Origin of the sequence: uncultured Tateyamaria sp., from assembly GCF_947497045.1 — a bacterium.
Lineage (GTDB): Bacteria > Pseudomonadota > Alphaproteobacteria > Rhodobacterales > Rhodobacteraceae > Tateyamaria.
In genome coordinates this window covers 1-223,373 of record NZ_CANMEU010000003.1, presented here as the reverse complement: position 1 = coordinate 223,373, position 223,373 = coordinate 1, and the positions used below count along the sequence as shown (strand labels likewise).

Genomic DNA, 223,373 nt, shown 5'->3' with positions numbered 1-223,373 from the left:
CCTTGAAATCCCTTACAGAACCGTGATCCTGTGTACGGGTGACATGGGTTTTGGTGCGCGCCGGACCTATGATATCGAGGCGTGGTTGCCTGGGCAGGATACCTACCGCGAGATCAGTTCGGTCTCGACCACGGGCGACTTTCAGGCGCGGCGCATGAATGCGCGATTCAAACCTGCGGATGGGGGCAAACCGCAATTCGTGCACACGCTGAACGGATCGGGTCTGGCCGTGGGGCGCTGCCTGATTGCGGTGCTGGAAAACGGTCAGCAGGCGGACGGGTCGGTGACGTTGCCCGCAGTGCTTGCGCCTTATCTGGGCGGAAAATCGACGTTGACCGCAGACGGCGCTCTGACCTAAATCCCAAGTGAGCCGGGGCGGTAATCGGGCCGCCCCTGCGACCTTGTGCGCACAGACGGGTGGACCTCCCAGCTTTGCTTGGGGCCTTGCCGCCATTTTTTCAGGAACGACCGGCGGTCGGCCAATTCCGGCGCATCGCACAACGGATCAGGGGCCACGGGCGGGAAGGTTTCACCCGGCGTCAAGGCGAGCCGCCCCGCCCCCTGCACGACCCAGTCAAGCGCTATCGAGGACAAGGGCTGCGCCGCGCCCGACCCGCCCACAATCGAATGATTGCCGACAAACCACAGCTGTTGATAGGGGCGCAACGGGCCTGTCACACCCTTGTTAAGCCCTTTGTTTCCATCAAGATTATCCCATTTCGCAGGCTTGTAGAACACCCGCCGCTCATCCAGCGCGAGCGCATGGCGCGCCGATTGTACAAGGCTCGACAGTTTCATGTCGTGGAATTTGTATTGCCGGTTCCACATCGATGCGATCGGCCCCAACAACGAGGGCGGGATGCCCCGCGCGCCCACTGTGTCCCACACGCCCAGATACGCAATTTCGACAAGCCGCGAGGTGTCATTGCGCCATGCCATGTCCGCATCCGATGTGGCAAAGCGGGGCGACATCCTGCGCCGCACTGTGCGGATGTGATCGGCGTCGGGGTGGTTGGCATCACCACGCTTGCGATAAAGCTCAAAGGCCGCGTTCACCGCCCCGGCGCTGGTGTCCGAAATGATCCCGCATTTGCGCACCATCCCCGCCACGGACCGGGCCGTGAAAGCACCGCGCGAAAAGCCGAAGAGGTAAATCTCGTCCCCCGGTGCATAAACCTGCGCGAGGAACTGATAGGCCTGCTTGACCTTCGCATCGAGGCCCCAGCCGAACGCCCCCCCGCCCCATTTGTTAAAGAACCGCCTGACCCGCCCGTCAAAGCGTTGATCGGTGCCGATGCCCGGAAAATATGCGGTCACCTGCCCCTTGGCCGGGTCCGAGACAAGCGCGCGTTGCAGTTTGTGCACGCTTGTCGGCTCTTGGATCGTGGGCGAATTCCACGTGCCATCACAAAAGATCGCAATACGGGTCATTTATTGGCAAGTCCTTGAAATATCGTCAAAAGCTCTACTCTAATATCTTCAGACTACGCGCAGAATCACTTTTCGTAAACGGTGGAAAACCATGCCTTACCTCATCCTGCTGCTGACACTTGCCTTTGCAGGCTCAACCCTGTGGGTGCCCGATTTTGGCGGGTTCAATCCGGATCAGTTCCCGGTGCCGCAGAATGATCCGGCGGTGCAGCCGGCAGGCTATGCGTTTGCGATCTGGGGTGTGATTTATCTGTGGTTGCTGGTGTCAGCCGTGTTTGGCGTGCTGCGCCGGCGCGATGCGCCCGATTGGCGGGACATGCGCGGCCCCTTGGCAATTTCGCTGGCGGTGGGGGCGATCTGGTTGCCTGCGGCGGTCCTTAGTCCGGTTTTGGCCACCCTGCTGATCTGGGCGATGCTGATCCCTGCCCTGATCGCGCTGATCCGCAGCCCCGTGCATGATGCGGGCTGGGCCAGCCTGCCCGTGGGGCTTTATGCCGGGTGGCTGAGTGCGGCAAGTTGCGTGGCCATCGGCCTGTTGCTTGCGGGGTATGGCCTTCTGGCCGAAATTCCGACGGCGGTAATCATGATTGTCGCGGCCACCGCCCTTGCGACAGTCATCCAAAACCGGTTGCGCCGCGCACCGACCTATGGGGTGGCCGTGATCTGGGCCCTTGTCGGCATTTGCGTGGCCGCCCCCACACTGGTTGCAGTGCTTGCGGCCATTGCCATTATGGTCGTTGCGGTGCCGACAGTGCGCGCGGCACGCGGGATGACGCAGCGGCTTTAGCTGCGCCGCCCGTCGGTATGTTTGCGCAGCTTGGACGGCGGTGCCTTTTTGCGCCCCTTGTAGGGATTGGCATCGTTCTGGCCGCGCATATAGAGCCGGATAGGCGTGCCCGGCATGTCAAAGTCGAGCCGTAGGCCATTGATAAGATATCGATTATAGCTTTCGGGCACCTTGTCAGGATGGCTGCACATCACCACGAACCCGGGGGGCCGTGTCTTGGCCTGAGTCATGTAGCGCAACTTGATCCGCTTACCCTGCGGCGCGGGCGGCGGGTGCGCCTCGAGCATGCCGGTCAGCCAGCGGTTAAGCTGTGCCGTGGTCACGCGACGGTTCCACACGTCATAGGCACGCAGAATCGCGTCGTGCAACCGTTCGATCCCCCGCCCCGTCTTGGCCGACACCGTCACCAGAGGCGCGCCGCGCAACTGAGGTAAAAGCCGCTCGAAACTCTCCTTGAGATCACGCAGCTTGGCCTGCTTGTCGTCCTCGATGTCCCATTTGTTGATCGCGACCACGACCGCACGGCCCTCGCGTTCGGCAAGATCGGCAATGCGCAGGTCCTGCTGTTCAAACGGGATCGCAGCATCAAGCAGAACCACTACGACCTCGGCAAACTTCACCGCGCGCAACCCGTCACTGACGCTGAGTTTCTCCAGCTTTTCCTGTACCTTGGCCCGCTTGCGCATCCCTGCCGTGTCAAAAATGCGCATGGGCGTCCCGCCCCAGTCGGTGCGCAGGGAAATGGCGTCACGGGTGATCCCGGCCTCGGGGCCGGTCAGCAGGCGATCTTCGCCCACGATCTGGTTGATCAGCGTGGATTTTCCCGCGTTCGGGCGGCCCACGACGGCGACCTGCAAGGGCTTGGCATTGGTGGGTTGGGGGACGTAATCGGGGTCGTCCTCGTCCACCTCCACATCGACCTCAGGGGTGTCATCCTGTGCCTTTTCGGCATAGGCATCGGCCAGCGGTTGCAGTTGGGCATAAAGATCCGTCAGCCCCTCGCCATGCTCGGCGGACAGGCGGATCGGCTCACCCAGACCAAGCGAGAACGCCTCGATCACGCCCGCATCGGCGGCTGATCCCTCACCCTTGTTGGCAGCGAGCAGAACATGCGCAGATCGTTTGCGCAGGATTTCGGCAAAGACTTCATCCGTGGGGGTCACGCCCGCCCGCGCGTCAATCATAAACAGGCACACATCAGCCATGTCCACGGCGCGCTCGGTCAGGCGACGCATCCGGCCCTGAAGGCTATCATCCGTTGCCTCCTCCAGGCCCGCCGTATCAATGACGGTAAAGCGCAGATCGGCCAGCCGCCCCGCCCCTTCGCGCAGGTCGCGGGTCACCCCCGGCTGGTCATCCACCAACGCAAGGCGCTTGCCCACAAGGCGGTTGAACAGTGTCGACTTGCCCACATTGGGGCGGCCAACAATAGCAAGGGTCAGGGTCATGGCGGGGTCCGCATCCAGGGATCAGAGGGCGCACATAGACCATCTGCGCCCGCTCGAAAAGGACCAAACGCGCCTTAGCGGTAGGCGATCAGTTGGCCTTTGCGCGACACCACATAAAGGGTCTGGCCCGCCACGACCGGTGCCGTGGTGGCCCCGCCTGGGATTTCGGTCGTGCCCACCAGCGCGCCCGAGGCCGGATCAAAGCTGCGCAGCACCCCGTCAGAGGAGGCCACATGCAGGCGTCCGCCCGCAAGGATGGGCCCGTGATGGGCAAAGACTTCGGATTGGCGCGTGGGCCTATCACGCACAAAATTCGGCAGCGGCGTGCCCCAGATGCGGGTGCCATCCGCGCCATCAAGGCGCAGCAGCTCGTTACGGTCGCTGACCAGAAACACGCTGTCCGCCACGGGCAGAACGGTGTCGATCGCCCCCTCGTCCGAGGTCCAGATGCGGTTGCCACTGCCTGAGGCGACCGCAACCGTGCGCCCCGACTGGTTGCCCGCGTAAATCACCCCGTCCCGAGCGATGGGACGGCCCGTCACATCGCCAAATTTGGCAAGTGCGCGCCCCTGGCGTTCGCCCAAAACGGAGGCGTCCCACCGGCGCAAGCCCCCCTGACGGAACACCGCGCGCATCTCGCCCGAGCCAAAGGAAAAGACGGCCAGCCCGTCGGTCACAATCGGGGCGGGTGCGCCCAGCACGTTGGTCAGGCTTTCAGAGCCTGTGACCTGCCATTCGATCCGTCCGTTGGATTTGTCCAGCGCCCATCCGGTGTCGTCCCCGGCCATCACATAAACAAGGTCATCAAACACGGTCGGGCGGCCCGATCCGGTCCCTTCAAGCTTTTGCGTCCAGATTTCGGCACCCGTGGCCACATCAAGCGCTGTCAGTGCGCCAAACCCGGTCGCGACATACAAGACCTCACCCTCCACAGCGAGCCCGCCCCCGGTTGCATCGCCGGACTTTGCCCCGTCAGGCAGCACATCAGCCTGCCAGAGCACAGCGCCCGAGGTCGACACCGCCGTCACCTGAGTTTCGGAATCCAGTGTGAACACACGCCCGCCCGATACGACAGGGTCGGCCACGATGCGGTGCTTGCGGCTGTCGCCTGCGCCGATGTTGACGGCGAACACAGGGGTCAAGGTCGCATTGAGCTGGGGGTGATCGGTGCGGAAATCGGGCGTGCCAAAGCTTTGGGCAGCGTCCGCGTTTGCAACCTGCGCAGGCAGGCTGATGTCGCGCGCGCCCTCTGTGACTGCGGCGGCTGCCGCCCCCTCTTCGTCGATGGGCCCGGTCGAGGACAGCACTGAGGTGATCGGTTCGCGCTTGCCCGGCAAGATAATCTCTCGTTGGGCGCAGGCCGCCAGCAGCGTCGCTGATATCAGGCAAAGCCCAAGCGTTGTTCTGGCAGGGCTGCGCCCCAGCCGAATGGCCCCAATGGTCCCCATGCGCGAATACCTCATCGTGCAGCCTTTATTGCTCGTTCTCAGTTGTTGGGGCCTGCGGATCGCCGCCCAAAGCCACCATTGCCTGTAGGGCGCGTCGTTGCAAGCCCGGGGTCGCCTCGGCATCCTCAAGGATGCTTTGGAACCGGGCGATGGCAGCGTCCGTGTCCCCGTCGGATATGTCGATCAGGGCCAGTTGCTCTGTTGCCAGCATCCGCAGGGGGACACCGGGTACCGCGAGGGTCTCGAACCCGGCGCGCAGGGTCGCGGGGTCTTCCGAGTTCGCCTGCAACACCAATGACTTGAAGGTTGCGATCTGGCGGTAGATCAGGGGCACATCCGCATTGGTCGTGACGGCTTGCAAGGTCTGCGTCGCCGCCTCTGAATCGCCCGCATCGGCCTGCGCACCCGCAGTCATAAAGGCCAGCACCGCCGCCCCCTGGGAAGTATCAGCGGAGACATCGGCAAGGGCTGCTGCCCGGCCCGCATCTTCATCCGCCGTCAGGGCCGCCAGCATCGCATCCCCAAGGGCCTGTGCGCGCGCCTCTTGCTGCGCGCGGCGATACTCGTTGAACCCGGCCCCGCCCACAATCAGAGCGATCGCAAGTGCAGCGATCCATCCATATCGCTTGAGATAGCCATAAAGGCGGTCGCGGCGCACCTCGTCCGTGACCTCTTCGATAAAGCTGTCGGTGTTGCTCACGCCCGCATTCCCCTTGTCTGGCGACAGATTTGCCCTGCCATACCCAATATTTGCGCCTCTCTTATCCTGCCCCAGCCCCCAAGCCAAGTGCCACCAACAGCGTGCGCTCTTGCCGCAATCCGGCAACATTGCAGTTCAGGCTGAAAAAAAGTAATCTGAACTGGTTAGTTTAGTCGTATGACAGCTTATATCCAACTTCAGGCGCGACTCGTCGCGGATTCAAAACCACTGGGAAAGTGTACGAAATGCGGTTTGTGTCGTTTGTATTGGCCATCATCGTGGCGACGGGCTTGTACTTCTGGGTGATCGAACGCGAGCGCACCCTGGCGTTCTTTGAGGCCCGTGCGGCGCAGTCTGATCCCGAAGTGACCCAGACCGAAGAGGACAGCGCCGAAGCAGAAGAGGAAGCCGAAGCGGCCGCACTCGACGCTGATCCGGGGCTGATCAAAGTGGTCGTGCGCCGCTCAAGCGCACGCGAAATCGACAGCGCCGTGATCCTGCGTGGCCAGACGCAAGCCGCACGTCAGGTCGATGTGCGCGCCGAGACATCGTCGACCGTGCTGTCGCCGCCCTTGCGCAAGGGGGCGTTCGTGGAACAGGGAGAGTTGCTCTGCCAGCTTGACCCCGGCACCCGCGAGTCCGCATTGGCCGAAGCCCGCGCTGGCCTCGCCGAAGCCATCGCCGGCAAAACCGAAGCGGAGGCCCGCGTCCCCGAAGCCGAAGCCCGCGTGATCGAGGCCGAGGCCCGCATCGACGAAGCACTGGTAAACCAGAACGCCTCTCGCCGTCTGAGCGAAGGGGGCTTTGCCGCCGAAACCCGCGTCAAAAACAGCGACGCCGCCGTGGCCGCCGCCCAAGCTTCGTTTGAGGCTGCAATGGCCGGTGTGAGTGCCGCGAAATCCGGCCTGCAATCAGCAGCGGCGCGGATCGAAAGCGCCTCTGCCGGGATTGCCACGGCTGAAAAGGAAATGCAGCGCCTTGATATCCGCGCTCCCTTCGCCGGAACGCTGGAAAGCGACACCGCCGAACTCGGCTCGCTTTTGCAGCCCGGATCGCTGTGCGCGACGGTGATCCAGCTTGATCCGATCAAACTGGTCGCTTTTGTGCCCGAAACCGAAGTGAACCGCGTTGACGTGGGATCCATGGCCAGTGCCCGCCTTGCTGCGGGGGGCACCGAAGTCTCGGGCGCGGTGACCTTCCTGAGCCGTGCTGCCGACCCCACCACCCGCACCTTCCGCGTGGAAATCGAAGTGCCAAATCCCGAACTGACCATTCGCGACGGGCAAACCACCGAAATCGCCATTTCGGCAGCCGGGGCGAAGGCCCATCTGTTGCCTTCCTCTGCGCTGACCCTGAACGAGGACGGGCGGTTGGGCCTGCGCACTGTGGATGATGCGGGTATCGTGTCCTTCCGGCCCGTCGAAGTCGTGCGCGACACCAGTCAGGGGATCTGGCTTACCGGGCTCGAGGACGAGATCAACGTCATTGTCGTAGGTCAGGAATTTGTGACCGCAGGTGTCAAGGTCGCCCCAACCTTTCAGGAGCAAACGCAATGACCGGTGTTGTTGAGTGGGCCGCCTCGCGCGCCCGGATGGTTCTGGCCTTTATCATCCTGTCCCTGACCGTCGGCACGGTCGCCTATATCAGCCTGCCCAAAGAGGGCGAGCCGGACATCGAAATCCCCACGCTCGTCCTATCCGTCCCCTTCCCCGGCATTTCAGCGACCGACGCCGAAACCCTGCTGATCCAGCCGATGGAAACCGAGTTGGGCGATCTGGACGGGCTCGACCGGATGACGTCCACGGCCGCTGAAGGCTATGCGAATGTCGTGCTGGAATTTGAATTTGGCTGGGACAAGACCCAAGTCATGGCCGACGTGCGCGACGCCATGGACAGCGCCGAGGCGGAATTTCCGTCCGGCTTTGAACAATATACACTGGATGAGTTCAACTTTTCCGAATTTCCCATCGTCATTGTAAACCTCACAGGCCCCGTGCCCGAGCGCACGATCACCCGTGTTGCCAAGGACTTGCAGGACGACCTTGAGGCGATGGATGCGGTACTGGAAGCCTCCATTGTCGGCAGCCGTGACGAGATGGTCGAGGTCATTATCGACCCGCTGCGCCTTGAGGCCTACAACGTCACCGCAGGTGAGTTGATCACCGTGGTGCAAAACAACAACCAGTTGATTGCGGCAGGTGAGATCGAAACCGATCAGGGGTCGTTCGCGGTCAAGATCCCCTCGTCCTTTGACGAGGTTCGGGACATCTATGACCTGCCCGTCAAGACAAATGGCGACCGGGTTGTGACCCTAGGCGATCTGGCCGAAATCAACCTGACATTCGAAGATCGCGTATCCACCGCCCGCTTTAACGGCGAGGGCACCGTGGCATTGCAGGTGGTCAAGCGCAAAGGCTTCAACCTGATCGACACCGCCACCGAGGTCAAAGAGCTGGTAGCCGCCAAATCCGCAGAATGGCCCGAGGGGCTGATTGCAGCCGTCAAGGTGGGCACATCCAATGACATGAGCCGCGAAGTCGCCTCAATGGTGGGCCAGCTTGAAGGGTCGGTGCTGACGGCGATTGCGCTGGTGATGATGGTCTCTCTCGCCTTTCTGGGGCCGCGGGCCTCGTTGCTGGTGGGTTTTGCGATCCCGACCTCGTTCCTGCTGTGCTTCGTGCTGCTGGCAATCATGGGCATTTCGGTGTCCAACATCGTGATGTTCGGGCTGATCCTGTCGGTGGGGATGCTGGTTGACGGGGCCATCGTGGTGGTCGAATACGCAGACAAGCGTCAACAGGCCGGGTCCGGCCCGATGCGCGCCTATGTCGAGGCGGCGACGCGCATGTTCTGGCCCGTTGTATCCTCCACCGCGACGACCCTCTGTGCCTTCCTGCCGATGCTGTTCTGGCCCGGTGTGCCGGGACAGTTCATGGGGATGCTGCCCGTCACGCTGATCTTCGTGCTGTCGGCCTCGCTGATCGTGGCGCTGATCTATCTGCCTGTGATGGGTGGGGTGCTGGGGCGTTTGACCCAATGGCTGACCGCGCAAAACACCCGCATCGCCTCGCTGCCGTTCTGGGCGCATGTGGCGCTGTTTGGCCTCGCTGCCGTGATGATGGCAGGCCTCGTCGGTATCCCGTTCCTGCAAGGCAACATCGCCACCGCCCTTGGTGCGATGGATCAGCAATCCATCGTTCAATCGGTACTGCCTGCCTTCCTCGGCGTCTTTGCAATGGCGCTTGGCATTGTGCTGATCGCCGGGTTTGCGCTGGCCGGGGCGGTCCTGCTGTGGCTGAGCGTGCTGGCCCTGTTCGTACGGATGGGATGGGTCGGCATCTGGGCCGGGCGCAAGATATTCGGGCAGCGCACGCAGAAGGTCCACTCCGGCTATCAACGCTCGAACTTCGGTTATCTGATCCAGGGCATCGTGGGCAATCCGGTCATGCCACTGGCGATGATCGGCTTCGTCTTCGTCTTTGTCGGCACCACGCTGATCTATTTCATCAACAACAACCGCGGCGTCGAATTCTTTGTGGCGACCGAACCCGAACAGGCCATCGTCTATGTGCTCGCGCGCGGCAATCTGGGACTTCAGGAAAAGGACGCGCTTCTGGGTCAGGTCGAGGATGTGATCAACGCCCATCCCGGCATCCGCAGCGCATTTGCCTTTGCGGGTGCGGGCGGGTTGAACGCCAACACAGGCGGTGCCGGGTCCCCCAAGGACGCCATCGGACAGGTGCAGCTGGAAACGATCCCCTGGGAAGAACGCCCCGACGCGATGGAGGCGTGGTTCACCCTGCCCCTGATCAACCACACGGTCATGCGCGAGGTGAAATCCGCCGATTTTGACGGTGACACCGTGCTGAACGAGTTGACCGAAGAGCTGAGCCAGATCCCCGGTATCCGCACCGAAGTGCTGCCGCTCGCCCAAGGCCCGGCTTCGGCCAAGCCTGTGCATTTGCGCATCAAGGGTGACAATTGGCAGGACCTGCTGAACGCCACCGCCACCGCCCGCCAGGCCTTTGACACCACCCCCGGCCTTGTGCGGGTCGAGGATACGCGCCCCCTGCCCGGCATCGACTGGCAGATCGATGTGGATGTGCAAAAGGCCGGTCGCTACGGCGCGGATGTGGCCACGGTCGGTGCCATGGTACAGCTTGTGACCCGTGGTCTGTTGCTCGATACAATGCGTGTGGACACCTCGGACGAGGAAATCGAAATCCGTGTCCGCCTGCCCGAAGCTGACCGGGTGTTGTCGACCCTCGACACGCTCAAGGTGCGCACGGCCGACGGGCTTGTCCCGCTCGCCAATTTCATCACCCGCACGCCTGTGGCCGAACTGGCCCAGATCAACCGGGTGGATCAAAAACGCTATTTCGACGTCAAGGCAGACGTGTTTGACGGCCTCCAAAAGCTGACGACGACGGCTGAGATCGATGGGATACAAACACCCGTAATCGCCGCCACCCTGCGCCCCGCGCCGGACGGTCCCATCACCTCCGAAGAGGGGGTGCGCTACAGTGTGCTGGCCTTTGGCACCGCGGCACCCGGCATAGACTTTCAGGCAGCCCTTGATGCGGGCGATCTGCGCCTTGAGCCGGTCAACGCCAACGAGCGGATTGCGGAGATCACCAAATGGCTCGACACGGGTCCGTTCGAGGCAGGGATCGAGTTTGAATGGACGGGCGATCAAGAGGATCAGGCCGAATCCGGTGCCTTCCTTGGTCAGGCCTTCATGGGTGCGTTGGGTCTGATGTTCATCATCCTGCTGGCCCAGTTCAACAGCGTTTACAACGCGTTGCTGGTACTTGGCGCAGTGGTCCTGTCCACAGCGGGTGTGCTGATCGGGATGCTGGTCATGGATCAGCCGTTCTCGATCATTATGACCGGCACCGGTATCGTCGCGCTTGCCGGGATCGTGGTGAACAACAACATCGTTCTGATCGACACCTATCAGGAATATGAGGGCTACATGCCCCGGATCGAGGCGATCATTCGCACCGCGCAGGACCGTATCCGCCCGGTGTTGCTGACGACCGTGACCACCATGGCGGGTCTTGCGCCGATGATGTTCGGGCTCAGCCTGAACTTCGGTGATGGCGGATATACCGTCGACAGCCCCACCGCGCTCTGGTGGAAGCAGTTGGCCACCGCCGTGGTTTTTGGCCTTGGGATCGCAACCGTTCTGACGCTGATGGTGACGCCTTCGATGCTGGCGCTGCGGGTGTGGGTTGTGACCTACGCGATGTGGCTCAGCCAGTTGATGGCCAAGCTGTCCTTCGGGCGTGCGAGCCGGGCGGCGCGGGACTGGTCGCTGGCGCGCGATTGCCGGGTGATGGACAATCAGGAACTGATTTGGGATTTCGATGATGAAACGGGTCGCGACGATGCGCAATCCGAACTGCCCTTCCCCGGCGCACCGCTCAAGGCGGCGGAGTAGCGTCCTTGCCTGTGCCTGCCGCCCGTTTGGCGGCGGGCAGATCGGCCCACCACTGGGCATAGGATGAGTTCTTGGGGTGGCACCCCCCTTCGTCGGGGGCGCCGTCGTCCCACCAGACCGGGCCACGTTCACCCAAGGCCTGTTTGGCCGCGTCCACCGCATCCCGCGCGGCACGTGTCTCATCCTCATCCTTTGCAAAACGCACCGCGCGGTGGGCCTGCATCAATGCCTTCACAGCCGCACGACGGGTGGCGTCATCAAGGCGCGGATCCGTCTTGCGCCACAGCCGGGATTTGGCCACGAAGTAGCGCCCATCAGGCGTTTCAGGATAGTCCTTGCGTGCCATCAGGCCCTGCCCTGCGGGATGGTGGGCAGGGCGGCTTTGCGCCAGCAAACAGCGCCCAGCCCCGTATCGAAGCCCGTCACGCGTCCTCGGCCTGCTGACGCTGCCAAAGCTGGGCATAGCGCCCCTCGGCAGCCAGCAATGTGTCGTGGGTGCCGGTTTCGACGATCACGCCCTTCTCAAGCACAACAATCCGATCCGCTTCGGCAATTGTGCTGAGGCGATGCGCGATGGTCAGTACCGTGCGCCCCTGCCCGGCCGCATTCAGCGCCTCCTTGATGTCCTGTTCGGTCTCGGTATCAAGCGCGCTTGTCGCCTCGTCCAAAAGCAGAATGGGCGGGTTCTTCAGCAAGGTGCGCGCAATACCGACCCGCTGCTTTTCACCGCCCGACAGCTTCAGGCCGCGTTCACCCACAGCCGTTTCGTACCCATCGGGCAAGGCCTGCACAAAGTCGTGGATCTGGGCCGCGCGCGCGGCCTCAACGATCTCGGCCTCGGTCGCGTTGTCGCGCCCATAGGCGATGTTGTAGCGGATCGTGTCATTGAACAGCACAGTGTCCTGCGGGACCACACCGATGGCGGCATGCAGGCTATCTTGGGTCACATCGCGCACGTCCTGCCCGTCAATGCGCAAGGCCCCGCCCCCCACATCATAAAAGCGGAACAACAGCCGCCCGATGGTCGATTTGCCCGACCCGGTCGAGCCGACAATCGCCACCATCTCCCCCGGTTCAGCCACCAGCGACACCCCTTTAAGGATGGGGCGGGCCGCATCATAGCCGAAATGCACATCGTCCAACTCGACGCGACCTCCGCTGACCTTCAGCGCAGGCGCACCGGGGGCATCGACCACCTCGGCGGGCTGTTCAAGCAGGTCAAACATCTCGCCCATATCCACCAGTGCCTGACGAATTTCGCGGTAGACGGTGCCAAGGAAGTTCAGCGGCATCGTGATCTGGATCATGTAGGCGTTGACCATGACGAAATCGCCCACGCTCAGATCCCCCGATTGCACGCCCACTGCCGCCAGCACCATCACCCCGACAAGGCCCGCAGTAATGATGACGGATTGCCCGAAATTAAGGAAAGCCAGCGAATAGCTGGTCTTGAGCGCCGCGACCTCATAGCCCTCCATCGCGCTGTCATAGCGGCCCGCCTCGCGCTGTTCGGCCCCGAAATACTTGACCGTTTCATAGTTCAGCAGACTGTCGATGGCCTTTTGGTTGGCGTCCGTGTCCTGATCATTCATCACCTTGCGCAGCTTCACCCGCCATTCGGTAACGGCAAAGGTGAACCACACATAGATGGCGATAGTCACCGCCACAATCAGCAGATACCACGCATCAAACAGCACCGTCAGGATGATCCCGATCAACAGCAGTTCCAGCACCAGCGGGCCAATGGAAAACAGCAGGAAGCGCAGCAGGAATTCAACGCCCTTGACCCCGCGTTCGATGATCCGGCTAAGGCCCCCGGTCTTACGCGTGATGTGATAGCGCATCGACAGGCGGTGAATATGCTGGAACGTCTCAAGCGCGAGCATCCTGAGCGCGCGCTGCGCCACGCGGGCAAAGATCGCATCGCGCAGCTGTTGAAAGCCGACATTGAACAGGCGTGCGATGCCATACGCGACCGTCAGGCCAATCGCCCCGAGGGCCAGTGCCGACACACCATCGCCCGCCAGCACGTCCACCGCATCGCGGTAAATGATAGGCGTATAGACCGACACCAGCTTGGACAGGATCAGCGCCAGCAGCGCCAGCACCACCCGCCGTTTCACCCATGGCTTGTCGTCAGGCCACAGATAGGGCGCAACCTTGCGAATGGTACGCCAGCCCGAGCGGCGCTCGGCATCGGCCACGCTGTTGTCCGGCTCGGGTTGAGGATGCGCCGACCCGCGCGGGGCAGTCGATGCGGTGGTGTCAGCGGCCATGGGAAACGTCCTTGGAGTTCAGACGCGATGACATAGCCCGGTCACACCCAAGTTGCCAGTGCCGTGACCCTATTCGGGCAAGGCAAACACCTGACCCGGAAAGATCAGGTCGGCATCGCGAATGTTCACACGATTGGCTTCGAACACGTCGACATAAAGCCGCCCATCCCCATACCGATCCCGCGCGATCCCCCAGAGCGTATTGCCGGTCTGCACGGTCACCTGGGTCACGGGCGCGTCACTGTCTTCGATGGCGGCCAGTACCTCGGGGTCTTCGCGGCGGAACGGGGTCTCAATGCGGCTTGTCACCTCGCCCGCATCGTTCAATTCATCCACGCGCAGCGTGTAGACGCCAGTGTCGATCTGCGGCAGGTCACCCCGCCAACTGCCATCGCCCTGCACGTCCAGATCAGCCACGGGGCGGTTGTCGACATAGACGCGCACCACTTCGGCTTCGGTCTGCGCACGTCCGGCCAGTTGCACGTCCCCCTCGTTGCTGTAGCTGATGGTATCGATTTCGATGTTTTCGAGGGCTTCGGGTCCGGCCGCATTCAGCACCTCGACCCCGTCTTGGGTGGAGCGCAGGACGGTCACGGGCGCGTCTTCGGACGTGGGGGCAGCAGTTTGGAGGCTCGGCTCGGGCACCTCGGGGTCGATCGCGGCCAGGACCGGATTGTCAGGCTTGGCCACATCCTCAGGCGCTTCGATCTCCGGTGTGGCGGTTTCAGGCACAGCCTCAGCCACATCAGCAGTCTCGCTCTCCTGCGCGGGCGCAGGAGTGGCGACAACATCCTGCGTTGGCGCAACAGTGGCGACGACGGGGGCCTCTTCGGGCGCTGGCTTGATGCCGGGCGCTTCCACCGGCTCGGGGGCCTTTGCCAGTGCGGTCGGCTTGTCCTGCGGGGCCAGAATGATTTCGTCAATCGAGGCGATTTCGTCCGTCCCCAACCGCTGCACAAGGGTCAGCACGCGCGCCTTGGCACTATCAGGCAGGATGGTGATGGCCGCAAACGATCCGCCCGCGTCCGCAGTCACAGAGATGTTTTCGACCCCGTCCAGCAACACGGACACGATGCTGCCCGGCGCGGCGCGGCCTGCGATGATGGTCAACCCGTCGGCTTCCAGCCGCACCTCGTCAATGGACGGTGCCGCAACCGGGGCAGGCGTGACCTCGGGGGTTTCGGGCGTTTGGGTGACGGCCTCGGGCACCGCAGCCACGGCCTCGACCGCGGGGGGGGCCTCCGGCACAGGTGCCCCATCGCGTCCACTGATGAAAAAGCCCGCGACGACGGCCACAACCGCAAGCACCGCAACCGATCCCATCAACGCGCCGTTTGACCCGGCCATGGCCGCCCATTTCGACATTTTCGACCCTCGTTTACGCATCTGTCATGCGTGGTTTGATTGCGCTTGCATAACAGGCAGCTTAACAACGGTCAAAACGCGCGCACACCTTGTCGATCACTTTCCCGCGCCATGTCTCGGAGCCTGCCATGCCCAAACCATCCATCTGCGTCTATTGCGGCTCTCGGCGGGGGCGTCACCCGGCCTATATGACCGAGGCGGCAGCACTTGGAACGGGTCTGGCACAGCGCCGCTGGCGGCTGGTTTACGGGGCCGGTGATGTAGGTCTCATGGGGGCCGTGGCACGGGCCGCACAGGACGCGGGGGGCGAAACCTTTGGGGTGATCCCGCAGCATCTGGTCGATTGGGAGGTCGGAAAGACGGACCTGACCCGCTATGTCGTCACCGAAACCATGCACGAGCGCAAGAAGGTGATGTTTATGAATTGCAACGCCGTGGTGGTGTTGCCGGGTGGGGCAGGATCGCTGGACGAGCTGTTCGAGGTGCTGACCTGGCGCCAGCTTGGCCTGCATGACAAGCCGATTTACCTTGTGAATACAAAGGGCTATTGGGATCCACTGATCGCGCTTCTGCAACATGTGGTCTATTGCGATTTTGCGGATGCCAGCCTGCTGGATTTCATCACGGTGACCCGCACGGTGGATGACACCTTTGACCTGCTGACCAAGGTCGTGCCGCAACCGGATTGAAACATCCGGGGTATGCCTCGGGGTATGGTTCGCCGCCGCATACGGTCCGCGCCGCTATTTGGCCCGCGTCATCACCGCCGACGCGGGTGCGCATTTAAGGCGTAGCCTGCACCGCCCCAGACAGAGACGCAGGGACACATCCGGCCACATTGGCAATTGGTGTCGGGCCTTGTGACTGAGCCCCTCCGCCCATCACCGGTTGTGACGGTTTTGCCACAAGACCAAGCCCGAAAACGCAGCGCGCCCGGTCACCAACAGGGCAACCGGGCGCGTGCTATTTCTTGGATGCCCTCAAACGGGGCGATCAGATCACATGCGCGATGCGACGTTTTCCCAGTTCACCAGATTGTCGAGGAAGTTCGACAGATAGTCAGGGCGCTTGTTGCGGAAGTCGATGTAATAGGAATGTTCCCACACATCACAGCCCAACAACGCGGTCTGGCCAAAGCAGACGGGGTTCACGCCGTTTTCGGTATTGGTGACCTTGAGGCTGCCGTCCGTATCCTTGACCAGCCACGCCCAGCCCGAGCCGAACTGACCCGCGCCTGCGGCCTTGAAGTCGTCCTTGAACTTGTCGACCGAACCAAAGCTTTCGGTGATCGCCTTTTCCAGCTCGCCGGGCATGCCCGCATCGCCTGGGCCCATCATTTCCCAGAACTGGTTGTGGTTCCACAACTGGCTGATGTTGTTGAAAATACCGTTCTGGGCGACAGCGTTCGCGTCATAGGTGCCCTTGATGATCTCTTCGAGGGATTTGTCGGCCCACTCGGTCCCCGCAATCGCCTTGTTGCCGTTGGTGACATAGGCGTTGTGGTGCAGGTCGTGGTGATATTCGAGCGTCTCTGCGGACATGCCCTTGGCCGCAAGCGCGTCGTGGGCATAGGGAAGGTCGGGAAGTGAAAAAGCCATGTGGGCCCCCTTTTCAAATTTGCAGGTTGTGCCTGACAGATTGTGCACTCCGCCGCAAGATCAAGGCGGCAGAGCGATATTTGTGGCTCGTATAACGTCAGCCCAGCAAGGATGCGCCGGCTGATATAGCGCATGACCCCGTCCCGAACGGGCGGTTGTCATAACCGCGCACCTGCGCACGGATGTTGAACGCATTGACCTTGGGCCGATATTGCAACGTGTAGGCCAGATCAAACGAGGCCGACCCGTTCCGGACGTTCTTCACCTCCCATTTCAGCCGATATTGCCCGTTGCCGAGCTGCGTCAGCGTGGCCGGGATCGGTTTGCCGTATCTGCGCATGACAACGTCATCGACCACGGCGGCCTCGCCTTTATCAAAGTCGATGGAGAATTTTATGGCGGGACGGATAAAGCCGCGCCCCTCCAGCGAGGACATTCTGCAATCATAGACCGTGGATTGCGCCATGGCGGCGGGTGCAGTGGCAAAGAGTGAAATCGCAGCGGCCAGAACGGCTGCGTATGCCTTAATCGTTGTCATCTTAACTCCGGTATTTTGGTTTCACCGGTATGACGGAATACAACCCAAAAGAGAACCACCCGCAGACGGAGTGTGACCGGATATGTGTCAAAACCGGCCCACCTCGCTGCCTTTTTGCGCCGCCACGCAAAGCAGATCGAACATGTATTGCCCCTGGCTGCGGAAGCAGATGATGTGAAAGGTGTCGGCATCCGCAACCCAGAAAGCCGCCGCCGCCTGCGCCAGACGGGTGCGTCGGAACATCCCCGGCTGAAAGCCCCGCTCGGACACATCAACGGGGGCGAGTTTGGCCATCACTGCACGCGCATGCACGCCCGCGACCTGAAACATGGCCCGCGCATCCGAGACGTCGACCGCCAGCGCGTGCGCCCTGATCAGGGCCTTGTCCAGCTTGGCGATGATGGCCTGCACCTCGGCGTAAGGGCACAGGATCAACACTTCGTCCGGCGACATCCATGCAACTGTATATGCGTCGTTTTGGGCGACCTGCCCCTGATCCGGCACAACCAGCGATGTGTTTGACTTCACGGCTTTTTTCAGAGCCGCCATACCGAGGTCACCGCGCAAGGTGATCATTCCTTGCATCGGCAATTCCGCGACATCCGCGATCCCGTCCGCAAAGCGAGCCCCGTTCAGGGCGGTGACCGTCTTAGACATTCTGCTTCTCCCCGTCAGGATCGTAAAATACAGGGCTCACAATCCGGGCCTTGTAGGTGGTGCCATCGGTGCCCGGAAACTCAAGCACCTCACCCATCCGGTCAGGTCCGTGCAGGACCAGCCCCATCGCGATCCCCTTGTTCAGGTTGGGGGAATGATAGCTGGACGTGACCCGCCCCTGCATGTTGCGCTGGCCATTGGCATTGGTACCCTCAGCCACCGCATAGGCTCCGTCGGGCAGGGTTGATCCGTCGGTGGTCTCCAATCCCACCAGCTTCCAGCGGGCGGGATCGGCCATGTGGCTGCGCAGATGCGCGCGCTTGCCCAGATAGTCGTCCTTTTTCTTGGACAGCGCCCAGTGCAGGCCAAGGTCTTGCGGGATCACGGTGCCATCGGTTTCGTCCCCGATCATAATGAACCCTTTTTCTGCGCGCAGGATGTGCAAGGCCTCGGTGCCATAGGGCATAACGCCAAGGTCAGCGCCGACCTTCATCAGCGCATCCCAAAACGCCTGCCCCTCGCTGGCGCGTACGGCGATCTCATAGCTAAGCTCGCCCGAAAACGAGATACGATAGGCGCGCACGTCGAACCCGCCCAAGGTCCCGTCGGCCCATTCCATGAAGCCGAGCGCGTCCCTGGACACATCCATGCCCCCAAGCGCCTCAAGGGCTTGGCGTGCCTTGGGGCCGACCACGGCGACTTGCGCATACTGTTCGGTCACGTTGGCGACGTAGACCTGCCAATCCCACCATTCGGTTTGCAGCCATTCCTCCATATGGGCGTGGATGCGCTCGGCCCCGCCAGTGGTGGTGTGGCACAGGAACGTGTTGTCATCGATGCGGGCCACGACCCCGTCGTCAATCAGGAACCCGTTTTCGCCGCACATCAACCCATAGCGGCATTTGCCCGGTTTCAGTGTGCTCATCATGTTGGTGTAGAGCATGTCGAGGAAGCGGCCTGCATCCGGCCCCTTGACGATCAGTTTGCCAAGGGTCGAGGCATCAAGCAGCCCGAGATTTTCACGCACGTTCTTCGTTTCGCGCATCACCGCGTCGTGCACGCTTTCGCCGTCACGCAGATAGGCATAGGGGCGGCGCCAGTGCCCTACAGGTTCCCAATCTGCCCCGTTCGCATCATGCCAGTCGTGCATGGGCGTGCGCCGGATGGGTTGGAACACCTCGCCGCGCGCCTCACCGCCAATGGCCCCCATCGAGATCGGGGTATAGGGCGGGCGGAAGGTCGTGGTCCCCGTCTGCGGGATCGGTTGATTGAGTGCATCAGAAAGGATCGCGAGGCCGTTGATATTGCTCAGCTTCCCCTGATCGGTCGCCATGCCCAGGGTCGTATAGCGCTTGGCATGTTCCACACTTTCAAAGCCCTCTTGGGCGGCGAGTTGCACGTCCGACACTTTGACGTCGTTCTGATAATCCAGCCACGCTTTGCCGCGCAGATCACGGCCCGCCCCCTGGGGCATCAGCCAGACCGGGGCCATCGGTGCCTCATCAAGACAGCTGCCATCGGGGGCGTTCGTTTTCTTTGGCGTAAAGCCGATGGCCCGGGCCGCTGCGCGCCCCATCGCATGTGCATCCCCAAGGATTTCGGTTAGGCCGAAATGCCCGTTGGCAGATCCCGCAGGACTCACAAAGGGGCTGCCATCCGCACCAAGGGGCGCTTTATCCACATCTGGGCGGAACATCGCCCAATCGGTGTCCCAGAGCAGCTTGCCCCCGCAATGCGACCACAGGTGCACGACCGGCGACCAACCCCCTGACATCGCAACCACATCGCATGCGATCTCTTCGACGGTGGCCCCCTCGCCCGCTTGTGAACAGACGGCCACACCCGTCACCCGTTTGCTGCCCTGCACCTTGGCAATCCCGTGACCCATCATCACACGGATGCCTGCCGCCTTGGCGTCGGCCATCAGGGGGCTGTCCACGGGCAAGACCCGCGCATCAAGGATCGCAGGCACCTCCAACCCCACATTTTTAAGGGCCAAAGCGGTTCGATAGGCGTCATCGTTGTTGGTGACAACAATCGTGCGGTCCCCTGCGCTGACCCCATAATTGATCGCGTAATCGCGCACCGAGGCGGCCAGCATCACGCCGGGGATGTCATTGCCTGCAAAGGACAAAGGCCGCTCGATCGCGCCTGTGGCAGTGATGATGTGCCCGGCCCTGATCCGCCACAGGCGGTGGCGCGGGCCATCCATGCCCGGCGCATGATCGGTGAGGCGTTCATATCCCAGAACATAGCCGTGATCGTAAACCCCTGCCCCCATGGTGCGGGGGCGAAGTGTCACGTTGGGTGTGTCAGACAGTTCTGACACTAATTCCTCCACGAACTTATCCACAGGTTTACCATCAACCGTGCCGCCATCGACAGGCGCACGCCCGCCCCAGTGGGCGGTCTGTTCCAGCACCAGCACCTGTGCACCCGATTGTGCCGCGGATTTGGCCGCTTGCAGCCCGGCAATGCCGCCCCCGACAACCAGCACATCGCAGAACGCATAGAGGTGCTCGTAGGTGTCCCAATCGCGCCCCTTGGGCGCTTGCCCCAGCCCTGCGGCCTGCCGGATGAAGGGTTCATAGACGTGTTTCCACAGCGGACGGGGATGGATGAACATCTTGTAGTAAAAGCCCGCAGGCATGAACCGCGCCAGCTTGGCATTGATCGCGCCCACATCGAACTCAAGGCTCGGCCAGTGGTTCTGGCTGGTGGCGAGCAACCCCTCGAACAGCTCGGTCGTGGTGGCGCGCTGGTTGGGTTCGAACTTGCCCTCGACCCCGAGGTTGACCAGTGCGTTGGGCTCTTCGGGGCCAGCGGCCACGATCCCGCGCGGACGGTGATACTTGAACGAACGCCCCACGAGCATCTGGTCATTGGCCAGAAGGGCGGAGGCCAGTGTGTCACCCTCGAACCCGGTCATCGGCGCGCTGTTAAAGCTGAAGCGGACCGCCTTATCGCGGTTCACCAGGCGGCCTTGAGTTGCCAATCGTGTGCTCATAATGCGCCCTCGCGGCGGGCGGAGGCGTCGGTGCCTCCGGCGGGAGTATTTTTGGAACAATGAAAGATCAAGACACCGCCCCCCATGACCAGCCCGGCCGCTTGGCCGAGATTTCGTCGCGCAGGTCTTGCGGGGGTTCGAGCGTTTGAGCCGGATAGGTGCCGAAGACTTCGAGCGTCATGGTGCAGCGCGCGGCATGGAACCACTTGCCGCAGCCATAGACATGGCGCCAGCGTTCAAAATGCACGCCCTTGGGGTTCTGGCGCATGAACATGTAGCCCTCGAAGTCGTCATCGCTTGATCCGGGGCCAAAGCGGGTCAGGTGCGCCTCTCCGCCTGCATGAAATTCGCTTTCCTCGCCTGTTTGGCCACAGCAAGGACAGGTCAGAATCAACATGGGCGCGCTCCGATGGGTTTCGCAGACACACAAAAGGCGGACGTCGTGAGACGCCCGCCTGATGCGGCCTTGGGAGGGGTGGCTGGGTTATTCTGTTGGTGTGACTGCACCTTCCGTCGCGGGTGCAACTTCCGTTGCGGGTGCAATGCCGTCTTGGCCAGCGGTCCCGCCAGTCGAGCCACCGCCGATGGATCCAACCAAAGCGAGGATCGCGACGACGCCGACAATGAGTGCAAAGGCGATAAGCAGGCCGCGCCCACTGACGCCATCACCGCGGTGCAGGTTGGGGTTTGGATAGTCTGACATGTTGTAGCCTCCATTGAATGGATGTTCAGCAAATCAGAAATGACGCGCGGCTCAACCTGCGTATCGGGCTGGTCGTATTTTCGGCCAAGCCCAGCCAGTTTGGTGCGCTGCATGTGGCTGCATTCCGCCATCGCAGACCCGACAGGCCGCACCCTCGCGGTTCTTTGCCGAGGGGGGTGCGTCAAGTTGCTTGTGTTCCGCCGCTCTTGGCCTGAGCCCCCTTGTCGGGTTAGGCTGGTGTCAACTTTGGCTGACAGGAGCGGGTGATGAGCAAGGAAATGGGTGCCATTCTGGTTTTTGGTACGATCATCGTGGGCGCGATCATCATGTTTGTGCTGGAACAGCGCGCCGCGGCACGTCGCAAGGAGGCCCGCGGAGGCCGCGAGATCGACGTCAGCAACCTGATCGCCTTTGGCTCGGCCGCGGGCGAAGGCACCAGGACCGAAGCCCCCAAGCGTTGATCTGACTGGCGCGGCGCGCATCAGTGCGCCACCCCTGCCGCGACCGACTCGTCAATAAACTTGCCCGCCCGGAACCGGTTCATCGTGAACTCTTCGGTCAGCGGCGAATGCCCCTTGGCAATCAGTTCGGCCATGGCCCAGCCCGAGCCGGGGATCGCCTTGAACCCGCCGGTCCCCCAGCCACAGTTCATAAACATCCCCTCGACCGGGGTTTTGGACAGGATGGGCGAGCGATCCCCCGTCACATCCACGATCCCGCCCCATTGGCGCAGCATCTTGAGCCGCGAAATCATGGGGAAGGTTTCGATCAGGGCGCGCACCGTTTCCTCGATATGATGGAAAGACCCGCGTTGGGTGTAGTTGTTGTATCCGTCCGTGCCGCCTCCGATCACCATCTCGCCCTTGTCGGACTGGCTCATGTAGCCGTGCACGGTGTTGGCCATCACAACCACATCCATGCAGGGTTTGATCGGTTCGGAGACGAGGGCCTGCAACGCCACGGATTCGATGGGCAGTTGAAAGCCCGCCATATCCGCCAAATGCCCCGAGTGTCCCGCGACCACCACGCCGAGCTTGTCGCAATCAATGGCACCCTTGCCGGTGTCCACGCCCACGACCTTACCGCCCTCACGGCGCACGGCTGTGACTTCGCATTTCTGGATCACGTCCATGCCCATATCCGAACAGGCCCGGGCATATCCCCAGGCCACCGCATCATGGCGCGCGGTGCCGCCGCGCGGCTGCCACAGCGCGCCCAAAACGGGATAGCGCGGCCCGTTGATATCGATGATCGGGCAGAGTTCCTTGACCTTCTCGGGGCCGATGAATTCGGTGCTCACTCCTTGCAGCGCGTTGGCGTGGGCCGTGCGCTGATAGCCGCGGATTTCGTGCTGGGTCTGGGCCAGCATCATCACACCGCGGGGGCTGAACATGACATTGTAGTTCAAATCCTGACTCATCGTCTCATAAAGCGAGCGGGACTTTTCATAGATCGCCGCCGAGGGATCCTGCAAATAATTGGAGCGGATGATGGTGGTGTTGCGCCCCGTGTTCCCGCCCCCAAGCCAGCCCTTTTCAAGGATCGCCACATTGGTGATCCCGAAGTTTTTGCCAAGGTAATAGGCTGTGGCCAGCCCGTGCCCACCTGCACCGACGATGATCACATCGTATTTCTTTTTCGGCTCGGGCGCACGCCATGCGCGTTCCCAGCCAATGTGGTGGCGCACCGCTTCACGCGCAATCGCAAAGGCAGAATAACGTTTCATAACGCGGCAGGCTCCGGCACTGGAATCGATGACAATCGGTGCGTTTGTAATGACGCCTCAGGCAAAGAAAAAGGATTGTGGCGGCGGCACTTCTTGGCAGTTTTGCGACACCAGGACACGCCCCGCTCACGAGAAGCTGACCGGACCCGACCGGCGCTGCGCCGCTTTGCCTCTTTTGCTGGTGCCATCAAGCCGTTACATGGACTGAGCAAAAAAGGCAGGGCATGACGATTTTCTGGATCATAACGGCTGTTTTGACGGTGCTGGTCGTGACCACTTTGGCCCGTGCAATCCTGCGCGGTGTCGAGGCCGAGCGCCCCCCCGCGGCCTATGATCTGGATGTGTACCGGGATCAGTTGAAAGAGGTCGAGCGCGATCTGAGCCGGGGTGTGGTGTCGGCCGAGGATGCCGAACGCGCCCGAACCGAAGTTTCGCGTCGTATTCTGGCTGCGGATGCCGCGATGCAGGCGCATGCAAACGCGCCGCGCCGCTCGGGTGGCGCTATCCTGATCGGCGTGATGGCAACGGCGGCCATTGCAAGCGCCTATGTCATTTACCTGCAACTGGGCGCGCCCGGCTATGGCGATCTCGCACTGGCCGACCGCATCGAAAACGCCGAACTGATGCGCAACGAGCGCCCCAGCCAAACCACCGCCGAGGCCAGTTTGCCCGCCGCCACACCGCCCGCCAACATCGAGCCGGATTTCGTCGCTCTGGTCGAGCAGTTGCGCACCGCTGTTGCCACACGGCCCGGTGACGTGCAGGGCATCGAATTGCTGAGCCAGTCCGAGGCCCGCCTTGGCAACTTTGCCGCCGCCCACGCAGCCAAGGCCCATGCCATCGCCGCCAAGGGCGCGGATGCCAAGCCGCAGGATTTTTCCGAATATGCCGATCTGCTGATCCTGGCCGCCGGCGGCTACGTCTCGCCCGAGGCCGAACAGATTCTGGAGCGCGCACTTGCACTGGACCCCACCGACGGGCCTGCGCGCTACTATTTCGGGTTGATGATGTCGCAGATTGGGCGGCCTGACACAGCCTTGCGCGTTTGGGATCAGTTGTTGCGCGAAGGGCCACCGGATGCCCCTTGGATCACGCCCATCAGTGCGCAGATCGAAGAGATGGCGGCGCGCGCAGGCGTGAACTATGCGCGTCCCACCATCGGCACCGGGCGTGGCCCCTCGGCCGCAGATATCGAAGCGGCGGGCGACATGAGCCCCGCGGAGCGGATGGAGATGATACAAGGGATGGTCTCGGGCCTCAGCGATCGGCTGGCCACCCAGGGCGGCCCCGTCGAGGATTGGGCCCAATTGATTTCTGCCCTCGGTGTGCTTGGGCAGCTGGATCAGGCCGGTGCCATTTTTGCCAATGCCCAGGAGGTGTTCGGCGATGATCCCACGGCGATGGACACGCTGAACCGCGCCGCCGACCGTGTCGGCCTGCAATGATCACCGATGACACCCATGCCTTTGTGGCTGCCCTGCCCCCGATGCGCGCGCTGATGGGGTTGGATCTGGGTGACAAGACAATTGGCGTCGCGGTGTCGGACACGTTTCAATCCGTCGCAACGCCCCTTGAAACTGTGCGGCGCAAGAAATTCGGACTGGACGCCGCCCGTCTTCAGGCACTTATCGCCGAGCGGTCGGTGGGCGGGGTGGTCCTGGGTCTGCCACGCAACATGGATGGCTCCGAAGGGCCGCGCTGTCAGTCCACCCGTGCCTTTGCCCGCAATTTCGAAAAGCTGTGGGATGGCCCGATCACCTTCTGGGACGAACGCCTGTCCACCGTGGCCGCCGAAAAAGCGCTGCTTGAGGCGGATACGACCCGCAGACGTCGCGCCGAGGTCATTGACCATGTGGCCGCCGGGTATATCCTGCAAGGGTTGCTGGATCGGCTGGCAGTGATCAAGAGGCAGGCATGAGCGACATCCCCCAAAACCTCGTCTGGCGGCGCGATGAGATCGAAAGCCCCTGTGTGCAGATCTGCGTGATCCACCCCGAGACGCGGTTGTGTACGGGATGTGCCCGCTCAATCGACGAGATTGGTGCCTGGAGCCGGATGAGCACAGAGGAACGCCGTGCCATCATGGATGAATTGCCGACCCGATCCCCTGCCCCTGCGGGACGGCGCGGGGGCCGCGCGGCGCGCCTCAAGCGCTAGTCGGTCAGCCAGTCCGCCGGATCGTCAAATTCTGGTCTGAAAAACGCGATCATACGCCCCGGTCCATCTGGCCCGTCCCATGGCGCGGTTCCATGCAGCGCAAAGCGGTGGATAAGAAAGGACTGCCCAAATGTCGCTTTGATGGGCACCGGCTCAATCTGCGCAAACACCTCATTGCGCGCGGCGTGATAGGCGTCCGTCAGGTCCACCTCGCTCACGTCGCGCCCCGCAATCGCATCCACGATGGCGCGCTGCATGATCAGATGGCTGCCCGGCCAGATCATCGTGGGGGCCTGTGGCGCGGGGTTCAGCGGGATCCCGAGGATATAGGCATGAAACTCGCGCGCAAAGCGGCGGCGGTCCGGCCCTTCGGGCAACAGCCCATCCACATGCGCGGCCTGACGTTTGATGCGGTAGCCATGGTTGGCGGCACTTTGATCCGGGTCCCGTTTGGGATAGCCGGGATAGATGATCGACACCTGTGCAGGATGCTGGTTCAGCGGCGGCACATGATCATCCCATGGGCCAATCAGCGGGACGCCATCAACGGCCCCGCTCATATCATTTGGCAACACATCAACGCCGATAAACCACGTATTGCCATGGCGTAGGTTGGCGCTCTGAGTCTCCGGGTCAGCTGCAATGCCGGACGTCACATGCCTCGCGGCCCGCGCCCATCGTTCGACCGATGGCTCTGCCTCAAAGACAACGAACCCATCCCGCCCCATCATGCCAACAACGCCCGCCGCAGCATGTTGAGCGCCACCAGCACCAGAAACACCGCAAACACCCGTTTGAGTGGGCCGGGGTCCATCGCGTGCGCCAGTTTGACCCCCCACGGCGTCGTGATCAGCGTCATCGCAATCACCACCCCGAAGGCCGGGAGGTTGACCGCACCGACGGTAAGCGGCGGGACAGGCCCTGCGACACTGACCAGCAAAAATCCAATGACCGAAGGTACGGCAATCAGCACCCCAAAGCCTGCGGCCGTGGCAACCGCCCGGTGGATCGGCATGTTAAAGAGGGTCATCAGCGGCACGCCAAAGCTGCCCCCGCCGATCCCCATCAGTACAGACAGAAAGCCCATCCCCGGCGACAGGGCCGTGCGGCCCACCCCGGTCGGCATCGCCTGCCCCAACCGCCAGCTCGCGCGCCCAAACCCCATGTAAAGGCCCACGATCAGCGCAAGCATTCCAAAAATCGCCTGCAATGTGGTCGAGCGCAGCTGCGCCACCACCAGCATCCCCGCAATGGCACCGATCACGATCCCCGGTGCCCATGTGCGCAGCACGTCCCAGTCCACCGCGCCCTTTTTGTGATGGCCCAGAACAGACCGCATGGAGGTGACGATGATGGTGGCAAGCGAGGTCGCCAGACACATCTGCATCAGGTCAGGACCACCATAGCCAAGGGTCTGAAACGCATAGAAAAACGCAGGGACCAAAACGATGCCCCCGCCCACCCCCAAGAGGCCCGCAAGTACGCCGGCAAAGGCCCCGATCACGGCCAGCACTCCCAACATCTGGATCAACAGAGCCGTCTCGGGCATCGCAGATTTCCTCTTATGACGCCCCGCTCGGGGGCCGTGCGACCTGCTACACCGCTTTGGCAGTCTGGGCCAGTGCGCTCACGTGGGTCATGGCCTGTTCGACCAGTTCCGGCCCCGCCCCGGGGCGTGTCGCCCCTTCGCTGAGGGTGCGCCGCCAGCCGCGCGCACCGGGGCGGCCCGCAAAAAGGCCCAGCATGTGCCGGGTGATCTGGTGCAAACGCCCGCCCGCACTCAGATGCGCCTCGATATAGGGCAGCATGGCCGCCACCGCATCCTCGCCCGTGCGATCCGGCCCGCCGCCATAGATGCGCCGGTCCGCCTGCCCCAAAATATCCGTTGGCTGGTGATAGGCCGCGCGGCCCACCATCACGCCATCAAGGCCGCGCTCCAGCAACGCCTCGGCCTGATCAATGGTTTCGACGCCGCCATTGATCGAGATGTGCAGGTTGGGAAACAGCCCCTTCATCCGCATCACCAGATCATAGTTCAGGGGCGGGATGTCGCGGTTTTCCTTTGGGGACAGACCCTTGAGCCACGCTTTGCGCGCATGGATCGTCACGCGCTCGCACCCGGCGGCAACGATCTGGGACAGGAATTCGGGCAACACGATTTCGGGGTCCTGATCATCCACGCCAATACGGCATTTGACGGTGACAGGTACCTCAACCGCATCGCGCATCGCGCGCACACAGGCCGCAACCAGAGCAGGATCACGCATCAAAACGGCCCCGAACGTGCCCGATTGCACCCGGTCTGACGGGCAGCCGCAGTTCAGATTGATCTCGTCATACCCCACCTCCGCACCAAGGCGCGCCGCCTGTGCCAGCTCGCGCGGATCAGAGCCACCAAGTTGCAACGCCACGGGATGTTCAGTCGGATGATGGTCCAACAAATGCAGCGCGCCCCCGCGCACCAATGCGGGGGCCGTCACCATCTCGGTATACAGCAAGGCCCGCCCGCTCAGCTGGCGATGCAGGTATCTGCAATGACGGTCCGTCCAATCCATCATGGGCGCGACGGATAGCTTCGCCGCATGGGTGGCTGCGTTTTGAGGCATGTAGCGGTCTCCTTGCGGCGTCCGTTACCAAAACGCAGCCGCGTTGCACAGGGTAAGAACAGGGCATGTGATGTGCCACCCCTCGGGCCTACCGTTTCTACCGGAACCTTCACGATTTCAACGAGGCCAGAGAGCGGAGGACGCGCGACGTCGAAATCAGCACCTAGGGGTGGTCGTCATCCAGTGATCCGTGGATCGCGAATTGATCAAGGTCCGCATCGCGCGGCTCGACCAGACGATAGCTTTCCTTGACCCCCGCTTCGGTCAATTCACGCGAGATCAAAAGCAACGTGTTGGGCGGTTGGGCCTCGCAAATCTCGGCCATCTGCATGACCTCTTCGCGCGCAACGGCCCCCGCCGCCTCAAGCGAGGGGGCACCGTAGACATTCACGAAATGCTGCGCCAATGCGCCCACAACAGCCTCAATTTCCACCGGCTCGATCCGGGTGATCGCAACGACCGTGACCCGCCCGAACGTCTCGACCCCAAGCCAGCCGTTGGCAAAGGCCTGGCGCGCCTTGCCCGCCAGATCCGCCTCGCCCCAATTCGAAAATTCAAAGCCCCCCGAGATGCACCATTCCCCGGTGCGGGCGGGACTGTGAAAGATGTTCATGTCGCTTTCATCAAAGTGGATTGCACGTGCGAGCATCATGTCAGGGGCCCTCCAAAAGCTGTATGAGCGGGATCAGATGCGTGGTGTCCGCGTCACGCAGCAGCATCCCGAAATGTTCATCCACCCCCAGATATGTGCCACTGCGACCGTTCAGCCGGGTTGATTCGTCGATACCATACGCCAAGGCGGTCCACTGCGTATGTACGGGCGCGCAGCCCCGTTCAAGCCACGTATTGATCCCCACAAGCGTGTGTTTCACCCAGGATTCCAGCAGGCGTGCGGCGTCCACCTCGGCACATCCTTCGGCATAGAGCGCAGTTTGATTGGGGGTATGTCCGGTATCGTCATCTTCGGGCCAGAGTGGCAGTTCCAGTCCAATTACAAGCCAATCGGGTTCCGCTTTGGGGTCGTGCGTGGACGCAGCCATCCGCAGCCGACCGCAGACCGCCCCGTTCACCCTGATGCCGCCGTCCCAGTCCAGATGCACCGCCACCTCGGGCGGGGCGAGCGCGCCCAGAGCGTTCTGAAACCCGACGCCGCAAAGCGGGAGCATCACCACCGCCTCGTGCAAGCCCACTTCGGGGGCGAAAACCAAGGCCGCCCGCAATGTGTTCGCCCCCAGATCGTAAACCACAAGCCCCGCATCACAGCCCCGCACCGCCTCGGCGCGCGCGACCTCAAACGGATCGTTCCCCGCGTCCACCGCCAGCCCGTCAAAGACCGGAGGAAAGGACGGGGACGTCATGCCTTGTCTGCCTCGATCAAGGTGCGCGCCACCGTGCGGAAGGCCTGTGCCTGCGCGCTGTCGGGTTTTGACACCACAATCGGTGCCCCCCCGTCGGCGGCGACGCGAATATCGAGGTGCAGCGGGATTTCAGCCAACAGCGGCACACCCAGCTTTTCGGCCTCAGCCCGCACACCGCCGTGGCCAAAGACATGTTCCTCGTGCCCACAATTCGAGCAGATATGCGTGCTCATGTTCTCGATCATGCCGATCACGGGAGTGCCCATCTGGTTGAACATGTCGATCCCCTTGCGCGCGTCCAACAAGGCCACATCCTGCGGGGTCGAGACAATCACCGCCCCGTCCAGATGCGCCTTCTGGGCCAGCGTCATCTGCACATCGCCCGTGCCCGGCGGCAGGTCCACGATCAGCACATCAAGCGCGCCCCATTGCACCTGCCCCAGCATCTGTTGCAGCGCGCCCATCAGCATCGGCCCGCGCCAGACCACCGCCTGATCCTCGTTCGTCATCAGGCCGATGGACATCATCGTCACCCCGTAATTGCGCAAGGGCAGGATGATCTTGCCATCCGGGCTTTGCGGGCGGCCCGACACCCCAAGCATACGGGGCTGCGAGGGGCCGTAGACATCCGCGTCCAGCACGCCAACACGTCGCCCCTCGGCGGCCAGTGCACAGGCCAGATTGGCGGTGACGGTGGATTTGCCCACCCCGCCCTTACCCGAGGCCACAGCGATGATGCGGTCAATGCCTGCGATCCTTTCAGGGCCCTTGGATTCGGATTTGCGCGCTGTTCCCAGATCGGGGGGTGCGGCGGGTTTGGCGTGGGCCGTCATCACGATTGAGACGGACGCGGCCCCGAGCGCACGTAGCTTTTCCTCGGCTTCCGCCTTGGCAGGCAGGAAGGGATCAGGCTGATCAACCTCCATTACAAAGCGCACCGCGCCGTCCTCGACATTGAGCGCACGCACAAGCCCCGCCTCGACCAGATCAACGCCCGACGGGGCCTTGACCTCTTTCAGGCAGGCCAGCACCTGTTCGCGGGTCAGAGCCATCTATGCGCCTTCGATCTTGCCGATGACGACATGTTCAAGGTCGAGCCCCTCGATACGCAGCACCACCTTGGCCTCAAACGTCTTGCCCGCAGTATCGCCCGCCTCGCGCATGGCGGTTTCGATGGCCTGCTGCGAGGTCACCCCCACCTGCTTGAGGAATTTGCGCATCGACATGTTGAAATCATCACTCATGGGGACGTCCTTTGACTGGTCGCAATTATTGACGAACCTACCCTAGCGCCCCTAGGCTGGACCGCAACCAGACACATCCGAAGGCTGCGCACGCCATGACGAGGACACTGGCATGTCTATTCATTCTGCTGGCAGGTCCGCTGGTTGCGCAGGACAAGGCGTTTACCCTGCATGCCCCCGCTATGTTGGTCGAAACCGGGTTTCTGAAACATCTGCTGCCGCGCTTTTCGCTCAAGACCGGGATACGCGTCACGTTTGTGGAGACAGACACCGACGCAAGTATCGGGTCGGAAGGCACGCCCGTCTTTGCCCAAGGGAACACGATCTGGCATCTGGCCAAGACCGACGGCCCCTATACGGACGCCTTTCAGGACTGGCTGTTGTCAGATGTGGGCGCGCGCACGATCGAAGCGTTTGCGCCTAACGGCACTGCGATGTTCAGCGCCGATGTCGGCGCAGTGGCTGTGCCCGATCAGGTCGTGATCACCGGGGATACGGCCCTTGGCGAAGCGGTCAGCCTCCAGCAATGCGGGCGCTGCCATGTGATCAACGACACGAACCGGATGAACGCCATAGGCTCTTCGCCCTCGTTCGCGCTGATGCGCACCTTTCCCGACTGGCAGGCCCGGTTCGAGACGTTCTTTCTGCTGCGTCCGCACCCCGCCTTCACGCAAGTTACGGACGTGACCGCCCCCTTCGCCGAACACCTGCCCTCGCCCATTGCGCCCATCGAAGTCACTGTCGAACAGATCGAGGCCATCACCGCCTATGTCGGCTCGATTGCGCCTGCCGACCTTGGGGACCCGATCCAGCTTCAGTGATCCTTGCGCTTGGCAAAGTAGTCGTCCGAGGTGCGCACGCGGGGGCGATCACGGCCCTGAAACGGATTGTTTTCGGAATGATACTGGGCCTGTATCCGGCAGTTTTCGCACATCTGGATCATCTTGGCCGCATCCGAGGTGGCAAACATCGCGTGCTTGCCCGCAAGCTTTTCGGTGATCCGGGCAATGGTGGATTTGGACCCGAACAGACTGCCGCATTCGATGCAGGCAAAGGGTTCCTCCTCGTTGAGCACCCGCTGGCCAAGCGCTGCATCGGTCAGGTCCATTTGCGGTTGCAAGGTGATCGCCTGTTCGGGGCAGATGGTACTGCACAGCCCGCATTGCAGGCAGGCGTCTTCCTGAAAGCGCAGTTGCGGCAGGTCCGCATTGTCGCCCAATGCGCCCGAGGGACACAGCGACACGCAGGACAGGCAGAGCGTGCAGGCGTCCTTGTCCACCAGCACAGCCCCATAGGGCGCGCCCTGGGGCAGTGCCACCACCTCGGCACCCGGCTGCAACGCCTTGGCGGACAGCCGCGCGACCTGGCGGCGTGATCCTAACGGCAGGACGGGGGCGCAGGTGATGGGCGCGGGTGCGTCCTCGGCCAGTGTTGTGCACAGCGCATCGGGGTCGGCCACATGCAGCAACCGCACCGCCTGTCCGCCCGCCATTGCCATCGCCAATTCCGCCTGCGCTTCGATCACATCCGGTTCCGTCTTGGGCGACATCAGCACGTCCACATGTTCGAACCCGCAGGCCAGTGCGGCCAGCATCTCGGCATGGCCAAACCCCGACAACGCATCAACCTCAAGCGGGATGACGTGGCCGGGCAACCCCACCCCGAAACGTGCGCCAAGCGCGATCATCTCGCGCCCATGTTCTGCGTCATGCACCAGAAGGCGGGCGTGCATGCCGCCTGCCTTGCGGTAGGTCGCGGCCAGCGTTGCCAGCCGTTTGAACACCGTCTCAACCGGGGGCGCGTCATAGCTGATCGCACCGGACGGGCACACCGCCGAACAAGACCCGCAGCCCGCGCAAATCATCGGGTCAATCGCCACATGCTCCCCTGCGGAGGTGATCGCGCCTGTGGGGCAGACATTGAGGCAGTTGGAACAGGCTGGTTGTTCGGCACGGCTATGGGCGCACAAGGTCGGTTCCAGCCGCACATAAAGAGGCTTTTCAAAAGTGCCGATCAGTTGGGACGCCTCAAGCACCGCCGCTGCAATCGAAGGGGGATGGGTGGGATCGGCGCGCACATATCCTTCACGTTTGTGGGGTGCCTGCACCAATGCGGTATTGCCACTGAGGTCCAGCACAACATCACATCCCGACACGGCACCATCCTGCGGCGCGCCAAGCCCAAAGGCCCCGCGCCCGCCCGGCATCACCTGCTGGAATGCGTCAAGCTTGACCGTGAACCCGCCAAGCGCACCCGAGATCGTGCGCACCTGCCCGACGACACAGTCAAACCGGCGGTCCACGGGGATCAGATCGGCAGACGGAACAAGGACGGTGACGGCCAGCACATCGCAAAGCGCGCCCGCCGCCGCCAGCGCAGCTGCACCACCAACGATCAGACAGGTCCCTTCAGAGACCACATCCACCGACTTGCCCATGGGCAGGACCAATGCGGCCTCTGCCGCCAGTGCGGCCATCTTGGGGGCCACATCGCCCGTACCCCATCCGGCTCTGTCCCGCAGATCGACAAAGCCGGGGGCATCCACGTTCAGCGCGGCGGCCAGTTCTTCGAAGGTTTGGCGCTCCTGCTGGCAGGCGATCATCGCGTCCCCCTGCCCCAACGCGGCTTCGGCGGCTGCAATCTGGGTGGTGCACAACGCCGTATGGACCTTTGAACAGGTCAGGCCGGACCCGTTTGCAATCGCATCCGCATCGACATTCTGACTGCCCGCGCAGTTGCACAAGATCAGATGTCTGGCCATGGTGTGATCTCCCTGTCGCACCGCCCGAAACGGCTGAACGTCCGACACGCTAGTCGCGAATCTGCACGTTGGTAAACCGTCTTTATGTGCTTTGGCCCGCGCATCGCAAATTGCTGCATCCGCATCGGGATTTTTGCAAAATCAGCGCAATTGCGCAATTTCAGCCCATTTCGCGCCTCAAAGCGCCAAAACCGAAAGGAACCGCACGCCGCGCCGCAGCATCAAGCGGGCAGCAAAATGACTGGCCGCAAAAACTTCTTTGCGAATGCCTGCGGATCATTAAAGTAAAGGCATATATGTCCACTTGCCGAGGCCACAGTGCAAAGCGACAGTCACAAATCCATTTCAATGCCATTGGGCATCGTCATCCGCAAAGCACCGGGTGTGACGCGTTGGGTTGCGCATGTCTGGAAGGCCGTGGCCGTCTTGCCGGGTGCTGCAAGGGCGGATTGGAAGGAACTGCGCCGTGATGGCGAAACGGTCGAATACCACGCCGCGACATTACCGCTTGAGCTGTTTCGCACCGATACCGAGGCGTATCTGCATGGCCTGTCTGCCAAGGTGCCGGCCATCTACGTTGTGATGCGCCCTGGCACCGAAGGCCGTCCGCTTGACATCGTGCTGGCCACCGCCTCGCCCTATGAGGCGCAGGACTATGCGGATACGGGCGAGGAACTGGTCGAAAAGGTGCCGATGCCCGAGGGGTTGATCGCGTGGATCCGAGACTTTGTTGAGGTGCATCACGAGGACGAAGTCTTCGTCAAACGCCGCCGCGACAAGGCCCGTGTGGATCGCAAGGAAGACGGAATTGGCGATGCGCGCATCCGCCAGGTCGCAGATGTGTACCGGGCACCTACAGCCAAGGAGCGTGTGCATTGAGCGGTCGCGCTGATTTCTGGGCCCGCAGACGGGCGGGTGTCGCAGCCGAAGCCCAGGCCGAGGAGGCAGCCCGCACAGCCGAGGCACAGGCCCAGGACCACGCCGCCCTGCAAGAGATGGACGAGGCCGAGATGCTGGCCGCCCTGAACCTGCCCAACCCCGACACGATGGTGCACGGTGATGACTTTTCCGCCTTCATGGCCACGGCCGTGCCCGACCAAATCCGACGCCGCGCCCTGCGCACGCTGTGGCGGTCGAACCCGGTGCTCGCGAACGTGGATATGCTGGTCGACTATGGTGAGGATTTCACCGATGCCGCGATGGCTGTCGAGAATATCCAGACTGCCTATCAGGTGGGCAAGGGCATGTTGAAACATGTCGAGGAAATGGCCCGGCAGGCCGCAGAACGCGACGCGCCGGAAGCGCCAGATCAGATGGAAGAGATGGAGGACGACGCGCCCCTGATCGTCGCGGACGTGATCGAGGACGACCACCCTCTTGAGGCGACCGATGCACAGCTTGAACACGACGGCTCAGCGCCCAGCCCTGCCCCCCGCCGCATGACATTCACAATCGAGGACGTCGCGTGACCGCTGCCGAAGATATCCGCGTCTCTGCCGAGGATCGCCTGCGCGCCGATCTTTATAATTTTTTGGGTCTGCTGTTGTCCCATCCGCCCGACCAGTTGCTGATTGACCAATGTACGGGGCTTTCGGGGGATGACAGCGCGTTGGGGCAGGCGATTGCAGGCCTGTCCCGCGTTGCTGCCGTCAGCAGACCACGCAAGGTCACCAGCGAATTCAATGCGCTGTTCGTGGGCCTCGGCCGGGGCGAGTTGCTGCCCTACGCCAGCTACTACCTCACCGGGTTCCTGAACGAGAAACCGCTGGCAAACCTGCGCACCGACATGGCCGCGCGCGGTATGACCCGCGCCCAGAACGTATTCGAACCCGAAGACAACATCGCCTCCCTGATGGAGATGATGGCGGGCATGATCGTGGGTCGCTTTCGCGGCCCCGCCAGCCTTGAAGATCAAAAATCATTCTTTAACAAACACATAGACCCCTGGGCCGGGCATTTCTTTACCGACCTTGAGGGGGCCAAGAACTCGGTCTTTTATGCCTGCGTGGGCAGCGTGGGGCGGGCATTCATGGATATTGAGCGCGAAGCGTTTCGCATGACAACCGGCTGATCCGGTCACACATTCGGTGGGGACGCCCACCACAACACCAAGGAGGGAGACATCCCATGACGAAGAAAGCCCTGACCGAAAAGGCCCGCGGCAAGAACCGCCGCGACTTTCTGAAACTGGCCGGGACGTCCGCCCCTGCTGCTGCTGTGGCACTGGCTGCGGGCGCAGACGCGGCTGAGGCCCAGCCTGTGGATCCGACATCCGAGACCATGCAGGACACCGCGCATACCCGCGCCTATCTCGACAGCGCCCGGTTCTGAGTGATCGGACGTTAACACTTTTCAGGCACCGGGCGCTCCGCGCTCAGGCACCAAGGGAGTAAGACACATGCTGAAGAAGAAAACCAACGGAACCGCGCGACGCCCTCAACGCACCGGCGTCCTGTCCGATATTGCCGAAACATCCGTAGATCGCCGGGCCTTCCTGCGCGGGTCCGGGTTGGCGATCGGGGGCCTTGCCGCAATTTCCGCAACCGGGGGCACCGTCACCCAGGCTCAGGCGGCCACTGCCTTTACCGGCGCGGTCGAGACCATCAAATCGGTCTGCACCCACTGTTCGGTCGGCTGCACCGTCATCGCTGAGGTCAGCAATGGCGTCTGGACGGGGCAGGAACCCGGATGGGACAGCCCCTTCAACCTCGGAGCCCACTGCGCCAAGGGGGCGGCGGTGCGCGAACACGCCCATGGCGAGCGTCGCCTCAAGTATCCGATGAAGAAAGAAGGCGGAGAGTGGAAGCGCATCAGCTGGGAACAGGCCATAGACGAGATCGGCGACGGCATGATGAACATCCGCGAGGAAAGCGGGCCGGATTCGGTCTACTGGCTCGGCTCGGCCAAGCATAACAACGAACAGGCCTATCTGTTCCGCAAGTTCGCGGCCTATTGGGGCACCAACAACGTGGATCATCAGGCCCGGATCTGCCACTCGACCACGGTGGCGGGTGTGGCCAACACATGGGGCTACGGCGCCATGACGAACAGCTACAATGATATCCACAATTCCAAGGCGATCTTCATCATCGGCGGCAACCCCGCCGAGGCGCACCCCGTGTCGCTGCTGCACCTGCTGCGCGCCAAGGAACAGAACAACGCGCCCGTGATCGTGTGCGATCCGCGCTTTACCCGCACAGCCGCCCATGCGGACGAGTACGTGCGCTTCCGGCCCGGCACGGATGTGGCGCTTGTGTGGGGGATCCTATGGCACATCTTTGACAACGGGTGGGAGGACAAGGAATTCATCCGCACCCGCGTCTGGGGCATGGACCAGATCAGGGACGAAGTTGCCCGCTGGACCCCGGACGAGGTCGAACGTGTCACCGGTGCGCCCGCCTCGCAACTCAAACGCGTGGCCCGCACCATGGCCAACAACCGCCCCGGCACCGTGATCTGGTGCATGGGCGGCACCCAGCACACCAACGGCAACAACAACACACGCGCCTATTGCGTGCTGCAACTGGCCCTTGGAAACATGGGCACCGCAGGGGGTGGCACCAACATCTTCCGCGGCCATGACAACGTGCAGGGTGCCACGGACCTAGGCGTCCTGTCCCACACCCTGCCCGGCTATTATGGCCTGTCCGCGGGGGCCTGGGCCCACTGGGGCCGCGTCTGGGAAGAGGACGGCGACTGGCTCAAGGCGCAGTTCGCCACCGGCAAGGATGCCGATGGCAACGACACCACCTTTCAAAACCTGACGGGTATCCCCGTCTCGCGCTGGATCGACGGGGTGCTTGAAGACCCCGACAACATGGACAACCCCAACAAGGTGCGCGCCATGGTCCTGTGGGGTCATGCGCCCAACTCGCAGACCCGGATGAAGGAAATGAAGACCGCGATGGAGCAGCTGGATATGCTTGTCGTGGTCGATCCCTACCCTACCGTGTCCGCGGTACTGCATGACCGCACCGATGGGGTGTACCTGCTGCCCGCCTGTACGCAGTTCGAAACGCGCGGGTCTGTCACCGCCTCCAACCGCAGCCTGCAATGGCGCGACAAGGTGGTTGATCCGCTGTTTGAGTCGCTGCCCGACGAGGTCATCATGGCCAAGTTCGCCAACAAGTTCGGCTGGGGTGATCGTCTGTTCCGCAACATCGAGATGGACGGTCCCGACACCCCGAACGTGGAAAGCATCACACGTGAGTTCAACCGGGGCATGTGGACTGTTGGCTATACCGGGCAAAGCCCCGAGCGGATCAAGACACATATGGCCAACCAGCACACCTTTGATCGCACCACGCTGCAAGCGGTGGGGGGACCGGCGGATGGCGACTATTACGGTCTGCCATGGCCAAGCTGGGGCACGCCCGAGATGAACCATCCGGGCACGCCGAACCTCTATGACATGTCCAAGCCCGTCTCCGAAGGGGGCCTGACCTTCCGCGCCCGGTTCGGCGTGGAACGGGACGGCGAAAACCTGCTGGCCGAGGGCGTCTATTCCGCCGGGTCCGACATTCAGGACGGATATCCTGAATTCACCATGCAAATGCTGATGGACCTTGGTTGGGACAACGAGTTGACGGCCGGGGAACGTGCCACCATCGACGCGATTGCCGGTCCCGAGACGAACTGGAAAACCGACCTGTCAGGCGGCATCCAGCGGGTGGCCATCGCACATGAATGTGCACCCTTCGGCAATGCCAAGGCCCGCGCCGTGGTCTGGACCTTCCCCGACCCCGTGCCGCTCCACCGCGAGCCGCTTTATACCAACCGTCGCGATCTGGTCGAAGACTATCCCACATATGAGGATCGCAAGTTCTACCGCCTTCCAACGCTATATGCCTCGATCCAGAAGAACGACTTTTCCAAGGATTACCCCATCGTTCTGACATCCGGGCGTCTGGTCGAATATGAGGGGGGTGGTGATGAGAGCCGCTCCAACCCCTGGCTGGCCGAGCTTCAGCAGGACATGTTCGTCGAGATCAACACGCGCGATGCCAACAACCTCGGTGTCCGGGATGGTGCGCAGGTCTGGGTCGAAGGCCCGGAAGGGGCCAAGGTCAAGGTGATGGCCATGGTGACAGAGCGGGTCGGAGAGGGCGTCGCCTTTATGCCGTTCCACTTTGGCGGCCATCTTGAGGGCGAAGACCTGAGGGGCAAGTACCCAGAGGGGGCCGATCCCTATGTGTTGGGCGAAAGCAGCAACACGGCACAGACCTATGGCTATGATTCAGTGACCCAGATGCAAGAGACCAAAGCCACTCTCTGCAAAATCTGGACAGCGTAAGGAGGATATTGAAAATGGCCGCAAGAGCAAAATTTCTCGTCGACGCCGAACGCTGCATTGAATGCAACGCCTGCGTTACAGCCTGCAAAAACGAACACGAAGTGCCGTGGGGCATCAACCGCCGCAAGGTTGTCACCATCAATGATGGCAGTCCCGGTGAACGCTCCATCTCGGTGGCGTGCATGCACTGTTCGGACGCGCCCTGCATGGCCGTCTGCCCGGTCGATTGCTTCTATCAGAACGAAGAAGGGGTCGTGCTGCATTCCAAGGACCTGTGCATCGGTTGTGGCTATTGTTTCTATGCCTGCCCTTTTGGTGCCCCACAGTTCCCTCAGGCGGGCAACTTCGGATCGCGCGGCAAGATGGACAAGTGCACCTTCTGTGCCGGTGGCCCCGAAGAGACCCACTCGACCGCCGAGTTTGCCAAATACGGGCGCAACCGGATCGCGGAAGGCAAATTGCCGATCTGCGCCGAGATGTGCGCGACCAAGGCCCTGCTGGCCGGTGATGGCGATGTGGTGTCGGGCATCTACCGCGAGCGCGTTGTCGCCCGCGGGTTCGGATCGGGCGCATGGGGCTGGGGATCAGCCTATGGTCGGCAAGGCGGCTAATCGGCCCTGACTGGACCACGAGAGACCAGAGATCAGGGCGGCCCCGAACCGGGTCGCCCTTTTTTCACCATCACGCCACCAAAGGGAGTTCGGGATGTTTCGCACGTTGATCGCACTGCTGCTGACCCTGTCGTTTGCCACAATCGCACAGGCGCAGGACGGCACCGCCCCCGCCCCGGATCGCTCCGCCACGGGGGGTGCGCAAACGCTTGAGGACATTCTGGCCCGCCAGCGCGGCGAAGTGGTCGACAACACTTTCCGATCCAGCGCGACCGGCGACCCGGACAATGCGGCGGGCATCGCCAACCAGCTTGGCACGCTTGGCGGGGCTTCTGATCCAGAGTTGTGGCGCGCGTTGCGCTTTGGCTCGGCTGATATCACGGCCTCCAACAATGGGCCCGCGGCCACGACGCTTATTCAGGATGGCGGCATGCGCTGGCTGCTGTTCCGCGAGGGGCCACTTGCGACCTATGGGGCCTATCTGCTTGGGGGCACGCTTGCGCTGCTGGCCCTGTTCTTTCTGATCCGGGGTCGCATCCGCATCGAAGGCGAGAAAACGGGGCGCACCATCGAACGTTTCAAGGCTGTTGAACGGTTCGGACACTGGCTGCTGGCGGGCTCGTTCATCCTGCTTGGGATCACCGGCCTTGTGTCGCTGTTTGGGCGCAAGGTGCTGATCCCGGCCTTTGGTCACGAGGCATTTGCGACGCTCGCTCTGGCCTCCAAATGGATCCACAACAACGTCTCATGGGCGTTTATGATCGCGCTGGTGATGATCTTCGTGATGTGGGTCTATCACAACCTGCCCCACCGCTCGGACATCAACTGGTTGCTCAAGGGCGGTGGTATCTTTGGCAAGGGGCACCCTCCGGCCAAGAAATTCAATGCGGGCCAAAAGCTGATCTTCTGGTCGGTGATCGTGCTGGGGACGTCGATTTCCGTGTCCGGCCTCGCCCTGCTCTTCCCGTTCGAGCTGAACATGTTCGCTGCGACCTTTGCCAAACTGAACAGCTTTGGCATCTCGGGCGCGTTGGGTCTGGGCGAATTGCCCACCACCCTCGCCCCGCATGAGGAAATGCAATACGCCCAACTGTGGCACGCCATGGTCAGCTTCGTGCTGATGGCGATCATCTTTGCGCACATCTACATCGGCACCGTGGGGATGGAGGGGGCCTATGACGCCATGGGTTCGGGTGAGGTCGAGGAACAATGGGCGCGTGAGCACCACTCGCTCTGGGTCGAAGAGGTGAAGGCCCAGAAGGCCGCCGCCCCCAAAAGTGCCACACCCGCCGAATAGATGTGGCGCGCACTGGCCATAGCGGTGCTGGGCGCGACCCCTCTGGCGGCGCAGGAGTTTTTCACGCTCAGGGGCCATGGCGGTCCGATCATGGATGTGACCGTGTCGGCCTCGGGCCAGATCGCGACGGCGAGTTTTGACAACTCGGTGGGGGTCTGGCAGGGCGACGTACCAGCATGGCACGAAGGGCACCGGGCGGCGGTCAATGTGGTACGCTTTGTGGACACGGGCCTGCTTGCGTCGGGCGGGGATGACAACCAGCTGTGGCTTTGGGCGGATGACACGGGGCGCAAGGCTTTGGCGCATACCGCCAAGATTGTCGATATCGCTGTGTCACCAGACGGGCAGACCATCGCAACCGCCTCGTGGGATCACCGCATCGGCCTGACCAGTGTGACCCAACGCGACGCGCCCCTGCCAGACTGGCAAATCAGCACCGCCCACATGACCGGACACAAACAGGGCGTGAATGCCGTGGCCTTCGGCGGGGATGGCAACACGCTTTATTCCGCATCCGTCGATGGGACGATCCGGTCATGGAACGTGCAAGACCCGACTGCGGCCTCAACCGTCATCGCCAAACACGGGTTCGGGGTGAACGAGCTGGTGGTGAACGATGCTGACGGGTGGTTGGCATATGGCGCAACCGACGGGGGCACGCGGATACTGGACCTTGCGACAGGTGCCCCCCTTGCCGACTTCACCCTGGATCGTCGCCCCATCCTGTCGATGGCTTATGCACCCGCAACCAAAACGCTTGCCGTGGGCGATGGCCAGGGCTTTATCATGCTGATCGACACCGGGGCGATGCAGATCACCCACGACTTTCGCGCAGCGCGCAACGGACCGGTCTGGGCGCTGGCCTTTTCGCCCGATGGGCAGAACCTGCATGCGGGCGGGATCGAGGACATCGTCTATTCCTGGCCTGTGGATACCATGACCACGCTCGATCCCATGGCCGACACACCGCGCAGCTTTCTGGAAAAGCCCGAAACGCTGGCCAATGGCGAACGGCAGTTCAAGCGCAAATGTTCAATCTGCCACACCCTCCGCCAAGGCAGCGCACGACGGGCGGGGCCCAGCCTGCATGCGCTGTTTGGGCGGCGCGCAGGCACAGTGGCGGACTATACCTATTCCGAGACTTTGCGCGGCTCGGATATCATCTGGACAGCGCAGACCATAAATGCGCTGTTCGACCAAGGCCCGGACCACTATATTCCCGGCACCAAGATGCCCATGCAGCGGATCGTTGACCCGCAGGACCGCGATGACCTGATCGACTACTTGCGCACCAACACGGATGCAGAAAGAGACCTGAAATGAAAGCGATGTTGTTGGCGTTTGTGACACTGGGCGTGGTTTCAGTGGGCGCGTACCTGATCCTGAACGAGGCCGGGTTTTCCAGTCAGGAGCGCGGCTCTGGTGCGGCTGTCCGGCTCGACGATTGATGTCGATGGCGCGCGAGGGCAGTTTTCGGAAATGAACGACATCTGGGCCGGGATGCTGGCCGCCTTTCAGTTGATCTGGTCGCTGGACGCGGATCTGGTCGAGATCACGTTGCGCTCGCTTCAGGTGAGCCTGTCAGCGCTTGTGATCGCCTCGGCCATTGCCCTGCCCCTTGGTACGTGGCTGGCCATTCGCCGCTTTCGGTTTCGCCGCGCCACGATTGCGACGCTGAACGCGCTGATGGGCTTACCGCCCGTGGTGGTTGGCCTGATCGTCTATCTGCTTTTGTCCCGCTCTGGCCCGTTCGGGGTGCTGGGCCTGCTGTTCACACCGGCGGCCATGATCATCGCCCAGGTCATCATCATCACGCCCCTCATCGCATCCATCACCCATCAGGCGATGCGCGAGCTGTGGGCCGAATATCACGACCTGCTGATTTCGCTGAACACCACCCAACGCCAGCGGATCGCTACGCTGATCTGGGACGGGCGGCGCGCGCTGCTGACGGGAGCGCTGGCAGGCTTTGGGCGCGCCATCGGCGAGGTGGGTGCGATTATGATCGTGGGCGGCAACATCGATCATGCGACCCGCGTGCTGACCACCGCCATCGCGCTTGAGACCGGCAAGGGGGATTTTGCGCTCGCCCTTGGCCTCGGCTTTATCCTGATCGCGCTGGCGCTGATGGTGAACTTTGCCATCCACACCCTGTCGCGCACAGAACGGCACGGCACATGGTGATGCCTCCGCTGTCCGTCTCTCTGCGCAATGTGTCCGTCAAACGGCGGGGCAAGACGATCCTTGGGCCGATTGATATGGATCTGGGCGAAGCCGGGTTCACCGTCGTTCTTGGCCCCAATGGGGCGGGCAAAACCACCCTGCTCAAGGTGCTGCACGGGGTCGAGCGTGTGTCAGGCGGCACGGTTCAATGGTCCCGGCCTGCGGATCAGGCGCAACAGGCGCAGGCCTACGTGTTTCAGCGCCCCATCATGTTGCGCCGGTCGGTGCGCAACAATCTGGCCTATCCGTTACAATTGCTGGGCACACCCAAGGTGCCGATTGCACAGCAGGTTGCGATCTGGGCAGGCCGTGTCGGATTGGCCGATGTACTGGACCAACCCGCCCCTCGCCTGTCAGGCGGAGAGAAACAGAAACTTGCCCTCGCCCGTGCGCTGATCCGCCAACCATCGGTCCTGTTCCTCGATGAACCCTGCGCGAACCTTGACGGGCGCTCCACCCGCGAGATCGAGGCGGTGTTGCGCGCCGCGCATCACAGCGGAACGCGCATCATAATGACGACACACGATCTGGGTCAGGCGCGCCGTCTGGGCAGCGATGTGGTGTTTCTGCTGAACGGGGGGCTGCACGAACAGGGGGCCGCAGCGCAGGTATTTGATGCTCCGGCAAAGGCCGAAACCAGGGCGTTCCTTGATGGCGACATCGTTGATTGAGACGATGGCCCGTCACCGCATCGGGCCCCCATGTTGCACGGCTCTCGCGGCGACCGTTTCTGATGGCGTTGCCACCCCGCCATCCATCGCATAAAGCACGCCGACGCAATGAACGCCCTGTCCCAGGCGTGACAGGGGGCGCTTGGGCTATCGCTCACAAATCAGCACAATATCCGGCGCAAACTCCTTGCCCATGCGATCAAGCCCAGAAATCTGAGCGGGCGCTTTGACATCGCGCCACCCGGCCAAGGTCAGCGCGCCCACGATCTCGCGCGGAGTCGGGTTCGACAACAGGGATGCGAAGGTCTTGGGCCATAGCACCGTCTTGGCGCATTTGCTGGCAAAGTTACATCTGGATCAGCGCAGGCCGGATCACACGCAAGGGGTCTGCTGCGAAAATGAGACGACTTCCCTGCCCTTGCCCGGAGATCAGGCGGTTTAGAAATATTTGGGAATGGAACCGGACCGCGCATTCAGGAGAGCACAACACGCCACCGCATTGCACGGACGCGCGCAGAATGCGACAAAGCATCAGATACCAACCGACAAAAGAGGATCGCACATGTTGCTCCGCACCAAGGCTGCGCTGATGATTGCACTGACAGGGGCCGCGTGCACCGATCTGCCGGGCACGGCCACCGGGGGTTATATCGGCCAGTTGCCCGAAGGCGTCGTGGACATTGCGGCACCGGGCCAGAACCTAAATCAGGTGCGGTTGCTGCCCGAGGATGGGTGCTATTGGTATCTACACAAGGGGCCGGTGGAATCCACACTGCTTCCGTTGCGCACCACGACAGGCGCGCCGATCTGCACCAAAGCGCAGACCACCGCCGCCAACGCCAGTTCCTAACTGCTTGCCGTCACACCGTTTTCTGCCGGGTAGAGGATCGCACGCGCACCCGGTGTGACCTCTTCATAAAGCCCGATGATGTGGGCCATTACCATGCGTACGCAGCCCGAGCTTGCCCGCCCCCCGATTGAGCGGGGATGCGGTGTGCCGTGAATGCGCAGATAGGTGTCGCGGTTGCCGACAAACAGGTAAAGGGCGCGCGAGCCAAGCGGGTTCGTCGGCCCGCCCGGCACCCCATCAGCGAACTGCTCGAACTGTTCGGGGTCGCGTTCAATCATATCCGCGGTGGGCGTCCATTTGGGCCACTTGGCCTTGCGCCGAATGTCATAGGTGCCCGGCTCATACAGATTGCCCCGCGCGATGGACACGCCATAGCGCGCCGCCGTCCCGTCGGTGCCGATGTGATAAAGATAGCGCGCCACCGCATCCACATGGATGTCGCCGGGCGTGAGGCCGGGATTATGTTCGACCCGTTGGGGCAGATAACGGGGGTGAAAGCCCCACGGGTTCGACGTTGCGGGGTCGTAATTGGCAGGTGTCACCTGCGCATCCCACCGCGCCCATGATGCGGACGGCGCCGCCTGCGCCAGCGCGACCCCTGTCAATGGCGTCGAAAACAGCGCGGTGCTGGTCATAATGAAATGGCGTCGTGTCAACATGTGTGGTGCCCCCCGGCAGGTATTTCAGTCATTAGATCAAATTAGGCGTGATCCCGTCCAGACACATCTGCGTGGGACGTATGGCTTGACCCGCCCAAGGCCGTTGCGCTTCCCTAGCCCGCCAGTGACGGCAACCACAACACGATCCCCGGAAAGGCGACCAACCCGGCGATGGTAAAGGCGTCCGCCACAAAGAATGGGGTGACGCCCTTGAACACGTCCTGCACGCTCAGATCATCACGCACGCCCGCCACCACGAAACAGTTGAGGCCAATGGGCGGAGTGATCAGGCAGAACTCGGCCATCTTGACGACGAGGATGCCGAACCAGATCGCACACATGGGCCCGGACATGCCGAATGTGCTGTCCGCCGCACTCACGAACTCGCCTCCGTTCAGCGCCATGACCGCCGGATAGACCACCGGCAAGGTCAACAGCAGCATCCCGATGGCGTCCATGAACATACCCAACACCGCATAGGCCAGCAGGATGCAGATCAGGATCAGCATCGGGGACACCGTCAGCGATGTGATCCAGTCCGAAAACGCACCCGGCAGGTCCGCGAAGCCAAGGAAGCGCACATAGATCAGCACCCCCCAGATGATGGTGAAGATCATCACCGTCAGCTTGGCCGTTTCAATCAGCGCATCCTTGAGTTCCTTCAGACGCATGCCGCGATAGAGTGCCATCAGGAACACGATGAAGGCACCCACGGCCCCGCCCTCGGTCGGGGTGCCCCAGGCGTCACCGAACGGGTTGTAGACAAAGAAGATAATGATCACGACCACCGCCACAATGGGCAGTGCCGGGGGCAGCGAGACCAGCCGCTCTTTCCACGTAAAGCCGGACACGGGCGGGCCGACATTCTTCCAGATCAGCGCGATCCCGATGATCATCGCGGCATAGATGATGGCCGAGAACGCGCCGGGGATGAACCCGGCCAGCAGCAGCTTGCCCACGTCCTGTTCCACGATGATCGCATAGATCACGAGGATGGCCGACGGCGGGATCAGCGAGGCCAGCGTGCCGCCTGCCGCCACAACTCCGGCTGCGAATTGTTTGTTGTACCCGATCTTGAGCATTTCGGGGATGGCGATGCGTGCAAAGACCGCCGCCGTCGCCACGGACGCCCCTGACACGGCGGCAAAGCCTGCGGTCGCGAACACTGTCGAGACGGCCAAGCCACCCGGCACCCACGCGATCCAGCGTTTTGCAGCCTCAAACAGGGCCGTCGTCAGCTTGGCGTAATAGGCGAGATATCCGATCAGGATGAAGGTGGGAATCAGGGACAAAGCTTGCGAAGATACTTTGGAATGAGGGACTTGGCCTGCGATCTTCACGCTGATTTCAATCGACTTGCCAAGGCGCGCAGGGTCATAGTCGAACCCGTTCCAGCGCAGCCAGACAAGGCCGAAGAACCCGGCCAGACCGGCGGCAAAGGCGACGCGCATACCCATGAACACCATGAACAGCATGCCGCCGGTGGTCCACAGACCAATCGTGATCGGATCCATCAGTCTGCCCCTTCCAAGGACTTGGCCTCGGCGATGGCCTGTTCAGCCACGCTTTGGATCAGGGGGACGGCCACGGGCCGCTCGAGGTTCAGCCAGAAGGCGCGGCCGTAACCGAAAGCTTGCAGGACAAGGCGCAGGCACAGCACCGCAAAAGCTACGGGTACGATCAATTTGCTGGGCCAGATGGGCAGCGAGATGTCGATAGAGCTGTCGCGGCTGCACAGGGGTCGCGCACAATCAAAGGAGCGGTCGAAATGGGCCCATGAGCCCCACACAAGCGCGATCATCAGCATCAGGATCAGCAGGATCGACACCAGTTCAAAGAACCACAGCCAGCGCCCCTTCATCGCACCGATGATGATGTCCATTCGGATATGCCCGCCATTGCGCTGCACATAGGAGACCCCCATGATCGCGATCAGCGGCATCAACATTTCGATCAGATCAACATAGCCGAGAAGCGGTTTTTCGAAAAATTCACGGCCCGTCACGGAATAGGCCGCAAGAAACATCAGCGAAAAGGCGGCCAGACCGCTGAGCAGCGCCATGACCCGCTCGATGGGCACAAGGCCACGATCCAGCCGGCTGAGCAGGCTTGAATCTTCGAGGACCGTTGAGGTTCCCGCCATATCTGGTCCCTTTTTAGGATATGTCTGGATGTAGGGTGGGCAATATTGCCCACCCTACGTTGGCTCAGCTGCCGGACTTGGCGTCGGCCAGTGTCTTGACCACGAGGTCATAGAGTTCCTGACCGGGCAGGCCTTGCCCTTCCATGTCGGCAATCCACTCGTCGCGGATCGGATCCGCGGCCTTGGCGCGGAATTCGTCGATCACACCAGCATCAATTTCGACCTTCTGCACGCCTTTCTCTTCCAGCACCGAATCCCAACGCTGAAGCAGTTCGGCGTAGTTGGCGAGGTAGTGGTCAATCGCTTCGGGCACCGAGCTGTCCAGCGCCTCGCGCTCCGCATCCGACAGCGCCTCGTAGGCGTCGATGTTCACCACAACAGGGCAGTTCACGGTGCCGGGGTTCAGGTTCGCCGTCCACCATTCGGCCTGATTGATCGTACCGAAGGACAAGTGGGCGTGCTGCGCAAAGGCGACCGTGTCCACGACACCCGATTCCATGGCCTGATATGCCTCGGTCGCGGTCACGGATGTGGGCACACCGCCCACGGCAGCAAAGGCGTTGCCGATACCACCTGTCGCACGCACGCGCATGCCTTCAAAATCCGCGAGGCTGGCACGCGGTTCGCCGGTGCCAACAAGGTTATATTGCGGCATGGGCGACGTCATCAGCAGCTTGGCATTCCACTGCGCCATTTCCTCGGTCGCGGCGGGGTGGGCATAGACGGCGGCGGATACGGCCACTTCCTGTTCGAGGTTCTCGACCCCGAGGAAGGGCAGTTCAAGAACGGTGATCACGCGGTTCTTGTCCCGGTGGTAGCCCGCACAGAACTGCGCCATCTCGAACGCGCCGATGCTGATCCCGTCAAGGTTCTCGCGGTTCTTGGAGAGGCCCCCATAGCTGATGTTCATGGTGAACTCGCCGTTGGTCTTTTCACTGACCAGCTCGGCCAGCTTTTCGACATGTTCGGTGAAGGCGCGGCGTTTGCCCCAGACCGATACGTTCCATTCGGTGGCCGCGGCTTCGAGTGCGAACGTGCCCGAAATCGCAGTGACAACGGCGCCGATTGCAAATTTGTTCATGTGTTTCTCCCTGAAATGCGGGACGTGGTGGCCCGCTTGAGCCAGAAGCTAGCGTGGCATTGCAGCGCTGCCAAGGGCCAAGGGGTGGATAGAGCGCATGGGGGCTCTGCCCCCCCGGCCAGAGGCCGGACTTGTTAAGAAAGGGGGCTCCGCCCTCGGCCAGAGGCCGGACTTGTTAAGAAAAGGGGCTCCGCCCCCGGCCAGAGGCCGGACTCCTTAAGTACAAGGGGCGCTGCCCTGGCCAGAGGCCTCCCCCGCGGTATTTCTGGTCAAAAGAAGATGTCGGGGCGTTCAGGGCACCACCACGATATTGCCCACATGGGTCTTGTCGATGAAGGCGGTTTGCGCGGCGTGCAACTCGCTCAGAGGATATGTAGCGGCCAGAAGCGGTTTCACCTCGCCCCGTTCGATATATTCGATGACGTCCCCAAATATGTTGAGCGGCACGACAGTCGAGCCTGTAAATGTCAGGTCGCGCAGATAGAACGTACGCAAGTCCAGTTCGACCAGTGGCCCGGCGATCGCACCCGAGCAGGTGTAACGCCCACCCCGTGCGAGCACATCGATGATGCCACCGAAGGCCGGGCCACCCACGATATCGGCTACCACCGTGACCGTGTCGCGCCCGATTGCCCTTTTGAGCGCGTGTTTGAGGTTGTCTGGCTGACGCGGCAGCAGCGCATCCGCGCCCAAAGCGGCCATATCTGCGTGCTTTGCCCCGGATGCCATGCCCACCACCACTGCCCCGCGCCGTTTGGCCAGTTGGACAAGCGCCGAGCCGACGCCGCCTGATGCCCCGGTGACCAGCACCACGTCATCGGCACCGACATCGGCGCGCGCCAGCATACCTTCGGCTGTGGTGTAGGAGCAGATGAACGTGGCCAGTTCCGCATCGCTGAGTGCGCTGTTGACCACCCCGACCCCACGGTGATCCGCGGTGGTATATTGTGCAAAGCCCCCGTCCCGTTCGCTGCCGTAATACCCCGTCTTGTCCCGGTTCATCGGATCGGACCAGTCGCGTAGCCACCCGTCCGTCATCACCCGCCTGCCGATCAGATCGGACGGCGCGTTGGCTCCGACCGCGATGACGGTGCCCACAGCATCCGCGCCCTGAATGCGCGGAAAGGTGATGGGAGCCCCACCCCAACTGGGATCCTCATCATCGATGGCGTCGTATCCATCCCCCGACGTGGCCGCCGTCACCGCCTTGGAATACCACCCCACGCGCGTGTTGACGTCCGTGTTGTTGAGCCCGCAAGCCCCGACCTTGATCAACACATCGTCCGGGCCGACAGACGGCATTGGCCAATCGGCGTGGTATTTGAGCGCATCCATGTCGCCATGCGCGTGCAGCACAAAGGCATTCATCGTATCGGGCAGGCTCATCTGTCAAAGCTCCTTATGGGTGTCGGAGGGCCATCTGATCGCAATTCAGCGCACAGGAATAGGGCCTCGTTTCAGGATGTTGCAATGGTGATGTGTAACGTGGGGCCGATGCGGGGTGTGGTTCCGGGCGGCGCGAGGTCGGGGCAAGGCGGTGCAGGGGTGGCTTTTGTCGGGATAGGATCACCTTCACATTAACCTCTAATCATCTGTAATACTTGCATTTATATGAATAGTTAGATTGTATATTTACAGACTTTACAGTTTTTCGGAAACATATTTACAACAAAGCCGCGCACCTTCAGCGTTTTATTTCATTCTTTATCGCTTTGGCTATGATCGCAGCCAAATGGAGGGGGACCCGCGCCCGACTGCGCCGCCACAGGAGGATGGCCGCACCCGGACGCCCCTTCGACATATCAAACACAAGACCCCGTGGAGGACCCCATGCCCAACACCAAAACCTATGCCCCATCCCCCGAAATGGTGGCCAGCACCCATGTGGACGCCGCCAAATATGATGCGATGTATGCCGCCTCGATCAGCGACCCGGAAGCGTTTTGGGACCAGCATGGCAAGCGCATCGACTGGATCAACCCTTATAAGACGGTCAAGGACGTCAGCTATGCGTTCGGGAACGTCAACATCAACTGGTACGCTGATGGGACGTTGAACGTCTCGGCCAACTGCATTGACCGGCATCTGGCAACCCGCGGCGATCAGACGGCCATCATCTGGGAACCAGACAGCCCCGACGAAGACGCGCTACACATCACCTACAAACAATTGCATGCCGAGACATGCAAGATGGCCAATGTGTTGAAATCATTGGGTGTTGGGCGGGGGGATCGGGTTGTTCTTTACATGCCGATGATCCCCGAGGCCGCTTATGCGATGCTGGCCTGTACGCGGATCGGGGCCATTCATTCCATCGTATTCGCAGGCTTTTCGCCCGACGCGCTGGCCGCCCGCGTTTCAGGCTGCGACGCCAAGGTGGTGATCACATCCGACGGGGCCCCGCGCGGCGGGCGGACCACCAACCTCAAGGACAACGTCAATCAGGCGCTCATCAACGTGATGCACGACACACATTGTCTTGTGGTCAAACGCACAGGCCAGCAGATCGCATGGCGCGACGGGCTGGATCACTGGCTGCACGAGGCTGCCGAAGGGGTCGATGCCGACTGCCCGCCCGAGGAAATGAACGCCGAAGACCCACTGTTCATCCTTTATACCTCGGGCTCGACCGGGCAGCCCAAGGGCGTCGTTCACACGACCGGGGGCTACATCGTCTATGCCGCCCTCACCCATGAAATCACCTTCGATTACCACGATGGCGACGTCTACTGGTGCACGGCCGATGTGGGCTGGGTCACGGGCCACAGTTATATCGTCTATGGGCCTCTGGCGAATGGGGCGACGACGCTGATGTTTGAAGGGGTGCCGACATACCCCGATGCCTCGCGGTTCTGGCAGGTCTGTGAAAAGCACAGGGTGGCGCAGTTTTACACCGCCCCAACCGCGATCCGCGCGCTGATGGCCCATGGCAACGACCCGGTCGCGAAATGTGATCTGAGCAGCCTGAAACTGCTTGGCACCGTGGGCGAGCCGATCAATCCCGAAGCGTGGAACTGGTACAATGACGTGGTCGGGGGCGGACGCTGTCCGATTGTGGACACGTGGTGGCAGACCGAAACGGGCGGGCATTTGATGACCCCCCTGCCCGGTGCGCATGCGACCAAGCCCGGCTCCGCGATGAAGCCGTTTTTTGGCATCAAACCGGTTGTGCTGGAACCTGCCACCGGCGACATCATCGAAGGCAACGGGGTCGAGGGAGTGCTGTGCATTGCCGACAGCTGGCCCGGCCAGATGCGCACCGTGTGGGAAGATCACGAGCGCTTCGAAAAAACCTATTTCAGCGACTACAAAGGCTATTACTTTACCGGTGACGGGTGCCGCCGGGACGAGGATGGTGACTACTGGATCACAGGCCGCGTCGATGACGTGATCAACGTCTCGGGCCACCGGATGGGCACCGCCGAGGTCGAAAGCGCACTGGTGGCCCATGCCAAGGTCGCTGAGGCCGCAGTGGTCGGCTATCCCCATGATATCAAAGGGCAAGGCATCTATTGCTATGTCACGCTGATGAATGGGCAGGAACCGGATGAGGCGTTGCGCAAAGAGCTGCGCACATGGGTGCGCAACGAGATTGGGCCCATCGCCTCGCCTGATCTGATCCAATGGGCACCCGGCCTGCCGAAAACCCGGTCCGGCAAGATCATGCGGCGCATCCTGCGCAAGATCGCCGAGGATGACTTTGCAGCCCTTGGCGACACCTCGACCTTGGCGGACCCAAGCGTGGTTGATGACCTGATCGAAAACCGTATGAACAAGCGGCCCTGATCTGGGTGGTGCGCCAACACTGGCGCACCAGGGCTCGTGGGATGCAGGGTCAGCTGCTGATCACATCCACTACAAAATCGCACGCACCGCCCAGCAAATGTGTGGCCTGTTGCGCATTGATCCTGCCGATCTCCTGCGGCGCATGCGCTTTCCCGCCGACATCCCCGTCACCGCCCTGCCCGACATGTTGCCAGCGGGTGAGGCCGGTGTTCAGACCGTCGCTAATCGCTTGCGCCTCGGTACCCCCGAGGTTCTCGCCCGTCAGTATCTGTGCAACACCGATCTGCAAGTCGAAGAGATCAGCTATCTGCTGGCCTGTCGCGATCCCAATTCGTTTGGCCGGGCGTTTCAGGGGTGGACGGGACAGACCCCAATGGCTGTGCGCGGTCAGGGTGCGCCCTGAAGCGCAGTGCGCGCGTCATAGCGATAGACCCAGTCCTGGCGGGCATGGATCAGCCCCGGCACCAACCGGGCCCCTATCGCCATAGGTCCATAGAAACCCATGCGTCCCAAGACAGAGCCTTTGTGAAACAGGCGCGCGTTCGCAGCCGAGCCTTTCTGGATGCGACTGGTGCGTGCGATGCGGGCCTCGAAGTGGCGCGCAAACCCTGCATCGATCGAGGCTGCATCACCCAGCGCCTCGGCCAAAACCCACGCATCCTCAAGGGCTTGCACCGCCCCTTGCGCCATTGAGGGCAACATCGGATGCGCCGCATCCCCCATCAGACCCACCCGCCCATCATGCCATCGCGGCAAAGGGGCCCGATCAAACAGCGCCCATCGGTTCAGCGTGCCGGCCTTGGAGATCAGCGTCGAAATCACCGGATGCCAGCCTGCAAACGCAGCCTGTGCGTCGGCTTTGCTGCCTTCGATCCGCCAGCCTTCGCGCGCGGGTTCGACCTGTTCAACCATCCCGACAAAATTCGCCAGCATCCCGCCACGCAACCGCGTCGTGACCGCATGCCGTCGGTCCCCCGCCCAGACACAGGCGGTGGGGGGCGGCGCAAAATCTCCCAAAGCGTCCACCGGGACCACCGCACGCCACGCCACATTGCCGGTATAGCGCGGATGATCCGGCCCCAGCATTTGCGCGCGAACAACCGAATGCAGCCCATCAGCCCCGATGATGCAGTCGCCGTCAGCAGTGCTGCCATCCCCAAAGCGCAGCGTGGCGGTACGACCCGCTTGGGCAAAGCCCGCGACAACCCGCCCCGTCTGCACCGCATCCGGCGCAAGTGTGGCCAGCCGCGCTGCCAGCGCATCCGCCAAATCCGCGCGATGAACATGCATATAGGGCGCGCGCCAACGCTCGCGGGCGTATGCTTTCATCGGCAAGTGGAACACCTGCCGGCCCGAGCGCCCCATACGCATTTCGATGGCTTCGGGTTCGAACGCGGCGTGCTCCAGATGCGGAACGACGCCCAAACCCTCCAGCACCCGCCAGCCATTGGGTGAGATTTGCAGCCCCGCCCCCACGTCGCCCAGGGCCGGGGCCTGTTCGAACACGCTCACATCCCACCCCCGCAGGCGCAGCGCAATGGCACTGGCCAGCCCGCCGATGCCGCCCCCTGCGATCATCGCTTTCATGTCAGGACACCATCAGCGCGCATTTGCGCAACCTGATCAGCGTGATAGCCAAGGTCGCGCATTACCGTGTCGGTGTCGCCGCCCCGCACACCCGGCGGGCGCGGTTTCGGCGCAGGCGTGCCGGAAAACCGTGGCGCGGGCGCACTTTGGCGCACCCCATCAAGGTCCGCATAAACACCACGTGGCCCCAGATGCGGGTGCTCTGCCGCCTCCTCCATGCTCAGAACCGGGGCGACACAGGCATCAGTCCCTTCAAAGGCCGCCGCCCATTCATCCCGCGTGCGCGTGGCAAAGATATCTGCCAGTCGCGCCGTCACCCGTGGCCATGCCGCCCGGTCCATCTGTGCGGGCAGCGCCGCGTGCTCCAGCCCCAGTCCCCGCAGCAACAGCGCGTAAAACTGCGGCTCAAGCGCGCCCACAGCCACATCACGCCCATCCGCGCAGCGATAGCAGCGATAAAACGGTGCACCACCATCCAGCCAATTGGCCCCCGGCGCGCCCCACACGCCCTGCGCCATCAGCCCGTGGATCAAGCCCATCATCGCAGGCACCCCGTCGATCATGGCCGCATCAACCACCTGACCCCGCCCTGTCACCCCGCGCGAGATCACAGCCGCAAGCAGCCCATAAAGCAGAAACATCGTGCCGCCGCCGTAATCCGCCACAAGGTTCAGCGGCGGTTTCGGCGGGGCCTCGGGCGTGCCCATCATGTGCAAGACACCCGTGGTCGCAAGATATGTGATGTCGTGGCCCGCCACATGGGCCATCGGCCCCGCCTGCCCCCACCCGGTCATGCGCCCGTAAATGACAGTGTCGGGACAGGTTTCGGGGCCAAGGCCCAACCGCTCCATCACGCCGGGCCGGAACCCTTCGATCACGATATCGGCCGCCGCCATCATCTGCCGCGCGACCCTTTGTCCGGCAGGTGATTTGAGGTTCAGCGCAACGGATGACTTGCCCCGCCGGTTGATGTCATGGGCGTGCGCAGGGCCGGAAACCCTGTCGATCACGCAGACCTGCGCGCCCAGATCCGCCAGCAATTGCCCCGCCAGCGGCGCAGGCCCAAGTCCCGAAAACTCCACCACTTTCAGACTGTCCAACGGTCCCGGCATAGGCCCCTCACCCTTTACTATCTTTCGGGAGTATATTTGGCGATATCGGGAACTACACCCCTATCCGTAGGTGATGCCCATCCTGAAGGTCGATCTGCCATGGGTGCTTTCACCCCCAAAGACCGTGTGGTTGATCCATGTAATGACCGTAGGGGCAAATCGACAAACGTGGACAGACCAAATAGCTGTTGACGTCGAAAGACTGACGCAAGAACAGGTCGGTCCGTTGCAGATGGAATTGGACAATCGGATCACATCCCAAATCAAAATGGATGTTATGAGGTAGCCATATCCAACACTGTCATCGAATTTAGGTCTCGATCAATCCGGTTGATTTACAATGGCTTAGCCGAAGCATTGGCGATCCTGATCCAAAGAATGCCAACAAATGCCCGCTCGGCGGATTGCGCAAAGTTGGTTGGAACACAGTCAAGAGGGCTTGGGCCATGTCCCGCCCGACACGCAGTTTTTGAGTCGCCAGCAAATACGGGTGAGCGTTAATCACGCCTTGACTGCTTTGAAAGCGGATTTGGAGGCCGACGAGCACATGAAAGAAGGTAAGGTGCCCCCGGGAAAAACATCGCAGCACACTGTGTGGCGCTATCTGCGGAGGGATCAGAAGAGAGACCAAAAGCCCCGCAGTACCTGAAACCCAGCTAAAAACGATAATTCTCAGTGTGAAATGGTGCCCCCACACGGACTCGAACCGCGGACCTACTGATTACAAATCAGTTGCTCTACCAGCTGAGCTATAGGGGCATTCGGCGCGGGTCTAATCAAAGTCGCGCGTGCGTGCAAGATGGTTTTGCATCACGAGCAGAGGTTTTATCCTGTCGCAAAACAGGTATACCTCGTTACCGAACTCACCAGACAAGATCGAGGTCACAAACGATGCAACTGGTTCTGCATGCAGGTGCGCATTTTACCGAAAATGAACGGCTTATGCGCTGTTTGCTGCGCAACAAGGAACAGTTCTCAAGCCGGGGTGTGGCTGTCCCCGCGCCAGGCAAGTACCGGGTGTTATTGCGTGAAACGCTCGACGCCCTTGAGGACGCGCCCCCCGCCCCCGAAGCGCGCGATATCCTGCTGGATGCCATCCTCGACGAGGAAAGTGCGGATCGCATGATTCTCAGTCACATGTATCTGTTCGGTGCCCCCAGGGCCTGCGTGCGGAACGGGATGATTTATCACGACGCGCCCCGGCGGCTGGCGCATTTGTCATCGCTGTTCCCGCATGATGATATCGAAGTGTTTCTGGCCATGCGCAATCCCGCAACCTTCCTGCCCGCCTTGTTCACCAATGCCCCTCAGGCCGATATGGACAGTTTTCTGCGCAGGGCCGACCCCGGCGCAATCCGCTGGTCCGACACCATCGACCAAATCCGCGCCGCGGTGCCCCGCATCACACTCACCACATGGTGTTTTGAGGACATGCCGATGTTGTGGGCTCAGATCATCCGTGAGATGGCCGGGCTCGAACATGGTGAAAAAATCATTGGCGGCTTTGATCTGTTGTCAGAGATCATGTCCGCCGAAGGGATGCAGCGGTTTCGCGCCTACCTGCACTCCCACCCCACCATGACTGAAATGCAGAAACGGCGCGTGATTGCGGCGTTCCTCGACAAGTTCGCCATTGATGACGAGATCGAGGAAGAACTGGACGCACCCGGGTGGGATGACAGCACGATTGAGGCACTCACCGAGATCTATGAAGAAGACATGACGCGGGTGGCGCGGATTCCCGGGGTCACGTTCATCGCGCCTTAGGGCGCCTTAAGGTGTCTTATCGCCGCATCGCCCTTGGGCGCATCAGCTCATGCCAAGCGCCTCTTTATACATCTCCAACACCGCTTCTTCTTCGGCAATGTCGTCCTTGTCACGTTTGCGCAGCGCGATGACCTTGCGCATGACCTTGGTGTCATAGCCGCGGGCCTTGGCCTCGGCCATCACCTCTTTTTGCTGATCCGCCAGATCGCGTTTTTCCATATCCAGACGCTCGATACGCTCGATGAACTGGCGCAGCTCGTCGGCGGTGACGCGATAGCTTTCGGCATTGGTGGCGGTGTCGGTCATGTCAGGCTCCTGGCGCTTGAGGGTGACTCGCGGGATAGCCGGGTGCATCCCGCCCTGCAAGAGGGTTTGGGGCCGCAGCGTTCTTGCCAACCGCCCGGGCCTGCGGTAGCCCTGCGCGCATGGAAAATACGACGGCTTTTGGTGTGTTTGATGCGTTGATCTGGAGCGGCGCTGCGGTGTCTGTGGTCGGTCTTGCGGGGTTGATCTGGTGCATCGTCAAAGTGTGGCGCGCGCGGCGGGCGCAATTGGATGACGAAGGGATGCGGACCGTCATGGCGCGGGTCTTGCCGTTGAACATGGGTGCGCTGTTCTTGTCGGTGATCGGGCTGATGCTGGTCATCGTCGGCATCTTTCTGGCGTAGGGATCGCAGGTATGCAGATAGAGTGGATATACGGGTTGATCGGCGGTCTGCTGATCGGCAGTGCAGCGGCGCTGATGTTACTGGGCAACGGACGCATCATGGGGGCAAGCGGCATTGTCGGTGGACTGATTGACGGGTCCGCAACCGATCGGGGTTCAACACTTGCATTCATTGCAGGGCTGATCGGGATGCCCGCGCTGATGAGCCTTGGTGGCTGGCAGGTCGACACGCAGGCAGCCTCGGCCCCGGTGCTGTTGATCACAGGCGGGCTGGCCGTCGGGATCGGCACACGCTTTGCCAACGGATGCACATCCGGGCACGGGGTGTGCGGGATGTCGCGCCTGTCGGTACGTGGTTTTGCGGCGACGCTGGCCTATATCGGCGCGGGCGCGATGACGGTCACGGCGATGCGGATCGGGTTGGGTCTGTGATGCGTTTGATGATTGCAGCGCTCAGCGGGGCACTCTTTGGCGCAGGCCTGCACATCTCGGGCATGACCGATACAACAAAGGTGCGGGGGTTTCTGGATTTTGCGGGCGCGTGGGATCCGACGCTGGCCTTTGTGATGGGGGGCGCGATCCTGCCGATGGCAGTGGCATGGCGGGTGACGCGGGGGCGGGCTCCGCTGTCGGGCGGCACCTTTCCGGCCCCGCCCCGGCACGAGATAACCCGTCCGTTGATCGTCGGCTCGGTGCTGTTTGGCATTGGCTGGGGCCTTGTTGGATTGTGCCCCGGCCCTGCGCTGGCATCGCTGAGCTATGGCGGATGGCAGGGGGCCCTGTTCCTTGCGGCAATGCTGACGGGCATGGGAGCTGTCCCGCGTCTGCGCCGCGCGCTGGACAGTGCCGAGAGGGCGGCATAGCCTGCGACCATGGACATCCGACAAATCACCCCAACCTATTTTGTGGCCCCGCAAGTTGACCCCACGGATATGCAAGCCGTGGCCGCCGCAGGCATCACAACCGTGATCTGCAACCGCCCCGACGCCGAGGTGCCGCCCGCCTTCCAGGCCGATGCGGTTGAACAGGCGGCACGGGCGGCGGGGCTGGAATTTGTGCGGCTGCCGCTGACGCACCAGACGATGAACCCGGAAAATGTGGGCGCACAGATGGACATAGCCGCGCACGCGCAGGGTGCGGTGCTGGCCTATTGCGCCTCCGGAACACGCTCGACCGTGGTGTGGTGTCTGGGTCAGGCCAGACAGATGGCGGCCGACGACATTCTGGCGGCGGCCCGCGCAGGCGGATATGATCTGGACAACCTGCGCCCGACGCTTGTGGCGATTGCGCGGGCCAAGGCCCCCTAACCTACATTTTGCATGGCGAGATCGGGCAAATCCGCAAGGTCCGGTAAGTCGGCGAGGTCCGGCAGATCATCCAGATCCGGCAGCGATGTGTCGTCCGCCACCGCAACAGGCGTTGCAAGATCAGGCAGGTCTGACGCCGTAAGCTCCGCGTCAAGCGCGGCCATGGTCGCCTCCAACTCCTGATCGCTGACCTCATCCGCGTCCTCTTCGCGCCGCCGGGCGGTCACAAACTCCTCGACCTGGGGCATGTCGACCAGCGGCTCATCGCTGGCCCTGCGCAAGGGTTGCGAGGCATGGAGCGGTTTGCGCTGTGGCTTGACGGCGCGCATTCCATCGACCTGCCCGACAATGCCACGCCCGATGATGCGCCCCGTTGTCGTCGTGATCTGAACAGACGGGAACTGCCCCGGTGTGAGCGGGAAGGCGTCACCGACCTCAAGCGCGCGCACCGCACTCAGCGGCAGATCCATCTGGCAGATCACCATGTTCAACTCTGCATGCAGACCCATCACCGTCGACGACAGGTCAGCCGCCGGTGCTTGGGGGGCCGTGCCGTCTTCTGCGCTGTCATGCGGCTCTTCCCGGGCCTCGGGATTGGGCAGAATCAGCGTGATCTCGCCCTGCCGTGCGCCGCGCGCCATATCCACCGTCAGTTTGATCGCGGTATAGTCTGACGCCTCAAGCGCCATGGCCAGCGTGCGCCCCGACTCCGCCTTGGCCCCAAAACAAAACCCATCAATCAGGGCGCGATCGCCCGCGTCATCCAATATCCCCGCAACCCGTGCAATCACCGCGTCCAAAAGGGGCGCACACACAGCGGCATCGGTGCGGGTCATCGGCCGACTGTCCCCCTTGTCGGGCTGTACCTTACCCATGGTTTGCTGCTGGATCAGCCCGCCCACCACAACCGGATCAATCATCGCCGCCCCGACGCAGCCCCGCGGTCCGTCCATCAACATCAACAGCACCTCGTCGTCCAGCATATCGGGCACGTTTTCACCGCTGACCCCCTGAACCACGGCCCCGATCACGGCCATGGGCAGATCCATCAGCGTATCCGCCACCTTGGCCACGCTGAGACGCATCGCCTTTTGCAGCGTCATTGCGCGCGCGTCACGCTCTTGGCGACCAGCGGCCGCGATGCGCCCCAACACGGTGTCTGGTTTGGTGTCGCCCATATCCTCCGCCGCCGCGCGGCTCGCCATTACGCGCTCAGGTCTAGGCCAGATTGGTTACCAACCGCTTTACAACACAACAGTATTTTAAGCACAGCTATTGAGCAGCCAGCGCCGCCTGTGTCGGCAGATGAACGGTAAACGCATTGCCCGACGGCCCGCCCTGAAACGAGATTTCGCCCCCAAGCCGCGTCATGATCTCGCGGCAAATCGCGAGGCCAAGACCCGCGCCCGCCTCGTCATTGTCACTGATCCGGGCGAATTTTTCAAAAATCAGCGCACGCGCCGCAGGGGGGATCGGCATGCCGTTGTCCGAGAAGACGACCGCAATCGCACCGTCGTCCTGACGCACTTCAATCACCAGCCGCGGCTCGTCCGCCTGACAATATTTCTGTGCATTTGTAATCAGATTGATGAAGACCTGCGTCAGCCGATCAAGGTCGGTGGTCAGGGTCACCGCCTCGTCCAGATGACGACGCCGGATGTCCAACGGGCCGGTCCCGCTGGCCTGCGCCGTCAGGATCGCCTTTTCCAGAACAGTGCTGAGTGTCCCGGTCTCGAAGTTCAGATTGACCTGCCCGTTTTCCAACACACTGAGGTCCAGCAGATCATCCAGCAACCGCGTCAGACGGATCGCCTCACCATGGATGATGGAGGCATATTTCGTCTTTTCGACCTGCCCCAACCCATCCGTATCCCGCAGGATTTCCGAAAACGAGCGGATCGAGGTCATGGGCGTGCGCAATTCGTGACTGATCTGGCTGAGGAATGCATCCTTCTGCACCGAAAGCGCGGTCAGTTTCGCGTTGGCGTCACGCAGCTTGCGCGCTGTGCGGCTGAGTTCGGACGATTTTGCCTCAAGCTGGTTGGAATATTCGAGGATCTGCGCGGACTCGTCCGCCACCGCCATCAAATCCTGCACCGACACCGATGCGCCCCCGACCAATTGGCTGATCATGGCATGCGCAGTTGCGGCTCCGACCGAGCCGGTCAATTCACGCTCAAGCTGTTGCAGAAAACCCGGTGTGGGTTCGGGCAGATGGCCCTGTACGCCCTGGCGCGCAGCCTCGGCACGGAACAGGTCAAGCGCCTCGGTAGCCCCCAATATCCGCTGCGTCATAATCAGCAGATCTTCGGAGGTGGCAAGGGCGGCGTCCCAGCCCCGGGCTTGGGTGGAATGATCAAAGACGTTGACGAATTGCGCGCCCTGCAACCGCTCAAGCGGGCCGGGAAAGGTGAACAGCGACACGATCACGAAGGCCGTCGTGTTCAGCGTGATCGACCACACGATGGCGTGGACGGTCGGGTCCAGCCCGCTGATCCCGAACAGGGCCTGCGGGCGCAACCATGATAGGCCAAACAACCCGGTGTCGAAGGTGGCAACACTCAGCACCGCACCGGGGCCAAAGCTGGGCAGCAGCGAACAAAAGACCCAGACGGAAAAACCGACACACAGCCCCGCCAATGCTCCCCACCGCGTCGCCCCCCGCCAGAAAATACCGCCCATCATCGCAGGCAGGAACTGCGCCACCCCCGCAAATGAGATCAAACCCATCGCCGCCAGCGCCGAGCCACCGCCCGAAAAGCGGTAATAGAGATAGCCAAGCCCGATGATCATCAGGATCGAGGCGCGCCGCGACAGGATCACCACATTGCGCACATCCCCCGACACCTGCGCACCCGGCCCTTGCAGGTTGAGCCACACAGGCATCACCACATGGTTGGACATCATCGTCGACAGCGCCAGCGTGGCCACAATCACCATCGACGTGGCCGACGAAAATCCGCCCAGGAAACTGAGAGTAGCCAGCCCCACCTGCCCCTGCGCCAAGGGCACGGTCAACACGAACAGGTCGGGATTGGACCCCGCAGGCATCAGATCAAGGCCGACGACTGCGATGGGCACCACAAACAGGCTCATCAGCAGCAAATAGACCGGAAACGCCCAGCTTGCGATTTGCAGGTGCCGCTCGTCCTCATTCTCGACCACCATGACCTGAAACATGCGGGGCAGTGCCAGAAAGGCCGCGGCAGACAGGGCCGTCAGCGCCACCCACCGGCTGCGATCCATGTCCCACGCGCCAATGGGCGAGGCGTCAATCTGCTCCATCATCGGGGCAAGCCCCCCCGCCACGCCCCAGACCACAAAGATGCCCACCGCCAACAGTGCAATCAGCTTGACAACCGCTTCGACCGCAATGGCGATCACGACGCCATCATGGCGTTCGTTGGCGTTGAGGTTCCGGGTTCCGAACAGGACGGTAAAGATCGCAAGGCCAAAGGCGACCCAAAATCCCGCGATCAACTGGTTGAGCGGGGCATCCCCGCCGGGTTCGGAAAAGATCGACAGCGACAGGGTGACTGACTGCAATTGGAGCGCAATGTAAGGGGTCACGCCGATCACGGCCATGATGGTGACCACAATGGCAAGCAGGTTGGACTTGCCATAGCGGGCGGAAATCAGGTCCGCCACCGATGTGGCCCGCTGCGCCCGCCCAATGCGCACCAATTTGCGCAAGGCCCACCACCAGCCGATCATCACAAGGCTGGGGCCCAGATAAATCGTGACGAACTCCATCCCTGACCGGGCCGCATAGCCGACGGCACCGTAAAACGTCCACGCGGTGCAATAGATCGACAGGGACAGGGTATAAACGAGCGGAGAGCGCAGCCACCCCCCCTTGCCCCGCTGCGCGGCACGCTCCGCGAGATAGGCGATGGCAAACAGAAAGATGACATAGCCAAGGCTGACGCCGATCAGCTGATTGACGGAGGTCACCTAGGGGCCTCGCCGTCTTGGTCGGTGGAGGTGTCGCGATGGGCAAACAATGTCGCCCACAGCGCAAAGGCCGCCATGATCAGACCGATCCACACTACAAAGACATAGACAATCGCCGACGACATCGCCATCGGCTCGGGCGCGTCAGGGCCATCCGCAACGGTCGGCCAGAACACCGGCAACAGCCACAAGGCGATGCCCGCAATCGGCAACAGGCGCAACGCATCCATCAAGCGGCGGCGACGATACCCGCGCTGCTCAAGGAACACAGGAGGAGAGGTGCCAGTGTCACTCATTGGGCCAGTTGAACAAGGTCACGCACGGCCGTCATGACTTCGGTATTGGAATACGGTTTGGTCATAAAGCGGCTGACCCCCGCCTTTTCAGCCTGTTCGCGGTCGCGCGACTGCCCCCGTGCCGTCAGCATCAACACCGGCATCTTGGCAAAATCGGGATCGGCGCGCACTTCGGTCAGAATATCCAGCCCACTTTTGCCCGGCAGCATATAATCGAGGATCACCAGATCGGGGCGCATGGACTGGATCGTGTCCACCGCCGTCGCCCCATCCGAATGGGTATCGACCTGCCAGCCTTCCCGGCTCAGCAGAAAACGGATCGCTTCAATGATGTTGGTCTCGTCTTCGACGAGCAGAACATGCTTGCCCATGCTCTTTTTCCTCCCTGATCGCGCCGCCCCCCCGTGGTCTTCGACCTCTCCCGCGGCGCGTCTTGACTATGTGAGGTTTTGGGCGTTCTGTCAAAAGCCTCAGAACCCGTCGCTGAGGATCGACGGTTCGCGCCGCGCCGCGCATCCGGCAACCGGACAAATCCGGCAAGCCGCCCCGATTTCAGTGGCAGGGGTGCCCTCGTTCCGGGCCGCGTTCGGCGCGCGCACGATCAGCATCGTGGCCTCGATCAGCGGGGGCACGTTCAGCACAACCCGGCCCATCGGTTGGGCCGTGGCATAGCAATCAAACACCGCGTCCGCCCGCCCTGCCATGCGGACCCGCTGGTGCACGACCTGCCCCGGCTGGCTCAAGCCCTGAAACAGCGGCCACAGCGGACAGGCCGCCCCAAAGCGGGGAATCGTGAACCCCTCGATGCCTTTGCGAAACAACAGACTGCCCGACCGGTCCGACACCACAAGGCCGCAGCCATATTCGGGCACTGACGCGAGGCGGCGCATGATCCGCGCAATCGATACACCGAACTTTTCCGACAAATCGATCGGATCGGTGATATTGGCCGCCAGCGCGGCGCGCAGATCGGACATGGCCACCCGCGTGCTGTCGGCCTTGAGGCGGGTCAGGATACCAGCGGCGATGTGACGAGAGGCATGGGACGACAATTCGGGGGCGGCGGCGATCAAGGTGGGGACATCCGTGCGCCCCTTTTCCAAGGCCTCAAAGCTGTAATCGTGAGCCAGCAGAAACGCCTCGACCTCTTCCTGGGGGGAACTGGTCGAGGCCGCCTCGCCGGTTTCGGCATCCAGAAAGCCGACAAGGGTTTTGGAACTTTCCGCAAGGCGGCGGCTGTCGGCGTCGATATTGGCGTGAAAGCGGTCGCGCCATTCCGGTGCGATGTCCTTGTCTCCGGCCAGGATCGACGCGGTGGACCGGATCGAGGCAGCGGTGGACAGAACCTCGTGCACCGACGCCGCGAGGGCCGGGTCATGGGCCAGCCGGTCACTGAGGGATTCGACCGTGCGCTCAAGTCCGGCGATCTTGCGATGGGCCGCCGCCAACGCCTCGGCCCAGCCGGGAAAACGGCCCGCGAATTCCTCGGCACGCATCGCTTCGGCCTCGGTCATGGGAGTGCCCTCGCCCGCGTCGCGCAGGGCCGCGATCAGGGCGGCTTCGGCCCCTTCGGTCAGGGCCGATGCCTCAACTGCAAGGGCCTGCGCAATGTCGAGCAGCAGCTTGCCTCCGATTCTGCGCCGGTTGTGTTCGATCAGGTTCAGATATGAGGCGGAAATGCCGATCTGACGGGCCAGATCGGACTGTTTGTAGCCTGCCATCACGCGGCGTTCGCGGATGCGGGTGCCGGTCAATGCCTCACGAGCCATGGGCTGCATCCTTTGGTTTCGTGTTCCATTTCAACGCGTTTCTGCGACGCAACATAATGAAGTTTACAAAGTGAGCCGCGAACTTGTGGATATATTTACAAAATAATCGTGAAAAACAAGGGGGTTATTGCGCAATTTTCCGAAGCGACGGCATAACTGCTTTGCATCAAAAGGTGCCGCACACCCCTGCCCGAAGAAGCGGGGAGGTGCATTTCAACATTTGGGAGGATATTTATGTCCAAGATGAACCTGACACGTCGTGGCGTGATCCAGACCGGCGCAGTGGCCGGCGCTGCTGGTCTCACGTTGCCAACGTATCTGCGCGCGGACGGCCATTCGGGCTTTACCAACGCGCCCGAAGGCAGCTCGGTCACACTGGGTTTCAACGTGCCACAGACCGGCCCCTACGCGGATGAGGGCGCGGACGAGTTGCGCGCCTACGAACTGGCGGTCGAACACCTGAACGGCGGCGGCGACGGCGGCCTGATGAACACGTTCTCGTCCAAGGCCCTGCAAGGCAACGGCATCCTGGGCAAGAAAGTCGAATACGTCACCGGCGACACGCAGACGAAATCGGATGCGGCCCGCGCCTCGGCCCGCTCCATGATCGAAAAAGACGGTGCCGTGATGATCACGGGCGGCTCGTCCTCCGGTGTGGCTGTGGCCGTGCAGGCGCTCTGCCAAGAGGCGGGCGTGATCTTCATGGCCGGCCTGACCCACTCCAACGACACCACCGGCAAGGACAAGAAGGCCAATGGCTTCCGCCATTTCTTCAATTCCTACATGTCCGGTGCGGCGCTGGCCCCAATCCTTGCCAATAACTACGGCACGGACCGCAAGGCCTATCACCTGACGGCGGACTACAACTGGGGCTATACCACAGAAGAAGCGGTGCGGACCTCGACCGAAGCCATGGGTTGGGAAACTGTTGCGGCTGTGAAAACACCGCTGACACAAACCGACTTCTCCTCCTACATCGCGCCGGTTCTGCAATCGGGCGCGGACGTGCTGGTTCTGAACCACTACGGCGGGAACATGGTGAATTCGCTGACAAACGCGGTTCAGTTCGGCCTGCGCGACAAGCTGGTGAACAACAAGAACTTCGAGATCGTCGTGCCGCTCTACTCGCGCCTCATGGCGAAGGGTGCGGGCGCAAACGTCAAAGGCATCTTCGGGTCCACCAACTGGCACTGGTCGTTGCAGGACGAAGGCTCCAAAGCGTTCGTGCAATCCTTCGGCACCAAATACGGCTTCCCACCCAGCCAGGCAGCACACACCTGCTACGTGCAGGCGCTGCTTTATGCGGATGCGGTCGAGCGGGCCGGTTCGTTCAACCCATGCGCGGTCGGCGAAGCCCTCGAGGACTTCCAGTTCGACGGCATGGGCAACGGCCCGACGCTCTATCGTGGCGAAGACCACCAGTGCTTCAAGGACGTGCTGGTCGTGAAAGGAAAAGAGAACCCGACATCCGAGTTCGACCTTCTGGAGATCGTGGAAGTCACACCCACCAGCCAGGTCACGTATGACGCGTCGATCTTTGGTGGCGAACTGGGCTCCTGCAACCCAGGCGCCTAAGCGATCCTTTGAAAGATCTGGGTGGGCCGCCTGACTGGCCCACCCTGCCCTGCCCCGGCGCACGCTGGTGTGGCACCTATTGCTCAAACCAAAGGTCAGTCCGATGGAAGCGATCATCCTTCAAGTACTCAACGGGCTCGACAAGGGCTCTGCCTATGCGCTGATTGCGCTTGGCCTTACGCTCATCTTCGGCACGTTGGGTGTGGTCAACTTTGCCCACGGGGCACTGTTTATGATCGGCGCGTTCTGTGCGGTGACGCTCAGCCGGATCATTTCGCTGAGCCACGAGGTGGTGGACGAGACCCAAACCGACTTTCTTGGCAATCCGCTGAAGGTGGATGTGCCCTATGTCTATGACTGGTTCGGACAAGCCACGGGGGATGCGATCATCGATTGGGCCGTGCCGCTGTCGATCATCTTCGCGATTCCGGTCATGGTCTCCATCGGCGTCCTGATGGAGCGAGGGCTGATCAAACACTTTTACAAGCGTCCCCATGCGGACCAGATCCTTGTGACCTTCGGCCTCGCCATTGTGCTGCAAGAGATCATCAAATATTACTACGGAGCCAACCCGATCCCGACCCCTGCCCCATCGGCGTTCAAGGGATCGTTCGACTTTGGCGCGATGATGGGTTTTGATCCCAATGTCATCATCTACCCCTACTGGCGGATCATCTATTTCGGCTTTGCGGCCGTGATCATCGGTGCGGTCTTTGCCTTCTTGCAATTCACCACCTTCGGGATGGTCGTGCGGGCCGGGATGGCGGACCGCGAGACGGTACAACTGCTTGGCATCAACATCGACCGACGCTTTACGCTCATGTTCGGGATCGCGGCAGCTGTCGCGGGGCTGGCGGGGGTAATGTATACCCCGATAAACTCGCCCAATTACCACATGGGCATGGACTTCCTTGTGCTGTCCTTTGTGGTCGTCGTCGTGGGCGGCATGGGCTCACTGCCCGGTGCGGTCGCCGCAGGCTTCCTGCTTGGCATCCTCGAAAGCTTTGCGTCGATGCGCGAAGTGCTGGACGTGCTGCCCGGCCTCAACCAGATCATCATCTATCTTGTCGCAATCATCATTCTGTTGACCCGTCCTCGGGGCCTTATGGGCCGCAAGGGCGTGATGGAGGACTAAGCCATGTTCGGACTTGAAGCCAAAGACTTTCGCCTTCTGTTGCTGGTCACGCTGCTGACCATGGCCGCGCCCTTCATCCTCAACCCCTTTCCGGTCGACTCCGGCATGGCCCAGTTCAACGCGGGCTACCCGGACCTGATGCAGCGGTTCGTGATCTTCGGGATCTTCGCCATCGGGTTCAACATCCTGTTCGGGCTGACGGGGTACCTGTCCTTTGGGCACGCGGCCTTCCTCGGGGTCGGATCCTATGCGGCGATGTGGATGATGAAGCTTCTGACGATGAACGTGATCCCCGGCATCGTGGTATCGGTGATCGTAGCCGGTATCTTCAGCCTTGCGGTTGGGTGGATCAGCCTCCGCCGCTCGGGCATCTACTTTTCGATCCTGACGCTGGCCTTTGCGCAGATGTCCTATTCGCTGGCCTATTCGGTGCTGACACCGATCACGGGTGGAGAAACCGGCTTGCAACCCAAGGTGACCGACCCGCGCATTCTGGACGCGGCGCTGACGGGCAATGCGCCCAAGGCAAACCTGTTCGGGCTGGAAATGGGCAGCAGCACGGAACTGGCCATGGGCGGATGGGTCTTTACGTTCAACGTCGGCTACTACGTCGCGGCTGTGGTGATGATCTTTGCGTTTTACATGTCGATCCGCATCTTCCGCTCGCCCTTCGGAATGATGCTGCGCGCAGTCAAATCCAATCAGCAGCGGCTGAACTATACCGGGCTCAACGCCAAGCCCTACACGCTGGCGGCCTTTGTGATCTCGGGCATGTATGCCGGGCTTGCGGGCGGTCTGATGGTGGCGATGGACACGCAAGTGGGGGCGGAACGGATGTTCTGGACGGCCTCGGGCGAAGTGGTTCTGATGTCGATCCTTGGCGGTGTCGGCACGTTGATCGGGCCGGTCCTTGGCGCAGGGGCGATCAAGTACATGGAAAACATCCTGTCCAAGATCAACAAGGACATCCTTTATGAATGGTTCGCCTTCATGCCGGATGGGTTGCAGGACTTTGTCATCACGCTGGTCTATCCGTTCATCGGCAAAGGCTGGCACCTGACACTGGGGCTGATCTTCATGGCCGTGGTCATCTTCCTGCCCGGCGGGCTGGTCGAAGGCGGACAGCGGGTCGCCGCCCTGTTCAAGCGCAAGAAACCATCCGACAACACGCCTGACGGCAAAACCACACCTGCGGAATAAGAGGAGGAACGATCATGGGAATTCTCGACGTCAAAGGTGTCGGCAAACGGTTCGGCGGGCTTCAGGCCCTCGGGGACGTGAACCTGAGCGTGGCGGAAAACTCGGTCCATGCGATCATCGGACCCAACGGCGCGGGCAAGTCCACGCTCCTGAACTGCCTTGTGGGCAAGCTGATCCCCGACACAGGCTCCGTCATGTTCGACGGGCAATCGGTGCTGGGGCGCAAACCCTACGAGATCAACCAGATGGGTATTTCGCGCGTGTTTCAAACGCCCGAAATCTTCGGCGACCTGACGGTGATGGAAAACATGCTGATCCCCTGTTTCGCCAAACGGGACGGGGCATTCACGCCCAACGCTTTCGCGGCAATGCGCAAGGACGGCGAAATGTTCGACCGGGCAAGCCACATGCTCGAAGAGATGAACATGGCGGACAAGCGGCACATGCATGCAGCGTCCCTCTCGCGCGGCGACAAACGGCGGCTTGAGATCGGGATGTGCCTGTCACAGGAACCACGCCTGTTGCTGCTGGACGAACCGACCGCCGGAATGGCGCGGGCGGATACGAACAACACCATCGATCTGCTCAAACAGATCAAGGACGACCGCGATATCACCATTGCCATCATCGAACATGACATGCATGTGGTGTTCTCGCTGGCCGAACGGATCACGGTGCTGGCACAAGGCACGCCGCTGGTCGAAGACACGCCCGACAAGATCAAGGGCCACCCCAAGGTGCGCGAAGCTTATCTGGGCGAATCCCAGGACGCCGCATGAGGTGGGCAGCGTGCCCACGCTACCCCGACACCCGCTGATGGTGGGCAATTTGCCCACCATCAGCCCGAATTTGAGGACGGCCCCATGAACGTCAAACCATCCTTCGAAAAAGGCGTGAATCACGCCGCCACCGCCCCTGCTTTTCTGTCGGTCTGGGACATGCACGCCTATTACGGCGAAAGCTATATCGTGCAAGGCATCAGCTTTAACGTGCACGAGGGCGAGATCCTCGCACTTCTGGGGCGCAACGGGGCGGGCAAGACTTCGACCTTGCGCTCTATCGCGCGCATTGGCGATCCGGAAGTCACCCATGGTGAAATCTGGCTCGATCACAAACCGCTGCACAACATGTCGAGCCACGAGGCCAGCCAGGCGGGCCTTGGGCTTGTCCCCGAAGACCGGCGCATCATTCCCGGCCTCACGGTCGAGGAAAACCTCAAGCTCGCCCAGATCGCGCCACCCATCGGCTGGTCCATCGAGCGGCTTTACGATTTATTCCCCCGCTTGGGCGAACGCCGCAGCCAGGAGGGCACGACCCTGTCGGGCGGCGAGCAACAGATGCTCGCCATCGCCCGCGCGCTGGCCCGCGACATCAAGGTGCTGCTGCTGGACGAACCCTATGAAGGGCTGGCCCCGGTGATCGTGGACGAGATCGAAAAGACGCTCGGGATCATCAAGGAACAGGGGATCACCACCATCATCGTCGAACAGAACGCCGTGCGCGCCCTGCAACTGGCAGACCGGGCCGTGATCCTCGACACCGGCGGGATCGTCTTTGACGGCACCGCCGCCGAAGTGCTGGAAAACGAGGAATTGCGCGCCGAATACCTCGCGATCTGAGCCCATTTTGAGGTGCGATGCACAAATCCGGTCCCAAGGGGCCGGGTTTTTGCGTTCCCCAACGTCCACGCAGACCAAAGAACCGGTTCAACTGCGCTTTTCACATCCTATTCCAGTCGCTATACACAAGGCCGAGCATTGGCGCGTGCCCCTAGGGCAGGCAGCTACAAGCCATCTGTTGAGGACAAGAATGACAAAAAAACCCCATGACGCGGACGTGGCCTTTATTCAGGCACTGGCCGAATTGCTGCGCGAGAACGACCTGACCGAATTGCAGGTGAAACGGGAATACGGCGAAGATGACAGCCTGAATGTGCGCGTCTCTCGTCAGATCATTCAGCAGGTGTCAGCCCAGGTGGCCGCCCCTGCACCAGTTGCAGCACCTGCGCCCGCAGCAGCCCCGGCACCGACGGCAGCAGCAGCGCCCGCCGATCCGGCCAGCGACCCCGGTGCCGTGACCTCACCCATGGTCGGCACGATCTACATGCAGGCCGAGCCCGGCGCGCCCGCCTTTATCAAGGTCGGCCAGCAAGTGGGCGAAGGCGACACCCTTCTCATCGTTGAGGCGATGAAAACCATGAACCACATCCCCGCCCCCCGCGCAGGCACTGTCAAACGCATCCTCGTGGATGATGGCGCTGCGGTCGAATTTGGCGCACCTTTGGTGATCCTCGAATAAGGGGCTGAGCATGTTCAAGAAAATCCTGATTGCCAACCGCGGAGAGATTGCGCTGCGTGTGATAAGGGCTGCGCGCGAGATGGGTGTGGCCACGGTTGCGGTCCATTCCACGGCGGATGCCGACGCCATGCATGTGCGTATGGCCGATGAATCCGTGTGCATCGGCCCACCCGCATCGCCGCAATCCTACCTTAGCTTTCCGGCGATCATTTCGGCCTGCGAAATCACCGGGGCCGAGGCGATCCACCCCGGCTATGGCTTCCTGTCCGAGAACGCGCAATTCGTGCAGATCGTCGAAGATCACGACCTGACCTTTATCGGCCCGACCGCCGAACATATCCGTGTGATGGGCGACAAGATCACCGCCAAAGAGACGATGAAGGCGCTCGGCGTGCCCTGCGTGCCCGGATCGGATGGCGGCGTCGCAACGCTCGAAGAGGCGCAGGCGATCGGGGCCGAAATGGGCTATCCGGTCATCATCAAGGCGACGGCGGGCGGCGGTGGGCGCGGCATGAAAGTGGCCGAAACGGCAACGGACATGGAACGCGCCTTTATGACCGCACGGGCCGAGGGCAAATCAAACTTCGGCAATGACGAAGTCTATATCGAAAAGTACCTGACGACGCCCCGCCACATCGAAATCCAGGTCTTTGGCGACGGCAAGGGGCGTGCGGTGCATCTGGGTGAGCGGGACTGCTCGCTGCAACGCCGCCACCAGAAAGTGTTCGAGGAGGCACCCGGCCCCAGCATTTCTGCCGAAGAACGGGCCGCCATCGGTAAGGTCTGCGCGGATGCGGTGGCACGGATCAACTATATCGGCGCAGGCACCATCGAGTTCCTCTATGAAAACGGCGAGTTCTATTTCATCGAGATGAACACCCGCCTACAGGTCGAACATCCTGTGACCGAAGCGATCTTTGACGTAGACCTTGTACGCGAACAGATCCGTGTGGCGTCCGGCATGGACATGTCGTTCACGCAAGACGATCTTTCCATTCGCGGCCACGCCATCGAGGTGCGCATCAACGCCGAAAAGCTGCCGGAGTTCCGGCCCTGCCCCGGCAAGATCACGCAATATCATGCGCCCGGCGGTCTGGGCGTGCGGATGGACTCGGCGCTTTATGACGGCTATTCGATCCCGCCCTATTACGACAGCCTGATCGGCAAGCTGATCGTGCACGGGCGCGACCGGGCCGAGGCGTTGGCCCGGCTCAACCGTGCCTTGGGCGAGTTGATCGTGGACGGGGTCGACACCACGGTGCCGCTGTTCCACGCGCTGCTGGCTGAAAAAGACGTGCACACCGGGGATTACAACATCCATTGGCTTGAAAAGTGGCTGGACGCACAGGCGGAGTGACCGGACGCACCCGGCCCAAGCCTGTCTGGCAAGGCAATGGGATGACATGACAGAGCGGGTGCTGACCCCGGAACTGCTGCTGCAAGGCTACGCCTCGGGCATCTTTCCCATGGCAGAATCGCGCGATGATCCCGAGATTTTCTGGGTCGATCCCAAGATGCGCGGTGTGCTGCCGCTGGACAGGTTCCACTTGTCGCGGTCCCTGACGCGCGATATGCGGCGCACCGATTGGCGCTTGCGGATTGATACCGCTTTTGAGGCCGTGGTCGACGGCTGCGCCGACCGGATTGATACCTGGATCAACCCCGATATTTACCGCCTTTATCTGGAATTACACCAGATCGGGCATGCGCATTCCTTTGAAATCTGGAACGGGGCGCAGCTTGTCGGCGGGGTCTACGGGGTGACGCTTGGCACCGCGTTTTTCGGCGAAAGCATGTTCTCGCGCGCCACCAATGGGTCAAAAATGGCGCTTGCCGCGGCGGTCGATCACCTGTCGCGTGCCAAATTCACATTGTTTGACACCCAGTTCATCACGCCACATCTGGCAAGCCTTGGTGCGATTGAAATCACCCGCGCCGCGTATCATCGGCAACTGGCGCAAGCCATGCGCCATGATACAGCGTTTTCAAACGTGCCTGCGGCGACGCTTCAGGAGGTTGTACAGCGGATGACCCAAACGTCATAGCGGGCGTGTTCCATCGCGTTGAGCGCCGGGGCGGAGGCGATCATCCAGCCGGAAAACACGGTGTCGTCGCGGCCCGTCTCGGTGATCTCAAGACCTGCAAAGGCGTTACCGGACAGGTTTCCAGCCGGATAGCGACATTCGGTGAGGGTGATATTCAGACGTTCAAACGTCGCCGTGGACCCGGATGCCAGTTCGATATCGACCACGTTGCCGCTGAATTTGTCGAGGCCGCGCAATACCGCGCCCGTTGCGGTCTCGGTCTCTTGCTGTGCACCAGCACTGGTGGCCAGCAACATGCCACCGACAAGTGCCGCACGCATCTTCATTCGCTGTCGCCCCCGGAGACGAATTTCAGCAACAGCGAGATCAGGCTGACGGCCCCTTGGGTGTCTGTGATCTCGTCCCCGGCCTCGTAATAGAATGGCGATCCGCCGGGCACGATTTCCACGAAATTACCGCCCAGCAACCCTTCGGAACTGATCACGATGGCGCTGTCATCGGGGATTTGGGTGGTCGCGCGCAGGGATACGGTCGTGTCGGCGCGGTAGGTTTCGGGGTTCAAATCCACATCCGTCACAGTGCCGACCTTGACGCCGGCCAGACGCACATCCGTGCCCACAGTCACGCCTTCGAGGCTGCGAAAGCTGGCACTCAGCGGGTATGTGGCGGCACCCGCATTGCCCAAGCCGGCGACCTGCGCACCATAGACCGCAAAGCCGATGGCCGCCGCCAAAACGACGCCCCCCACAAGCACTTCGGTGGTGTTTTCCGCCACGGCCGCGCGCCTATTCCGGAGTCCAGGCTTCGTAGTCGGACCGATCCGCAGGCGCAACCCGGCGCAGCGATCCCGCGGGCGCATAGGCCATCGCGGTCCCTGTCAGGTTTGGCTGATGCGGCTTTTCCCAGTCTTTGTGTTTGAACGGCTTGTCAGTGGGCGGTTCGTCCCATGTGCGGTGCAACCAGCCGTGCCATTCGGGATCAATGCGGCTTGCCTCGGCCTCGCCGTTGAAAATCACCCACCGCTTGCTGTCATCGGCGTTCTTGTAGAATGTGTTGCCCTCGCTGTCGGTGCCGACTTTGGCACCCTTGCGCCACGTGAACAGCTGCGTGTTCAGCGTCTGTCCGTTCCACCAGGTCACTGACCGCAGCAAAGTGTTGAGAATGCCCATGTTTCGCCTCCGACGCTTTGGTTAAGTCTATGCCGTATCGCGCGCGCCCCGTCCAGAGGACACGCGCGCACATCAGGCAGGGATCAGCGCAGTCACCTCGATCTCGATCCGAAACTTGGGATCCAGCAGCCCGCATTCGATCATCGTGGCCGCAGGTGGATGCGCGCCAAAGGCCGCCGACAGGATCGGCCAGCACGGTTTAAACTCGGCCCGGTCAGGCAGCATATAGATGACGCGCACCACGTCCTGCCAGTCGGCTCCCGCCTCCAGCAAGGCGGCGTGGATCGTCTTGAGCGCATCGCGGCATTGATCGGTGACCGTCTCGCCCTGCCCAACGGTGCCCGCCACATGCACCCAACCGCCTGCGACGACCGCGCGGCAATAGCCCACTTTCGGCTCATATTCACCGCCCGAGGAAATGCGCTTGATGGTCATGTGCGGCCTCTGCTGTTGGGCGTGCCACAGGCACGCCTTACGGGGGATGTGAAAAAGGCGCGCCCGTAAGCACGCCTTTTTTGTTCACCTGCGCGCGGGGATCAGCCTGCCGAGGCCGGTTCTTTTTCCGCATCCGCGTGGATCATCAGCGGCGCTGCATCCGAGTTCACCGCCTCTTCGTTCACGACCACTTCGGTCACCGACTCAAGGCCCGGCAATTCGAACATCGTGTCGAGCAGGATGTCTTCGAGGATCGAGCGCAGCCCCCGCGCGCCTGTTTTGCGTTCAATCGCGCGCTTGGCGATGGCGCTAAGGGCGTCGTCGGTAAAGGTCAGCTCGGTGTCTTCCAGCTCGAACAGGCGCTGATACTGTTTGACCAGCGCGTTCTTGGGCGCGGTCAGGATGGTAACAAGCGCATCCTCATCCAGATCCTCAAGCGTGGCCAGAACCGGCAAACGACCGACGAATTCAGGGATCAACCCGAATTTCAGCAGATCCTCGGGTTCGAGATCGGTAAAGATTTCGCCCACGCCGCGATCATCGTTGTCACGCACGTCCGCGCCAAAGCCCATGGCCGAGCCTTTGCCGCGCGCCGCGATGATCTTGTCGAGACCCGCAAAGGCCCCGCCGCAGATGAACAGGATGTTGGTTGTGTCCACTTGCAGGAATTCCTGCTGCGGATGTTTCCGCCCGCCTTGCGGGGGAACAGAGGCAACGGTGCCTTCCATCAGTTTCAGCAGCGCTTGCTGCACGCCTTCACCCGACACATCGCGGGTGATCGAGGGGTTTTCGGACTTGCGCGTGATCTTGTCGACCTCGTCGATGTAGACGATGCCGCGTTGGGCACGTTCGACGTTGTACTCCGAAGACTGGAGCAGCTTGAGAATGATGTTTTCCACATCCTCACCGACATAGCCCGCTTCGGTAAGGGTCGTGGCGTCGGCCATGGTGAACGGCACATCCAGAATGCGCGCCAGTGTCTGCGCCAGCAGCGTCTTGCCGCAGCCCGTGGGGCCGATCAGCAGGATGTTGGATTTCGCCAGTTCAATATCCCCACCCTTCTGGGCATGGTTGAGACGTTTGTAATGGTTGTGCACGGCGACCGACAACACGCGCTTGGCCATGGCCTGACCGATCACATAGTCGTCAAGAACGCCGCAAATGTCCTTGGGCGTGGGCACACCATCGGTGGATTTCAGCCCCGACGCCTTTGTTTCCTCGCGAATGATGTCCATGCACAGCTCGACACATTCATCACAGATGAACACGGTCGGGCCCGCAATCAGCTTGCGCACCTCGTGCTGGCTCTTGCCGCAAAAGCTGCAATAGAGGGTATTTTTGCTGTCGCCGCTCGAATTCGTGGCCATGTCGCGTCCTTCCCGGCTGGATACCGCAATTTCTGGTGCCGGAATCTGGCCCGGCGCGCCCCGCGTGACTGCCAGCTTAGGCCAGCCCCGCGGGGTCCACAATCGTCTTTTTATGCGGCCCTTGCGTCAACGCAGACCGCGTCACGGACCCCCCTGTCACAGGGGCGTGCACCCGTCAGGCGTCGGCGTCATCCGCCTTGCCGCGGCTTTCGACGATTTCATCGACGTGGCCCCATTCCTTCGCCTCTTCAGGGGTCATCCATGTGTCACGGTCCATCGCCTTTTGGACCGTTTCATAGTCCTGGCCGGAGTGTTTGACATACATCTGATACATCCGCTCGCGGGTCTGTTCGATGTGACGGGCCGAAATCAGAATATCAGCCGCCATACCCTGCGAACCGCCTGACGGCTGGTGGACCATGATTTCGGAATTGGGCAGCGCAAACCGCATCCCCGGCTCGCCCCCAATCGCAATGGCCGAGCCCATGGACGCAGCCATCCCGCAAATCAGCGTCGACACTTTGGGTTTGATATATTGCATCGTGTCATAGATCGAAAAGCCAGCCGTCACCTCGCCACCGGGCGAGTTCACATACATACTGATTTCCTTGGACGGATTTTCGGCCTCAAGGTGCAGCAACTGAGCGACAATCAGGTGGCTCATCCCGCTATGGACCGGGCCGTTGATGAAAATGATCCGCTCTTTGAGCAGGCGCGAAAAGATGTCATAGGCCCGTTCGCCCCGGCTGGTCTGTTCGACCACCATCGGGACCAGATTGTTGGTGACGTATTGGAATTGTTCAATGGGATCGCGCATGGAGTTCTGCCTCGTCGAATATTTGCGAGACCATACCCGCAAACAAGTTACCCGAGTCTTAGTATCGCCGTTTGGGACCTGCAAGGGCACCTGCGCGCTTGAAGCCGCTTAACTGCCCGCTAACTTCTGCGCCATGACTGACGCATTGATCCGCTTTGCCCCCGCCCGTGCCGCCGCCCCTGACCGTTTGCAACGCTTCGTCCCGCAGGCCGGGCGCGACTATGCGGCGCGGCGCAACTATGATCTGGGCCGGGATGGGCACACGGGCGTGTCGACCCTGTCGCCCTATCTGCGCGCGCGCCTGATCACCGAGACCGAGGTGTTGCACGCCACCCTTGGGCACCACAGCCCCGAAGCCGCAGAAAAGTTCATTCAAGAGGTGTTCTGGCGGACCTATTGGAAAGGTTGGCTCGAGATGCGCCCGACCGTTTGGCACCAGTACAAAAGCGCGCTGAAACGGGCGCTGAACGATGTACAGACACAGGCGGGCCTGCGCGACAGATGGGCCGCAGCCTATGCCGGTCAAACCGAGATCGAGTGCTTTAACGCTTGGGCGCAAGAGCTTGTGGATACGGGATATCTTCACAATCACGCCCGGATGTGGTTCGCCTCGATCTGGATTTTCACATTGCGTCTGCCGTGGGAGTTGGGGGCCGACTTTTTCCTGCGCCATTTGCTGGACGGCGACCCGGCGTCCAACACGCTTGGCTGGCGGTGGGTGGCGGGCATTCAGACACCGGGCAAAACATACCTCGCGCGCACTTCCAACATCTCGAAATTCACCGAAGGACGATTTGCACCGAAATGGCAGCTTGCAGGCGAGGCTGTGGCGGTTCCCGGATCACCTGTACCGCCAGCCTCTGCTTTGCCCGAGATGAGGCGGTTTGATCCCGCCAAACGGACCGCACTGGTCCTGCATGACGAGGATATGAGCCCATCATATCTGTTTGAGGCCGGTGTACGCCCTGTGGCAACAGCCATCCTGTGCGCCCGATCGCACCTCTCTCCGCTTGAGGTCGCACCACATGTCACCGCCTTTGCCGACGCCGCCCTCGGGGACATGACGGATCGGTATGCGTCACGCCTTGGGAGTGTTTCCCAAACGGCTGCAACACCCGATGAACTGATGGCATGGATCGCGACCACAGGCGCGGACCAGATCATCACCCCCTACGCGCCCGTGGGGCCTGTTGCTGATCTGTTTGGCGCAATATCCAATATGCCGGATGCGCCGGACCTTGTGCAGCTCCGCCGCCCCTATGACGGCGCAGCGTGGCCGCATGCCAGCCATGGGTTCTTTCGCTTCAAAAAGGAAATCCCCGCGCTGCTGGATCATATGCGCGCGAAGATGACCCTTTGACAGCGTGTTATTTCAGGCAGTTGGCCAGCGAAGTCGCCATGCCGCGCAGCAACTCTGAATAAAGCGTCGGCCCCACCTCAAGGGCTGCACCCATCGGGTCCATCTCTCCGAGTTTGACCGTGCCAAGCGATTCGAGCATGCCACCCGCAAACTGTGGCTCGCGCATCGCACAGACCGCCTCAAACCCGGCGACCTCATCGCGCAACGCGGCAACCCGTGCGGGGCTGGGCGCCGCGGCGTCGCTTGCGGATACCGCGCCAACAGCTTCGACCCCGAACCGATTTTCGAAGTAGTGATAGGCGTCGTGAAACACGACAAAGGGACGATCCGTAACGGGGGCGAGGATCGCTGTAACTTCGTCCTGCAACGCATTCATATCAGATGCGAAAGCTTCTGCATTTGACGTATAGACAGCACTGTTTTCGGGGTCTTTCTCCGCCAACACCTGCGCGATCGTCTGCGCCCAGATCACCGCATTTTGCGGGTCGAGCCAAGCATGCGGATCAAAGGCCCCGTGATCGTGGTCCGCATGCGCATCTGCATGGTCTTCGCCTTCATGGTCGTCGTGGTCGTCGTGGGCTTCAGCGGCATGGTCGTCGTGGGCCTCCGGCGCATGATCATCGTGATCGTCCTGGGCATGGTCATCATGGGCGTGGTCGTGATCGGCATCCGCCTTCACCTCATCTGCGTGGTCCTCATGGCCATTCTCATCATGGTCATCATCCACCTTCGCCTCGTGATCATCGTGATCATCACCATCATGTGCCGCCCCATGACCGTGGTCGTCGTGACTGCCAAAGGCCGCGTTCTCACGTATCTCAAGCAGCTGAGTGCCCGGCAGATCCAGCAGTTCGATCACCTCCGCCCCTGCCGCGAGTTCCGTGATCGGGCCGGAGAGCCATGAGGCCAGCCCCTCGCCCACCCAGACAACCACATCAGCCTGATCCAGCGCGCGCGCTTCCGAAGGGCGCATGCTGTAGCCGTGCGGCGACGCACCGGGAGAGACGATCAAGTTCGGCTGCCCCAGATCCCCCATCACTGCGGCCACAATCGAATGGACCGGTGCGATATCGACCGCAACCCGTGGGATATCGGCCGCAGCCGCCCCGCCCCATACACACGCTGTCACAAGAATTGCCCGCATCCCGGCCTCCAATCTGTACGTTATATCATAACACTTCAGCACCCTTGCTAAATGTAATACTATAACATATCAAGCCGGAAAATGCGGTTTTCATACAGGACAGCGCCATGCCAGCCTTCGGGTTCCAGCCCCACGATCACGCCGACTGTATTCGCACGACGCTGGCGCAGGCCGACGCCTATTGCGCGCAGCACAAGCTGAAGCTGACGCCCATTCGGCGCCGTGCGCTGGAGATTCTGCTGGCCGAACATCGCGCGCTTGGAGCCTATGATTTGCTGGCCGTGTTGGCCGAGGACGGACTTGGCACCGCCCCTCCTGTCGCCTACCGCGCACTTGATTTCCTGACCTCTGCGGGGTTTGCGCACAAGATCGAAGGGTTGAATGCCTATATTGCCTGCGCCCATTTCGGGGCGGATCACAGCCCCGCCTTCCTGATCTGCACCTCCTGCAAGTCGGTGGCCGAAGCGGAAACCACAGCCACCCAGGGGCGCTTGGGTGAAGCGGCGCGCGCCGCCGGGTTCACCATCAGCCGCACAGTGGTCGAGGCGTTGGGCCTGTGCCCGCAATGCCAAGAGGCTCCATGCGCCTGATCACAACAACGGGACTGACGCTGAAGCAGGCGGGCAAGACGGTCTTGCGCGATGTGGACATGCACATCGACCGCGGCGAGATCGTCACACTTGTCGGCCCCAACGGATCTGGAAAATCCACCCTGGTCAAAGGGTTGATTGGCGCACTTAAACCGGAATCCGGTACCGTGGATACCCTGCACAACCTGCGCATCGGCTATGTACCGCAAACGCTTCATATGGATGGGTTGTTGCCGCTGACCGTTGCGCGGTTCCTGTGCCTGCCCCACCGCCACAGCAAGGATGCGATGGCGCGGGCATTGACGGAGGCCGGCGTGCCCAATCTGGCGGGCACCCAGATGCGCGCCCTGTCCGGCGGGCAGTTTCAGCGCGTCCTGCTGGCGCGGGCGCTGTTGATGGCCCCCGACCTTTTGATCCTTGATGAGGCAACGCAGGGGCTGGACCAACCGGGTGCCGCAGCATTTTACCAACAGATCGCAAATGTACGGCGCGATCTGGGCTGCGCCGTGCTGATGGTCAGCCATGATCTGCATGTGGTCATGGCCGCCTCGGACCGGGTCTTGTGCCTGAATGGACATGTCTGTTGCGAAGGCACACCGGACGTGGTGCAGGACGCACCCGAATATCAGGCCCTGTTTGGCACAGGCACCCAAGGCGCGTTTGCGATTTACCGCCACGATCACGACCACGCGCACGATCATACCCACCATCACCACGATGAACATGACCATGCTTGACGATTTTCTGGTTCGCGCAGGCCTCGCGGGGATTGGTACGGCACTGACTGCGGCCCCGCTTGGCTGCTTTGTGGTGTGGCGGCGCATGGCCTATTTTGGAGACGCGACAGCCCACGCGGCCCTTCTTGGCGTAGCGATGTCGCTGGCGCTGCAAGGGCCGATCATGCTGGGGGTGTTATGCGCTGCGCTGCTGATGGCGTTGATGGTGCAGACCTTGTCAGGGCGCGGGCTGGCCGAGGATACATTGCTGGGGGTTGCGGCCCATTCGGCGCTCGCGGTCGGCCTGGTGGCCGTGTCGTTCCTGTCCGGCGTGCGGGTCGATCTGATGGCCTATCTGTTTGGTGATATCCTGGCGGTGTCCAAGACGGATCTCGCCGTGATCTGGGGCGGCGCTGCGGTTGTGATCGGGTTGATGCTGTGGCGGTGGCACCGGCTGCTTACCGCCACGTTGAACCCCGATCTGGCCCAGGCCAGCGGCATTTCGTTTCGCACCGAGCAACTGGTGATCACCATCGCCCTCGCCATCACCGTCGCTGTTGCGATCAAGGCGGTCGGGGCCTTACTGATCGGTGCGCTGTTGGTCATCCCCCCTGCTGCCGCCCGTCCCCTCGCACGCACGCCCGAGGTCATGGCGCTGCTGACTGCGCTGATCGGCAGTGTCGCCGCCATCGCGGGTTTGGGTGCCGCGTTTCAGTTCGACACGCCCACGGGGCCGACAATCGTCTGCGTGGCGGCGGGCATTTTCACGATCACCACCCTGGTGGGACGGTTTGGCCGCCAGACCGGGTAATGGGTCGGTGGGCGGGGCGACTTTGCGCCAGCAAACAGCGTCCGGCCAGCGCCCCGGATCATACCCTGCGCCTTTCACGCCATTTTCAGCCACCCACGTGCAGGCAGCTTCGTGACGGGCACGGTTTTCCCATGCGACATCGAACCAATGCGGATGGTCCCCTTGCATGCCAGCACGGACGGATCCGCATAGAGATGACGTGGAATTTACCCTGCACGGTTGCGGACGGCACCTCGGCCATAGCGAAGTTGGACCAGATGATCCCGGTCCTTACGTCACGCGCGCCTTGGTCTGGTATTTGGGATCAGCCCACAGCCGGTCGCGCATCGCCACCGTGCCCCGAGGTGCCCCGATCAGGCGACCCGCGCGGTCCCCTATCTGATCGGGTTGCGCCATCCAGCCCGCACCGTTCCATCCTTTGATCAGCTGCGTACCCCATTCGTCCGACAGCATCGAGGCAACCCGTGCCCTGGCCGATTTGGACAACGACCCAAGCGAGTTGCCATCCAGATAGATCATTCCCTCGGGCAGATCAAAAAAACGCTTTATTCAGAACCATCTACAACGCACCTCTCACGTGCCAGAGTTCGGGAAACAGCTCAACCTCGAGCATTTTGCGCAAGTAGGCAACGCCAGCCGTACCACCTGTGCCCCGCTTGAACCCGATGATCCGTTCCACCGTGGTCACATGATTGAAGCGCCAGCGGCGAAAGTAATCTTCAAGATCGACGAGTTTTTCAGCCAATTCGTACAGTTCCCAATGCGCGCGCGGGTTCTCATAGACCCGCTGCCAAAGGTCCTGAACGACGGGTTGCGCGACCCACGCGCTGTTGCCCGGTGCGCCTGCCGGATCAGGCACCTCAAGGCGATGCGCCAGCAAGGTCAGGGCAACCTGATAAAGGCTCGGTTGCACCAATTCCGCCTCAAGAACGGCATGGGCTTCTGGTCTGTGTTCATGTACTTTTTTCAGCGCGACCTGCCGATTTCCAAGCAAAAATTCGATCATCCGATATTGATGGGACTGAAAGCCGGACGAGTTCCCAAGGCTGGGCCGAAACGTCGTGTATTCACTTGGCGTCATCGTGCGCAACACATCCCATGCCCCATTCAGCTGCTCGAATATCCGGGTCACACGGGCAAGCATTTTAAACGCAGGCCGCAGATCACCGCCACTGATTGCGTTGCGTGCAATCTGAAGCTCGTGGATGGCAAGGCGCATCCATAATTCCGAGGTTTGGTGCTGAATAATGAACAGCATTTCGTCATGGGCGTCAGATCGGGGGTGTTGCGCTGTCAACAGCGCGTCCAACTCAAGGTAGTCGCCGTAAGACATGTCCTTGGCAAAATCGAGTTTGGCCCCGTGATGATCGGTCATATGCGCACCGCGTGTGATCTGGTTTCCGCGGGACGGTGGCATTTCGACCAAGGCGCGGCAAGCTGCAATATGGGGTGGAGAAACAGTGCCGCTCAGCCCACCAACATGGGATGGGCAAACCTAAGCCTGTCGCCTCGTCGTCGCCCCCGCCACCAACTCAACAGGCAGCGCCACCCGCCGCACAGCAGCCACACCATGAATGCGCGCCAGCAAATGACGCGCGCCCGTGGTCCCCATCGCCCGCAACGGGGTGCGCACCGTGGTCAATGGCACAGGCAGGACCGCCGTCAGATCCAGCGAGTTAAAGCCGATGATGCCGATATCATCCGGCACCGACAACCCGGCAGTCTGGCACGCCGTCAGCCCCCCAAAGGCAAGATGGTCGTTGAGATAAAAGATAACATCCGGACCGCTGTGCGCAGGCCCATCAAGGATGTCTCGGGTCGCATTTTGACCGGCCACAAACGGGTTGCGCTCATCTGATCGTGCAATCCGCACCGCGCCCATCCCGGCCGAGGCATAGCGTGCAGCAAAGCCGGTCAAGCGCGCCTCGGCCCGTGTGTCGCGCCCTTCGGTCGTACCGACAAACCCGGGTCGCATGTAACCCAGATCAAGGCAATATTGCGCGACCTCCTGACCGGCGGCATGGTGATCAATGCCCACACACACATCAATCGGGTCATCAGTGACGTCCCAGATCTGAAGCGTTGGCACACCAGCACGGCGCAGCGCGTCGCGCAATGCGGGGTGGTGGTGCGTGCCCGTCAGGATCATACCGGCCGGACGCCATGTCAGCAGCCGTTCGGCCCAAGCAAATTCGATATCCACATCATATTCGGACGTGTCCACAACGCTCGAAAACCCCGCGCTGTCAAAGGTGCCGCGCATGCTCGCCATGATCTCGGCAAAGACATTGTTGAACAGGTTGGGCACCGTAATCCCAATCAGGTCCGAGTTCATCGTGACCAGTGATCGCGCGCTGCTGTTGGGGGTGTAATTCAGGCGTCGCGCAATCTTCAGGATATGCGCGCGCCGGGCTTCCGACACACCATCCACACCACGCAAGGCGCGTGACACGGTCATAAGACTGACCTGCGCCACATCAGCTATGTCTTTGAGAACGGTATCTTTTTCCGTGCGCCGTCGCGGCATGTGTGATGCGTCTTTCGGTCATTGAACCTGCGCAGATACGTTAACGTTAACGCTGTAAATCAGCAAGCGGGGTTTGTGGTTTGTGCGGACCGTGCCACCTTCGGGCTCAAGGATTTGGTGAAGTGCTCGGGGGGAAACGTGCCAGAAATCGTCTTCGACAAGGTCGAGAAAAGCTATGGGTCGGTGCGGGTCTTGCCTCCGCTTGACCTCACATTGAATGACGGTGAATTCACGGTTCTGGTTGGTCCCTCGGGATGTGGCAAATCAACGACCCTGCGCATTCTGGCGGGTCTCGAGACGCTGTCGGGTGGCGAAATCTATTTCGACGGAAAGCCCATCGGCGCGTTGGAACCCAAGGAACGCGATATCGCGATGGTGTTTCAGGATTACGCGCTGTACCCACACATGAACATCGCACGCAACATGTCGTTTGCCCTGCGTCTGGCCAAGGCCCCCAAGGCCGAGATTGATGAAAAGGTCCGCAACGTGGCCGACATCCTTGGGATCGGCCACCTGCTGGAACGCAAACCGGCTGAACTGTCCGGCGGTCAGCGTCAGCGCGTCGCCATGGGCCGCGCTCTGGTGCGCGATGCGGGCACCTTCCTGTTTGATGAACCGCTGTCAAATCTTGATGCCAAGCTGCGAGGCAAGATGCGCACCGAACTGGCCGAGATGCGCGACCGTATCGACAAGAACATGGTCTATGTCACCCATGACCAAGTCGAAGCTATGACATTGGGCGACCGGATTATCGTGATGTCCGAAGGGGTTGTACAGCAACAGGGCACGCCCGAAGAGTTGTTCAAATCCCCCGTCAATCTGTTCGTGGCCGGCTTTATCGGCTCGCCTCCGATGAATTTCGTCGAGGGGCAGATCGTAGAGGATGGCGGCATGACCGGCGTCAAGGGTGCGGGCTTTCATCTGCCGCTTGGGGCGGAAACGGCGGCGCGGGTCAAGGATGCGACGGCGCGCGATGTCACGATCGGGTTGCGCCCCTCGGCCTTTGCAACGCACACGCCGGAGGCTGAGGCGACGATGGACCTGCACATCGTGGTGTCTGAATATCTGGGGGCCCAATCGGTCCTGTCCACACGCTGCGGGTCGGCCGAACTGCTGGTCGAAATCCCAAGCATCGCGCCCCTGCCCGCCGGCCAGACCCACACATTTGCAGTGAATACGGACGAAATCATGGTCTTTGATCGCGCCAGCGGTCTGCGCCTGTGAACACTTAAAAAACGACAGCATTAGGGAGGAACCAAATATGCTGAACTTCAAGACGACCCTGACGGCGACAACAGCCGCACTGGCCCTCGGGGCAGGCGCGCTGTTTGCCAATCCATATGCGGAATACGAGGGCACGACGCTGGTCGTGAACTTCCCCGCGCATCCGCATTACAATGCGGCGATCAAGGTGCTGCCCGAATTCACCAAACAGACCGGCATCGAGGTCGAGGTGGATCAGCTGCCCTACCTCAAGATGCGTGAACGCCAAACGCTCGAACTGGCGCAGGATGAGGGTGAGTATGACCTGATTGCCTACGTTGTTTTTTCCAAGGCGGATTATGTGTTTGCCGACCAGCTCGAAAACCTCGCCAAGTATTTCATGGATCCAAAGCTGGCGGACCCGGCCTATGATGCGGATGATCTGATCGACGGCTATGTCCAGAACATCGGCGTGGCGGGTGGCACAAAAGGGTATCTGCCCGGTCCGACCGGTTCGCTCTTTGGCATCCCGTTCGGCTCCGAGACATCGGTTCTGGCCTATCGCAAGGACGTCTTTGAAAAGCACGGGCTGCCCGAGCCGGAAACCTATGACCAGATGCTTGATGCCGCCTGCAAGATCCCCGAGCTTGAGGATGGCATGGGCGGCATGGCCTCGCGGGCCGCATCCGGTCACCAGGCCTCTCACGCATTCCTGTTGCACCTGGCACCCCTTGGCGGTCGCGTATTTGACGAGGCGTGGAACCCCATCATCAACAACGCCGCCGGTGTTGAGGCCGCAACAGCCCTGAAAACCATCGTCGACTGCGGCCCCGAAGGCTCGCTGGCCTTTGGTCCGTCCGAAGCGGCCAATGCGTTCTCGAATGGGGATGCGGCGATGTTCCTTGACTCCATTGCCTTCATGCCCGGTTTTGAGGATCCCGAGCGGTCCAAGGTCGTGGGCAAGGTCGGATATGCGATGCACCCCATGGGCGTGCGCCGCGGCAGCCAGACCGGTGGCTTTGGCATCGGCATTCCCAAGAACGCCGAAAACAAAGAGGCCGCATTCCTTTTGGCACAGTGGCTGACCTCCAGACAGGGTGACCTGATGGTCGCGATGAACGGCGGCAACCCATCGCGGTTCTCGACCTATCAGGATGCAGGCCTGAACGAGAAATACCCCTTCTCGGCCACCTTTGGTGAGGCGCTGAAATATGCTGATCCCGACTGGCGTCCGATCATCCCCGTCTGGGGCAAGATCAATGCCGATATCGGCACGACCATGTCCAAAGTGCTGACCGAAGGTCTTGATATTCAAGAGGCTTTGGACAGTGTTGCCGAGCGCACGCGCGCAGTGATGGACGATGCCGGCTACTACACCTGGCAGTAAACCTCTCCCTCGGGTGGGCCTGTAAAGGGCCCGCCCATCTTTGACTTCTCAGGACATATTCAGATGCGCACTGCCCGGCTCAACCGCCTGACCCCTTACATGTTCATGGCCCCCGCCGCCGTGATTATGGGCATCGCGTTGCTTTACCCACTGGCCTACATGGTCTGGGGCAGCTTCCGCGCCTGGAACCCCAGCCAGCAAATCGGCGAGACCGAGTTTGTCGGCCTCAAGAACTACATCACCCTGTGGAACGACGCGGCCTTTCGCGAAAGCCTTGGGGTCACCCTGAAATTTGCGGTGTCCGTCGTCAGCATCGAGATGCTGTTGGGCGTGGGTCTTGCCCTGCTTCTGGATCGCAATATCCGGGGCATGTCGGTGCTGCGCACCCTGTTCATTCTGCCCATGATGATCGCCCCCGTCGTGGTGGGCCTGATGTGGCGCTACATGTATCACCCGACTGTGGGCACGTTTAACCGGATGCTCGAAAAGGTGGGCATCGACGGTATCGATTGGCTGGGTCAGAACGCCCTGTTTTCGGTGATCGTGGCCGATATCTGGCAGTGGACCCCGTTTATCTTCATCCTGTCGCTGGCCGCACTTCAGTCCCTGCCCCAATCCGCACTTGAGGCCTCGCGCATCGACGGGGCCACAGGCTGGCAGCAGATCTGGCACATCAAACTGCCCCTGATGATGCCCGTTCTGATCGTGACCGCCCTGTTGCGTCTGATTGATGCGTTCAAGGTGCTTGAGGTGATCCTTGTGATGACCGAGGGCGGCCCCGGTCTGTCGACCGAAATCCTGGCGCTGCGCATTTCGCGCACCGCGACTGAATTTCGTGAACTTGGGGTGGCGGCAGCCATGTCGAACTACCTGCTGATCCTGCTGTTGATCCTGACGGGTGCGATGTTTGCCTACACTAAGCTGCAAGAAGTCCGCGCTGCCCGTCTGCGCGCCGCATCGGAGGAAGGCTGATGGCCCATCCCACATATGACCGACAACATCCTGGCTACTATGCCCTTCTGATCACACTGATCTTTATGGCTGTCGGCCCCATCGCGCTGATGTTCATCAACTCATTCAAGCTGGATGTGGACATTATTTCAGGCACATCCGGCCTTCTCTTCATGCCGACGATCCAGAACTATGAAACCGCGCTTTGTGATATTCTGCCGTATGAGCTGGACCACCTCGACTTTTGTGCGCTGAAGTTCGGCGGGGCCTTCATCAACTCGCTCATCATTGCGCTCGTGTCGACCGTGCTGACGTTGGTGATCGGGTGTATGGCGGCCTATGCCCTTGTGCGCTTTCGGTTCATGGGGCGCGATACCGCGTCGCTGACGACCCTGATGGTGCGCATGGTGCCTCCGGCGGTGCTTTTGGTGCCGGTTTTTGGGTTGTGGAACAACGAGTTCTGCCTCGACAATGATGCGTTCCTGGGTGGGCTGATCCGCGAGACTTTTGGCGGGCGCGGCGATGTCTGTCTGGCGGGCACGCACAGCGGCATCATCCTGATCTATGTGGCAATGAACCTGCCTTTCGTGATCTGGATCCTGCAAAGCTTTATCGTACAGGTTCCCTATTCACTGGAAGAGGCCGCACGGGTCGATGGGGCCACGCCTTTCCAAGTCTTTTTCCGGGTGGTTCTGCCCCTGATAAAACCAGGCCTTGCAGCCGCCGCCATCTTTACGTTCCGGATCGCGTGGAACGAATACCTGCTCGCCTCTGCCCTGTCGGATCGCGACACCAAGACGGTGCCGATCCTGATCGTGAACAACATGTCCGAATTCAACGTCGAATGGGGGGTCATCATGGCCACGGGGATGTTGCTGGCGATCCCGCCGATCATCTTCACCCTGTTCGCTTCGCGTCAGATCATCACCGGCATGACAGCCGGTGCGGTCAAAGGTTGACCCGATGTGGGAGTGGCTGCTGGCTCCGGTCGATCCATCCCGCGCCCATGATGTCGGAGTTGCGCTGGCCTATCACGCGCGGTTGATGGTGCTGGCCTGGGCGGTGTGCGTGCCCATTGGTATTATCGCGGCCCGGTTCTACAAGATCACGCCCCGGCAGAACTGGCCGCTTGAGCTGGACAATCAGTCGTGGTGGATCACTCACCGGGTCGTCCAATACGGCGCGACCGTGTTTATGGTCGCAGCCCTCACCCTTACCCTGTGGCGCCCCCAACTGGCGGCCGTCCTGCCCGGCCCGCATGCGTTTATCGGATGGACGGTGTTAGCGCTGGCAGCGACGCAGGTTGTGGGCGGCATCCTGCGCGGCAGCAAGGGTGGCCCCACGGACACCCAGATGCGGGGCGATCATTACGATATGACGCCGCGCCGGCTACTGTTTGAATACGCGCATAAATCATTGGGCTATGTGGCGTGGGTGTTGTCCTGTGTTGCGGTGTTTACCGGGCTTTGGCAATCCAACGGGCCGAACTGGATGTGGATCGCCTTGGGGCTGTGGTATCTTGTGCTGGTGGCGGTGTTTGCATGGTTGCAGGCGCAGGGCCGCGCGGCGGACACCTATCAGGCGATCTGGGGCAGTGATCCGAACCTGCCCGGCAACAAGCGCCCGGTGATTGGGATCGGGGTGCTGCGCACCCATACAAAGTCCGACGCATCCCGGTGATATCCTGCGTGCCGCTTGCCGACGCCGATTGGGCCATCGTCTGGGATGCCCCCGACCTTTGTGAATTGGCACGTTGCGGATGCCCGGGAATTTGCACAGAATTGACCTATGCCGATACGCACCGCCACTCCGTCGGACATAGAGCGTTGGGTCGCGCTGCGCGCACAACTCTGGGCCGACACGTCAATGGACGAACACCGGGACGAGGCCGCCGCAATGCTTGCCAAGTCACCGGACAACGCCATCGTGTGTCTGGACGTTGTCGATGGAACCCGTATCCGTGCCTTCGCCGAAGCCACCTTGCGCCACGATCACGTCAACGGATGCAACACCTCGCCGGTGGCGTTTCTTGAGGGCATCTTTGTTCATCCCCGGTATCAAGGGTCCGGCATTGGCCGCGCATTGTTGAGGTCAGTCCAATCCTGGGCACAAGAGCAAGGCTGCTCGGAACTGGCATCCGACGCCCATCTCGAAAACGCAGCAAGCCACGCCTTTCACCGTGCCCTCGGCTTCGACGAAATGGACCGCGTGGTGTATTTCCGCAAACCGATTTAGGTGAGATGCCTGCTTGCAAGCCCATCGGCTGAGGCGGTCGCGCAAGAAGTAATATGGCGGAGACTGTGGGATTCGAACCCACGGGACGCTCTCACGCCCAACGGTTTTCAAGACCGCCGCATTCGACCACTCTGCCAAATCTCCGTTGATGCTGCTTTAGGCAAGCCCGCCCGATTCGGCAAATGGCACCCGAAAGACTCACTTCCTGGGGAAATGTGCCGATCCTGCACGCGCCCGCTTTTCAGAACGCACGGCGCGCGCTATGATGCGCCTACAACCCCGCGTGGCGGGGCAAAAAATCGTGTCGAAAACGGCACTGGCCGGATACCGGCCCCACAGGCAACAGCAGGCAAGGACTCGGTCCATGAGCAGAGCATTTTCCCGTTCCACCCTCCGCAGCAGCGCAGCCATCGTGCTTGCCCTTGGTCTTTTGGCCGGGTGTGACGAAAACGGACAATTCGTGGCCATGCAGGCCAACAAATCCAACACGACCACCGAAGGGACACCCAAAGCAGGGGCGGCCATCGAAACAATCGAACGGGATGTGGAATCCCCCGACGTCTTTTCCGCGACCGAAGCGGGCCTGTGGGACGGACGGCCGTCCCTGGGTGGCGTATGGGTCGCCCACCCCGATGTGACCGAGCCCGAGCGGGTCATCATCCGCAACACCACCAACGACAAATTCGTGGTCGGAGCCCTGTTCCGCCGCGAACGCGACATTCCGGGCCCACGCCTGCAAATCAGCTCGGACGCCGCCGAAGCGTTGGGGATGTTGGCGGGCGCACCGGCCCAGCTTAACGTGACTGCCCTGCGCAAAGAAGAAGTGACCGTCGCCCCCGATGTGGCCCCGATTGATGCCGACACTGTCGCCACCCCCTCGGATGTGACGGCGACCACGCTGGACCCCATCGAAAGCGCGGCGGCGGCCATCGACGCCCCCACACCTGCACCTGAAACAACCGCCGCCTCGGGTATCCAGCCCGCCACCGCGCCAACCCCAACCCCTGTGGCCGCTGCAACCCGACCCGCAGCGTCCAGCCTTGATCGCCCCTTCATCCAGATCGGGATCTTTTCGGTGCAAGCCAATGCCGACCGCACCGCCAAACAGATGCGCAGCGCCGGTGTGATCCCCACGGTCAAAACCTTCGACCGCGATGGCAAGCCGTTCTGGCGTGTCGTGGTCGGCCCCGCCGCCACCAAGTCCGAGCGGGCACAACTGTTGACCAAGATCAAAGGCGAAGGGTTTACTGACGCATACGCCGTTCGCAACTGACCGTAACAGGAGACATCGCCCGTGATCCGCACCCTCGCTGCCGCCGCCTTGCTGATCTCAACCACCGCCCCGCCGCTTGCCGCCTTCGAGACGCGGGCCAAGGCGGCCTATGTCATTGACCACACCACCGGCACCGTGTTGCTGAACAAGGATGCGGACGAGCCGCTGCCACCCGCCTCCATGTCCAAACTGATGACGCTCTACATGGCGTTTGAGGCGATCGAACGGGGCCAGCTGTCGATGACGGACGAGCTGGCCGTTTCGGCCCATGCCAACAGCTTTGGCGGCTCGACCCTGTTTCTCAAGGAAGGCGAACGGGTGTCGGTCGAGGATCTGGTGCGCGGTGTGATCGTGCTGTCGGGGAACGACGCCTGCGTGGTCATCGCCGAGGCGCTCAGCCCCGACGGAACCGAGGCCGGCTTTGCCCGGCTGATGACCCGGCGGGCGCAGGAAATGGGCATGACCAACTCGACCTTTGCCAATTCCAGCGGCTGGCCCGCCGCAGGGCACCGTATGTCGATGCGCGATCTGGGCCTGCTGGCGCAACGACTGCTGACGGACTATCCCGAATACTATCCGATGTTTTCCGAAACCGAGTTCCTGTTTGACGAAAATGAATCCTCCAACCGGTTCAACCGCAACCCCCTGCTCACCCTTGGCATCGGGGCAGACGGGTTGAAAACCGGCCACACCCAGGAAGCAGGCTATGGCCTGACCGGATCGGCCAAACAGGGGGATCGACGGGTGATCTTCGTGCTGTCAGGCCTTGATACGGCCGCCGCACGCGCACAGGAATCCGAAGCGATCGTCAACTGGGCCTTCCGCCAGTTCGCACAGCGCACATTGGTGGACGCAGGCGAACGCGTCGCCACCGCGCGCGTGTGGGAAGGGGGCGAACCCGAGGTCGGGCTGGTGTCATCCGAAGATATCACCGTGTTGCTGCCTGTGCTTGCGGGCAAGACCGTCTCGGCCGAAGTGGTCTATACCGGGCCGGTGCAGGCCCCGATCACGGCGGGAACGACCTTGGCCGAACTGGTCATCCAGCCCGAAGGACTGCCTGAACAGCGCTTTCCACTGGTGGCCGAAACGGACATCGCCCATGGCGGGTTCCTTGCCAAAATCTCGACCGCAGCCTTGTCGTTGATTGACCAGTGGAACACGCGGGCCCCGTCCGAGGATGGCGCGTGAGCGCAAAGGGCCACTTTATCAGCTTTGAAGGAATCGACGGGTCAGGCAAGTCCACCCAAGCCCGGATGCTGGCCGATGATCTGCGCGCCGCCGGGCACGAGGTGATCCTGACGCGCGAACCCGGCGGCAGCGCGGGGGCCGAAGAAATCCGCGCGCTTGTGCTGCAAGGGGACCCGGACCGATGGTCTGCGGAAACCGAATTGCTGTTGTTCACAGCCGCGCGGCGCGACCATCTGGAACGGGTAATCAACCCCGCACTGGCAGAGGGCAGGATCGTGATCTGCGACCGCTTTGCGGACAGCACACGGATGTATCAGGGGCTCAGCCGGGGCGATTTGCGCGGCAAGGTCGACGCACTCCACGATCTGATGATCGGGCGCGAACCTGACCTGACGATCCTGATCGACATGGACCCCGGCCAAGGGTTGTCCCGCGCCAAGGGGCGGCAAGGCCACGAGGAACGGTTTGAGGATTTCGGCACCGATCTGCAAACAAAAATGCGTGCAGGCTTCCTTGCACTGGCAGAAGAATTCGCACCCCGCTACCGGATTATCGATGGCGCGGCCAGCATGAATAGTGTGGCCGAACAGGTACGCAACACAGTGCAGGCCTATCTGAACCCCTGAACTTCTTTTGACCCCAAATACCGCGGGGGAATCGCGCCAGCGATGGGGGCGGAGCCCCCTGAACAAAAAAGATCCCCGCCTTTGGCGGGCGGGCGCAGCCCAAAAAAATAGCGTCGCGCAAGCGCCCTTCAGATCACGGCTCGGGTTGACCGCGCCCGGCCCGGTCAATGCCCCTACCCTTTCCCCCCGGCTCTCTGATAGATGCGAGACATGGCTGACGAGACCCCCGACCCCACACGCGTCCCCGGCGCACCGCACCCCCGCGATACCACGCAGCTGATCGGGCAGGACAAGGCCGAGGCGGCGTTTCTGGATGCCTTCACCACCGGGCGGCTGCACCACGCGTGGCTGATCACCGGCCCGCGCGGAGTGGGCAAGGCGACACTGGCATGGCGCATCGCGCGCTTCCTTCTTGCCACACCGGACCCGGACCCTGACGACATGTTCGGGGCACCGTTCCCGACCGTCCTCGACGTCTCGCCGGACCACCCGATCGCGCGACGCATCACAGCCAACGCCGAACCGGGGCTGAAATCCGTGCACCGCACCGAAAACGAAAAGACCAAGCGGCTGCGCGATCAGATCACCATCGACGACATCCGCGCCCTGTCGGGGTTCTTCCAACTCTCCGCCACCGATGGCGGGCGGCGTGTGGTGATCATCGACGCCGCAGACGACATGAACGTGAACGCCGCCAACGCCCTGCTCAAAATGCTCGAAGAGCCGCCGGCGCGCACCACCCTGCTGCTGATCTGCCACCAACCCAGCCGGTTGCTGCCCACCATCCGATCACGCTGCCGCACCTTGCGGCTCGGGCCACTTGATGCGGCGCAAATGGGCACCGCCATGGCCAACGCCGGCGTTGATCCCGGCCCGGATGGGGCCGCGCTGGCCGAACTCAGCGCAGGATCCGTCGGCGAGGCCATGCGGTTGTCCCTGCTCGATGGGCTCAAGACCTATACCGAAGTCGTCGCCCTGCTGGACACCATGCCAAACCTTGACCGTGCCCGCGCACTGGCCTTGGCCGAGGCCGCAGGCGCGCGGGGTGCCGAGGTCAAACTGGATCTGCTGTACACCCTCATCGACGTGGCTCTCAGCCGATTGGCGCGCACGGGGGCCGGGCACCCGCCAACGGTCGAGGCGGCACGCAATGAAGCGGCCATCTTTGCGCGTCTGTGTGCCAGTCAGGGCCACGCGCGGGCCTGGGCGGACACCGCGCAAACCGCACTGGCGCGCGCGCGCCATGGGCGGGCGGTGAACCTTGACCCGCCTGCCCTCGTCCTTGATACCCTGTTCAAACTTTCAGCGACGGCCCCCCCACGATGACCCCAGAGATCACCGACAGCCACTGCCACCTCGACTTCCCGGACTTTGAGGGGCAGTTGGACCAGATCATCGCGAACGCAGCCACCGCAGGCGTCACCCGCATGGTCACCATCTGCACCAAACTGCGGCTCGAACCACAGGTGCGCGCCATCGCCGAAGCCCACGCGCCCGTGTTCTACGCCGCAGGCACCCACCCGATGAGTGCAGCCGATGAACCCCTTGCCACCACGGACGAGCTGATCGCGCTGGCCGAGCATCCCAAATTCGTCGGCATCGGCGAAACGGGCCTTGACTATCACTACACCTCAGAGAGCGCGGATATCCAAAAGGCATCCCTGCGCACCCACATTACCGCCGCACGCGAGACGGGTTTGCCGCTGATCATCCACGCCCGCGCGGCGGATGAGGACATGGCCCAAATCCTGACCGAAGAATACAGGAACGGTGCCTATACCTGCGTCATGCACTGCTTTTCCTCGTCCAAAGAACTGGCTCATGCCGCCCTAGACCTCGGGTTTTACCTGTCCATGTCCGGCATCACCGCCTTCCCCAAATCGCAGGAGTTGCGCGACATCTTCGCCAGCGCCCCGATCGAGCGGATATTGGTCGAAACCGACGCCCCCTACCTGGCCCCGCCCCCGCACCGGGGCAAACGCAACGAACCGGCCTACACCGCACATACCGCCCAAAAAGCAGCCGAGACGTTCGGGATGCCCTACCCGGACTTTGCAGCCCAAACGCAAAAGAACTTCAACCGCTTGTTCTCCAGGGCGCGGACCGACACAGTACAACCATGACTGTGACGACCACCTTCACAATCCTGGGATGCGGGTCCTCCGGCGGGGTGCCTCGTCTGGGCGGGCATTGGGGGGCGTGTGATCCGGACAATCCCAGGAACCGGCGACAACGCTGCTCGCTTCTGATCGAGCGCACAGGGGCAGATGGCACCACAACGGTGCTGATCGACACATCACCGGATTTGCGCAATCAGTTGCTGTCCACAGGCACCGGGCGGCTCGACGGGGTGATCTACACCCACTCCCATGCGGACCATGTGCACGGCATTGATGATCTGCGCATGATCGTGTTCAACATGCGCACCCGGCTTCAGGTCTGGGCGGATGGGTACACCCAAAACGACCTGATCGCGCGGTTTGGATATGTGTTCGTGCAGCCCGCCGGGTCGCCCTATCCCCCCATCCTCGACCTCAACACCATCGACGGGGACGTGGTAATCAACGGACCCGGCGGGCCAATCACCCTCACCCCGTTCGAAGTAGCCCATGGCGGCATCGACGCACTCGGGTTTCGGGTCGGGGATGTGGCCTATCTGCCGGATGTCTCCGAAATTCCCGACGCGGCCTGGGCGCATCTGACCAATCTCGACTGCTGGATCGTGGACGCCTTGCGGCGCGATCCGCACCCGACCCACAGCCATCTGGCCAACACTCTAGACTGGATCGAGCGGGCAAAACCCAGGCAGGCGATCCTGACCAACATGCACAACGATCTCGACTATGACACCGTCATGGCCGAAACGCCTGCCCATATCGAACCTGCCTATGATGGGATGACACTCGTAGCCCGCACCCCCTAGCCTTTCATTGTTCCCACAAAACTCCCGCCGGAGGCTCCCGCGGCTTCAGCGCACCCCAAGGCCCGATCATGCAAGCCCTCCTCGACGTCATCCTTCCTGTGTTTCTGGTGATCGGGTTCGGCTATGTCGCGGTCTGGCGCGGATTTTTCCCGACCTCCGGGGTCGATGCGCTGATGAAGTTCTCGCAGCACTTCGCCATTCCGTGCCTGCTGTTTTCCGCCATCGCCAACCTTGATCTGTCCGTCAGCCTGAACCCCGGCCTGCTGTTCAGCTTCTACGTCGGGGCGACGGCGGGGTTTTTCATTGGCCTGCTTGGCGCGCGGATCATTTTCAAGCGGGATTGGGAGGATTGCGTGGCCATCGGCTTTTGCTGCCTCTTTTCCAACTCGGTCCTGTTGGGCCTTGCGATCAACGAACGGGCCTATGGGCCGGAGGCGCTTGCGGGGGCCTATTCGATCATCGCCTTCCACTCGCCGTTTTGCTACGGGCTTGGCATCACCGCGATGGAGATCACGCGCAATCGCGGGCAATCCCCATTGGTCATGGTGCGCAGCGTGGCGCGGGCAATGTTCCGCAACGTGCTGGTGCTGGCCATTGCGGCAGGGTTCGTGGTGAACCTCTCCGGGATCACGCTGCCCGGTGTGCTGACAGACGGGCTTGATCTGGTGATCCGGGCAGCCTTGCCCACCGCCCTGTTTGCGCTTGGCGGCGTGTTGATCCAATACAGACCCGAAGGGGATGCACGGGTGATCTTGATGATCTGTGCCGTGTCCTTGCTGATCCACCCCGCGATCACTTGGACATTGGGTACGACGCTGTCCGTCCCGCGCGAGGTCTTCAATCCGGGTGTGCTGACAGCCGCCATGGCCCCGGGGGTCAACGGCTATATCTTTGCCAACATGTATGGGCGCGCGCGCCGGGTGGCCGCCTCCTCCGTACTGGTCGCGACGGGGGCGTCAGTGATCACGGCGTGGCTGTGGCTGATGGTTCTGGGATAGCCAGCTTGGCCCGACGCGCGCGGGCGAGTTCCGCGTTCAGCGCCCCCCCAAGCAGCACCAGATAGGCGCTGATAAACAGCCACATCAACATTACGATCACCGCCCCGATCGAGCCGTAGACCTCGTTATAGGTCCCGAAATTGCGCAGATAGATCGAGAACCCCACCGATGCAGCCAGCCACCCGACGGACGCAAACATCGCGCCGGGCGAAATCAGCTTGGGCCGCTGCCCCGTCAGGTTAGGCCCCAGCCGATAGATGATGGCAAAGCCGATCAGCAACACCCCGACCCCAAGCACCCACCGCACCACGTCGATGCCAAATTCGGCCCATGGCCCGAGCGGAAAGAACGCGAGGATCACTGGAATGACAACAATGCAGGCCATGGCCATCAACAACACACCAATCAAGCTACCCGTCAGCATCAGCGCCCGGATGTAATGGGCCAGACCTGTGCGATTGGGGGCCTCATAGATCGCGTTCAGCCCGCGCATGAGTGCCGCCACCCCCGCCCGCGCCGACCAAAGCGCAAAACCGAAGGACAACAACGAGGCCCACCCAAGCGTCAACCCGTCCGCTGTCGCCAGTTTGCCCAACTGCCCGGCAAGCAGGCGATAGACATCGCTCGGGATCACGGCCTGAAACTCTTCGAGCTGCACAAGGGCAAGTGCCGGATCTCCCACAATCCCCCACAGTGCAATGGTGGCGGCAAGTCCGGGAAAGATGGCGAGGATCGCATAAAACGCCACCCCGGCTGCGATCAACCCGAGGTTCTTTTCGTCCATCAACCGGAACACATGGCTGATGGCGCGCCACCACAGGGCCGCGTCTTTTGGGGGGCTGGCAGAGGTGACCGGCTCGCTCATGTCTGTTGGTGCTTTCCCAAGTCTGTCGACATCAAACCATAGCGCGATAGCGCGCCCGCGCAACTTGAAGCTATGACCAGTCGAGGCTGATGCACCACGCAAGGCGGGCTGTCGGGTCACAGGCTCAGAAGAAGACCGTTGGCAATAGGCGATAAGATATGGTGCGGCCGGCGAGACTCGAACTCGCACGAGTGTTACCTCACAGCGACCTCAACGCTGCGCGTCTACCAATTCCGCCACGGCCGCACGCCTTGACTTGGTGCGCTGTCTCTAACCGTGAACGCAGCCCTTGCCAAGAGCGAAACCGCAAAGAAAAACCGGGGCCGCACATGGGCCCCGGTTCCTGAACTTGCAGCGTGTGAACGGTGTTACTCGCTGACCACACCAAAGCTGGGCAATGCGGCGGGCTGCACCAGTGGCTGCACCGGGTTGAACACTTCCGAATTGGAGGTGCCAAGGCGCAAAGATGCCTGGCGCAGCAACTCGACCCGCTCGGGCTGGCCGGGGGCAAAGACGGCTGGCGCACCCTTGTCGACAGCATTCAGACCTTCGGCGTACCAGACGCGGGCCGCATCCACACGCTGCGGTGTGCCAAAGCCCTGAGCAAGGTGGTGCCCCATCAACTCGCCATAGACATGATCGCCCATCGCATACAACATCAGAGCCGACCCGAGGGCCACATCCATGTCATCGGTGCGATAGCCCACACCCATGCAGATGCTTGCGGTGCCTTTCAACTGGGCCGGTGACATGCCAGTGGTCAGGATGAACCCGGCCACATCCTGCACCACTTCGGCTTGAGGCTTGAGTGGAAGCGCTGCGATATGGGGCTGCATCGCGGGGCCGAACTGTTTGCACTGGACGGCGATCTGGTCAGGCGTAAAGCCTTGGACCTTGGAGACCAGCTCTTCACTCGCTGAAATCGCATAGGTCCGCGCAAGGCAGAACTGCTCGTTCAAAGCAACATTGGGGTCCGTCATGCCGCCCAATGTGGTGAAACCGCCATTGGTATTGGTCAGCAACGACACGGTATTGCAATGCGAGGCCAGCGATTTGGACGCGCCTGTGTCAAGGAATGTCGGCAGACCGGCGGCAAACGAAGGCGTCTCGGGCGCGGTGGCCTCAGGCGTGGCGGCGACGACCGTTGTGGTGGTTGTCGTGCCGACCGCAGGGGCCGCAGGTTGTGGCGCGACCACGATTGTTGTCGGGGCCACGGGGGCTGCCGTCTGCCCGGCCAATTCGGCACGGTAGGTTTTAAGAAGGCCGCGCGTGCCTTCAGGGTTCGATGCAATCTGCTGATTGACCGCATAGCCACCCGCCTGGGCGCGGTTATATGAACTGATCAGCAGGTTTTGTTCAAACGGGCTGAGCTGGCCGGTGATCGGATAGCCGAGATAGGCCTGATAGGATGAAATCGCATTGCGCGACTTGCCCCCCAATTGGCCATCAACTGTACCTGCGTTGAACCCGAAATAGTTCAGCGAGGCCTGGATTTCGCGCCCTTCCTGCGTGGACGGCAGGCGCGGTTTGTACGTTTTCTTGCTATATGTACGACGTGTGGTGGTCGCTTTCTTGCGCTGGTTCTGGCGCGTGGCCGCATGGCCGACGATCCCGCCAATAATGGCCCCGGCGACAAAGTCGCCTGCATCTGCGGACACGCGTGTGGCCGGAACAATCGCGACCGACACCGCTATAATTGAAGCTGCAATTGACTTTGCGAACATAACTTACCCTCCAGGAATACGCGAGCAGTGTATCAGCATTGCCAGATTCTAAAAGTCACTAATTCCATACCTTTAATTCCATACCTTTATAAACCGACCCGCCCTGCGCTTGATATTTGGGCCTGTGCACGTGATGTAGGTGGCAGCCCTGTCCCCATCGAAAGCGCCCCAAATGAGCGATCCGAACACCCCTCACCCCGACGGCCCTGTCATAGAGGTCGATATCGTATCAGACGTCATGTGCCCGTGGTGCATCGTCGGATACCGTCAGTTGGAACAGGCCCTGGGGGCCACCGGCATGGGCGCGCGGGTGCGGTGGCATCCGTTTGAGCTGAACCCCCAAATGCCACCCGAAGGCCAGAACCTGACCGAACATATCACCGAGAAATATGGCTCGACCCCTGCTCAATCCGCCCAAACCCGAGCACATTTGCAGGATTTGGGCAAAGACTTGGGCATTACCTTTGCATTTTCCGAAGACACCCGCATCGTCAACAGCTTTGCGGCGCATCAGATGCTGGACTTTGCGCTGGCCCAGGGGGTGCAGCATCCGCTGAAGCTGGCCCTGTTTGAGGCCTATTTCACACGAGGCCGCGATGTGTCGGATCCCGATGTGCTGCTGGATATGGGCGAGACTGTGGGGCTGGACCGCACAGCCGCCGCCGAGATGCTGGCCAGTGGCGCGCTGGTCGACAGCGTGCGCGAAAAGCAGGCGTTCTGGACGTCGCGCGGCATATCAGGCGTCCCTTCGATGGTGTTTGGCGGCAAATATCTGGTCACAGGCGCACAAGGTGCCGACACCTACGCCCAGATCCTGCAAAAAGTCGCGCAGGAAGAGGCCGCCTGAGGCGATGGTCGACTGGATCACCACCCCCGGTCTGACCGACTACCGCGAGGCCGAGGCGTGGATGGAAGCGCGTGCCACCGCCATCGCGCAAGGGCAGGCCGAGGAATGTATCTGGCTGGTCGAACACCCGCCCCTTTATACCGCAGGCACCTCTGCCAAGCCCGCCGATCTGACCGACCCTGATCGCTTTGCGGTCCACCAGACGCGCCGGGGTGGGCAACATACCTATCACGGCCCCGGACAGCGCGTCGCCTATACGCTGCTGGATGTCGGCGCGCGGGGCCGCGATGTGCGCGCTTTTGTGCAGGACCTTGAGGCGTGGGTGATTGCGACCCTTGCCACCTTCAATGTGACGGGCGAAATCCGCGAGGGCCGTGTGGGTGTCTGGGTGCAGCGCCCGGAAAAGCCGCGCGATGCGGCGGGCCAGATCGCAGAGGACAAGATCGCCGCCATCGGCATTCGCCTGCGCAAATGGATCAGCTTTCACGGGCTGTCGATCAACGTGGAACCGGACCTGTCCCACTTTGACGGCATTGTCCCCTGCGGGATCGCGGATCACGGCGTGACCAGTCTGGTTGATCTGGGCCTGCCGGTCAGCATGGACGATGTGGATGTGGCCTTGCGCAAAAGCTTTGATGGTGTGTTTGAACCTGATCTCCCGGACAGTGGCCCTGCGCCGGTGTCAAACGCCTAGCCCAGCATCCCGGCAAGGGCGCGGGCCTCGTATCCCTTCATCACGGGGCGCACGCTGCGGCTGGCACATATCAGAAGTTCAGGAAAGATCCGCGCGATCTCTCGCGCCACGGTGCCTTCATCGCTGTCGTCATACTGCGCCGCCTCCACCGCTTCGCGCGTCAAATGGAAACTTTCGGTAGCGGCCCCTTCGGCATAGATCACCTCGTGACGGTCCATCAGGATATGGAAATAGGTCACCGTCGGCATCGGCATGCGGTAGATCAGATCGCCGCGCACCAGATTGGCCGCACTGACCAGTACCTCGTCCGCACCGAACAGCATTTGCGCCCGCCAGTCAGAAATCAGCATCCGGTGCGCCGGAGAGACAAGCAAATCGCGCGTGTTATCAAGCGTATGAGCCGCGATTCGCACCGGGGCCAGATCGCCTGAACCATCCACCATCCGGCGCAAGATCGCCCGGACGGGCCGATTCCCGTTATCATAGGTCACAAGACGCATGCCCCGACGCAGGTCCTCGACCGCCACAGGCCCTTCGGTCGTTTCGATCAGAGTGCCAGTGGTAAAGCAGGCCACGTTGGTGTTGTCTTCGGTCAGGTTCGCCGCACTCACCCCGCTGAACGCGATCGACCCGCCCCCGAGCGAGGTGTTGTCCGAAAAATCGCCGGTCGACTGGTTCAGCAGCCCGTCATCGGCGAGGTCGGCGCGCAATTCGTGGATATGGGTATAATAGGCGCTGAGGTCGATGAAATCGTTATTGGTCTGGTCCCCGTCGTCAATTGCGCCCGAATTGCCCGTGTTGAAGTCGGTTATGACATCATTGCCGTCACCGGTATTGTAGACAAAGATATCGTCTCCCACCCCGCCGGTGAGCGTGTCATCCCCTGCCCCGCCCGTCAGCGTGTCATTGGCGGCATCGATCCGGGTGACCTCAAAATTGTCGAGCGCGAAGCTTTCGTTGGCGATGCTGGAGTTCAGCGTGCTGCCAAGGCCCAGGTCCAGCGTGTCGGGCGGATTGTCGATGGTGATCACGACGTTCATAATCGTATCGACCGAAGACGACAGACCACTCGTCGCCGAAGAGTTATAGCCCAACTCACCCGTGGCGGTGTTGGTGAAGTCGAAGGTATAGGTGGCCCCGTCCGCTCCGACCACACTTTGACTTGCGGGCGCGCCGGTGTCCCCCGACAGATGGCTGAAGCGCACCTCGTTGCCGTTGAGCGTGATTATGAAATCTTCGCCGTCCCAACTGTCGAGCAAAAGCGCGTCAAAGCTGATCTGGGCCTGATCGGCGTCGCTGCCCAGATCAAAGCTGCGTTGCGTTGCAACCGTGCCATCGGGCGAACCAAAGCGTCCAAGCGACGTGCCAAGGGCGGGATCGGTTTCGGTGTTGCTGTTGGACCACCCAGACGTGCCGCCTTCGAAATCATCCGAATAGATTGTGGTTGTCACAGGGCCCGCATCGCCGATCAGGACATCATCGCCCCCCTCGCCGAGCAGGTTGTCCGCGCCCTGATCCCCCGAAAGCGTGTCATTGTCGGCCCCGCCAGAAAGCTGGTCGTTCCCGCTGCCCCCTGACAGGCTGTCGGTGCCTGCATCCCCCACCAGGGTGTCTGTGCCGGTGCCCCCGATCAGCGTGTCGTTGCCGTCGTCGCCATCAACCAGATCGTCGCCGCTGCCGCCATCGACACTGTCATTGTCCGCCCCGCCGAACAGGCTGTCATCGCCCCCGTCCCCGAGGATCGTGTCATCACCCGCCCCGCCCGTGATCACGTCATTGCCTTCGACCCCGGCAGGGGTGCCTGTGACCGAATACTCCGGCCCCGGCGGCATCCCGATCATGTCCGAGGTCAGCAGGTCCTCGGGCACGTTCCCGGTGTCTGGCCCGCTGATGCGCGCCGACAGTACGTCCTGACCGGCATTTTCCCAATATCTGATCTGGATCGTGTAGGTTTCGTTCGGATCAAGCTGGACATCCCCGAACCGGGTTGTCGCTGCCTGGTGAAAGTCGTTGTTCAGATAGTCGAGGGTGCCGCCCGTCTGGTTTGCAAATTGCAGCGCATTCCCCGAGGAATCGAAAATCTGGATGGTCGAGCCGTCATCCGACCGCGTATCAAGACGATACGTGCCACCTGCGATGGTGTTGAGCGTGCTTGTATAGATAATACCGAAGTCCCCGGGGTTCCCGGTGGTGCCCCGAATTGTATTGGCCAGCCCGCCTTCGTTAAAATCGGTGACATAACCTGACCCCGTGCGCACCCCGGTCTCGATATCAAATGCCTGCCCCGCAGTTGCGCCGAAATCAAGATCGAAGATCTCAAAATGCCATGCGCCCTCAACCGGACCATCGCCGCGCAGCACGTCATTGCCGCTGCCTCCGGTCAGGGTATCACTGCCCAGGGCCCCGGTGAGCGTATCCGCCCCGGTCGTGCCCGAAATGACCTGGTCCCCTTGGGTGCCCGGATTGGTGTTGTCGTTCGTTGCCATCTGTCAGTGCCCTTGCCATGGCGCGTGCTGCGCCCTTGTGGGTGGGAATGGCCCCTGAATGGGGTTTAACAATGAATGGATCGTGCCAGAATCGTTACAAAACTGCGGCATTTTGAGGTCATCGTGGCTGATTTGGCGACAACCCGCGCAGTCGGGCGCGGATTTGAACATGTGCCCAACCCTGCATCCGCGCCCCGTCGCGCGGGGGCGTTTGTGCAGGATCATTCACACGCGACAATTCATCTCGGCCCGATGCGCGATCTTCCATTGATGCGGACTGTGCAAATCTCTAGAACAATTCAAGAATCCATGCGCGGACGGGAACCCCGCGCATCACAATAATTCCAAGCCAGGAGGCACCGCATGGCAGACGCAGCCATTCACGGGCACGATCACGAAGACGAGCGCGGTTTCTTTACCCGCTGGTTCATGTCCACAAACCACAAAGATATCGGGATCTTGTACCTGATCGTATCGGCCTTCGTCGGCTTTGTTTCGGTGGCCTTCACCGTCTACATGCGCCTCGAGCTGATGGACCCCGGCGTGCAATACATGTGTGCCGAAGGCGCGCGGTTCATTGCATCGGACGAATATTGTACCCCCAACGGGCACCTCTGGAACGTGCTGATCACCGGCCACGGCATCCTGATGATGTTCTTCGTGGTGATTCCCGCGCTGTTCGGCGGTTTTGGCAACTATTTCATGCCCTTGCAGATCGGCGCGCCGGATATGGCGTTCCCGCGGATGAACAACCTGTCCTTCTGGCTTTATGTTGCGGGTACCACACTGGCAATCTGTTCGGTGCTGGCACCGGGTGGCAATGGCCAGCTTGGGTCGGGCGTGGGCTGGGTTCTGTACCCGCCGCTGTCGACATCCGAGCAGGGCATGTCGATGGATCTGGCAATCTTCGCGGTCCACGTCTCGGGCGCGTCGTCCATTCTTGGCGCGATCAACATGATCACCACATTCCTGAACATGCGGGCCCCCGGCATGACCCTGTTCAAGGTGCCGCTGTTCTCGTGGTCGATCTTTGTGACAAGCTGGCTGATCCTGCTGTCCCTGCCGGTTCTGGCGGGCGCGATCACCATGCTGCTGATGGACCGGAATTTCGGCTTCACCTTCTTTGATCCCGCAGGCGGGGGCGACCCGGTGCTCTACCAGCACATCCTGTGGTTCTTCGGCCACCCGGAGGTTTACATCATCATCCTGCCCGGGTTCGGGATCATCAGCCATGTCATCGCGACCTTCTCGCGCAAGCCGATCTTCGGGTATCTGCCCATGGTCTGGGCATTGATTGCCATCGGTGTGCTCGGTTTTGTCGTGTGGGCGCACCACATGTACACGGTCGGGATGTCACTGAACCAGCAGGCCTATTTCATGCTGGCCACGATGGTTATCGCGGTGCCCACAGGGGTCAAGGTCTTCAGCTGGATCGCGACCATGTGGGGCGGCTCGGTCGAGTTGAAAACACCGATGCTCTGGGCGTTTGGCTTCCTGTTCCTGTTCACCTTGGGCGGGGTCACGGGCATCGTTCTGTCGCAGGCCGCCGTTGATCGGTACTATCACGACACCTACTACGTTGTGGCACACTTCCACTATGTGATGTCACTTGGGGCCGTGTTCGCGATCTTTGCGGGGGTCTACTTCTACTTCCCCAAGATGACCGGACGCATGTATCCCGAATGGGCAGGCAAGCTGCACTTCTGGGCGATGTTCATCGGGGCAAACCTGACGTTCTTCCCGCAACACTTCCTGGGCCGCCAGGGGATGCCGCGCCGCTATATCGACTACCCCGAGGCGTTCGCCTACTGGAACCAGTGGTCGTCCTGGGGTGCATTCCTCAGCTTTGCGTCGTTCCTGTTCTTCTTTGGGGTGATCGCATGGTCGCTGCTGCGCGGGGCCAAAGCTCCCGAGGCGAACCCGTGGAACGAATATGCAGACACGCTGGAATGGACACTGCCCAGCCCGCCCCCCGAACACACGTTCGAGATCCTGCCCAAGCAGGAAGACTGGGACCACAACCGCGCGCACTAGCGGTCCTCCAAATCAAACGCCACAAAGGGCTCCGATATCGATCGGGGCCCTTTTCACATGCACCGCCCTTTCGAGGTGCACCACGACCAGACACAGATCCCGGCTCTTCTTTTGACCAGAAATACCGCGGGGGAGGCCGGAGGCCGGGGGCAGAGCCCCCTCCTCGCTTCAGTCCGGCCACAGGTGCGAGGGCAGCACACCAAGCACCGTTCGCACCCGGATCACCAACAATAATCGCACGTCAGAGCGCGGTTGTTATGCAATATCAAGGCCAGCTTTCCAGCAGATCACCGCGCAGAGACCTGCACAAACAAGCAGCTGGCCGCGCACCCCTGCCGATGTGCAGCGACCACTCTTCCCCACATGCCGGCTCACCTCATATGCCTTTGACACTGCTGCCAGTGGAGCGCGCTGCCCGAACACCGTGACCCGCATCCCGCAGGACAACAGACCAAATACGGAGCATGACATGCGTCTCAACATCGTCACATCTGCCGCTCTTGCGGCATCTCTCGCCCTTGTCCCAGCCACACAAGCCAGCGCAGACCGCAAGGATTTCATCGCCGGGGCCATCCTCGGTGGCATCGGTGGGGCCATCATCCAGAACGAAGTGCGCAAGAAACGTGTACAGCAACAGCAACAACGCGTGCGCACCCGGGCGGTCACCCCGCAAACCCATGCGGCACGCAGCTACAGCGCGCAGCCGCGCACATACACGCCCAAGAAAACATACCGCCCCAGTATCCCGGCCACCCAGACCGGACGCGATATCCAGTCTTCGCTGAACTACTTCGGGTTTGACGCAGGCACAGTGGATGGACGGGTCGGCCCGACCACACGCCGCGCGGTCTCTGACTACCAGCGCTATATGGGCTATGAGGAAACGGGCAAGCTGACATCCTTTCAGCAACACCTGCTGACCACGTCCTATCTCAGGGCTGAAGCCGGCGGCAGCCGCACGCTGCAACAGATCGCGGGCATGCCCGAGGGCACGCGCGGGCTCTTGAAACTCTACCGCGAGGATCTGGCATCCGGCACCGGACAGCGCGATCAGATCAGCGGGTCAGCCTACACCGACCTTTAAATCCAGACGACCGCCGTCCGCGCCGGACGGGCGGCGGCCCCGCGACAACCTGCCCTTAGACACCCGAAACCAGCCGCGTATAAAAAGGGACATGCCGTATCGTTGGACATCCGCCCCAGACGCGCCCACGCAGGAAATGCAACTGTGGCCACACAACTCCCTGCCCCAACAGGGGCTGGTGGCGGTGGTGCTGACAACCTTCACGCTGATCCTGATCCCCGCCCTTCCGCTGCTTGGCAGTGTGGTTCTGTGGGGGCTGCTGCCGTTCCTGATGCTGGCGGTGTGGGGGATCTACTTTGCGCTGCGGCGCAATCGCAAATCCCGCCAGATCATCGAAGTGTTGACACTGGACAAGGACCAAACGCACCTGTGCCGCACCGATCCGGACGGCGGGGTGCAGGAATGGGACTGCAACCGCTATTGGACCCAAGTGACCAAATATGACGATCAGGGACCGATCCCGCATTACGTGACGCTCAAGGGCAAAGGACGCGAAGTCGAGATCGGGGCCTTCCTCAGCGAGGAGGAACGGATCGCACTCTATGATGATCTGACCAGAGCTTTGCGACACTGAAACAAGGCGCACGACACGTGCGCCTTACACAAACCCTCGACGTCATGCCCGTAAGGCGCACGCGTCGTGCGCCCAACATCAGATCAATTGCACAGCCGCTCTTTGACAACCGAACCAACCGCGCCGAAATCCATCTGTCCGGTATATTTCGCCTTGAGCAGCCCCATGACCTTGCCCATATCGCGAATGCTATCGGCCCCGACCTCCGCGATGGCAACATCCACCGCCTTGGCGGCGGCCGCTTCATCAAGTTGCTGGGGCAGGAATTCCTCGATCACCTTGATCTCGGCAAGTTCGCGTTCGGCAAGATCCAGACGACCACCCTCTTCGTAGGTGCGTGCACTCTCGACCCGCTGCTTGGACATTTTCCCAAGAATCGCAAGCACTTCGGCCTCACCCACGCCCTCATCCTGACCGGCGGCGCGCGCGTCGATATCCTTGTCCTTGATCGCGGCATTCACCAACCGCAAGGTCGACAACCGCTCAGCCGCTTTGTCTTTCATCGCCTGTTTCAAGGCCGCAGAAATTCTGGTGCGTAAATCCATATGTGTTGTCCATCCCCATGGGCACGTGTTGAGCGCGCGACCATATGGGATCATACGGCACGAGGCAAGGGCCAGCAAATCCTCTAACACATTGAAATCATTGCATATACAAATTTCCAATCCAGCTTGACCCCACGTGCCACGCACATTAGTTTCCGCCAAGTTTGCCGCTGATCACCCTGCCCTTTCCTGCCGCCAAAGGTCTGCCCATGAACGCCCCCGCCCCCTCCAAACCGACCGCCTGCCTCGTTCTTGCGGACGGCACAATCTTTTATGGACAAGGGTTTGGGGCCACGGGCCAGACCGTAGCCGAGCTGTGCTTCAACACCGCCATGACCGGCTATCAGGAGATTATGACCGACCCGTCCTATGCCGGACAGGTCGTCACCTTCACCTTCCCCCATATCGGCAACACCGGTGTGACCCCCGAAGACGATGAAACGGGCGATCCCGTCGCCTCGGGCATGATCGTGAAATGGATGCCGACCGACCCGTCCAACTGGCGCGCGGTCGAGGGGCTGTCGGCCTGGCTGGCCGCGCGCGGGCGCATTGCGATGGGCGGCGTGGACACGCGGCGTCTGACCCGCGCCATCCGGCAAGCGGGTGCGCCGCATATCGCGCTGGCCCACAATCCCGATGGCGTCTTTGACATTGATGCCATGCTGGCCGCCGCCCGCGATTTTGTGGGCCTTGAGGGCGCAGACCTTGCCCGCGATGTCACCTGCGCGCAATCCTATCGCTGGAACGAAATGCGGTGGGCCTGGCCCGAAGGCTACGCGCCTCAAAACGACCCCAAATACAAGGTCGTCGCCATTGACTACGGGGCCAAACGCAACATCCTGCGCTGCCTCGCCTCGGCAGGTTGTGATGTTACAGTGCTGCCAGCCACCGCCACAGCGGACGAGGTGATGGCCCACGCCCCCGACGGTGTCTTCCTGTCAAACGGCCCCGGCGATCCGGCGGCGACCGGGACTTATGCCGTGCCGATGATCAAGGATGTGCTGAAACAGGATATCCCCGTGTTCGGCATTTGCCTGGGCCATCAGATGCTGGCCCTCGCGCTTGGGGCCAAAACAATAAAGATGAACCACGGTCACCATGGGGCCAACCACCCCGTAAAAGACCTTGAGACCGGCAAGGTCGAAATCACATCGATGAATCATGGCTTTGCGGTCGACGCCCAGACCCTGCCTGACGGCGTGGTCGAGACGCACACATCGCTGTTTGACGGGTCCAATTGCGGTATCCGGGTGTCGGGCAAGCCGGTCTATTCGGTCCAGTACCACCCCGAGGCCAGCCCCGGCCCGCAAGACAGCTATTACCTCTTTGAGAGGTTTGCAGAGGCCATGGCCGCACGCATAAGTTGAAAGTTGTCCGTGTTCTGAATGGTTTAACCCTTCATTAACCACGCGAGGCCACTGTGATCTGACCCTTGGGATCAGAGCACAGCATGAGCGATCCACAATTACGATTGTCCGCACCGCGCCCGGTGTCACGCCGTGACCGTGCGACCACCCCGGTCGGGCGTCAACTGGTCAACGCGGGCCTGATCAGTCAGGCGCACCTGCTTGAGGCGCTGGCGATGCAGCGCAGCATCGACGCGCCGCTTGGCGAAATTCTGGTCGCCCAGGGCTATGTGGCGCGTGATGATGTGTTGCTGGCCATCGCACTGCAATATGATGCCGAACGTGTCGACCTCGACCTTGATCCCCCCTCGCCCCTCATGGCTGCTGCGCTGAGTGCTGATCTGTGCCAGCGCCACCGCATTGTTCCTTGGCGCTGGATCGGCACCACATTGCTGGTCGCCACCAGCCGCCCCGACCAACTTGACGCCTTGCGCGCCGATATGGGCAAGGCCGCCCGGAATGTGTTGCCGGTCATTGCCGATGATGATCAGATCATCCAGGCCACCAGCTCTCTTTTTTGGCCCGCTTCTGGCGCAGCGGGCTGTGACCAAAGTGGCCGATGACCTCAGTTGCCGCAATTGGTCGCTCAGCACGGTGACAGGCCGGGTCTGGCTGCTCGGGGTGGCGGCGATGACCCTGTTGGGCCTGATCTTTGCCCCGGCATGGATTGTGACCGTGTTGGTGGGCTGGGGCGTGTTGACCCTGATTATGACGACCGCCCTCAAGACCTGCGCGCTGATCGCCCAGATCACGCTGCGCACGCCCTCAAAGGTGGAACCGCTGCGCGCCGTTTCCATGGCGCGAAAACCGCGGGTGTCGGTGATGGTCCCCCTGTTCAAAGAGGAACGGATTGCCGAAGCCCTGATCAAACGGCTGGCCCGGATCACCTACCCCAAGGCGTTGCTGGACGTGATCCTGGTGCTGGAAGCCAAGGACGCCGTCACCCGCGCCACCCTTGCGCGCACCGACTTGCCCACATGGATGCATGTGATCGAGGTCCCCGATGATGGCGAAATCACAACCAAGCCACGCGCGCTGAACTATGCGCTCGATTTCTGTCGCGGCGACATCATTGGCGTTTGGGATGCAGAGGACGCGCCCGAACCTGATCAGCTGGACAAGGTCGTGGCCCATTTCGAACAGGCGGGCCCAAAGGTCGCAGTTGTGCAGGGCATCCTTGATTACTACAACGCCCGCCAGAACTGGCTCGCGCGCTGTTTCACGGTGGAATACGCAGCCTGGTGGCGGCTGATCCTGCCGGGGGTAGAACGGTTGGGACTGGTCCTGCCCCTTGGCGGCACCACCCTGTTTTTCCGCCGCCAAATCCTTGAGGACCTTGGCGGGTGGGACGCCCATAACGTCACCGAAGATGCGGATCTGGGCATCCGGTTGGCCCGCCAGGGCTATACCACCGAACTGATCTCCACCGTCACTTACGAAGAGGCCAACTGCCGCGCATGGCCCTGGGTCAAGCAACGCTCGCGCTGGCTCAAAGGGTTTTTGATCACCTATTTCGTGCACATGCGCCACCCTGTACAGCTGTGCCGCGATTTGGGGTTCAAGCGGTTCATGGGCATTCAGGCGATGCTGCTGGCCACCGTGTCACAATTTGCGGCTCTTCCGGTGCTGTGGAGCTTTTGGCTGACCACCTTCGGGTTGCCTCACCCGACAGTAACCACTTTGGGCGCGTCCATCATCTGGCCGCTGGCGGCATTGTTCCTGTTCACCGAAGTGCTTAGCGTGGTGATCGGGATGCTGGCCGTCTCGGGCCATGAACATCGCCACCTGATCCCTTGGGCGCTGGCACTGCCGATCTATTTCACGCTCGGGACACTGGCCTGCTACAAGGCGCTTTATGAAATGATGCTGGACCCGTTTTACTGGGACAAGACGCAGCATGGTTAGCGTTTGTCATCAGCCTTCTTCTTTGCGCGCGTCCGCGTCCTGTTTCAGCCGGGTCATGAACGCAACCGAGATGTGATCGCGCAGCGCGCGCCCCGCCGCCACATCATCCTTGCTTTCAATTGCGGACACGATCATGTCGTGTTCGCCTTGCGCAATCTCGGTACGTCCCGCAGCGGACAGGGATGTGGTTGCCATCAACGCCATGGTGCGGTGCACAAGGTCAAGCTGCTGCACCAGATAGCGGTTGTGCGAAGCGAGATGAATTTGCTTGTGAAACCGGCGGTTTGCGCGGGCAAGTGCAGCCGGATCATTGATCAGCGCGTTGTCCTCGTCCACCATCTGCCGCAGGATGCGCACCTCTTCCATCGTGGCGTGCTGCGCGGCAAGCGAGGCGGCCAACCCCTCCAACTCGCGACGCACCACATATAGCTCGGACATCTGGTTGTGATCGAGCGACGCTACAATCAGGCTGCGCCCGTCCCGCGACAACAGCGATTGGGTCTCAAGCCGCTGCAATGCCTCGCGCACAGGGGTGCGCGACACCCCGAACCGCTCGGCCAACTCGCTTTCGACAAGTCGGTCGCCGGGGCGATAGGTGCCGATGTCAATCGCCTCAAGGATCATCGAATAGGCATCGGTGTTATGGGAACGCAGTGCAGCCATGGGGGCCTCGCAAGTCGTTGAATTACATCACAGTAGGGCGCAGCCATCACCGCACGCAACCCTCCACGGGCTTGCGTGTCGCTGATACCCCACCTATGCAGCCCCTATGCCTGCCTCTGATTTCACACATGTCCGCGCGTGGGTCTTTGATCTGGACAACACGCTTTATCCGCCCGCCGCCCGTCTGTTTGACCAGATTGAGGTCAGGATGACCGCCTATGTGATGGAGGCATTGGGGGTGGATCGAGCGCGCGCCGATCATCTGCGCCGTCAGTATTGGCTGGATCACGGCACGACACTGGCCGGCCTGATGCGCGAACATGACGTTGATCCCGGCCCTTACCTGACGGATGTGCACGACATTTCGCTGGATCATCTCGACCCGGATCCGACACTGGCCGCCCGCATCCGCGCCCTGCCCGGACGCCGCATCGTCTATACCAATGGCTGCGCCCCCTATGCCGAGCGTGTGCTGGCCGCGCGCGGGCTGTCGAGGCTGTTTGATGCGGTCTATGGCGTGGAACATGCCGACTTTCATCCCAAGCCCGATCACGGGGCCTTTGATCGTGTGTTTGCGCGCGACGGGCTCGACCCGCGCATCGGAGCCATGTTCGAGGATGAGCCGCGCAATCTGGCCGTGCCCCACGCCATGGGCATGAAAACCGTTCACGTGGCCGACGCTCCGGTCGAGGGCGCGCATATTCACCACCACACCGACGATCTGTCCACCTTTCTGGCGGGACTTGCGGGGTAGGACAGGATGCCGCCTTGGCCCGCCCGGCGCATGGCTTACCTATAGATCAAACGGAGGCACATCATGGCAGACCTGACATCCTGTGACATTCTGATTTCCGGCGGCGGCATCGCGGGGCTGACGGCCGCAGCCGCCTTTGGCACGGCCGGGTTTGACGTCATCTGTGTCGATCCCGCCCCGCCGATCACAACGCGCGAGGCCGAGGGGGCCGATATGCGCACCACCGCCATGCTGCAACCTGCCCGCGACATGCTCGAACGCGCCGGTCTGTGGGAGGCGCTTGCGCCCCACGGCGCACCGCTTGAGGTCATGCAGATCGTGGATGCCGGAGGGGCCGATGGTGCCGCGCGCGAGATCAAGGCGTTTCGCGCTTCGGACGTGTCGGACCTGCCGTTCGGGTGGAACTTGCCCAACTGGCGCTTGCGCCGCGAGATGGTCGCGCGTCTGGATTCGCTGCCGAACGTCGATTTCCGTCCCGGCACCGGCACACGCAGCTTTCTGGGCCGCACCACCGAGGCCCGTGTGGGGCTGAGCGACGGCACCCGCGCGCGGGTCCGTCTTGTCATTGCCGCCGATGGGCGTCGATCACCGATGCGGCAGGCGGCGGGCATCGAGGTCGTGACCAAACGCTATGGCCAGAAGGCGCTGGCCTTTGCAGTGACCCACCCGATCCCGCACGAGAACGTCTCGACCGAAGTGCATAAGACCGGGGGGCCGTTCACGCTTGTGCCCCTGCCCGACCATGAGGGTATGCCGTCTTCGGCGGTGGTGTGGATGGATCACGGGCGGCACGCGCAGGCACGGTTCGACATGGATGTCGCCAATTTCGAGGCCGAGATGACGACACGCAGTTGCCATGTGCTTGGCCCGCTGACTCTGGCCTCAAAACGCACCATCTGGCCGATCATCAGCCAGCGGGCCGAGCGGCTGAGTGCGACGCGGCTGGCTCTGATCGCCGAGGCCGCACATGTGGTGCCCCCCATCGGCGCACAGGGGCTGAACATGAGCCTTGCCGACACCGCCACCCTGCTCGACCTCGCCATCGCCCGCCCCGAGGGTCTGGGCGACGTGCAGATGCTCGACGCCTATCACAAGGCCCGTTTCAGCGACATTCGGATGCGTGTGGCGGGGATCGACCTGCTCAACCGGGCCAGTCAGGCGAAATCACCGCTGGCCCGTGACGCGCGCGCATTTGGGCTGAATGCGCTCCATCAGGTCGCACCAGTGCGCAAGACGCTGATGCAATTGGGGCTTGGAACCCGCAGCGGGGCAACCGCTCAAAGCACCTGATCAACGACCCGTTTGAGGCGGGCCACGGTGCCCTCAACATCATAAAGCTTATCAAGGCCAAACAGCCCGATGCGGAAGGTGCGGAAATCGGCAGGCTCATCGCATTGCAGGGGCACACCAGCGGCGATCTGCATGCCATGGGCCGCAAAGGGTTTACCGGTCTGCATCGCTGGATCAGAGGTATAATTCACCACCACGCCCGGCGCACCGAACCCGTCAGCAGCCACGGATGTCACACCTTTCTCGGCAAAAAGCGCGCGCACCGCATTCCCGAGCGCCCATTGCGCGTCCTTGAGACGCTCAAAGCCGTATTCCTTCGTTTCCAACATGGTATCGCGGAAATCGCGCAGCGCATCCGTGGGCATGGTCGCATGATAGGCATGCCCGCCGCCCTCGTATGCGCCCATGATCTGATGCCATTTCTTGAGGTCGATGGCGAAACTGTCAGACGTGGTATCCTCCATCCGCGCCACGGCGCGCTCTGACAGCATCACAAGGCCCGCGCAGGGCGACGCGCTCCACCCCTTTTGCGGGGCAGAGATCAGCACGTCGACGCCAAGGGCGCGCATGTCGACCCAAGCACAGCCCGACGCAATGCAGTCGAGCACCATCAGCGCACCAACCTCATGCGCGGCATTGGCCATGGCTGTGATGTAGTTATCGGGCAGGATCACACCGGCGCTCGTTTCCACATGCGGGGCAAAGACCACATCGGGTTTCCGGGTGCGGATCGCCTCGACCACCTCGTCGATGGGCGCGGGCGCAAAGGGGGACGGGCTGGCATTGCCGGTCTGGCGCGCCTTCAGCACCGTGGTGTTCGCCGTCAGATCGCCAGCCTCGAAAATCTGGCTCCAGCGGTAGGAAAACCAGCCATTGCGCACCACCAGCACCTCGGCCCCGCGCCCGAACTGGCGGGCCACCGCCTCCATCCCGAAGGTGCCACCGCCGGGGATGATCACCACCGCATCCGCCTTGTAGACATCCTTGAGCATGGACGAGATATCATTCATCACGCCCTGAAACGCTGCACTCATATGGTTGAGCGAGCGGTCGGTGAAGACCACCGAGAATTCTTCGAGGCCCGACGGGTCAACGGTGTCAAGCAATGCGGCCATGGGATGTCCTTTCATCAGTTGGACATTCATACAGCCCCGCGCAGTTCTCGGCAAAGCCTACTTCGGCATACAATCCGGGTCGCGCAATGCCGCCACCCGCCGCCGCATTTCAGGCCATTGGGGCAACATCGCACGCATGTTGCGACGGCGTACAGGCATCCACAGCCACAGCAGCGGGGTGCGACCTGCCTTTTGTGCCGAGATCCTGGCGACAAGGTCCGCCACATCAAAGCCGGTCCAGTTGCCTGCCGGCGCGTAAAGGTTCCAGCCGCACACCGGATAGACCTCGTGCAACAGGATGCGGTCGAGGTCTTCCAGATCGAATGGTGACGCGGCAAGCACGCGCGCCGGGGCGTCCAGCATATTGGCGAGGTCGGAATCGAGGAACATCTGCGACATCGCCACCCAGACCTGTTCGCGCGGGCTCAGACCCGTCGTCATGCCAGCGGTCCGGGGCGACGCTCTTCGCTGAGCAAAACATTGGCCTCGACCTCACCCGCGCCAGGTAAGGTCATAATACGGCGGCGCAAGACCCGCTCAAAATCGGGCAGATCGCGCGCCACGACCCGCAGGCGATAGTCATAAAGGCCCAGCACGTGTTCGACCGTCTGCACCTCGGGAATGGCACTGACCGCGCGTTCGAAATCCTCAAGGCTGACGCGCCCCTTTTTGGCCAGTTTCACCCCCAGAAAGACGGTGACGCCAAAGCCCAGCTTGGCCGCATCCAGAACCAGCCGTTGCCCTGCAATCGCACCACTTTGCCGCAACCGCTTTATACGCCGCCATGCCGAGGGCTGCGACAACCCGCAGGCCCGCCCAATCGCCCCCGCCCCTTGGGTCGCGTCCTCCGCCAGCAGGGCAAGGATCGCAAAATCAGTGGCGTCCAGATCGCTCATAACGGCATCGCCTCATCGCTTTTGATACGTGCCACATGCATCAGCGCCTCGATGTCGGCGATATGGGGCAGAGTAAGGATGCGGCTGCGATAAAGGTGCTGATAATGTGCCATATCGCGGGCAATCACCGACAGGCGCACATCGACACGGCCCAGAAAGGTCTGGATTTCGATCACTTCCGGGACATCCCGGGCCGCGGCAATAAAGTCGTCAAAGGCGCGCGCTTGGGTCTTGTCCAGGGTCACCCGCAATGACACCTCGACTGCATAGCCCAAAGCGGCCCAGTCGATGCGTGCCTGCACGCCATGCACAACGCCTGCTTCGCGCAAGCGGACCTGGCGGCGACCCAACTGGCCCACACTGACGCGCGCGCGCTCGGCCAGTTCCGCCGGGGCCAGACTTGGATCAGCTTGCCACTGCCGCAGGATACGTCTGTCTATATCATCAAGCATGATTTTTTTGCATATTTGGAGAACAATGAATGATCAATCCCTCATTGCTCCAAAATACTCGAAAAGCAACCGTGCAGAGCGGACAACAGCTGCGTATAACGCCCCCAGACATCAACCAGAGGACATCATCATGCGCGTATATTACGACCGCGATTGCGACATTAACCTGATCAAAGACATGAACGTGGCCATTCTTGGCTATGGCTCCCAAGGCCACGCCCACGCGCTGAATCTGCGCGACAGCGGCGCAAAGAATGTGGTTGTCGCCCTGCGCGAAGGCTCGGCGTCCATCGCCAAGGCCGAAGGCGAAGGTCTCAAGACCATGGGCATCGCCGAAGCGGCAGCCTGGGCCGACCTGATCATGTTCACCATGCCCGATGAGCTACAGGCCGAAACCTACAAGAAATACGTGCACGACAACATCCGCGAAGGCGCGGCCATTGCGTTCGCCCACGGTCTGAACGTCCACTTCGGCCTGATCGAACCCAAAGAGGGCATCGACGTCGTGATGATGGCCCCCAAAGGCCCCGGCCACACGGTGCGCGGTGAATATGTCAAAGGCGGCGGCGTGCCCTGCCTTGTGGCCGTGGACAAGGACGCATCCGGTCGCGCGCTCGAAATCGGTCTGTCCTATTGCTCGGCCATCGGTGGCGGGCGCTCGGGCATCATCGAAACGAACTTCCGCGAAGAATGCGAAACCGATCTGTTCGGCGAACAGGCCGTACTGTGCGGCGGTCTGGTTGAGCTGATCCGCATGGGTTTCGAGACGTTGGTCGAGGCAGGTTATGCCCCCGAGATGGCCTATTTCGAGTGCCTGCATGAGGTGAAGCTGATTGTCGATCTGATCTATGAGGGCGGCATCGCCAACATGAACTATTCGATCTCGAACACGGCGGAATATGGCGAATACGTCTCCGGCCCGCGCGTGTTGCCCTATGATGAGACCAAGGCGCGGATGAAAGCGATCCTGACCGACATCCAGACCGGCAAGTTCGTGCGCGATTTCATGGCGGAAAATGCTGTCGGCCAACCATTCTTCAAAGGCACCCGTCGCATCAACGACGAACACCAGATCGAAGCCACAGGCGAAACCCTGCGTGGCATGATGCCTTGGATTTCGGCTGGCAAAATGGTCGACAAGGCCAAGAACTGATCAAACACAACCCGATCAACGGAGCGCTCTTGCAGCGCTCCGTTTTTTTTGCAGCCCTACCGGCCGTGTCCCTAGGGTTTACGCCACACGGATATATGCTTGGTGCTCATCCGGTCGAACGGCGCCCGGTCCCAGTCAGACCACCGATGTTCCAGCGCTAAACCGGCGATCTGCGCCATCAGGTCCAGCTCGGATGGCCATGCGTACCGAAACGGAATGGACAGGTGGGTATGCTGACCATGCGCCATCCAGACATGGTTCGATGTGTAGGTCTGGTCGGCAATATCGATCTCGTCCACGCCAAAATGTTGATCACTGCTTGCAAACGCATGCCGGAATTCACCAAACGGGATTTTTTGCACGGGCGGCACCTGAGTTTCGACAACAAACCGCCCGCCAGATACCAGATGGCGCGCCGCGTTTTCAAAACATGCAACCTGTCCGGCTTGCGTCGTCACATTGTCCAATGTGTTGAACACGAGAAAAACCAGCGAAAACGCGCCTTCGACACGCGTGGATGTCATGTCACCAATGGCGACATCCATGGGTGCGCGGGTTTCTTTTTCCCGCAGCTTTTCCAACATGGGCTTTGACAGTTCGATGCCTTTGACACTAGCCCCGCCGTCGATCAAAGACAGCGCGATCCGTCCGGTGCCAACCGCGAATTCCAAAATGTCCCCACCCTCGGCAAGCGTCAAAAGGCAGCCCACCGTTTGGGCAATCACCGCCGGGTCCGTGCCGCCGTGGATGTCATCATAACGCGCCGCTACAGCGTCATCAAAGTAGCCATCATCATTCATCGGACTGACACCCTCTTTAAGCGCTCTTTGGGCGTCCTACCTACTGAAGTGCAAGCACAGAATCCATGTGTGCGCGCGTCCGAACTGTATGGACAACTGGCCACCGATCCGCAAATACGCTCCCTCAGGCTCAGAACAAGAAGGACCCGCCCCATGATTGCCGTCATCTTCGAAGCCTGGCCCAAAGAAGGGCACCGCGCCCCCTATCTGGCCCGTGCCGCTGACCTGAAAGCGCATCTGGCGGATATCCCCGGCTTCATCTCGGTTGAACGCTACGAGAGCCTGATGGAGCCGGGCAAGCTGCTGTCCCTGTCTTTTTGGGAGGACGAAGCCGCCCTTGAACACTGGCGCAAGCTGCCCGAACACCGCGATGCCCAAGGCGCGGGCCGCGACATCCATTTTGACAATTACCGCCTGCGGGTGGCCGGTGTGATCCGCGACTACGGCATGCTTGAGCGGGACGAGGCCCCCGCCGACAGCAAGGCGCTGCATGACCGATAGCCCCAACATCACGTGGCGCAGTTGGCTGATGGTTGCGACCCTTGGATTGACCTGGGGCGCAACCTTCCTTGTCACCGAAATCGCCTTGCGCGGCATCACCCCGTTCTGGCTGGCGGCGGGGCGTATCGGCTTTGCTGCCGTTCTGATGGTCGCGATCTGGGGCGCGTTGGGTTTCCGCCTGTTCGCCGCTCCGCCGCCCCGCGATGCGCGCATTGCCCTTGCCGCAATCGGGGGGTTCAGCACCGCGATCCCCTTCATGCTGCTGGCTTGGGGTCAGCAATACACGACGGGCGGTTTTGCGGGCGTGTCCATGGCCTCGGTCGCGTTGATCGTCCTGCCGCTGGCCCATTTTCTGGTGCCGGGCGAGCGGATGACATGGCGGCGGACCTTTGGCTTTGTCATCGGCTTTGTGGGTGTGTGTATCCTGATCGGCGGGCAGGCGTTTGAGAGTTCCGGGCAGGCATTGGAGACCGCGGGCCGGTTGGCCTGTGTGTCAGCGGCGTGCTGTTACGGGATCAGTTCGATCCTGATGCGCCGCCTGCCTGCGGTGGACCCTATCGGGTTGTCCACCGTGCTGCTTTTGATCGCAGCGTGCATCACCGTACCACTGGCCCTGATTATCGAAGGCTGGCCATCCCTGCCCGACACCCAAACCCTTGTGGTCATTGCCTGTTTGGGCCTGATCCCGACAGCGGCGGCCAACATGCTGCGCGTGCTCGTCATCCGCAGTGCCGGTCCGGTGTTCATGTCGATCACCAATTATCAAGTGCCGCTGTGGTCTGTGTTGCTGGGGGCGTGGTTGTTGAACGAACCGCTCCCGCCAAGCCTGCTCAGCGCGATGGCACTGATCCTGATCGGGGTGGGCTTGAGCCAGTATGGGGCGCTACGGCGCTTGTTCGGGCGGGCGGGTTAGCTCGCGACCGCCTCTTCGACCGCGGCCACGATCTGATCGACGCTGGCATTCAGCACCGCCTCGTCCTCGCTTTCGGCCATCACCCGGATCAACGGCTCGGTGCCCGATTTGCGGATCAGCAGGCGACCATTGCCCTGCAACTGCGCCTCGGCATCCGCGATCGCGACCTTCACGCTGCCTGCCTCAAGCGGGGTCTGCCCGGCGGCAAAGCGCACGTTCTTGAGCAGTTGCGGCACCGGGTCAAAGACATGCAGCACTTCGCTAGCCTTCTTGCCGGTCTCGATCAACTCACTCAGGAATTGAAGGCCCGCCATCAGCCCGTCGCCAGTGGTGGCATAATCGGTCATCACGATGTGCCCGGACTGTTCGCCCCCAAGGTTGAAGCCACCGCTGCGCATCCGTTCGACCACATAGCGATCCCCGACCCCAGTACGTTCCAGCCCGACGCCGTGCCCTTGCAAGAACCGCTCAAGCCCGAGGTTGGACATGACGGTGGCCACAAGCGCGTTGCCTTTCAGCCGCCCCTCGGCCGCCCACCGTGCGGCCATCAGCCCCATGAACTGATCCCCGTTACCGATGCCGCCCTTTTCATCCAGCAAGATCACGCGATCCGCATCACCATCAAGGCAAATGCCCACATCCGCGCCATGTGCCACGACCGCCTCGGCAGCGGTCTGGGGGGCCGTTGATCCGCATCCATCGTTGATATTGTGCCCGTTTGGTGCCGTACCCACCGGGATCACGGTAGCCCCAAGCTCCCACAGCGCTTCCGGTGCGACGCGGTGCGCGGCCCCGTTGGCGCAGTCCACGACCACTTTAAGCCCATCAAGGCGCAACTGGCGTGGGAACGAGGATTTCACCCGCTCCACATAGCGGAACCGCCCGTCGTCAATCCGCTTGGCGCGCCCGATCTCGCCCGCAGGCACCGCATCGACCCCATCGACCACCAGCGCTTCGATCTCGGCCTCGACCGCATCGCTGAGCTTGAACCCATCGGGGCCAAAGAACTTGATCCCGTTGTCATGGGCGTGATTATGGCTGGCCGAAATCATCACGCCCAGATCGGCGCGCATCGAGCGCGTAAGCAGTCCGACCGCAGGGGTCGGCACCGGCCCCAGCAACAGCACGTTCATGCCCATGCTCGTCAGGCCCGCCGTCAGCGCGTTTTCAAACATATACCCCGAAAGGCGCGTGTCCTTGCCGATCACGACCCGGTGGACGCTGTCCCCGTCGCGGCGGAAATAGCGCCCCACGGCCGCGCCAATGCGCAGGGCCATTTCAGCGGTCATCGGAGAGATGTTGGCCGTGCCGCGCACGCCATCGGTACCAAATAACTTGCTCATGCGGAGGGATGTGCCACAGAGGCGCGCCATAGCGCAATGGCCTGTACGTGATCGGCCACATCATGCGCCCGGATGATCTGCACCCCTTGCGCGATGGCCGCCAGCGCCACCCCGACGGATCCGGGGCCGCGATCCTTCGCCTCGGGCACGTTCCCAAGCGTGCCGATGAACCGCTTGCGCGAGGCTCCAAGCAGGATCGGCACCCCAAGCCCGTGAAACAGGCTGATCCGGCTGAGCAGGGTCAGATTGTGATCCAGCGTCTTGCCAAAGCCGATGCCGGGATCTGCGGTGATATGCGCGCGCGGGATACCTTGGGCCACAAGGATTGCGATCCGCTGCGCGAGGTAGTCGTAGACGTCCAACAGGACGTTGTCGTATATCGGGTCGGTCTGCATCGTCTGCGGATCGCCCTGAGCGTGCATCACGCAGACCGGCGCATTCCGCTGCGCACATAGCGATGCAAGGTCTGCATCAAAGGTGAAGCCCGATACGTCGTTGACGATGTCCGCACCCGCCTCCAGTGCTGCCTCGGCGACCTTGGCTTTGCGCGTGTCAATCGAAATTGGCGTGCGCACCCCGGCGCTGCGCAACGCGACGATGACGGGCGCGGTGCGGGCGATCTCATCTTCCACAGGCACCTCTGCCGCGCCGGGGCGCGTGGATTCGCCGCCGATATCAAGGATGTCCGCCCCGGCGGCAATCAGCGACTGGCCATGGGCAACCGCCGCTTGCAGCGTGTCATGTACGCCCCCATCCGAAAAGCTGTCGGGGGTGGTGTTGAGGATACCCATGATCTGCGGGGCCTCCCACGGGCCTGCGAACCGCGCGGCTTCCTCATCAGACAGATCTGATACGGCAACCACATGCGACTCCGTATCGCGCGACAGGATTTCAGCGTGGGTGAACCAGCACCAACCGCAACGGATAGCCCCGTCTGGCCGGGTCGGGCCAACCTGCATCAACGGGCGCACATAGCGCATCGCTTATAACTCGGCTTGGGTCACTGGCACCGAGCGCAACGCAACGGGCGCGTCGGTGGGCCCATCTTCGCCAATTACCAGCATCTCGCGCGCATCGAAGGTGGCGGCAAACCACGAGGCAAGCGCGACGGCATCCGCCCCCTTGGCCGACGGGCCATCCACAGCATCGAGCACAATCTTGGACGGGGCCCAGACGCAAATCTGCCCGTTGCGCATCGCCCAGTCGAGTTCGGTGCGGGTGTCCACCACCTTGCAACGCGCGTCGCACCCCGCCAGCACCCATGCGTTTTGTTCAATTGCCAGCAGGTCAATGCGGCGTTGGGCCAGCGGGTGACTGGCCTGAGGTGCCGCGACATCCGCAGGCCCCACGCAGCAAATCAAGGGGCGGCCCAAGGCCTCAAGCTGGTCAATCCAGCCCTTCAGAAAGGGCGATGCGATGGCCGCATTGGACAGATACACCAGCTCGGGATGCATCACCTCTTCGATCAGCGCCTCGGCGGGTTTCACATGATCACGGCTGCGCACGATCTCGACGCCAAGCGCACCGGGGCCGCGATCCAGTTTTTCCACACGCACAAAGGCGCGCACGGCCTGAGGTTCCAGCAGAATGCGATCTGCGACCCGCTCGGCCACGGTTTCCAGCAGGTTCAACCGCTCATCCGCCAACTCATAGGCAATGGCCTCGGTCACTTTATCATAGCTGAGGATGCGGTCCACATCATCGTCGATGGGGCCGGTCAGCGGGCGGACCTCGACCACGACATTGAAGGAAATGCGCTGCGTGACCCCGCGTTCCGCCTGAAAGGCCCCAATCTCGACGTCGACCGTGTGGTCGCGCACCGAAATACGGTCCAGCGGCGCATCCGTGGCGGTCGCCTCGGACCGCTCGGAGGGGTGGGAGAAGGCAAGACGGATTTCGGACGCCATGAGATGTGGCCTTTGCAACAGGGATCAGCATCCGCGTTGTAACGCCCGCATGATCCGGGCAACAGGGGCAAAGACGCCGCCCCTTGATCCGAAAGCGTCAGATCGCCCTAGTTCGAGGCAGTCCGGTAGGTGTGGCGGTAAAACAGATGCACACCAATGGCCGCGGTCCTGGTATAGACGCGGGCCCAACGCGGGTTCACCGCCGTGGTGTGATAATGCGTGGCACCATTCGTCAGCGCAGGGGCGCGGCCATCCAGCATCGCGCGGGCAACCTTGGCGACCCGGTCCCAGGCGCGGGGTTCGTTGATCGCCTCGGAATTGCCATCGCAGGTATAGGTGAACTGGCACTGATACTTGCGCCCGGTCCCCTGATTGATCACACCGCAGACACTGCCGGGAAAACGGGTGCTTTTCACGCGGTTCATAATCACCTCAGCCACTGCGAACTGCCCTTTGACCGTCTCGCCGCGCGCCTCAAAATAAAGCGCCTCCGCCAGGCAGCGCCAATGCGCATCGCCGCTTGCTTTGGGTTGGGCATCCAGCCAGTGGCGGGCAAACTCGACACCGGATGTTTCAGCACCTTCAGGCGCGCTCAGCAGACCGCTCCAGCGTTGTGCAGGCACCGTGCTCAGTCCCCGTGCCTCGGCCTTTCGCAGGGCTTCGGTCGTGGCCGCATTGGGTGCCTCGTCCGCCGCCGATACAATTGTGGCAGACATCAAAGTTGCGGCCAAAACGACCGTGATCAAAGAACGCATGTGAAAACCCCCAAGGCTTATTCAATGCGGGGCCGTCTAGAGAGAATTCAGGTAAACGTCCAGTTTTGCTCACACTTATCGGCACATACCCGCCATGCGCGGCGTGTCAGGATATAGTAGGTTCTGCGAAATACTGCGGAAGTATTGCCCGCTCCTACCCGATCTTGTCAGCGATAGCGAGCTGGGCCGCGGCCAAACGTGCCACCGGAACGCGAAAGGGAGAGCATGAGACATAGTCAAAGCCCGCGCTGCGACAGAACGCGATTGATTCGGGATTCCCCCCATGTTCGCCGCAAAGCGACAGGGTGATGTCGGGGCGCGCATTGCGGCCCCGCGCCGATCCAAGCTGCAACAACTCCCCCACCCCGTCGATATCGAGCGTGTGGAACGGGTCCTCCACAAAGACCTCCTGACGCACATAGTCGGACATGAAACGACCCGCATCGTCGCGCGACAACCCATAGGTCATCTGGGTCAGGTCGTTGGTCCCAAAGCTGAGAAAGCTGGCATGTTCGGCAATGTCACCCGCTCGCAGCGCAGCACGCGGCGTTTCCACCATCACACCAAGCCGATAAGTGAAATCCACCCCGGTTTCCGCCGCCACCGCTGCCGCGATCGCATCGACCCGACTGCGCACCAACTCGACCTCGCGTTTGGCACTGACAAGCGGGATCATAATCTCGGGTTCGACCGGAGTGCCATCCTGGCTGGCAAAGACCGTGGCCTGAAAGATCGCGCGGGCCTGCATTTCATAGATTTCGGGCACCGTCACCCCAAGCCGGACACCGCGCAGGCCCAGCATCGGGTTATATTCCATCATCGCCTCAATCCGGCGGGTCACGTCCGACAAGGGCAGATCAAGGGCGGCGGCAAGTTCGCCCTGCCCGGCCCGGTCGACGGGCAGGAATTCGTGCAAGGGCGGGTCAAACAGGCGGATGCAGACCGGCTGGCCCTGCATGATATTGAACAGTTGCACAAAGTCGGTGCGCTGCATCGGCAAGAGCCGCTCAAGTACGGCGCGCCGATCATCGCTGGTTTCGGCAAAGATCATCTCGCGCATGACGGTCAGCCGCCCGGCCTCAAAGAACATGTGTTCGGTGCGGCACAGCCCAATCCCTTGGGCCGCGAAATTGCGCGCGGTCTGGGCATCTGCGGGCGTGTCCGCATTGGCGCGGATGCCGATATCGCGTTCTGCGTCGGCCCAGTCCATCAGGTCCTGAAACGCGTCATCAAGTGCGGCTTCCTGCATGGCGGGTGCGCCGAGCAGGATGGTGCCGTTTGTCCCATCGACCGTCACAATATCGCCCGCGCGCACGACCCGCCCATCCTGGGTCAACAATTCATTTTTGCGGGTCTGAAAGCGGATGTTGCTGATCCCCACCACGCATGGCAGTCCTATGCCGCGCCCGATCACCGCGGCGTGGCTGGTGATGCCGCCGCGTTCGGTGATGACCGCCTTGGCTGCATGCATGCCCCGTATATCCTCGGGCGAGGTTTCGCGGCGCACAAGGATGCAATCCTCTCCGCGCGAGGCGCTGGCTTGCGCGTCTTCTGCGGTAAAGACCAGACGCCCCGTAGCAGCACCGGGGCTGGCGGCGATGCCCGTGCCCAGCACATCGCGTTTGGCGTGACGATCGACCTGACGGTGCAACAATTCGTTCAAGGCATGCGGCTCCACGCGCATCAGGGCGTCCTGACGCGGGATGATCCCGTCACGGGCCAGTTGCACTGCAATCCTGACCGTGGCGCGCGACGAACGGGCCACGCGGACCCCGTCCAGAATGTGCAACTGCCCATTTTCGATGGTGAATTCGACCTGCATCTCTTCGCGCAATTTGGCGCGCATCAGGCGGGCATCGTCGACCAATTGCGCAAAACAGTCCGGCACCAGCTCTTCGAGCGAGGGGCCGCGATCATCGCGCGTGATGTAAAGGCTCGCATCGCCAAGCAGCGCATCGCGCCCCTGGCTTTGGCGCAGATATCGGCCGGTGATTTGCGGCTTGCCGGTCTTGGAGGACACGAGTTGCAGTACCCCCGACCCGCTTTCGCCCTGCCCGATGCCAAAGGCCATCTGTTGGATCACGAGGCCCAGTCCCGCATCGGCAGGCGCGCCCTTGGCCTGCCGCAACAGCCGGGCCGACGTGCCGTCCCACGCCCGTGCCATGGATTTCAGCACGCTGGCCAGTTGTTCGGCGCGGGTGGTGGGAAAGGGCGTTTCGGTCTCGCTTTCATAGGCGCTCAGCGCCTGTTTCAACGCCTGGGGGCCTTCGCCTGCAATGTCGTCGAACATGTCGGGGTCCAGCCGATCCACGTGAACCGCAAAGCTTTGCACAAAGCGCGTGAACAGGGCCGATGCCGGATCAGTGCCCAAACTCTCGCACAGCACCGCGTGGCGCGTGTCATTCATCCCGATATTCAGGATTGCCGATGGTCCACCCCAATCGGGATCTTCCGAAGATGGGCGCACGCACAGCAATGCGTCCTGCGGAAATTGGCGCAGAATGGCGTCGATGTCAGGCAGGTGGCCGCTGGCGATGCTTTGTACCGCGTCAAAGGACAGTGCGACCGTGGGCGGTACCGGCAAGTCGAGCCGCGCAAGCCGTTGCAGACATTTCGCCCGCCCCCCATGGGTCGCGGTCGCGATGGGAGCGGTCGGCGTGACCAGCGTGGTGTTCGGATTATTCTGCACTGCGGCACCATACCTTTCGGCTGTGCAGCATAGAGTTTCAGGCTCGTGTTACAAGGGGTTTGCCGCTGCGTTTCGGGGGCGCTGCCCCCCGGCCTTGCGGCCTCCCCCCGGAGTTTATTTGGCAAGATGAAGGAGGATCAACCGTCCAGTTTCGCAAGGTCCGCGACCGACAGGCAGAGCGTGCGAATGCGGCTGAGCAGGTTAAGACGGTTGCGCCGGACGGTCTGGTTGTTGGTATTGATCTGCACCGCGTCGAAAAAGGCGTCGATGGGGGTGCGCAGGGCAGCCATCGCAGACATGGCGGTGGTGAAGTCCTGTGCGGCCATCGCCGGGGTGATTTTGACCTCGGCCTGATCCAGTGCTGTGAACAGCGCGGTCTCTGCCGGGTCCTCGGCGAATTTGGGATCGGCACCGTAGGAATATTCGACCCCGTCGGCCTCTTCGGCCTGACTCAGGATGTTGTTCGCCCGTTTGAACCCCTGGATGAGGTTTTCGCCGTCGTCGGTCTTGAGGGTTTCGGAGAGGGCTTTGGCCCGTTTGACGAGGAGGGTGAGGTCGTCGTTGTTCGGCATCGCGATGCAGGCGTCGATGATGTCGTGGCGGATGCCTTGGTCGCGCAGGTAGACTTTGAGGCGGTCGTGGAAGAAGGCGAGGAGGTTAGGCCTCACATCCGCGATGACCTTCTCCGCGACTTCGACTTGATGCGCGTAATGCTTGGCGGCGTCGCCCTCTTCCCGTGCAGCGGCCCCGCGCCACTCCTCTATTTTTAACACGACAGACAAGGCGTTCGTGAAGGCTTTATCCAGTGGAAGGGGCAAGTCATTATCCAGCACCAGCCGAATGGCTCCCAACGCCGCACGTCTCAGCGCAAAGGGGTCCTTGCTGCCTGTCGGTTTCTCGTCAATCGCCCAGAACCCGGTCAGCGTGTCCAGCTTATCCGCAAGCGCCACAGCAATAGAGACGGGCGCGGTGGGCACATCGTCGGATGGGCCAAGTGGCGAGTAGTGTTCCTGCGCGGCGGCGGCGATTGCGTCGTCCTTGCCCGCCTCCGCAATGTAATACCGCCCCATAAGCCCTTGAAGTTCCGGGAATTCATAGACCATTTCCGAACTCAAATCGGCTTTGGCCAGCCGCGCGGCCTCTTTGGCCATATCGGGGTCTGCCCCAACCATGGGCGCGAGTTCGCGGGCAAGGGCCGCGATGCGCTCGATCCGATCCGCCTGGCTCCCCAGCTTGTTGTGGAACGTCACGTTCTCAAGCGCTTGCGTCCAGACGCTCATGTCGTCCTTGGCCACGCGCAGGTCATTTTCCCAGAAGAATTTCGCATCCGCCAGCCGCGCGCTCAGCACCTTTTCATTGCCCGCGAGGATCGTCGCGCCGTTGTCGGCGGTTTCGCGGTTGGCGACGGTTATGAACCGTTCGATCTGACCTGTCTTGGGGTTGCGGACCGAGAAGAACTTTTGATGTTCCTTCATCGAGGTTTGCAGAACCTCGGGCGGCAGGTCGAGGAAATCGCTGCCGATTTTGCCCATCAGCACCACGGGCCATTCGACCAGTCCGGCCACTTCTGCCAGCAGCCCTGCATCCTCGACCACCTCAAACCCGTTGGCGAAGGCCATGTTTGTGGCGTCATTCCAGATGGTTTCGGCGCGCGCGGCGGGGTCCAGCACCACACGGGCGCGGGCCAGTTTCGCCTCGTAGTCCGTAAAGGATGTGACCGACATCTGCGCAGGGGCCATGAAGCGGTGGCCGTGGGTGGTGTCGCCCGAAGTGATCCCGTCGATGTCGAGCGGGACAACCGCGTGCCCGGCTTCATCGGTCAGGATGCACAGGATCGACTGCAACGGGCGCACCCATTTCAGCGCGCCGCTGCCCCATCGCATCGACTTGGGCCAAGGGAAATTGCGCACCGTGGTTTCGAGCACGTCGGCGATGATCTCAGCCGCCGGGCGACCGGGTTTTTCGATCACCGCAAACAGCACATTGCCTTTGAGTGTCTCACGTTCCTGCACTTGATCACGGGTTAGACCCGCACCGCGCAAGAACCCTTCGATAGCCTTTTCAGGAGCATCGGCCTTGGGGCCTTTGCGCTCTTCGCGGGTGGTGGGCGAGTTGGCCAGCACCCCCTCAACCGTCAGCGTCAGGCGACGGGGCGTGGAAAAGGCCGCCGCAGAGGCATAGGTCAGCCCGGCCTCGACCAGCCCGTTGGTGACCAGCTTTTGCAGGTCTTGGCTGGCGCGTTTCTGCATCCGGGCCGGGATTTCTTCGGAGAAGAGTTCGATCAGAAGGTCAGGCATTATTCCGCGTCCCGTTTGGGGCATTCTTCGCCCACGATGGTTCCGTCATAGGCTTTTTCGCCGCAATCATTGAGTTCGTGCCAGACATAGCCGCGCCCGTCCTCGGTGATGGCCACGATCCGGTCGACACCGAAATCGACGTTCTTGGCCCCGAGGAAGGGGAGCGCCGTGCCTGCATCCAACTCCGCCGCAATCGCCTCGGCATCGAAGCAGTCAAACCAGTTGGGCGCATTGCGCGGGGTGGCATCGTCAAGACCCACATAGGTCTCGGTCAGCAAGGCCAGCGACATGTCGGTGGTGAAACACGCGCGATACCGGATCGGCGAGCTTTCGGCGTCAATCGCGTCAAAACTGCTGATCGCGATGGGTTCGGGCAAGTCCGACACCACGGACACCAATTCGACCTGCGCGTCCTCGACAGCTTCGTAAAAGCCGTAAACTTGCAGGTAATACAGCGCGATGCCGCCAAGGAGTGAGCCAAGCAAGATGGTAATCCCTATGATTTTGCCGCTCACGCCGCGTCCTCGGGTTGCCAGCCGCCCGCGCGGGTCTGTACGAACGCATCGGCGCATTGTTTGGCCAAGCTGCGCACCCGCCCGATATAGGCCTGCCGTTCAGTCACCGAAATCACGCCGCGCGCGTCCAGCAGGTTGAAGATGTGGGAGGCCTTGATGCATTGGTCATAGGCCGGGTGCGCCATGATGATCCGCTTGCCGGTCTTGGGGTCATCATGTGCGGCGGAGAGGGTCGCCTGACATTCGGCCTCCGCCTCCTCAAAGTGGCGCAGCAGGATCTCGGTGTTGGCGGTGTCAAAGTTCCACCGCGCGTATTCCTCTTCGGTCTGTTTGAAGATGTCGCCATAGGTTAGTGGGATGGCCGTTTGCGGATCGTTGAAGGGCATGTCCATGACGTGATCAACGCCAAGGATATACATGGCCAGGCGTTCCAACCCATAGGTCAGCTCACCCGAGACGGGGTGGCAATCATGCCCCCCAACCTGTTGAAAATATGTGAATTGGCTGACTTCCATGCCGTCACACCAGACCTCCCAGCCCAACCCCCACGCCCCAAGCGTCGGGCTTTCCCAGTCGTCTTCGACAAAGCGGATATCGTGCAGGGCCATGTCGACCCCGATGGCCTCGAGCGAGCCGAGATAGAGCTCTTGCAGATCGGGCGGGCTGGGTTTGATCAGCACCTGATACTGGTAGTAGTGCTGCAACCGGTTGGGGTTCTCGCCGTAGCGCCCGTCGGTGGGCCGCCGCGAGGGCTGCACATAGGCCGCCGCCCAAGGCTGCGTGCCAAGGCTGCGCAGGGTTGTGGCGGGGTGAAAGGTCCCGGCCCCCACTTCCATGTCGTAAGGTTGCAGGATCGCGCAGCCTTTGGACGCCCAATAGGTTTGCAGCCTCAGGATGATCTCCTGAAAGGAGCGGGGCGTATTTGCGGTGTCTGACATGGCGTTTGGCCCTCTGAGCGGTGCGCGTCTTACCTACGGCCCACCCCGGAGGAGGTCAATTGCGCGCGAGGTGTCTTTTTGGGGGTATTCCCCCATTTTCATTGGGCGGTTTCCAGCCTATTCTTTCGCCCGGAAATGGGCGCAAAGACCATCAAAGGGGATATCGGGTGCTTTTTAAAAAGTTAGGGCTGGTTTGGGCGTTGATCGTCTGGACCACGGGTGCGGCTTGGGCACAGGATGACACGGTCTGGATCCAGATCGAAGCACAACCCAACCTCAACGATGCCACCGCGCGGGCGCGGGCCTTTGCGGCTGATCTGCCTGATGTGAATGGGTTTTCGCTTGGGGGGGGCTGGTACGGCATCGCCCTTGGCCCCTACGAGCGCACGGATGCCGAACAGGTGCTGCGGGTTTACCGGGCCGAGGGGGTCATTCCGCGCGACGCCTATATCGCGCTTGGATCCAGCTTTCGCCAACAGTTCTGGCCCGTTGGGGCCAATGTGCTGGATCGCGGTGCCGTAAGCGCCCCTGTCACACCGAACGCGCCGGTTGTCGAAACACCGACCGAGGTCGCCCCCGTGGTCGAGGCCCCGGCCCCTGCGGATGAAACCCCCGCGCAGGCGCAGCGCAGCGAACGCTTGCTCAGCCGGGCAGAGCGGGAGGCCTTGCAGGTCGCCCTAAACTGGGCGGGAACCTATACTGGAGCGATTGACGGTGCCTTTGGGCGCGGCACCCGCAATGCGATGGCTGCGTGGCAGGAACGCAAGGGCTTTGATGTGACCGGGATTCTGACCACGGCGCAGAGGGCGGCGCTGATCGGCGATTACAATTCCATACTGGATGATCTGGGCGTGCAGGTTGTGCGCGATGAACGGGCAGGCATCGAAATCAAACTGCCAACAGATGTCGTCAGCTTTGCGACCTACGAATACCCCTTTGCGCAATATGACGCCTCGGGTGACATTACGGCCAAAGTGCTGCTGATCTCGCAAAAGGGGGATCAGAGCACGTTGTTTGGCCTTTATGACATCATGCAGACCCTCGACATCGTACCGCTGGATGGCCCGCGCGAGCGCAAGAACACCTCCTTTGTGCTGGTGGGACAGGACACGACCCGCATTTCCGAAACCCGCGTCGCGCTCGAAGACGGGGTAATCAAGGGATTTACCCTGATCTGGCCCGCGGGCGACGAGGACCGCCGCACAAGGTTGATTGACGAGATGGAGCAGAGCTTCGTCCGGCTGGCAGGCGTGCTGCCTGCGGATGCGGGGTCGCAGGATCAGGCGATTGATCTGGTGTCTGGCCTTGAGGTACGCAAACCCCGCCTGTCGCGCTCGGGGTTTTTCGTGGATCGGCGCGGTACCGTGCTGACCACCGCCGAGGCGGTCGAAGGCTGCACCCGCGTCACATTGGACGCCGATACCGAGGCCGAGGTGTCCTTGTTTGATGCCGCGCGCGGTGTGGCTGTGTTGACGCCAAACGGACCTTTGGCCCCGCTGTCGGTCGCAACCTTTGCCGACAGCGACCCGCGCCTCAACTCCGAGGTGGCGATGTCGGGCTACAGCTATGAGGGCGTGTTGGGCGCACCGTCGATCACGTTTGGCACCCTTGGGGATGTGCGTGGTCTGAACGGAGAGCAAGAGCTGTCCCGTCTGGCCATGACCACCCTGCCCGGCGATGCGGGCGGTCCGGTGCTGGACAGTGGCGGAGGCGTGTTCGGCATGCTGTTGCCCGCACCTGACACCGGACGTGCCTTGCCTGATGACGTGGCCTTCGCGCTCGACAGCGCGGCCTTGCAGGACGTGTTGGCACAGGCCGGAATGGCCGCAGCCAGCACCGACAGCACCGCCCCGATTGATCCACTGGATCTGGCGCAGGCGGCCACGGGCATGACGGTGCTGGTGGGATGCTGGGACTGACCCATTCGTTAAAATTGGGCACACTGAGACGGCGGTCGTTAGGGCGGCGTTAACGCACACGCGCCCATGGTGACGTCAAGGCGTGGGGGCGCTGACAACGTCATCAGTGAACGGAGTGTGTCATGTTCAAATCAATTCTATCTGCTGCCGCCTTGGCGGCGTTTTTCGCCATACCTGCCACCCAGACAATCGCAGCGGTCGCCAAACCGCCCGCTACGTTTCAGGGACAGTGGTGGACCCATCCCTTGGGCTGTGAGTACAGCCGTGCCGGCCGTCCCGGCGAGACGATGTGGTTCCTGATCGTCAACACCCGCAAAAAGGGCTGCCCGGCATACATCACGGGCAAGACCTGGGGCAATATCTATCGCGAGGAAGGCTCCAAGATGTAGGACCCGCGCGTCTGGGTCATGGCGAGGGGCTCCGCCATCCCGCCACAGGCGGGGACCCATCATTTTAGGGGGCTCCGCCATCCCGCCACAGGCGGGAACCTATTATTTTAGGGGGCTTCGCCCCCGGCCTGCGGCCTCCCCCGCGGTATTTCTGGTCAAAAGAAGTCAAGGCATCAGAGAATGTCTGACGTGAGGTAGATCAGAGTTGGGCCGTCTGCGTCAAATGCGGCGCGGACGGCACTTTGCATGTCCGCCACTGATTTGGGGGCTTCGGCATATGCACCGAAGGCCTGTGCCAGTTTGACGAAGTCGGGATTCCGCGCAACCACCGCGTTGGGCGCAATCTGGGCGCGCACCATCGAATCCTCAATCTCCCCCAATTTGCCGTTGTCCCACAGGATGATCGGCAACGGCAGTTTGAGTTCAACCGCCACCCCAAGTTCGGCCATGGTGTAGTGAAACCCGTAATCCCCGATGATCGCCATGGTCGGTTTGCCCTTGCGTGCCACTGCACCGCCAATGGCTGCGGGTGTGGCGTATCCCAAAGTCCCGAACCCGAACGGATGATGCCAGTGACCGGGATGGGCCATGTCCCACACCTCTTTGGCGACATAGGCGAATTGGGTCATGTCGGAATAGATCATCGTCTGCTCCGGCAGACAGTCGCGCAGCGCGTCACAGATGGGAACGATGCCGGGCCGCTCCGCGTCGACCTCGGCCCGCCACCGCGCACCCGTGGCCGCGATCTCCGAAGCGCTCCAGTTCGTCTTTCGCGGAGTGAGTTGACGGTCGAGGTCCCGCACAAACTCGGCCGCCTCGCAGCGCAGTCGCACTGTTGCATCCTGCACATCGCAGAGCGAGGTCGCATCGATATCAACCCGGATCAGCGGTGCCCCATGCCCCAGTTCAGCCCGCCAAAGATCAACCTCGGCCAGTTCCGTGCCAATCGCAAGCACCAGGTCGGCCTGTGCAATGACCCCCGCACTGTCAGGCCGCGCCAATGTGGCACCAAAGAGGTGGTCATAGGAGGACGGCACAATCCCGCGCCCGGCATAGGTGGTGAACACAGCCGCATTCCAGCGCGCAAGCAAGGCGCGAATGACCTCGGTCGCGCCGACTGCCCCACCGCCAAGAACCAATATCGGTTTTTCAGATTTCTCAATCAGGTCAACGACCTGCGCGATATCATCCTGTGAGGCCGCAGGCCGCGTTTGGGGAAGCGGTTGGGCACTGTGTGGCGGTGCCGTCGCCTCAAGCGCGGCGATAGGCACCTGAATATGTTTGGGGCGCGGGCGGGCTGTTGCCAACTCACCAAAGGCACGGTCGATCAGGGTGTAGGCGGCCTGCGCCGTGCCAGCTTCCTGCGACCAGTCACATACCGTTGCTGCGGCGACGCGTTGATCGTTCATCTGATGCAGCTGACCCTTGCGGGCTGCGACCTCGTCCAGACAGCTGGAGATGACCAGCATCGGCACCGAATCCGAATAGGCCTGCCCCATCGGTGTCATTATGTTGCACAACCCCGGCCCCGTGATCACATAGGCCACACCCGGCTTGCCCGAGGCACGCGCATATCCATCCGCCATGAACCCCGCGCCCTGCTCGTGGCGCGCGAGGATATGGGTGATCCCCGCCTCTTCGATGCCACGATACATTTCCTGATTGTGCACGCCCGGTATCCCAAAGATCGTATCGACCCCGCGATCCTTGAGCATATGGGAAATTTGCGCACCAAGCGGGCGGTGTTGAGGCATCATGCTCTCCAGAATTGCAGGGTAAAGATAACGTAGACGGCCATGAGTTCGAGGCGGCCAATCAGCATGGCCCCCGCCAACAACCATTTGGCGGTGTCGTTCAGCATCGAAAAGTTGCCTGCGGGTCCGATTTGGTCGCCCAGACCGGGGCCGATATTGGCAAGTGCCGAGGCCGCGCCGGACACCGAGGTGATGAAATCCAGCCCCGTCATCGCAAGCCCGACAGACAACAACCCCATGGTCACCGTGAAAAACATGAAGAATGACATCACCGAGTTCAGCACATCCTCATCGACGGCCCGCCCCGCATAGCGCGGGGTAAATATCCCGTGCGGGCTGCGCGTCTTCTGGATCTGCGCGCGGATCGAGGCAAAGAGCAGTTGATAGCGGAACACCTTGATTGAACAGGCCGTCGACCCCGCACAGCCCCCGATCAGCCCCGTGAAGAACAGCACCGTCACCGCGAAACTGCCCCACTGCATATAATCCGCGCTTGCATACCCCGTGCCCGTCATCAGCGACACGGTGTTGAACAGCGCAACCCGCACCGCCCCTTCGCCTGCGCCGTTTTGCTGCCACAGGTTCCAGGCGGCAATCAGGCAGACAATCACGCCAGCCGTGATCAGAAAGGCATGGATCTGGGTGTCCCGCATCAGCGGCTGCGCCGTACCTGCGCTCAGCTGCACGAACCGCACGAAAGGCAATGCAGCAAGGACCATGAACACAACAGCCACATAGGAGGCCGCAGGGGGCAATGCGCCAAAGGAGGCGTCGTAATTCGCAAACCCCCCGGTCGCGATGGTTGTCATCGCATGCACCGTGGCGTCAAAGGCGTTCATACCGGATGAGATATAAGCCAGCGCGCAAATCAACGTGAGAGACACGTAGATCACCGAAATCCGGCTGGCGATTTCGGTGGCGCGAGGCAGGATTTTCCCAAAGGTATCAAAGGCTTCTGTGCGGAAAATCTGCATCCCCCCGACCCGCAATTCGGGCAGGAACACCATCGCCACAACAATGATCCCGATACCGCCCAGCCATTGCAGGATACCACGCCACAGCAACAGCCCCTTGGGCATTTCGTCAAGTCCGGTGAACACCGTTGACCCGGTGGTGGTCAACCCCGACATCGCCTCAAAGAACGCATCGACAAAGCGCGCTTCGGTGGCCCCGGTGATGAATGGCAGCGCGCCAAAGATCGGCAGCGCAAGCCACACACCGGTGGTCAGCAGAAAGGTTTGTTGGATCGTCAGCCCTTCGCGCACCCCATTCTGACAGCTGAGCGCGATGATCGTCCCGATCAGTGTCGTCAGCAGCGCGCTTTCCGCGAATGCAGGCCAGTGGCCGCGTCCTTCGGCAAGATCGACCAGCATCGGCAACAGCATCGCAATGCCAAGCACCGCGACCAGAAGGCCAATCACATATCCAACAGGGCGCAGGTCAATCATCCTGCGTAGCGTTGAAGTGCTGCGCACGGCGTGTCAAGCACGTGCGATCTGTTGCGTTCAGATGTGCATCAGGTCCCGGAACACATAGGCCGGAATATCAGCACGGCGCAGGTTCATCGCGGCAAGTTCGGCGTCCGTCTTCGCATTCAACGCCTCGATCCGGCGAAAGCGGGTTTCAGCGGCGGCGGACAAGGTGACGGAGTGGCCAAGCGCGCCCAGTGCGCGGGTGATCCCGTCCCAGAGTGATGACAGCAGACCAGTGATGGATTTGGGGGCGGTGTGTGTGATGTAAGCCATTGGGATACCTTATAAACGTAACGGTTTTATGTGTCCTCCCGTTGGCTGAGACGTAACAGTGCGCACCCGGAATTACCAATGCCCGCTCTGCATAACCGGGTTGCACGGCGTTTGGGTCAATAGGTCAGATCGCGCGGGTCCGGGTCAATGAAATCGGGGGATGGCAGATGCGGCAGACGGTGCGATGCGATGTGTGTATGCCCCAGGTCCAGCGCCTTCAGCACCCGATGCATCCCGTCCATCACCCGCCCCGCAGGACACAGCAAGATGGGCCATTGCAGGTCGGCCTGCGCGATCAACCGGGCGTGGTGCAGGATCGACCGGCATGTGGGCGCAGCACCTTCCAAATCATACCAATATGTCTCATCGATTTCACGGATCTGATCAAGGCGGATGTCGCGCGTTGGTGGGTCATCCCCCAGTTCTGCGATCAGTTTTGCGACATTCCAGACCAGAACGCGCCCCGCGTCGCGGCGGAAATGGTATTGAGGACGGATCATGGTGGCAAAGCCCCTTGGATGCAAAGAAGGCGCACCCGAGCCTCGGGCGCGCCTTGCCGTTTATGCTGTAAGGCGGAGGTGTCCTCCGCCCTGCGCCGCTAACCGACGTGGAACAGGGTGCTGAACATCTTCGGATCAATGCTTTCGCATGCGAATGTGTCACCCTCGGTCAGCACCGACACCGCATCATGGCTGTGCAGGCTTTCCTGATGGCTTGCGATCACACGGAAGTCGCCAACACGCACGTCCGCCAGCAACTGCTCGCAAAACAGACGGGCCGCATCCTCGACAAAGATCGGGTTGGCCGCATTCAGCTCGGCAAAGGCCTGTTCGTCTTCGCGTTTCACCATCACTTGCGTTTCGGTCGGCACGGCGCGGCGGCAGGCTTCGATCACGTCTTCGAACCACAGCACACTTGCGTCGTCATCAAGCACAACCGACACCCGCGCGACCGAGCGTTGCGAATGTGGCGTGGCCAGTTGACCGCGGGTTGCGCGTGCATGCTCGCTCAGCTCCAGCGAACAGGGGCAGGTCGAGGAATAGACATAGTCGAGGTGCATGATCTTTTTGCGCACCCCGCCCCGTTCCACCAGTTCCAGCGCGATATCATAGTATTGATACCCCGACAGGCCCGAGCGCAGGCTGTCAATTTTCATGGGAAAGCTGAAACGCATCTGAATGCGCGCATCAAAGGACTCAAGGTCCGCTTTGTAATCGTCCAGCGCCGCCTCGATCACCTCAAAGCTAAAGGTTTCTTCGGCGTATTTGTAAAACGACCGCATGATCCGGGACATGTTGATGCCCTTCTTGTCGGCCTCAAGGCTGACAGTGCCGGTCACGGATGTTTCAAGCGTCAGCGCATCCCCCGAGCGGGTCTGCACCCGCAATGGCAGTCGGAAGTTCGAGATACCCACATGCTGGATTTGCTGTTTGGAACCGCGGATCAGGCTGGAGGGCCCGTTTTGCAGATCGGGCAACGTGTCCTTGTAGTCGGAATCGACGCTGAATGCGTCGGGGTAGGTCCGCTCGAAAGATGGATAGTTTGCTGCGTCACCTCCGGGCACAAGGCGTGCCACGGACGGGTCCAGCTCAAGTATGTCTGTGGTTGATGCGGTTTTGGCCCATCTGCGCAGGGTGTCCAGCGCGGCTTCGGCATCATCGCGTTTGGGTATTGCAGTCATGTCGGGCGTATGAATGTTCATAAAGTAGCCCCCCTTTTTGTTTTGCGTGTGACAGTCATTTAGGCCGACCCATCGCACATTTCCAATATCGCTAACGTATACGTGTGAAGCTGCAATATGGATGACATCACCGTGCGTGATGCAGTGGCCCCGCGCAAATGCGGGACCGGGTTCCGATTTAGCCCGCCTTTTCCAAGGCTTGCAGCACATCCGTGATCAGATCATCGGTGTCCTCAATACCCACCGACATCCGCACCAATCCCGGTGTGATCCCCAGAATATCTTTTTGATCCTGTGGCAGGCGTTGGTGCGTCGTGGTGGCCGGGTGTGTCAGGATCGATTTGGCATCGCCCAGATTGTTCGAAATCACCGGAATCGTCAGCGCATTCAAAAACCTGAACGCCGCCTTCTGGCCGCCTTTCAGATCAAGGGACAGAACGGTGCCCCCCTTGCCACCCATCTGCGTCTGTACCAGCGCATGTTGCGCATGGCTGGGGTGGCCGGGGAAAATCACCCGCGACAGGGCCGCGTGACCCGTCAGCGCCTCGGCCAGTGCCAGCGCCGATCCGGCTTGCGCGCGCACCCGAAGGTCGAGCGTTTCCAGACCTTTAAGCATCACCCAAGCCGTGAACGGCGACATGGAGCCGCCTGTATGTTTCATATAGGGTTCGACCGTCTTGCGGATAAAGTCGCGCGTGCCAAGGATGATCCCGCCAAGCGCGCGCCCCTGCCCGTCGATATGTTTGGTGGCCGAGTAGATCACAACATCCGCCCCCTGGGCGATGGCGTTTGAAAACGCTGGCGTGGCAAAGACGTTGTCGACCAGCACGGTCGCCCCGACCGTATGCGCTAGTTCCGAAACCGCTTCGATATCAACAACTTCCAGCGTCGGGTTCGAAATGGATTCGAAAAAAACCGCTGTGGTATCCGGTGTGATCGCGGCCCGCCAAGCCTCAAGATCAGTGCCATCGACAAACTCTACCTCGACCCCGTAGCGCGTGAGGATTTCCTCAAGCACATAAAGGCAGGACCCAAAGAGTGCGCGGGCCGACACCACGCGATCCCCGGCCTTGAGCATCGCACTCAGCGCGCCCGACACCGCCGCCATGCCGGAGGCGGTCGCAAACCCATCCTCGGCTCCTTCCAGCAGGGCGATACGTTCCTCAAACATCCGCACCGTGGGGTTGCCATAGCGCGCATAGATAAATTCGTCTTCACCTGCCGCCTCGAACCGCTGCGCGGCAGCTTCGGCGCTGTCATAGACGAACCCCTGGGTCAGAAATATCGCTTCGGAGACTTCGCCATATTGGCTGCGCCGTGTGCCGCCATGCACCGCATGCGTGCGCGGCTTCCAATCTTTGGACGTGCTGTCAGACATCTGTCTAACTCCTTGATCATGGGCCTGAAATCGGGTCAGGCCACAAAAAACCCCCAGACGCCAAGTCAAGCGAAAGGGGGGCTTTCATCCTGACCTTTTAGCGGAATTTTCCAGCCATTCGCACGACGCAAACGCAAGAGAGGCCCGCAATCCGGTAACAAATCGCCTCATACACCGGATTTACGCGCAGGCCTGCGCAGGGTCAACACCGTCACGGTGCCGTAACCAAAATTTCATGCCCCCGTCATATGAAGACTCCAGAGCAGCCCCACTAGATGTGGTAGGAGGTGGTGAAATGCCGATCCTGAGAGTGAATGCAGGCCCCGAGGGGCTTTGCCTTGATCGCTCGCCCGCAGCCCCTGCTTCCGCCTTGCGCAGTGCTGCCCGTGGGACTGGCCCCATCATCATTCTGATCCATGGGTTCAAATATGATCCGACCTGCCCGCGCCACTCTCCGCACAGCCGCATTTTTGCGCACCGCACCCATCCTGACAAACCCGGTGATGTGGCCTGGCTGCGGCATTTGGGCTTTGGGATTGGTGATGCGGATGAGGGGTTGGCCATCGCCTTTGGATGGCGCGCGCGGGGCCATATCTGGGCAGCACATGCCTCTGCCAAGGCGGCGGGCCGACAATTGGCGGATATGATCACGGATTTGCACCGCCACGCGCCAACCCGCCCGATTCATGTGATGACCCATTCCATGGGATCCGAGGTAATCTTTGAGGCGCTGCGCACCCTGCCCGCCCATTCGATACGGCGTATCGTCACAATCACCGGCGCAAGCTATGCCAGCAGTGCCACGGCCGCGCTGCAAAGCCGGGCGGGATGCGCTGCCGAGCTGATCAACATCACGAGCCGTGAAAACGATCTGTTTGATTTCATGTACGAGCGTCTGATCGCGCCGCCCGTGCCCTTTGACCGGGCCATGGGGTGCGGTTTTGACCTGCCCAACGCGGTCACGATTCAGCTTGATTGCGCCCACACATTGGCGCGCCTGAGCCGTTTTGGCGGCCATGTCGCCCCGGCACGGGCCCGCGTGTGCCACTGGTCGGGCTATACCCGGCCCGGCGCATTGCGCTTTTACGCCCACTGCCTGCGCACCCCCAAGGCCACGCCTTTGGCCGCACTGCAACATGCGGTGCCCGCCGACCCTGCTCCCCGTTGGTCCCGCCTCTTTGCCCGACCGGATTTGGGCACACCCTTGCCGATGGCTCAAAAACCCGCATCATAACGCCCCGAACCAGAAAAGGGTGCTTGCGATGATTGATCTGTTTTACTGGCCCACACCAAATGGGTGGAAAGTGTCCATCGCCCTTGAGGAATTCGGGCTGCCTTATCAGACCCACCTGATCGACATTGAGGCGGGCGATCAGCACAAGTCCGACTTCCTTGCCATCTCTCCCAACAATCGGATGCCCGCGATCACGGATTCCGATGGGCCGGACGGGGCCCCGATTTCGATCTTTGAAAGCGGGGCAATCCTGCAATATCTGGCGCGCAAGACGGGGCAATTCGGGGGCGCGACCGAACGGGACCGCATCGCGGTCGATCAATGGCTGATGTGGCAGATGGGCGGGGTTGGCCCGATGGCCGGACAGGCGCACCATTTCCTGAAATACGCACCCGGCATGGGCCACGACATCCCCTATGCCAAGGATCGGTATCGCGCTGAAACAGGGCGCCTTTACGGGGTGCTGGACCGCCAGCTTGCCAACACTGAATATGTGGCGGGCGATTATTCGATCGCAGATATGGCGATCTGGCCCTGGGCGTCGCTGTGGGAAGGGCAGCAACAAACGCTGGAGGACAAACCCCACCTTGCCCGCTGGCTTGACCTGGTTGGCGCACGCCCGGCTGTGCAGCGCGGACAGGCACTGCATCTGGACAAACGCAACACCAAGCCCGATCCAGCGGCACAAGAAAAATTGTTCGGCAAAAAGGGATAGGTGACGCTAGATGGGCGCGCGCTACACCTGACCAGGAAAGACCACCACAGATGCTGAGTGACTATTTGGGCCCCGAACTGGTGATTTTACTGGCGGGTGGTGCTTTTACCATCGGTTATCTGATCATCAACCAGATCGCGCTGCGCCTGATGATCATGTTGGGCACAAGCCTTTATATTTATTACTACTTTACCGCCACCGACACGCCCCTATGGGAGGCGATCTATACCTCGACGGTGATGGGTACGGCCAATCTGATCGGGCTTGGCGGGCTGCTTTGGCAGCAATCCAAACTGGCCGTGCCCCATGCGCACCGCGACATCTATCCGCTGTTTTCGAGCCTGCCCCCCGGCGATTTTCGCGATCTGGTCTTGCGGGCCGAGCGCAAAGTGCTTGATGCACCTCGCCAGGTCACCACCGAAGGGGTGAAGCCTGACACCCTCATCTATGTGATTTCCGGTCAGATTGATGTGATGAAACGCGGCGAGCGGTTTTCGATGCCTCCCAACCTGTTTGTGGGGGAGGTCGCCTATCTGACCCGACAACCCAGTGCGGCCACGACCCGGTTGCCCGCGGGGGCCGAGGTGCTGATCTGGGATGTCGCCAGCCTGCGCACACGCGCAGAGAAAAAATCCCGCTTCAAGCTGGCAATCGAGGCGATGATCTCAAGCGATCTGGCGGTCAAGGTCGCCTTTGCCGTGGCCCCCCATCACCACGAATGGGCTGAAGATGCCGAAGCACGGCGGGTGATGCACCGCTAGTCGGCCTTGGTGTTTTCGTCGATCAGATAACTTTGGAGCGCGCTGATCTGCCAGAACAGGAACACGACAAGCGCGAGGGGGAAGCCGAAGGTTTCGATCTTGACCCAAGTGTCCGTCGACATGGTGCGCCAGACGATTTCGTTGGCGACGGCAAGTGCTGCAAACATCGCACACAGCCGTTTTGTGAGGATCATCCACCCCTCATGGCGCATCGGCATCGAGTCGTTGAGCACCACCGCAAGCCAGCTTTGGCCCCGCAGCAGCCCGATCCCCAAGAGCAGCGCAAAGAGCCCGTAGACAATCGAGGTCTTCATCTTGAAAAACCGCTCGTCATTGAACCACGCCGTCAGCCCGCCAAAGAAGATCACCATGAAAGCGGTGAAAATCTGCATGCGGCTCAGTTTACCTGTCATCGCCCACAGCACTCCGATGGCGATGAGCAGAATGGGCACAAAGATCAGCGTGGCCACGATGAACCCGGAATAGTCGATGCCACCAAATGTGTAGGTGTTGTCGCGGATGCGCAGGTAGATCAGGAAAAAGACTACGGGCGGCCCCAGTTCCAGCACCTGTTTCATGATCGGGTTGATGGTTTTCTCGTTGCTCATCTTTGCCTCTTAGCCGCCCATTTCCACGATCACGGCCCCGGCCGCAATCAGCGCCATGAGCGCGATCCTGCGCGGTCCTACCGTTTCTTTGAGCACCAGCCAACCGATAATGGCCGCAAACACCGTTGAGGTTTCACGCAGCACCGCCGCTTCGCCCACTTTGTCGAGCCGTGTGGCCATCATTATCGACCCGAAGGACAGGAACGCCACAATGCCCCCGATGACCCCACGCAGCGCCAGCGGCCCCAGTATCGGCGGGTTTTTCATCCGTTTGTAACGCAGATAGGCGATGGGCGGCATGAACAGCCCGTCAATCATAAAAAACCACGCAAGAAAGGTGAACGGGTTGGCTGTTGCCCGGATCCCATAGGCATCGTAAGTCGTATAAAGCGCCACAAACAGCCCCGTGATCACCGCGAGCGTCAGTGCCAGCTGCAAGGTATCGCGGTTCGTTTCGAGATAGCGCAGGTTGTAGACTGCAAGCCCATAGATGCCCGCAAGCAGCACCCCAACCCCAAGCCATTGAATAAGGGTAAATGTCTCTCCGAACAGGAAATAGGCCCCGATCACCGTGAACAATGGCCCCGTGCCGCGCACGACCGGATAGACGACCGTGTAGTCCCCTTTGGTATAGGCCCATGCCTGCAGGACCTTGTAGCCCACATGGATCACAAAGACCGTCGCAAAGATCGGCCACATATGTGGTTCGGGCCACGGCACGACGAACAGCGCGAAAGGGGCCGCCATCAGCCCGTAGCTGGCATCAATCGCGCCGCGCGTCAGCCAGGGATCATGCCGCCCTTTTTGCAGTGCGCCGAACACCGCGTGCAGGAAGGCGGCAAGGATCGCGAGGCCGAGTGCGACCCGGTGCCCGGTGTCAGTGCCTTCGATGCTGATCAGCCAGTCCGTCACCTCATCGCCTGCGGCGTGCGTGCGCGGGGGGCCAGCCCCCCGCACCCCCCGGAGTTTATCTGGCAAGATGAAGGTAGAATCATTCGACGTCGAGACCGGTCAGCGCGGCGGCGAAGTCTTCGGGATCGAAGGCTTGCAGGTCGTCGATTTGTTCTCCCACCCCGATGGCGTGGATCGGCAGCCCGAATTTGTCGGCCAGCGCGACCAGCACCCCGCCTTTGGCGGTGCCGTCGAGTTTTGTCATCACGAGTCCCGACACGTCCGAGACCTCCTGGAAGACCTTGACCTGGTTGAGCGCGTTTTGGCCCGTTGTCGCGTCCAGCACCAGCAGCGTGTTGTGCGGGGCTGTTTCGTCTTTCTTGCGGATGACGCGCACGATCTTGGCCAGTTCCTCCATCAGGTCACCCCGATTCTGGAGCCGCCCCGCGGTGTCGATCATCAGCAGGTCGGCCCCTGTTTCCTGCGCTTTTGTCATCGCCTCGAAGGCGAGGCTGGCGGGGTCGGACCCTTCGGGCGCGGTCAGCACCGGCACCCCGGCCCGTTCGCCCCAGACTTGCAACTGTTCGACGGCGGCGGCGCGGAACGTATCGCCGGCTGCGATCACCACCGACTTGCCTGCGGCACGGAACTGGCTGGCGAGTTTGCCGATGGTTGTGGTCTTGCCTGACCCGTTCACGCCGACCACCAGCACCACTTGCGGGGTTTGCGGGTAAAGCGGCATGGGCTTGGCCACGGGTTCCATGATCCGCGCGATTTCGCGGGCCATGAGGTCCTTGATCTCGGGCACCGAGAGTTTGCGCCCCATCCGCCCTTCGGCCATGTTGGCCGTCACCCGCAGGGCCGTGTCCACGCCCATGTCAGCGGCGATCAGCAACTCTTCGAGCTGTTCGAGCATGTCGTCGTCAAGGGTGCGGCGCAGGACAGGGGTGCTGGTATCACGCTTGAGCAGGCGACCAAGGATACCGCGTTTTTGAGGTTCGGGTGCGGTCGGTGTGGGTTCGCTCAGCGATGGCAACGGCTCCGGCGCGGGGGTCGGATTAACGGCTGGCATCGGGGCAGGTTCAGGATCGACTGCCTCGGGCACATCGAATGCGGCGGCAGCGGGTTGTTCCATTTCCACATCGACCGGGGTTGGGTCGGGGGTGTCCACCTCTGGCTCGGCGGGCTTCACCGGTTCTTCGGAGCTGTTGACCTCAGGTTCGGCCACATGCGAGACGGGCGCATCGACGTCCATCACAGGTTCGGCAAGGGGTGCGGCGGCTTCGGTCACACCCCCATCTTCGACAATCGCCTCAAGCCCCTCATCCAGTTTGGACGACGATTTGAACAGTTTGTCCTTGAGTTTCTTGAAAAATGCCATGATGCTCCGATACTTGCACGTGCGAGAATTCCTTGACCTGACCTAATACGGGCGCTGCGACATGAAAAGGGACGGATTTTGGGCAGCCTGCCTTTGGGTCGTGGCCATGGCCCTGCCTGCGCCAGCCAGTGCAGCCGAACCGGGGACAATGTGTTCGACCGGCGCCATCGGTCCGCGCGCCTGCATTCGCCCCGCTCACGCGACCTTTGACATCTGCCAGCACATCCAGGGGGCCAGCCGCCGTTACATGCTGAATCCTGGGTTTTTCGCGCGGCTTTTGTGGCAGGAAAGCCGGTTTGATCCATTTGCGCTTAGCCCCGCGGGTGCGCGCGGTATTGCGCAGTTCATGCCCGGAACGGCGGACCTGCGCGGTTTGCGCGACAGCTATAACCCGGCCGAGGCGATTGAGCGGTCCGCCCATTATCTTGGTGAATTGCAACGCCGCTATGGCAATCCCGGTCTGGCAGCAGTGGCTTATAACGGAGGAGAGGCGCGCGCGGACGGGTTTGTGAACGGAGGCCCTCTCGCCCGCGAAACCATCGATTACGTGCGCATCATTACTGGCCACACAGCCGAGCAGTGGCGCGACGATCCCCCCAAGAGCCCCGATTTCCGGCTGGACGGGGCCAAGCCGTTTTTGGCCGCCTGCCTTGCCATGGCTGCAAATCGACGGGTGAGCCGTCTTGGCCCGCCGCCACCGCAGTGGAAAACATGGGGCGTGCAGCTTGGTTATGGTTCAACCGCCCGCGCGGCCCGCAGCAGCTTTGAGCGTCAGACGCGGGCGTGCAGCACGGTGGTGTCGGGGGAAACGGTGGATTACATCCCGGTCCCATCGCGCATTCGCGGGCAACGTCCCTATTTGATGGCCCGGATCAGCCGCCCGAACAGGGGCGACGCCAGCCAGTTGTGTCGCGCCCTGGCACGGGCGGGCTGTATCTGCCGGGTCTATCGCAACCCGCGCTAGACCTCGTCCGCAAAGTGTTTCATCACCAGCTTGATTGGGTTCGGGGCCGCCTGCCCCAGACCACAGATCGACGCGTCGGTCATGGCTGTGCATAGTTCTCCGAGAAGCCCTTGGTCCCAAGTGTCGGCCTGCATCAGCTTGACCGCCTTTTCGCAGCCCACCCGGCAGGGCGTGCATTGGCCACAGCTTTCATCTTCAAAGAATTTCAGCATGTTGAGGGCCGCATCGCGCGCGCGGTCCTGATCGCTCAGCACAACCACGGCTGCCGACCCGATGAACGTGCCGTGTGGTTGCAACGTGTCAAAATCCAGCGGAATGTCGTGCATTGACGCCGGCAGCAGCCCCGAAGACGGCCCGCCCGGCTGATAGGCCTTGAAGACGTGGCCCTCCGCCATGCCTCCGGCGGCGTCGATGATGTCGGTGATGGTCGAGCCCGCAGGCAGCAGGTAGACCCCCGGCTGCGCCACGCGCCCCGACACCGAATAGCTGCGCAGGCCGGTGCGCCCGTTCTTTTCGGTACTGTTCAGCACTTCGGGTCCTTCCCGACAGATGCGCGCGATCCAGTGCAGGGTTTCGACATTGTGCACCAGCGTAGGTTGGCCAAAGATCCCGACCTGCGCGACGTAGGGGGGGCGATGGCGGGGCATGCCGCGCTTGCCCTCGATGCTTTCAATCATCGCGGATTCTTCGCCGCAGATATACGCCCCCGCGCCACGGCGCAGGTCGATATAGCCGGGCGTAACGATCCCCGCCTCTTCCAGCGCCTTGATTTCACGCGCCAGAATTTCGAGCACGGCAGGGTATTCGTCACGCATGTAGATAAAGGCGGTGTCCGCCTCGACCGCCCATGCGGCAATCAGCATCCCCTCAAGAAACAGGTGCGGCGTGCGTTCGAGATAGTAACGATCCTTGAAGGTGCCCGGCTCACCCTCATCGCCGTTGACGGCCAGATAACGGGGGCCGGGGTTGGCCCGCACAAAGCCCCATTTGGTGCCTGATGGAAAGCCCGCACCACCAAGGCCACGCAGGCCGCTGTCCTTGATCCTGGCCTGCACGTCCTGCCAATCGCCATTGGCGCGCAAGTCCTTGAGGGTCGCGTAGCCGCCTTGCTCTGTATAGGTCGCCAAGGTCTCATAGTCGGGAATATCGGCATGGGTGTGGCCGCTGGCGATGGCCTGATCCACCTTTTCCGGCGTGGCGTGGTCGATGTGGTGATGCCCCAGTTCCAGCACCGGCGCGGTGTCACAGCGCCCCATGCAGGGCGCGCGCAAAACGCGGACCTTTGATGGGTCCAATCCATCCTCAAGTGCGGCTTTCAACGCCTGTGCCCCGGCCAACTCACAGCTTAGGGAATCGCAGACACGGATGGTCAGCGCAGGGGGCGGTACCTCGTCCTCCTTGACCACATCGAAGTGGGCGTAAAACGTGGCAACCTCATAGACTTGGACCATGCTCATCCGCATTTCTTCGGCGAGCGCACGCAGGTGAGCCGCTGACAGATGGCCATAGTGATCCTGGATCAGATGCAGAAATTCGATCAGCAGGTCCGCGCGGCGAGGCTGATCCCCAAGCAGGGCGCGCACCTCGTCCCATGCCTGATCCTCAAGCGCGCGCCCCTTGGGCCGCACCCGGCCCTTGCCCTTGCCGGATTTCCAGACACCCTTGCCCTGCTTGCCGTGATCCAGCGCCATTGCGCACACTCCCTGCCCGATGTTGCGCCGCTGGCGCGTTCGGGGCGAGACTATCAGCGCGGGCCACAGCGGATCAGCCCAAAAGCGACCCGTCAGCGTGCAAATACCGCGCCGATAAACATCACCGCGCCGCCAATCGGCCCCATCACCGCCCCAGTGATCGGGGTAAGGTGGCATCAAACGGTGTGTGATAAGGATCGCACGCCGAGGATGGAGTGATTCTGTTTCATGTTGCCGTTTGCGATTGCCACGCTGTTGCCTGCACTGCTTTTGGGGCTTGCCTGCGTCCTCGGTGGCGTTTGGGCGATGTTGGGCATTCTGGCGATTACCGTCGTAGTGTTCTTTCTGGACAAGGTGAGCCGTGCGGGGACGCCAAGCGCGCTTACCGGGCACCGCCTGTCCGAGGCCTTGGGGGTCGTGCATTTCATCCTGCTTGGTCTGGCGGTTTGGGCGATGGGCGGGCCACTCCCGACACTGGACAAAGTGCTGATTGTCATCGGCTGTGGCCTCTATTTCGGACAGATTTCCAACTCGAACGCGCATGAGCTGATCCATCGCGCGGATCGGTGGGCATTTCGATTGGGGGCGGCCAATTACATCTCGGTGCTGTTCGGGCATCACACCAGCGCGCACCGCCTTGTGCATCACGTGCATGCCGCCACACCCCGGGATCCGGCAACGGCCCCCAAGGGGCGCGGGTTCTGGGCCTATCTGCCGCACACCTGGGCGGGCAGTTTTCGCGCGGGATTGCGCGCGGAACGTCAGCGTCATGGCGGCGCGCGCTATCCCGCGCCCTACGTTGCTTACGTGGCCGGGGCTTGCCTGACTGTGGTGGTGGCCTTTTGGTTGGGCGGGAGTGCCGGCATCGTCGGCTTGATCGCCATTGCGCTTTATGCGCAGACCCAATTGATGTTGTCCGATTATGTGCAGCATTATGGATTGCAACGGGCGGTTCTAGCCTCGGGCAAGCACGCGCCCATGGGCCCGGCGCATTCGTGGAACGCACCACATTGGTATTCATCGGCGATGATGCTGAACGCCCCGCGCCACTCGGCCCACCACACGCGCCCGGCACGCGCCTTTCCCCAGCTTGATCTGGACCCCACCACCATGCCCGTGTTGCCACATTCGCTGCCAGTGATGGCCGTGATTGCGCTGGTCCCACCGCTGTGGCGTCGGCTGATGGATGCCCGGGTCGACGCGTGGGCTGTGTCGCGCACTGACGGCGAAGTGATGCCTGCGCCCGGCGTCGCTGCTGGTGTCGCCCAAAGCACTCTGGCACACTGAGGCGATGATATACCGCGCCCTTGCCTTCAGTTTCGCGTGCCTGTGCACATCCGCCGCCGCCGAGCCGATGACCGCCGCCGAATTCGAAGCCTATGTTGCCGGAAAGACGCTGTTTTATGGCCGGGACGGCGATGCCTATGGCGCCGAAATATATCGCGAAAACCGACGGGTGACGTGGTCCTTCCTCGATGGGGAATGCAAGGATGGATATTGGTACAACGAAGGGCCAAACATCTGTTTTATCTATGAAGATCGCAGTGATCCGCAATGCTGGACCTTTGAACGCTCGCCCGGTGGGCTGATTGCGACGTTTGAGAATGATCCCGCCAGCACCGCGCTTTATGAGGCGCAGGATGTGGGTCAGGATCTGGTGTGTCTGGGCCCCAAAGTCGGCGTTTGATCGGACTGTTGCGGGGCGGAGGACACCTCCGCCTTACGCCGACCCACCGCATGTAAGGCGGACATGTCGTCCGCCCTTTTTTAAAATAATGAGCCTTGTTCAGGTGGCTTGGCTTTGGTCTTGCGCGCCGCGCCGCCTCCCAATTTCAACCGCCCATCTGCAAATTCGATCTCGAGCCCGCTGGCCGCTTCCGCAGCCACCTTCGTGGTCACGATCTCACCACCGCCGCGCACCACCGCATAGCCGCGCGCCAGCGTCGCCTTGTAGCTGAGCGTTTCGCGCAGCCGATCCAGCGTTTCAATGCGGATCCGCCAGGTTTGGGTCTGCCGCGTTCCGGCGGCGGACAACCGCGCGCTCAGCTGTGCCAGGGCTTGAGCTTTGCGCGCTTGATCCTGTACCAGCGCGTCGGGCCGCATACGGGCGATACGATCCGCCAGAGCGCCACGTTTTGCATCAATGGCGCGCTGCAAAGCCGGGGCCAGACGATTGCTGCGCTCCTCAACGCGGCGCTGTTCGGTCTCAAGCGTGCGCCGCAATCCAGACGGGCGCAGCGCCCCTGCCGTATCCGCCAGTTTCACCCGCCGCCGCTGGACCCCGGCAATCAGTGCGGGGCCAAGTTTGTCGCCTGCCCGGTCCAGCCTTTGGCGTGGCCCATCCAGCAGCGCATCCACCCGTGGCAAAGCCCGCGCCATGTCGCGCAGCCGTTGGTCGCGGCGCTGCAAACCTGTGCTGAGCGCGCCGGACATGCGTGCGCCGACCCCGTCCAGCCATGCCGCAAGCTCAAGCCGCACGGGCACGGCCATTTCCGCCGCAGCCGTGGGGGTAGGCGCGCGCCTGTCCGACACGAAATCAATCAGCGTGGTGTCCGTCTCGTGCCCCACGGCCGAGATCAAGGGAATGTCTGAGGCGGCGGCGGCGCGCGCGACCACCTCCTCATTGAACCCCCACAGATCCTCGACCGATCCGCCCCCGCGCGCCACAATCAAAAGGTCCGGGCGCGGCATTGAGCCGCCCGGCGTCAGCGCATTGAACCCCGCAATGGCGCGGGCCACTTCGGACGCACAGGCCGCACCTTGGACGGCGACGGGCCAGATCAGCACCTTGCGCGCAAAGCGGTCGCGCAGCCGGTGCAGAATATCGCGGATCACCGCCCCCTGCAGCGAGGTCACAACCCCGATCACGTCCGGCAGATAGGGCAGCGGCTGCTTGCGGCCCTCATCAAACAGCCCTTCGGCGGCCAGCGCCTTCTTGCGTTTTTCCAGCAGCGCCATCAACGCGCCTTCACCCGCAATGGCAATCCGTTGCGCATTCAGCGAGAATTTGGATTGGAACCCCGAGGCGGTCATGCGCCCTTCGGCAACCACCTCCATCCCCTCTTCGGGCATGGTGCCCAGATCACCCACCTGCCCTTTCCAGGTCATACATGACAGCACATTGCGGTCATCCTTGAGGTCAAAATACAGGTGACCCGAGCGCGCCAGCACGACCCGGCCAACTTCGCCCTTGATCCGCACCCAGCCCAATTCGCCCTCGATCAGCTTTTTGACTTTGCCCGCGATCTCGGAGACCGAAAATTCGGGTGTGTTCGAGCCGGGAATAGGATCGTCAAGCAGGTCCATCAGCCAAGTCCTTGTGCAGGGGTGCCGCCCAGCTTAGAACGCGCACCAACAAAGGCCAAGGAGGCGCACGCAATGAATATCCTGATCCTGGGGAGCGGTGGACGTGAGCATGCCTTGGCCTGGGCCGTGTTGCAGAACCCCAAATGTGATCGCCTTGTGGTCGCCCCCGGCAACGCGGGCATTCATGCCATCGCCGATTGCGCGGATCTGGATATCAATGATGGCGGCGCAGTCGCCGGGTTTGTCGAAGAAGAAGCCATTGATTTTGTGATTGTCGGCCCCGAGGCCCCCTTGGCCGCAGGGGTTGCGGATCGGTTGCGCGATGCGGGTGTGCTGGTCTTTGGCCCCTCAAGGGCCGCCGCGCAGCTTGAGGCCTCCAAGGCCTTTACCAAGCAGATTTGCGATGCCGCGGGTGCGCCCACTGCCGCCTATGGCCACTTTACCGATGCGGCTGCGGCCCGTGCCTATGTCAGCGAACACGGCGCGCCGATTGTGGTCAAGGCCGATGGTCTGGCCGCAGGCAAAGGGGTCATCATTGCCGGGACCGTCGCTGAGGCCCATGCCGCGATTGACGACATGTTCGGCGGTGCCTTTGGCGGGGCGGGCGCCGAGGTCGTGATCGAAGAGTTCATGGCTGGCGAGGAGGCCTCGTTCTTCGTGATCTGCGACGGTGAACATGTGCTGCCCATCGGCACCGCACAGGACCACAAGCGCGTGGGTGATGGTGACACCGGCCCCAATACGGGCGGCATGGGGGCCTATTCCCCCGCGCCGGTGTTGACAGATGCCATTGCCGAGCGCGCCTTGGCGGAAATCATCCGCCCGACCATGGCCGAAATGGCCAAACGGAGCATGCCCTATCAGGGGGTGCTTTATGCCGGGCTGATGATCGAGGACGGCGCGCCCCGGCTGGTCGAATACAACGTCCGGTTCGGCGACCCCGAATGTCAGGTGCTGATGATGCGCCTTGGGGCGCAGGCTTTGGATGTGATGCACGCGGCGGCTGAGGGGCGTCTTGATACGGCGCAAGTCAACTGGGCGGATGATCATGCGCTCTGCGTTGTGATGGCGGCGGATGGTTATCCCGGGACCTATGACAAAGGGGCCGTGATCGGTGGGCTTGAGCGCATGCCCGAGACCAGCCAGGCGATGGTGTTTCATGCAGGCACGACACTGAAAGATGGCGCTGTGACCGCATCAGGGGGCCGTGTGCTGAACGTCACCGCGCGGGGTGAGACCCTGGCCCAAGCGGCCGAGCGCGCCTATGCGATGGTCGATGCCATCGACTTTCCCGGTGGGTTTTATCGTCACGATATCGGCTGGCGCGCGCTCACGTGATCCAGAGGCCGCTGACGCGACACTTTTGTTTCAGGGGGCGCTGCCCCCGGCGCTGTGCGCCTCCCCCGCGGTATTTTGGGTCAAAAGAAGGGCTTAGTCGGCGCAGGTCATTGCCCGGCTGAAGGCGGCGCGTGACGTGTCGTTGTCCAGATCGGCTTGCATAAAGGTGCTGCCCGTCCAGCGCAGCGCAACCAGTGTGCTCCAATTGGCCGTGGCGAGAATCATTTCCGGGCTGCCATTGCAGGTTCGGATGCCTCCTGCGATGTCCGCTTCGCCTATTCTGTGGTTCGTGAACCCCGCAAGATCTGCAACCTGTGTGAGGTTGCCGTTTTCATACCGCCAGATCCGCAGCGTTTTGGCGAGGTGGGGGCGGTCGATATAGGCGATCTCGGTGATCCCGTCTCCGTCGATATCGGCCGCACCAAGCGGGGCCAGCCAGCGGTTGCGGGTGCCGATATGGGGGGTTTCGGTGATTTTGCCCATGGATCCGTAGATGGCAAATGCACCACCTCTGGTCACATCGGTTTCGACCACCATCACTTCGGGGCGGCCATCCCCGTCCAGATCGGCAAGGCGCGGAGTCACGTCTTCGAACACGTGATCTTGCGGCAGGGTGAACAGGTGGGTTGTCCCATCGACGAGCGTGATTTCCAGCCCGCCCCATTCGATGGCATCGCCAAGGATCGCATGGCCATAGCGCTCGGTCGGGTCGGTAAAGCGGGCCTTGGCGATCTCTTGGGCCTGAACCATGCCGACGCCCGCAACCCATATACATGCAGCGGCCCGCGCGGCGCGAAGGGCGCGCAACAGCCCGTGCGGCATCAGATTTGTTTCTCGGGCATTTGCACAACCAGCCCGTCCAGCGCGTCCGTCACCTTGATCTGGCAGGTCAGCCGCGAGCGGGTTGCGTCCGGCTCATAGGCGAAATCGAGCATGTCAGTTTCCATATCGTCCTTGCCCGGCAGTTTTTCGACCCAATCAGGGTGCACATAGACATGGCATGTCGAACAGGCGCAGGCCCCGCCGCAGTCAGCCTCGATACCGGGGATATTGTTGTCACGCGCGCCTTCCATGACCGTAAGCCCAGTGGCCACGTCCACGACATGTTCGGTGCCGCCATGTTCGATATAGGTGATCTTGGCCATTGAAATGCCCCTTTGAATATTCGTTTCCGGGTGGTTCTACCCGCCCCGAATTGGCCCCGCCAGCCCCTTTTGCGACATCGCTGTCACGACGGCGCGACATCACGCATCTTTTCGTGTGCCTGACCGTGCTGTGCGCCGAGGGCTATGCAGACGGCGCTCTGCCCGGTATGGTCCCTCAAGCGGCCCGATCAGAGGCCCGTCACAGACCTGAGCAGAGACCACATATATGCGATTGCCTCCCCTGCTATGCGCCGTTGGTGCCAGCATCGCCCTGATGGGCTGCGCTGAGAACGCGACCGTCTCGTCAGCGGCCAATATTGATCCCATTTCGCTGGCCACGGCCCCGCCCGGTGCGGCCCCCGGCACCTGTTGGGGCAAGACCGTCACACCCGCCATCGTCCAGACCGAAACCCGCACCATCCTGTTGCAGCCTGCTCAGATCAGCAGCGACGGGCGCGTGCAGGCCCCGCCGATCTACAAATCCGAAGAGCAGCAGGTCGTCGTCCAACCCCGCCGCGAAAGCTGGTATGAGATCCTGTGCGCCGCTGACATCACGCCGGAATTCATCGCCTCGGTGCAACGCGCTCTTGAAGCGCGAGGGTACTATAAGGGCCCCATCAGTGGCGAGATTGACGGGCGCACGACCGCTGCGATTGGTCGTTATCAGCGCGACAAAGGATTGCAAAGCAGTACGTTGTCCATCGCAGGGGCGCGCAAGTTAGGCTTGGTGGCGGTGTCTGATATTGGATGATGTGATACCTTAACATCGAGCCGCAAGCATCTGATTCAAAAATATATCTTATCCAAAATTAGGAGTGCGCCTTTGTAGCGTTGCTGCAACCACTTCCATTTGGTGCGGCTTGCCCATCAGGTCGGCCTGCACCCGGCTTTCCTCCAACAACACAGCGGATGCGCCCTCGGTTTCGGCCACGCCGATCAGCGCCTTGGCAGCGCGCAAAGCAGACGGCGATTTCAGCGCCAGGCTTTCGGCCAGTTCCATCGCGGCCGCCAGCGGATCATCGGCGCATTCCGTCACGAGCCCCCACGCCTCGGCCTGCGCCGCGCTGATGGGCGTGCCCGTATAGGTCAGCTTGCGCAACACGTCCGAGCGCACGAGCCGTGGCAGCAACACCATGCCACCCATGTCGGGCACGATGCCCCATTTCATCTCCATCACGGCCAGTTTCGCATCAGGTGCCGCGATCCGAATGTCCGCCCCAAGGGCCAGTTGCAGCCCGGCCCCGTAACAGACCCCGTGGATGGCGGCGATCACCGGGACGGGCACGCGGGTCCAGACCATCGCCACCTCTTGCCACTGGTTCGTCGTGCCCGCCCCGTGGGTGCGTGGCATCAGCAGATCATTCGGGTCCTGCCCCAGCATCGCACCGAGACCGCCAACGTCGATCCCGGCGCAGAACCCTTTGCCCTCACCCGAGATCACACAGACCCGCGCGTCCGAGGCCGCCACCTCGAGCCCCGCCGCGATCACCGCGTCGATCATGGCCTGATCCACCGCGTTCATCTTGTCAGGCCGGGTCAGGCGCACATGGGCGATGTGATTGTCATATGAAACGGTGACGCGGGGGGTGTCGGACATGGGGCGCTCCTTGCGGGGTTTGGCCCATCCAAGCGCATCGCGCAGCCCCGCGCCAGTGGAATGTCAGGGCACGATGCGTTCAACCGCGCGCATCATTCCCAGCCCTTTGTCATAGACCAGCGCGAGGATGCGCCGCCCACCAGACGCCCGCATGGCCACAATGGGCAGCGCCCGCACCGTCCCCGCCGCCGCAGCGGTTGCCAGAAATCCCCGTCGTGTCAGTTCAGTCATGCTGCTACCCTCCAGTTGCGAACGGTTCTCAATATAGGGGCTGACAAGCGAGACCCCAAATCCTTGCCCCTGTGTGCGGGCCGCGCTACCCCTGAGCGATGACAGATCTTCGCCTCACCCCGCTTGCCGCCTCGCTGCCCTCGACCGTGCCTTTTGTGGGCCCTGAAACGCAGGAACGCGCCCGGGGTGCCGCATTCGACGCCCGCCTTGGCGCGAACGAGAGCACCTTTGGCCCATCCCCCAAGGCGCTGACCGCAATGGCCGCGACCGCACAGTGGCAATATGGCGATCCAGAAAATCACGCATTGCGCACGGCCTTGGCGGCCCATCACGGGATCGACCCGGCCCATATCATGGTGGGCGAAGGCATCGACGGATTGCTCGGCTATCTGGTGCGCCTGTTCGTGTCCGAGGGCGATCCCGTGGTGACATCTGACGGCGCCTATCCGACCTTCAACTACCATGTGGCCGGCTATGGCGGCGTGTTGCACAAGGTGCCCTACCGCGATGATCACGAAGACCCCACAGCCCTGTTTGCCAAGGCGGCAGAGGTGAACGCCAAGCTGGTCTATCTTGCCAATCCCGACAATCCGATGGGCACGTGGCATGACGGGGCGATGTTGCACGCCGCGCTCGACACATTGCCAGAGGGCACGATACTGGTGCTGGATGAGGCCTATGTGGACTGTGCGCCTGACGGCACGGCCCCCGACATCGCCCCCGATGATCCGCGCGTGATCCGAATGCGCACCTTTTCCAAGGTCTATGGCATGGCGGGCGCGCGGGTCGGCTATGCGATCGGGGCCGCCCCTTTGATTGATGCGTTCAACAAGGTGCGCAACCATTTTGGAATGAACCGCAGTGCACAGGCGGGTGCGTTGGCCGCGCTGGCCGATCAGACCCATGTGGAGGACGTGCTGGTAAAGATTGCAGCCTCGCGCGCCCGCATTACCGAAATCGCCGCACAATGCGGGCTGACCACCGTGCCGTCGGCCACCAATTTCGTGGCCATCGATTGCGGCAAGGACGGCACCTTCGCCAAGGCGGTGCTGGAGGGGTTGATTGCGCGCGGTATCTTTGTGCGGATGCCTTTCGCGGCCCCACAAAACCGCTGCATCCGCGTCAGTTGTGGCGGCCCGGCGGAAATGGCCGCCTTCGCCGCCGCGCTGCCATCAGCCCTTCGTGATGCAAACGGGGGCTGACGTGAGGCCGCGTCCGCGCTAGGCTGGCTGCGTTCCGGTTGGCTTTCGAGGGTGCCATGAACGACGATCAAAGAGGCCGCGCGCCCAATTACACCAATGCCTGTATCGTAATGTTCGGGGTGAACATCACGTGGATTCTAGTGATGATCTGGGCCATCTGGGGGCTGATCGCCGCGGGCCTGCTGGCCCTTGGGCTGAACCACCTGATGTCGCGCCTGCATGTGTGGGCGGCTGAGCGCCACGCCGCCTCGATCCGGCGCGGCAAACAGATCTGAGGCGACCTCAGCCTGCCGAAATCACGCCCGCAGCTGCATCAAGCGCACCCTGACCATGCGGGATATCCAGCGCGCCGAGGCCTGCCTGGATACCACCCAACAGACCCATGATCATGTGCCCGTTCACGTGCCCCATATGTCCAAGCCGGAAAAACCCGTGCCAGTCCGGATCACCGGGGGGTGCCATGCCAAGGCCGATCCCAAGCGTCAGCCCAAGGTTCTGTTCGACCCAATCGCGCAGGGCCGTCCCGTGCGGCGAGCCAATGCGCAGCGCCGTCACCGCCGTGCTGCGGTTGGCGGCATCCGTCACATTGAGTTCCAGCGGCCCACCCTGCCCCCACGCCTCGCAGGCCGCCCAGATGCTGCGCGCCAGTACCGTGTGACGCGCCCAGACCTGTTCGATCCCTTCGGCGTGCAACATATCAAGGGCCGTGCGCAGACCATAAAGGTGGTGCGTCGGCGCCGTCCCGTTCCAATACATAAAGAACTCGTCCGGGTTGGCGCGCGGGGTCCAGTCCCAATAGCGGCTGACGCGGGGCATCTGGGCCCGCACCGCCTCCGCCTTGTCGTTGAAGAATACGAACGCCATGCCCGGCGGCACCATCAGCCCCTTTTGGCAGCCCGCCACCATCACATCGACGCCCCATGCGTCCATCTCGAACTGGTCGCAGCCAAGCGAGGCGATGCAGTCCGCCATCAGCAAGGCGGGGTGATCCGTGGCATCCAGCGCTGTGCGCAAGGCCTTGATATCGTTCAGGATCGATGTGGATGTATCCACATGCACCCCCAGTACCGCCTTGATCCTGTGAGCCGTGTCGGCGCGCAAAGCCTCGGCTATGCGGTCCATATCCATGGGCGCACGCTTGCCGAAATCCATGATCTCGACCTCTGCCCCCAAACCCTCGGCCATATCCGCCCACCCGTGTCCAAAGCGCCCCGTGGCGGGCACCAGAACAGTGGCGCCGGGCGCGATGGTGTTGGCCAATGCGGCCTCCCATGCGGCGTGGCCGTTGCCGATATACATGGCCACATGGCCATCGGTGCGGGCCACTTTTTTCAGGTCCGGCACAAGGCTCGCCGCGATCTCGACCAACTCACCGGCATAGATGTTGGGCGCGGCACGATGCATGGCGCGCAACACCGCATCGGGCATCACTGAGGGGCCGGGAATGGCGAGGTAGTCGCGCCCGTGCCGGGCAATTGGGGAGGTGGGCATCGCGCTCTCCGAAGGTTGGTGGATGGTGGGGTATGGGCGGACACTAACGCGGTCCGGGGCGGCGTCAATCGGGCGTCTGCGATCGTGTCCACGCCAAGCGGTCGCACTGTTCTATCTGCGATAGGCGCGCGCCAAGACCTCGACATCCGTACCTGCAAAATAGCGCACAAGGGTCCAGAGATTGCGCGCCCCGCGCCGCACCCACCCCTGCTGGTGGTACTTTGCCGCACTGGTGACGGCCACGCCGTCCAGCGCGACCAATTGGCCTTTGAGGCGGCGGGCCAGGGCAACATCCTCCATCAGTGCGATATCGGGGTATCCGCCCACATGGGCATAAAGTGTGCGCCGGATCAGCAAGCCCTGATCGCCGTAGGGCAGTTGAAACACCCGCGCGCGCAGGTTCGCCCACGCGGCCACAAAACGCCCGCCCCGATCAAAGCACAGCTTGAAATATGCAGGTGTGGCAGCCCCGAGATGGGTCGCGACAGCCGTGGTCCAACCCGGTGCCAGTACCGTGTCCGCATGGACCACCAACAACCAATCACCCTTGGCCAGACCGCAACCGCGCCGCAACTGCCCCCCGCGCGAGGCTGGCCCCGTGATCACCGTCGCACCCCACGCATCCGCCAACGCGCATGTCTCATCGCTCGACCCGCCGTCACTCACAATCAGTTCTGCGATCAATCCGGCTTCGACCCCCTCCATCAGCGCATGCAGGCACGCAGGCAGCATCTGCCCGGCGTTCAGCGTTGGAATGATGACAGAGATTGGCGCGGGCACGGCCTGCCCCCCTTTTGCAGATGCAGGCCGCTGCTATATGAAAAGGAAGCTTATGAAAAGGAATGCCCTGATGTCTGCCCCCAACTCCGATCGCCATATCTTTCGCCTGTCGGGGGCGGATACGCGCGATTTCCTGCAAGGGCTGGTGACCAATGATGTGGCGGGCGTTGATGCGGGGTTGGTCTATGCCGCGCTGCTGACACCGCAGGGCAAGTATCTGGCCGACTTCTTTCTGGCGGCGGACCGGGACGGGGTGCTGCTGGATGCGGACGCGGCTCAGGCCGAGGCGCTGCGCACCCGGTTGAGCATGTATAAACTGCGCGCGGATGTGACCCTTGAAGACAGCGGGCTGCACCTGCATCGCGGGCTTGGAGAGGTCCCTGCCGATGGGTTTGCGGACCCACGGCACGCAGCGATGGGCTGGCGCGCCTATCGCGATGACGCGCCCAAGCCCGATGACATCGACTGGACGGCCCTGCGCGTGACCCATCTGATCCCCCAGACAGGGGTCGAATTGACGCCGGATACCTTCATCCTTGAGGCACGGTTCGAGGCGGTGAATGGGGTGGATTTCCGCAAGGGCTGCTATGTCGGCCAGGAGGTCACGGCCCGCATGAAGCACAAGACCACCCTGCGCAAAGGGCTGGCGCAGGTCGAGGTGCAGGGGGAGGCCACGCCGGGCACGGACATCGTGGCAGACGGGAAACCGGCTGGCACATTGCTCAGCCGCTCCGGGGACACCGCCATCGCCTATCTGCGCTATGATCGCGCGCAAGGCCCGATGCAGGCCGGTGAGGCGCGTGTCCTTTGGCCCGGTGCAGCAGGATAACGTAGCGTCAGGCGCGTTCGGCGTATTCCATGGTTTCAGTGTTGACCACGATGGCCTCGTCCTGACCAACAAAGGGGGGCACCATCACCTTGATCCCGTTGTCGAGCACGGCAGGCTTGAACGAGTTGGCGGCCGTCTGGCCTTTGACGACAGGCTCGGTTTCGACAATCTTGCACACGACCTTCTGGGGCAGCGACGCGCTTAGGGCTTCGTCCTCATAAAACTCGACCTGGATGGTCATACCGTCCTGCAAAAACGGGCGGCGTTCGCCCAGAATCTCGGCCGACAGCTCGATCTGCTCGTAAGTGTCAGAGTCCATGAACACCAGCATCCCATCGTTTTCATACAGGAATTGCTGATCCTTCTGCTCAAGGCGCACACGCTCGACCTTGTCGGCGCTGCGAAAGCGTTCGTTGAGTTTTGAGCCGTTGCGCAGGTTGCGCAGCTCGACCTGAGCAAAGGCACCGCCCTTGCCGGGTTTGACATGGTCTACCTTTACGGCGGCCCATAGCCCGTCATTATGCTCAAGCACGTTTCCGGGGCGAATCTCGTTTCCGTTAATTTTAGGCATGTGGCAAAACCATGACAAAAGGTTGATGAAAGATTGATGCCTCCTATATCTGGGGAATGGGCACGCGGCAAGGCAACCAGATACAGTGCTGCACCCGCAGAAAGATATGCATAAAATGCAAGGGGGCTATGCGAATACAGGGTATCCGAATCGCTATGGATAGGCCATAACGAGCCTCACGCCGAAAACACAAGAGCAAGAATAAAGGAAGGACGACGAATGAAAGATTTCGTTGACGGAACGGCCTTTAACAACGAACAAGGCAACCGTGCACGTAAACTGTTTGCAGCCGTTGTACTGGCCGCATTGGATGATGCCATTGCAGACGACAAGAAATATGGCAATGGTCCTGAGCAGATCGCCCGTTGGGCACGCTCGCGCGATGGGCGCGAAGTGTTGAGCTGCGCAGGCATCGACCCAAACGAGCGGGTCGTATCGGGGCTGATGGAATTCGTGGGCAAAGGTGTCCGGACATCGGTGGCACTCAGCCGCGAAGAGTCCGAGCGTCGCAACGCCGCACAACAGGCAGAGGCCGCCTGATCCCAAGACCTTATCAAACGCTGCTAAGGAAAACGCGCCCCTCTGCCGGGCGCGTTTTCTTTTTTTATCAAATGCTTGCGAAGAAGAACAACCACTGTCGCACAACCCAGAACTCTGCAAATAGCAGTCCCGTCGTGGCGATCACGGCCCAGACAGGCGGTTTGCGCAGCCACAGGATGATCGCCGCCCCGAGCGCCAGCGCCGCCTCAAGTGGGGCGATCCACATTGCCCCCTGCGTGCGATCCCAATAGCTGACCGGGCTTTCAAACACCCACGAGGTCGCGGGCCAGAAATGGGGCCGCCCGTCGTCGTGATGCAGGGGCAGATCAAGACACAGGTGCAGGATCGCGGCCCCCGTCAGTGCAATGGCCCAGGGCGAGGCGCGCCACAGCGCAACACCCAGCAGTATCCCCCACACGATGAACGAATTGTCGATTGCGAAGACCGTTTGCCACGTGTCCGAAAAATACAGCTCGTTAAAGACCCGCGACGGCGGGATATTCAGCGCAAACAGCGCCACGCCAGCCATCAGGTAAAGAGACAGATCGGGCAATGCTGCACCCGCGAAAGCGGCAAGCAGAATGCGGTTGTGCGCGGGTCGGCCAAAGGCCGCAGCCCCGATCAGCAAATGGGCAGGCGTATTCATGGCGGGACGTCCTTACCCCGCCGGGACTGGGTGCCGCGTCATTCCAACTCTTGCGCGGCGAGCGCGCGATGGATTTCACGGCGCACCAGTTTGCGCACGTTGCGCGTGATCCGTTCGCCCAATGCGCCCTGCAATTCCTCGCGCACGATATCGCTGACCAGTTCGCGCAGCGCATCCTCGTCCAGCAGATCATCTTCGCTGGAAAACAACGGGGCCTGATCATCCTTGGCGGGTGCCTTGGGCGCTTCCGCAAATGCGGCGTGCACGGGGGGCTCTTCGGCGTCTTCCCATTCCATCGCAGGTGCCTGCGTGCCTGCATAATCATCTGTGCCGGGATCATCCGGCTCAAACTCATCATCGCGCCCACCGATCAACGTCTCAAGGGCGGCAATCTTGTCACTCAGGCTTTGCGCATGGTCGGTAGCAGGCTCGGCCTCAGGGGCTGTGGCCTGTATTTCAGGCTCAAGCTCAACATCAACAACGTCTGCATGCTCTTGCGGCGACGGATCGGGCATGTTCGCTGCCCCGTCCGCAATCGGCCACACATCGTCCTCGGCCTCCACATGCACGAAGGGGGCCTCATCATGTGTGTGAGGCGTTTCGATGTCGGGCTCGTTACGATCGGGATCTTCGAGTTCATCAAGCTTGGGCATCGTCTCCGCCCAATCCTCATCGGCAATCAGATCGTCCTCTGCTTCTGCAATCACATCTTGTGACGCTTGATCTGATGCCTGATCCTCGTCATCAGAGGCAAACTCCACCTCTTCGACCTGCTCCGCTTCAACCTCAGCCTCAGCGTTGTCATCAACCGGGTCATCCTCCATCACGCGCAGCGATGGGGTCAGCACCAGCCGGTCAGCGACCGGTTTCTCGGTCGGCGCAGATTCGGGGCGTTTGTCGTCAGATACCAGACGACGGATAGACGCCAGAACGTCCTCCACCTCGGTGTTGGTCATTGGATCAGACATTTTTTGTACCACTCTCAGCCTCGGGGTGCAGTCTAGCTGCCCTGAAAGAGTCGCACAACACTGTGCTGAAAACCTTAATCGATTTGCAAGGCACGCAAGACCTTGTCCAATTGCTTGCCCTGGCGGGACACACGGGCGGGCGCGTTTTTCACAAGGTTGTAATAGGCAGCCGGATCATAGAGCTGTACAGGCAGTTGCAAGCGCTGCGCGGTCAGCAATCCCATCGACTCCAGAACGGCATATGCGGCGATATACTGATCTGCCTGCGCCGAAATCCGGTTGGTTTCCGCGTCCAGCAAGTCCTGTTCGGCATCCAGCACATCAAGCGTGGTCCGTGCACCCAATGTCGCCTCTTCACGCACCCCGCGAAAGGCGACGCGCGCGGCCCGGATCTGGCGATCCGAGGCGGCGAGACTGGCGCGCGCGGCCACAAGATTGGCAATGGCGTCGACCACATCCTGCTGCACGTCGTGGCGCACATTGTGCAGATTCCCACGGGACGCATCACGCACCGCCTGTGCCTGTCGCTCGCGCGCGGACAACTCGCCGCCGCGATAGATTGGGCCCGTAACCGCAACCCCGACCGATCCGGTTTCGGAACTGCTGTCATTGGTGAAGGTCTCGGACACACCCAAAGATCCGTTCAAAGCGACCGTTGGCCGCGTGTCGGCCCGCGCAGCGGTAATCAGCAACTCGTTGGCCGTCACCTGACGCCGTGCCTGATCCATTTCGGGGTGGGTGCGCACGGCAACAGCCTGCGCGCTGGCGATGTCGGTTTCGACATTGGGCAGACGCGGCACCTGTGACAGCCTGCCCGGCTGGCGGCCCGTGACGTTGACATATTCCGCCTGCGCCTGAATGAGGTCACGTTGTGCATCCGCCAGATTGCTGCGCGCCTCTGCGACCGCGGCCTGGGCAAGGGCCACATCCGTGCGCGTCACCTCACCCACTTCAAAACGGTCATTGGCGGCCCGCAATTCCTCCTGCAGCAGGCGCAGGTTGTTCTGGCGCAAGGCCACGAATTCCTGCTGACGTCCAACATTGAAAAACGCGGTTGCGGCGCGCAGCAGAACGCCTTGTTCGATGCTGAGCAGCGATGCGCGGGTTGCCAGCACGGTTTCCTTGCTGGCCTCGATCCGGGCGCGATCCGCCCCCCCATCAAACAATTGCAGCGTGGCGTTCAGCCCGATATTGGCCGAGGTTGATCCGATATCGACCGACGAGCCGTTGGATGCCAAAGAGGTGGAGTTGCCGAATTGCCGGGTGACATCCGCGCTCCAGCTGATGATGGGGCGCAGGGTGGAGGTTGCGATGGCTACATCTTCGTCTGCGGCGCGCAACAGGGCCCGGTTCTGATCCAGCAAGCCGCTGTGCGTATATGAGCCGACCAGCGCATCCGCCAGCGTGTCCGCCGCAATGGCGGGCGTCCCAAGGGCGACTGTTATCAAAGCGATCGTACTGCCGCGCTGCCATGCCCGCGTCCATTTGCCTGTTATCATCATATGCCGCCTTCTGGTTGCTATGGTTCGTCTTATTATTGTTTCGTTCTCGTCTTGGGTATTGTGGCCCCGAAGCCTGTGATTCAGAGCGTAAATGCGTCGTGTTTCTCAAATCCTGCCAGAACAGGCGCACCTGCGTTGAACGCGCGCCGCCATGACACCCGTCCGTCGAGCTTGTAGCCGATACGCACTTCGCCCAATGCCCCATCCATGAAGACGCAGGCCATACGTCCGCCATCCTTGAGTTGATCCAGTATTGCGACGGGCACGTGGCTGACCCCGCCTTCGATCACAATGACATCGTAAGGTCCGTGCTCGGCGGCTCCGGCATGCAGAGGTCCGGCTTGGGTGATGACATTGTCCATACCGGCGGACATCAGCGCATCCATCGCTTCGTGGGCCATGTCCTCGTCTTCTTCAAGTGCGACAACCGCTTGCGCCATATGGGCGATCACCGCTGCCGAATATCCAATCGCTGCCCCGATATCGAGCACGAGCTCATCGTTTCCGATATCCAGCGCATCCAGCATCTTGGCAAGTGTGCGCGGCTCAAGAACCACACGCCCCCCTCCAAGGGCCAGGTTTTCACCCATATAGGCCGCCTCACGCAGCGCGGCGGGCACGAAATCCTCGCGCTTGACGGACAGCATCGCATCAATGATGGGGAATTTGGTCACATCGGACGGGCGCACCTGCGTGTCGACCATCAAAGTACGGCGGGCAGAGAAATCAGTCATTACTGCTAAACTCGTTCGTTCAGGATCCTGCCACCAGATGTGCCACATCCTGCAACATTGGGCAACGCGTAGCTGTCGCAATTGCAGGTTTGAGCAGGACACGCCCTTGCACGAGGGTATGGAATGGTCTATCGCGCCCCCACACCATGGCGGCGAGTTGGCGGAGTGGTGACGCAGCGGATTGCAAATCCGTGTACACCGGTTCGATTCCGGTACTCGCCTCCAATAAAATCAATGACTTGTGTCATTTCCCTTCTCCTTCACTGCCACTTTTGAAACAAGCGTTGAAACTTTCACGTTTCGGTCTTGCTTCGTTCCATTTGATTTCTTGCCTCTTGAGCGCGCTTGGCGAGCTCCCTTTGTCGGATTGGCCCACCGTACTTTTTTAGCATCTCAACACCTGAGTGGCCGGTGACAGCCTTGACCATCTCGTCATCACATCCGGCCAGATAGAGCTCGATCGTCGCGTTTTTCCTGAGTCCGTGCGTTTTGTAGTAACTCGCCTTCTCGTGCTTCATCTTCTTTTTGATGGAGCGCATTTCCTCAGCGACGATGCGATAGCTGACCGACCTGCCCTTGGCGTCAGTCACGACCGTGCCGTCCGTTCGCTCGAGCCCGTCCAGGTGAGCCTTGAGACGATCAGTGAGCGGGATCCACAGCGGCTTGCCGGTTTTACCCTGAGTGAAATCGAATCCTTCGTCGGAAAAGTGCTCCCATTTCATTTTTACGACATCGCCAATCCGCTGGCCTGTGCCAACGCAAAGCTCGTAGACCAGACGCGCCCGTTTTGAAGCCAGCGCTTCGAACTCGGCGCGAACATCATCAGGCCAAGGCTCCCACCCGTCGCTCTGCTGTTTGAAGAGCGGAATGCCCTTCGCCGGATTGCCGTGCTCTTTCTTGATAAAACCAATCAGACGGGCGTGGTTCATCAAAACGACCATGACCTGGACAAGATAGTTGGCTTGCCGCCAATGATCCGCATTCGCCCGATGCAGTTCGTAAATGTGATGGGTTTCGATCCTGGCCGGGTCTTTCTCCGCCCATATCTCACGAATGTGGCTGATGTAACGCCGATAGTCGGATCTCGTCCGGGGCTTCAGCTTCTTGTAGGCGTCGCTCTCGTAGTAGCTGAGAATCAACGCCTCAAAATTGCGTTTCACCGGCGCTGGCGCTGGTTTTCCCTTCAGAAGGCGATTGTAATGATCCCAAAATTCCGTCGTGCCCGCTTCCTCTTGCATCATAACAGAGATGCCGCGCGATCGCCGGATGAACCGTAGGTAACCCCTGTCATTATAGACGTATTTTGGCAGGCTCTTGCGGGTCATTCGCCCATTCTCAAGTCGCTGTTGAGAAAGTCGTCGGCGGCCTCTGGCGCGACCATATTCGCATCGACGATGACACTGCCATCAGGCTTGATCTCGAACTTTGCGCGCTGCCAACCTGCCTCCCGCGCCTCGCGGATAAAGGCTGAGGCCGCTTGTTTCGCTTTTGTCTGTGCACTTGCTTTGGTCATCGTCTCGACACCTCTCTCACCTCGTTAACAACGCGCATTATCACACTGATTCATATTGATATTTCCAATTGAACCGAGTGCGGAACGCCTGTCCTTCGCCGCGCGAATGGCTCGGATAACTTCAGAGTTTTGGGAGTTGCCATTGCGATCGGACTCCGCCTTGATCCACTCTTTGAGCTCTTGCGGAAGCCGTAGCTGCATTGGTTTACGACTATTCATGAAACGCCTCCAGGTTGAAAACATACCCCGTTAGTGGCACTTAGCCACTATTGCGTCAATCGAATTTTATGGCACAGTGCCACTATGCCAGAACAAAGTGCTCAAAATCAGGACAAGTTCATCGTGCGATTGCCGGATGGCCTTCGTGACCGGATACGGCTCGCGGCCGAGAGCAACCACCGTAGCATGAACGCTGAGGTCGTTGCCCTCCTTGAAGAAAACTACCCCGCGCCAGTCCCGGAAAACATCAGCGACCCCGCAGCCCGAATGCTATTCTGGCTCGCCAAACGAATCCGACGGAGAAGCCCGCAACCGGGCTCACCCAGAGACAAGCAAGCCGCCCTATACGAGCGTATTGCGGGCGATATTTCGGAACGCATGAAGGATATCGGGGAATAGCCTTAGTAGGCCACCCACTCGTATCCATGGTTGCCTTCGTGATCTTCCCATTCAACGCCAACCCCGCGCCGCCAGTTTGACGACGAACAACGGCGCGTCGGCAGAACCCATTGTGGGGCGGCGGCTGGTGTCGTGCGTTGCCAGCCGAATTCGCCCTGCGTGCCGTAGGTCCCGAGGCGCATATTGTAACTCTCGGAACAATCATCGTCGCGGCCACGTTCGCGATGACTGTAGTACCGCACATCCCAGACGCGGATCGAGCGCACGAAATCGAATTCCAGACCACTGATGTCGATATTGGCACCGCCTTCAATCACTTGAGCCAGAATGACTTGGCCGAGTGTCTGACCTGATTGGTTGCTGACCTCCCAGGTTTTAGGGGCCGTGCTTTGCAACGGCGCACGCTCGGAAGCACCCATAGGACAACGCCAGATTTGCAAAGGCGGTTCAATCGGCCAAGGCGTGATCCTGCGGATAAACACGGCACGGGCATGGGCACATTCTGCTGACGTGGGCCACCCACCAGCCAGGCAAAGCAGAATGGCGCAGTCGACCTGATAGGCTTTCGCCGCCTGCGGAGCCACACTGAAAAGCAGAGACATCGCACCCCCAAAGAACCAATTCCTGACAAATCTGCACCACATATCAATAACTGCCTTTTGACTACATTACTGTATTATTGAGAACGTAACTCCAACACCCCCTTTCACACCATATACGAGAACATCATTTGTGATGATCGCGCGCGTTTTGTGGAATATATTCCGTAGAGCGGTTCTTGTGATCTGGCCGAATACAGGCCATGAAATTGCGGGAACGAGTAGGGTTAAATGTCCGGAATATAAGAAATTCCAGAGGATTGAGCCAAGAACAATTAGCTTTAGCTGCAGAAGTCGATCGCAGCTATATCAGCGAGATCGAACTCGCCAAAAATTCAGCATCAATCGATGTTCTGGAGCGGATCGCGGATGCTCTCGGCGTCGATCCAAAAGAATTGTTTAACGAGAGGGGCTAGTTTTGCCCGAATTTGAGAGTGTTCGCATTACGGCCGAAGCCATCGGCCGCATTACATGTATCAAGACAGGCGAAGAAATCGGCTTGCTGTATCATTGGGACAATGGTGAGACACAAGCGGCGCTTTACGATGATGGTCATCCTGAAACATCAAACTGCTCAGATCATCCCGCTGAAGCGGACATTGGCGCAAACCGCATCTAACGGCCGGGTCAGAGCCCTCTTTACCAATTTCTTGTAACGCGGAGAAAGTCAGCTTCTGGGCTGGCGAACCCAATAAGAGATGGCTGGGGAATGATCTTCAATTGCACAGGTGGAGGCTTGCCAACCTTGACCACCTCAAAGTCACGGGCGCTCTGGAAAATGGAGATGGAGTCACAAGCATTGCAATTCCGAGGCTAAGAGACTATGTGAGTGATACGAAAGTTGCGGTTCTCTGCGGCAAAGGTGCATCAGCCTGCCAGAGCGAACCACAACCCTCCATCATGAAAATTCAGCTGTCACGTCCTGTAGCAGGGATCTGATGTTTGGGAAGGTTGCCGATTTCATCGCGCACGACCACGTCATTTGTGACATTTCTTCATCCGTTCGTGGTCGCGGGATAAACGGATGAACTGCCCGCAGGTTAATACGAAGTGTCGGCAGACGATGACGTCATGCTGAGCCGCAGCTTGCGGCATACCGACTGACAGCGACGTTTATATTGATCAATTGGCACGCAGGAAAGCCAGAGCTGCGCGCAGTGGATCACTGAGACCTAGAGTTGGCTCTGGCGCAGGATCAGGTCAACGCGACTACTAACGTAATCAAAAAAATAGTGAGGCGGCGCTTTCTCCGCCAGAGGATCGAAAATGACATTTCCCGAATGGACGAAACCCGGTGTTTACGGCGCCTTTGTTGGCGCAGTTGCTGTCTCAATCATTGGCTTCAGCTGGGGCGGTTGGACAACTGCTGGCGGTGCCCAGGAGATGGCTGATAATTTTGCCGCAGAGCAAGTCACTTTGGCCATGGTGCCGGTCTGTTTGGGCCTTTCAGAAGCCGATGCAGAACGCGCCTCGATACTGGCAACACTTCAAGAAGCTTCCAGCTTTCAGCGGCGCACTGCGATGATGGAAACAGGCTGGGCCACAATGCCGGGCGCTGATGCCCCGAGCCGAGATCTCGCAAGCGCGTGTCTTGCGGAGCTTGAACTAGATGGATCGTAAATCACAACTTAGAGAGCCTCACGGTCCACATGTAATCACTGCCTGCGCCCCTGCAAAAACACCAACGATCATTGCCCTATTTGTTGGTTCGATTTTGGCGGTCATACTGCTTTTACCGCCAGCGTTTGCCCAAACCGGTTCGCAACCAATGCCTGAGAACGCCAGTGCCAAAAGTTACGGTGATGGATGGGAATGCGATATTGGATTCCGGTTGAACGAGAATGCCTGCGTCGCTGTGATTGTGCCGCAAAACGCATACGACACGAACCGGTCCTACGGTTCCGGATGGGAATGTCTGCACGGGTTTCGCAGAACCGACGAAACTGAATGTGTTGCAGTAGAGGTGCCTGAGGGCGGGTATTTGGACCCGTCAGGCGAACGATGGCGCTGTTTGCGTGGCTACATCAAGGTCGATGACACATGTCAGGAGATCGTATTGCCCGCAAATGCATACTTGGCAGATGCCTCGTATGGCTCCTCATGGACGTGCGAACGTGGATTTGAAGCAACTGGCGATCTGTGTACCGCAATTGCGGTTCCGGCCAACGCCTATCTGAATGGATCAGGATACGGCCAGCCTTGGACATGTGAGCGCGGCTTCTTTGAACAGGCTGGTCTGTGCGAAGCCGTCGCGATCCCCGCAAATGCATACTTCGACGACGCAAGCTATGGCTCGGGGTGGAAGTGTGATCGGGGATACGCCGCCTCCGCCGAGACATGCGAATTCATAAACGTTCCCGAAAATGCGCATCTGGACAGGCAGGGAAACCGCTGGGAGTGCAACAAAAATTTCCAAAAATCAAAGGGGCTGTGCGTCCTTAACAACTAGGCGCGAGCCACGGCACCATCTCCATTCAAAATGCACATGTGAGGGCAATTCTGCCCTCCGTGCCAACCAATTAAAGAGAACCACAATGGAAACCAAATCTGAAACTGTCGATACCATCCGCCGCCCTAACAGGGGAGCACAAGCACCTCCAATGAAACAGATCAAACCCGCAGGCATAACGTCAGGCAGTCAGATCACATCCTCACCAACGGCAGTCGTCTATTGCGAGGGGAATTTCGCGCAAATCGATGGTAAGACGGCAAATGGTCTTGTTCGTCATTCACAAGCATATCGCATCCTTTCTGTTATCGACACTACCTATAGCGGCCAAGACAGCGGATCCGTTCTTGACGATATCATCAACCACATACCGATCTTTGAGAATCTTAAGGCTGCAGTTGCCCATGAAGCCATCATTCCGGATACGCTGATCTATGGGATGGCCCCCTCAACAGGACGTCTTTCGAAGACAGACCGGGGCGTTGTTCTCCAAGCGATCAAGCTTGGCATGAACATCGTGAGCGGGCTGCATGAGTATCTGAGCGATGACGCGGAAATAGCCAACGCGGCATCTGAGCGAAATGTCACGATCCGCGACATCCGCAAGCCGAAGCCCAGCAAGGACATGCGCCTGTTCGATGGCAGTGTCGTTGGTGTTAAAGCGCTACGCATTGCAGTTCTTGGCACCGATTGCGCCATTGGAAAGCGGACAACGGCGACCGTTTTGGCGCGCGCCCTGAACGCGAAAGGTATCAAGACTGTGCTTGTCGGCACGGGCCAGACCGGCCTGATGCAAGGCGCGAAATACGGTGTTGCAATGGATGCCGTACCACCCCAGTTCTGCTGTGGCGAGCTTGAAGGCGCGATTGTTGCGGCGTCTGAAACCGAACAACCCGATGTTATTTTGATCGAAGGCCAGGGCGCGCTCAGCCATCCCGCGTTTTGCACATCTGCCTTTATTCTTCGGGGTAGCCAGCCGGATGCTGTCGTCCTTCAGCACGCGCCCAAACGCGCGCATCGCTGTGACTTTCCCAATATGCCGATGCCCACGTCTTCAAGTGAGATTGCTTTGATTGAAGCCTTTTCTGATACAAAGGTCATCGGTGTCACACTCAATCACGAGGGGATGTCTGAGGACGAAATCACTGACACCATCGCTTCGCAATCAAATAAACTTGGGCTGCCCGTCACCGATGCATTGGCCCGACCGGCTGCACATTTGCTTGGGATGGTGGTCGCCGCTTACCCTGGCCTGGCACAAAGGTCATCTATGGCCGCGATATGAGTTGCCCGCGCATCGAAGTAGATCTGGGCAAGATACGTTGCAACACGCAGACCCTTGTCGAGCGCTTGGGCCCGCGTGCGATCGGCGTCACAGGAGTGACCAAGGCTGTCTGCGGACATCCTGCAGTCGCACAGGCCATGCTCGATGGTGGGGTTGTGGGAGTTGCAGATGCACGTATCCGCAATGTGCAAAGGCTACGTGCAGCAGGTTTTACTGGTCCCATCACGCTGATCCGGACGCCGATGTTGAGCCAGGTTGATCAAGTCGTTCAATCCTGCGAAGCGAGTTATAATACCGAGCCTTTGATCATTTCGGCACTGGCCGCCGCCGCGATCCGTAAGGGTTCCGTCCATGGTATAGTCTTGATGGTCGAGATGGGCGATCAACGGGACGGAATATTACCCGAGAACTTGGCAGATGTTGCGCAGCTGGTCATGCAAGTACCCGGAGTTGCATTGAAAGGGATTGGTGCGAACTTTGCGTGCTTGAACGGGGGCGCTCCAACGGCCTTTCAAATGGCGGCTCTGAGTGCCCTGTCGAACAGGATTGAGGAGGTTTGCGGCCCATTCTTAAACGTCGTATCCGGCGGTAACTCGGCCAACTTGCCATGGGCACTTGGCGAACACTCTACCGGTCGCATCAATGACATACGACTGGGTGAGGCGATCCTTCTGGGTGTTGAGCCAGTATCTGGGGACCAGATCGGCGGGATGCACACCGACGCCTTCACGCTTGTGGCCGAAGTTATTGAAACGGATGCAAAACCCCCGCCCTTTCCGTTCGGCCAAATTGATCCGACTGCAGAACGACTTCGGATTGTGACAACCGACAGTGCCTTTGCTCGCATGATCCTAGCAATCGGACACCAGGACACCGACATTCTGGGGCTTACAATGCCAGTTGGAAGCACATTGATTGGTGCAACCAGCGATCATCTCGTCATTGGAACGTCCCGATCCCTCCCGACGGTGGGTTCCGAGGTGAGAGTCCAGATGAATTACAATGCGTTGATGCACGCCATGGCCGCGCCCGACATCAAAGTAAAACTCCTGGGCGATCCACTCCCACGACCATCACGGCAAGCCCAAAGCAAGGGCGAACGCGTGGCGCTGGTTTGAAATACCTCGCTTGGTTCGGCCAACCCTAAATAAAGGAAACTGAAAATTGACAAAACTCACAAAAAACAATCTGTTCAAAGTGTATGAGTCCAAGCCGGAAACGGCGATGGACAAGACGACGCGCGTCGTCAGGCAAATGGTCGACGAAGAAGCAGAACAACGACAAGCCAAGATTTCCCGACTGCGCAATGCGCGCCTTGAAAGAGAAGCGAACACACCGCCTGAAACCAAAGCTTCAGCAGCATCCAAATCGCGCCGCACGAAAGCCGTTTCAACGCGGTAATTGAACTTCGGCGGCGTTTTTTTGCGTTAGATACTCTGCCAGGCGACAGGCAATTCAATCGGTTTTAAATCGACCGGAGCCGCTCTCAGATTGCCCAATTATCCCAGCCGAATCCAAGGACCCATCCATGACAAACGCAGAGCGTTCCTCAGAAAAAATCCACTATATCTGCCAGACTTATGTTGAAACGAAGGCTGGGCGCAATGGGCAGACTGGCCTAATAATTGCCAAGCAATTTGAATATTCCACAGCTTCGGAAGCACAAAACAGAGCCGAACGAGAGGCTCTATCTGAGGATTGCGCAGGTGCCGATGCCTACAGTGTAAGTGAAGACCCAAACAGTGGAGAAGTTGGCGACCCGAGCTTCATTGTAAGGCTAGGTAAAGTTCCCAAATTTGACGATTTTTAGAATCCCGAAAATAACCGCAGTCTGTCCGGAGTTCGCGACCCGCATACGCAACGATACACTGGTTAACAAGAGCATTGCGGGCGAGGTTCTTCCTCAACCCGATCCATGCAAACCCAAAAAGGCGCTCATTGGTGCGACCGCAGCGATTTCACACTTCGTGCGAGCTATGTTGGACGGCAGCTTTCTCTACGCGAGGAGGGGCGTTATTCCATTCCGCGCCCATGAAGCTCCAAAACGCGCGTGTAACCTTCGCTGACCTCGCGCGCCTGCTCGAAGACCTCACGTCGCTCTTGATCTAGGCAACGGAAGTACTGCTCGACTTCGGCAAAATACGCCTCAGCATCACGCCTCAACAGATCAGCATATGCTCTGACATCATCGGGATCGGTGGGCATCCATGGCGACACTGGTGGCAGGCAACTGCCTGCGATCGAAGCCGATCCCCAACCCAAAACAGCCAGAGCCGCCCACGTTTGTTTCAAAAACACCATATTATCTTGGCTCAGCCACTCCGTTGCAGTAAATTCGTTTCAACGCATAAAAGGCGCAACAACGCAAATTGCACCTATTGATTGCAAGATTATAATATTGTATCGGTTCGGTAGTCCATGAGGGACTGCCGGGCTAATGCACAATTCTGCAAGGCTCGATCCTATGAATTTGATGCAAGACGCCCCAAATGTTGTCAGTGAAGACGGGCTGCGCACGCTGCTTGCCGAGGGTCATTCGGCGGATGTTGTGTGCCGGGTTACGCCCAAACGTACAGGTGCTCAGTGGTCCGGAGTTTGGACCGTGCATTGCGTTTCGCCAGATGGCGAGACGCGTCGCCTGCTTGTCACCGCGCGCAACAACATGGCAGCTCGGGAATTCAAGACAATCAACGGCTTATCCAGCTTCCTTGCTGGTCTTGGAGTTTCGATCGTCTCAATCCCGATGCTCGAAGGTAAGATCGCCTCACACAAGCTGGACGACGCGGGCTAAGACACTTGCCGTCCTCGCAGCATTCCTTGCTACCCCTGCCTATTCTGAAGGCTTCGTGCTTTCCATGCGGGCCGATGGCCAGCTGGAGACCAAAACACCCCAATCAGGTTTTGCCCAAACCTATGTCGACGGGATTGGTGCAAACCCGCCAGAGCTGATCGTTTTTGCAGCGCCTGAGCCTGAAGCTCCCCCTCCTGCACCGGCCCGCGCAGTTCCCCGCCCCGAAGTCCTGTCAGCCATTGAAAGCACGGCGCATCGTTATGGCGGGCACCCCGCGCTGCGCCGTGCTGGCCTCTCCGTTTCCGAATGGCAGGCGCTGTTCCAAGCCAATATCGAGATCGAAAGCGCCTATCGCCCTAATGCGCGCAGTTCCGCAGGCGCGATTGGCCTTGGACAGCTGATGCCCGCGACGGCCGCGCAGCTCGGCGTGGATCCGCATGACTGGCAGGCCAACCTCAACGGCTCAGCCCGCTACCTTCTGATGATGCTGGCGCAGTTCGGCACGCCCGAACTCGCGCTCGCTGCCTATAACGCGGGACCAGACGCGGTCACGCGCTATGGCGGCATCCCTCCCTACCGAGAAACCCAAAATCACGTGCGCCGGGTCATGGCCGTGCGTGACCGACTGACTGGAGCCTCCTGATGCACACACAACTCCGCACGATCCTGTCACTGGCTCTGGCCAGTTTGATGATTGCCAACCCGGCCCTTGCACAGAGCATCGATCTCTCCCCGGTGCAGAACCTTCTTCAAGGCATTGTCGACACGATCACCGGCCCCTTGGGCATTGTGATCGGCACCCTGGCCCTGATTGGCGTGTTCCTCTCCTGGCTCTTTGGCATTCTGGATTTCCGCCAGGCTCTTTGGGTGCTGGTCGCTATCGCAGGCATCGCAGCTGCGCCGACCATCGTGACCGCCATCTGGGGCGCATAAATCCGGCATGGCAACGCAAACCCGCCTCTTCCTGGGCCTGATCCGGCCGCCAAAGCTCATCGGCTTACCAATCATGTATGCAATGGTTTGGCTCTTCGGGTTTGTGTTGCTGTTTCTTTGGGTCCAAAGCTGGCCGGTGATCATCATCGCCGCTCTGGCCTATCCCGCACTTTGGAAAGCGGCCGATTGGGATCCTGCCTTTCTTGAGGTGATGGTCACCACCCTGCAGGAAACGCCGCCCACCCCGAACCGCAAGATCCATTCGGGGGACAGCTATGCTCCATAACCCCTCGGATGATCTTGCGACGCTACCGGAATGGGCGCGCAAAGAGCGCCCTATGGCCAGCATGCTGCCCTATGTCAGCCTCGTGAATGACGTGACGATCCGCACGCGCGGCAATGCCCTGTTTCAGTGTATCCGCCTTGATGGCGTCAACAGCATGACCAGTGATGACGCGCATTTGGAGAAGATCCGCGCGCTCTTCGCTGCGATCATCGCGCAGATTGGACCGGACTACAGTTTCTATGTGCACAAGGTTTCAAAAGCGATCGAGACGGCCTTGCCACCGGTTCGCGAGGAAGGGTTTGCGCAAGCGCTGGATGCCCGCTGGCAGCTGGCCATGGCGCGGGCAGGTCTGCGGGACAAGACTCTCACGCTCACGGTACTGAAACGTCCGCCCCTCGGCGCGCGGCTTCGCCTGAAGCGTTCAGACTCAATCGCACAGCTGAAAGACCAGACAGCCAAGCAACTGCGCAAGCTCGAGGAGGTCGTCGGTTTTCTGCTGTCGTCCTTTGCCGAGATGAACCCGCACCTGCTGGGCGCTAAAAACGGAGAGCTACTCGGGTTCCTCGGAGCGCTCAACATCGGCCAAGAGCGACCGCTCTTCGCAAAATCGCGCTTTGGCGTCATTGCCGAAGATGTAGCCAACACGCGCGTCACGTTTCAGGGGCGAGGCTTCACGCTCGACGATGGGACGGCGGGCAAGCGGTTTGGCACCAGCTTTGCCATCAAGACCTACCCGGCCAAAACCAACTGCACCATGTTTGATGAGTTGAACCTGCCTGTCGACATGGTGGTCACGCATTCCTTCACACCCATCAACAGCAATATCATGGCCAATCGGATCAAGCGCCAACAGCGTCTGATGAAGGCCAGCGATGATGGCGCGATTTCACTCGCCGAAGAACTGGTCGACGCGCTCGACGATCTGGAATCCAAGCGCCTCAGCTTTGGCGATCATCACATGACCGTCACGGTTTTTGCCGAGACCGAGGAAAAGCTGGAGACCATCGCTGCCGAGGTACGCAACATCGCGGCCAGTGAAGGTGTTAATCTGGTGAACGAAAGCTTCGCCGCCCGAACACATTACTTCTCGCAGCATCCGGGCAACGGGCAGATGCGCAGCCGTAAGGCCGCCATCACCAACACGAACTTTGCCGACCTCGCAGCGCTGCATCGCGGTCAACTGGGCAAACCCGGACACAGAGTGCCTTGGGGCAAGCCGATCACCCTCTTCCCGACGCCTGAACGCTCAGGCTTTCTGTTCAACTACCATGAGACAGGTCAGCCGGACAAAGAGCCGACCGGCGGGCATACCTTGATCCTCGGCCGCCCTGGTTCCGGAAAGTCGGTCTTGTCAGCCTTCCTCATGACACAAGCCCGGCGCTGCGACGCGCGCGTCTTTGTCTTCGACTATCGCGCTGGCATGGAAATGGCCGTGCGGGCCAATGGCGGGCGCTACAGTGCTATCAAGGCAGGTGAGTCAACCGGCCTCAACCCGCTCCGCACCGAAATCGATGGGCGCGGCCAAGCCTGGCTGTCTGATTGGCTGGCAACGCTCTTGCATCGCGCGGACAAGCCCCTGAGCCCGGTCCAGATCAACCGCATCCAAGAGGTGGTACGCCAGAACGCCGGGGCGAGCGATGCCGCCCTTCGCAACTGGCAGGATCTGGCCTCGCTCTTTGTGGCGGGGGCGGATGAAGGGGATCTGTTTGAACGGATCCAGGAATGGACGGAAAATGGCCGCTTTGGCTGGATCTTTGGGCAAAGCGCTGAGGATACCTTCTCGCTCGATGGTGATGTGGTCGGGTTCGACCTGACCGGGATTCTCGACAGCGAAAGCGAGAAGGAACGCATGGCGGTCCTGTCCTACCTGTTTCGGCGGGTGGAGCGCGTGATCGAGGACCGCCAGCCGACGTTGATCATCATCGATGAGGCCTGGAAGGCGCTGGACAACCCATATTTCGCAGACCGGCTGAGCAACTGGCTTGTGACCGCGCGCAAGCAGAATGCTGTCGTCGTAATGATGACCCAATACGCAAGCCAACTTGAGAAAACCCGCACCGGCAAGACGATTGTCGAGGCTGTGCCGACGCAGCTATTGCTTCCCAACATTCGTGCCTCCGCCAACGATTACACCATGCTGGGTCTTGCTGAAAAAGAGCTCAGCGTTTTGCTCGGCACCGGCAGCAACTCCCGCTTGGCGTTGGTGCGCGATGATCAAGGTTCGGTGGTGATCGACGCTGATCTCAGCGCCCTTGGGTCCTACCTCACGACCCTTGGTGGCATGGAAAAAGGCGAGGCGCTGGTCGGCGCAGATTACCGCCAAAACCCCGACTTTTGGAGACAGATTGATGCGTAGACTTTGCGTGCTGACCCTCACCCTTTTGACCCTGACGGCCTGCGCGGAATACCGGCCGTCAGAAGCCGAATGCTTCAACTCCTTTGCCGAGGTCAGCCGCAGCAATTGTAATTTCGAGCTGCTCGGACCGATTGGTGGTCTCGGTGAGTAAGCACCGCCTGCATATCTATGCGGGCTTGGTGTGGTTCGCCGCGCCATTGGCCTATGCCCAAGGCGTGCCCACATTTGATGCGGGCATGTTCTTGCAGCGCGAGCGCGTGTTGCAGCAGGGCGAACAAGATCTGGCGCTGCAACGGGATCGGCTGACCAAAGAAGAAGAGCTTGAAGAAATCGAGCAGGAACAACTCCAGGCGCTGGAAGACATCCTCGATGCGTCAACCCTTGCCAGCGGAAACTCAGGCGAACTGGTCGCGAGCTTGGAAGCGGGTTCATCGCCTGAGAACGCTGCAGAGACGCTTTACGGTCCGGTCGATCTAAACCCCGGCGCGGCACAGATGTTCGGCGATGCGTCCGGCTCGATCGAAGAGCTGATCATTCGTGCCGCGCAAGAAACGCACCACATGTCTGGCGTGCGCGCAGCGGGTCTATCGCCCAAGCAATGGCGCTGTCTGTTGCAGGCGCTGATCTGGCAAGAAAGCCGCTTCACCATAGGCGCGCGATCCCCTGTTGGAGCATTCGGCCTGACCCAGATTATGCCCGGCACCGCACAGGATCTCGGGATTTTTCCGGCCTACTATGAAAACCCCTACTTCCAGGTCACGGGCGGCGCGCGCTATCTGGCGCAAATGCTGGCCATGTTTGACGGCAACATCATTCACGGGCTGGCCGCCTACAATGCAGGTCCTGGCAACGTGCAGCGCTACGGCGGCGTGCCGCCTTTTGCCGAGACCCAGCACTACGTTCAGGTGATCCCCGAGCGCTACAATCTCTACCTTGCCCGTGTCGGCGGCGTGGACGCACTCGGCACCATCGACCCGGTTCTGCTCGCCAATTCTTCTATGAGCCTGACCTCTTTCGGCGCAGGGGTCTACGGCGACTATTCCTTGGTGTCGGTGCAAGCGGCCGCGCTGCGCGTGCAGGACATCATCAGGCGTATTGGTCAGACCGATGACATTCACGCGGCCATATCTCTCAACACCTATGCTCGGGCCGAGCTCGCTCGCCTGATCGCGATCCGCACGCGCCTCAAGGCCGCCCATACCCGTCCGCTTGGCGCGGCCGAGCTGGCCATGGCGGCCGCACAGGCACGCGAACAAGACTTCATGCAATTCGATCTGGAGGCATTCCGATGATCCGCTTTCTTTCTGCCGTTGCCACCTGCGCGTTGCTGGTTGCTTCACCCCTGTCTGCCCAAGGCGTGCCGACGGTCGACACGCGCAACATCGCGCAGGAAATTCGCCAGCTGCAGCAAATGCTGGAGGATTTCGGGATCCAGACCGACCAGCTCGACACGCTTCTCGAACAGCTCGACCTGGTGCAGCAGCAACTCGACACGCTCAACGAGACTTACGCAGCCCTGACCGGTGCGACAGACATCATTGAAATGGCCATGGGCGGCGATCTCGACGGCCTGCTCGATCAGGAATTCGGCGATCTCCTGGGCACCATCCAGCAGATCCAAAGCGGTGATTTCAGCGGCCTGATTGGCAACGCAGCGCCTCAAATGGAAGGCCGCATGACGCAAGCCTTGGAGGATGCAGGGTTCGACCAAGACAGCCTGTCCGACATGGCCAGCAGCGGCAATCCGGGCGCAGAACGCATTGCCAGCCAGGCGAGCACCGGGGCGGTGATGTCGGCGGCGGCTGAGAACAGCTACGAAGAGGCTGCACAGTCCCTCGAACGGGTCGAACAGCTGGTCTCATTGATCCCAGACATGGAAACGCTCAAGGAAGCCGTCGATCACAACACCCGCGTCACGGCCGAGCTGGCAATTGCCATGACGCGCATGTGGGAGCTCGAAGCCGTTCAAACCGTAGGCGCGGGCCAATCCGGCGTGGTGGATGCCGCCACGCTGGCCGAAGAACGCCGCTATATGGACTTCACCCTGCCAGACCTGCGTGCGGACTGATCCCATGAACAGCGAGGCAGAAATTATCGAAGAAGAGCTCGTCTACGGAGCACGACGACGCGAGCTGATGTGGCAGAAATTGGGGCTGACAGGCATGGCGTTTGGCATGGCAGGTTGCCTCGCCGCCGCCCTCGTTGCCCTGTTCGACGTGGACCCGTCGCCTATGATCGTGCCCTTTGATAGCGAAACCGGCATGGCCCTCCCCAATGCCATGGTTGAAGCGGTCTCACTCACGGAACGCCCCGCTATCATCGAGGCTCAGGTCTACCGCTATGTCATCGATCGAGAGACGTACAATCAGCTCGACAATGACGTGCGTGTGCGGCGGGTCCTGGACCAGTCGGACGGCGCGGCCGCCGCAGGACTGCGCGCACTTTGGACCAGCGGCCATGAGGCCTATCCGCCCGATAGCTATGGCACAGATGCCCGGCTTGAGGTCGAGATTCTGTCGATCACCCATATCAGCGCCAACCGTGCCCAGGTGCGCCTTCGCAAGCGGCTCAACTCCCCGCGCGGCAGTCAAAACGGGCTCTTCACCGCAACGCTTATGTTTGAGTTTCGGCCCGAGAATAGCCGGTCGATCGACGACGTCTGGCAAAACCCCTTTGGCTTCACCGTCACCGAATACGCGATCCGCTCGGATCGTTTGGAGTAACCAATGCGCCGCCTGTTCTTGATCCTCGCCTTCCTCGTTCCGTTTGCTGGCATCGCCTATGCAGAAACCCAGCCGCGCCAAGGCCCCTATGATGCCCGCGTCCGGCTGGCCACCTATCAGGATGGACAGGTCTACCGCATCCGCACCAGTCTGACCCATGTGACCAGCATTGAATTTGGCCAAGGCGAGACCATTCGCTCGATCATTGCAGGCGACACTGAAGGGTTCCTTTTGGACGGCGTGCCCGGGGGCCAGGCTTTTGCCATCAAACCCGTCTCGCGCGGCGCGCATACAAATATCACCGTCTACACCAATCGACGTAGCTACTATTTCAACGTGACCGAGGCGAGCTCGCCGACCTTCTACGTTATTCGCTTCACCTATCCCGAAGCGGCACCACGGCAATCGCGTTTGGCCGCAAGCCAACCTGCAAACCACGCCTACGGCGTCAGCGCACGGTCCGAGATCACCCCGCGCGAAATCTGGGACGACGGCACCTTCACTTACTTCCGCTTTGCTGCAAACGCGCCGCTGCCCGCGATCTTTCGCTGGTCTGGAGGCAATGAGCGCAGTGTGAATGCGCTCGCGCGACCAGACGGCGTGATCCGCGTGTCAGGTGTTAGCGATCGATGGGTACTCAGGCTCGGCGAGGACGAGATTTGCGTGCAAGAGATGAGCGAGGCAAATCAAGGTGAGTGAAACAGCTGAGCTTAAGAAGCGCCTCGAAGCGCTTGAAGGAAAAAGACAAAACTCAAGGGCACGGCCGTCTGTTGTCACTATCGCCCTGGGCATCGGGGCAATCTTGGCTCTTGGCGGTATCTTAATGTTGTTCTCTGGCGGCTCTGAACCCGAAAGCCTGGAAACAGCCTCACCGGATGAATTCCAAGCGGCAGGACCGGGGTTTGGCGCGCTCAATCCCATTCCCGCACCGATCGACACATCGCCACCGCCTGAGCCGGAACCGGCCAGCGAAACAGAGGAGCTGCGTGCGCAAATGGACGCCATGCGGCGCGAGCTCGAAGCCATGCGCAACGCACCTGCACCTGAAGCCCTAACTGTCGACCTTGAGACATTGGAAACCTTGGGCGCAGAGATCGACGCCCTGCGCAGCGAGGCAGCTACAACGCAAACCGCCATGCGCGAAGAGTTGGAAGAACGTGCGCGGCAAATCCAGCGCCTGCAGAACGATCTTGAGCTTGCACGCCTGGAAACCCCTCGCACACCTGCACCAACCGGCCCAACGGCCGAAGAGCTGCGCCTTCAGGAACTCGAGCGGCGACGGCAAGCGGAGCTTGAGGAGCTGCAAGCCCGTATCGCCAGCCCAATTATCGCCTTTGGCGGCTCTGGAGGCGGCAACAACGAAACCGCCGCACAGCAGCGACGGCTTGATGGCGACACAGACTTTGTCCGCAACGGCGCTGAACCCGCTGAGGTGACGCAGGCCCAGGTGATCGTGAACCCGTCAAACACGGTCGTTCAAGGCACGATGATCCAGGCCGTGCTCGAGACCGCGATCGACAGCTCGCTCGCCGGACAGGTCCGCGCGATGGTGTCCGAAGATGTCCACGCCTATGACGGCTCGCAGATCCTTATCCCGCGCGGCGCACGCCTCATCGGGCGGTATCAATCCGGCCTCGACATCGCGCAGCAACGCGTAACCATCGCCTGGGACCGGATCATTCTGCCCAGCAACCAGACTGTTGAAATCAGTGCCTTCGGTGGCGACGAACTGGGGCGGTCCGGCACAACTGGATTCGTCGACAGCCGTTTCGGCACGCGGTTTGGGTCCGCCACCCTGATATCGCTGATCGGAGCCTTGCCCGCCGTGGCAGCCCAGAACACCGAAGATGAGATCGCCTCGGATGTCCTTGAGGGCATTGGCGAAGACCTGCAAGACAGCGCGCAAAGCGTGATTGGCGAATACCTCTCCGTCTCGCCCGTGATCTATGTCGACCAAGGAGCCCGCGTCACAGTGATGGTCGACCGCGATCTGGAGATCTTCTGATTATGGCGGCCAGCTATCTGCAAAGCTCGATGGACAAGATCCCCGAGGCGCGTGATCCGAAGCTGATCGAACTTTGCATCAACCCCGACGGCACGCTGTGGGCGGAGTTTCAGGGTGATCACTTCATGCGGTCCCTCAGTCGTCGGCTCTCGCCCAATGAGATCAAAGACCTTGGCAATCAGATTGCTTCCGCCGCGAACACCACGCTCAGCCGGACCAAGCCCATCGTGTCGGTCAGTATCACCTACCGTGACCGCCCAATCCGAGCGCAGGTCATCCAGCCCCCCGCCGTGGATGGCGGCTATGCGATTTCTCTGCGGTTCTTCGCAGATTTGCCATTGGACCAAATCAAGCTGTCCTATCTCTTTGGCAAAGAACGCAGCAACGAGGGTGCAAGACGCAAGCGCAACGCCGAGCTGCGAGATGTCGTGGCCACCGGCGACATCGACGCCGCGATCAAATTCTGCGTCACCCACAAGCTCAACATGATCGTCTCCGGCGGCACCTCCACCGGCAAGACCGTCACAGCACGCAAGATCCTCTCCTTCGTGCCAAACGACGAGCGTATTATCACCATCGAAGAAGCCGCTGAGCTGCGGCCGGCGCAGCCGAATGTCGTCACGCTGATGTCTGATCGCGACGAGGCCACGCGCAGCGCTGATGTCCTACTGACCTCCACCCTCCGTATGCGACCTGACCGGATTGTCCTGGGCGAAGTGCGCGGCAAGGAGGCCATGACATTTCTCGAGGCCATCAACACTGGCCATGGCGGCTCACTGACCACGCTTCACGCTGAGACGCCTCAGCTGGCGGTTCAGCGTCTCGCCATCGCCGCCCTCAAAACCGACGTGCCCATGACCTACCAGGACATGAACGACTACATCACCCGCTCGATCGATGTGATTATCCAGGCCGGTCGCCATGAAGGCGCGCGCGGCATCACCGAATTCTACCTGCCGGGCGATCCGGCCCATTCAAAGGAAACAGCCCATGTTTGAATACAAGATTGAACTGATCAACACCGCCAAGACCAAGCCACCGAAGATCGAAGCACAGCTGACCGCTCTTGGTCAGGATGGTTGGGAGTTGGTCTCCGTCGTGCCGGATTTTGACGGCGACCACATCCTGAAGGCCTTCTTGAAGCGGCGCACGGGCGCGAGCGTCTAGAGCAAAACCGAGGAGGATCCGATGGGCGTCGTCACCTGGATGGTTGAGACAACCGACAACTTTCTGGACGACGCAGCCCAAACCACCTTTGGCAACGTCGCCGGGCAGCTCGGCGGTGTCATCGCCGTGGCCTCGACGCTCGCCGTGATCGGCCTCTTCCTCAACATGGTGTTTCAGTACAAATCCATGGATGGGCGAACCGCCTTCTGGTTCGCTCTCAAGCTCATGCTCATCTCCCTCTTTGCGATGAACTGGATCCAATTCAACGCCGTGGCCAGCGCCCTGATCGATGGGCTAGACCAACTTGCAGGCGGTATGGTGGCGGGGCTTGGTGGCGGCGGGGCTGGCGCGTCCTACTTTGCCGGGGCCTTCGACGATCTTATCGAAGAATTCGGCAACTACCTAAACGCCGCCGGAGACAACATGCATTGGATGGCCGGAGCCCTGATTGGTGCGATCGGCGCATTCCTCTTGGGCGTCATCGGCGCACTCTGCGGCCTCGCCCTGATCTTCGCAAAGATCATGCTGGCCTTCATGATCGGCATCGCCCCCATCATGATCGCGCTTTCCCTGTTTGATGTCAGCAAGGACTATTTCCATCGCTGGCTGTCCAGCACGGTATCCTATGCGCTCTATCCCCTCGTAATCGCGGGCGTGTTTTCCACTGTCGTCGGCATGTCGCGCTCGCTCATGGCCGAACTCGGAGATCCCTCAGGTGCGAGCAACATCGGCGCGCTGGTGCCCTTCTTCATGATGATGTTCCTCGCAGGCGGCATGATCATCGCCACCCCACTGATAGTCCGTTCAATCTCAGGCAATTTCATGATGGCCGGACCGCCAAGCATTCCTGGACCCGGCGGCTTCGCAAAGGGCTTGATTGGAACAAAAGGTTCGCGAGCAAGGGCGCGGTTTGGAAGTAGGTCTAATGCTGAGATCGCAGGGGCTGGGATGCGGCAGGCTAGCACTGCGACTGTTTCGATGGTTCAGAGAGTTGCTGAAAGGGCGAAGCGGTTGGAATAATTGTCATGGGGCAAGTTGGCCTTAGAACGCTACAGCCAGCTTCCAGGGTTTTGCGCAGCAGTCTCGTCATCAATGCAGACTAAAGCGCTCAGTCTGGCATGTTTACGATCGCCACCCCATCGATACAGTCTCTTGCCAACTCGACCAGATGCGCGTGGTGTGTGAAGAGGATTGCTTGTCCGTTCGCGCCGATCTCGGCACAGAGTTGCAAGGCCGCTCGTGCCCGCACATCGTCAAATGTCTCCATGATATCGTCCAGGACCATCGGCAGTGGGCCAGGGTCACGCGCAAAGCTGCGATATCCAGCAAGACGCAACGCAAAGTAAAGCTGACCCATTGTGCCCGTCGACATCTGCTCCACAGGAACCGTGTTTCCATCTGGCTGAATACCGACGAGCTTTTCGCCTTCGGACTGTGTCCAGACATCAACGCCGGTCCAGGCCGGGGAGGTCATGGTGACGAAGGCCTCTTCGACGTCGCGCAGCATGCTGCCGCGCCGCTCTGCCGCAAGGCGACGCAGCGCCCCTCGTGCCGCCAGCACTCCGAGTCTAGCCACAGCCGCCTGACGCGCGCCGCTCCGTAGCTCTTCCAGCAGTGTCGCTTGTTCAGTCGCGAGATCGCTTCGGTCGGCGGCCTGAAATGCTTCGCGATATAACCGGTCAGCTTCTCGCTGAGCATCGCGGGCACTGTCGCGGATGAGCTGTGCGTCTTGCTGAGCCTGTTCCAGCTCTGTCGAGCGCGTTGCGTCAGGCATCAGGTCTAGTTCCTCAGTGAAAAGATCGGCATCGACTCCTTCACGGGCTTTTTGGCGATCACGTGCCGCATTTGCCTTTTCCGCTCGCAGACGATCACGTTCAACCAACTTTGCAACACGATCGCGAGGCATCAAGTCCTGACCACCTTGCCCTTCGAAACAAGATTCTAGGCCGGCGTTCGCATCCTGGAGCTCCGTCTCTGCGCGATGTTTGAAACGGTCAAGTTCATCCCGTCGCGATGCGGCCTCTTCCCGTTTTTCATCTGCCCGTACCGCCAAAGCGTGACGCGAGCGAGCGCGGTCGATGATCTGGACAGGATCTGCACCTGCATCTGCATCGTTTTCAGGATCCCCCAAAATTCGGATCAAGCGCTCCGCGCTATCTGCCAGCGCTGCGATCGCTTGCTCCAAGGCCCCAATCCGCACCGAGAGCTTTCTATGCTCTCCATAAAGCTGCTGCAGGCTCCGCAGGTTCGGTAAAGCGGCTCGCATACCGTCAAATGAACAATCCGGCAACGGCAACGCAACAGTCAACTGTTCAAGCTTATTCAAAGCGACGTCGAGATCGTCGCGCGTTTGTTCTGTCTTTTTTTCTAGCTCAGCAATGGTCTTTTCGCCATCCCGCCATTTGGCCCAAGCCTCGCGATCGCTCGCTTCCAACGTGAGCGCTCTCTGAATTTGCGTGGGCAGATCACCTTGCGCGGGATCATACCCAAGGGGACGCGCCGCTCCAGTCAACGCATCGCAAGCCTCCGCTTGTTGCACACGACGGTCTTTCAACGCTTTTTCAGCATTTGAAACATCGGCGGCGGCTTCGGCCGCCGTCGTCAAAGCTTGTTGGCGAGCGTTGAAGGCCGAAGGGGGCGTGCCTGCTTCAAACCCCAGTGCCAACGCCAATCTGGAACAGCTTTCTGACAAGCGGTCATGTCTCGCAATAAAGTCGTCGTTACGGTTCTTTGCAGTTTCATGCCGGGCTTCAGCGCTCCGCACCTGTCCCTGTGCGGCCAGCAGCCGCTGCCGAGCCTCAGCACCCGTAAGGTAATGTGCTCGGGCGCTGTCATCAGCGTACATCGCCGCCTCGAACTGGTTAGCCGTCTCACCCGTCAGATCGCCCCGATGCTGCTGCCATTCGATATCACGCTGACGCCGCGTCTCTTCTGTCTTGACGATGTCGACGACGTCAGGTGCAGCCTCCTGCGTAGATAGATCTGCCCGGGCCTCCACCAACTCGGCTACGCGGGCCTCGAGGTCTTTCCGGGCCGACGCAAGATCGGCAGTTAGGGTCGCCCAATCCTGACTGACTTCGTCGAGCGTTTCGCGCGCAGGTAGGCCTGATGCAACAAGGTCCATCCATGACTGCGGCAGACCAGCTGCGACCTTAGTCAGGCGCGCCGAAGCTTGGCCATGGGCAACTTCAAAAGCGGACATATCCGCCACGGCTTTCCATTTTTCAAAGGCGAGTCTCAGAGCCGTCAAATCTTGCGGCTCACGGGGCGCTTTGCCATGTTGGGCGAGAGCGACTTCTGCGGCCTCCTTTGCAGCACCGGCTGAAAGATTGGCCGTCAAGCACTCCTGTACTGCGGTGGCGAGGTCCTCCAAATCATTTGCCTCCAAGGCGATTGTGGATGGCGGCGCATCCGGCACCTCGAGGAGAACCAAAATTTTGTCTATTTGCTGTCCGAGGTTGTCCAAGTCTTCGCGGCGACGGTCGAGGTCAGCCATCGCGGTGCTCGCGCGCCCCAAGAGCGGTGCACCATCAAAAGTTAGTTGATCAAGCCGTTCCAACTCTGCCTTCAAAGGCTGGGCCAAATTGTCGATTGGGTGTTCTTCGATGGTCTGATCTAGTTTGACGATTTCTTCTTCCGCTTCAGTGACTCGGATCGACTGAGCCGCGATTTTTTCGACCAGGCCAGCGACACGCTCTGCCGCATCGGGGGCAAGGTCGGGACCGCCGGAAAAATCGGCCAAGGCTTCAGTCAGTTGCCCCATCTTCTCGGTCCGATCATACCATAACTCCGCAGCCTTCGACGCTGCTTGTCGTTGATAAACTTGTCGAAGATCAGCATCGGCAGTTTCGAAATCGACTGCTGTCCGGTCACGATCTTGGCGAAGTTTGCGCTCTCGCTCAGTCGTCAAGTGATCAGCACGCAATTCGCGACCAATCTCTTTGAGGCGATCACTGCCGGTCTTCAATACCGTACCCCGACCACGTTTCTTGTAGAATTTGTCTGCTCGCTCGGCCAAGGAATCCAGAGTTTGAGCCATCCCTGTCAGGCCGGAGAGGCCTGCATGCAGGAGTTGGCCAAGGTCACCCTGCGCTCCGGCTATCCGCTCGCCGCCCTCTCGCAGACCTTTCTCATCAAGTGAAAACCGTTCCTCATAGCTGTCTCGCGTAAGGCCGTGCAGAGCTCCAGATAAAATCGCCTCGTTGATTGGGCGTTCGTTCGAGTCCAGCAGTGATTGGGTTCTCTTACTGTTGCGACGCAATACTGTGGCTTCACGTTCAGGCAGATCAAGCTCTGCACCCACTACAAGATCACTTCGATCGAACCGGAAAGCGTAGGGATGTGCCCCGCCTTTGAAACCGAAAAGCAATTCCAGAAAACCATTGAAAGCGGTAGACTTGCCTGCCTCGTTCTGTCCGAAAACCACCGTTACATCAGGCTTCCCATCGGCCGGTTTTGGAAAACAGATATCGGCATCTTTAAAGCGCCCATAACGGATAAGGTCCAACCGGTTCAATCTCATTGGGAGATACCCGCATGCAGAGTTAGAGAGACTTCCGCAATCGCTTCTTCGAGAAGCGCGTCCAATCTGTCCTCAGCAAACTCGTCTGTGATTTCTGACGGCATAGCTAGGCGCAGTTCTTCGAGCTGTTGGAGGGCAGCTTGTCGAAAACCATCTTCGGTCAATTCCTCCTGCATCAAGCGAACCAAATCATCAGTCTCGGCACTGGTTTGGCTGACCGGCAGTGCCGATTTTACTTTGTCAAGGAATACGCCATGAATACTGTCCAGGACTTCTGACGCCAGTTCTGTAACAAGCTCCGTACCGTATCGATCCGAAGTAGTGCTAAGGCGCACAGCTATATCGCGCCCTGGCACTTGCGCGGTTACCAATCCGTCGCGCAATTTTCGAATTACCTCTTGTTGGTCGGAACAGGCGCTTAGGTCCAGAGAGCATTCGGAAAAGCCAAGTCGCCCAACCGCTTGGCGTTCAAATTCCGGGACCCCATCCCCCATCGAAACCAAGGTCACAGTTCCCCCGTGACGCTCGCCAAAATGACGCGGTTGCGGGATACCTGGCATAACCGCCAGAACCGATCCATCCACTCGCTCAAACGGCGCGTGAATGTGCCCCAGACACCAAAGATCGAAACCGTGCCCCATCAGGTCCTGTTTAGCGCAGGGCGCATAGGGATCATGACCTGGGGCACCATCTAGCGAGGTGTGCATAAGACCAATATTTCGTTTTCCCGGAACTGGAACTGGGTAGTCCGGTAGGAAGCTCTTTACCACATGCGCCGTATCGAAAGACAGGCCATGGAACGCAGCATCACCGATTTCGACGGTGGGAGCGCCTTTGTGCAAAAGATGGATATTTGGCCCCAAATCTCCATGAGCATTGTGATCCAAAAGCGCGTCGTGGTTGCCCCGGATCAGTACCGTGGGCACCCCAGCTTCTGAGGCACGCGCCAGCTGAGTTATAAGGAAAGCGCGGGACTTAAGATCCGGGTAACCATTGTCAAAAATGTCACCCGCTAGCACAAACGCATCGACCTGTTCCGATATCGCCAGATCAACGATCTCGACAAAGGTATCACGGCTGGCCTGCTTCAAACGATCTCCGAGGTCGGGATTGCGTAGTGCTACAGATCTTATGGGTGATCCGAGGTGAGTGTCAGCTGAAACTAGAAGGCGCATAACTTTCCATCCAGTTTTCCGCGAATGAAGCGGCTTCCATTTTGGTACAACAAGCTATCAGTCTGCTCCTTCATACGGCCGGTCATCGAGAGAGGATGCCGGTCCAACGCGGCCATTCGAGCGTTCATCGCGTCGCTGCTCTACCGACATCGGACCGAATTTATGTTCCAGATCAACGACAAGGGCTATCCAGATGACTACGGGCCCAGCTAACCATGATTTACAAGCACCTGCAATTGCAGGTTGCCGATGAATTTCATACTTTGGCTCTCAGAATGAACGCTTTCGGTCCGTCAACTTCTTTCACGTACCGGCTTAAGAAACTTAGAGTAAGGCGCGCGACAAGAATGCATGTAAACAAAATTTTTATAAAAAATTTCAAAGGCATACGAGAAGAGTATTTCGACTTCAACAAGGACATAAACATTCTTGTAGGCGACAACGAAAGCGGTAAAAGTACAATATTGGAAGCCATTGAGCTTTGCTTGAATCTTCGACATCGAGGAAAACCCCTTTCCACGTGTCTGTCTGCTGACCTATTCAATGCAGACGCTGTCTCCCGCTTTCTCGCTGGCCCCAAAGACCAAGGGTCTTTTCCAGAAATTTTGATTGAAGCTTACCTTGAGGGCAACAATGACATCAAAGGGAACAATAACACCTTGGGATTAAACTGCCCGGGCATCTTTGTTCGCATCTTTTTTGACCCTGATTTAGCCTCAGCTTATCTTGAGTACGCGAAGAAACCTGAGGACATCCTCTCGCTCCCAATCGAATTCTATCGAGTTGAATGGTATGCTTTTTCTTGGGATAAGTTAACGCCATATAATAAGAAGATCTCTTGCCTGTTTGTTGATCCAACTGCGTTGCACCCAACAATGGGGGCACGGCGATACATTTCTGACATCCTAGAAAACGCTCTTGAGAGAGAAGACAAGACACTATTGAACACAAACTACCGGCAACTAAAAAAGAAGTTTGACGCAGAGCCTGATGTCGTAAAGATCAATAGCGAACTTGATAAGCAAGATGACATAACTGGTAAAAACCTTGAATTCTCAATCGAGAGTTCCCCTCAGACCAGTTGGGAAAACAATCTTCAACTTACTTTGGACAGCATTCCATTTGCGCAGATTGGAAAGGGTGAACAACACCAAGTTCAGATGAAGTTGGCGCTGTGGAAGAAGTCAACGGCGGCCAATGTGGTAATGATAGAAGAGCCTGAAATTCATCTTTCACATATGAATTTGGTGAAGTTGGTGAAGTTCATAGAAGACAGGCATCAGGGTCAGCAGATATTTCTGACGACCCACAGCTCCTATGTACTAAACAAGCTCAGCTTCGAGAAAATTTGTCTCTTGGCAGATGGTTACAAACGTTTGCATGAAATTGATCCCAAAACCGTGAAAACACTTAAGCGACTACCAGGATTCGACACTTTGCGAGTCGTGCTCAGCAAGAATGTGATCTTGGTTGAGGGGCCCTCGGATGAACTCATCCTCAAGAAAATCTATCATAAAAAAGTCGGCAAACTTCCTGAAGAAGACGGCATCGATATTATTGTCGTGCGCGGGATTGGCTTCAAAAATTTCTTGAACATTGCTCAACATCTCGGAAATGCCGTCCATGTAGTCAAAGACAACGACGGAGACTGGCAAAAGAACATCATTGATTGGAAGTCTCCATACGATGAGTATGGTTTCATCAAGGTGTTCTCTCCGGAGTCTGCCCAGGAAAACTCCTTGGAACCAGCATTCATTTACGCCAATTCAGGTTCACAGACCAAATTAGATGCCTATGCCAAAGTGGCTTTATCATCGCAAACGTACAGCAACTACGACAACGGCGATCTGGTCGCGAGACAGGCTTTCCTAACCGATTGGTTCTCTGGTGAGGGAACCGGTGGCAGGAAGGTAGATTCCGCGATGCGCATCTTTGAATCCGACGATGAATTAGTGGCACCAAACTACCTTATTGAGGCTTTAAGATTTGACTAAAGAGTTGATCATCGCGTGTGCTGGTGCGGGTAAGTCTGCCAAGATCATCAACGATGCGATTGCTCGATACCGGGAGCAGAAGCGTTCTTTGATTCTGACGTATACCGATTGCAACCAGCGTCAAATTATCCAACGCCTATCTTCTGAGTTGGGGGCCGTCCCTCCCGAAATCAAAGTCAAAGGGTGGTTTACCTTTTTGCTGGAGGACATGATACGACCATATCAATCTTGCATTCTACAATACCGGGTGAGCGGCCTAAATTTCAATGAAACTGATCCACACAAGCGAAAAGGGTACACTATTACGGGCCGCGCTGAGCGCGCTTCAAACGGAAGTATCAACCATAAGCACTTCGTCACAAAAGAAACCAAAAAAGCCCACTCAGCTTATCTGTCGAAGTTTGCTTGTAGAGTTGCAGAAGAGACCAAAATCCTAAGAAAGGTGGGACGCAAATCTTACAAAATCGGATGCGCGACCGAGCGCCTTGAGGAAATCTATGATGCAATCTTCATCGATGAGGTCCAAGATCTCGTCGGTTGGGATTTCGAACTTCTTAGGCTGCTTTCGGTATGCCAAGAGCTGGATGTCATTTGCGTCGGAGATTTTCGGCAAACCATTTACCAGACTGCAAATGCTCAGAAGAAGCCCAAGAGCAATGATGACAAGTTATCGTATTTCCAGGAAATTGGATTCTCGCAATCCAGCATGAACAAGAGCCGCCGATCCGTCGCCGCAATATGCGAGTTTTCCGATAAAATACACGACGGATTGAAATTTCCTTCGACTCTTTCAGGCGTTGACGAGAAAGAGCTCCCAGCTGATGTGGCTGAACATCTTGGTGTGTTCGCCGTGAAGAAAACCGACCTTGAAGCCTACTATGATCGCTATCACCCGACGATATTGCGGCATAGCCAAGCCGTCGACCCGCAAACTTGTTCTGGGCGGGAAGTATTCAACTTTGGCAAGTCTAAAGGAATGACCTTCGATCGAACGCTAATTCTTCCCACCGGGCCACAGAGAGCTTTCTTGCAAGGGGATTTACGTGCCTTCTCGGGTGGCTCTACAGACAAGGCCGTCAACGCGTTCTACGTAGCTTCGACTAGAGCTCGGTACAGTGTCGGATTCTTGCTAGACGAAGACATTGGCATCGATGGCGTTACAATTTGGCGTCCATAGAACGGTGTGTGCCATTTCCCAAAAAGAACCACCTCAAACCGGTTCTGGTCCATTAACTTATGAACGACAACTTTCAGGGTTTGCTGCCCCTGATTGTTGCAGAGAAAATTGAAACGGGCCCTCACCTTCCCAAGGCGTTCTCCATAAATCTCTCCACCCTTTCCGTTCCCACCTGGAATTCGTCCAGACTAGGCTTGTCGCCGGACGCCACCCCCCGTTCTTCGTTGGCCAAACCGTCGATCTCTTCGCGCCGCTTCCCGCCACCGTCAGAGCCCTCATTTGAAACCGCCCTCGGCATCTCAAGCGCTCCAATCTTCGCTTCCAGTGCCTTGATCTGCCCTTGCAGGCCGCGCATTTGATCCCCCGCCGAGGGGTATGGCAATTCGCCTGTCTGCTTGTCAAAGATCTGCTTAAAAAACCGATCCTCATAGTACTTGATCCGCTTGGCGCGGACAGGCATTTGCGCGTCGACGACTAAGACAATGTCATCCAGATCCATGCGCCGCGCCTCATCCTCAGGTAACAAAGCCGTTTCTTCCGTCCGTTCAGACATGCTGCGCCCGGCGAAGGGGTTGCGGCCGACTGAGCGCGAGCGGGTCACAACCCGTTTGGTGGTTTTGCCGACGGCTTTGCTAAGCTCTTCGATGGTCTTCTCATCCGAGGGCGTCAGATAGAGCTTTATCCCTGCGTTGCCCTGCAAAGCGCGGCGGGCGTTTTCACCATAGATTTCATCGAGCGCCGGGATGGTCTGGGTGACGATCGCGAGATTGGCGCGGTAAGATCGCAGAGTTTCGATACTGTCGAGAACGATCGGCATTTTGCCCAAGCGGTTGAACTCATCGAGCATGATCATGACCGGCCAAGGTTCGTCCTTGCCGGGTTCATGGTCCTGCAGAGACGCCAGCAAATCGGAGAAGAACAAGCGGATCAGCGGTGCGAGCGGTTTCACCATGAGCGGCTCGACCACCAGATAGACGGAGAACGGCGCCTTTCGGATGTCACGAAATTCGAAGTCTGAGGTCGCGGTTGCGCGGTCGATAGCAGGGTTTGACCACTGCTTGAGGCCGGACGTCATCAAGAGCGACAGATAAGACGTTAGCGTGTCGTTGTTGGTTGAGGCCATGCGCATGAAGATCAGCTTGGCAGCTGGATTGACCACTTCATCGGCGCGGCGGCGATACTCCTTCTGCTTGTCCCCGCCTGATGCGGTGATGCGGTAAATCTCGCCCAGGGTCGGTCGCTTGCGCTCGAACGCTAAAAGCCCTGCCGCCACGAATAGATCGATACCGCCGTCGAGAAGCCCTTGAACGCGGTCGTTATCTGCTTGCAGAAACAGGGAGGCCAGGAGCTGCAGCTCCATCTGCTGGCGGTCGACGTTTTCCAGCGCCGATATTCGCAGCAAGGGATTGTAGCGGTGCGAGCGACCATCCTTCCAATCTGTTGGCGCGAACCGGAACACCTTGTCGCCCTGCGCGGCCCTGTGGCGCGCCGTCGCATCGAAGTTTTCGCCCTTCACGTCGAGCACGACGGCACTGCCCTGATAAGTCAGAAGGTTCGGAATGACGAAACCCGTCGTCTTCCCGCGTCCGGTCGGGGCCACGATCAAAGCATGGGGAAAAACCTTGGACATGACAAAGGGTTTGCGACACTTGGGCTTGCCCATTTTGCCGAGGACGAAGCCGTGGCCGGGCTTTCCGAAAAAGCCGTTCCGTTTCATCTCCGACATCTGCTGCCAGTGGGTTTCACCGAACTTGGTCAGAGCGTCGTTCATCAAGACCGCACTAAGCAAAACACCGGCACCAGTGCTGATCCCCACTATCAAGTGAACAATCTGCATATCGGCCGGATGGGTCATTCGGAGAACCCCATAGTTGCGTGCCAACATCAGGAAATCGATATCCGCCCCGACACCGATCCAGCGGAACGTCAGAAAGGCTGACGCCAAAACATACCCGAGCACTGCGCCCAGAAGAGCAAAGCTCATGACGCCAAGTGCGATCCGCGCCTTACCCATGCGTCACGCCCTTTTCGCCGTCGGCATCGACATGCCGCTCGCGTTGGAGGTCTATTTCCTCATTGGCGATCTCGTCGAGGACATGCTCCATCGCCACGCTGTTCGCCAGCGCGGCGTCGCTTTGCAGATAAGCCTTGACCGCATAGAGCCGGTCCAGTCGATCTTCGATATGTTCCTCCAGCGCAGTCTCATCGCCAATTGCCAAGTCCGGGGTGTTTTCTTCACCGGCCAGATCCTCCAGTTCGGCCCTCAAGGTCTCGCGCTCCAGATCGCTGCGGAATGGATCTGCGGTTGGGTCGTCCCTCATACGGCTCAGGATGTCGGCGGTGGTCGGCGGCAACCTGTCGACTATGGCTTCCTGCCGGTCGGCTTCCACCGCCCCACTGTCTTTGAGAACCTCACCATCGGCCAACACGCGCCCCAAATCACTGTGCACTTGGTCGAGGCGGTCGATCGCCTTCTCCAGCTCATCGGCGCGAGACAGGTCAAAGCCCTCTTTCTCGGCAATCGCCTTCAAATCCTGCCCGAGCCATTGCCGCTCCAGCGCGGCATTGCCCGCGCCGATTTCGATGCGGCGGGTAACCTCTTGCGAGTCAATGCCGGTGCCTTTCACAGCCTGCTGAAGACGTTCGGAAAGAGCTGGATCCTGCAAAGCGCCTTGGGCCTCGGCCCGTATATTCGCGGCCGAATAGATCCCACTCTTGGACGCATCTTCGAGCAAGGTGTGGGACTGCGTTCCCATTGGGCTCAGATGCGACAGTGAACGATAGATGTCGTTCAGCTCATGCTCCAGCTCCGCGCGCCGCTCTACAGGCGCGTCCGCCACAATGCGTTCAGCTTGGTTGATCTTGTCGTGAAAGACATCCACGACCTCATCAAACGAATGCTGTTCTTCGGCCATGCCATATACCTTTCCATCTGCTTCGATCGGTTTGCCCTGCGCCAAAAGCGTCGCGGCCTTGTCCAAGGCTGCTGCAATGTCATGCTGGTTCTCACGCGAGGCTTCGGCCGCCAATCCGCGATAAAACCGCGCGTTCTGCGCCACCTCAGCCAAGGCACGGTCAAGCTCTGGCCCCACGCGCTCACGCGCGGCCAACCTCTGGCCCGTGGCTTCCGCGCGACGCTGGTCTGCATCGCTTGGCCTCTTCGTCGTGATCCCCCGTTCGAGCTTTCGGGTCGCCTCAAGCCGCAGCCCATAGCGGTCTGACACCTCCACCATCGCCTCGCGAAAACTGTCGTAGTTAAAGTGGTGCCCTTCTTTCAGAAAGAAGAATTCACCGTCCTTGCTGCGCCGGTTAAGAACGATATGAGCGTGCGGGTGATCCCGGTCCTCATGCACGGCCGCGATATAGTCGAAGTGGCTGCCTCCGCCCTGAAAGAACCGCTCGCAGATCTCGCGCGTGATCTCGGCAACATCCTCGCCGCGCGTGCCAATTGGGAAAGCCATCAAGAGATGCGAGGTGTGCCCCAGCTTGGGATGGAACCCCTCATTCCACTGCGCTGAAAACCGGCGTGTGACCTGCTCGATCTCTTTGGCTGACAGGACACTTTGGCCGTCATAGGTGCCACGGCTGTCGATGATGAAGCTCGACTTGGTTGTGAGGTATTCCAGCTGGTTGCGTAGCTGGGTTTTGTTGTGCGTTCCGCCGTCGCGAATGGCTTTGAAGATCGCGGGGGAATGGCCCATGGCCGCGCGGGCCATCTGCTTTGCCCGAGCGCGCGGTGCGCTTCCGCGAATGCGGCTCCAGTCGCGATCGAAGAAGGCCTCTTGCGCGGCAGCAACGGCGCTATTCCGGGCCATCGGCAAAGCCTCCCAGAACGCGGGCAACCTCGCCAGACAGCGCGCTTCGGCGGCGCTGCGCCATGTCCTGAACCTGGTCGGCGATGTCGAAAATCAGCCCGGCCAAAGCGCGGACCTGAGCATGGGCGGAATTGCCATAAGGTGGCGTCTTGCCCTGACGTTTTGCCTCGTTCAGGCGCTGCGCAATCTGGTTGATATTGTTTCCGGTGCGATTAAGCGAGGCCGACAGACCCTGCATCTGGTTGGCCAGTTCATCGTCGGGAACGAAAAGATCGTTTGAGGCATGGATCAGCCGCCGCAGCCCCTCGGCGCGGCTGGTGATATCATGCCGCGTCAGCACTGCATCAAAGCTCGCCAGCTCCTTGGATGTCAGCCGGACATTCACCAGTTCTGAACGCACGCGCGCATCAAGCTTGCGGCTTTGATCGGCCTTCAAGGTGTAAAAGATACTGCGGGTGGTGACGCCGAATTCGCGGGCCAGATCCTCGATGGGCACCCCCTCGGCACGCTTGCGCACGATGGCAAAACGCTGGTTTTGCGTCAGTCGCTTGTGCCGTGATGCGCGCGGTCGGCCCATGTGAAGTAATCACCCCTATTTCTTGCCGGCATCATACAGGCAGCCCTGTTATGGCATTTCGCCATAGTTGATTCAATATTATAATATTGAATCAACTGCCTGTATTCCGTTTGGAGCAGCCATCGGCTGCGACCGCCGGGCCAAGCCCGGCCACATGCGAAAGGCATGGCACCACTAGTCGTGGTTCCACGCCTCAGAATCGCCAAGCAATTGCAGCGCTATTGCGCGGGCCGCGCCTTCGGCGCTGGCATAGGTTTGATGATCCGGCAGCTCGTGCAGATCAAAGGGCTGTTGCGGGTCGTCCGGGGTCTCAACTCGGACATAGATCGCCCAGCCATCGATTAGCGCCAGATCGTCACAATACTCCTGCCCGCCATCGGGTAGATTGCAGAACCCATGAAGATGCACGCTGGCGCGACCCTCTCGGGCCGCCTTCCTGACTTCAAAATACTTCATGGCAAACCTCTGCACTTTCCTCGATGAAGAATTCGTCAGACTTGCCGTTCAGGCGGGTGCCATCCCGACTGATCAAACCGATAGCTGACCCGTTTCGCGTGAAGGTGATGAGGTATTGCCCAAGGCCATCACGCGTCACCACATACCCGCAGTTGACCCAGTGAACGCGGTTAACCGCGTCCATTGCTGCTTTGATCTCTTCCAAAGTCATCGCAGCGCCTCCTCAAGGATTGCGAGAGCCCCAAGACAATCGTCGATATAGGGCTGTTCCTCGCCGTCCAGATCGTTCAGCTCGAGTCGGTTCAACACCGCGTAGAGCGTGGCGCGCGCTTCACGCGCGGCGCTTCTTATGCTGACAGTGTCTTCGAGGCGTGCGGTCGAAAAATCATCGTTATGATAGTCCGGGATCATGCTGCCACCTCCTTGCTCTGACCTGCTGCTTGCAAAACAAAGTCGGCGGCCTTTTGCGCTTCAGACGCCGCGCGAAAAATCGCCCTTTTGTCCTCTTTGAGCGCTTTCAACCAACCTTCAACATAGGCGGCGCTTTGGTCGAGTTCCGGCGCAACACCAATCTGAGACCCAAGGAAGCAAGCGCCGATTTCCGCCACCAGCTCTTCAAAGGCATAGGCTTCGCGGTTCGCAAATTTCTTGATCCGCTCCAACCGCTTTTCGCTACCAGTCCAGTGGATCACCTCATGGGCCAAGGTCCCATAATAGCCTACCGCATCGTGAAACGTGGCAATCGGCGGCATGTGGATGTGATCTTTGGCGGGGCTGTAATACGCGCGCGGGTCGTCACTGGTGAGGATCTCCGCCCCTGTCTGGCTGAAAAACGCCTCGAGCTCCGGATCTTCCGCCGTGCCAAGGTCGCGCGGGGCCTCGGGCCGGATGTAGTAATCCTCTGGCAAGCCCTCAATCTGATCCGCATTGAACACGCGATAGGCGCGCGCATAGGGCAGCTCTTCCTCAATCCCCAGCTCGTTCTCTCGGGTGAACGTCCCGTATTTGACCACGGTCGATGACGATTCACCTTTGCGGACCTGACCGCCCAGTTCCTGCGCCTGTTTGTAGGTCATCCAGCGGCTCGAAACATAGCCATGCTTCGCTGCCATGACCCAGAGCATCAGGATGTTAATCCCGCGATATTCCTCGCCGTTGTGCCGTGTCGGCAAGGCAATGCCGGACGCGCTCCCAGTCCACGGCTTGCGCCATGGCGGCGTGCCTGCCTCGATTTCTGCAATAATGGTGTCGGTGACATGGGCATAAACATCAAACTTCGGTGCCATTTGTGGCCTCCTCGATCAAAGTGACGCGGATGAGGCTTCCCCCCCTTCCGCCGATGGGCTGCGCCTCGGCCACTTGATCTGACCGAATACGCATGTATTCGGCGGAACAGAGTGGGAGAGGGCAAAGCCCGACCCACGGCCCTGAACGGGGCTGTCAATCGGCCACATTTGCGAAGAAAATGTCTGCGCCAAAATCAGACGCCAATTTGCTCCGCGAGGAATGGCTCGCCCGCGAGACAGGGGAAATTGGTGGCTGATTTTGGGGATGGACTAAGGTTGACCGCCACGGTCAGGGATGTTGGGCGGACCGAACAAAAAGGCATGATGCCTGGATCGGGGTGAGCGGGCCAACGGCCCGTTGAACCCCGGTGCAGTCTTTTGGGAAATATTGCCCGCGCGCGAAAGCGCGGGCTCCATATCAGAGACTACTGCAGGCGGCCCACAGATTGGGGCCCTCTGGATGTCATCTGGTGGTGTGGCAGGAAACAAAGAATCTGCCTTCAAGCCGGTTGCCGTTTGTCAGCAGTTCAAAACAAGGAAGGCAACGAAAAGTGCCGCGAGCACTGTAGGCGAAGAAGTGCTTTTTTATTGCAATGCCTGGTTGAACCGGGCCTATTGACTTCGAAATAGCCCACAAGCGGATTTTCGATAGAAGCCATGATTGAACAACCACTTACGATTTACTTTGATCTTTCTCCCGACGCACGACCCACTCTCGGCGCAGTTGGCGCAGCGATGGTCCAATTTGAAAAGATGGCCGGGGAAACTGTCTTTTTGATGGAACCCGGAGTCGAGTTTTCGATGGTCTATCAGTATTCCGCACCCGGAAGCTTGAGGATCATTGCAGGGCTTCGGGGGTTGGTCACCGCTGAACGGCTTAGAGACTTGGCGCTGATAGTCGCAACCGTTTTAGTCACCAATGCTGTCAGCCATATTCAAGGAAAGGTGATGGATGAAGCCATCGAAGCCATTATCGGTGAAGAAGAAACCCTTTCCGATGAGGACATTCAAAGGATCGCCGACGCGGTCCGAAACGTAGAACGTTCTGAAACAGTAACTGCACCACGTCGCGAATTCTACCGCGCCGTTGAACCAGATCAAGCTATAACGGGTGTCGGTGCAGCCCCGAATGAAAAAGAGGAGCGCCCTGCTGTTGTCGTGCCACGATCAGAGTTTGGGCACCGTTCGGGGGCAGTAATTGAACAGGCTCCGGATGGTGAACCAGAGCCACGTGTATTGACCGAGCGTGTCGAAGTGGTTCTGGCAAATGCCCCTTTAATCGAAAGCAAGGCGAAGTGGCGCATCTTTTCAAACGGCCATCAGATTTCAGTCAAAATGCTTGATGAAAACTTCCAACAGCAGCTATTGAACGGCACTACCAAACTTAGGCTTGCAGGCGGTGTCTTATTAGATGTCACTCTTGAAACGACGCAGGTATATGCAGACGGAGTTTGGCAGAACAAATCATACGCAGTTTCCGAGGTTCATTCTTGGCGACAAAATCCAGAACAGGCCGAGTTTCTACTTTCGCATAGCGGCGATGATGGCGATCAAAACGATCAGGACGCCCAGTAGTATCGGCCAAGCCGCTTCGAATCCGACCCATCCGATGAACAGCTGAAGGAGCACAACAGCGATGGCTACCGCGGCTAGTTCCGCGATAATTTTCATCAGCTGCTTTAGATACCGTTCGTTCACAAAATTTCCATCCGTTCTCCCCTTAAGGCAGCGTATGCCAAATCTCTTGCCGAAAGGTAAGAAAAACTGAAGATGTCGACCAGCCCGCGAGGAAGTTGCCAGTCGCCAAGCTAGGATCAAACGATGGGGACATGGCTTCACTTACGGATCAGGGTCAAACCAACGACAGCTCTGGCAAGCTAAGAAGTGGCGACTTGTTGATAAGGAGTGGTCTCAGCTTTTGACATTTATTTTCGAAACCCGCTCAAAAACATCATTCGCGCTGCACTAATTCTGCGATGCTAGGATCATAAACATAGTGCGAAATCGTGCCATCTTTGATCCGCTCAACAGCCTCTTCGATGGCGAACAATGGCACCAAAAACCATTCCCGTGGTTTCATCGGTCGGCCAAGTCGATCGGGAATCTCGATATCCAATTGGGCTGGCGCGAAAATCCGGTGAAGAAGTGTTTCCAACTTGCTGCGATTGATATTGTAGAGCTCATAGGTGGCCACGACATCAACCTTGGCCATCAAGAAGGTTGTCTGAAGCTGCGCGCCCGCAATGCGCTTCTCAACGTCATTGCTCGTCACGCCAATCTTGTGAACAAGCTCTCGGTTTGCGGCGACCAATGGATGATCTGAACGGCTTCGCAACACATAGATGGTTCCGCTCGCTTCATCACCTTCAGCGGTTTCGTCAGAAAACAGCGGGCCTGCATTTGGCTCTGTTATCCTACGCCCAGCATCCCCATCCGCATTGAGCGCGCGTTGGAGCGACCGCATGAGCATCTTGCTTTGCGTGCCGTTGTCGAACACCACCCGCAGGCGTGCGTCTGTTCGGCCGTGGTCCGTAAGCTCTATGTCGCCCATTTCCGCGACATAAGCTTTTTGTCCTCCGACAATAAAGAAACGGCCGGGTTCGATCTCGGCCTTAAGCTCAAACTTACGCGTTTCCCTTATGCCAGAATCCAGCTCCTTCTGGATCTGTTCGAAGAGCGGTTTGAAGGTGTCGAAATCTTCACACTTTTCACGCCCAGCAACCTCCTCGGCAGCTTTTTTTTCTGACGTAGAACGAACGTGCTTCAGTTCCGAAATGGACGGCGCTTCCGCAGCGATGCCAAGTTCTGCCAACAATGCATCGTCATCAAGATCCTCGAGGTCGGCATCTTTGACTGGATTTTTAGCGGCGAATAGCCCTTGATGGTCCATATCTGAAATCAGATCTCTATCCTCGCCAAGTTCACGCAGCCGTTCAAGTCGAGTCGCGTATAGGCGTTCAAAGATATCTTTGTCCTCACCGTGACCTGGGACGCGCCCATTCTGGTCAACAAACCGCTGGATTTCTTCAAATCCTGCAATGATACGTTCTTCTCGCGGTGTACGTGCGACAACCTTCTTGGTCTCGATTTCTACACCGAGTTCCGCGAGCAGCGCATCATCCTCGTCGGTGAAACCTTTAGCCATTTGCAGCCTCCTGCTTCATGCGCGCAAGGAATGCGACACCTTCAGCCATTTTCTTTTCCCAGGCATCCGCAGACGTGATCGATGGCAACCGGCCACGCTCTTGCTTGAACTTGACTGCACGTTTGGCCAAGTCTCGGGCCTCGTCCGGCGATAGCTTTACCTTTTTCGCCGATATGACAGCCTGAACCTGTTTAAGGCTATCTTCGCTCATTGTCTTTGCCAGGATGGAATAGGCCTCGCCGAACGGGTTGATCCGATCAATCAAATCAATATCCAACTCACGTACATCCATCACAAATTTGCGCACCCCATCAATCAAAGCCGTGTTGCCACCAGTTTCATCCGCATCTGCACCTGACAGTGCGATTTCTTTCGCTTTCTGGGTGAGGTTCAGAGCCGCGATCGCATGCTGGCGTACAGCCTCTTGGTCTTCCGCATCAAGTTCTGGAAACTTGGTGCCGACAATCTTGCCCATTCGCACTTGCGTGATCTCTTCCGGGACCATCTCTTCGTCAAAGAGCCCGCGTTCAATCGTCGTTTTGTCCTGAACAAATGCCGTTATTACCTCGTTCAGATCCTCATCACAAATTCGCCGTGCGAATTCGCTCTTGGGTTCAGCAAGGCCTTTGATTTCCATCTGGATTTGCCCTGTGGCCGCATCAAACCCCACGTTTTCTTTGTTGGGATCATAACCGCCCTCACCGTAGTCAAACCCTTCGACGGGTCCACTCGTCGGCGTCTTGGGCGTGAAGTTGAAGCGAGGGGTCAAGACCTGCTCCATCAGCAAACTTGCCGCTATGGCCTTGAGCGTGTCGTTGACCGCCTCCGTCACGGCCTCTTCACCCGCATCGGGTTCCGCGATCAGGTTGGTGAAGCGCGCCTTCGTTTTACCTTCGGCATCGCGGGTCGCGCGGCCGATAATTTGCACGATCTCGGTCAAGCTTGCGCGATAGCCAACGGTCAATGCATGTTCACACCAGATCCAGTCGAACCCTTCTTTTGCCATGCCAAGCGCGATGATGATATCGACATGGTCGCGATTGTTTTTCTGCGCAGGGTCTTTCAGAGCGCTCGCCACCTTGTCACGCTTCGCAGCCTCATCATCCACCAGATCGGCAATGCGCAATACGCGGCCCTCTGGCGTCTCGACCAATTGGAACCCGGTCTCAGGATCAAGCCCCTTCCACTCACCCAAGCTGTCGATAATATGTTCGACCTCCTTGTGCTTATCTTTGGTGCTTTCGCGCGAATTCACATTCGGGATGTGGACAATGGTTTTCTCGGCGGGGTCCAGAACCTCCAGAATGCTGTCAGCGTAAGACCCAGTGTAGAAGAAATAACCGATGTCGAGCGTCTTCAGATGCTCATAGCCATTGAGCTGCTCATAGTAAGTGTAGGTGACCGTTTCAAACCGGGCCTCATCCTCGGGCGACAAGACGGCTTCGGCATCGCCCCTGAAATAGGACCCGGTCATCGCGACCAGATGCACCTTGTCGCGGGCAATGAACGCGCCCAGATGCGCGCCAAGCTTGTTGTCGGGATTGGCCGAGACGTGGTGGAATTCATCCACTGCAATCACACGATCGTCGAAGGCCTCGATCCCAAACTTGTCGACGGCGAAGCGGAACGTCGCGTGTGTGCAGACCAGCACCTGATCATCGCTTTCCAGAAAACGCCCAACAGCACCAACCTTGCCGTCATCACCGCCGGGGGCGTTGCACAAGTTCCATTGCGGCTCGACGTGCCAGTCAGCCCAAAAGCCGAACTTGCTCAGTGGCTCATCGTTGAAGCTCGACCCGATGGATTTTTCCGGCACCACCACGATGGCCTGTTTAAGACCCTGATTGTGCAGCTTATCGAGCGCGATGAACATCAGCGCTCGCGATTTCCCCGAGGCAGGCGGCGATTTGATCAACAAATACTGCTCGCCGCGCATCTCATAGGCGCGCTCTTGCATCTTGCGCATGCCCAGTTCGTTCGAGGTGGTCGAACTGCGGTTCCGCGCGTAGGTGACGGAAACGGAGGGAACAGATTTTTTACTCGACATTGCGGCTTCCTAAAATTGGCTGCAAATCGCATGTAGGCTGCTCAAACCGCCGCCTCATCTCAGCTCTTTGCTCTTCAAAAAACTTAATCTTTTCAGCCATAAATGCTTTTGGATCCCATTCGGACCCCAAGTTTGCCTTGTGTACGGCTTTGATCCGATACCGTTCCGACAGTTGCTCAGCGAGACATAGTGCATCGTAGCCGAGCTTTGCATACCCCTCTTGGCGGGCTTCAAAAAACTCCGAATAGTCCGGCGGAGTGGCTGCATACTCTGATTGACCGTCAATATAGCGGTCAGTGGTCCGTGCTTTGTTCGGCAGGCCCAGAACTTGATGCATCAGGCCTTCGGGCAAACTCCGCCAGGCGATGTCGTCTGGATATTCAGGTGGTGCAGGTTGTCGAACTTGCGCGACATAGTACTCCTCCCCATCGTCTGTCCGTCCTGCTGGTTGACCATGACTGGTTCCGTCATCTTGCACCACATCTACGCATTTGTCGGCGTATTCGTGAAGGATACAGACCAGGCGGATCGCCGCATATGATCCCTCTCGCCTGCGCTGTTTCCACGATGCAAACCCATCCTTCGCGATGGTCAAAAAACTCCCGACGACAACGCCAACCAAACCAAAGACTGCTTCGATCATACCGCCACCTTCGTTGTCATCTTGGTGTAGAGCTCAAACAGCTTCTCCAGCCGCTCTGTGTCGTTGCGGAAGCGGCGACCGATGTAGATGCGTTCGAGGACCTCGTCGTTGCGGTCGTGGGCGGCGCGGAGGTTTTCGGGCATAGCGTCGGGTTTGTAGAGGTCGGCGATGGTGGCGGGGAAATGCGCCTCGCGGGCCAATAGGATATCCTCGGCGCAGCGGGTCAGATCCGCTTTGTTTTTCTCGGTGAGCTTAGGAACCGGGAAAGTATGCCACCCCAATGTACTGGAATACCTAATATCTGTTTTCAAGCGGCCACACACGGTAGCAGCCCAAGTAGCCTTCAGCTTGGAGACTGCAATACCAAACTCCCACAAGCTGCAAGATGAAACAACGAATGCCGCGTCAGACACAACCGTTCCAGCGTCAAAAAGGTCAGCAGGCAGATATTCTCGGGTTTCTGATGAAGTTTTGGCTACGGAGAAGAAGCGGTCGGCTACTTCCGTCCGTTGGGCAAATTTGTGTGGGATAGCGGCGTAGCCCTGAGTGGTTTTTGCCGAAGAGCTCTCGCGAAAGGATCTTACTTCATCAATACGGTCTTTGACTAATTGAACGCTGTTAGCGAGATCAAGATCTTTGTCTTCGATCCAAAGGCACTTCCTATTTCTATAGTTAGCTAGTTCTTGAGACCCGACAAAATCCCGTACAAGCGCGCGCATCCTAGAATCCTGCGCTATCAGAGAACGGGCTTCTTCAGCTGCTAAAATCAGATTCCCGCCATCACGGGGCATACTGCCAGAAGACATCGAGGACATTTCTGCAGAAACTGGCTTACTACGCCCTGTTACAACAGTTTCATCTCCCGCTATTAGATAGGGTGAAATAGATGGGACTATCCGAACAGTTCCATTTCCATAAAGCGCGCTGCTATCGGACGATTTTTTGCGGACACCCAGAATCGCGCAATGCACAGCAGCATTGTCCGACGCATTATTGCGCCATTTAAAGCTTTGATGTGCGAAGGCAATTTCTAGATCCTTCTCAAAAATTCTAGACCAAAGGTGAGCCACCTGTTCCCCTTGGCTTATCGAATTAGTTGATACAAAGGCGAAACTTGCATCACAAAAATCTAGGTAGTTGGCTGCCTTAAGAAACCAACCGACCACATAGTCACAGTTCTTAAAGTCTTTGTGGCCGCCGAACAAATTGGATAATTCTTCTTTCTGCGAAACACTTTGCTTTCGAGCTCCTTTGAATTGCGGGTTGCCGCAAATGTAGGTCTCTCCGCCCTCATTCTTGAAGTCGATTTGGGCCTTTTCCAGCGGGGACATGAACAAGTCTTCGCCGCGCATATCGACCTTTTGGCTCGTCGGCGGGCAGACGGTCAGCCAATCCAGGCGCAGGGCATTGCCTTGGGTGATCCAGTTCTCCGCATCCAGCGGCAGGAAGGCGGCGAGAGCGTCCTTGTGCCCGCGATAGGTCACGTCGCATTGGTATTCCGCGATGATCAGCGCAAGGCGGGCGATCTCGGCCGGAAAATCGCGTAGCTCAATCCCGCGATAGTTCGTCAGCGGGATATCCGTGCGCCGATCGGGCTCGCCGCAATAGGCGTTGATCTTCGCCTCAATGGCGCGCATTTCCTTGTAGGCAATGACAAGGAAGTTGCCCGACCCGCAAGCCGGATCAAAGACGCGGATTTTCGAGATGCGTTTGCGCAGGTTGTCGAGCTTGCGCTTGTTGTCCCCCGCCGCCTCAAGCTGCGCGTTCAGGTCATCAAGGAAGAGCGGGTTCAGCACCTTCAGGATGTTGGGCACAGAGGTGTAGTGCATCCCCAATGCGCCGCGTTCTTCGTCATCGGCCACGGCCTGAATCATGGAGCCGAAGATATCGGGGTTGATCTTGGTCCAGTCGAGGGAGCCGATGTGGAGCAAGTAGCTGCGCGCGATCTTTGAGAATTTGGGGGCCTCAGTGCTGCCCGAAAACAGCCCGCCGTTCACGTATGGGAAGGTGTCGGCCCAACGGGGAAGGTTCGCGCTCGCGCGGTCCTCGATCTTGGTGTTCATGGCGCGGAACAGCTCGGAGATCACCTCGTGCGTGTTCGAGCTGTCCTTGTCCGACATCTGGGTGACAGTCGCCGTGAACAGGTCTTCGCCATTCAGGATCGACGTGTCTTCGGCAAAGAAGAGAAAGATCAGCCGCGCCATGAAGTGGTTCATGTCATGGCGGCGCTCTGCCGTACCCCAGTCGGGGTTGGTTTTTAGCAGCTCGACATAGAGGCGGTTGAGGCGGCCCGTGGCTTTGATATCAAACGAGCTTTCGCGGATCTGTTTGACGGTCGAGATGCCTGCAAGAGGAAGGAAGAAGCCGAAGTGATCGGGGAAATCCTTGAAGTCGCAGGCGATGGTTTCGCCGGTGTTCAGATCCTCGGCTTCCAGGGTGACGCCATCCGTCGCAAGGAGGAATTTCGCTTTGGCCTTGGAGGTGGCAGGGCTGGACTTAAGCGCCGCCAGCGTTTCAGACACGCTGCCCGGCGCGCAGGATTTCAGGTGAATGTTGTTCGTTTGCAGAACGCCGTCCAGGTCGGATTTGTTCGATGTGCCCGAGCGAAGGCGTTTGAGCGTGGTTTCTTTGTTGCCGAAGGCGAGCAGAAAAGCATAAGGAAATTCAACCGCATCAAACGGTTGCTCCGCCAGCGCGGAAATGGCTTCTTCGATTTCAACGGCATTCACGACAGGTTGTCCCTACTCGAAATTGTTTTTCTGTATTGCTAGCGGTTATTTGCGGGATTCGCACCCGCAAAACCTGCATAGCGCCTTGGGGCGTAGGTATGGCCGGGGCGGGCAACCCGCCCCGGCGCACCGATCACTCGGTGACCGGATCTTCATCGCGGCGTGGGAAGGCGACCATTTCGACGTCGTGGAACATGCTGTGTTTGACGTTGATCGACGTGATGTTGCCGCTGTCGTCGGTGTTGACGAAGAGGACGCCGCAGCGGTCCCAGAAGTTCTTTCCGTCTTTTTCGCCGGATTTGACGTTCAGTTTCAGAGTTTGCGTAGCCATTCGTTGATCCTGACTTTGAGTGTTTCGATGAACATGACCAAAGCTGGCACCAAGGGGCTGTCAGCGAGAAACTTGCTTCGCGAGGAATGCGCTGGCGCAGGGGAATTTTCTTATTGAAGCGGGGCTTGCACCGCGTCTGACACGGCTGCCCGCTTATGTTAAGCAATCAGAAACACGGCAGTGAGAACGAAAACTGGCATCCAAAAAATACTGCTGCGCAACTTCCACAAGCCTCAAAGGAACCAGAACTAGAGACCACGGCCTGGCCAACTGAAGCCGAAATGACGGACGTAATATTTGTCATGCATGTACTTCAGATCGTCTTCCCAATCCGAAATCGCATCCTCGTAGCCGCGTGACTGCATTTTCTTGAAGTTTTTCGCTAGACCGGCAATGTGATAAGCGATTTTTCTAAGCCTCAAAGCAGACTTTGGTTCGCCCCACATTCGAAGCGCCGAAATCCCTTCGACTGGTGGAAGATGCCCCGAGAAGCAGCGATCTAGTATCAACTGCCGTGTTGATGCTGGCAAGCCATTTGTTTTCCCAACGGTATATCCGAGCACTTTCAGAAAGCTTTCCTCAGCCCTCTCGAAATCGCCACCACCATGACCACTTCCAACATCTGTGGTTGGCCATTTGAAAGCTTCCACTTCGGGCAAATCTCGGACCCTTCGCCTCCACTCCTTTTCGACAGCTGAAACAATCAAAAGGTGTTCGTTTTTCTTTTGGCCTGTCGAATTGGCTGCACGGGATGTATTTGCCTTCCAGAGGTTTAGGAGTTGCTCGTTGTTTGACTTGGACAGGGAAGAGCGAATTCTTTTTCCGCTTTCAACGAGTGATGACATCTCTCGCTTATGACGAGCTTTTGCTTGCCGCTTCACGTCTTCATCTCTGCGAGCTTCTTTTGATTTCCGCCTTTTCAACCTCTTTTTGGCTTTTTGCTCTTTGGCTGCCCGCTGTTGATCGAGATGTCGCTGCTTTCTAGCAGCTGTTTCAATAGTCTTGGCCCATGATTGAAAGTGGCGCTGGTAGATTACGTCTATTTCCACATCGTGGCGGATGACGGTTTGCCCCTTGAAGGTCAGGCCGACCGTAAAATTCGGCCCTTCCTGTGGAGACCCGACCCACATTTCGTCTCTCATCACAGTGAAGAGGCGCACGAAAACCTGGTTGAAGATCGGATCGTCACCAAAGCCGTGCAATTCCTGATAAGCCTTGCCGACAGCAACCCACTCTTTTGGCTGATCCGCCAAGCTGTTCAAAACAAAAAGCGACAATTTTCTAAGAGCATCGAGACTAAGCTCAAATTTGGATTTACTCACGAACATCCGCCCTAAAAATCAATTACTTAAGCTCCTTCTAAGATTGCTCTCAAAGGGGCAATTTTATTGCGACCTTACTTCAAAAGAGGTAGGCGACTCCTCAGCGCGCCATCGATCGAAGCAAGCAACGACTCTGGGAAATCCTCTGGAAGCAGGTTGAACGTGGCCTCAACGATCGCGTGCGAGGTCTCCTGCAGTTCTTCGAACAGGCCCTGTACGACAGCGCGGGATAAGCCGGATTGAACTCCGGTCTCCACGATGTGCCGACCAACGATATTCGAAACCTTGTAGTGGTTTGAGTTGCCGAAATTCATGGCCAGTTTGAAGTACTTTCGCTCGATCTGTCGCGCATCGACAGTCGGCTGCACCGTCAAAACGTCGTATAGCGGTGTCATGCGAAAGCGACCGCCGGGTAAGAGGCTGACGCTGAAGTTCTTACCATGTCCGTCTGTCGCGCCCAGCAACCAGAACAGGACATTCGCTTTGAAAAAGTCGTACCGGTCTTTGTTGGGGTCATCACTTCCCAACAATAGATCTATGATATCTGAGATTCCTGGGCCGCCCTCGTTCTGGTACTTCTGGGTAGGCACAACGGACAATGCTTGACAGCAATCCTCCTGCGGCAGACGGATCAAGCGGCCATCAGACGTCCAGCGCCGATCAAAACGCTCAACCACCAAGGCTTTCTTGTCGCCAAACTGAGCCATTTCGACATTCGCAGCCCTAAGCCCAAACGCTTCCATCAACTTCAGGCACAAGTATTCGTTTTCAACGCTGTCGGACAGGTCCATGCCGTTAGGCAGCCTGCCGATTTGCGGCTTGATGATGTGCGTAGTTGGCGTCGTACCGGTTGGCTCTATCCACTGGCCGTCTTTACGAAGCAGCGCCGTTTTCTCCTGCGCACCAGCGACAGAAATTCGGAAGTCATTCTCGCGGCGGATACCCAGTGGCGCGAGGTCGAGGTCGCTCAAAATGGACCCGATCTGCGCCTCGTCAACGGGTTCTCCAGTCAACACAGACATTGGCTGGGGCTCTTGCCCATCAGGAAGAAACTGCAGCGCACCAATGCAATCGCGCCCGATTTGCGACAGCAAGCTGAAGGCATCGACGCCTTCGGCCCCGACGCGTTCCGCGACCCTTCGACGGATGAGGTCACTGTCGGGCAACAGGTTGTCAAAGACGGCCATCACAGGTGCGCCGCTGTACCGGTTCTCCTGCAATGGCAACGACAAAGAGACTGGCATCCGGTGCTCCCATTCGAGCCAGTCACGTGCATAGGCGAAACTGACTCCGCCTGAGGACTCACGTACCAACTGACCGACGAGCCGCGAGTTCAGGAAAACGTTCAGCGGTATGTAGCTGCGCTTGCGGCCCATGTCAGAAGATGTCCTCTAGCCCGTCTGATGTGCCTTTGCTGCGCTCGGTCACCGTAATTTCGAGCTCCAAGGCCGCGATCAAATCGAATACTGTTTCCAGCTTGGTTCCGCCGCTGCCGTTCTCGATCTTGGAAATTGTCTCTTGCCAGACACCGCTCATCGAGGCGAGTTCCTTCTGGGTAAGGTTCATTGCCTTCCGAGCCTGACGAATTGCGTGGCCCAAGTTTTTTGATGTACGAACTAGGTGCTTCATGGCGGTTCTCCTGCCACTACGTATGACCCATAGGTCATAAATTGTCAATATGATCCCCAAGTCATAAGCCAACAATATGATCTGAGCACCATAAGAATCCGCAGCATTGGTAGCTGCATCCACAGACTTCGCCAATGCTCTCACGCCTGCAGCCCCGCCGCGCGCACCTGCTCGGGCGTCACCAGCTTTGACGCTATCAAATCCTCGATCTGCCGGTTGGTGATGTGGCGGCACAAGGGATGACGCTCTTGAATCCACTCGGCGAGGCTCGCACGGCCTTTGGCTTCGGCCTCTCGCGCCTTCTCGCGGTCGGCATGCACCTGGGCAAACCCCTTCTCCCATCGGCGCATCTTGAACCAGTTGTCTGAGAAACAAACCTTGCTGCGCGTGTAGCCCTCGCTTTCCGTCGCGTAGGCTTTGACAACCTGCTTCAGATCATCGGGCTCTACCCCGGCCTTCAAAGCCACAGCGATTAGGCGCAGACTGGTTCGCCGGTCTCGGACCCTGTCTTCGGGATAGGCTGCCAAGATCTTCTCAGCTTCAAGATCTTCAACCTCCGCCGCCGCCTCGCGCCTGCGCGTAGGTGGTTTATGGATGGTTTTAGGATGGTTTGGGGTCCACCGTGAACCCCGTACCCCGTTCACCGTGGACCCCGTACCTGGGTCAGGCTGGACGGGGTCCACAGTGACCCCCGTCTGAATGTCGGGCTCAGCTGTGGGTTCGAGCGTGGCGACCCGCTCCAGAACGATGCAGTAAATGACGGTGTAGCCGTTCTTGCAGTGCCGTCGCCCTGTTTCGATCAGAATGCCTTCGCGCAGGAAGTCGATGATGGTGCGCTTCACCGTGCTCTCGCTAAGCTCTGTGTGGCGCTGGATCGTCCCCTTGGAGCACCAGATGCCCGAGCCATCATCGCTCGCTTTATCGGCCAGAAACATGATGATCTGCTTGCGCGCAGCGCTGCCAAAGCGGCGCTCGGCGCATTCATTTGCGATGCGCCAGCTCATTGGATCGCCTCACCGGTCAGAGGCCACGAAAAAGCCGACAGAGCATTTGCGGTGCAGCACTGGCCCATGCTAATGTGCTTCGAAAGCTGACAGGCTTTTTCTATTTGGCCCCGGTTCACAGTTGCCGCTGTGACGGGGCCTTTTTCGTTTTGGACCGGCGAATTTGGCTTTGAAACTTTCGCTTTTTGTTCACTTTTTGTCAGGGGGCATTTTGCACCCCTAAGCCGTTGTTTTTGCTTTATCTCTTTCTGGATTGCAAATCCGTGTACACCGGTTCGATTCCGGTACTCGCCTCCAATAAAATCAATGTGTTATGGATTTTTCTGCTCATTGGGTATCACCTCTAGTATCAGTTTCACGTTCTGTGCCTGTTCTGTTCGGGGTCATTTGCGCTTTGCTGCCGCCTGACGCGCTCGCATGATTTGCCGCGCTTCGCCTGCATATTTGATGATCATGGCTTTGGATGTATGGCCGCTGAAGCTGGCAATCTCGTCGTCGGTGCAGCCAGCCCACGCCAGTTCCATCACACCCCGATAGCGCAACGCGTGTTGATCAAAGTCCATCAGGCCCAGCCGCTTACGCTCTCGCACCATTACCCGCGCCATCGCGTGATAATCCATCGCAGAACCATCTGCGCGCGTCAGGATGTGCCGTGAAGGATGCGGGGCGAATCCCAGCTCGGCCTTCGCCTGATCCAAGGCTTTCTTCAACGCCTCAGTGCACGGCAACAACAAAGGTTTGCCGGTTTTGTTCTGGCGCAGCTTCAGAGTTTCGCCATCATAATCGCCCCACTGGAAATCCACCCAATCACCGGGGCGCTGCACACTGCCCACGCCAATCTCGAAAATCAGAAGAGGCAGTGGCTTCCCTTCCTCCCGCATCTTCTCCACCGCCCAATCGGCCCAAGGGATATGCGGCTTTTTGCGCGCCTTCGGAACTTTGAGCGGTTCGATATCAATCGCGGGATTGTCCCTGCGCCACCGTTTGCGGATCGCCAGCTTGGACAACATGCTGATCGCGGTCGGGATGTAATTCGCGAACCGAACCCGGTGCCGGTTCTTTTCCATCGCATCGTAAATATCAGCTTGTGTCAGACGAGCTACGTCCGCCTTGCCAATTTTCTCGGTCAAATATTCAAAAACAGGTTCCAAATCCTTGCGATACCGGGGCGAGAAGCCTGCCCATTTGTCGGTTTCGCGCATAGCGGCAATCAGTGCGGTCCATGAGGTTTTCACCTCCGCCCTCTTGCCACTCACGATTTCCCAATACTGGTGGTCAAAATCGGCGGTGCCTTCCTCCGCCGTGATGCGCCCAAGATAGATCATCTTGCCGTTGACGCATTTGCGCACATACCAGCGACCGGACGAATGCCGCCACAGGTATTTCTTGCGCCGGATCACCATTCAATTGATCCCTGAACTTCACCAACCTCACCATTTGAGATCTGCTTCAACGTATCTGTGTCCCAACGCACGACGCCGGGGGCGATTTCATACCCTTTCGGCAAATACCCTTCATCCACCAAATATCTGAACTGCTTTGCCCCCAGATCCAGCAGGCGCGCGGCGGTGGTTTCACTGGCCATGAGCGGGGTCTTCGGCCTCATGATCCCGCCCCCTTTACCTGCGCCTTGACCGTAAACTGCGCAATATACCTCTCCCACGCACCGTTCGGGATCTTGGGGTTACGTTTGCCGGGGGCGGTGAAAATATGATCCAGCATATCCTCGCGGATCAGATACCGAATGTTGGTGACAGGCAGCCCGACACGCTCGGCCAGTTCTTTGGGTGTTTCGAGAGTTTTGGTCACAATTCACCTTTTTGTTGTGTTTCAGGAAGCAGCTCTGCAAAGTGAACAAAAGAAAACAAATCGCAGCAAAGTGAAATTATTTTCACCAATAATGAACGGAATCACCTGTTGTCAACAGAATTGTCAGGAATAGGCCTGCGGTTGCGCGAGGTTCGCAAGGCAAATGACCTTACACAGCAGGTCATGGCCGCAGCCATCGAGGTGACAGATAGGACCTATAAAAACTATGAGCAGGAAAAGCGTGACCTGCCCGCAGCCGCAGCCATTACGATCTGTGATTCATTTAACGTAAGCTTGGAATGGCTTCTCGCTGGACGTGGGAAGGTCAAAAAAGGCGACAGCCCGGATCTTGCTGAAAGAGCGTCATATGCCGTGCTTGCAGAGGACAGCGAGAGGGGGACGAACCTTCCGATTGAAAAGCTGTCCAAGATCATCGGTTATGTCGCTGACCAAGCAGCGCAAACCGGAGAGCCAGAAACGGATCTGGCAAAAAAATATTTCGATACCTTATGAATTGCGAGAACGAATATGACAGACGTCAATTATAACAGCCAGGAATCGGAACTCGACCTATGTGATCGGGAGATTTTCCAATTCGCCCGCAGACTTGCCATTGCCGGTGGTGTCTCATTGATCGTTGGCGCAACGGGTTTAATCGCGACTTCTGGCCAAACAACATGGGATGTTTCGCGCTCCCTTTACTTGCTTTTGGTTGCAGCAGGTCCGATCGGAATTTTGATCGGGCATCGTTTAGTGCGAACACTCATGAAGCATCGCCACAAAGAGCTTAGAATTTTTTGACAAACCGATAAGAAACAAAATGGACAACCAAACACAAAGTATTCTTGAGAATGCCTTTCATATTTTGAAAGCTAACTACACATCATCACACCCAGAAGTCACAGACTTAGCTGACGATGCCGAGTTTGAAGAAACATTTTCTTTGCCGCAAATTCAGCGCGCCCAGCAAAATCTTCTGGCACCTCTTGCCAGGCTGGAAATGGAGATTTCTTGGTTGCCGGAGCTGAGCGATGAGCAGATATCAAGTATCACCGCCCTGATGGTTTCGGGGGATTATTCCAATCTGTTTGGCGCGACAGAACATCTTCCCGAACTTGCCAAAAGCAACATTCTTTCTCACCTCACTCAGTTCTCCAGAGGGAGCAATGATGTCTTTCACAAGTTGATCAAAACATGGGAGGAAGTTGATATTTCCGAAACGCTCGATTTCCTCAATGAAAATCGCTCAAAGGCGGGCTTTCCGAATATAGACACAGCCCAACTTGAAGGGGCCTTGCGGCGGTTAATGACCATGCAGGCCAAAACCGCTGCTATTGGCGTGTGGGCCCTAGAAAAGCCCGGCGAAACCATGGATCAGATTGTTGAGTATGAGGTCAATCGAGACCCATCAAGCCCATTTCTAGCGCAGTTTGTTCGGCAATATGATCTATTGAGCGAACCGGATTTGGCAACGCTCAACAATCAAATTGACGACGTCATAAAAAGTGCTGAACAAGAGGGCGCTAATCTAAACATTATTGTCGATGCAGCTTCTGAACTTCTGGTCAAATGGGATGAAATAAATCAACCTGTCCAAGTTTATGAACAACAACAAGGGCATGAAGAAGGGCGCTCGAAGAGAGTATATGAAAAGCTCCGGCAGCTCTGCCTAACCTTGGCAAACGAACGTGGCGAGTATGATCACGCAAAGCGCTTATCCGCAGCGCTACTGCACACATTTCCAGAGCTTGAATCCGTAGCCGAAGTTTTGCGAGGCGATGTTGCACAGTTGGAAACACTGGTTGAGCAAAAACAGCAAAGCGAACAATTGGAGCCTTTGGTCGCGGCCTGTGAAGCGGCTAAAAGTCAACTGCCTAAAGTAAAACGAGATCTTGCAAAAAGCAGCTTTTCCACGGCACGGCGGGGGCCTGTTACTGATATCTATTCCGCGCTTGTTTCAGCTACATCACAACCGGGTGATCACACTGTTGCGTTCCTCATTATCAGAGACTTAGCGCTGTTCATAAACAACGAACGTAACGACCCAGAAACAGCATTTGGAATTATCAATGGCCTGATACATTTCACACGTGCTGCACCGTCTGCCGAAGTTCGGGAAAAGCTTGACGAAGAACGCGCTGTTTTGCATCGCAACTGGAAAATGGAAGAGCTTGAAAGAAACAGGGGAAACGTTTCTGGGATGTCGCGAGTCGTCGATGAAATGCTTGTATACGCAAGGGGTAATGACAAGCTGGAGCTGGTCCAACTTAAGGAAAAGATCACTCAGAAGAAAAATGAGAAAATTGGATATTGGGTCGTCATTGGCGGCATCATCCTGCTTTTGATAATTTTTGGTGGGTAATTTTGAATCTCCAAAACGCAAATTGGAAAAATCATGAGTGATGAACTGGATTTTGAACACAAAATGGAAGCTGTATCACAGCTTTGCGTCGACTACTGGAAATTGACGAAAACAACCCTCAAAGCTGTTGAAGCAATGCCAGAAAAAGAGGCGCGCAGGCTGCGTGCTCAGTTGACCTTTTCCGACCGGCAGCTTTCCCTTCTGAGTAACCAGCTCGGGGTCAAAGTTGTCGATTTCGATGGCGAAGCGTTTCATGATGGGATCGCCGCTTCTGCTGACAATGCTGGCGACTACGCTGATGACGTTGAGTTGATCGTTTCCAAAACGATCGAACCCGCGATTTTGGCAGACATGAAAATAATCAGGTTGGGTCGTATTCTCGTCCAGCCCGTAAAAAATGAAAAGGAATGAAAATTGTATCTCGGCATTGATCTTGGAACCTCAAACTCAGCAGTTGTCGGCCATATGGATGGATCGACGCGCCTATTCAAAACAGCGGATGGCACGGATGTACTGCCCAGTGTGATATATCTCGACAAACGCGGACACCGTTTCATCGGTAAGTCTGCGTATGACCGCCTTTTGTCAGCTCCCAAAAATGTTGCTGCCGGGTTCAAACGTTCAATGGGAACAAAAAACCCCGTTACCTTTGCAGGGCAAACGTGGACACCGGTTGAATGTAGCGCGGAAATAATCAAAGCACTGGTCGGGCAAGCGATGACCGAAGCCGGTGGCCAAGATATTGAAGGGGTTGTTATCACAACGCCAGCCGCGTTCAATCAGATGCAAAGTGAAGATACGATTGCTGCTGCACGATTGGCGGGGCTGGAGCAAGTTAGTTTGCTACAAGAACCCGTAGCGGCCGCCCTCGCGGCAATCTCTCACAGTAAGCAAAAAGATGGCGTCTTCCTCGTCTATGATCTCGGCGGGGGTACTTTTGACCTCGCACTCGTGATGAGTACCGCAGGTGTTGTAAACGTTATCGCTCATGAAGGGATCAACATGCTGGGCGGGCGTGATTTTGATCGGATAATTTTTGATAGCATTGTACGCCCATGGCTATTGGAAAACTTTTCCCTTCCGACAGACTTTCAACGCCATGAAAAATACAACCACCTTTCGACAATGTGTAAGCATGCTGTTGAAAAAGCGAAAATTCTTCTCTCAGCCTCGCCAACTACGTCCGTTTTCGCCACCGAAGATGAAATTAGAATGACCGACGAAGACGGAGAGGAAATCTATGTTTCGATTGATCTTACCCGCAACCAAATCAACGATTTAATCAGAGACCGAGTGGATGAATCAATTGATCTGTGCCGAAAGATCATATCTGACAATGGGTACAGGAACGAAGACATTTCAAAAATCGTTCCAATTGGCGGCCCCTCTAAGATGCCTGTTATTTGGGACATGCTAGAGGCCGAATTAGCTATTAGGGTTGAAAGAGGCCTTGACCCTATGACCGCAGTCGCAACAGGAGCTGCCATTTTTGCCGAAAGCCGCGAATGGGATGGAGAAAGCTCCTCCCAAAAAAGTGGCAAGCAAAAAGAAACTGTGACAGGCAGTGTTTCTTTGGCAATCGATTATAAGTCCCGCGTCTCGAGCGAAACAGCAAAAGTCCGTCTCAAACCTGCACCAGATATGCCGGCGGGGCATGAGGTGGAAATTTTGGATGAAGAAGGCTCTTCTACTGGACGCATTCCCCTTTCTGGCCCGCTCAGCATCAACGTTACCGCCCGGAAAGATGGTGACAACCGTTTCAAGATTACGGTATTTGATCCGCATGGAAAGACGGTGCCAGATGCATCCCGCGAAATCGTAATCAGCAAATCCCAGGCAAGCGCAGCAAGTGTTCCGATGACCTATACGCTGGCTGTTAAGGTTCAGCACGGCCTCGTTGGGTATGAGCGCAATAAACTAGAAGTACTTGTCAAAAAAGGAACTGCCTTGCCTGCACGGGGTAAAAAATCTTTCCGTGCGGGCAAAACACTGACCGGTGGAGAAGATGATTTTATCGCCGTGGAATTTTACGACATGGTCGAGGAAATAGACACGCCGGAACATAATCTGCACATAGGAAACTTTCATCTGAGCTGTCGTGACGAACTTGAGCGCGGGGAACGGATTAATCGTGGTGATGATTTTGTCATTGATTGGCAAATGAGTGACAATGGCACCCTGAGCTTTGCCGTGGAACTTCCTTCTCTGGGGCGCGTTGTCGATGCCACCAACCTATACCGTTCAGCCGATGGCGGTATCCCGTACGATGGAGAGCGCGGCGCAGAGCTGGCGGCAACCATGCTGGCTCGCGCGGAAGGCGACTTGGAAGATCTGGATGGTACCTTGGATGAAAATGCCGATCCCAGTGGTAACATTAGGAAGCGTATTGAGCGCCAACATTCTGCACTTTCCACTTCTGTAGATGCTGACACACATCGTTCCGTAGCAGAAGAAGCGCGTAAGATCAGACAAGATATCGCACTGCTGAAAATGGCCCCTGAGAATGAAGAAAGGGTTCTTACTGAAGAAGTATCCAAGGCAGAAACCTCTTTTGATGAGCTTCGCGATAATGCTCAGGGCGTCGATGCAGAACGCCATGACAAATTGCTTGTTTCCGCCCGCCGTGAGATTCGTGAGAAAAATTATGACGCTGCACGCCGTTCTTTGGACGAAATGCAGGGCATCCGCATGAAGGTTCTTTCTGAAACCCCGGACTTCCTGATCGCCATCTTCAAACAACTAGCTGAGGAGCATACACTAGCAGTGGATCCCGAGCTTCATGAACGCCTTATTCAAGCTGGAATCGAAGCTGTGCAATCTAACGATGTCGAAGGCCTACGGGCTGTCATTGGGCAAATGTTCGGCAATCGTGTTTCCACTGGCGCAGATGCCGCAGAGATTGTTGAGCTAGCACATCTGTTGGGAACCTGACCAAAAATCAATTTATGGAAACGCCTCCACATTCCTATAAAAAAAATGTGGGTGGCGTTTCCGTTGAATTGCAAAACGGCTCTCCACGCATATTCCCGCTCCCATCCAGAATAAGGTTCCTACCGCACAAGCACCCCATGAACAAATCTTCCGAATTCCGCATCTACTATTTCCGCGCGCGCATAGCCACTGAAGCCAAGCGTCTTGAGGCCAACATATGACGCGGCATCTTGTGGCGGCTGACGGCACCCTGACCGACACCAGCGGCGTGGCGGTAACGCCGCAGGTGATCGACAGCACCCGCCTACATGTCGCTCACCTCACACCACATATATTGACGGTCGATTTGCCCAAGGGCGACCGGGTTAATATTCTTGTCGAATATTCCTGCCATTGCTGGACCAGAGCCTTTGAAACCGCAGAACACGCGGGCCAGGTGCAAATCATGGACGGCATACGCCCTCGCGTATTTTGCCCGCATCGGTTTGCGGCCTCAACGGATCTGGCGGAACTGCTTGGAACCTTGCCGCAAAACCGCCTTTACCTTACGCCATCAGACCGAAATTATGGCACATATAACGCCACGATGATGTTGGGTGATGGAACGGCCTACACCGCCTTTTTCACGCTTCGCCCCCACAAGGGCAGATTCGACGGCATCCGGCACAAACTGCGCCTGTTTGTCGAAAGCGCCCACCATCGACCGCAGCCAGAAAACGGTCAGAAAGTGAAAATTGCAGTCGTCATCGGTCAGGCGCTCAAAGGCAAAAAGGTCAAATATTTCAGGCGCTAGAACGACCGAAGGAGCCACCTTTGCAGGCAACTCCTTGGCTATCTCGACGCTCTCTTCGGCCTAGGCCTTATCCACTATTCCAGTTGGACAACTTGCGTTGCGGAAGGAACCTCACAGTCGATCTGGTATCCTTATGGGGAGGAATATAGGTTCAAATGCGTTACCTGTCAATTAACGCCGCGCGCTCGACTTCCCAGTTTTAACGCTCTGCACATAGCCAAGAAATCAAAAGGCAGGCCATAGCTGGCCTAATATTCGGACGGTTAGACCATCCCTTTACTGCCATTCACATAGCCCTCCAAAGCTAAAATTTCAACATTATATGACACAAATCATAGCTGCGGTGGCGGCGCTACTGACATGACCATCTGCCCCACTTTTAGATCCTTGGCGTTCAGGCCCAGTTCTCGGATGATATATTCACCACCTCTGCCACTGATATTTCGACAATACCCGTTGCCTTCCTCGTCGATGAACAGACAACGGATGTTGCTGTAGTCACCCCAAACCCCTGCAAGGGCCATCAACGGAACGCCTTCGGGCAAACATGCCACCTTTTCAAACGTTCGGTAATCGATGCCATAGTCGCGGGACTGCCCGTAGGACATGGTAAAGTGATCAAAGGGTAAACTCATCTATTTTCCTTTCGTTTCAAAGGCCATGACTATGGCCGCGCTCTTGTTCATTCAGGTCTCGTTCAGCCGTTGTTCGGCGCGTTTCGCTAACTTCAAGCTGGCCTCTAAGCCCTCTTGAAGCGTCTCGTAGGTCTGCTCCTCTGTCAGCAAGTCGGCCAATGTGGCGACCGACAAGAGATGCGATTTCATCAGCAGCGCCACGCAATGCGCCAACCCATTCACTTTGCTCTCGATCCCGTTCGTCGAGCGTGCTTCCAAGGCGCGCAATTCCTGCGCTGAGGTTTCGCAGGCCGTCACCAACCGCTCGACGCAGGCGAGCAAATCGCGTTCCAAGGCTGTCAGGGGTGTCGTCATTTATTGCCCCCTGATTTCGATGCAGATGATCGGTGTTCCCGCCATCGTGCAGGTTTTCATTTCGGTCTGATCGGGATCCAGCGTCAGCCAAATCTGCCCCGCCTGTTCGATCCGTGTCAGGCCCAGTTCCGTCAGCTCCGAACGCGTCAAAAAGGTCATCCAGAGCCAGCTCACCGCCACGGTCGAGGTGATCCACACCAAGATCAGCCCTGCGATCACCCAAGGCGATATCGTCAGCCAACGCCGGATCGTCTCGCTGCGCCTCTGCAATTCGCTCCTGCTGTCGCTCAGAAAATAGCGGATATCGGTCTCGATTGTATTCAGCGCGCTTGTCGCAATGTCGCTGAAATCGGTCCTGAAGATCTCCAATTGAGAATTCATCAAGGTGGCATGTTCCTGTCGGATCAAGTCCAGATCCGCGTTCAATTTCTCGCTCAGCCGGGGTGGCTTGCCAGTTTTCATTGAAAATCTCTCCTTTCAGCCGCCAGCGTTCGCCGGTTTCCGGGTCTTTGGCGGTGATGTAGTTTTTGCTGGCGCGGGGAATATCGAAGCCCGCATCTGTCAGAGCATCGACCATGCTGGCACGGTCAGTGATGCTGCCAATGCTGATCTGATCAAGAATCCAGTCATGCAACTCATCGCGGCCCTGCGCACGAGTTGGAGCCTCAGCCACCACCTGCACCTCTTGGGTGCGCTCCAAATCCATCGGATCGGCCCAGCCGTGAGTCTTGTTCATCAGGTCACGCAGGCTGTCATAGGCATTCTGATAGCCGGGTGGTGCAATGTTCAGACTGTTGCCTGTGGTCAGTTCCAGCCGAGGCGTACAAAAATGCAGCTCAACGCGATCTTCGTGGGTATGGCGGACCCAGAGCATATCATATTGCTCAGGGTCCATTCCCGCAAAGGCCAGCCCTTCGAAGGCGTCCATGACTTCGAGCTGCTGGGTCTCAGTCGGTGCGTCCTCAATAGCAAAGCTGATGACACCCGCGCGATAGGTCCATTGATTGTTGCTGGCGTCAATCAGCGCCTCGGTGCGATCAGGATTGCCCCGCAAAACCTCCGGCAGCGGATGCCGCGTGACTGTCTGGGGCTGGCCATCGGCATCGCGGATCAGGTCGCGGTTGTCATCATAGGCCAGCACCTCATCCGCGATCAGATAGCCGACAGGACCGGCCCCCACGCCTTTGCCATTGGGAAAGAACTTGATCAGCATTGCCGCACCTCATCGAGGAGCTGGGCAAGCTGACGTTCGATCACCACGAGCTGACGCGCGAGGGCCAGCGTGTCGAGCTCTATTCGCCCCGCCAGCAAAGCTCGGTTCGTAGCCCGAGCGATCTGGTTAAGGTTACCGCCGATGCGCCCGACCGCCAGCCTCAAGGCCGGATCGACGCGTGGCATTGGCTTGCGGCGGCGCGCCTCCGTCAGGCCAAGCGCCTCACGCAAGAGGGTCGCAGCGGGAACGCCAGCCGCCTCAGCCTTGGCGCGTAGTTCTGCCTTTTCAGCCGCGTTGCACCGAAAGACAAATGTCTCGGTCAGGGCTGCTTTGGCGTGGGGCTTGCCCCCGCCGGTGGGGTTCGAAGGGGAGGCTTGCCACCCCTCGCAAGGTCCCGTGTCAGATGCGCCAGCGTATGACATGGGTCGCCTTGCTCTTTGCACTGAAGACGGTTCTGTTTTCCCCATCAGCCAAGCCCTGCCGCCTGAATTTGCAACGGCGTCACCAGTTCAGCCGCCAAAAGCGCCGTGATTTGGCTGGGCGAAATATGCCGACAAAGCGGGCTGCGATCTGCGATCCAAACCGCCAGCCCTTTCAGCGCCTCGGCCTCTTTGGCTTTCGCGGCCTCACGCTGTATCTGGGCATCGCAGACATACCGCTGCCAACGCTCAGAGCTGAACCAATTGTCCGAAAAGCAAACCTTGGAACGGGTGAAACCCGCGCTTTCACTGGCATAGGATTGAACAGCCTCGATCAGATCGGCAGCAGTGATACCACTCGTCAGGATCTCCCGGATCGCCAACAAGCAATCCGCTCTCCGGCGGATGCGATCCTCGGGATATGCCGCCAAGATTTTCTCAGCTTCATCATCCACCACCCCGCGCGAAGGATATGGATTTATATTTGGTTTATATCTGTTCTTATAGGATTTGCCCTCAGGGGCAGACGGCTTGCCCTCAGGGGCAAATGTATCATTTTCCCCTTTGGCCCACTCGATCTGCCCATTTGGGCAAATGCAATCGCCCAACGCGTACCAGCATGTTCGATCATAACGATCATCGCTGAAGCTCCCCTTCAGGATCAGCTCTGATTTGATCAGCTTATCCAACGCCGTGCGGATCTGTTTTTCTGTCAAATACGGGAACAACTCGGCGAAGGCGGAGATTGAGTTGTAGGTCCAATAGCGCCCATCCCGCAAATTGCGCCGGTTGGCTTGGTTCTTCTCGATCCAGAAGGTGATATTCTGGAAAATCACCGCTGCGTTCAGCCCTACCAGTGCGGCGATGTCAGGATCAAAGCTATGGCGGCTCATTGAGCGCCCCAAACCGGCGTCAGAACCGCAGGAATGCCCCCGATTTTACCGGTATCATGTTCGCCGATAGTTCTGGATTTGTCGTGATACCTATTTCCACCTAATAGCCTGTCAAATAACGATAAAACATTGGATTGCAAATCCGTGTACACCGGTTCGATTCCGGTACTCGCCTCCATTTATTTTCCTTGACCCCAAATCACTAATGATTTCAATTAACACCATGTTTTACAGGGTGTTATGATGTTGCGTGTGCGAACATTTGTGCGAAACCGTGTGCGAAATTATGTGCGAAGTGATCAAGGTCAGGCGATGAAGTATCTCAAACCACGAGGCGGTTGGTACCATTTTGAACGAGTGGTTCCCGCTGATGTTCGACATCTCATTGATCAAAAGGAATGGCGGCATACCCTTGATACCGACAGCAAAGTTGAAGCTGAAGCCCGCTGTAGGCGCAGAACTGTAGAAACAGACGAACAGCTAAAGCAGGCCAGAAGCGGCACATACCGCCGTCTTGATCAAACAGAAATCGAAGACCTGGCTATTCAATGGGGAGTCGATTTTCAACTCATCAATCGTGAGAACATTGCACGTGAAGCCTATCCAGATGTCTGGGGCGAACTGGAACCCATCGGAGACGAAGCGCCCCGCCCCATCATTCGGAAGAAAACCGACCTGACACAGTATGTGAAGGACTGGATGAACAGGAGAGATATCACTGCGATCACAACTGGTACGCCAGACTTCGAGGCGCTACTTGAGGCTTGTTTGGAGGAGTACCTCGTGTCCAACCCTGAGATATCAAGCCAGTGGAAGGACATGATAGCTGAACTGGGAGGACCCGTCCCATCAACTTTCGGTACATTGAAGAGAGCAAAGAAAGTTGATCCAAATCGCAAGCTTTCTTTGGCTTTCAAGAAGTATTTGGAGGGTAATCCAGACCTTAGTGACAGCGCGGTGTCAGACTTTGGGACTGGTGCCCGTCGTTTCATCGAGTTCTGCGGTGATCTCGACGTTGAAGAGATAGATCGAACACATGCTGAGAAATTTCGCGATGGTCTGATCCGCCTTCCTTCCCGACCGCCCAATAAAATCCGCAAACTTACCATGCCCAAGCAACTCGACTGGGCTGACACAAATGAGACAAATACTCTTCAACGCGGTGCAATTAACAAAAACCTTCAGGGCGTGAAGCTGACGTTAGACTACGCATATGACGGCACTGCACTCATCAAAGACCGCACTTGGCGTAACCCATTTGACGGCTTCATCAAGAAGGTTAAGCGGTCGAAGACTGATCGCAAGAAGGGGTTCACAGACGAGCAGGTTAGGATCGTGTTTTCACGTGAAGTGTTTCAACCAAAGACAGCGGAACGTTTCTGGATTCCCGTTGTCTTGTTTTACACTGGGGCACGGCTGGACGAAATCTCCCAACTCTATGCCTCTGATGTCAGAAACTCTCCAGTTCCACATCTCCTCGTCGAAAACTTGGAAGATGAAGACCCCGCACTTGCAAAACTCCTGAAGAACGAAACTTCTCATCGAACGATCCCAATACCTGACGAATTACTGAGCTTGGGAATTTTGGACTATGCCGAAGCGATCAAAGCTGGCGGCCACGTTCACTTGTTTCCCAATCTACCCCACAAAAGTGGGAAAAAGCGGGCTGGGTATACATCAAGGACGTTCATGGAAGCCTTCCGTGAACATGGGGAGCAACACCCTGAGACCCAACTGAACACTCTGAAATTACGAACTCATAGCTTACTGTCCGTCATCAAATGGTTTGAGACAGATGGCGGTTTGACTTTGAGGAGTCGTCGCTCATCTGGGCTTAGTTAAGCAGCGGATTTGGCGTGCTGCAAGCGCCTTAACTTCATGGTTTTTCTTTTCGTCCTTTCTCGTTCGAACAGTATCGTTTTGCCGCGTCCCGTGTAGACGTCGGCGGGTGT

229 protein-coding genes, 4 tRNA genes and 3 pseudogenes (1 of these 236 running past the window's edge) are annotated in these 223,373 nt (G+C 59.9%); 115 read left to right on the top strand and 121 right to left on the bottom strand.

Going from position 1 to position 223,373, the window contains the following annotated elements; translation table 11 throughout:
- On the top strand, positions 1–358 hold the 3' portion of the coding sequence (serS, locus tag Q0859_RS07850; RefSeq protein WP_299149458.1) for a serine--tRNA ligase. Its footprint begins 935 nt before the window's first position; 358 of the gene's 1,293 nt are visible here — the last part of the coding sequence; its start codon lies beyond the left edge, outside the window; the stop codon is at positions 356–358.
- Here serS and Q0859_RS07845 read toward each other — a convergent pair.
- Positions 355–1,431 carry a DUF2235 domain-containing protein gene (locus tag Q0859_RS07845; protein WP_299149457.1) on the bottom strand — a complete coding sequence of 359 codons (1,077 nt, stop codon included), beginning with the start codon at positions 1,429–1,431 and terminating at the stop codon, positions 355–357. The genes serS and Q0859_RS07845 overlap by 4 nt on opposite strands.
- 91 nt (positions 1,432–1,522) lie before the next feature.
- Between Q0859_RS07845 and Q0859_RS07840 the strand changes: the two genes are divergently transcribed.
- Positions 1,523–2,218 (top strand): hypothetical protein, encoded by a 696-nt coding sequence (locus Q0859_RS07840; protein WP_299149456.1) that lies wholly within the window; start codon positions 1,523–1,525, stop codon positions 2,216–2,218.
- On the opposite strand, the gene der is transcribed toward Q0859_RS07840, so the two are convergent.
- The 3 genes from der to Q0859_RS07825 form a co-directional block, all read right to left on the bottom strand.
- On the bottom strand, positions 2,215–3,666 hold the full coding sequence (gene der / locus Q0859_RS07835) for a ribosome biogenesis GTPase Der (RefSeq protein WP_299149455.1): 1,452 nt from the start codon (positions 3,664–3,666) through the stop codon (positions 2,215–2,217). The genes Q0859_RS07840 and der overlap by 4 nt on opposite strands.
- Before the next feature lie 74 nt (positions 3,667–3,740).
- Positions 3,741–5,129, bottom strand: a complete 1,389-nt coding sequence (locus Q0859_RS07830; protein ID WP_299149454.1) for a PQQ-like beta-propeller repeat protein — start codon at positions 5,127–5,129, stop codon at positions 3,741–3,743.
- A 10-nt stretch (positions 5,130–5,139) separates the two neighbouring features.
- On the bottom strand, positions 5,140–5,814 hold the full coding sequence (locus tag Q0859_RS07825; protein ID WP_299149453.1) for a tetratricopeptide repeat protein: 675 nt from the start codon (positions 5,812–5,814) through the stop codon (positions 5,140–5,142).
- A gap of 245 nt (positions 5,815–6,059) precedes the next feature.
- Between Q0859_RS07825 and Q0859_RS07820 the strand changes: the two genes are divergently transcribed.
- Both Q0859_RS07820 and Q0859_RS07815 read left to right on the top strand, forming a co-directional pair.
- Entirely contained in the window at positions 6,060–7,370 is a 1,311-nt protein-coding gene (locus tag Q0859_RS07820) for an efflux RND transporter periplasmic adaptor subunit (protein ID WP_299149440.1), read from the top strand.
- On the top strand, positions 7,367–11,257 hold the full coding sequence (locus Q0859_RS07815) for an efflux RND transporter permease subunit (protein WP_299149438.1): 3,891 nt from the start codon (positions 7,367–7,369) through the stop codon (positions 11,255–11,257). The genes Q0859_RS07820 and Q0859_RS07815 overlap by 4 nt, the downstream gene beginning before the upstream one ends.
- On the opposite strand, the gene Q0859_RS07810 is transcribed toward Q0859_RS07815, so the two are convergent.
- From Q0859_RS07810 to Q0859_RS07800, 3 genes are all read right to left on the bottom strand, one after another.
- Positions 11,241–11,603: a hypothetical protein gene (locus Q0859_RS07810; RefSeq protein ID WP_299149436.1), complete on the bottom strand. Its 363-nt coding sequence runs from the start codon at positions 11,601–11,603 to the stop codon at positions 11,241–11,243. The genes Q0859_RS07815 and Q0859_RS07810 overlap by 17 nt on opposite strands.
- Before the next feature lie 76 nt (positions 11,604–11,679).
- The gene (locus Q0859_RS07805; RefSeq protein WP_299149434.1) at positions 11,680–13,533 is read right to left on the bottom strand and encodes an ABC transporter ATP-binding protein/permease; all 1,854 of its coding nucleotides are present in this window, start codon (positions 13,531–13,533) and stop codon (positions 11,680–11,682) included.
- Positions 13,534–13,602: 69 nt separating this feature from the next.
- Entirely contained in the window at positions 13,603–14,898 is a 1,296-nt protein-coding gene (locus Q0859_RS07800; RefSeq protein ID WP_299149432.1) for a LysM peptidoglycan-binding domain-containing protein, read from the bottom strand.
- 128 nt (positions 14,899–15,026) lie between these two features.
- Here Q0859_RS07800 and Q0859_RS07795 point away from each other — a divergent pair, with 128 nt between their 5' ends.
- A complete protein-coding gene (locus Q0859_RS07795; RefSeq protein WP_299149431.1) occupies positions 15,027–15,587 on the top strand; it encodes a TIGR00730 family Rossman fold protein in 561 nt (186 codons plus the stop codon).
- A gap of 309 nt (positions 15,588–15,896) precedes the next feature.
- Here Q0859_RS07795 and Q0859_RS07790 read toward each other — a convergent pair whose 3' ends face one another.
- From Q0859_RS07790 to Q0859_RS07765, 6 genes are all read right to left on the bottom strand, one after another.
- Complete coding sequence (locus Q0859_RS07790) at positions 15,897–16,496, bottom strand: superoxide dismutase (protein WP_299149430.1); 600 nt, start codon at positions 16,494–16,496, stop codon at positions 15,897–15,899.
- 97 nt (positions 16,497–16,593) lie between these two features.
- Positions 16,594–17,034: a hypothetical protein gene (locus Q0859_RS07785; RefSeq protein WP_299149429.1), complete on the bottom strand. Its 441-nt coding sequence runs from the start codon at positions 17,032–17,034 to the stop codon at positions 16,594–16,596.
- Positions 17,035–17,121: 87 nt separating this feature from the next.
- Positions 17,122–17,691: a sarcosine oxidase subunit gamma family protein gene (locus Q0859_RS07780; protein ID WP_299149428.1), complete on the bottom strand. Its 570-nt coding sequence runs from the start codon at positions 17,689–17,691 to the stop codon at positions 17,122–17,124.
- Positions 17,684–20,698, bottom strand: coding sequence for a sarcosine oxidase subunit alpha family protein (locus Q0859_RS07775; protein WP_299149427.1), 3,015 nt, complete (start codon positions 20,696–20,698; stop codon positions 17,684–17,686). The genes Q0859_RS07780 and Q0859_RS07775 overlap by 8 nt, the downstream gene beginning before the upstream one ends.
- Positions 20,699–20,765: 67 nt before the next feature.
- Complete coding sequence (locus tag Q0859_RS07770) at positions 20,766–21,095, bottom strand: sarcosine oxidase subunit delta (protein WP_299149425.1); 330 nt, start codon at positions 21,093–21,095, stop codon at positions 20,766–20,768.
- 87 nt (positions 21,096–21,182) lie between these two features.
- Positions 21,183–21,401, bottom strand: coding sequence for a hypothetical protein (locus tag Q0859_RS07765; RefSeq protein WP_299149423.1), 219 nt, complete (start codon positions 21,399–21,401; stop codon positions 21,183–21,185).
- A gap of 266 nt (positions 21,402–21,667) precedes the next feature.
- Between Q0859_RS07765 and Q0859_RS07760 the strand changes: the two genes are divergently transcribed.
- Positions 21,668–21,862 (top strand): hypothetical protein, encoded by a 195-nt coding sequence (locus Q0859_RS07760; protein ID WP_299149421.1) that lies wholly within the window; start codon positions 21,668–21,670, stop codon positions 21,860–21,862.
- 20 nt (positions 21,863–21,882) lie between these two features.
- Here Q0859_RS07760 and Q0859_RS07755 read toward each other — a convergent pair whose 3' ends face one another.
- Positions 21,883–23,127: a sarcosine oxidase subunit beta family protein gene (locus Q0859_RS07755; RefSeq protein WP_299149419.1), complete on the bottom strand. Its 1,245-nt coding sequence runs from the start codon at positions 23,125–23,127 to the stop codon at positions 21,883–21,885.
- A gap of 224 nt (positions 23,128–23,351) precedes the next feature.
- Between Q0859_RS07755 and ccmI the strand changes: the two genes are divergently transcribed.
- From ccmI to Q0859_RS07740, 3 genes are read left to right on the top strand one after another with little or no spacing between them, the layout of a single operon-like run.
- Positions 23,352–24,572, top strand: a complete 1,221-nt coding sequence (ccmI, locus tag Q0859_RS07750) for a c-type cytochrome biogenesis protein CcmI (RefSeq protein ID WP_299149416.1) — start codon at positions 23,352–23,354, stop codon at positions 24,570–24,572.
- Positions 24,569–25,045 carry a Holliday junction resolvase RuvX gene (gene ruvX, locus Q0859_RS07745; protein ID WP_299149414.1) on the top strand — a complete coding sequence of 159 codons (477 nt, stop codon included), beginning with the start codon at positions 24,569–24,571 and terminating at the stop codon, positions 25,043–25,045. The genes ccmI and ruvX overlap by 4 nt, the downstream gene beginning before the upstream one ends.
- Positions 25,042–25,284, top strand: coding sequence for a DUF1289 domain-containing protein (locus Q0859_RS07740; RefSeq protein ID WP_299149411.1), 243 nt, complete (start codon positions 25,042–25,044; stop codon positions 25,282–25,284). Before ruvX ends, Q0859_RS07740 begins: the two co-directional genes overlap by 4 nt.
- On the opposite strand, the gene Q0859_RS07735 is transcribed toward Q0859_RS07740, so the two are convergent.
- The 7 genes from Q0859_RS07735 to Q0859_RS07705 all read right to left on the bottom strand — a co-directional run bounded on the left by Q0859_RS07735 (position 25,281) and on the right by Q0859_RS07705 (position 30,492).
- Complete coding sequence (locus tag Q0859_RS07735; RefSeq protein ID WP_299149410.1) at positions 25,281–26,015, bottom strand: hypothetical protein; 735 nt, start codon at positions 26,013–26,015, stop codon at positions 25,281–25,283. The two genes, Q0859_RS07740 and Q0859_RS07735, sit on opposite strands and share 4 nt — an antisense overlap.
- Positions 26,012–26,833 (bottom strand): sulfite exporter TauE/SafE family protein, encoded by an 822-nt coding sequence (locus tag Q0859_RS07730; RefSeq protein ID WP_299149408.1) that lies wholly within the window; start codon positions 26,831–26,833, stop codon positions 26,012–26,014. Before Q0859_RS07730 ends, Q0859_RS07735 begins: the two co-directional genes overlap by 4 nt.
- 46 nt (positions 26,834–26,879) lie before the next feature.
- Positions 26,880–27,890 carry a tRNA dihydrouridine(20/20a) synthase DusA gene (gene dusA / locus Q0859_RS07725; protein ID WP_299149406.1) on the bottom strand — a complete coding sequence of 337 codons (1,011 nt, stop codon included), beginning with the start codon at positions 27,888–27,890 and terminating at the stop codon, positions 26,880–26,882.
- 163 nt (positions 27,891–28,053) lie between these two features.
- Positions 28,054–28,542: a DUF6505 family protein gene (locus Q0859_RS07720; protein WP_299149382.1), complete on the bottom strand. Its 489-nt coding sequence runs from the start codon at positions 28,540–28,542 to the stop codon at positions 28,054–28,056.
- A gap of 1 nt (position 28,543) precedes the next feature.
- Positions 28,544–29,248, bottom strand: a complete 705-nt coding sequence (locus tag Q0859_RS07715) for a biotin/lipoate--protein ligase family protein (RefSeq protein ID WP_299149380.1) — start codon at positions 29,246–29,248, stop codon at positions 28,544–28,546.
- A complete protein-coding gene (locus Q0859_RS07710; protein WP_299149379.1) occupies positions 29,245–30,300 on the bottom strand; it encodes an Mrp/NBP35 family ATP-binding protein in 1,056 nt (351 codons plus the stop codon). Before Q0859_RS07710 ends, Q0859_RS07715 begins: the two co-directional genes overlap by 4 nt.
- The gene (locus Q0859_RS07705) at positions 30,301–30,492 is read right to left on the bottom strand and encodes a DUF6494 family protein (protein ID WP_299149378.1); all 192 of its coding nucleotides are present in this window, start codon (positions 30,490–30,492) and stop codon (positions 30,301–30,303) included.
- Positions 30,493–30,587: 95 nt separating this feature from the next.
- Between Q0859_RS07705 and Q0859_RS07700 the strand changes: the two genes are divergently transcribed.
- Positions 30,588–31,313, top strand: a complete 726-nt coding sequence (locus Q0859_RS07700) for a hypothetical protein (protein ID WP_299149377.1) — start codon at positions 30,588–30,590, stop codon at positions 31,311–31,313.
- On the opposite strand, the gene Q0859_RS07695 is transcribed toward Q0859_RS07700, so the two are convergent.
- A complete protein-coding gene (locus Q0859_RS07695; RefSeq protein WP_299149371.1) occupies positions 31,307–33,253 on the bottom strand; it encodes a 4Fe-4S binding protein in 1,947 nt (648 codons plus the stop codon). The two genes, Q0859_RS07700 and Q0859_RS07695, sit on opposite strands and share 7 nt — an antisense overlap.
- A 348-nt stretch (positions 33,254–33,601) precedes the next feature.
- On the opposite strand from Q0859_RS07695, the gene Q0859_RS07690 reads away from it, so the two are divergent.
- From Q0859_RS07690 to Q0859_RS07640, 11 genes are all read left to right on the top strand, one after another.
- Positions 33,602–34,132, top strand: a complete 531-nt coding sequence (locus tag Q0859_RS07690) for a DUF3305 domain-containing protein (protein WP_299150194.1) — start codon at positions 33,602–33,604, stop codon at positions 34,130–34,132.
- Positions 34,129–34,722: a DUF3306 domain-containing protein gene (locus Q0859_RS07685; RefSeq protein WP_299149370.1), complete on the top strand. Its 594-nt coding sequence runs from the start codon at positions 34,129–34,131 to the stop codon at positions 34,720–34,722. Before Q0859_RS07690 ends, Q0859_RS07685 begins: the two co-directional genes overlap by 4 nt.
- A complete protein-coding gene (locus Q0859_RS07680) occupies positions 34,719–35,324 on the top strand; it encodes a molecular chaperone TorD family protein (protein ID WP_299149369.1) in 606 nt (201 codons plus the stop codon). Before Q0859_RS07685 ends, Q0859_RS07680 begins: the two co-directional genes overlap by 4 nt.
- A 56-nt stretch (positions 35,325–35,380) precedes the next feature.
- Complete coding sequence (locus tag Q0859_RS07675) at positions 35,381–35,584, top strand: twin-arginine translocation signal domain-containing protein (RefSeq protein WP_299149367.1); 204 nt, start codon at positions 35,381–35,383, stop codon at positions 35,582–35,584.
- Between the two features lie 67 nt (positions 35,585–35,651).
- Positions 35,652–38,546 carry a formate dehydrogenase subunit alpha gene (locus Q0859_RS07670; RefSeq protein ID WP_299149366.1) on the top strand — a complete coding sequence of 965 codons (2,895 nt, stop codon included), beginning with the start codon at positions 35,652–35,654 and terminating at the stop codon, positions 38,544–38,546.
- A gap of 14 nt (positions 38,547–38,560) precedes the next feature.
- Complete coding sequence (fdh3B, locus tag Q0859_RS07665; protein WP_299149365.1) at positions 38,561–39,157, top strand: formate dehydrogenase FDH3 subunit beta; 597 nt, start codon at positions 38,561–38,563, stop codon at positions 39,155–39,157.
- Positions 39,158–39,251: 94 nt separating this feature from the next.
- Complete coding sequence (locus tag Q0859_RS07660; RefSeq protein WP_299149364.1) at positions 39,252–40,454, top strand: formate dehydrogenase subunit gamma; 1,203 nt, start codon at positions 39,252–39,254, stop codon at positions 40,452–40,454.
- Positions 40,455–41,777: a c-type cytochrome gene (locus Q0859_RS07655; RefSeq protein ID WP_299149363.1), complete on the top strand. Its 1,323-nt coding sequence runs from the start codon at positions 40,455–40,457 to the stop codon at positions 41,775–41,777.
- A complete protein-coding gene (locus tag Q0859_RS07650) occupies positions 41,774–41,902 on the top strand; it encodes a hypothetical protein (protein ID WP_299149362.1) in 129 nt (42 codons plus the stop codon). The genes Q0859_RS07655 and Q0859_RS07650 overlap by 4 nt, the downstream gene beginning before the upstream one ends.
- A 31-nt stretch (positions 41,903–41,933) precedes the next feature.
- A complete protein-coding gene (locus Q0859_RS07645; protein ID WP_299150191.1) occupies positions 41,934–42,638 on the top strand; it encodes an ABC transporter permease in 705 nt (234 codons plus the stop codon).
- Complete coding sequence (locus Q0859_RS07640; RefSeq protein ID WP_299149361.1) at positions 42,632–43,348, top strand: ATP-binding cassette domain-containing protein; 717 nt, start codon at positions 42,632–42,634, stop codon at positions 43,346–43,348. The genes Q0859_RS07645 and Q0859_RS07640 overlap by 7 nt, the downstream gene beginning before the upstream one ends.
- A 147-nt stretch (positions 43,349–43,495) precedes the next feature.
- Here Q0859_RS07640 and Q0859_RS07635 read toward each other — a convergent pair whose 3' ends face one another.
- Positions 43,496–43,669, bottom strand: coding sequence for a hypothetical protein (locus tag Q0859_RS07635; RefSeq protein ID WP_299149360.1), 174 nt, complete (start codon positions 43,667–43,669; stop codon positions 43,496–43,498).
- 241 nt (positions 43,670–43,910) lie between these two features.
- On the opposite strand from Q0859_RS07635, the gene Q0859_RS07630 reads away from it, so the two are divergent.
- Positions 43,911–44,198 (top strand): hypothetical protein, encoded by a 288-nt coding sequence (locus tag Q0859_RS07630; RefSeq protein ID WP_299149359.1) that lies wholly within the window; start codon positions 43,911–43,913, stop codon positions 44,196–44,198.
- Here the strand turns inward: Q0859_RS07630 and Q0859_RS07625 are convergent.
- The 5 genes from Q0859_RS07625 to Q0859_RS07605 form a co-directional block, all read right to left on the bottom strand.
- Positions 44,195–44,857, bottom strand: a complete 663-nt coding sequence (locus Q0859_RS07625) for a L,D-transpeptidase (protein ID WP_299149358.1) — start codon at positions 44,855–44,857, stop codon at positions 44,195–44,197. The genes Q0859_RS07630 and Q0859_RS07625 overlap by 4 nt on opposite strands.
- A gap of 113 nt (positions 44,858–44,970) precedes the next feature.
- A complete protein-coding gene (locus Q0859_RS07620) occupies positions 44,971–46,371 on the bottom strand; it encodes a TRAP transporter large permease (protein WP_299149357.1) in 1,401 nt (466 codons plus the stop codon).
- On the bottom strand, positions 46,371–47,000 hold the full coding sequence (locus Q0859_RS07615) for a TRAP transporter small permease (protein ID WP_299149356.1): 630 nt from the start codon (positions 46,998–47,000) through the stop codon (positions 46,371–46,373). The genes Q0859_RS07620 and Q0859_RS07615 overlap by 1 nt, the downstream gene beginning before the upstream one ends.
- A gap of 64 nt (positions 47,001–47,064) precedes the next feature.
- On the bottom strand, positions 47,065–48,081 hold the full coding sequence (locus tag Q0859_RS07610; protein ID WP_299149355.1) for a C4-dicarboxylate TRAP transporter substrate-binding protein: 1,017 nt from the start codon (positions 48,079–48,081) through the stop codon (positions 47,065–47,067).
- A 291-nt stretch (positions 48,082–48,372) separates the two neighbouring features.
- Positions 48,373–49,467, bottom strand: a complete 1,095-nt coding sequence (locus Q0859_RS07605) for a zinc-binding dehydrogenase (protein ID WP_299149354.1) — start codon at positions 49,465–49,467, stop codon at positions 48,373–48,375.
- A 444-nt stretch (positions 49,468–49,911) separates the two neighbouring features.
- Here Q0859_RS07605 and acs point away from each other — a divergent pair, with 444 nt between their 5' ends.
- Both acs and Q0859_RS07595 read left to right on the top strand, forming a co-directional pair.
- Entirely contained in the window at positions 49,912–51,867 is a 1,956-nt protein-coding gene (acs, locus tag Q0859_RS07600) for an acetate--CoA ligase (protein ID WP_299149351.1), read from the top strand.
- A gap of 142 nt (positions 51,868–52,009) precedes the next feature.
- On the top strand, positions 52,010–52,270 hold the full coding sequence (locus Q0859_RS07595) for a hypothetical protein (RefSeq protein WP_299149349.1): 261 nt from the start codon (positions 52,010–52,012) through the stop codon (positions 52,268–52,270).
- Here the strand turns inward: Q0859_RS07595 and Q0859_RS07590 are convergent.
- The 3 genes from Q0859_RS07590 to Q0859_RS07580 form a co-directional block, all read right to left on the bottom strand.
- Entirely contained in the window at positions 52,255–53,454 is a 1,200-nt protein-coding gene (locus tag Q0859_RS07590; protein WP_299149347.1) for an FAD-dependent monooxygenase, read from the bottom strand. The genes Q0859_RS07595 and Q0859_RS07590 overlap by 16 nt on opposite strands.
- Entirely contained in the window at positions 53,451–54,566 is a 1,116-nt protein-coding gene (locus Q0859_RS07585; RefSeq protein ID WP_299149346.1) for a CaiB/BaiF CoA-transferase family protein, read from the bottom strand. Before Q0859_RS07585 ends, Q0859_RS07590 begins: the two co-directional genes overlap by 4 nt.
- 683 nt (positions 54,567–55,249) lie before the next feature.
- Positions 55,250–55,325: transfer RNA gene (locus Q0859_RS07580), tRNA-Thr, on the bottom strand.
- A gap of 132 nt (positions 55,326–55,457) precedes the next feature.
- On the opposite strand from Q0859_RS07580, the gene Q0859_RS07575 reads away from it, so the two are divergent.
- Entirely contained in the window at positions 55,458–56,333 is an 876-nt protein-coding gene (locus Q0859_RS07575; RefSeq protein WP_299149344.1) for a hypothetical protein, read from the top strand.
- A gap of 42 nt (positions 56,334–56,375) precedes the next feature.
- On the opposite strand, the gene Q0859_RS07570 is transcribed toward Q0859_RS07575, so the two are convergent.
- Positions 56,376–56,639, bottom strand: a complete 264-nt coding sequence (locus Q0859_RS07570; RefSeq protein ID WP_299149341.1) for a DUF2312 domain-containing protein — start codon at positions 56,637–56,639, stop codon at positions 56,376–56,378.
- A 119-nt stretch (positions 56,640–56,758) separates the two neighbouring features.
- Here Q0859_RS07570 and Q0859_RS07565 point away from each other — a divergent pair, with 119 nt between their 5' ends.
- Genes Q0859_RS07565 through Q0859_RS07550 form a run of 4 tightly spaced genes read left to right on the top strand, consistent with a single transcriptional unit; the run spans position 56,759 to position 58,307 of the window.
- Positions 56,759–57,001 (top strand): hypothetical protein, encoded by a 243-nt coding sequence (locus Q0859_RS07565; protein WP_299149338.1) that lies wholly within the window; start codon positions 56,759–56,761, stop codon positions 56,999–57,001.
- Between the two features lie 11 nt (positions 57,002–57,012).
- Positions 57,013–57,432 carry a YeeE/YedE thiosulfate transporter family protein gene (locus Q0859_RS07560; RefSeq protein WP_299149335.1) on the top strand — a complete coding sequence of 140 codons (420 nt, stop codon included), beginning with the start codon at positions 57,013–57,015 and terminating at the stop codon, positions 57,430–57,432.
- Positions 57,432–57,863 carry a DUF6691 family protein gene (locus Q0859_RS07555; protein WP_299149333.1) on the top strand — a complete coding sequence of 144 codons (432 nt, stop codon included), beginning with the start codon at positions 57,432–57,434 and terminating at the stop codon, positions 57,861–57,863. Before Q0859_RS07560 ends, Q0859_RS07555 begins: the two co-directional genes overlap by 1 nt.
- Before the next feature lie 9 nt (positions 57,864–57,872).
- Positions 57,873–58,307: a TIGR01244 family sulfur transferase gene (locus Q0859_RS07550; RefSeq protein ID WP_299149330.1), complete on the top strand. Its 435-nt coding sequence runs from the start codon at positions 57,873–57,875 to the stop codon at positions 58,305–58,307.
- Here the strand turns inward: Q0859_RS07550 and Q0859_RS07545 are convergent.
- The 5 genes from Q0859_RS07545 to Q0859_RS07525 all read right to left on the bottom strand — a co-directional run bounded on the left by Q0859_RS07545 (position 58,304) and on the right by Q0859_RS07525 (position 64,326).
- Positions 58,304–59,512, bottom strand: coding sequence for a flagellar motor switch protein FliM (locus Q0859_RS07545; RefSeq protein WP_299149326.1), 1,209 nt, complete (start codon positions 59,510–59,512; stop codon positions 58,304–58,306). The two genes, Q0859_RS07550 and Q0859_RS07545, sit on opposite strands and share 4 nt — an antisense overlap.
- A gap of 67 nt (positions 59,513–59,579) precedes the next feature.
- Positions 59,580–62,261, bottom strand: coding sequence for a sensor histidine kinase (locus Q0859_RS07540; RefSeq protein WP_299149323.1), 2,682 nt, complete (start codon positions 62,259–62,261; stop codon positions 59,580–59,582).
- Positions 62,258–62,557 (bottom strand): hypothetical protein, encoded by a 300-nt coding sequence (locus Q0859_RS07535; RefSeq protein ID WP_299149320.1) that lies wholly within the window; start codon positions 62,555–62,557, stop codon positions 62,258–62,260. The genes Q0859_RS07540 and Q0859_RS07535 overlap by 4 nt, the downstream gene beginning before the upstream one ends.
- A complete protein-coding gene (locus Q0859_RS07530; RefSeq protein WP_299149318.1) occupies positions 62,554–62,928 on the bottom strand; it encodes a response regulator in 375 nt (124 codons plus the stop codon). Before Q0859_RS07530 ends, Q0859_RS07535 begins: the two co-directional genes overlap by 4 nt.
- Before the next feature lie 99 nt (positions 62,929–63,027).
- A complete protein-coding gene (locus tag Q0859_RS07525; protein WP_299149316.1) occupies positions 63,028–64,326 on the bottom strand; it encodes a short-chain fatty acyl-CoA regulator family protein in 1,299 nt (432 codons plus the stop codon).
- 234 nt (positions 64,327–64,560) lie between these two features.
- Here Q0859_RS07525 and Q0859_RS07520 point away from each other — a divergent pair, with 234 nt between their 5' ends.
- The 8 genes from Q0859_RS07520 (at position 64,561) to aat (ending at position 72,579) form a co-directional block, all read left to right on the top strand.
- Positions 64,561–65,901, top strand: a complete 1,341-nt coding sequence (locus Q0859_RS07520) for a substrate-binding protein (protein ID WP_299149314.1) — start codon at positions 64,561–64,563, stop codon at positions 65,899–65,901.
- Between the two features lie 103 nt (positions 65,902–66,004).
- Entirely contained in the window at positions 66,005–67,036 is a 1,032-nt protein-coding gene (locus tag Q0859_RS07515; RefSeq protein ID WP_299149312.1) for a branched-chain amino acid ABC transporter permease, read from the top strand.
- A gap of 3 nt (positions 67,037–67,039) precedes the next feature.
- Positions 67,040–68,236: a branched-chain amino acid ABC transporter permease gene (locus tag Q0859_RS07510; RefSeq protein WP_299149310.1), complete on the top strand. Its 1,197-nt coding sequence runs from the start codon at positions 67,040–67,042 to the stop codon at positions 68,234–68,236.
- A gap of 14 nt (positions 68,237–68,250) precedes the next feature.
- A complete protein-coding gene (locus tag Q0859_RS07505; RefSeq protein WP_299149308.1) occupies positions 68,251–69,015 on the top strand; it encodes an ABC transporter ATP-binding protein in 765 nt (254 codons plus the stop codon).
- Between the two features lie 84 nt (positions 69,016–69,099).
- Complete coding sequence (locus tag Q0859_RS07500; protein ID WP_299149306.1) at positions 69,100–69,855, top strand: ABC transporter ATP-binding protein; 756 nt, start codon at positions 69,100–69,102, stop codon at positions 69,853–69,855.
- A 190-nt stretch (positions 69,856–70,045) separates the two neighbouring features.
- The gene (gene accB, locus Q0859_RS07495; protein WP_299149304.1) at positions 70,046–70,534 is read left to right on the top strand and encodes an acetyl-CoA carboxylase biotin carboxyl carrier protein; all 489 of its coding nucleotides are present in this window, start codon (positions 70,046–70,048) and stop codon (positions 70,532–70,534) included.
- 10 nt (positions 70,535–70,544) lie between these two features.
- The gene (gene accC, locus Q0859_RS07490) at positions 70,545–71,891 is read left to right on the top strand and encodes an acetyl-CoA carboxylase biotin carboxylase subunit (RefSeq protein ID WP_299149301.1); all 1,347 of its coding nucleotides are present in this window, start codon (positions 70,545–70,547) and stop codon (positions 71,889–71,891) included.
- A 46-nt stretch (positions 71,892–71,937) separates the two neighbouring features.
- Positions 71,938–72,579 carry a leucyl/phenylalanyl-tRNA--protein transferase gene (gene aat / locus Q0859_RS07485; protein ID WP_299149299.1) on the top strand — a complete coding sequence of 214 codons (642 nt, stop codon included), beginning with the start codon at positions 71,938–71,940 and terminating at the stop codon, positions 72,577–72,579.
- Here the strand turns inward: aat and Q0859_RS07480 are convergent.
- The 6 genes from Q0859_RS07480 to Q0859_RS07455 all read right to left on the bottom strand — a co-directional run bounded on the left by Q0859_RS07480 (position 72,543) and on the right by Q0859_RS07455 (position 76,367).
- Positions 72,543–72,905, bottom strand: coding sequence for a DUF2155 domain-containing protein (locus tag Q0859_RS07480; RefSeq protein ID WP_299149296.1), 363 nt, complete (start codon positions 72,903–72,905; stop codon positions 72,543–72,545). The two genes, aat and Q0859_RS07480, sit on opposite strands and share 37 nt — an antisense overlap.
- On the bottom strand, positions 72,902–73,354 hold the full coding sequence (gene mlaD, locus Q0859_RS07475) for an outer membrane lipid asymmetry maintenance protein MlaD (protein ID WP_299149294.1): 453 nt from the start codon (positions 73,352–73,354) through the stop codon (positions 72,902–72,904). Before mlaD ends, Q0859_RS07480 begins: the two co-directional genes overlap by 4 nt.
- 10 nt (positions 73,355–73,364) lie before the next feature.
- Complete coding sequence (locus Q0859_RS07470) at positions 73,365–73,748, bottom strand: NADH:ubiquinone oxidoreductase subunit NDUFA12 (RefSeq protein WP_299149291.1); 384 nt, start codon at positions 73,746–73,748, stop codon at positions 73,365–73,367.
- A 72-nt stretch (positions 73,749–73,820) separates the two neighbouring features.
- On the bottom strand, positions 73,821–74,183 hold the full coding sequence (locus Q0859_RS07465; protein WP_299149288.1) for a RidA family protein: 363 nt from the start codon (positions 74,181–74,183) through the stop codon (positions 73,821–73,823).
- A gap of 101 nt (positions 74,184–74,284) precedes the next feature.
- A complete protein-coding gene (gene clpX, locus Q0859_RS07460) occupies positions 74,285–75,550 on the bottom strand; it encodes an ATP-dependent Clp protease ATP-binding subunit ClpX (RefSeq protein WP_299149286.1) in 1,266 nt (421 codons plus the stop codon).
- A 175-nt stretch (positions 75,551–75,725) separates the two neighbouring features.
- Positions 75,726–76,367 carry an ATP-dependent Clp protease proteolytic subunit gene (locus Q0859_RS07455; RefSeq protein WP_299149284.1) on the bottom strand — a complete coding sequence of 214 codons (642 nt, stop codon included), beginning with the start codon at positions 76,365–76,367 and terminating at the stop codon, positions 75,726–75,728.
- Positions 76,368–76,500: 133 nt separating this feature from the next.
- On the opposite strand from Q0859_RS07455, the gene Q0859_RS07450 reads away from it, so the two are divergent.
- Positions 76,501–77,727 carry an FAD-binding domain-containing protein gene (locus Q0859_RS07450; protein ID WP_299149282.1) on the top strand — a complete coding sequence of 409 codons (1,227 nt, stop codon included), beginning with the start codon at positions 76,501–76,503 and terminating at the stop codon, positions 77,725–77,727.
- Positions 77,728–77,734: 7 nt separating this feature from the next.
- Here the strand turns inward: Q0859_RS07450 and Q0859_RS07445 are convergent, their stop codons facing one another.
- A complete protein-coding gene (locus Q0859_RS07445; RefSeq protein ID WP_299149280.1) occupies positions 77,735–78,871 on the bottom strand; it encodes a zinc ABC transporter substrate-binding protein in 1,137 nt (378 codons plus the stop codon).
- A gap of 107 nt (positions 78,872–78,978) precedes the next feature.
- Here Q0859_RS07445 and Q0859_RS07440 point away from each other — a divergent pair, with 107 nt between their 5' ends.
- Genes Q0859_RS07440 through Q0859_RS07430 form a run of 3 tightly spaced genes read left to right on the top strand, consistent with a single transcriptional unit; the run spans position 78,979 to position 80,988 of the window.
- On the top strand, positions 78,979–79,461 hold the full coding sequence (locus Q0859_RS07440) for a transcriptional repressor (protein ID WP_299149278.1): 483 nt from the start codon (positions 78,979–78,981) through the stop codon (positions 79,459–79,461).
- A complete protein-coding gene (locus tag Q0859_RS07435; protein WP_299149274.1) occupies positions 79,452–80,198 on the top strand; it encodes a metal ABC transporter ATP-binding protein in 747 nt (248 codons plus the stop codon). Before Q0859_RS07440 ends, Q0859_RS07435 begins: the two co-directional genes overlap by 10 nt.
- Positions 80,191–80,988 (top strand): metal ABC transporter permease, encoded by a 798-nt coding sequence (locus tag Q0859_RS07430; RefSeq protein ID WP_299150188.1) that lies wholly within the window; start codon positions 80,191–80,193, stop codon positions 80,986–80,988. The genes Q0859_RS07435 and Q0859_RS07430 overlap by 8 nt, the downstream gene beginning before the upstream one ends.
- 318 nt (positions 80,989–81,306) lie before the next feature.
- Here Q0859_RS07430 and Q0859_RS07425 read toward each other — a convergent pair.
- The 3 genes and pseudogenes from Q0859_RS07425 to Q0859_RS07415 form a co-directional block, all read right to left on the bottom strand.
- Positions 81,307–81,507 (bottom strand): annotated as a pseudogene (locus tag Q0859_RS07425) (kynureninase); the annotation flags it as partial.
- Positions 81,508–81,547: 40 nt separating this feature from the next.
- Entirely contained in the window at positions 81,548–82,363 is an 816-nt protein-coding gene (locus Q0859_RS07420; RefSeq protein WP_299149271.1) for a tryptophan 2,3-dioxygenase family protein, read from the bottom strand.
- 120 nt (positions 82,364–82,483) lie between these two features.
- Entirely contained in the window at positions 82,484–83,515 is a 1,032-nt protein-coding gene (locus tag Q0859_RS07415) for a LacI family DNA-binding transcriptional regulator (protein ID WP_299149269.1), read from the bottom strand.
- Between the two features lie 138 nt (positions 83,516–83,653).
- Between Q0859_RS07415 and Q0859_RS07410 the strand changes: the two genes are divergently transcribed.
- From Q0859_RS07410 to aac(6'), 6 genes are all read left to right on the top strand, one after another.
- Positions 83,654–84,739: an ATP-binding cassette domain-containing protein gene (locus Q0859_RS07410; RefSeq protein WP_299149267.1), complete on the top strand. Its 1,086-nt coding sequence runs from the start codon at positions 83,654–83,656 to the stop codon at positions 84,737–84,739.
- 37 nt (positions 84,740–84,776) lie between these two features.
- On the top strand, positions 84,777–86,105 hold the full coding sequence (locus tag Q0859_RS07405) for an extracellular solute-binding protein (protein WP_299149263.1): 1,329 nt from the start codon (positions 84,777–84,779) through the stop codon (positions 86,103–86,105).
- Between the two features lie 63 nt (positions 86,106–86,168).
- Positions 86,169–87,077 (top strand): sugar ABC transporter permease, encoded by a 909-nt coding sequence (locus Q0859_RS07400; protein WP_299149261.1) that lies wholly within the window; start codon positions 86,169–86,171, stop codon positions 87,075–87,077.
- Positions 87,077–88,015, top strand: coding sequence for a carbohydrate ABC transporter permease (locus Q0859_RS07395; protein ID WP_299149259.1), 939 nt, complete (start codon positions 87,077–87,079; stop codon positions 88,013–88,015). The genes Q0859_RS07400 and Q0859_RS07395 overlap by 1 nt, the downstream gene beginning before the upstream one ends.
- A gap of 4 nt (positions 88,016–88,019) precedes the next feature.
- Positions 88,020–88,736: a cytochrome b561 domain-containing protein gene (locus Q0859_RS07390; RefSeq protein ID WP_299149257.1), complete on the top strand. Its 717-nt coding sequence runs from the start codon at positions 88,020–88,022 to the stop codon at positions 88,734–88,736.
- Positions 88,737–88,844: 108 nt separating this feature from the next.
- The gene (gene aac(6'), locus Q0859_RS07385; protein WP_299149254.1) at positions 88,845–89,291 is read left to right on the top strand and encodes an aminoglycoside 6'-N-acetyltransferase; all 447 of its coding nucleotides are present in this window, start codon (positions 88,845–88,847) and stop codon (positions 89,289–89,291) included.
- A 54-nt stretch (positions 89,292–89,345) separates the two neighbouring features.
- Here the strand turns inward: aac(6') and Q0859_RS07380 are convergent.
- A tRNA-Ser gene (locus Q0859_RS07380) sits at positions 89,346–89,435 on the bottom strand.
- 220 nt (positions 89,436–89,655) lie between these two features.
- Here Q0859_RS07380 and Q0859_RS07375 point away from each other — a divergent pair.
- From Q0859_RS07375 to Q0859_RS07345, 7 genes are all read left to right on the top strand, one after another.
- Positions 89,656–90,564: an SPOR domain-containing protein gene (locus Q0859_RS07375; RefSeq protein WP_299149250.1), complete on the top strand. Its 909-nt coding sequence runs from the start codon at positions 89,656–89,658 to the stop codon at positions 90,562–90,564.
- A gap of 21 nt (positions 90,565–90,585) precedes the next feature.
- Positions 90,586–91,752: a D-alanyl-D-alanine carboxypeptidase family protein gene (locus Q0859_RS07370; protein WP_299149247.1), complete on the top strand. Its 1,167-nt coding sequence runs from the start codon at positions 90,586–90,588 to the stop codon at positions 91,750–91,752.
- A complete protein-coding gene (gene tmk, locus Q0859_RS07365) occupies positions 91,749–92,378 on the top strand; it encodes a dTMP kinase (protein WP_299149245.1) in 630 nt (209 codons plus the stop codon). The genes Q0859_RS07370 and tmk overlap by 4 nt, the downstream gene beginning before the upstream one ends.
- 210 nt (positions 92,379–92,588) lie before the next feature.
- Positions 92,589–93,704: a DNA polymerase III subunit delta' gene (locus Q0859_RS07360; RefSeq protein WP_299149243.1), complete on the top strand. Its 1,116-nt coding sequence runs from the start codon at positions 92,589–92,591 to the stop codon at positions 93,702–93,704.
- A complete protein-coding gene (locus tag Q0859_RS07355; RefSeq protein WP_299149241.1) occupies positions 93,701–94,501 on the top strand; it encodes a TatD family hydrolase in 801 nt (266 codons plus the stop codon). The genes Q0859_RS07360 and Q0859_RS07355 overlap by 4 nt, the downstream gene beginning before the upstream one ends.
- Entirely contained in the window at positions 94,498–95,301 is an 804-nt protein-coding gene (locus Q0859_RS07350) for an MBL fold metallo-hydrolase (RefSeq protein ID WP_299149239.1), read from the top strand. The genes Q0859_RS07355 and Q0859_RS07350 overlap by 4 nt, the downstream gene beginning before the upstream one ends.
- A 68-nt stretch (positions 95,302–95,369) precedes the next feature.
- On the top strand, positions 95,370–96,299 hold the full coding sequence (locus tag Q0859_RS07345) for an AEC family transporter (RefSeq protein ID WP_299149237.1): 930 nt from the start codon (positions 95,370–95,372) through the stop codon (positions 96,297–96,299).
- Here Q0859_RS07345 and Q0859_RS07340 read toward each other — a convergent pair.
- The 3 genes from Q0859_RS07340 to Q0859_RS07330 form a co-directional block, all read right to left on the bottom strand.
- A complete protein-coding gene (locus tag Q0859_RS07340) occupies positions 96,265–97,164 on the bottom strand; it encodes a YihY/virulence factor BrkB family protein (protein ID WP_299149234.1) in 900 nt (299 codons plus the stop codon). The genes Q0859_RS07345 and Q0859_RS07340 overlap by 35 nt on opposite strands.
- A gap of 159 nt (positions 97,165–97,323) precedes the next feature.
- A tRNA-Leu gene (locus Q0859_RS07335) sits at positions 97,324–97,410 on the bottom strand.
- Positions 97,411–97,532: 122 nt separating this feature from the next.
- On the bottom strand, positions 97,533–98,888 hold the full coding sequence (locus Q0859_RS07330) for a peptidoglycan-binding domain-containing protein (protein WP_299149231.1): 1,356 nt from the start codon (positions 98,886–98,888) through the stop codon (positions 97,533–97,535).
- A 172-nt stretch (positions 98,889–99,060) separates the two neighbouring features.
- Between Q0859_RS07330 and Q0859_RS07325 the strand changes: the two genes are divergently transcribed.
- Positions 99,061–99,735 carry a DsbA family oxidoreductase gene (locus tag Q0859_RS07325; RefSeq protein ID WP_299149227.1) on the top strand — a complete coding sequence of 225 codons (675 nt, stop codon included), beginning with the start codon at positions 99,061–99,063 and terminating at the stop codon, positions 99,733–99,735.
- Between the two features lie 4 nt (positions 99,736–99,739).
- Positions 99,740–100,429: a lipoyl(octanoyl) transferase LipB gene (gene lipB, locus Q0859_RS07320; protein ID WP_299149225.1), complete on the top strand. Its 690-nt coding sequence runs from the start codon at positions 99,740–99,742 to the stop codon at positions 100,427–100,429.
- Here lipB and Q0859_RS07315 read toward each other — a convergent pair.
- Positions 100,426–102,915: a Hint domain-containing protein gene (locus tag Q0859_RS07315; RefSeq protein ID WP_299149224.1), complete on the bottom strand. Its 2,490-nt coding sequence runs from the start codon at positions 102,913–102,915 to the stop codon at positions 100,426–100,428. The genes lipB and Q0859_RS07315 overlap by 4 nt on opposite strands.
- A gap of 363 nt (positions 102,916–103,278) precedes the next feature.
- On the opposite strand from Q0859_RS07315, the gene ctaD reads away from it, so the two are divergent.
- From ctaD to Q0859_RS07300, 3 genes are all read left to right on the top strand, one after another.
- A complete protein-coding gene (gene ctaD / locus Q0859_RS07310) occupies positions 103,279–104,949 on the top strand; it encodes a cytochrome c oxidase subunit I (protein WP_299149222.1) in 1,671 nt (556 codons plus the stop codon).
- 469 nt (positions 104,950–105,418) lie between these two features.
- Positions 105,419–106,033, top strand: a complete 615-nt coding sequence (locus Q0859_RS07305) for a peptidoglycan-binding domain-containing protein (RefSeq protein ID WP_299149220.1) — start codon at positions 105,419–105,421, stop codon at positions 106,031–106,033.
- Positions 106,034–106,124: 91 nt separating this feature from the next.
- Positions 106,125–106,607 carry a DUF2244 domain-containing protein gene (locus tag Q0859_RS07300; RefSeq protein ID WP_299149218.1) on the top strand — a complete coding sequence of 161 codons (483 nt, stop codon included), beginning with the start codon at positions 106,125–106,127 and terminating at the stop codon, positions 106,605–106,607.
- An 83-nt stretch (positions 106,608–106,690) separates the two neighbouring features.
- On the opposite strand, the gene Q0859_RS07295 is transcribed toward Q0859_RS07300, so the two are convergent.
- The gene (locus Q0859_RS07295) at positions 106,691–107,152 is read right to left on the bottom strand and encodes a GatB/YqeY domain-containing protein (RefSeq protein ID WP_299149216.1); all 462 of its coding nucleotides are present in this window, start codon (positions 107,150–107,152) and stop codon (positions 106,691–106,693) included.
- Positions 107,153–107,361: 209 nt separating this feature from the next.
- On the opposite strand from Q0859_RS07295, the gene carA reads away from it, so the two are divergent.
- From carA to Q0859_RS07280, 3 genes are all read left to right on the top strand, one after another.
- Positions 107,362–108,519: a glutamine-hydrolyzing carbamoyl-phosphate synthase small subunit gene (carA, locus tag Q0859_RS07290; protein ID WP_299150186.1), complete on the top strand. Its 1,158-nt coding sequence runs from the start codon at positions 107,362–107,364 to the stop codon at positions 108,517–108,519.
- Positions 108,520–108,602: 83 nt separating this feature from the next.
- On the top strand, positions 108,603–109,121 hold the full coding sequence (locus Q0859_RS07285; RefSeq protein ID WP_299149214.1) for a hypothetical protein: 519 nt from the start codon (positions 108,603–108,605) through the stop codon (positions 109,119–109,121).
- On the top strand, positions 109,102–110,463 hold the full coding sequence (locus Q0859_RS07280) for a glycosyltransferase (protein WP_299149212.1): 1,362 nt from the start codon (positions 109,102–109,104) through the stop codon (positions 110,461–110,463). The genes Q0859_RS07285 and Q0859_RS07280 overlap by 20 nt, the downstream gene beginning before the upstream one ends.
- Before the next feature lie 9 nt (positions 110,464–110,472).
- Here the strand turns inward: Q0859_RS07280 and Q0859_RS07275 are convergent, their stop codons facing one another.
- Positions 110,473–111,126 (bottom strand): GntR family transcriptional regulator, encoded by a 654-nt coding sequence (locus Q0859_RS07275; RefSeq protein WP_299149210.1) that lies wholly within the window; start codon positions 111,124–111,126, stop codon positions 110,473–110,475.
- Positions 111,127–111,232: 106 nt separating this feature from the next.
- Here Q0859_RS07275 and Q0859_RS07270 point away from each other — a divergent pair, with 106 nt between their 5' ends.
- The gene (locus tag Q0859_RS07270) at positions 111,233–111,880 is read left to right on the top strand and encodes a pyrimidine 5'-nucleotidase (RefSeq protein ID WP_299149208.1); all 648 of its coding nucleotides are present in this window, start codon (positions 111,233–111,235) and stop codon (positions 111,878–111,880) included.
- 63 nt (positions 111,881–111,943) lie between these two features.
- The gene (locus tag Q0859_RS07265; RefSeq protein ID WP_299149205.1) at positions 111,944–113,170 is read left to right on the top strand and encodes a UbiH/UbiF family hydroxylase; all 1,227 of its coding nucleotides are present in this window, start codon (positions 111,944–111,946) and stop codon (positions 113,168–113,170) included.
- Here the strand turns inward: Q0859_RS07265 and Q0859_RS07260 are convergent.
- The 4 genes from Q0859_RS07260 to Q0859_RS07245 are packed head-to-tail and all read right to left on the bottom strand — an operon-like array spanning position 113,158 to position 115,633.
- On the bottom strand, positions 113,158–114,285 hold the full coding sequence (locus Q0859_RS07260; protein WP_299149201.1) for an aminotransferase class V-fold PLP-dependent enzyme: 1,128 nt from the start codon (positions 114,283–114,285) through the stop codon (positions 113,158–113,160). The genes Q0859_RS07265 and Q0859_RS07260 overlap by 13 nt on opposite strands.
- A 57-nt stretch (positions 114,286–114,342) precedes the next feature.
- On the bottom strand, positions 114,343–114,726 hold the full coding sequence (locus tag Q0859_RS07255; RefSeq protein ID WP_299149199.1) for a hypothetical protein: 384 nt from the start codon (positions 114,724–114,726) through the stop codon (positions 114,343–114,345).
- Complete coding sequence (locus tag Q0859_RS07250) at positions 114,723–115,181, bottom strand: Lrp/AsnC family transcriptional regulator (protein WP_299149197.1); 459 nt, start codon at positions 115,179–115,181, stop codon at positions 114,723–114,725. The genes Q0859_RS07255 and Q0859_RS07250 overlap by 4 nt, the downstream gene beginning before the upstream one ends.
- Positions 115,178–115,633, bottom strand: a complete 456-nt coding sequence (locus tag Q0859_RS07245) for an Lrp/AsnC family transcriptional regulator (RefSeq protein WP_299149195.1) — start codon at positions 115,631–115,633, stop codon at positions 115,178–115,180. Before Q0859_RS07245 ends, Q0859_RS07250 begins: the two co-directional genes overlap by 4 nt.
- A 130-nt stretch (positions 115,634–115,763) precedes the next feature.
- Here Q0859_RS07245 and ilvC point away from each other — a divergent pair, with 130 nt between their 5' ends.
- A complete protein-coding gene (gene ilvC, locus Q0859_RS07240; RefSeq protein WP_299149194.1) occupies positions 115,764–116,786 on the top strand; it encodes a ketol-acid reductoisomerase in 1,023 nt (340 codons plus the stop codon).
- Positions 116,787–116,857: 71 nt separating this feature from the next.
- Here ilvC and Q0859_RS07235 read toward each other — a convergent pair whose 3' ends face one another.
- Complete coding sequence (locus Q0859_RS07235) at positions 116,858–117,586, bottom strand: class I SAM-dependent methyltransferase (RefSeq protein ID WP_299149192.1); 729 nt, start codon at positions 117,584–117,586, stop codon at positions 116,858–116,860.
- A gap of 153 nt (positions 117,587–117,739) precedes the next feature.
- Between Q0859_RS07235 and Q0859_RS07230 the strand changes: the two genes are divergently transcribed.
- Positions 117,740–118,087 (top strand): antibiotic biosynthesis monooxygenase, encoded by a 348-nt coding sequence (locus Q0859_RS07230; RefSeq protein ID WP_299149190.1) that lies wholly within the window; start codon positions 117,740–117,742, stop codon positions 118,085–118,087.
- Positions 118,077–119,000, top strand: coding sequence for a DMT family transporter (locus Q0859_RS07225; RefSeq protein WP_299149188.1), 924 nt, complete (start codon positions 118,077–118,079; stop codon positions 118,998–119,000). Before Q0859_RS07230 ends, Q0859_RS07225 begins: the two co-directional genes overlap by 11 nt.
- Here the strand turns inward: Q0859_RS07225 and glmM are convergent.
- The 8 genes from glmM to Q0859_RS07185 all read right to left on the bottom strand — a co-directional run bounded on the left by glmM (position 118,997) and on the right by Q0859_RS07185 (position 129,444).
- A complete protein-coding gene (gene glmM / locus Q0859_RS07220) occupies positions 118,997–120,343 on the bottom strand; it encodes a phosphoglucosamine mutase (protein ID WP_299149186.1) in 1,347 nt (448 codons plus the stop codon). The genes Q0859_RS07225 and glmM overlap by 4 nt on opposite strands.
- Complete coding sequence (gene folP, locus Q0859_RS07215) at positions 120,340–121,323, bottom strand: dihydropteroate synthase (protein ID WP_299149183.1); 984 nt, start codon at positions 121,321–121,323, stop codon at positions 120,340–120,342. The genes glmM and folP overlap by 4 nt, the downstream gene beginning before the upstream one ends.
- A 3-nt stretch (positions 121,324–121,326) precedes the next feature.
- Positions 121,327–122,250, bottom strand: coding sequence for a dihydroneopterin aldolase (locus tag Q0859_RS07210; RefSeq protein WP_299149179.1), 924 nt, complete (start codon positions 122,248–122,250; stop codon positions 121,327–121,329).
- Between the two features lie 107 nt (positions 122,251–122,357).
- Entirely contained in the window at positions 122,358–122,966 is a 609-nt protein-coding gene (locus Q0859_RS07205) for a cell wall hydrolase (protein ID WP_299149176.1), read from the bottom strand.
- Positions 122,967–123,159: 193 nt separating this feature from the next.
- Positions 123,160–125,694 (bottom strand): putative PEP-binding protein, encoded by a 2,535-nt coding sequence (locus Q0859_RS07200; protein ID WP_299149173.1) that lies wholly within the window; start codon positions 125,692–125,694, stop codon positions 123,160–123,162.
- Between the two features lie 137 nt (positions 125,695–125,831).
- Positions 125,832–127,991, bottom strand: coding sequence for a glycine--tRNA ligase subunit beta (gene glyS / locus Q0859_RS07195; RefSeq protein ID WP_299149171.1), 2,160 nt, complete (start codon positions 127,989–127,991; stop codon positions 125,832–125,834).
- Positions 127,991–128,506, bottom strand: coding sequence for a DUF6446 family protein (locus Q0859_RS07190; protein WP_299149169.1), 516 nt, complete (start codon positions 128,504–128,506; stop codon positions 127,991–127,993). The genes glyS and Q0859_RS07190 overlap by 1 nt, the downstream gene beginning before the upstream one ends.
- Positions 128,503–129,444 carry a glycine--tRNA ligase subunit alpha gene (locus Q0859_RS07185; protein ID WP_299149167.1) on the bottom strand — a complete coding sequence of 314 codons (942 nt, stop codon included), beginning with the start codon at positions 129,442–129,444 and terminating at the stop codon, positions 128,503–128,505. The genes Q0859_RS07190 and Q0859_RS07185 overlap by 4 nt, the downstream gene beginning before the upstream one ends.
- A gap of 167 nt (positions 129,445–129,611) precedes the next feature.
- On the opposite strand from Q0859_RS07185, the gene Q0859_RS07180 reads away from it, so the two are divergent.
- Both Q0859_RS07180 and Q0859_RS07175 read left to right on the top strand, forming a co-directional pair.
- Positions 129,612–131,363, top strand: a complete 1,752-nt coding sequence (locus Q0859_RS07180) for a serine protease (RefSeq protein ID WP_299149165.1) — start codon at positions 129,612–129,614, stop codon at positions 131,361–131,363.
- 122 nt (positions 131,364–131,485) lie between these two features.
- Positions 131,486–131,752, top strand: coding sequence for a hypothetical protein (locus tag Q0859_RS07175; protein WP_299149163.1), 267 nt, complete (start codon positions 131,486–131,488; stop codon positions 131,750–131,752).
- A gap of 173 nt (positions 131,753–131,925) precedes the next feature.
- Here the strand turns inward: Q0859_RS07175 and Q0859_RS07170 are convergent, their stop codons facing one another.
- The 6 genes from Q0859_RS07170 to metZ all read right to left on the bottom strand — a co-directional run bounded on the left by Q0859_RS07170 (position 131,926) and on the right by metZ (position 138,310).
- Complete coding sequence (locus Q0859_RS07170) at positions 131,926–133,506, bottom strand: 5-guanidino-2-oxopentanoate decarboxylase (protein ID WP_299149160.1); 1,581 nt, start codon at positions 133,504–133,506, stop codon at positions 131,926–131,928.
- Positions 133,506–134,954: a TrkH family potassium uptake protein gene (locus Q0859_RS07165; RefSeq protein WP_299149158.1), complete on the bottom strand. Its 1,449-nt coding sequence runs from the start codon at positions 134,952–134,954 to the stop codon at positions 133,506–133,508. Before Q0859_RS07165 ends, Q0859_RS07170 begins: the two co-directional genes overlap by 1 nt.
- Positions 134,955–135,011: 57 nt before the next feature.
- Positions 135,012–135,251: a hypothetical protein gene (locus Q0859_RS07160; protein WP_299149156.1), complete on the bottom strand. Its 240-nt coding sequence runs from the start codon at positions 135,249–135,251 to the stop codon at positions 135,012–135,014.
- Between the two features lie 116 nt (positions 135,252–135,367).
- Positions 135,368–135,751 (bottom strand): hypothetical protein, encoded by a 384-nt coding sequence (locus Q0859_RS07155; protein ID WP_299149151.1) that lies wholly within the window; start codon positions 135,749–135,751, stop codon positions 135,368–135,370.
- A 98-nt stretch (positions 135,752–135,849) separates the two neighbouring features.
- On the bottom strand, positions 135,850–136,953 hold the full coding sequence (gene folE2, locus Q0859_RS07150) for a GTP cyclohydrolase FolE2 (protein ID WP_299149149.1): 1,104 nt from the start codon (positions 136,951–136,953) through the stop codon (positions 135,850–135,852).
- Positions 136,954–137,110: 157 nt separating this feature from the next.
- Positions 137,111–138,310, bottom strand: a complete 1,200-nt coding sequence (metZ, locus tag Q0859_RS07145) for an O-succinylhomoserine sulfhydrylase (protein WP_299149147.1) — start codon at positions 138,308–138,310, stop codon at positions 137,111–137,113.
- A 295-nt stretch (positions 138,311–138,605) separates the two neighbouring features.
- On the opposite strand from metZ, the gene Q0859_RS07140 reads away from it, so the two are divergent.
- The 3 genes from Q0859_RS07140 to Q0859_RS07130 are packed head-to-tail and all read left to right on the top strand — an operon-like array spanning position 138,606 to position 141,020.
- The gene (locus tag Q0859_RS07140; RefSeq protein WP_299149145.1) at positions 138,606–139,544 is read left to right on the top strand and encodes a DUF726 domain-containing protein; all 939 of its coding nucleotides are present in this window, start codon (positions 138,606–138,608) and stop codon (positions 139,542–139,544) included.
- 28 nt (positions 139,545–139,572) lie between these two features.
- Positions 139,573–140,259 carry a glutathione S-transferase family protein gene (locus Q0859_RS07135; protein WP_299149143.1) on the top strand — a complete coding sequence of 229 codons (687 nt, stop codon included), beginning with the start codon at positions 139,573–139,575 and terminating at the stop codon, positions 140,257–140,259.
- 50 nt (positions 140,260–140,309) lie between these two features.
- The gene (locus Q0859_RS07130) at positions 140,310–141,020 is read left to right on the top strand and encodes a cyclic nucleotide-binding domain-containing protein (protein ID WP_299149141.1); all 711 of its coding nucleotides are present in this window, start codon (positions 140,310–140,312) and stop codon (positions 141,018–141,020) included.
- On the opposite strand, the gene Q0859_RS07125 is transcribed toward Q0859_RS07130, so the two are convergent.
- The 3 genes from Q0859_RS07125 to ftsY form a co-directional block, all read right to left on the bottom strand.
- Positions 141,017–141,628 (bottom strand): inner membrane-spanning protein YciB, encoded by a 612-nt coding sequence (locus Q0859_RS07125; protein ID WP_299149139.1) that lies wholly within the window; start codon positions 141,626–141,628, stop codon positions 141,017–141,019. The genes Q0859_RS07130 and Q0859_RS07125 overlap by 4 nt on opposite strands.
- A gap of 9 nt (positions 141,629–141,637) precedes the next feature.
- Positions 141,638–142,540, bottom strand: coding sequence for an EamA family transporter (locus Q0859_RS07120; RefSeq protein ID WP_299150184.1), 903 nt, complete (start codon positions 142,538–142,540; stop codon positions 141,638–141,640).
- 79 nt (positions 142,541–142,619) lie between these two features.
- Positions 142,620–143,900 (bottom strand): signal recognition particle-docking protein FtsY, encoded by a 1,281-nt coding sequence (gene ftsY / locus Q0859_RS07115; RefSeq protein ID WP_299149136.1) that lies wholly within the window; start codon positions 143,898–143,900, stop codon positions 142,620–142,622.
- Between the two features lie 61 nt (positions 143,901–143,961).
- Here ftsY and Q0859_RS07110 point away from each other — a divergent pair, with 61 nt between their 5' ends.
- Positions 143,962–144,864 carry a lytic transglycosylase domain-containing protein gene (locus Q0859_RS07110; RefSeq protein WP_299149133.1) on the top strand — a complete coding sequence of 301 codons (903 nt, stop codon included), beginning with the start codon at positions 143,962–143,964 and terminating at the stop codon, positions 144,862–144,864.
- On the opposite strand, the gene Q0859_RS07105 is transcribed toward Q0859_RS07110, so the two are convergent.
- Complete coding sequence (locus tag Q0859_RS07105) at positions 144,861–146,555, bottom strand: NAD(P)H-dependent oxidoreductase subunit E (protein WP_299150182.1); 1,695 nt, start codon at positions 146,553–146,555, stop codon at positions 144,861–144,863. The genes Q0859_RS07110 and Q0859_RS07105 overlap by 4 nt on opposite strands.
- Before the next feature lie 228 nt (positions 146,556–146,783).
- Here Q0859_RS07105 and Q0859_RS07100 point away from each other — a divergent pair, with 228 nt between their 5' ends.
- Positions 146,784–147,842 (top strand): alkane 1-monooxygenase, encoded by a 1,059-nt coding sequence (locus tag Q0859_RS07100; protein ID WP_299149130.1) that lies wholly within the window; start codon positions 146,784–146,786, stop codon positions 147,840–147,842.
- Between the two features lie 4 nt (positions 147,843–147,846).
- Complete coding sequence (locus tag Q0859_RS07095) at positions 147,847–148,242, top strand: hypothetical protein (RefSeq protein ID WP_299149128.1); 396 nt, start codon at positions 147,847–147,849, stop codon at positions 148,240–148,242.
- Positions 148,243–148,322: 80 nt separating this feature from the next.
- Here Q0859_RS07095 and xseA read toward each other — a convergent pair whose 3' ends face one another.
- Entirely contained in the window at positions 148,323–149,861 is a 1,539-nt protein-coding gene (gene xseA, locus Q0859_RS07090; protein WP_299149126.1) for an exodeoxyribonuclease VII large subunit, read from the bottom strand.
- Between the two features lie 72 nt (positions 149,862–149,933).
- On the opposite strand from xseA, the gene purD reads away from it, so the two are divergent.
- Complete coding sequence (gene purD, locus Q0859_RS07085; protein ID WP_299149124.1) at positions 149,934–151,199, top strand: phosphoribosylamine--glycine ligase; 1,266 nt, start codon at positions 149,934–149,936, stop codon at positions 151,197–151,199.
- Positions 151,200–151,292: 93 nt separating this feature from the next.
- Here the strand turns inward: purD and Q0859_RS07080 are convergent, their stop codons facing one another.
- Both Q0859_RS07080 and Q0859_RS07075 read right to left on the bottom strand, forming a co-directional pair.
- Positions 151,293–152,021 (bottom strand): VCBS repeat-containing protein, encoded by a 729-nt coding sequence (locus Q0859_RS07080; protein WP_299149122.1) that lies wholly within the window; start codon positions 152,019–152,021, stop codon positions 151,293–151,295.
- Complete coding sequence (locus Q0859_RS07075) at positions 152,021–152,344, bottom strand: 2Fe-2S iron-sulfur cluster-binding protein (protein ID WP_299149120.1); 324 nt, start codon at positions 152,342–152,344, stop codon at positions 152,021–152,023. The genes Q0859_RS07080 and Q0859_RS07075 overlap by 1 nt, the downstream gene beginning before the upstream one ends.
- A gap of 226 nt (positions 152,345–152,570) precedes the next feature.
- Here Q0859_RS07075 and Q0859_RS07070 point away from each other — a divergent pair, with 226 nt between their 5' ends.
- Entirely contained in the window at positions 152,571–153,095 is a 525-nt protein-coding gene (locus Q0859_RS07070) for a peptidoglycan-binding domain-containing protein (RefSeq protein ID WP_299149117.1), read from the top strand.
- 48 nt (positions 153,096–153,143) lie between these two features.
- Here Q0859_RS07070 and Q0859_RS07065 read toward each other — a convergent pair whose 3' ends face one another.
- Together Q0859_RS07065 and Q0859_RS07060 are read right to left on the bottom strand one after the other, a co-directional pair.
- Complete coding sequence (locus Q0859_RS07065; RefSeq protein WP_299149113.1) at positions 153,144–153,941, bottom strand: crotonase/enoyl-CoA hydratase family protein; 798 nt, start codon at positions 153,939–153,941, stop codon at positions 153,144–153,146.
- A gap of 63 nt (positions 153,942–154,004) precedes the next feature.
- The gene (locus tag Q0859_RS07060; protein WP_299149110.1) at positions 154,005–154,172 is read right to left on the bottom strand and encodes a Tat pathway signal protein; all 168 of its coding nucleotides are present in this window, start codon (positions 154,170–154,172) and stop codon (positions 154,005–154,007) included.
- Between the two features lie 98 nt (positions 154,173–154,270).
- On the opposite strand from Q0859_RS07060, the gene Q0859_RS07055 reads away from it, so the two are divergent.
- Positions 154,271–155,374 carry a pyridoxal phosphate-dependent aminotransferase gene (locus Q0859_RS07055; protein WP_299149108.1) on the top strand — a complete coding sequence of 368 codons (1,104 nt, stop codon included), beginning with the start codon at positions 154,271–154,273 and terminating at the stop codon, positions 155,372–155,374.
- A 56-nt stretch (positions 155,375–155,430) separates the two neighbouring features.
- Entirely contained in the window at positions 155,431–155,649 is a 219-nt protein-coding gene (locus Q0859_RS07050; RefSeq protein WP_299149105.1) for a hypothetical protein, read from the top strand.
- A gap of 7 nt (positions 155,650–155,656) precedes the next feature.
- Here the strand turns inward: Q0859_RS07050 and Q0859_RS07045 are convergent, their stop codons facing one another.
- Positions 155,657–156,865 carry an aminotransferase class V-fold PLP-dependent enzyme gene (locus tag Q0859_RS07045; RefSeq protein ID WP_299149102.1) on the bottom strand — a complete coding sequence of 403 codons (1,209 nt, stop codon included), beginning with the start codon at positions 156,863–156,865 and terminating at the stop codon, positions 155,657–155,659.
- A gap of 111 nt (positions 156,866–156,976) precedes the next feature.
- Positions 156,977–157,645, bottom strand: coding sequence for a TIGR04283 family arsenosugar biosynthesis glycosyltransferase (locus Q0859_RS07040; protein WP_299149099.1), 669 nt, complete (start codon positions 157,643–157,645; stop codon positions 156,977–156,979).
- Between the two features lie 70 nt (positions 157,646–157,715).
- Between Q0859_RS07040 and Q0859_RS07035 the strand changes: the two genes are divergently transcribed.
- On the top strand, positions 157,716–158,474 hold the full coding sequence (locus Q0859_RS07035; protein ID WP_299149096.1) for a folate-binding protein: 759 nt from the start codon (positions 157,716–157,718) through the stop codon (positions 158,472–158,474).
- Positions 158,475–158,481: 7 nt separating this feature from the next.
- On the opposite strand, the gene efp is transcribed toward Q0859_RS07035, so the two are convergent.
- On the bottom strand, positions 158,482–159,045 hold the full coding sequence (efp, locus tag Q0859_RS07030; protein WP_299149092.1) for an elongation factor P: 564 nt from the start codon (positions 159,043–159,045) through the stop codon (positions 158,482–158,484).
- 219 nt (positions 159,046–159,264) lie between these two features.
- Here efp and Q0859_RS07025 point away from each other — a divergent pair, with 219 nt between their 5' ends.
- Positions 159,265–159,585, top strand: coding sequence for a DUF6280 family protein (locus Q0859_RS07025; protein WP_089420757.1), 321 nt, complete (start codon positions 159,265–159,267; stop codon positions 159,583–159,585).
- Positions 159,586–159,652: 67 nt separating this feature from the next.
- Here the strand turns inward: Q0859_RS07025 and Q0859_RS07020 are convergent, their stop codons facing one another.
- The 4 genes from Q0859_RS07020 to Q0859_RS07005 all read right to left on the bottom strand — a co-directional run bounded on the left by Q0859_RS07020 (position 159,653) and on the right by Q0859_RS07005 (position 163,435).
- Entirely contained in the window at positions 159,653–160,231 is a 579-nt protein-coding gene (locus Q0859_RS07020; protein WP_299149087.1) for a cobalamin biosynthesis protein CobQ, read from the bottom strand.
- 38 nt (positions 160,232–160,269) lie between these two features.
- Entirely contained in the window at positions 160,270–161,199 is a 930-nt protein-coding gene (locus Q0859_RS07015) for a hypothetical protein (RefSeq protein WP_299149085.1), read from the bottom strand.
- Between the two features lie 74 nt (positions 161,200–161,273).
- A complete protein-coding gene (locus Q0859_RS07010) occupies positions 161,274–162,698 on the bottom strand; it encodes a TolC family outer membrane protein (protein WP_366523185.1) in 1,425 nt (474 codons plus the stop codon).
- Positions 162,699–162,781: 83 nt separating this feature from the next.
- Positions 162,782–163,435 carry a protein-L-isoaspartate O-methyltransferase gene (locus Q0859_RS07005; protein WP_299149080.1) on the bottom strand — a complete coding sequence of 218 codons (654 nt, stop codon included), beginning with the start codon at positions 163,433–163,435 and terminating at the stop codon, positions 162,782–162,784.
- Between the two features lie 151 nt (positions 163,436–163,586).
- Here Q0859_RS07005 and Q0859_RS07000 point away from each other — a divergent pair.
- Positions 163,587–163,660: transfer RNA gene (locus Q0859_RS07000), tRNA-Cys, on the top strand.
- Positions 163,661–163,728: 68 nt separating this feature from the next.
- On the opposite strand, the gene Q0859_RS06995 is transcribed toward Q0859_RS07000, so the two are convergent.
- Genes Q0859_RS06995 through Q0859_RS21500 form a run of 3 tightly spaced genes read right to left on the bottom strand, consistent with a single transcriptional unit; the run spans position 163,729 to position 165,149 of the window.
- A complete protein-coding gene (locus Q0859_RS06995) occupies positions 163,729–164,760 on the bottom strand; it encodes a tyrosine-type recombinase/integrase (RefSeq protein WP_299149077.1) in 1,032 nt (343 codons plus the stop codon).
- Positions 164,757–164,948 (bottom strand): hypothetical protein, encoded by a 192-nt coding sequence (locus Q0859_RS06990; RefSeq protein WP_024096637.1) that lies wholly within the window; start codon positions 164,946–164,948, stop codon positions 164,757–164,759. Before Q0859_RS06990 ends, Q0859_RS06995 begins: the two co-directional genes overlap by 4 nt.
- 24 nt (positions 164,949–164,972) lie before the next feature.
- A complete protein-coding gene (locus tag Q0859_RS21500) occupies positions 164,973–165,149 on the bottom strand; it encodes an Arc family DNA-binding protein (protein ID WP_366523193.1) in 177 nt (58 codons plus the stop codon).
- Positions 165,150–165,251: 102 nt separating this feature from the next.
- Between Q0859_RS21500 and Q0859_RS06985 the strand changes: the two genes are divergently transcribed.
- On the top strand, positions 165,252–165,566 hold the full coding sequence (locus tag Q0859_RS06985) for an Arc family DNA-binding protein (RefSeq protein WP_299149067.1): 315 nt from the start codon (positions 165,252–165,254) through the stop codon (positions 165,564–165,566).
- 2 nt (positions 165,567–165,568) lie between these two features.
- Here the strand turns inward: Q0859_RS06985 and Q0859_RS06980 are convergent, their stop codons facing one another.
- Positions 165,569–165,985 (bottom strand): hypothetical protein, encoded by a 417-nt coding sequence (locus Q0859_RS06980; RefSeq protein ID WP_299149065.1) that lies wholly within the window; start codon positions 165,983–165,985, stop codon positions 165,569–165,571.
- Between the two features lie 383 nt (positions 165,986–166,368).
- On the opposite strand from Q0859_RS06980, the gene Q0859_RS06975 reads away from it, so the two are divergent.
- The 8 genes from Q0859_RS06975 (at position 166,369) to Q0859_RS06940 (ending at position 171,709) form a co-directional block, all read left to right on the top strand.
- The gene (locus Q0859_RS06975; protein ID WP_299149063.1) at positions 166,369–166,581 is read left to right on the top strand and encodes a helix-turn-helix transcriptional regulator; all 213 of its coding nucleotides are present in this window, start codon (positions 166,369–166,371) and stop codon (positions 166,579–166,581) included.
- A 2-nt stretch (positions 166,582–166,583) separates the two neighbouring features.
- Positions 166,584–166,784, top strand: coding sequence for a hypothetical protein (locus tag Q0859_RS06970; protein WP_299149061.1), 201 nt, complete (start codon positions 166,584–166,586; stop codon positions 166,782–166,784).
- A gap of 647 nt (positions 166,785–167,431) precedes the next feature.
- Positions 167,432–167,785, top strand: a complete 354-nt coding sequence (locus Q0859_RS06965; RefSeq protein WP_299149059.1) for a hypothetical protein — start codon at positions 167,432–167,434, stop codon at positions 167,783–167,785.
- Between the two features lie 148 nt (positions 167,786–167,933).
- Positions 167,934–168,614 carry a hypothetical protein gene (locus Q0859_RS06960; protein WP_299149057.1) on the top strand — a complete coding sequence of 227 codons (681 nt, stop codon included), beginning with the start codon at positions 167,934–167,936 and terminating at the stop codon, positions 168,612–168,614.
- A gap of 85 nt (positions 168,615–168,699) precedes the next feature.
- Entirely contained in the window at positions 168,700–169,899 is a 1,200-nt protein-coding gene (locus Q0859_RS06955) for a DUF1611 domain-containing protein (protein WP_299149054.1), read from the top strand.
- Positions 169,896–171,017 carry an alanine racemase gene (locus Q0859_RS06950; RefSeq protein ID WP_299149051.1) on the top strand — a complete coding sequence of 374 codons (1,122 nt, stop codon included), beginning with the start codon at positions 169,896–169,898 and terminating at the stop codon, positions 171,015–171,017. The genes Q0859_RS06955 and Q0859_RS06950 overlap by 4 nt, the downstream gene beginning before the upstream one ends.
- A gap of 46 nt (positions 171,018–171,063) precedes the next feature.
- Positions 171,064–171,300 (top strand): hypothetical protein, encoded by a 237-nt coding sequence (locus Q0859_RS06945; protein WP_299149048.1) that lies wholly within the window; start codon positions 171,064–171,066, stop codon positions 171,298–171,300.
- A 127-nt stretch (positions 171,301–171,427) separates the two neighbouring features.
- Positions 171,428–171,709, top strand: a complete 282-nt coding sequence (locus tag Q0859_RS06940; RefSeq protein WP_299149046.1) for a hypothetical protein — start codon at positions 171,428–171,430, stop codon at positions 171,707–171,709.
- A gap of 203 nt (positions 171,710–171,912) precedes the next feature.
- Here Q0859_RS06940 and Q0859_RS06935 read toward each other — a convergent pair whose 3' ends face one another.
- Positions 171,913–172,200, bottom strand: a complete 288-nt coding sequence (locus tag Q0859_RS06935) for a hypothetical protein (protein WP_299149044.1) — start codon at positions 172,198–172,200, stop codon at positions 171,913–171,915.
- 172 nt (positions 172,201–172,372) lie between these two features.
- On the opposite strand from Q0859_RS06935, the gene Q0859_RS06930 reads away from it, so the two are divergent.
- The 14 genes from Q0859_RS06930 (at position 172,373) to Q0859_RS06865 (ending at position 183,180) form a co-directional block, all read left to right on the top strand.
- Complete coding sequence (locus Q0859_RS06930; protein WP_245222503.1) at positions 172,373–172,690, top strand: hypothetical protein; 318 nt, start codon at positions 172,373–172,375, stop codon at positions 172,688–172,690.
- A gap of 64 nt (positions 172,691–172,754) precedes the next feature.
- On the top strand, positions 172,755–173,333 hold the full coding sequence (locus tag Q0859_RS06925; protein WP_299149038.1) for a lytic transglycosylase domain-containing protein: 579 nt from the start codon (positions 172,755–172,757) through the stop codon (positions 173,331–173,333).
- A complete protein-coding gene (locus Q0859_RS06920) occupies positions 173,333–173,623 on the top strand; it encodes a TrbC/VirB2 family protein (RefSeq protein ID WP_058260734.1) in 291 nt (96 codons plus the stop codon). The genes Q0859_RS06925 and Q0859_RS06920 overlap by 1 nt, the downstream gene beginning before the upstream one ends.
- A gap of 7 nt (positions 173,624–173,630) precedes the next feature.
- The gene (locus tag Q0859_RS06915) at positions 173,631–173,909 is read left to right on the top strand and encodes a VirB3 family type IV secretion system protein (RefSeq protein WP_058260733.1); all 279 of its coding nucleotides are present in this window, start codon (positions 173,631–173,633) and stop codon (positions 173,907–173,909) included.
- Positions 173,899–176,265, top strand: coding sequence for a type IV secretion system protein B4 (locus Q0859_RS06910; RefSeq protein ID WP_299149031.1), 2,367 nt, complete (start codon positions 173,899–173,901; stop codon positions 176,263–176,265). The genes Q0859_RS06915 and Q0859_RS06910 overlap by 11 nt, the downstream gene beginning before the upstream one ends.
- The gene (locus Q0859_RS06905) at positions 176,258–176,416 is read left to right on the top strand and encodes a hypothetical protein (RefSeq protein WP_024096575.1); all 159 of its coding nucleotides are present in this window, start codon (positions 176,258–176,260) and stop codon (positions 176,414–176,416) included. The genes Q0859_RS06910 and Q0859_RS06905 overlap by 8 nt, the downstream gene beginning before the upstream one ends.
- Entirely contained in the window at positions 176,409–177,557 is a 1,149-nt protein-coding gene (locus Q0859_RS06900; protein ID WP_299149025.1) for a lytic transglycosylase domain-containing protein, read from the top strand. Before Q0859_RS06905 ends, Q0859_RS06900 begins: the two co-directional genes overlap by 8 nt.
- Complete coding sequence (locus Q0859_RS06895) at positions 177,554–178,333, top strand: type IV secretion system protein (RefSeq protein WP_299149023.1); 780 nt, start codon at positions 177,554–177,556, stop codon at positions 178,331–178,333. Before Q0859_RS06900 ends, Q0859_RS06895 begins: the two co-directional genes overlap by 4 nt.
- Before the next feature lie 4 nt (positions 178,334–178,337).
- Positions 178,338–178,988, top strand: coding sequence for a virB8 family protein (locus tag Q0859_RS06890; RefSeq protein WP_299149021.1), 651 nt, complete (start codon positions 178,338–178,340; stop codon positions 178,986–178,988).
- 3 nt (positions 178,989–178,991) lie between these two features.
- Positions 178,992–179,687, top strand: coding sequence for a TrbG/VirB9 family P-type conjugative transfer protein (locus tag Q0859_RS06885; protein WP_299149019.1), 696 nt, complete (start codon positions 178,992–178,994; stop codon positions 179,685–179,687).
- Entirely contained in the window at positions 179,674–180,993 is a 1,320-nt protein-coding gene (locus Q0859_RS06880) for a TrbI/VirB10 family protein (protein WP_299150180.1), read from the top strand. The genes Q0859_RS06885 and Q0859_RS06880 overlap by 14 nt, the downstream gene beginning before the upstream one ends.
- A gap of 2 nt (positions 180,994–180,995) precedes the next feature.
- On the top strand, positions 180,996–181,991 hold the full coding sequence (locus Q0859_RS06875) for an ATPase, T2SS/T4P/T4SS family (protein ID WP_299149017.1): 996 nt from the start codon (positions 180,996–180,998) through the stop codon (positions 181,989–181,991).
- Entirely contained in the window at positions 181,984–182,160 is a 177-nt protein-coding gene (locus tag Q0859_RS06870) for a DUF4177 domain-containing protein (RefSeq protein WP_299149015.1), read from the top strand. The genes Q0859_RS06875 and Q0859_RS06870 overlap by 8 nt, the downstream gene beginning before the upstream one ends.
- A 21-nt stretch (positions 182,161–182,181) precedes the next feature.
- A complete protein-coding gene (locus Q0859_RS06865) occupies positions 182,182–183,180 on the top strand; it encodes a type IV secretion system protein (RefSeq protein WP_299149013.1) in 999 nt (332 codons plus the stop codon).
- Between the two features lie 88 nt (positions 183,181–183,268).
- On the opposite strand, the gene Q0859_RS06860 is transcribed toward Q0859_RS06865, so the two are convergent.
- The gene (locus Q0859_RS06860; RefSeq protein ID WP_299149012.1) at positions 183,269–186,667 is read right to left on the bottom strand and encodes an AAA family ATPase; all 3,399 of its coding nucleotides are present in this window, start codon (positions 186,665–186,667) and stop codon (positions 183,269–183,271) included.
- A gap of 11 nt (positions 186,668–186,678) precedes the next feature.
- On the bottom strand, positions 186,679–187,857 hold the full coding sequence (locus Q0859_RS06855; protein WP_299149010.1) for a DNA repair exonuclease: 1,179 nt from the start codon (positions 187,855–187,857) through the stop codon (positions 186,679–186,681).
- 215 nt (positions 187,858–188,072) lie between these two features.
- On the opposite strand from Q0859_RS06855, the gene Q0859_RS06850 reads away from it, so the two are divergent.
- Both Q0859_RS06850 and Q0859_RS06845 read left to right on the top strand, forming a co-directional pair.
- The gene (locus Q0859_RS06850) at positions 188,073–189,851 is read left to right on the top strand and encodes an AAA family ATPase (protein WP_299149008.1); all 1,779 of its coding nucleotides are present in this window, start codon (positions 188,073–188,075) and stop codon (positions 189,849–189,851) included.
- Complete coding sequence (locus Q0859_RS06845; RefSeq protein ID WP_299149006.1) at positions 189,844–191,028, top strand: UvrD-helicase domain-containing protein; 1,185 nt, start codon at positions 189,844–189,846, stop codon at positions 191,026–191,028. The genes Q0859_RS06850 and Q0859_RS06845 overlap by 8 nt, the downstream gene beginning before the upstream one ends.
- A 121-nt stretch (positions 191,029–191,149) precedes the next feature.
- On the opposite strand, the gene Q0859_RS06840 is transcribed toward Q0859_RS06845, so the two are convergent.
- The 7 genes and pseudogenes from Q0859_RS06840 to Q0859_RS06810 all read right to left on the bottom strand — a co-directional run bounded on the left by Q0859_RS06840 (position 191,150) and on the right by Q0859_RS06810 (position 197,162).
- Positions 191,150–193,042, bottom strand: coding sequence for a type IV secretory system conjugative DNA transfer family protein (locus Q0859_RS06840; RefSeq protein ID WP_299149003.1), 1,893 nt, complete (start codon positions 193,040–193,042; stop codon positions 191,150–191,152).
- Positions 193,035–194,843, bottom strand: coding sequence for a relaxase/mobilization nuclease domain-containing protein (locus Q0859_RS06835; protein ID WP_299149001.1), 1,809 nt, complete (start codon positions 194,841–194,843; stop codon positions 193,035–193,037). The genes Q0859_RS06840 and Q0859_RS06835 overlap by 8 nt, the downstream gene beginning before the upstream one ends.
- Positions 194,830–195,420, bottom strand: coding sequence for a hypothetical protein (locus Q0859_RS06830; protein ID WP_299148999.1), 591 nt, complete (start codon positions 195,418–195,420; stop codon positions 194,830–194,832). The genes Q0859_RS06835 and Q0859_RS06830 overlap by 14 nt, the downstream gene beginning before the upstream one ends.
- 174 nt (positions 195,421–195,594) lie before the next feature.
- Positions 195,595–195,876 carry a hypothetical protein gene (locus Q0859_RS06825; protein ID WP_299148997.1) on the bottom strand — a complete coding sequence of 94 codons (282 nt, stop codon included), beginning with the start codon at positions 195,874–195,876 and terminating at the stop codon, positions 195,595–195,597.
- A gap of 22 nt (positions 195,877–195,898) precedes the next feature.
- Positions 195,899–196,087 (bottom strand): annotated as a pseudogene (locus tag Q0859_RS06820) (hypothetical protein); the annotation flags it as partial.
- A complete protein-coding gene (locus Q0859_RS06815) occupies positions 196,084–196,287 on the bottom strand; it encodes a hypothetical protein (protein ID WP_299148995.1) in 204 nt (67 codons plus the stop codon). The pseudogene Q0859_RS06820 and the gene Q0859_RS06815, both read right to left, overlap by 4 nt.
- Positions 196,284–197,162 (bottom strand): zincin-like metallopeptidase domain-containing protein, encoded by an 879-nt coding sequence (locus tag Q0859_RS06810; RefSeq protein ID WP_299148993.1) that lies wholly within the window; start codon positions 197,160–197,162, stop codon positions 196,284–196,286. Before Q0859_RS06810 ends, Q0859_RS06815 begins: the two co-directional genes overlap by 4 nt.
- Positions 197,163–197,819: 657 nt before the next feature.
- Here Q0859_RS06810 and Q0859_RS06805 point away from each other — a divergent pair.
- Positions 197,820–198,737 (top strand): hypothetical protein, encoded by a 918-nt coding sequence (locus Q0859_RS06805; protein WP_299148991.1) that lies wholly within the window; start codon positions 197,820–197,822, stop codon positions 198,735–198,737.
- Positions 198,738–199,113: 376 nt separating this feature from the next.
- Here the strand turns inward: Q0859_RS06805 and Q0859_RS06800 are convergent, their stop codons facing one another.
- From Q0859_RS06800 to Q0859_RS06745, 12 genes are all read right to left on the bottom strand, one after another.
- Positions 199,114–200,307, bottom strand: a complete 1,194-nt coding sequence (locus Q0859_RS06800) for a GIY-YIG nuclease family protein (RefSeq protein WP_299148989.1) — start codon at positions 200,305–200,307, stop codon at positions 199,114–199,116.
- Positions 200,300–202,354 carry a pseudomurein-binding repeat-containing protein gene (locus Q0859_RS06795; RefSeq protein WP_299148987.1) on the bottom strand — a complete coding sequence of 685 codons (2,055 nt, stop codon included), beginning with the start codon at positions 202,352–202,354 and terminating at the stop codon, positions 200,300–200,302. Before Q0859_RS06795 ends, Q0859_RS06800 begins: the two co-directional genes overlap by 8 nt.
- Positions 202,344–202,997, bottom strand: coding sequence for a hypothetical protein (locus tag Q0859_RS06790; protein WP_299148985.1), 654 nt, complete (start codon positions 202,995–202,997; stop codon positions 202,344–202,346). Before Q0859_RS06790 ends, Q0859_RS06795 begins: the two co-directional genes overlap by 11 nt.
- Positions 202,994–205,726, bottom strand: coding sequence for a DNA methyltransferase (locus Q0859_RS06785; RefSeq protein ID WP_299148983.1), 2,733 nt, complete (start codon positions 205,724–205,726; stop codon positions 202,994–202,996). The genes Q0859_RS06790 and Q0859_RS06785 overlap by 4 nt, the downstream gene beginning before the upstream one ends.
- A gap of 133 nt (positions 205,727–205,859) precedes the next feature.
- Positions 205,860–206,057 (bottom strand): hypothetical protein, encoded by a 198-nt coding sequence (locus Q0859_RS06780; protein WP_299148981.1) that lies wholly within the window; start codon positions 206,055–206,057, stop codon positions 205,860–205,862.
- Positions 206,058–206,305: 248 nt separating this feature from the next.
- Positions 206,306–207,379 carry a hypothetical protein gene (locus tag Q0859_RS06775; protein ID WP_299148979.1) on the bottom strand — a complete coding sequence of 358 codons (1,074 nt, stop codon included), beginning with the start codon at positions 207,377–207,379 and terminating at the stop codon, positions 206,306–206,308.
- Positions 207,380–207,453: 74 nt separating this feature from the next.
- Entirely contained in the window at positions 207,454–208,755 is a 1,302-nt protein-coding gene (locus tag Q0859_RS06770; protein WP_299148977.1) for a type II toxin-antitoxin system HipA family toxin, read from the bottom strand.
- 1 nt (position 208,756) lies between these two features.
- Positions 208,757–209,008: a helix-turn-helix transcriptional regulator gene (locus tag Q0859_RS06765; protein WP_299148975.1), complete on the bottom strand. Its 252-nt coding sequence runs from the start codon at positions 209,006–209,008 to the stop codon at positions 208,757–208,759.
- 140 nt (positions 209,009–209,148) lie between these two features.
- Positions 209,149–210,012: a hypothetical protein gene (locus Q0859_RS06760; RefSeq protein WP_299148973.1), complete on the bottom strand. Its 864-nt coding sequence runs from the start codon at positions 210,010–210,012 to the stop codon at positions 209,149–209,151.
- Positions 210,013–210,395: 383 nt separating this feature from the next.
- Positions 210,396–211,415, bottom strand: a complete 1,020-nt coding sequence (locus Q0859_RS06755; RefSeq protein WP_040180079.1) for a tyrosine-type recombinase/integrase — start codon at positions 211,413–211,415, stop codon at positions 210,396–210,398.
- Positions 211,409–211,618, bottom strand: coding sequence for a hypothetical protein (locus Q0859_RS06750; protein ID WP_040180081.1), 210 nt, complete (start codon positions 211,616–211,618; stop codon positions 211,409–211,411). The genes Q0859_RS06755 and Q0859_RS06750 overlap by 7 nt, the downstream gene beginning before the upstream one ends.
- Complete coding sequence (locus tag Q0859_RS06745; RefSeq protein WP_040180084.1) at positions 211,615–211,821, bottom strand: hypothetical protein; 207 nt, start codon at positions 211,819–211,821, stop codon at positions 211,615–211,617. The genes Q0859_RS06750 and Q0859_RS06745 overlap by 4 nt, the downstream gene beginning before the upstream one ends.
- 108 nt (positions 211,822–211,929) lie before the next feature.
- On the opposite strand from Q0859_RS06745, the gene Q0859_RS06740 reads away from it, so the two are divergent.
- From Q0859_RS06740 to Q0859_RS06715, 6 genes are all read left to right on the top strand, one after another.
- Positions 211,930–212,334, top strand: a complete 405-nt coding sequence (locus tag Q0859_RS06740) for a helix-turn-helix transcriptional regulator (RefSeq protein WP_175304820.1) — start codon at positions 211,930–211,932, stop codon at positions 212,332–212,334.
- Between the two features lie 15 nt (positions 212,335–212,349).
- Positions 212,350–212,622: a hypothetical protein gene (locus tag Q0859_RS06735; RefSeq protein WP_139044774.1), complete on the top strand. Its 273-nt coding sequence runs from the start codon at positions 212,350–212,352 to the stop codon at positions 212,620–212,622.
- 19 nt (positions 212,623–212,641) lie between these two features.
- Positions 212,642–214,183 (top strand): hypothetical protein, encoded by a 1,542-nt coding sequence (locus Q0859_RS06730; RefSeq protein ID WP_040180087.1) that lies wholly within the window; start codon positions 212,642–212,644, stop codon positions 214,181–214,183.
- 33 nt (positions 214,184–214,216) lie between these two features.
- The gene (locus Q0859_RS06725) at positions 214,217–214,594 is read left to right on the top strand and encodes a hypothetical protein (protein WP_040180088.1); all 378 of its coding nucleotides are present in this window, start codon (positions 214,217–214,219) and stop codon (positions 214,592–214,594) included.
- A 3-nt stretch (positions 214,595–214,597) separates the two neighbouring features.
- Positions 214,598–217,114 carry an Hsp70 family protein gene (locus tag Q0859_RS06720; RefSeq protein WP_040180089.1) on the top strand — a complete coding sequence of 839 codons (2,517 nt, stop codon included), beginning with the start codon at positions 214,598–214,600 and terminating at the stop codon, positions 217,112–217,114.
- Between the two features lie 217 nt (positions 217,115–217,331).
- Positions 217,332–217,907, top strand: coding sequence for a hypothetical protein (locus tag Q0859_RS06715; protein ID WP_040180090.1), 576 nt, complete (start codon positions 217,332–217,334; stop codon positions 217,905–217,907).
- 332 nt (positions 217,908–218,239) lie between these two features.
- Here Q0859_RS06715 and Q0859_RS06710 read toward each other — a convergent pair whose 3' ends face one another.
- From Q0859_RS06710 to Q0859_RS06685, 6 genes and pseudogenes are all read right to left on the bottom strand, one after another.
- Positions 218,240–218,542: a hypothetical protein gene (locus tag Q0859_RS06710; RefSeq protein ID WP_040180092.1), complete on the bottom strand. Its 303-nt coding sequence runs from the start codon at positions 218,540–218,542 to the stop codon at positions 218,240–218,242.
- A gap of 51 nt (positions 218,543–218,593) precedes the next feature.
- The gene (locus Q0859_RS06705) at positions 218,594–218,896 is read right to left on the bottom strand and encodes a hypothetical protein (protein WP_299150221.1); all 303 of its coding nucleotides are present in this window, start codon (positions 218,894–218,896) and stop codon (positions 218,594–218,596) included.
- Positions 218,897–219,358, bottom strand: a complete 462-nt coding sequence (locus tag Q0859_RS06700; RefSeq protein ID WP_299150219.1) for a hypothetical protein — start codon at positions 219,356–219,358, stop codon at positions 218,897–218,899.
- A gap of 16 nt (positions 219,359–219,374) precedes the next feature.
- A pseudogene (locus Q0859_RS21495) lies at positions 219,375–219,824 on the bottom strand (relaxase/mobilization nuclease domain-containing protein); the annotation flags it as partial.
- A gap of 278 nt (positions 219,825–220,102) precedes the next feature.
- The gene (gene mobC, locus Q0859_RS06690) at positions 220,103–220,531 is read right to left on the bottom strand and encodes a plasmid mobilization relaxosome protein MobC (RefSeq protein ID WP_139044776.1); all 429 of its coding nucleotides are present in this window, start codon (positions 220,529–220,531) and stop codon (positions 220,103–220,105) included.
- Between the two features lie 44 nt (positions 220,532–220,575).
- The gene (locus Q0859_RS06685; protein ID WP_040180095.1) at positions 220,576–221,421 is read right to left on the bottom strand and encodes a hypothetical protein; all 846 of its coding nucleotides are present in this window, start codon (positions 221,419–221,421) and stop codon (positions 220,576–220,578) included.
- A gap of 312 nt (positions 221,422–221,733) precedes the next feature.
- Between Q0859_RS06685 and Q0859_RS06680 the strand changes: the two genes are divergently transcribed.
- On the top strand, positions 221,734–223,263 hold the full coding sequence (locus Q0859_RS06680; RefSeq protein WP_299148957.1) for a DUF6538 domain-containing protein: 1,530 nt from the start codon (positions 221,734–221,736) through the stop codon (positions 223,261–223,263).
- Positions 223,264–223,373 lie beyond the last annotated feature (110 nt).

What these genes read in the sequence shown, in the direction of transcription:
- Q0859_RS07845 (WP_299149457.1), bottom strand. Translation starts at nt 1,431, where the DNA reads ATGACCCGTATTGCGATCTTTTGTGATGGCACGTGGAATTCGCCCACG.
- Q0859_RS07840 (WP_299149456.1), top strand. Translation starts at nt 1,523, where the DNA reads ATGCCTTACCTCATCCTGCTGCTGACACTTGCCTTTGCAGGCTCAACC.
- der (WP_299149455.1), bottom strand. Translation starts at nt 3,666, where the DNA reads ATGACCCTGACCCTTGCTATTGTTGGCCGCCCCAATGTGGGCAAGTCG.
- Q0859_RS07830 (WP_299149454.1), bottom strand. Translation starts at nt 5,129, where the DNA reads ATGAGGTATTCGCGCATGGGGACCATTGGGGCCATTCGGCTGGGGCGC.
- Q0859_RS07820 (WP_299149440.1), top strand. Translation starts at nt 6,060, where the DNA reads ATGCGGTTTGTGTCGTTTGTATTGGCCATCATCGTGGCGACGGGCTTG.
- Q0859_RS07815 (WP_299149438.1), top strand. Translation starts at nt 7,367, where the DNA reads ATGACCGGTGTTGTTGAGTGGGCCGCCTCGCGCGCCCGGATGGTTCTG.
- Q0859_RS07810 (WP_299149436.1), bottom strand. Translation starts at nt 11,603, where the DNA reads ATGGCACGCAAGGACTATCCTGAAACGCCTGATGGGCGCTACTTCGTG.
- Q0859_RS07805 (WP_299149434.1), bottom strand. Translation starts at nt 13,533, where the DNA reads ATGGCCGCTGACACCACCGCATCGACTGCCCCGCGCGGGTCGGCGCAT.
- Q0859_RS07800 (WP_299149432.1), bottom strand. Translation starts at nt 14,898, where the DNA reads ATGTCGAAATGGGCGGCCATGGCCGGGTCAAACGGCGCGTTGATGGGA.
- Q0859_RS07795 (WP_299149431.1), top strand. Translation starts at nt 15,027, where the DNA reads ATGCCCAAACCATCCATCTGCGTCTATTGCGGCTCTCGGCGGGGGCGT.
- Q0859_RS07790 (WP_299149430.1), bottom strand. Translation starts at nt 16,496, where the DNA reads ATGGCTTTTTCACTTCCCGACCTTCCCTATGCCCACGACGCGCTTGCG.
- Q0859_RS07785 (WP_299149429.1), bottom strand. Translation starts at nt 17,034, where the DNA reads ATGACAACGATTAAGGCATACGCAGCCGTTCTGGCCGCTGCGATTTCA.
- Q0859_RS07780 (WP_299149428.1), bottom strand. Translation starts at nt 17,691, where the DNA reads ATGTCTAAGACGGTCACCGCCCTGAACGGGGCTCGCTTTGCGGACGGG.
- Q0859_RS07775 (WP_299149427.1), bottom strand. Translation starts at nt 20,698, where the DNA reads ATGAGCACACGATTGGCAACTCAAGGCCGCCTGGTGAACCGCGATAAG.
- Q0859_RS07770 (WP_299149425.1), bottom strand. Translation starts at nt 21,095, where the DNA reads ATGTTGATTCTGACCTGTCCTTGCTGTGGCCAAACAGGCGAGGAAAGC.
- Q0859_RS07765 (WP_299149423.1), bottom strand. Translation starts at nt 21,401, where the DNA reads ATGTCAGACTATCCAAACCCCAACCTGCACCGCGGTGATGGCGTCAGT.
- Q0859_RS07760 (WP_299149421.1), top strand. Translation starts at nt 21,668, where the DNA reads ATGAGCAAGGAAATGGGTGCCATTCTGGTTTTTGGTACGATCATCGTG.
- Q0859_RS07755 (WP_299149419.1), bottom strand. Translation starts at nt 23,127, where the DNA reads ATGAAACGTTATTCTGCCTTTGCGATTGCGCGTGAAGCGGTGCGCCAC.
- ccmI (WP_299149416.1), top strand. Translation starts at nt 23,352, where the DNA reads ATGACGATTTTCTGGATCATAACGGCTGTTTTGACGGTGCTGGTCGTG.
- ruvX (WP_299149414.1), top strand. Translation starts at nt 24,569, where the DNA reads ATGATCACCGATGACACCCATGCCTTTGTGGCTGCCCTGCCCCCGATG.
- Q0859_RS07740 (WP_299149411.1), top strand. Translation starts at nt 25,042, where the DNA reads ATGAGCGACATCCCCCAAAACCTCGTCTGGCGGCGCGATGAGATCGAA.
- Q0859_RS07735 (WP_299149410.1), bottom strand. Translation starts at nt 26,015, where the DNA reads ATGATGGGGCGGGATGGGTTCGTTGTCTTTGAGGCAGAGCCATCGGTC.
- Q0859_RS07730 (WP_299149408.1), bottom strand. Translation starts at nt 26,833, where the DNA reads ATGCCCGAGACGGCTCTGTTGATCCAGATGTTGGGAGTGCTGGCCGTG.
- dusA (WP_299149406.1), bottom strand. Translation starts at nt 27,890, where the DNA reads ATGCCTCAAAACGCAGCCACCCATGCGGCGAAGCTATCCGTCGCGCCC.
- Q0859_RS07720 (WP_299149382.1), bottom strand. Translation starts at nt 28,542, where the DNA reads ATGATGCTCGCACGTGCAATCCACTTTGATGAAAGCGACATGAACATC.
- Q0859_RS07715 (WP_299149380.1), bottom strand. Translation starts at nt 29,248, where the DNA reads ATGACGTCCCCGTCCTTTCCTCCGGTCTTTGACGGGCTGGCGGTGGAC.
- Q0859_RS07710 (WP_299149379.1), bottom strand. Translation starts at nt 30,300, where the DNA reads ATGGCTCTGACCCGCGAACAGGTGCTGGCCTGCCTGAAAGAGGTCAAG.
- Q0859_RS07705 (WP_299149378.1), bottom strand. Translation starts at nt 30,492, where the DNA reads ATGAGTGATGATTTCAACATGTCGATGCGCAAATTCCTCAAGCAGGTG.
- Q0859_RS07700 (WP_299149377.1), top strand. Translation starts at nt 30,588, where the DNA reads ATGACGAGGACACTGGCATGTCTATTCATTCTGCTGGCAGGTCCGCTG.
- Q0859_RS07695 (WP_299149371.1), bottom strand. Translation starts at nt 33,253, where the DNA reads ATGGCCAGACATCTGATCTTGTGCAACTGCGCGGGCAGTCAGAATGTC.
- Q0859_RS07690 (WP_299150194.1), top strand. Translation starts at nt 33,602, where the DNA reads ATGCCATTGGGCATCGTCATCCGCAAAGCACCGGGTGTGACGCGTTGG.
- Q0859_RS07675 (WP_299149367.1), top strand. Translation starts at nt 35,381, where the DNA reads ATGACGAAGAAAGCCCTGACCGAAAAGGCCCGCGGCAAGAACCGCCGC.
- Q0859_RS07670 (WP_299149366.1), top strand. Translation starts at nt 35,652, where the DNA reads ATGCTGAAGAAGAAAACCAACGGAACCGCGCGACGCCCTCAACGCACC.
- fdh3B (WP_299149365.1), top strand. Translation starts at nt 38,561, where the DNA reads ATGGCCGCAAGAGCAAAATTTCTCGTCGACGCCGAACGCTGCATTGAA.
- Q0859_RS07660 (WP_299149364.1), top strand. Translation starts at nt 39,252, where the DNA reads ATGTTTCGCACGTTGATCGCACTGCTGCTGACCCTGTCGTTTGCCACA.
- Q0859_RS07655 (WP_299149363.1), top strand. Translation starts at nt 40,455, where the DNA reads ATGTGGCGCGCACTGGCCATAGCGGTGCTGGGCGCGACCCCTCTGGCG.
- Q0859_RS07650 (WP_299149362.1), top strand. Translation starts at nt 41,774, where the DNA reads ATGAAAGCGATGTTGTTGGCGTTTGTGACACTGGGCGTGGTTTCAGTG.
- Q0859_RS07645 (WP_299150191.1), top strand. Translation starts at nt 41,934, where the DNA reads ATGAACGACATCTGGGCCGGGATGCTGGCCGCCTTTCAGTTGATCTGG.
- Q0859_RS07640 (WP_299149361.1), top strand. Translation starts at nt 42,632, where the DNA reads ATGGTGATGCCTCCGCTGTCCGTCTCTCTGCGCAATGTGTCCGTCAAA.
- Q0859_RS07630 (WP_299149359.1), top strand. Translation starts at nt 43,911, where the DNA reads ATGTTGCTCCGCACCAAGGCTGCGCTGATGATTGCACTGACAGGGGCC.
- Q0859_RS07625 (WP_299149358.1), bottom strand. Translation starts at nt 44,857, where the DNA reads ATGTTGACACGACGCCATTTCATTATGACCAGCACCGCGCTGTTTTCG.
- Q0859_RS07620 (WP_299149357.1), bottom strand. Translation starts at nt 46,371, where the DNA reads ATGGATCCGATCACGATTGGTCTGTGGACCACCGGCGGCATGCTGTTC.
- Q0859_RS07615 (WP_299149356.1), bottom strand. Translation starts at nt 47,000, where the DNA reads ATGGCGGGAACCTCAACGGTCCTCGAAGATTCAAGCCTGCTCAGCCGG.
- Q0859_RS07610 (WP_299149355.1), bottom strand. Translation starts at nt 48,081, where the DNA reads ATGAACAAATTTGCAATCGGCGCCGTTGTCACTGCGATTTCGGGCACG.
- Q0859_RS07605 (WP_299149354.1), bottom strand. Translation starts at nt 49,467, where the DNA reads ATGAGCCTGCCCGATACGATGAATGCCTTTGTGCTGCACGCGCATGGC.
- acs (WP_299149351.1), top strand. Translation starts at nt 49,912, where the DNA reads ATGCCCAACACCAAAACCTATGCCCCATCCCCCGAAATGGTGGCCAGC.
- Q0859_RS07595 (WP_299149349.1), top strand. Translation starts at nt 52,010, where the DNA reads ATGCGCTTTCCCGCCGACATCCCCGTCACCGCCCTGCCCGACATGTTG.
- Q0859_RS07590 (WP_299149347.1), bottom strand. Translation starts at nt 53,454, where the DNA reads ATGAAAGCGATGATCGCAGGGGGCGGCATCGGCGGGCTGGCCAGTGCC.
- Q0859_RS07585 (WP_299149346.1), bottom strand. Translation starts at nt 54,566, where the DNA reads ATGCCGGGACCGTTGGACAGTCTGAAAGTGGTGGAGTTTTCGGGACTT.
- Q0859_RS07575 (WP_299149344.1), top strand. Translation starts at nt 55,458, where the DNA reads ATGCAACTGGTTCTGCATGCAGGTGCGCATTTTACCGAAAATGAACGG.
- Q0859_RS07570 (WP_299149341.1), bottom strand. Translation starts at nt 56,639, where the DNA reads ATGACCGACACCGCCACCAATGCCGAAAGCTATCGCGTCACCGCCGAC.
- Q0859_RS07565 (WP_299149338.1), top strand. Translation starts at nt 56,759, where the DNA reads ATGGAAAATACGACGGCTTTTGGTGTGTTTGATGCGTTGATCTGGAGC.
- Q0859_RS07560 (WP_299149335.1), top strand. Translation starts at nt 57,013, where the DNA reads ATGCAGATAGAGTGGATATACGGGTTGATCGGCGGTCTGCTGATCGGC.
- Q0859_RS07555 (WP_299149333.1), top strand. Translation starts at nt 57,432, where the DNA reads ATGCGTTTGATGATTGCAGCGCTCAGCGGGGCACTCTTTGGCGCAGGC.
- Q0859_RS07550 (WP_299149330.1), top strand. Translation starts at nt 57,873, where the DNA reads ATGGACATCCGACAAATCACCCCAACCTATTTTGTGGCCCCGCAAGTT.
- Q0859_RS07545 (WP_299149326.1), bottom strand. Translation starts at nt 59,512, where the DNA reads ATGGCGAGCCGCGCGGCGGCGGAGGATATGGGCGACACCAAACCAGAC.
- Q0859_RS07535 (WP_299149320.1), bottom strand. Translation starts at nt 62,557, where the DNA reads ATGAGTGACACTGGCACCTCTCCTCCTGTGTTCCTTGAGCAGCGCGGG.
- Q0859_RS07530 (WP_299149318.1), bottom strand. Translation starts at nt 62,928, where the DNA reads ATGGGCAAGCATGTTCTGCTCGTCGAAGACGAGACCAACATCATTGAA.
- Q0859_RS07525 (WP_299149316.1), bottom strand. Translation starts at nt 64,326, where the DNA reads ATGGCTCGTGAGGCATTGACCGGCACCCGCATCCGCGAACGCCGCGTG.
- Q0859_RS07520 (WP_299149314.1), top strand. Translation starts at nt 64,561, where the DNA reads ATGTCCAAGATGAACCTGACACGTCGTGGCGTGATCCAGACCGGCGCA.
- Q0859_RS07515 (WP_299149312.1), top strand. Translation starts at nt 66,005, where the DNA reads ATGGAAGCGATCATCCTTCAAGTACTCAACGGGCTCGACAAGGGCTCT.
- Q0859_RS07510 (WP_299149310.1), top strand. Translation starts at nt 67,040, where the DNA reads ATGTTCGGACTTGAAGCCAAAGACTTTCGCCTTCTGTTGCTGGTCACG.
- Q0859_RS07505 (WP_299149308.1), top strand. Translation starts at nt 68,251, where the DNA reads ATGGGAATTCTCGACGTCAAAGGTGTCGGCAAACGGTTCGGCGGGCTT.
- Q0859_RS07500 (WP_299149306.1), top strand. Translation starts at nt 69,100, where the DNA reads ATGAACGTCAAACCATCCTTCGAAAAAGGCGTGAATCACGCCGCCACC.
- accB (WP_299149304.1), top strand. Translation starts at nt 70,046, where the DNA reads ATGACAAAAAAACCCCATGACGCGGACGTGGCCTTTATTCAGGCACTG.
- accC (WP_299149301.1), top strand. Translation starts at nt 70,545, where the DNA reads ATGTTCAAGAAAATCCTGATTGCCAACCGCGGAGAGATTGCGCTGCGT.
- aat (WP_299149299.1), top strand. Translation starts at nt 71,938, where the DNA reads ATGACAGAGCGGGTGCTGACCCCGGAACTGCTGCTGCAAGGCTACGCC.
- Q0859_RS07480 (WP_299149296.1), bottom strand. Translation starts at nt 72,905, where the DNA reads ATGAAGATGCGTGCGGCACTTGTCGGTGGCATGTTGCTGGCCACCAGT.
- Q0859_RS07470 (WP_299149291.1), bottom strand. Translation starts at nt 73,748, where the DNA reads ATGGGCATTCTCAACACTTTGCTGCGGTCAGTGACCTGGTGGAACGGA.
- Q0859_RS07465 (WP_299149288.1), bottom strand. Translation starts at nt 74,183, where the DNA reads ATGACCATCAAGCGCATTTCCTCGGGCGGTGAATATGAGCCGAAAGTG.
- clpX (WP_299149286.1), bottom strand. Translation starts at nt 75,550, where the DNA reads ATGGCCACGAATTCGAGCGGCGACAGCAAAAATACCCTCTATTGCAGC.
- Q0859_RS07455 (WP_299149284.1), bottom strand. Translation starts at nt 76,367, where the DNA reads ATGCGCGATCCCATTGAACAATTCCAATACGTCACCAACAATCTGGTC.
- Q0859_RS07450 (WP_299149282.1), top strand. Translation starts at nt 76,501, where the DNA reads ATGACTGACGCATTGATCCGCTTTGCCCCCGCCCGTGCCGCCGCCCCT.
- Q0859_RS07445 (WP_299149280.1), bottom strand. Translation starts at nt 78,871, where the DNA reads ATGCGGGCAATTCTTGTGACAGCGTGTGTATGGGGCGGGGCGGCTGCG.
- Q0859_RS07440 (WP_299149278.1), top strand. Translation starts at nt 78,979, where the DNA reads ATGCCAGCCTTCGGGTTCCAGCCCCACGATCACGCCGACTGTATTCGC.
- Q0859_RS07435 (WP_299149274.1), top strand. Translation starts at nt 79,452, where the DNA reads ATGCGCCTGATCACAACAACGGGACTGACGCTGAAGCAGGCGGGCAAG.
- Q0859_RS07430 (WP_299150188.1), top strand. Translation starts at nt 80,191, where the DNA reads ATGCTTGACGATTTTCTGGTTCGCGCAGGCCTCGCGGGGATTGGTACG.
- Q0859_RS07420 (WP_299149271.1), bottom strand. Translation starts at nt 82,363, where the DNA reads ATGACCGATCATCACGGGGCCAAACTCGATTTTGCCAAGGACATGTCT.
- Q0859_RS07415 (WP_299149269.1), bottom strand. Translation starts at nt 83,515, where the DNA reads ATGCCGCGACGGCGCACGGAAAAAGATACCGTTCTCAAAGACATAGCT.
- Q0859_RS07405 (WP_299149263.1), top strand. Translation starts at nt 84,777, where the DNA reads ATGCTGAACTTCAAGACGACCCTGACGGCGACAACAGCCGCACTGGCC.
- Q0859_RS07400 (WP_299149261.1), top strand. Translation starts at nt 86,169, where the DNA reads ATGCGCACTGCCCGGCTCAACCGCCTGACCCCTTACATGTTCATGGCC.
- Q0859_RS07395 (WP_299149259.1), top strand. Translation starts at nt 87,077, where the DNA reads ATGGCCCATCCCACATATGACCGACAACATCCTGGCTACTATGCCCTT.
- Q0859_RS07390 (WP_299149257.1), top strand. Translation starts at nt 88,020, where the DNA reads ATGTGGGAGTGGCTGCTGGCTCCGGTCGATCCATCCCGCGCCCATGAT.
- Q0859_RS07375 (WP_299149250.1), top strand. Translation starts at nt 89,656, where the DNA reads ATGAGCAGAGCATTTTCCCGTTCCACCCTCCGCAGCAGCGCAGCCATC.
- Q0859_RS07360 (WP_299149243.1), top strand. Translation starts at nt 92,589, where the DNA reads ATGGCTGACGAGACCCCCGACCCCACACGCGTCCCCGGCGCACCGCAC.
- Q0859_RS07355 (WP_299149241.1), top strand. Translation starts at nt 93,701, where the DNA reads ATGACCCCAGAGATCACCGACAGCCACTGCCACCTCGACTTCCCGGAC.
- Q0859_RS07350 (WP_299149239.1), top strand. Translation starts at nt 94,498, where the DNA reads ATGACTGTGACGACCACCTTCACAATCCTGGGATGCGGGTCCTCCGGC.
- Q0859_RS07345 (WP_299149237.1), top strand. Translation starts at nt 95,370, where the DNA reads ATGCAAGCCCTCCTCGACGTCATCCTTCCTGTGTTTCTGGTGATCGGG.
- Q0859_RS07340 (WP_299149234.1), bottom strand. Translation starts at nt 97,164, where the DNA reads ATGAGCGAGCCGGTCACCTCTGCCAGCCCCCCAAAAGACGCGGCCCTG.
- Q0859_RS07330 (WP_299149231.1), bottom strand. Translation starts at nt 98,888, where the DNA reads ATGTTCGCAAAGTCAATTGCAGCTTCAATTATAGCGGTGTCGGTCGCG.
- Q0859_RS07325 (WP_299149227.1), top strand. Translation starts at nt 99,061, where the DNA reads ATGAGCGATCCGAACACCCCTCACCCCGACGGCCCTGTCATAGAGGTC.
- lipB (WP_299149225.1), top strand. Translation starts at nt 99,740, where the DNA reads ATGGTCGACTGGATCACCACCCCCGGTCTGACCGACTACCGCGAGGCC.
- Q0859_RS07315 (WP_299149224.1), bottom strand. Translation starts at nt 102,915, where the DNA reads ATGGCAACGAACGACAACACCAATCCGGGCACCCAAGGGGACCAGGTC.
- ctaD (WP_299149222.1), top strand. Translation starts at nt 103,279, where the DNA reads ATGGCAGACGCAGCCATTCACGGGCACGATCACGAAGACGAGCGCGGT.
- Q0859_RS07305 (WP_299149220.1), top strand. Translation starts at nt 105,419, where the DNA reads ATGCGTCTCAACATCGTCACATCTGCCGCTCTTGCGGCATCTCTCGCC.
- Q0859_RS07300 (WP_299149218.1), top strand. Translation starts at nt 106,125, where the DNA reads ATGCCGTATCGTTGGACATCCGCCCCAGACGCGCCCACGCAGGAAATG.
- Q0859_RS07295 (WP_299149216.1), bottom strand. Translation starts at nt 107,152, where the DNA reads ATGGATTTACGCACCAGAATTTCTGCGGCCTTGAAACAGGCGATGAAA.
- carA (WP_299150186.1), top strand. Translation starts at nt 107,362, where the DNA reads ATGAACGCCCCCGCCCCCTCCAAACCGACCGCCTGCCTCGTTCTTGCG.
- Q0859_RS07285 (WP_299149214.1), top strand. Translation starts at nt 108,603, where the DNA reads ATGAGCGATCCACAATTACGATTGTCCGCACCGCGCCCGGTGTCACGC.
- Q0859_RS07275 (WP_299149210.1), bottom strand. Translation starts at nt 111,126, where the DNA reads ATGGCTGCACTGCGTTCCCATAACACCGATGCCTATTCGATGATCCTT.
- Q0859_RS07270 (WP_299149208.1), top strand. Translation starts at nt 111,233, where the DNA reads ATGCCTGCCTCTGATTTCACACATGTCCGCGCGTGGGTCTTTGATCTG.
- Q0859_RS07265 (WP_299149205.1), top strand. Translation starts at nt 111,944, where the DNA reads ATGGCAGACCTGACATCCTGTGACATTCTGATTTCCGGCGGCGGCATC.
- Q0859_RS07260 (WP_299149201.1), bottom strand. Translation starts at nt 114,285, where the DNA reads ATGGCCGCATTGCTTGACACCGTTGACCCGTCGGGCCTCGAAGAATTC.
- Q0859_RS07255 (WP_299149199.1), bottom strand. Translation starts at nt 114,726, where the DNA reads ATGACGACGGGTCTGAGCCCGCGCGAACAGGTCTGGGTGGCGATGTCG.
- Q0859_RS07250 (WP_299149197.1), bottom strand. Translation starts at nt 115,181, where the DNA reads ATGAGCGATCTGGACGCCACTGATTTTGCGATCCTTGCCCTGCTGGCG.
- Q0859_RS07245 (WP_299149195.1), bottom strand. Translation starts at nt 115,633, where the DNA reads ATGCTTGATGATATAGACAGACGTATCCTGCGGCAGTGGCAAGCTGAT.
- ilvC (WP_299149194.1), top strand. Translation starts at nt 115,764, where the DNA reads ATGCGCGTATATTACGACCGCGATTGCGACATTAACCTGATCAAAGAC.
- Q0859_RS07235 (WP_299149192.1), bottom strand. Translation starts at nt 117,586, where the DNA reads ATGAATGATGATGGCTACTTTGATGACGCTGTAGCGGCGCGTTATGAT.
- Q0859_RS07230 (WP_299149190.1), top strand. Translation starts at nt 117,740, where the DNA reads ATGATTGCCGTCATCTTCGAAGCCTGGCCCAAAGAAGGGCACCGCGCC.
- Q0859_RS07225 (WP_299149188.1), top strand. Translation starts at nt 118,077, where the DNA reads ATGACCGATAGCCCCAACATCACGTGGCGCAGTTGGCTGATGGTTGCG.
- glmM (WP_299149186.1), bottom strand. Translation starts at nt 120,343, where the DNA reads ATGAGCAAGTTATTTGGTACCGATGGCGTGCGCGGCACGGCCAACATC.
- folP (WP_299149183.1), bottom strand. Translation starts at nt 121,323, where the DNA reads ATGCGCTATGTGCGCCCGTTGATGCAGGTTGGCCCGACCCGGCCAGAC.
- Q0859_RS07210 (WP_299149179.1), bottom strand. Translation starts at nt 122,250, where the DNA reads ATGGCGTCCGAAATCCGTCTTGCCTTCTCCCACCCCTCCGAGCGGTCC.
- Q0859_RS07205 (WP_299149176.1), bottom strand. Translation starts at nt 122,966, where the DNA reads ATGTCTGCCACAATTGTATCGGCGGCGGACGAGGCACCCAATGCGGCC.
- glyS (WP_299149171.1), bottom strand. Translation starts at nt 127,991, where the DNA reads ATGCCTGACCTTCTGATCGAACTCTTCTCCGAAGAAATCCCGGCCCGG.
- Q0859_RS07185 (WP_299149167.1), bottom strand. Translation starts at nt 129,444, where the DNA reads ATGTCAGACACCGCAAATACGCCCCGCTCCTTTCAGGAGATCATCCTG.
- Q0859_RS07175 (WP_299149163.1), top strand. Translation starts at nt 131,486, where the DNA reads ATGTTCAAATCAATTCTATCTGCTGCCGCCTTGGCGGCGTTTTTCGCC.
- Q0859_RS07170 (WP_299149160.1), bottom strand. Translation starts at nt 133,506, where the DNA reads ATGCCTCAACACCGCCCGCTTGGTGCGCAAATTTCCCATATGCTCAAG.
- Q0859_RS07165 (WP_299149158.1), bottom strand. Translation starts at nt 134,954, where the DNA reads ATGATTGACCTGCGCCCTGTTGGATATGTGATTGGCCTTCTGGTCGCG.
- Q0859_RS07160 (WP_299149156.1), bottom strand. Translation starts at nt 135,251, where the DNA reads ATGGCTTACATCACACACACCGCCCCCAAATCCATCACTGGTCTGCTG.
- Q0859_RS07155 (WP_299149151.1), bottom strand. Translation starts at nt 135,751, where the DNA reads ATGATCCGTCCTCAATACCATTTCCGCCGCGACGCGGGGCGCGTTCTG.
- folE2 (WP_299149149.1), bottom strand. Translation starts at nt 136,953, where the DNA reads ATGAACATTCATACGCCCGACATGACTGCAATACCCAAACGCGATGAT.
- metZ (WP_299149147.1), bottom strand. Translation starts at nt 138,310, where the DNA reads ATGTCTGACAGCACGTCCAAAGATTGGAAGCCGCGCACGCATGCGGTG.
- Q0859_RS07140 (WP_299149145.1), top strand. Translation starts at nt 138,606, where the DNA reads ATGCCGATCCTGAGAGTGAATGCAGGCCCCGAGGGGCTTTGCCTTGAT.
- Q0859_RS07135 (WP_299149143.1), top strand. Translation starts at nt 139,573, where the DNA reads ATGATTGATCTGTTTTACTGGCCCACACCAAATGGGTGGAAAGTGTCC.
- Q0859_RS07130 (WP_299149141.1), top strand. Translation starts at nt 140,310, where the DNA reads ATGCTGAGTGACTATTTGGGCCCCGAACTGGTGATTTTACTGGCGGGT.
- Q0859_RS07125 (WP_299149139.1), bottom strand. Translation starts at nt 141,628, where the DNA reads ATGAGCAACGAGAAAACCATCAACCCGATCATGAAACAGGTGCTGGAA.
- ftsY (WP_299149136.1), bottom strand. Translation starts at nt 143,900, where the DNA reads ATGGCATTTTTCAAGAAACTCAAGGACAAACTGTTCAAATCGTCGTCC.
- Q0859_RS07110 (WP_299149133.1), top strand. Translation starts at nt 143,962, where the DNA reads ATGAAAAGGGACGGATTTTGGGCAGCCTGCCTTTGGGTCGTGGCCATG.
- Q0859_RS07105 (WP_299150182.1), bottom strand. Translation starts at nt 146,555, where the DNA reads ATGGCGCTGGATCACGGCAAGCAGGGCAAGGGTGTCTGGAAATCCGGC.
- Q0859_RS07100 (WP_299149130.1), top strand. Translation starts at nt 146,784, where the DNA reads ATGTTGCCGTTTGCGATTGCCACGCTGTTGCCTGCACTGCTTTTGGGG.
- Q0859_RS07095 (WP_299149128.1), top strand. Translation starts at nt 147,847, where the DNA reads ATGATATACCGCGCCCTTGCCTTCAGTTTCGCGTGCCTGTGCACATCC.
- xseA (WP_299149126.1), bottom strand. Translation starts at nt 149,861, where the DNA reads ATGGACCTGCTTGACGATCCTATTCCCGGCTCGAACACACCCGAATTT.
- purD (WP_299149124.1), top strand. Translation starts at nt 149,934, where the DNA reads ATGAATATCCTGATCCTGGGGAGCGGTGGACGTGAGCATGCCTTGGCC.
- Q0859_RS07080 (WP_299149122.1), bottom strand. Translation starts at nt 152,021, where the DNA reads ATGCCGCACGGGCTGTTGCGCGCCCTTCGCGCCGCGCGGGCCGCTGCA.
- Q0859_RS07075 (WP_299149120.1), bottom strand. Translation starts at nt 152,344, where the DNA reads ATGGCCAAGATCACCTATATCGAACATGGCGGCACCGAACATGTCGTG.
- Q0859_RS07070 (WP_299149117.1), top strand. Translation starts at nt 152,571, where the DNA reads ATGCGATTGCCTCCCCTGCTATGCGCCGTTGGTGCCAGCATCGCCCTG.
- Q0859_RS07065 (WP_299149113.1), bottom strand. Translation starts at nt 153,941, where the DNA reads ATGTCCGACACCCCCCGCGTCACCGTTTCATATGACAATCACATCGCC.
- Q0859_RS07060 (WP_299149110.1), bottom strand. Translation starts at nt 154,172, where the DNA reads ATGACTGAACTGACACGACGGGGATTTCTGGCAACCGCTGCGGCGGCG.
- Q0859_RS07055 (WP_299149108.1), top strand. Translation starts at nt 154,271, where the DNA reads ATGACAGATCTTCGCCTCACCCCGCTTGCCGCCTCGCTGCCCTCGACC.
- Q0859_RS07050 (WP_299149105.1), top strand. Translation starts at nt 155,431, where the DNA reads ATGAACGACGATCAAAGAGGCCGCGCGCCCAATTACACCAATGCCTGT.
- Q0859_RS07045 (WP_299149102.1), bottom strand. Translation starts at nt 156,865, where the DNA reads ATGCCCACCTCCCCAATTGCCCGGCACGGGCGCGACTACCTCGCCATT.
- Q0859_RS07035 (WP_299149096.1), top strand. Translation starts at nt 157,716, where the DNA reads ATGTCTGCCCCCAACTCCGATCGCCATATCTTTCGCCTGTCGGGGGCG.
- efp (WP_299149092.1), bottom strand. Translation starts at nt 159,045, where the DNA reads ATGCCTAAAATTAACGGAAACGAGATTCGCCCCGGAAACGTGCTTGAG.
- Q0859_RS07025 (WP_089420757.1), top strand. Translation starts at nt 159,265, where the DNA reads ATGAAAGATTTCGTTGACGGAACGGCCTTTAACAACGAACAAGGCAAC.
- Q0859_RS07020 (WP_299149087.1), bottom strand. Translation starts at nt 160,231, where the DNA reads ATGAATACGCCTGCCCATTTGCTGATCGGGGCTGCGGCCTTTGGCCGA.
- Q0859_RS07015 (WP_299149085.1), bottom strand. Translation starts at nt 161,199, where the DNA reads ATGTCTGATCCAATGACCAACACCGAGGTGGAGGACGTTCTGGCGTCT.
- Q0859_RS07010 (WP_366523185.1), bottom strand. Translation starts at nt 162,698, where the DNA reads ATGATAACAGGCAAATGGACGCGGGCATGGCAGCGCGGCAGTACGATC.
- Q0859_RS07005 (WP_299149080.1), bottom strand. Translation starts at nt 163,435, where the DNA reads ATGACTGATTTCTCTGCCCGCCGTACTTTGATGGTCGACACGCAGGTG.
- Q0859_RS06995 (WP_299149077.1), bottom strand. Translation starts at nt 164,760, where the DNA reads ATGACCCGCAAGAGCCTGCCAAAATACGTCTATAATGACAGGGGTTAC.
- Q0859_RS06990 (WP_024096637.1), bottom strand. Translation starts at nt 164,948, where the DNA reads ATGACCAAAGCAAGTGCACAGACAAAAGCGAAACAAGCGGCCTCAGCC.
- Q0859_RS21500 (WP_366523193.1), bottom strand. Translation starts at nt 165,149, where the DNA reads ATGCAGCTACGGCTTCCGCAAGAGCTCAAAGAGTGGATCAAGGCGGAG.
- Q0859_RS06985 (WP_299149067.1), top strand. Translation starts at nt 165,252, where the DNA reads ATGCCAGAACAAAGTGCTCAAAATCAGGACAAGTTCATCGTGCGATTG.
- Q0859_RS06980 (WP_299149065.1), bottom strand. Translation starts at nt 165,985, where the DNA reads ATGGGTGCTTCCGAGCGTGCGCCGTTGCAAAGCACGGCCCCTAAAACC.
- Q0859_RS06975 (WP_299149063.1), top strand. Translation starts at nt 166,369, where the DNA reads ATGAAATTGCGGGAACGAGTAGGGTTAAATGTCCGGAATATAAGAAAT.
- Q0859_RS06965 (WP_299149059.1), top strand. Translation starts at nt 167,432, where the DNA reads ATGACATTTCCCGAATGGACGAAACCCGGTGTTTACGGCGCCTTTGTT.
- Q0859_RS06960 (WP_299149057.1), top strand. Translation starts at nt 167,934, where the DNA reads ATGCCTGAGAACGCCAGTGCCAAAAGTTACGGTGATGGATGGGAATGC.
- Q0859_RS06955 (WP_299149054.1), top strand. Translation starts at nt 168,700, where the DNA reads ATGGAAACCAAATCTGAAACTGTCGATACCATCCGCCGCCCTAACAGG.
- Q0859_RS06950 (WP_299149051.1), top strand. Translation starts at nt 169,896, where the DNA reads ATGAGTTGCCCGCGCATCGAAGTAGATCTGGGCAAGATACGTTGCAAC.
- Q0859_RS06940 (WP_299149046.1), top strand. Translation starts at nt 171,428, where the DNA reads ATGACAAACGCAGAGCGTTCCTCAGAAAAAATCCACTATATCTGCCAG.
- Q0859_RS06935 (WP_299149044.1), bottom strand. Translation starts at nt 172,200, where the DNA reads ATGGTGTTTTTGAAACAAACGTGGGCGGCTCTGGCTGTTTTGGGTTGG.
- Q0859_RS06930 (WP_245222503.1), top strand. Translation starts at nt 172,373, where the DNA reads ATGCAAGACGCCCCAAATGTTGTCAGTGAAGACGGGCTGCGCACGCTG.
- Q0859_RS06925 (WP_299149038.1), top strand. Translation starts at nt 172,755, where the DNA reads ATGCGGGCCGATGGCCAGCTGGAGACCAAAACACCCCAATCAGGTTTT.
- Q0859_RS06920 (WP_058260734.1), top strand. Translation starts at nt 173,333, where the DNA reads ATGCACACACAACTCCGCACGATCCTGTCACTGGCTCTGGCCAGTTTG.
- Q0859_RS06915 (WP_058260733.1), top strand. Translation starts at nt 173,631, where the DNA reads ATGGCAACGCAAACCCGCCTCTTCCTGGGCCTGATCCGGCCGCCAAAG.
- Q0859_RS06910 (WP_299149031.1), top strand. Translation starts at nt 173,899, where the DNA reads ATGCTCCATAACCCCTCGGATGATCTTGCGACGCTACCGGAATGGGCG.
- Q0859_RS06905 (WP_024096575.1), top strand. Translation starts at nt 176,258, where the DNA reads ATGCGTAGACTTTGCGTGCTGACCCTCACCCTTTTGACCCTGACGGCC.
- Q0859_RS06895 (WP_299149023.1), top strand. Translation starts at nt 177,554, where the DNA reads ATGATCCGCTTTCTTTCTGCCGTTGCCACCTGCGCGTTGCTGGTTGCT.
- Q0859_RS06890 (WP_299149021.1), top strand. Translation starts at nt 178,338, where the DNA reads ATGAACAGCGAGGCAGAAATTATCGAAGAAGAGCTCGTCTACGGAGCA.
- Q0859_RS06885 (WP_299149019.1), top strand. Translation starts at nt 178,992, where the DNA reads ATGCGCCGCCTGTTCTTGATCCTCGCCTTCCTCGTTCCGTTTGCTGGC.
- Q0859_RS06875 (WP_299149017.1), top strand. Translation starts at nt 180,996, where the DNA reads ATGGCGGCCAGCTATCTGCAAAGCTCGATGGACAAGATCCCCGAGGCG.
- Q0859_RS06870 (WP_299149015.1), top strand. Translation starts at nt 181,984, where the DNA reads ATGTTTGAATACAAGATTGAACTGATCAACACCGCCAAGACCAAGCCA.
- Q0859_RS06865 (WP_299149013.1), top strand. Translation starts at nt 182,182, where the DNA reads ATGGGCGTCGTCACCTGGATGGTTGAGACAACCGACAACTTTCTGGAC.
- Q0859_RS06855 (WP_299149010.1), bottom strand. Translation starts at nt 187,857, where the DNA reads ATGCGCCTTCTAGTTTCAGCTGACACTCACCTCGGATCACCCATAAGA.
- Q0859_RS06850 (WP_299149008.1), top strand. Translation starts at nt 188,073, where the DNA reads ATGATTTACAAGCACCTGCAATTGCAGGTTGCCGATGAATTTCATACT.
- Q0859_RS06840 (WP_299149003.1), bottom strand. Translation starts at nt 193,042, where the DNA reads ATGGGTAAGGCGCGGATCGCACTTGGCGTCATGAGCTTTGCTCTTCTG.
- Q0859_RS06835 (WP_299149001.1), bottom strand. Translation starts at nt 194,843, where the DNA reads ATGGCCCGGAATAGCGCCGTTGCTGCCGCGCAAGAGGCCTTCTTCGAT.
- Q0859_RS06830 (WP_299148999.1), bottom strand. Translation starts at nt 195,420, where the DNA reads ATGGGCCGACCGCGCGCATCACGGCACAAGCGACTGACGCAAAACCAG.
- Q0859_RS06825 (WP_299148997.1), bottom strand. Translation starts at nt 195,876, where the DNA reads ATGAAGTATTTTGAAGTCAGGAAGGCGGCCCGAGAGGGTCGCGCCAGC.
- Q0859_RS06815 (WP_299148995.1), bottom strand. Translation starts at nt 196,287, where the DNA reads ATGATCCCGGACTATCATAACGATGATTTTTCGACCGCACGCCTCGAA.
- Q0859_RS06810 (WP_299148993.1), bottom strand. Translation starts at nt 197,162, where the DNA reads ATGGCACCGAAGTTTGATGTTTATGCCCATGTCACCGACACCATTATT.
- Q0859_RS06805 (WP_299148991.1), top strand. Translation starts at nt 197,820, where the DNA reads ATGATTGAACAACCACTTACGATTTACTTTGATCTTTCTCCCGACGCA.
- Q0859_RS06800 (WP_299148989.1), bottom strand. Translation starts at nt 200,307, where the DNA reads ATGGCTAAAGGTTTCACCGACGAGGATGATGCGCTGCTCGCGGAACTC.
- Q0859_RS06795 (WP_299148987.1), bottom strand. Translation starts at nt 202,354, where the DNA reads ATGTCGAGTAAAAAATCTGTTCCCTCCGTTTCCGTCACCTACGCGCGG.
- Q0859_RS06790 (WP_299148985.1), bottom strand. Translation starts at nt 202,997, where the DNA reads ATGATCGAAGCAGTCTTTGGTTTGGTTGGCGTTGTCGTCGGGAGTTTT.
- Q0859_RS06780 (WP_299148981.1), bottom strand. Translation starts at nt 206,057, where the DNA reads ATGGCTACGCAAACTCTGAAACTGAACGTCAAATCCGGCGAAAAAGAC.
- Q0859_RS06770 (WP_299148977.1), bottom strand. Translation starts at nt 208,755, where the DNA reads ATGGGCCGCAAGCGCAGCTACATACCGCTGAACGTTTTCCTGAACTCG.
- Q0859_RS06765 (WP_299148975.1), bottom strand. Translation starts at nt 209,008, where the DNA reads ATGAAGCACCTAGTTCGTACATCAAAAAACTTGGGCCACGCAATTCGT.
- Q0859_RS06760 (WP_299148973.1), bottom strand. Translation starts at nt 210,012, where the DNA reads ATGAGCTGGCGCATCGCAAATGAATGCGCCGAGCGCCGCTTTGGCAGC.
- Q0859_RS06755 (WP_040180079.1), bottom strand. Translation starts at nt 211,415, where the DNA reads ATGGTGATCCGGCGCAAGAAATACCTGTGGCGGCATTCGTCCGGTCGC.
- Q0859_RS06750 (WP_040180081.1), bottom strand. Translation starts at nt 211,618, where the DNA reads ATGAGGCCGAAGACCCCGCTCATGGCCAGTGAAACCACCGCCGCGCGC.
- Q0859_RS06735 (WP_139044774.1), top strand. Translation starts at nt 212,350, where the DNA reads ATGACAGACGTCAATTATAACAGCCAGGAATCGGAACTCGACCTATGT.
- Q0859_RS06730 (WP_040180087.1), top strand. Translation starts at nt 212,642, where the DNA reads ATGGACAACCAAACACAAAGTATTCTTGAGAATGCCTTTCATATTTTG.
- Q0859_RS06725 (WP_040180088.1), top strand. Translation starts at nt 214,217, where the DNA reads ATGAGTGATGAACTGGATTTTGAACACAAAATGGAAGCTGTATCACAG.
- Q0859_RS06715 (WP_040180090.1), top strand. Translation starts at nt 217,332, where the DNA reads ATGACGCGGCATCTTGTGGCGGCTGACGGCACCCTGACCGACACCAGC.
- Q0859_RS06710 (WP_040180092.1), bottom strand. Translation starts at nt 218,542, where the DNA reads ATGAGTTTACCCTTTGATCACTTTACCATGTCCTACGGGCAGTCCCGC.
- Q0859_RS06705 (WP_299150221.1), bottom strand. Translation starts at nt 218,896, where the DNA reads ATGACGACACCCCTGACAGCCTTGGAACGCGATTTGCTCGCCTGCGTC.
- Q0859_RS06700 (WP_299150219.1), bottom strand. Translation starts at nt 219,358, where the DNA reads ATGAAAACTGGCAAGCCACCCCGGCTGAGCGAGAAATTGAACGCGGAT.
- mobC (WP_139044776.1), bottom strand. Translation starts at nt 220,531, where the DNA reads ATGTCATACGCTGGCGCATCTGACACGGGACCTTGCGAGGGGTGGCAA.
- Q0859_RS06685 (WP_040180095.1), bottom strand. Translation starts at nt 221,421, where the DNA reads ATGAGCCGCCATAGCTTTGATCCTGACATCGCCGCACTGGTAGGGCTG.
- Q0859_RS06680 (WP_299148957.1), top strand. Translation starts at nt 221,734, where the DNA reads ATGAAGTATCTCAAACCACGAGGCGGTTGGTACCATTTTGAACGAGTG.